The organism is Paenarthrobacter sp. JL.01a (assembly GCF_025452095.1).
Taxonomy (GTDB): domain Bacteria; phylum Actinomycetota; class Actinomycetes; order Actinomycetales; family Micrococcaceae; genus Arthrobacter.
Genome location: NZ_CP104877.1, coordinates 3033920 through 3264605, shown reverse-complemented (window position 1 = coordinate 3264605; position 230686 = coordinate 3033920). Strand labels below are relative to the sequence as shown.

General features: G+C 63.1%; 223 protein-coding genes, 4 tRNA genes and 1 pseudogene (2 of these 228 cut by a window edge). 154 read left to right on the top strand and 74 right to left on the bottom strand.

Going from position 1 to position 230686, the window contains the following annotated elements:
* Positions 1-228, top strand: partial view of an MFS transporter gene (locus tag N5P29_RS15355; RefSeq protein ID WP_262275682.1) — the final stretch only. Its footprint begins 1167 nt before the window's first position; the window shows 228 of its 1395 coding nt (coding positions 1168-1395); its start codon lies beyond the left edge, outside the window; its stop codon occupies positions 226-228.
* Positions 229-296: 68 nt separating this feature from the next.
* On the opposite strand, the gene N5P29_RS15350 is transcribed toward N5P29_RS15355, so the two are convergent.
* Genes N5P29_RS15350 through N5P29_RS15335 form a run of 4 tightly spaced genes read right to left on the bottom strand, consistent with a single transcriptional unit; the run spans position 297 to position 6572 of the window.
* Complete coding sequence (locus N5P29_RS15350) at positions 297-3383, bottom strand: glycoside hydrolase family 2 TIM barrel-domain containing protein (RefSeq protein ID WP_262275681.1); 3087 nt, start codon at positions 3381-3383, stop codon at positions 297-299.
* On the bottom strand, positions 3383-4297 hold the full coding sequence (locus tag N5P29_RS15345) for a carbohydrate ABC transporter permease (RefSeq protein ID WP_262275680.1): 915 nt from the start codon (positions 4295-4297) through the stop codon (positions 3383-3385). Before N5P29_RS15345 ends, N5P29_RS15350 begins: the two co-directional genes overlap by 1 nt.
* Complete coding sequence (locus N5P29_RS15340; RefSeq protein WP_262275679.1) at positions 4294-5241, bottom strand: carbohydrate ABC transporter permease; 948 nt, start codon at positions 5239-5241, stop codon at positions 4294-4296. The genes N5P29_RS15345 and N5P29_RS15340 overlap by 4 nt, the downstream gene beginning before the upstream one ends.
* Positions 5238-6572, bottom strand: a complete 1335-nt coding sequence (locus tag N5P29_RS15335) for an ABC transporter substrate-binding protein (protein WP_262275678.1) — start codon at positions 6570-6572, stop codon at positions 5238-5240. Before N5P29_RS15335 ends, N5P29_RS15340 begins: the two co-directional genes overlap by 4 nt.
* Before the next feature lie 143 nt (positions 6573-6715).
* Here N5P29_RS15335 and N5P29_RS15330 point away from each other — a divergent pair, with 143 nt between their 5' ends.
* Positions 6716-7330 carry a TetR/AcrR family transcriptional regulator gene (locus N5P29_RS15330; RefSeq protein ID WP_262275677.1) on the top strand — a complete coding sequence of 205 codons (615 nt, stop codon included), beginning with the start codon at positions 6716-6718 and terminating at the stop codon, positions 7328-7330.
* 61 nt (positions 7331-7391) lie between these two features.
* On the opposite strand, the gene N5P29_RS15325 is transcribed toward N5P29_RS15330, so the two are convergent.
* Entirely contained in the window at positions 7392-8567 is a 1176-nt protein-coding gene (locus tag N5P29_RS15325) for an acyl-CoA dehydrogenase family protein (protein ID WP_262275676.1), read from the bottom strand.
* Positions 8568-8701: 134 nt separating this feature from the next.
* On the opposite strand from N5P29_RS15325, the gene N5P29_RS15320 reads away from it, so the two are divergent.
* A complete protein-coding gene (locus N5P29_RS15320) occupies positions 8702-10069 on the top strand; it encodes a glycosyltransferase 87 family protein (RefSeq protein ID WP_262275675.1) in 1368 nt (455 codons plus the stop codon).
* Between the two features lie 15 nt (positions 10070-10084).
* On the opposite strand, the gene N5P29_RS15315 is transcribed toward N5P29_RS15320, so the two are convergent.
* From N5P29_RS15315 to N5P29_RS15305, 3 genes are read right to left on the bottom strand one after another with little or no spacing between them, the layout of a single operon-like run.
* Positions 10085-11611, bottom strand: coding sequence for an APC family permease (locus N5P29_RS15315; protein ID WP_262275674.1), 1527 nt, complete (start codon positions 11609-11611; stop codon positions 10085-10087).
* Complete coding sequence (locus N5P29_RS15310; protein ID WP_262275673.1) at positions 11608-12813, bottom strand: glutathionylspermidine synthase family protein; 1206 nt, start codon at positions 12811-12813, stop codon at positions 11608-11610. Before N5P29_RS15310 ends, N5P29_RS15315 begins: the two co-directional genes overlap by 4 nt.
* A 2-nt stretch (positions 12814-12815) precedes the next feature.
* A complete protein-coding gene (locus tag N5P29_RS15305) occupies positions 12816-13532 on the bottom strand; it encodes a Tat pathway signal protein (protein ID WP_262275672.1) in 717 nt (238 codons plus the stop codon).
* 151 nt (positions 13533-13683) lie between these two features.
* Between N5P29_RS15305 and N5P29_RS15300 the strand changes: the two genes are divergently transcribed.
* The 9 genes from N5P29_RS15300 (at position 13684) to N5P29_RS15260 (ending at position 22539) form a co-directional block, all read left to right on the top strand.
* A complete protein-coding gene (locus N5P29_RS15300; RefSeq protein ID WP_262275671.1) occupies positions 13684-15207 on the top strand; it encodes a sensor histidine kinase in 1524 nt (507 codons plus the stop codon).
* Positions 15204-15878, top strand: a complete 675-nt coding sequence (locus N5P29_RS15295; protein ID WP_262275670.1) for a response regulator — start codon at positions 15204-15206, stop codon at positions 15876-15878. Before N5P29_RS15300 ends, N5P29_RS15295 begins: the two co-directional genes overlap by 4 nt.
* A 32-nt stretch (positions 15879-15910) precedes the next feature.
* Positions 15911-16567, top strand: coding sequence for an MOSC domain-containing protein (locus tag N5P29_RS15290; protein ID WP_262275669.1), 657 nt, complete (start codon positions 15911-15913; stop codon positions 16565-16567).
* A gap of 381 nt (positions 16568-16948) precedes the next feature.
* Positions 16949-19096 (top strand): DEAD/DEAH box helicase, encoded by a 2148-nt coding sequence (locus tag N5P29_RS15285; protein ID WP_262275668.1) that lies wholly within the window; start codon positions 16949-16951, stop codon positions 19094-19096.
* Between the two features lie 151 nt (positions 19097-19247).
* Positions 19248-19805 (top strand): LysM peptidoglycan-binding domain-containing protein, encoded by a 558-nt coding sequence (locus N5P29_RS15280; RefSeq protein WP_262275667.1) that lies wholly within the window; start codon positions 19248-19250, stop codon positions 19803-19805.
* 118 nt (positions 19806-19923) lie between these two features.
* Positions 19924-19995: transfer RNA gene (locus N5P29_RS15275), tRNA-Thr, on the top strand.
* Between the two features lie 60 nt (positions 19996-20055).
* Positions 20056-20129, top strand: a tRNA-Met gene (locus tag N5P29_RS15270).
* Positions 20130-20191: 62 nt separating this feature from the next.
* Complete coding sequence (locus tag N5P29_RS15265; RefSeq protein ID WP_262275666.1) at positions 20192-20848, top strand: SDR family oxidoreductase; 657 nt, start codon at positions 20192-20194, stop codon at positions 20846-20848.
* Positions 20849-20967: 119 nt separating this feature from the next.
* Positions 20968-22539 carry a Na+/H+ antiporter gene (locus tag N5P29_RS15260; protein WP_262275665.1) on the top strand — a complete coding sequence of 524 codons (1572 nt, stop codon included), beginning with the start codon at positions 20968-20970 and terminating at the stop codon, positions 22537-22539.
* An 18-nt stretch (positions 22540-22557) separates the two neighbouring features.
* Here N5P29_RS15260 and N5P29_RS15255 read toward each other — a convergent pair whose 3' ends face one another.
* Positions 22558-23775: an ROK family protein gene (locus tag N5P29_RS15255; protein WP_262275664.1), complete on the bottom strand. Its 1218-nt coding sequence runs from the start codon at positions 23773-23775 to the stop codon at positions 22558-22560.
* A 230-nt stretch (positions 23776-24005) separates the two neighbouring features.
* On the opposite strand from N5P29_RS15255, the gene N5P29_RS15250 reads away from it, so the two are divergent.
* The 5 genes from N5P29_RS15250 to N5P29_RS15230 all read left to right on the top strand — a co-directional run bounded on the left by N5P29_RS15250 (position 24006) and on the right by N5P29_RS15230 (position 29954).
* Positions 24006-25277, top strand: coding sequence for an ABC transporter substrate-binding protein (locus N5P29_RS15250; RefSeq protein ID WP_262275663.1), 1272 nt, complete (start codon positions 24006-24008; stop codon positions 25275-25277).
* Positions 25278-25298: 21 nt separating this feature from the next.
* Complete coding sequence (locus tag N5P29_RS15245; RefSeq protein WP_262275662.1) at positions 25299-26243, top strand: carbohydrate ABC transporter permease; 945 nt, start codon at positions 25299-25301, stop codon at positions 26241-26243.
* Positions 26243-27142 carry a carbohydrate ABC transporter permease gene (locus N5P29_RS15240; protein WP_262275661.1) on the top strand — a complete coding sequence of 300 codons (900 nt, stop codon included), beginning with the start codon at positions 26243-26245 and terminating at the stop codon, positions 27140-27142. The genes N5P29_RS15245 and N5P29_RS15240 overlap by 1 nt, the downstream gene beginning before the upstream one ends.
* A gap of 83 nt (positions 27143-27225) precedes the next feature.
* Positions 27226-28980 carry a glycoside hydrolase family 13 protein gene (locus N5P29_RS15235; RefSeq protein WP_262275660.1) on the top strand — a complete coding sequence of 585 codons (1755 nt, stop codon included), beginning with the start codon at positions 27226-27228 and terminating at the stop codon, positions 28978-28980.
* 62 nt (positions 28981-29042) lie between these two features.
* On the top strand, positions 29043-29954 hold the full coding sequence (locus tag N5P29_RS15230; protein ID WP_262278602.1) for an aldo/keto reductase: 912 nt from the start codon (positions 29043-29045) through the stop codon (positions 29952-29954).
* 92 nt (positions 29955-30046) lie between these two features.
* Here N5P29_RS15230 and N5P29_RS15225 read toward each other — a convergent pair whose 3' ends face one another.
* From N5P29_RS15225 to N5P29_RS15210, 4 genes are read right to left on the bottom strand one after another with little or no spacing between them, the layout of a single operon-like run.
* Positions 30047-30985, bottom strand: a complete 939-nt coding sequence (locus tag N5P29_RS15225) for a TauD/TfdA dioxygenase family protein (protein WP_262275659.1) — start codon at positions 30983-30985, stop codon at positions 30047-30049.
* Positions 30986-31038: 53 nt separating this feature from the next.
* Positions 31039-31950 carry an ABC transporter permease gene (locus N5P29_RS15220; protein ID WP_262275658.1) on the bottom strand — a complete coding sequence of 304 codons (912 nt, stop codon included), beginning with the start codon at positions 31948-31950 and terminating at the stop codon, positions 31039-31041.
* Entirely contained in the window at positions 31950-32837 is an 888-nt protein-coding gene (locus N5P29_RS15215) for an ABC transporter ATP-binding protein (protein WP_262275657.1), read from the bottom strand. The genes N5P29_RS15220 and N5P29_RS15215 overlap by 1 nt, the downstream gene beginning before the upstream one ends.
* A gap of 2 nt (positions 32838-32839) precedes the next feature.
* Complete coding sequence (locus N5P29_RS15210; RefSeq protein WP_262275656.1) at positions 32840-33862, bottom strand: ABC transporter substrate-binding protein; 1023 nt, start codon at positions 33860-33862, stop codon at positions 32840-32842.
* A 379-nt stretch (positions 33863-34241) separates the two neighbouring features.
* On the opposite strand from N5P29_RS15210, the gene N5P29_RS15205 reads away from it, so the two are divergent.
* The 7 genes from N5P29_RS15205 to N5P29_RS15175 are packed head-to-tail and all read left to right on the top strand — an operon-like array spanning position 34242 to position 39636.
* Positions 34242-35105, top strand: a complete 864-nt coding sequence (locus tag N5P29_RS15205; RefSeq protein WP_262275655.1) for an HpcH/HpaI aldolase/citrate lyase family protein — start codon at positions 34242-34244, stop codon at positions 35103-35105.
* A gap of 8 nt (positions 35106-35113) precedes the next feature.
* Positions 35114-36034: a DUF2797 domain-containing protein gene (locus N5P29_RS15200; protein ID WP_262275654.1), complete on the top strand. Its 921-nt coding sequence runs from the start codon at positions 35114-35116 to the stop codon at positions 36032-36034.
* Positions 36035-36054: 20 nt separating this feature from the next.
* Complete coding sequence (locus N5P29_RS15195; RefSeq protein ID WP_144659371.1) at positions 36055-36279, top strand: DUF3188 domain-containing protein; 225 nt, start codon at positions 36055-36057, stop codon at positions 36277-36279.
* 53 nt (positions 36280-36332) lie between these two features.
* Positions 36333-36782: an FAS1-like dehydratase domain-containing protein gene (locus tag N5P29_RS15190; protein WP_144648633.1), complete on the top strand. Its 450-nt coding sequence runs from the start codon at positions 36333-36335 to the stop codon at positions 36780-36782.
* 2 nt (positions 36783-36784) lie between these two features.
* Positions 36785-37222, top strand: a complete 438-nt coding sequence (locus N5P29_RS15185) for a MaoC family dehydratase (protein ID WP_262275653.1) — start codon at positions 36785-36787, stop codon at positions 37220-37222.
* 41 nt (positions 37223-37263) lie between these two features.
* Positions 37264-38559: an MFS transporter gene (locus N5P29_RS15180; protein WP_262278601.1), complete on the top strand. Its 1296-nt coding sequence runs from the start codon at positions 37264-37266 to the stop codon at positions 38557-38559.
* Positions 38560-38568: 9 nt separating this feature from the next.
* Positions 38569-39636 (top strand): UDP-N-acetylmuramate dehydrogenase, encoded by a 1068-nt coding sequence (locus tag N5P29_RS15175; protein WP_262275652.1) that lies wholly within the window; start codon positions 38569-38571, stop codon positions 39634-39636.
* 16 nt (positions 39637-39652) lie between these two features.
* Here the strand turns inward: N5P29_RS15175 and N5P29_RS15170 are convergent, their stop codons facing one another.
* On the bottom strand, positions 39653-40132 hold the full coding sequence (locus N5P29_RS15170; protein ID WP_262275651.1) for a hypothetical protein: 480 nt from the start codon (positions 40130-40132) through the stop codon (positions 39653-39655).
* Between the two features lie 85 nt (positions 40133-40217).
* Between N5P29_RS15170 and N5P29_RS15165 the strand changes: the two genes are divergently transcribed.
* Positions 40218-41339, top strand: coding sequence for a winged helix DNA-binding domain-containing protein (locus N5P29_RS15165; protein WP_262275650.1), 1122 nt, complete (start codon positions 40218-40220; stop codon positions 41337-41339).
* Positions 41340-41537: 198 nt separating this feature from the next.
* Positions 41538-42536 (top strand): hypothetical protein, encoded by a 999-nt coding sequence (locus N5P29_RS15160; RefSeq protein ID WP_262275649.1) that lies wholly within the window; start codon positions 41538-41540, stop codon positions 42534-42536.
* A gap of 19 nt (positions 42537-42555) precedes the next feature.
* Here N5P29_RS15160 and asd read toward each other — a convergent pair whose 3' ends face one another.
* From asd to N5P29_RS15105, 11 genes are all read right to left on the bottom strand, one after another.
* Entirely contained in the window at positions 42556-43698 is a 1143-nt protein-coding gene (asd, locus tag N5P29_RS15155) for an aspartate-semialdehyde dehydrogenase (protein WP_144659378.1), read from the bottom strand.
* 95 nt (positions 43699-43793) lie between these two features.
* Positions 43794-44192 carry a hypothetical protein gene (locus N5P29_RS15150; protein WP_262275648.1) on the bottom strand — a complete coding sequence of 133 codons (399 nt, stop codon included), beginning with the start codon at positions 44190-44192 and terminating at the stop codon, positions 43794-43796.
* A gap of 24 nt (positions 44193-44216) precedes the next feature.
* Positions 44217-44456: an NF038396 family protein gene (locus tag N5P29_RS15145; protein ID WP_262275647.1), complete on the bottom strand. Its 240-nt coding sequence runs from the start codon at positions 44454-44456 to the stop codon at positions 44217-44219.
* Between the two features lie 10 nt (positions 44457-44466).
* The gene (locus N5P29_RS15140) at positions 44467-45063 is read right to left on the bottom strand and encodes a dihydrofolate reductase (RefSeq protein WP_262275646.1); all 597 of its coding nucleotides are present in this window, start codon (positions 45061-45063) and stop codon (positions 44467-44469) included.
* Positions 45060-45863, bottom strand: a complete 804-nt coding sequence (locus N5P29_RS15135; RefSeq protein ID WP_315973354.1) for a thymidylate synthase — start codon at positions 45861-45863, stop codon at positions 45060-45062. Before N5P29_RS15135 ends, N5P29_RS15140 begins: the two co-directional genes overlap by 4 nt.
* On the bottom strand, positions 45860-46252 hold the full coding sequence (locus N5P29_RS15130; protein WP_262275645.1) for a GntR family transcriptional regulator: 393 nt from the start codon (positions 46250-46252) through the stop codon (positions 45860-45862). Before N5P29_RS15130 ends, N5P29_RS15135 begins: the two co-directional genes overlap by 4 nt.
* Complete coding sequence (locus N5P29_RS15125) at positions 46249-46956, bottom strand: hypothetical protein (protein ID WP_262275644.1); 708 nt, start codon at positions 46954-46956, stop codon at positions 46249-46251. Before N5P29_RS15125 ends, N5P29_RS15130 begins: the two co-directional genes overlap by 4 nt.
* A 1018-nt stretch (positions 46957-47974) precedes the next feature.
* Positions 47975-48943, bottom strand: a complete 969-nt coding sequence (locus N5P29_RS15120; RefSeq protein ID WP_262275643.1) for an NUDIX hydrolase — start codon at positions 48941-48943, stop codon at positions 47975-47977.
* 8 nt (positions 48944-48951) lie between these two features.
* Positions 48952-51201: an RNA degradosome polyphosphate kinase gene (locus N5P29_RS15115; RefSeq protein ID WP_262275642.1), complete on the bottom strand. Its 2250-nt coding sequence runs from the start codon at positions 51199-51201 to the stop codon at positions 48952-48954.
* Positions 51202-51304: 103 nt separating this feature from the next.
* Entirely contained in the window at positions 51305-52276 is a 972-nt protein-coding gene (mshD, locus tag N5P29_RS15110; RefSeq protein WP_262275641.1) for a mycothiol synthase, read from the bottom strand.
* A gap of 212 nt (positions 52277-52488) precedes the next feature.
* Positions 52489-53187, bottom strand: a complete 699-nt coding sequence (locus N5P29_RS15105) for a winged helix-turn-helix transcriptional regulator (protein WP_018776718.1) — start codon at positions 53185-53187, stop codon at positions 52489-52491.
* A gap of 263 nt (positions 53188-53450) precedes the next feature.
* Here N5P29_RS15105 and N5P29_RS15100 point away from each other — a divergent pair, with 263 nt between their 5' ends.
* The 7 genes from N5P29_RS15100 (at position 53451) to N5P29_RS15070 (ending at position 59591) form a co-directional block, all read left to right on the top strand.
* Positions 53451-54185 (top strand): permease, encoded by a 735-nt coding sequence (locus N5P29_RS15100; protein ID WP_262275640.1) that lies wholly within the window; start codon positions 53451-53453, stop codon positions 54183-54185.
* A gap of 165 nt (positions 54186-54350) precedes the next feature.
* The gene (locus N5P29_RS15095; RefSeq protein WP_262275639.1) at positions 54351-54950 is read left to right on the top strand and encodes a nitrobindin family protein; all 600 of its coding nucleotides are present in this window, start codon (positions 54351-54353) and stop codon (positions 54948-54950) included.
* A 76-nt stretch (positions 54951-55026) separates the two neighbouring features.
* Positions 55027-55743, top strand: a complete 717-nt coding sequence (locus N5P29_RS15090; protein WP_262275638.1) for a flavodoxin family protein — start codon at positions 55027-55029, stop codon at positions 55741-55743.
* Positions 55744-55796: 53 nt separating this feature from the next.
* A complete protein-coding gene (locus N5P29_RS15085) occupies positions 55797-56882 on the top strand; it encodes a CAF17-like 4Fe-4S cluster assembly/insertion protein YgfZ (protein WP_262275637.1) in 1086 nt (361 codons plus the stop codon).
* Positions 56879-57298, top strand: a complete 420-nt coding sequence (locus N5P29_RS15080; protein WP_262275636.1) for an ankyrin repeat domain-containing protein — start codon at positions 56879-56881, stop codon at positions 57296-57298. The genes N5P29_RS15085 and N5P29_RS15080 overlap by 4 nt, the downstream gene beginning before the upstream one ends.
* A gap of 123 nt (positions 57299-57421) precedes the next feature.
* Complete coding sequence (locus N5P29_RS15075) at positions 57422-58051, top strand: PadR family transcriptional regulator (RefSeq protein WP_262275635.1); 630 nt, start codon at positions 57422-57424, stop codon at positions 58049-58051.
* A complete protein-coding gene (locus N5P29_RS15070; RefSeq protein WP_262275634.1) occupies positions 58035-59591 on the top strand; it encodes a DHA2 family efflux MFS transporter permease subunit in 1557 nt (518 codons plus the stop codon). Before N5P29_RS15075 ends, N5P29_RS15070 begins: the two co-directional genes overlap by 17 nt.
* A 91-nt stretch (positions 59592-59682) precedes the next feature.
* Here the strand turns inward: N5P29_RS15070 and N5P29_RS15065 are convergent, their stop codons facing one another.
* The 5 genes from N5P29_RS15065 to N5P29_RS15045 form a co-directional block, all read right to left on the bottom strand.
* The gene (locus N5P29_RS15065) at positions 59683-60432 is read right to left on the bottom strand and encodes a GNAT family N-acetyltransferase (RefSeq protein ID WP_262275633.1); all 750 of its coding nucleotides are present in this window, start codon (positions 60430-60432) and stop codon (positions 59683-59685) included.
* Between the two features lie 9 nt (positions 60433-60441).
* Entirely contained in the window at positions 60442-61467 is a 1026-nt protein-coding gene (locus N5P29_RS15060) for an ATP-dependent 6-phosphofructokinase (protein ID WP_262275632.1), read from the bottom strand.
* A gap of 188 nt (positions 61468-61655) precedes the next feature.
* Positions 61656-61904: a PspC domain-containing protein gene (locus N5P29_RS15055; protein ID WP_262275631.1), complete on the bottom strand. Its 249-nt coding sequence runs from the start codon at positions 61902-61904 to the stop codon at positions 61656-61658.
* A 49-nt stretch (positions 61905-61953) separates the two neighbouring features.
* Positions 61954-62328, bottom strand: a complete 375-nt coding sequence (locus tag N5P29_RS15050; protein WP_262275630.1) for a hypothetical protein — start codon at positions 62326-62328, stop codon at positions 61954-61956.
* Between the two features lies 1 nt (position 62329).
* Positions 62330-63853 (bottom strand): PspC domain-containing protein, encoded by a 1524-nt coding sequence (locus tag N5P29_RS15045; RefSeq protein WP_262275629.1) that lies wholly within the window; start codon positions 63851-63853, stop codon positions 62330-62332.
* Positions 63854-63977: 124 nt separating this feature from the next.
* Between N5P29_RS15045 and N5P29_RS15040 the strand changes: the two genes are divergently transcribed.
* Together N5P29_RS15040 and N5P29_RS15035 are read left to right on the top strand one after the other, a co-directional pair.
* Positions 63978-65474 (top strand): ATP-binding protein, encoded by a 1497-nt coding sequence (locus tag N5P29_RS15040; RefSeq protein WP_262275628.1) that lies wholly within the window; start codon positions 63978-63980, stop codon positions 65472-65474.
* Positions 65471-66145, top strand: a complete 675-nt coding sequence (locus N5P29_RS15035; protein ID WP_262275627.1) for a LuxR C-terminal-related transcriptional regulator — start codon at positions 65471-65473, stop codon at positions 66143-66145. The genes N5P29_RS15040 and N5P29_RS15035 overlap by 4 nt, the downstream gene beginning before the upstream one ends.
* A gap of 196 nt (positions 66146-66341) precedes the next feature.
* Here the strand turns inward: N5P29_RS15035 and N5P29_RS15030 are convergent, their stop codons facing one another.
* Entirely contained in the window at positions 66342-67571 is a 1230-nt protein-coding gene (locus N5P29_RS15030) for a pyridoxal phosphate-dependent aminotransferase (protein ID WP_262275626.1), read from the bottom strand.
* A gap of 255 nt (positions 67572-67826) precedes the next feature.
* Between N5P29_RS15030 and N5P29_RS15025 the strand changes: the two genes are divergently transcribed.
* The 9 genes from N5P29_RS15025 to rplL all read left to right on the top strand — a co-directional run bounded on the left by N5P29_RS15025 (position 67827) and on the right by rplL (position 74340).
* Positions 67827-67899, top strand: a tRNA-Trp gene (locus N5P29_RS15025).
* Positions 67900-67979: 80 nt separating this feature from the next.
* Positions 67980-68261: a preprotein translocase subunit SecE gene (gene secE / locus N5P29_RS15020; protein ID WP_144659401.1), complete on the top strand. Its 282-nt coding sequence runs from the start codon at positions 67980-67982 to the stop codon at positions 68259-68261.
* A 114-nt stretch (positions 68262-68375) separates the two neighbouring features.
* On the top strand, positions 68376-69209 hold the full coding sequence (nusG, locus tag N5P29_RS15015; RefSeq protein ID WP_262275625.1) for a transcription termination/antitermination protein NusG: 834 nt from the start codon (positions 68376-68378) through the stop codon (positions 69207-69209).
* Between the two features lie 129 nt (positions 69210-69338).
* A complete protein-coding gene (gene rplK / locus N5P29_RS15010; RefSeq protein ID WP_011775609.1) occupies positions 69339-69770 on the top strand; it encodes a 50S ribosomal protein L11 in 432 nt (143 codons plus the stop codon).
* Between the two features lie 147 nt (positions 69771-69917).
* The gene (gene rplA, locus N5P29_RS15005) at positions 69918-70625 is read left to right on the top strand and encodes a 50S ribosomal protein L1 (protein WP_262275624.1); all 708 of its coding nucleotides are present in this window, start codon (positions 69918-69920) and stop codon (positions 70623-70625) included.
* A gap of 104 nt (positions 70626-70729) precedes the next feature.
* Positions 70730-71839 (top strand): GNAT family N-acetyltransferase, encoded by a 1110-nt coding sequence (locus tag N5P29_RS15000; protein ID WP_262275623.1) that lies wholly within the window; start codon positions 70730-70732, stop codon positions 71837-71839.
* Entirely contained in the window at positions 71818-72987 is a 1170-nt protein-coding gene (locus N5P29_RS14995) for a GNAT family N-acetyltransferase (RefSeq protein WP_262275622.1), read from the top strand. The genes N5P29_RS15000 and N5P29_RS14995 overlap by 22 nt, the downstream gene beginning before the upstream one ends.
* 299 nt (positions 72988-73286) lie before the next feature.
* Positions 73287-73886, top strand: a complete 600-nt coding sequence (gene rplJ, locus N5P29_RS14990) for a 50S ribosomal protein L10 (protein WP_262275621.1) — start codon at positions 73287-73289, stop codon at positions 73884-73886.
* Positions 73887-73962: 76 nt separating this feature from the next.
* Entirely contained in the window at positions 73963-74340 is a 378-nt protein-coding gene (gene rplL / locus N5P29_RS14985; protein WP_144659408.1) for a 50S ribosomal protein L7/L12, read from the top strand.
* A gap of 52 nt (positions 74341-74392) precedes the next feature.
* Here the strand turns inward: rplL and N5P29_RS14980 are convergent, their stop codons facing one another.
* Positions 74393-74863, bottom strand: a complete 471-nt coding sequence (locus N5P29_RS14980; protein WP_410007879.1) for an aminoacyl-tRNA deacylase — start codon at positions 74861-74863, stop codon at positions 74393-74395.
* 11 nt (positions 74864-74874) lie between these two features.
* The gene (locus N5P29_RS14975) at positions 74875-76074 is read right to left on the bottom strand and encodes an acetyl-CoA C-acetyltransferase (RefSeq protein WP_262275619.1); all 1200 of its coding nucleotides are present in this window, start codon (positions 76072-76074) and stop codon (positions 74875-74877) included.
* A gap of 408 nt (positions 76075-76482) precedes the next feature.
* Between N5P29_RS14975 and rpoB the strand changes: the two genes are divergently transcribed.
* The 8 genes from rpoB to N5P29_RS14935 all read left to right on the top strand — a co-directional run bounded on the left by rpoB (position 76483) and on the right by N5P29_RS14935 (position 93307).
* Positions 76483-79989, top strand: a complete 3507-nt coding sequence (rpoB, locus tag N5P29_RS14970) for a DNA-directed RNA polymerase subunit beta (RefSeq protein ID WP_144659411.1) — start codon at positions 76483-76485, stop codon at positions 79987-79989.
* A gap of 104 nt (positions 79990-80093) precedes the next feature.
* Complete coding sequence (locus N5P29_RS14965) at positions 80094-83993, top strand: DNA-directed RNA polymerase subunit beta' (protein ID WP_262275618.1); 3900 nt, start codon at positions 80094-80096, stop codon at positions 83991-83993.
* A gap of 415 nt (positions 83994-84408) precedes the next feature.
* Positions 84409-84783 carry a 30S ribosomal protein S12 gene (gene rpsL, locus N5P29_RS14960; protein ID WP_009358312.1) on the top strand — a complete coding sequence of 125 codons (375 nt, stop codon included), beginning with the start codon at positions 84409-84411 and terminating at the stop codon, positions 84781-84783.
* 1 nt (position 84784) lies between these two features.
* Entirely contained in the window at positions 84785-85255 is a 471-nt protein-coding gene (gene rpsG / locus N5P29_RS14955; protein WP_003803829.1) for a 30S ribosomal protein S7, read from the top strand.
* A 69-nt stretch (positions 85256-85324) separates the two neighbouring features.
* Positions 85325-87439 carry an elongation factor G gene (gene fusA / locus N5P29_RS14950; protein WP_144659413.1) on the top strand — a complete coding sequence of 705 codons (2115 nt, stop codon included), beginning with the start codon at positions 85325-85327 and terminating at the stop codon, positions 87437-87439.
* 231 nt (positions 87440-87670) lie between these two features.
* Positions 87671-88861, top strand: coding sequence for an elongation factor Tu (tuf, locus tag N5P29_RS14945; protein WP_144659414.1), 1191 nt, complete (start codon positions 87671-87673; stop codon positions 88859-88861).
* A 521-nt stretch (positions 88862-89382) separates the two neighbouring features.
* On the top strand, positions 89383-93153 hold the full coding sequence (locus N5P29_RS14940) for a hypothetical protein (RefSeq protein WP_262275617.1): 3771 nt from the start codon (positions 89383-89385) through the stop codon (positions 93151-93153).
* 28 nt (positions 93154-93181) lie between these two features.
* Entirely contained in the window at positions 93182-93307 is a 126-nt protein-coding gene (locus tag N5P29_RS14935) for a hypothetical protein (RefSeq protein WP_262275616.1), read from the top strand.
* Positions 93308-93364: 57 nt separating this feature from the next.
* On the opposite strand, the gene N5P29_RS14930 is transcribed toward N5P29_RS14935, so the two are convergent.
* Positions 93365-94798: a GH1 family beta-glucosidase gene (locus N5P29_RS14930; protein ID WP_262275615.1), complete on the bottom strand. Its 1434-nt coding sequence runs from the start codon at positions 94796-94798 to the stop codon at positions 93365-93367.
* 383 nt (positions 94799-95181) lie between these two features.
* On the opposite strand from N5P29_RS14930, the gene rpsJ reads away from it, so the two are divergent.
* From rpsJ to map, 28 genes are all read left to right on the top strand, one after another.
* Positions 95182-95490 (top strand): 30S ribosomal protein S10, encoded by a 309-nt coding sequence (rpsJ, locus tag N5P29_RS14925; protein ID WP_003803825.1) that lies wholly within the window; start codon positions 95182-95184, stop codon positions 95488-95490.
* 17 nt (positions 95491-95507) lie between these two features.
* Entirely contained in the window at positions 95508-96158 is a 651-nt protein-coding gene (gene rplC, locus N5P29_RS14920; protein WP_144659417.1) for a 50S ribosomal protein L3, read from the top strand.
* Positions 96159-96162: 4 nt separating this feature from the next.
* On the top strand, positions 96163-96780 hold the full coding sequence (rplD, locus tag N5P29_RS14915; protein ID WP_018776684.1) for a 50S ribosomal protein L4: 618 nt from the start codon (positions 96163-96165) through the stop codon (positions 96778-96780).
* Entirely contained in the window at positions 96777-97082 is a 306-nt protein-coding gene (gene rplW / locus N5P29_RS14910; RefSeq protein WP_011775593.1) for a 50S ribosomal protein L23, read from the top strand. Before rplD ends, rplW begins: the two co-directional genes overlap by 4 nt.
* A 29-nt stretch (positions 97083-97111) precedes the next feature.
* Positions 97112-97951 (top strand): 50S ribosomal protein L2, encoded by an 840-nt coding sequence (gene rplB, locus N5P29_RS14905; RefSeq protein WP_021472409.1) that lies wholly within the window; start codon positions 97112-97114, stop codon positions 97949-97951.
* A gap of 12 nt (positions 97952-97963) precedes the next feature.
* Positions 97964-98245, top strand: coding sequence for a 30S ribosomal protein S19 (gene rpsS, locus N5P29_RS14900; RefSeq protein ID WP_011775591.1), 282 nt, complete (start codon positions 97964-97966; stop codon positions 98243-98245).
* A gap of 39 nt (positions 98246-98284) precedes the next feature.
* A complete protein-coding gene (gene rplV, locus N5P29_RS14895; protein WP_018776683.1) occupies positions 98285-98650 on the top strand; it encodes a 50S ribosomal protein L22 in 366 nt (121 codons plus the stop codon).
* The gene (rpsC, locus tag N5P29_RS14890; RefSeq protein WP_262275614.1) at positions 98651-99472 is read left to right on the top strand and encodes a 30S ribosomal protein S3; all 822 of its coding nucleotides are present in this window, start codon (positions 98651-98653) and stop codon (positions 99470-99472) included.
* The gene (gene rplP, locus N5P29_RS14885; RefSeq protein ID WP_003803795.1) at positions 99473-99889 is read left to right on the top strand and encodes a 50S ribosomal protein L16; all 417 of its coding nucleotides are present in this window, start codon (positions 99473-99475) and stop codon (positions 99887-99889) included. It abuts the gene before it with no gap.
* Between the two features lie 2 nt (positions 99890-99891).
* Positions 99892-100212, top strand: coding sequence for a 50S ribosomal protein L29 (gene rpmC / locus N5P29_RS21020; RefSeq protein ID WP_014922387.1), 321 nt, complete (start codon positions 99892-99894; stop codon positions 100210-100212).
* The gene (rpsQ, locus tag N5P29_RS14875) at positions 100209-100505 is read left to right on the top strand and encodes a 30S ribosomal protein S17 (protein ID WP_144659419.1); all 297 of its coding nucleotides are present in this window, start codon (positions 100209-100211) and stop codon (positions 100503-100505) included. The genes rpmC and rpsQ overlap by 4 nt, the downstream gene beginning before the upstream one ends.
* 353 nt (positions 100506-100858) lie before the next feature.
* Positions 100859-101227: a 50S ribosomal protein L14 gene (rplN, locus tag N5P29_RS14870; RefSeq protein ID WP_003803789.1), complete on the top strand. Its 369-nt coding sequence runs from the start codon at positions 100859-100861 to the stop codon at positions 101225-101227.
* A gap of 3 nt (positions 101228-101230) precedes the next feature.
* Entirely contained in the window at positions 101231-101590 is a 360-nt protein-coding gene (rplX, locus tag N5P29_RS14865) for a 50S ribosomal protein L24 (protein ID WP_144659420.1), read from the top strand.
* Positions 101590-102168 (top strand): 50S ribosomal protein L5, encoded by a 579-nt coding sequence (gene rplE / locus N5P29_RS14860; RefSeq protein WP_144659421.1) that lies wholly within the window; start codon positions 101590-101592, stop codon positions 102166-102168. Before rplX ends, rplE begins: the two co-directional genes overlap by 1 nt.
* Positions 102169-102246: 78 nt before the next feature.
* Complete coding sequence (rpsH, locus tag N5P29_RS14855; RefSeq protein ID WP_003803767.1) at positions 102247-102645, top strand: 30S ribosomal protein S8; 399 nt, start codon at positions 102247-102249, stop codon at positions 102643-102645.
* An 18-nt stretch (positions 102646-102663) separates the two neighbouring features.
* Positions 102664-103200, top strand: a complete 537-nt coding sequence (gene rplF / locus N5P29_RS14850; protein WP_144659422.1) for a 50S ribosomal protein L6 — start codon at positions 102664-102666, stop codon at positions 103198-103200.
* A gap of 3 nt (positions 103201-103203) precedes the next feature.
* A complete protein-coding gene (gene rplR / locus N5P29_RS14845) occupies positions 103204-103587 on the top strand; it encodes a 50S ribosomal protein L18 (RefSeq protein ID WP_262275613.1) in 384 nt (127 codons plus the stop codon).
* A gap of 29 nt (positions 103588-103616) precedes the next feature.
* The gene (gene rpsE, locus N5P29_RS14840) at positions 103617-104288 is read left to right on the top strand and encodes a 30S ribosomal protein S5 (protein WP_186313505.1); all 672 of its coding nucleotides are present in this window, start codon (positions 103617-103619) and stop codon (positions 104286-104288) included.
* A 2-nt stretch (positions 104289-104290) separates the two neighbouring features.
* Positions 104291-104497: a 50S ribosomal protein L30 gene (gene rpmD, locus N5P29_RS14835; protein WP_144659425.1), complete on the top strand. Its 207-nt coding sequence runs from the start codon at positions 104291-104293 to the stop codon at positions 104495-104497.
* Entirely contained in the window at positions 104497-104979 is a 483-nt protein-coding gene (gene rplO / locus N5P29_RS14830; RefSeq protein WP_262275612.1) for a 50S ribosomal protein L15, read from the top strand. The genes rpmD and rplO overlap by 1 nt, the downstream gene beginning before the upstream one ends.
* 187 nt (positions 104980-105166) lie before the next feature.
* Positions 105167-106477 (top strand): preprotein translocase subunit SecY, encoded by a 1311-nt coding sequence (gene secY, locus N5P29_RS14825; RefSeq protein WP_144659427.1) that lies wholly within the window; start codon positions 105167-105169, stop codon positions 106475-106477.
* Between the two features lie 5 nt (positions 106478-106482).
* A complete protein-coding gene (locus N5P29_RS14820; RefSeq protein ID WP_174754477.1) occupies positions 106483-107052 on the top strand; it encodes an adenylate kinase in 570 nt (189 codons plus the stop codon).
* Between the two features lie 110 nt (positions 107053-107162).
* Positions 107163-108206 carry a 3-oxoacyl-ACP synthase III family protein gene (locus tag N5P29_RS14815; RefSeq protein ID WP_262275611.1) on the top strand — a complete coding sequence of 348 codons (1044 nt, stop codon included), beginning with the start codon at positions 107163-107165 and terminating at the stop codon, positions 108204-108206.
* Positions 108203-109000 carry a glycosyltransferase family 2 protein gene (locus tag N5P29_RS14810; protein WP_262275610.1) on the top strand — a complete coding sequence of 266 codons (798 nt, stop codon included), beginning with the start codon at positions 108203-108205 and terminating at the stop codon, positions 108998-109000. Before N5P29_RS14815 ends, N5P29_RS14810 begins: the two co-directional genes overlap by 4 nt.
* A 110-nt stretch (positions 109001-109110) precedes the next feature.
* Positions 109111-110199, top strand: a complete 1089-nt coding sequence (locus N5P29_RS14805; RefSeq protein ID WP_262275609.1) for a cytochrome P450 — start codon at positions 109111-109113, stop codon at positions 110197-110199.
* Positions 110192-111907: a class I adenylate-forming enzyme family protein gene (locus N5P29_RS14800; RefSeq protein ID WP_262275608.1), complete on the top strand. Its 1716-nt coding sequence runs from the start codon at positions 110192-110194 to the stop codon at positions 111905-111907. Before N5P29_RS14805 ends, N5P29_RS14800 begins: the two co-directional genes overlap by 8 nt.
* Positions 111904-112815, top strand: a complete 912-nt coding sequence (locus N5P29_RS14795; RefSeq protein WP_262275607.1) for an NAD-dependent epimerase/dehydratase family protein — start codon at positions 111904-111906, stop codon at positions 112813-112815. Before N5P29_RS14800 ends, N5P29_RS14795 begins: the two co-directional genes overlap by 4 nt.
* A 33-nt stretch (positions 112816-112848) precedes the next feature.
* Positions 112849-113676, top strand: a complete 828-nt coding sequence (gene map / locus N5P29_RS14790; protein WP_262275606.1) for a type I methionyl aminopeptidase — start codon at positions 112849-112851, stop codon at positions 113674-113676.
* A gap of 60 nt (positions 113677-113736) precedes the next feature.
* Here the strand turns inward: map and N5P29_RS14785 are convergent, their stop codons facing one another.
* Genes N5P29_RS14785 through N5P29_RS14775 form a run of 3 tightly spaced genes read right to left on the bottom strand, consistent with a single transcriptional unit; the run spans position 113737 to position 116946 of the window.
* Positions 113737-115083, bottom strand: coding sequence for an ABC transporter substrate-binding protein (locus tag N5P29_RS14785; RefSeq protein WP_262275605.1), 1347 nt, complete (start codon positions 115081-115083; stop codon positions 113737-113739).
* Positions 115084-115132: 49 nt separating this feature from the next.
* Complete coding sequence (locus N5P29_RS14780) at positions 115133-116035, bottom strand: carbohydrate ABC transporter permease (RefSeq protein WP_262275604.1); 903 nt, start codon at positions 116033-116035, stop codon at positions 115133-115135.
* Entirely contained in the window at positions 116032-116946 is a 915-nt protein-coding gene (locus tag N5P29_RS14775) for a carbohydrate ABC transporter permease (protein ID WP_262275603.1), read from the bottom strand. The genes N5P29_RS14780 and N5P29_RS14775 overlap by 4 nt, the downstream gene beginning before the upstream one ends.
* Positions 116947-117201: 255 nt before the next feature.
* Between N5P29_RS14775 and N5P29_RS14770 the strand changes: the two genes are divergently transcribed.
* The 8 genes from N5P29_RS14770 to N5P29_RS14735 all read left to right on the top strand — a co-directional run bounded on the left by N5P29_RS14770 (position 117202) and on the right by N5P29_RS14735 (position 122504).
* On the top strand, positions 117202-118170 hold the full coding sequence (locus N5P29_RS14770) for a P1 family peptidase (protein ID WP_262275602.1): 969 nt from the start codon (positions 117202-117204) through the stop codon (positions 118168-118170).
* 195 nt (positions 118171-118365) lie between these two features.
* Entirely contained in the window at positions 118366-118587 is a 222-nt protein-coding gene (gene infA, locus N5P29_RS14765) for a translation initiation factor IF-1 (protein ID WP_009358723.1), read from the top strand.
* A gap of 71 nt (positions 118588-118658) precedes the next feature.
* Positions 118659-118772 (top strand): 50S ribosomal protein L36, encoded by a 114-nt coding sequence (rpmJ, locus tag N5P29_RS14760; protein WP_011775570.1) that lies wholly within the window; start codon positions 118659-118661, stop codon positions 118770-118772.
* 195 nt (positions 118773-118967) lie between these two features.
* Positions 118968-119345: a 30S ribosomal protein S13 gene (gene rpsM, locus N5P29_RS14755; RefSeq protein WP_011775569.1), complete on the top strand. Its 378-nt coding sequence runs from the start codon at positions 118968-118970 to the stop codon at positions 119343-119345.
* 51 nt (positions 119346-119396) lie between these two features.
* Complete coding sequence (gene rpsK / locus N5P29_RS14750) at positions 119397-119798, top strand: 30S ribosomal protein S11 (RefSeq protein ID WP_021472435.1); 402 nt, start codon at positions 119397-119399, stop codon at positions 119796-119798.
* Between the two features lie 148 nt (positions 119799-119946).
* Positions 119947-120957: a DNA-directed RNA polymerase subunit alpha gene (locus tag N5P29_RS14745; protein ID WP_011775567.1), complete on the top strand. Its 1011-nt coding sequence runs from the start codon at positions 119947-119949 to the stop codon at positions 120955-120957.
* Positions 120958-121023: 66 nt separating this feature from the next.
* Positions 121024-121581 carry a 50S ribosomal protein L17 gene (gene rplQ, locus N5P29_RS14740; RefSeq protein ID WP_144659436.1) on the top strand — a complete coding sequence of 186 codons (558 nt, stop codon included), beginning with the start codon at positions 121024-121026 and terminating at the stop codon, positions 121579-121581.
* 32 nt (positions 121582-121613) lie between these two features.
* A complete protein-coding gene (locus N5P29_RS14735; RefSeq protein WP_262275601.1) occupies positions 121614-122504 on the top strand; it encodes a tRNA pseudouridine synthase A in 891 nt (296 codons plus the stop codon).
* Positions 122505-122629: 125 nt separating this feature from the next.
* Here the strand turns inward: N5P29_RS14735 and N5P29_RS14730 are convergent, their stop codons facing one another.
* From N5P29_RS14730 to N5P29_RS14690, 9 genes are all read right to left on the bottom strand, one after another.
* A complete protein-coding gene (locus tag N5P29_RS14730) occupies positions 122630-123520 on the bottom strand; it encodes a type II secretion system F family protein (RefSeq protein ID WP_262275600.1) in 891 nt (296 codons plus the stop codon).
* A gap of 9 nt (positions 123521-123529) precedes the next feature.
* On the bottom strand, positions 123530-124477 hold the full coding sequence (locus N5P29_RS14725; protein WP_262275599.1) for a type II secretion system F family protein: 948 nt from the start codon (positions 124475-124477) through the stop codon (positions 123530-123532).
* Positions 124474-125916: a TadA family conjugal transfer-associated ATPase gene (locus N5P29_RS14720; RefSeq protein ID WP_262275598.1), complete on the bottom strand. Its 1443-nt coding sequence runs from the start codon at positions 125914-125916 to the stop codon at positions 124474-124476. Before N5P29_RS14720 ends, N5P29_RS14725 begins: the two co-directional genes overlap by 4 nt.
* Positions 125913-127109: a CpaE/TadZ family protein gene (locus tag N5P29_RS14715; protein WP_262275597.1), complete on the bottom strand. Its 1197-nt coding sequence runs from the start codon at positions 127107-127109 to the stop codon at positions 125913-125915. The genes N5P29_RS14720 and N5P29_RS14715 overlap by 4 nt, the downstream gene beginning before the upstream one ends.
* A complete protein-coding gene (gene cpaB / locus N5P29_RS14710) occupies positions 127106-127852 on the bottom strand; it encodes a Flp pilus assembly protein CpaB (RefSeq protein WP_262275596.1) in 747 nt (248 codons plus the stop codon). The genes N5P29_RS14715 and cpaB overlap by 4 nt, the downstream gene beginning before the upstream one ends.
* 46 nt (positions 127853-127898) lie before the next feature.
* Positions 127899-128912, bottom strand: a complete 1014-nt coding sequence (locus N5P29_RS14705) for a pilus assembly protein TadG-related protein (RefSeq protein ID WP_262275595.1) — start codon at positions 128910-128912, stop codon at positions 127899-127901.
* Between the two features lie 35 nt (positions 128913-128947).
* Positions 128948-129358 carry a TadE/TadG family type IV pilus assembly protein gene (locus tag N5P29_RS14700; protein ID WP_262275594.1) on the bottom strand — a complete coding sequence of 137 codons (411 nt, stop codon included), beginning with the start codon at positions 129356-129358 and terminating at the stop codon, positions 128948-128950.
* Between the two features lie 95 nt (positions 129359-129453).
* Complete coding sequence (locus N5P29_RS14695; protein ID WP_262275593.1) at positions 129454-129651, bottom strand: Flp family type IVb pilin; 198 nt, start codon at positions 129649-129651, stop codon at positions 129454-129456.
* Between the two features lie 319 nt (positions 129652-129970).
* The gene (locus N5P29_RS14690; RefSeq protein ID WP_410007925.1) at positions 129971-130597 is read right to left on the bottom strand and encodes a prepilin peptidase; all 627 of its coding nucleotides are present in this window, start codon (positions 130595-130597) and stop codon (positions 129971-129973) included.
* 305 nt (positions 130598-130902) lie between these two features.
* Between N5P29_RS14690 and rplM the strand changes: the two genes are divergently transcribed.
* The 3 genes from rplM (at position 130903) to glmM (ending at position 133416) form a co-directional block, all read left to right on the top strand.
* Positions 130903-131346, top strand: a complete 444-nt coding sequence (rplM, locus tag N5P29_RS14685) for a 50S ribosomal protein L13 (protein ID WP_144659444.1) — start codon at positions 130903-130905, stop codon at positions 131344-131346.
* A gap of 38 nt (positions 131347-131384) precedes the next feature.
* Positions 131385-131894: a 30S ribosomal protein S9 gene (gene rpsI / locus N5P29_RS14680; RefSeq protein ID WP_262275591.1), complete on the top strand. Its 510-nt coding sequence runs from the start codon at positions 131385-131387 to the stop codon at positions 131892-131894.
* A gap of 157 nt (positions 131895-132051) precedes the next feature.
* A complete protein-coding gene (glmM, locus tag N5P29_RS14675; protein ID WP_262275590.1) occupies positions 132052-133416 on the top strand; it encodes a phosphoglucosamine mutase in 1365 nt (454 codons plus the stop codon).
* 6 nt (positions 133417-133422) lie between these two features.
* Here glmM and N5P29_RS14670 read toward each other — a convergent pair whose 3' ends face one another.
* Complete coding sequence (locus N5P29_RS14670; protein ID WP_262275589.1) at positions 133423-134289, bottom strand: M15 family metallopeptidase; 867 nt, start codon at positions 134287-134289, stop codon at positions 133423-133425.
* Positions 134290-135261 (bottom strand): type I pantothenate kinase, encoded by a 972-nt coding sequence (coaA, locus tag N5P29_RS14665; protein WP_262275588.1) that lies wholly within the window; start codon positions 135259-135261, stop codon positions 134290-134292. It abuts the gene before it with no gap.
* A 139-nt stretch (positions 135262-135400) separates the two neighbouring features.
* Between coaA and glmS the strand changes: the two genes are divergently transcribed.
* The 8 genes from glmS to N5P29_RS14625 all read left to right on the top strand — a co-directional run bounded on the left by glmS (position 135401) and on the right by N5P29_RS14625 (position 148110).
* Positions 135401-137284, top strand: a complete 1884-nt coding sequence (gene glmS, locus N5P29_RS14660) for a glutamine--fructose-6-phosphate transaminase (isomerizing) (protein ID WP_262275587.1) — start codon at positions 135401-135403, stop codon at positions 137282-137284.
* Positions 137285-137288: 4 nt separating this feature from the next.
* A complete protein-coding gene (locus N5P29_RS14655; protein WP_066277757.1) occupies positions 137289-137636 on the top strand; it encodes a holo-ACP synthase in 348 nt (115 codons plus the stop codon).
* Positions 137637-137652: 16 nt separating this feature from the next.
* The gene (locus tag N5P29_RS14650) at positions 137653-139230 is read left to right on the top strand and encodes an NAD(P)H-hydrate dehydratase (protein ID WP_262275586.1); all 1578 of its coding nucleotides are present in this window, start codon (positions 137653-137655) and stop codon (positions 139228-139230) included.
* A gap of 68 nt (positions 139231-139298) precedes the next feature.
* Complete coding sequence (gene glgX / locus N5P29_RS14645; protein WP_262275585.1) at positions 139299-141599, top strand: glycogen debranching protein GlgX; 2301 nt, start codon at positions 139299-139301, stop codon at positions 141597-141599.
* Entirely contained in the window at positions 141596-143908 is a 2313-nt protein-coding gene (gene treY / locus N5P29_RS14640; protein ID WP_262275584.1) for a malto-oligosyltrehalose synthase, read from the top strand. Before glgX ends, treY begins: the two co-directional genes overlap by 4 nt.
* Positions 143909-143961: 53 nt before the next feature.
* Positions 143962-145734, top strand: coding sequence for a malto-oligosyltrehalose trehalohydrolase (gene treZ / locus N5P29_RS14635; protein WP_262275583.1), 1773 nt, complete (start codon positions 143962-143964; stop codon positions 145732-145734).
* An 82-nt stretch (positions 145735-145816) separates the two neighbouring features.
* Entirely contained in the window at positions 145817-146854 is a 1038-nt protein-coding gene (gene mgrA / locus N5P29_RS14630) for an L-glyceraldehyde 3-phosphate reductase (RefSeq protein WP_262275582.1), read from the top strand.
* 170 nt (positions 146855-147024) lie between these two features.
* On the top strand, positions 147025-148110 hold the full coding sequence (locus N5P29_RS14625; RefSeq protein WP_262275581.1) for an inositol-3-phosphate synthase: 1086 nt from the start codon (positions 147025-147027) through the stop codon (positions 148108-148110).
* Between the two features lie 286 nt (positions 148111-148396).
* On the opposite strand, the gene N5P29_RS14620 is transcribed toward N5P29_RS14625, so the two are convergent.
* Both N5P29_RS14620 and mshA read right to left on the bottom strand, forming a co-directional pair.
* Positions 148397-150085, bottom strand: a complete 1689-nt coding sequence (locus tag N5P29_RS14620; protein ID WP_262275580.1) for a formate--tetrahydrofolate ligase — start codon at positions 150083-150085, stop codon at positions 148397-148399.
* Between the two features lie 101 nt (positions 150086-150186).
* Complete coding sequence (mshA, locus tag N5P29_RS14615) at positions 150187-151431, bottom strand: D-inositol-3-phosphate glycosyltransferase (protein ID WP_262275579.1); 1245 nt, start codon at positions 151429-151431, stop codon at positions 150187-150189.
* 143 nt (positions 151432-151574) lie between these two features.
* On the opposite strand from mshA, the gene N5P29_RS14610 reads away from it, so the two are divergent.
* Positions 151575-152093 carry a GNAT family N-acetyltransferase gene (locus N5P29_RS14610; RefSeq protein ID WP_262275578.1) on the top strand — a complete coding sequence of 173 codons (519 nt, stop codon included), beginning with the start codon at positions 151575-151577 and terminating at the stop codon, positions 152091-152093.
* 10 nt (positions 152094-152103) lie between these two features.
* Here N5P29_RS14610 and N5P29_RS14605 read toward each other — a convergent pair whose 3' ends face one another.
* A complete protein-coding gene (locus N5P29_RS14605) occupies positions 152104-153477 on the bottom strand; it encodes a family 4 glycosyl hydrolase (RefSeq protein ID WP_262275577.1) in 1374 nt (457 codons plus the stop codon).
* Positions 153478-153524: 47 nt separating this feature from the next.
* Between N5P29_RS14605 and N5P29_RS14600 the strand changes: the two genes are divergently transcribed.
* The 6 genes from N5P29_RS14600 to tsaD are packed head-to-tail and all read left to right on the top strand — an operon-like array spanning position 153525 to position 158818.
* Entirely contained in the window at positions 153525-154619 is a 1095-nt protein-coding gene (locus N5P29_RS14600) for a carbohydrate kinase family protein (protein ID WP_262275576.1), read from the top strand.
* 58 nt (positions 154620-154677) lie between these two features.
* Entirely contained in the window at positions 154678-155931 is a 1254-nt protein-coding gene (alr, locus tag N5P29_RS14595; RefSeq protein WP_262275575.1) for an alanine racemase, read from the top strand.
* Positions 155928-156497, top strand: a complete 570-nt coding sequence (gene tsaE, locus N5P29_RS14590) for a tRNA (adenosine(37)-N6)-threonylcarbamoyltransferase complex ATPase subunit type 1 TsaE (RefSeq protein WP_262275574.1) — start codon at positions 155928-155930, stop codon at positions 156495-156497. Before alr ends, tsaE begins: the two co-directional genes overlap by 4 nt.
* Entirely contained in the window at positions 156497-157168 is a 672-nt protein-coding gene (gene tsaB / locus N5P29_RS14585; RefSeq protein WP_262275573.1) for a tRNA (adenosine(37)-N6)-threonylcarbamoyltransferase complex dimerization subunit type 1 TsaB, read from the top strand. Before tsaE ends, tsaB begins: the two co-directional genes overlap by 1 nt.
* Before the next feature lie 13 nt (positions 157169-157181).
* Entirely contained in the window at positions 157182-157685 is a 504-nt protein-coding gene (gene rimI, locus N5P29_RS14580) for a ribosomal protein S18-alanine N-acetyltransferase (protein ID WP_262275572.1), read from the top strand.
* Positions 157682-158818 carry a tRNA (adenosine(37)-N6)-threonylcarbamoyltransferase complex transferase subunit TsaD gene (gene tsaD / locus N5P29_RS14575; RefSeq protein WP_262275571.1) on the top strand — a complete coding sequence of 379 codons (1137 nt, stop codon included), beginning with the start codon at positions 157682-157684 and terminating at the stop codon, positions 158816-158818. The genes rimI and tsaD overlap by 4 nt, the downstream gene beginning before the upstream one ends.
* 18 nt (positions 158819-158836) lie before the next feature.
* Here the strand turns inward: tsaD and N5P29_RS14570 are convergent, their stop codons facing one another.
* Complete coding sequence (locus tag N5P29_RS14570) at positions 158837-159988, bottom strand: glutamate--cysteine ligase (protein WP_262275570.1); 1152 nt, start codon at positions 159986-159988, stop codon at positions 158837-158839.
* Positions 159989-160166: 178 nt separating this feature from the next.
* Between N5P29_RS14570 and N5P29_RS14565 the strand changes: the two genes are divergently transcribed.
* The 3 genes from N5P29_RS14565 to N5P29_RS14555 are packed head-to-tail and all read left to right on the top strand — an operon-like array spanning position 160167 to position 162302.
* Positions 160167-161294, top strand: coding sequence for a GTP-binding protein (locus tag N5P29_RS14565; RefSeq protein WP_262275569.1), 1128 nt, complete (start codon positions 160167-160169; stop codon positions 161292-161294).
* A 42-nt stretch (positions 161295-161336) separates the two neighbouring features.
* Positions 161337-161459 (top strand): type B 50S ribosomal protein L36, encoded by a 123-nt coding sequence (gene ykgO / locus N5P29_RS14560; RefSeq protein WP_011775528.1) that lies wholly within the window; start codon positions 161337-161339, stop codon positions 161457-161459.
* A 30-nt stretch (positions 161460-161489) separates the two neighbouring features.
* Positions 161490-162302: a shikimate 5-dehydrogenase gene (locus N5P29_RS14555; RefSeq protein WP_262275568.1), complete on the top strand. Its 813-nt coding sequence runs from the start codon at positions 161490-161492 to the stop codon at positions 162300-162302.
* A 4-nt stretch (positions 162303-162306) separates the two neighbouring features.
* Here N5P29_RS14555 and N5P29_RS14550 read toward each other — a convergent pair whose 3' ends face one another.
* Complete coding sequence (locus tag N5P29_RS14550; RefSeq protein ID WP_262275567.1) at positions 162307-163536, bottom strand: THUMP-like domain-containing protein; 1230 nt, start codon at positions 163534-163536, stop codon at positions 162307-162309.
* 67 nt (positions 163537-163603) lie between these two features.
* Here N5P29_RS14550 and N5P29_RS14545 point away from each other — a divergent pair, with 67 nt between their 5' ends.
* The 7 genes from N5P29_RS14545 to N5P29_RS14515 all read left to right on the top strand — a co-directional run bounded on the left by N5P29_RS14545 (position 163604) and on the right by N5P29_RS14515 (position 174322).
* Complete coding sequence (locus tag N5P29_RS14545) at positions 163604-163963, top strand: hypothetical protein (protein ID WP_262275566.1); 360 nt, start codon at positions 163604-163606, stop codon at positions 163961-163963.
* 192 nt (positions 163964-164155) lie between these two features.
* Positions 164156-164452 (top strand): co-chaperone GroES, encoded by a 297-nt coding sequence (gene groES / locus N5P29_RS14540; RefSeq protein ID WP_018776625.1) that lies wholly within the window; start codon positions 164156-164158, stop codon positions 164450-164452.
* Positions 164453-164536: 84 nt separating this feature from the next.
* A complete protein-coding gene (groL, locus tag N5P29_RS14535; RefSeq protein ID WP_144659493.1) occupies positions 164537-166150 on the top strand; it encodes a chaperonin GroEL in 1614 nt (537 codons plus the stop codon).
* A 285-nt stretch (positions 166151-166435) separates the two neighbouring features.
* On the top strand, positions 166436-168547 hold the full coding sequence (locus N5P29_RS14530; protein WP_410007878.1) for an acyltransferase family protein: 2112 nt from the start codon (positions 166436-166438) through the stop codon (positions 168545-168547).
* Positions 168547-170616: an acyltransferase family protein gene (locus N5P29_RS14525; RefSeq protein ID WP_262278599.1), complete on the top strand. Its 2070-nt coding sequence runs from the start codon at positions 168547-168549 to the stop codon at positions 170614-170616. The genes N5P29_RS14530 and N5P29_RS14525 overlap by 1 nt, the downstream gene beginning before the upstream one ends.
* A 206-nt stretch (positions 170617-170822) precedes the next feature.
* Positions 170823-172334 (top strand): IMP dehydrogenase, encoded by a 1512-nt coding sequence (guaB, locus tag N5P29_RS14520; protein WP_144659498.1) that lies wholly within the window; start codon positions 170823-170825, stop codon positions 172332-172334.
* A gap of 89 nt (positions 172335-172423) precedes the next feature.
* The gene (locus N5P29_RS14515; RefSeq protein ID WP_262275564.1) at positions 172424-174322 is read left to right on the top strand and encodes an ABC transporter ATP-binding protein; all 1899 of its coding nucleotides are present in this window, start codon (positions 172424-172426) and stop codon (positions 174320-174322) included.
* Here the strand turns inward: N5P29_RS14515 and N5P29_RS14510 are convergent.
* Genes N5P29_RS14510 through N5P29_RS14500 form a run of 3 tightly spaced genes read right to left on the bottom strand, consistent with a single transcriptional unit; the run spans position 174319 to position 176553 of the window.
* Complete coding sequence (locus N5P29_RS14510; protein ID WP_262275563.1) at positions 174319-174969, bottom strand: hypothetical protein; 651 nt, start codon at positions 174967-174969, stop codon at positions 174319-174321. The genes N5P29_RS14515 and N5P29_RS14510 overlap by 4 nt on opposite strands.
* A gap of 5 nt (positions 174970-174974) precedes the next feature.
* Positions 174975-175604: a hypothetical protein gene (locus N5P29_RS14505; RefSeq protein ID WP_262275562.1), complete on the bottom strand. Its 630-nt coding sequence runs from the start codon at positions 175602-175604 to the stop codon at positions 174975-174977.
* Between the two features lie 49 nt (positions 175605-175653).
* On the bottom strand, positions 175654-176553 hold the full coding sequence (locus tag N5P29_RS14500) for a WXG100 family type VII secretion target (RefSeq protein ID WP_262275561.1): 900 nt from the start codon (positions 176551-176553) through the stop codon (positions 175654-175656).
* A 147-nt stretch (positions 176554-176700) separates the two neighbouring features.
* Between N5P29_RS14500 and N5P29_RS14495 the strand changes: the two genes are divergently transcribed.
* From N5P29_RS14495 to N5P29_RS14465, 7 genes are all read left to right on the top strand, one after another.
* A complete protein-coding gene (locus tag N5P29_RS14495; RefSeq protein ID WP_144659509.1) occupies positions 176701-177834 on the top strand; it encodes a GuaB3 family IMP dehydrogenase-related protein in 1134 nt (377 codons plus the stop codon).
* A gap of 90 nt (positions 177835-177924) precedes the next feature.
* The gene (locus N5P29_RS14490; protein WP_262275560.1) at positions 177925-179676 is read left to right on the top strand and encodes a glycerol-3-phosphate dehydrogenase/oxidase; all 1752 of its coding nucleotides are present in this window, start codon (positions 177925-177927) and stop codon (positions 179674-179676) included.
* A gap of 47 nt (positions 179677-179723) precedes the next feature.
* Positions 179724-180212, top strand: coding sequence for a PTS sugar transporter subunit IIA (locus N5P29_RS14485; protein ID WP_262275559.1), 489 nt, complete (start codon positions 179724-179726; stop codon positions 180210-180212).
* 81 nt (positions 180213-180293) lie between these two features.
* Positions 180294-181169: an SURF1 family protein gene (locus N5P29_RS14480; protein ID WP_262275558.1), complete on the top strand. Its 876-nt coding sequence runs from the start codon at positions 180294-180296 to the stop codon at positions 181167-181169.
* Positions 181166-181666, top strand: coding sequence for a DUF3817 domain-containing protein (locus N5P29_RS14475; protein WP_144659516.1), 501 nt, complete (start codon positions 181166-181168; stop codon positions 181664-181666). Before N5P29_RS14480 ends, N5P29_RS14475 begins: the two co-directional genes overlap by 4 nt.
* A 109-nt stretch (positions 181667-181775) precedes the next feature.
* The gene (gene guaA / locus N5P29_RS14470) at positions 181776-183365 is read left to right on the top strand and encodes a glutamine-hydrolyzing GMP synthase (RefSeq protein WP_144659519.1); all 1590 of its coding nucleotides are present in this window, start codon (positions 181776-181778) and stop codon (positions 183363-183365) included.
* Between the two features lie 162 nt (positions 183366-183527).
* Positions 183528-187685 carry a DUF4011 domain-containing protein gene (locus N5P29_RS14465; RefSeq protein WP_262275557.1) on the top strand — a complete coding sequence of 1386 codons (4158 nt, stop codon included), beginning with the start codon at positions 183528-183530 and terminating at the stop codon, positions 187683-187685.
* Positions 187686-187699: 14 nt separating this feature from the next.
* On the opposite strand, the gene N5P29_RS14460 is transcribed toward N5P29_RS14465, so the two are convergent.
* From N5P29_RS14460 to N5P29_RS14450, 3 genes are all read right to left on the bottom strand, one after another.
* Positions 187700-188260 (bottom strand): RcpC/CpaB family pilus assembly protein, encoded by a 561-nt coding sequence (locus N5P29_RS14460; RefSeq protein WP_262275556.1) that lies wholly within the window; start codon positions 188258-188260, stop codon positions 187700-187702.
* 311 nt (positions 188261-188571) lie between these two features.
* A complete protein-coding gene (locus N5P29_RS14455; protein WP_144659525.1) occupies positions 188572-188844 on the bottom strand; it encodes an FmdB family zinc ribbon protein in 273 nt (90 codons plus the stop codon).
* Between the two features lie 143 nt (positions 188845-188987).
* A complete protein-coding gene (locus N5P29_RS14450) occupies positions 188988-189602 on the bottom strand; it encodes a 5-formyltetrahydrofolate cyclo-ligase (RefSeq protein WP_262275555.1) in 615 nt (204 codons plus the stop codon).
* Between the two features lie 97 nt (positions 189603-189699).
* Here N5P29_RS14450 and galU point away from each other — a divergent pair, with 97 nt between their 5' ends.
* The 6 genes from galU to N5P29_RS14420 all read left to right on the top strand — a co-directional run bounded on the left by galU (position 189700) and on the right by N5P29_RS14420 (position 193736).
* A complete protein-coding gene (gene galU, locus N5P29_RS14445; protein WP_186313510.1) occupies positions 189700-190635 on the top strand; it encodes a UTP--glucose-1-phosphate uridylyltransferase GalU in 936 nt (311 codons plus the stop codon).
* A gap of 5 nt (positions 190636-190640) precedes the next feature.
* Positions 190641-191267, top strand: a complete 627-nt coding sequence (locus N5P29_RS14440) for a GNAT family N-acetyltransferase (RefSeq protein WP_144659533.1) — start codon at positions 190641-190643, stop codon at positions 191265-191267.
* 130 nt (positions 191268-191397) lie between these two features.
* A complete protein-coding gene (locus tag N5P29_RS14435; protein WP_262278598.1) occupies positions 191398-192276 on the top strand; it encodes a hypothetical protein in 879 nt (292 codons plus the stop codon).
* A 68-nt stretch (positions 192277-192344) separates the two neighbouring features.
* Positions 192345-193082 (top strand): SDR family oxidoreductase, encoded by a 738-nt coding sequence (locus tag N5P29_RS14430; RefSeq protein ID WP_262275554.1) that lies wholly within the window; start codon positions 192345-192347, stop codon positions 193080-193082.
* A gap of 36 nt (positions 193083-193118) precedes the next feature.
* Positions 193119-193191, top strand: a tRNA-Ala gene (locus N5P29_RS14425).
* 80 nt (positions 193192-193271) lie between these two features.
* The gene (locus tag N5P29_RS14420; protein ID WP_262275553.1) at positions 193272-193736 is read left to right on the top strand and encodes a DUF3806 domain-containing protein; all 465 of its coding nucleotides are present in this window, start codon (positions 193272-193274) and stop codon (positions 193734-193736) included.
* A 10-nt stretch (positions 193737-193746) separates the two neighbouring features.
* On the opposite strand, the gene N5P29_RS14415 is transcribed toward N5P29_RS14420, so the two are convergent.
* Positions 193747-194637 (bottom strand): helix-turn-helix domain-containing protein, encoded by an 891-nt coding sequence (locus N5P29_RS14415; protein WP_262275552.1) that lies wholly within the window; start codon positions 194635-194637, stop codon positions 193747-193749.
* 211 nt (positions 194638-194848) lie between these two features.
* Between N5P29_RS14415 and N5P29_RS14410 the strand changes: the two genes are divergently transcribed.
* Positions 194849-196243, top strand: coding sequence for an MFS transporter (locus tag N5P29_RS14410; RefSeq protein WP_262278597.1), 1395 nt, complete (start codon positions 194849-194851; stop codon positions 196241-196243).
* On the opposite strand, the gene N5P29_RS14405 is transcribed toward N5P29_RS14410, so the two are convergent.
* On the bottom strand, positions 196226-196882 hold the full coding sequence (locus N5P29_RS14405; protein ID WP_262275551.1) for a DedA family protein: 657 nt from the start codon (positions 196880-196882) through the stop codon (positions 196226-196228). The two genes, N5P29_RS14410 and N5P29_RS14405, sit on opposite strands and share 18 nt — an antisense overlap.
* Positions 196883-197059: 177 nt before the next feature.
* Here N5P29_RS14405 and N5P29_RS14400 point away from each other — a divergent pair, with 177 nt between their 5' ends.
* The 7 genes from N5P29_RS14400 to N5P29_RS14370 all read left to right on the top strand — a co-directional run bounded on the left by N5P29_RS14400 (position 197060) and on the right by N5P29_RS14370 (position 201673).
* Entirely contained in the window at positions 197060-197401 is a 342-nt protein-coding gene (locus N5P29_RS14400; protein ID WP_262275550.1) for a YciI family protein, read from the top strand.
* 81 nt (positions 197402-197482) lie between these two features.
* Positions 197483-198016: a PadR family transcriptional regulator gene (locus tag N5P29_RS14395; RefSeq protein WP_260842340.1), complete on the top strand. Its 534-nt coding sequence runs from the start codon at positions 197483-197485 to the stop codon at positions 198014-198016.
* A 3-nt stretch (positions 198017-198019) separates the two neighbouring features.
* The gene (locus N5P29_RS14390) at positions 198020-199732 is read left to right on the top strand and encodes an ABC1 kinase family protein (protein WP_262275549.1); all 1713 of its coding nucleotides are present in this window, start codon (positions 198020-198022) and stop codon (positions 199730-199732) included.
* A 39-nt stretch (positions 199733-199771) separates the two neighbouring features.
* Positions 199772-200290, top strand: a complete 519-nt coding sequence (locus N5P29_RS14385; protein WP_262275548.1) for a universal stress protein — start codon at positions 199772-199774, stop codon at positions 200288-200290.
* Positions 200283-200720: a fluoride efflux transporter FluC gene (locus tag N5P29_RS14380; RefSeq protein WP_262275547.1), complete on the top strand. Its 438-nt coding sequence runs from the start codon at positions 200283-200285 to the stop codon at positions 200718-200720. Before N5P29_RS14385 ends, N5P29_RS14380 begins: the two co-directional genes overlap by 8 nt.
* Positions 200717-201088 (top strand): fluoride efflux transporter CrcB, encoded by a 372-nt coding sequence (crcB, locus tag N5P29_RS14375; protein ID WP_262275546.1) that lies wholly within the window; start codon positions 200717-200719, stop codon positions 201086-201088. The genes N5P29_RS14380 and crcB overlap by 4 nt, the downstream gene beginning before the upstream one ends.
* Positions 201089-201142: 54 nt before the next feature.
* Positions 201143-201673: a ferritin gene (locus N5P29_RS14370; protein ID WP_144659557.1), complete on the top strand. Its 531-nt coding sequence runs from the start codon at positions 201143-201145 to the stop codon at positions 201671-201673.
* Between the two features lie 42 nt (positions 201674-201715).
* Here the strand turns inward: N5P29_RS14370 and zapE are convergent, their stop codons facing one another.
* Genes zapE through N5P29_RS14350 form a run of 4 tightly spaced genes read right to left on the bottom strand, consistent with a single transcriptional unit; the run spans position 201716 to position 204827 of the window.
* Positions 201716-202867, bottom strand: coding sequence for a cell division protein ZapE (zapE, locus tag N5P29_RS14365; protein WP_262275545.1), 1152 nt, complete (start codon positions 202865-202867; stop codon positions 201716-201718).
* Positions 202864-203859, bottom strand: a complete 996-nt coding sequence (gene corA / locus N5P29_RS14360) for a magnesium/cobalt transporter CorA (RefSeq protein ID WP_262275544.1) — start codon at positions 203857-203859, stop codon at positions 202864-202866. The genes zapE and corA overlap by 4 nt, the downstream gene beginning before the upstream one ends.
* 10 nt (positions 203860-203869) lie before the next feature.
* Entirely contained in the window at positions 203870-204295 is a 426-nt protein-coding gene (locus tag N5P29_RS14355; RefSeq protein WP_262275543.1) for a DUF1761 domain-containing protein, read from the bottom strand.
* 19 nt (positions 204296-204314) lie between these two features.
* Complete coding sequence (locus tag N5P29_RS14350) at positions 204315-204827, bottom strand: Lrp/AsnC family transcriptional regulator (protein ID WP_262278596.1); 513 nt, start codon at positions 204825-204827, stop codon at positions 204315-204317.
* Between the two features lie 172 nt (positions 204828-204999).
* Here N5P29_RS14350 and N5P29_RS14345 point away from each other — a divergent pair, with 172 nt between their 5' ends.
* Positions 205000-206235: an MFS transporter gene (locus N5P29_RS14345; protein ID WP_262275542.1), complete on the top strand. Its 1236-nt coding sequence runs from the start codon at positions 205000-205002 to the stop codon at positions 206233-206235.
* A gap of 21 nt (positions 206236-206256) precedes the next feature.
* On the opposite strand, the gene N5P29_RS14340 is transcribed toward N5P29_RS14345, so the two are convergent.
* Genes N5P29_RS14340 through N5P29_RS14330 form a run of 3 tightly spaced genes read right to left on the bottom strand, consistent with a single transcriptional unit; the run spans position 206257 to position 208712 of the window.
* Entirely contained in the window at positions 206257-206763 is a 507-nt protein-coding gene (locus N5P29_RS14340; protein WP_144659569.1) for an Lrp/AsnC family transcriptional regulator, read from the bottom strand.
* Positions 206764-206817: 54 nt separating this feature from the next.
* Positions 206818-207459: a TMEM175 family protein gene (locus tag N5P29_RS14335; RefSeq protein WP_262275541.1), complete on the bottom strand. Its 642-nt coding sequence runs from the start codon at positions 207457-207459 to the stop codon at positions 206818-206820.
* A 32-nt stretch (positions 207460-207491) separates the two neighbouring features.
* Positions 207492-208712, bottom strand: a complete 1221-nt coding sequence (locus N5P29_RS14330) for an MFS transporter (protein ID WP_262278595.1) — start codon at positions 208710-208712, stop codon at positions 207492-207494.
* 107 nt (positions 208713-208819) lie between these two features.
* Here N5P29_RS14330 and N5P29_RS14325 point away from each other — a divergent pair, with 107 nt between their 5' ends.
* Entirely contained in the window at positions 208820-209794 is a 975-nt protein-coding gene (locus N5P29_RS14325; RefSeq protein ID WP_262275540.1) for a LysR family transcriptional regulator, read from the top strand.
* Here the strand turns inward: N5P29_RS14325 and N5P29_RS14320 are convergent.
* The gene (locus N5P29_RS14320) at positions 209769-210818 is read right to left on the bottom strand and encodes a nitronate monooxygenase (protein WP_262275539.1); all 1050 of its coding nucleotides are present in this window, start codon (positions 210816-210818) and stop codon (positions 209769-209771) included. The two genes, N5P29_RS14325 and N5P29_RS14320, sit on opposite strands and share 26 nt — an antisense overlap.
* A 41-nt stretch (positions 210819-210859) precedes the next feature.
* Here N5P29_RS14320 and N5P29_RS14315 point away from each other — a divergent pair, with 41 nt between their 5' ends.
* The gene (locus N5P29_RS14315) at positions 210860-211789 is read left to right on the top strand and encodes an N-acetylglucosamine kinase (protein WP_262275538.1); all 930 of its coding nucleotides are present in this window, start codon (positions 210860-210862) and stop codon (positions 211787-211789) included.
* 63 nt (positions 211790-211852) lie between these two features.
* Here the strand turns inward: N5P29_RS14315 and N5P29_RS14310 are convergent, their stop codons facing one another.
* Positions 211853-212881, bottom strand: coding sequence for a pirin family protein (locus N5P29_RS14310; RefSeq protein WP_262275537.1), 1029 nt, complete (start codon positions 212879-212881; stop codon positions 211853-211855).
* 49 nt (positions 212882-212930) lie between these two features.
* On the opposite strand from N5P29_RS14310, the gene N5P29_RS14305 reads away from it, so the two are divergent.
* The 9 genes from N5P29_RS14305 to N5P29_RS14265 all read left to right on the top strand — a co-directional run bounded on the left by N5P29_RS14305 (position 212931) and on the right by N5P29_RS14265 (position 222522).
* On the top strand, positions 212931-214727 hold the full coding sequence (locus N5P29_RS14305; protein WP_262275536.1) for a glycoside hydrolase family 35 protein: 1797 nt from the start codon (positions 212931-212933) through the stop codon (positions 214725-214727).
* 30 nt (positions 214728-214757) lie between these two features.
* Entirely contained in the window at positions 214758-215219 is a 462-nt protein-coding gene (locus N5P29_RS14300; RefSeq protein WP_262275535.1) for an NUDIX hydrolase, read from the top strand.
* Between the two features lie 245 nt (positions 215220-215464).
* Positions 215465-216589 (top strand): ribosome small subunit-dependent GTPase A, encoded by a 1125-nt coding sequence (gene rsgA / locus N5P29_RS14295; protein ID WP_262275534.1) that lies wholly within the window; start codon positions 215465-215467, stop codon positions 216587-216589.
* Between the two features lie 155 nt (positions 216590-216744).
* A complete protein-coding gene (locus N5P29_RS14290; RefSeq protein WP_315973353.1) occupies positions 216745-217839 on the top strand; it encodes an ABC transporter ATP-binding protein in 1095 nt (364 codons plus the stop codon).
* A complete protein-coding gene (locus tag N5P29_RS14285; protein WP_262275533.1) occupies positions 217839-218579 on the top strand; it encodes an ABC transporter permease in 741 nt (246 codons plus the stop codon). Before N5P29_RS14290 ends, N5P29_RS14285 begins: the two co-directional genes overlap by 1 nt.
* Positions 218576-219319 carry an ABC transporter permease gene (locus tag N5P29_RS14280; protein ID WP_262275532.1) on the top strand — a complete coding sequence of 248 codons (744 nt, stop codon included), beginning with the start codon at positions 218576-218578 and terminating at the stop codon, positions 219317-219319. The genes N5P29_RS14285 and N5P29_RS14280 overlap by 4 nt, the downstream gene beginning before the upstream one ends.
* Positions 219316-220272 carry an ABC transporter substrate-binding protein gene (locus N5P29_RS14275; RefSeq protein ID WP_262275531.1) on the top strand — a complete coding sequence of 319 codons (957 nt, stop codon included), beginning with the start codon at positions 219316-219318 and terminating at the stop codon, positions 220270-220272. Before N5P29_RS14280 ends, N5P29_RS14275 begins: the two co-directional genes overlap by 4 nt.
* A 120-nt stretch (positions 220273-220392) precedes the next feature.
* Positions 220393-221613 (top strand): pyridoxal phosphate-dependent aminotransferase, encoded by a 1221-nt coding sequence (locus tag N5P29_RS14270; RefSeq protein WP_262275530.1) that lies wholly within the window; start codon positions 220393-220395, stop codon positions 221611-221613.
* A 54-nt stretch (positions 221614-221667) separates the two neighbouring features.
* On the top strand, positions 221668-222522 hold the full coding sequence (locus N5P29_RS14265) for a polyphosphate kinase 2 family protein (protein ID WP_262275529.1): 855 nt from the start codon (positions 221668-221670) through the stop codon (positions 222520-222522).
* A 3-nt stretch (positions 222523-222525) separates the two neighbouring features.
* On the opposite strand, the gene N5P29_RS14260 is transcribed toward N5P29_RS14265, so the two are convergent.
* On the bottom strand, positions 222526-222786 hold the full coding sequence (locus N5P29_RS14260; RefSeq protein WP_262275528.1) for an exodeoxyribonuclease VII small subunit: 261 nt from the start codon (positions 222784-222786) through the stop codon (positions 222526-222528).
* Between the two features lie 28 nt (positions 222787-222814).
* Positions 222815-224092, bottom strand: coding sequence for an exodeoxyribonuclease VII large subunit (gene xseA, locus N5P29_RS14255; protein ID WP_262275527.1), 1278 nt, complete (start codon positions 224090-224092; stop codon positions 222815-222817).
* A gap of 181 nt (positions 224093-224273) precedes the next feature.
* Between xseA and N5P29_RS14250 the strand changes: the two genes are divergently transcribed.
* Both N5P29_RS14250 and N5P29_RS14245 read left to right on the top strand, forming a co-directional pair.
* Positions 224274-225137 (top strand): hypothetical protein, encoded by an 864-nt coding sequence (locus N5P29_RS14250; RefSeq protein ID WP_262275526.1) that lies wholly within the window; start codon positions 224274-224276, stop codon positions 225135-225137.
* A gap of 24 nt (positions 225138-225161) precedes the next feature.
* Positions 225162-226247 carry a 4-hydroxy-3-methylbut-2-enyl diphosphate reductase gene (locus N5P29_RS14245; RefSeq protein WP_262275525.1) on the top strand — a complete coding sequence of 362 codons (1086 nt, stop codon included), beginning with the start codon at positions 225162-225164 and terminating at the stop codon, positions 226245-226247.
* A gap of 98 nt (positions 226248-226345) precedes the next feature.
* Here N5P29_RS14245 and N5P29_RS14240 read toward each other — a convergent pair whose 3' ends face one another.
* Entirely contained in the window at positions 226346-227578 is a 1233-nt protein-coding gene (locus N5P29_RS14240) for a DNA recombination protein RmuC (RefSeq protein WP_262275524.1), read from the bottom strand.
* 111 nt (positions 227579-227689) lie between these two features.
* Here N5P29_RS14240 and ychF point away from each other — a divergent pair, with 111 nt between their 5' ends.
* A complete protein-coding gene (gene ychF, locus N5P29_RS14235; RefSeq protein ID WP_262275523.1) occupies positions 227690-228775 on the top strand; it encodes a redox-regulated ATPase YchF in 1086 nt (361 codons plus the stop codon).
* A gap of 115 nt (positions 228776-228890) precedes the next feature.
* On the opposite strand, the gene N5P29_RS14230 is transcribed toward ychF, so the two are convergent.
* Entirely contained in the window at positions 228891-229019 is a 129-nt protein-coding gene (locus N5P29_RS14230) for a hypothetical protein (protein ID WP_262275522.1), read from the bottom strand.
* 668 nt (positions 229020-229687) lie between these two features.
* Between N5P29_RS14230 and N5P29_RS14225 the strand changes: the two are divergent.
* Both N5P29_RS14225 and N5P29_RS14220 read left to right on the top strand, forming a co-directional pair.
* Positions 229688-229986, top strand: a pseudogene (locus N5P29_RS14225) (DUF4193 domain-containing protein).
* A 367-nt stretch (positions 229987-230353) separates the two neighbouring features.
* Positions 230354-230686 carry the 5' portion of a hypothetical protein gene (locus tag N5P29_RS14220; RefSeq protein ID WP_262275521.1) on the top strand. It continues 129 nt past the right edge of the window, so the window shows 333 of its 462 coding nt (coding positions 1-333); the start codon lies at positions 230354-230356; the stop codon falls past the right edge of the window.

Genomic DNA, 230686 nt, shown 5'->3' with positions numbered 1-230686 from the left:
TGCCGCTCGGTGTTCGGCGCCGATGGTTCGGTGGTGTTCGGCTGGGTGTTCGCCGCCCACCAGCTGGGAGCCGCCGCAGCCGCGCTCGCGGCCGGGTTCATCCGCGACGTCACGGGACACTACAACTATGCATGGCTGGGTGCAGCGGCCATGTGCACTGTGGCGGCAGTCATCAGCGCCACCGTCCGCAAGGACGCCAAGAAGGTGCCCGTAGCGGTGTCCGGGTGACGTTGTGAGGCCCGCTCTGCACGCTATTTCCGTCGGATAGCACGCAGAGCAGGCCCCACAACGGCGGGCTAGCCGGGCTCGGTGAACCGGAAGACCAGGGTGCGGGCTTCGGGACGCAGGGCGTAGTCGGGCCAAACGTCCGGTCCGCACGCCCTGGACCCGAGGCCATGCTGTGCCGCGTCCAGGTACAGATAACTGCCTTGGCTGGCTGGCAACTCGTGCGGATGGGCAGCTGCGGAAATCTCCTGTGCCGTGTGCCGGGCGAGCGTGAAGCCCGGCAAACGGTCCCGGGAGTCCGGGACCGCCTGGACGTGCAGCCACGGAGAACCGTTGTTCTGCAGGTCCAGGGAGCGAACCGCACTCCTGTGGCCGGATTCCTGCGGCTTGGCGTACTGCACGGACAGCTGATCAATCCCCGAGGCATAGCGTCCAACCAGTGCGGCGTGCATGCTGTCCGGGTACGACTCATGGGGCCCGGTTCCGAACCAGGAGGCGCCGTCCACGGATCCCGGCAGGTCGAACCGGATCCCGACACGCGGCCAGATGATGTCCCAGCCGGCGCTCGGAACAATCTCCGCGCGGAGCCACAGCTGGCCGTCTGAAAGTTGCCAGTTTTCCTCCAAGGAGACCCAGCGAGCGGTGTCGGCTGCGGAGTAGCGCGTCTGGATCACCATGCCCGAGTCGTCGGCGGCCACCCTTTCCACCCGACCCGTGAGCCGGTCCAGGCCTGCAGCGCGCCAGACGGCCTCCATTGAAGGGGCGGGAACGCCGTCGCCATTGTTGAGCCACGGGTCGGCGAGGTCATAACTACCGCGGCCCGCGCCGGCGTCGTTATCCGTAGGGGCGCGCCACAACTCCAAGCGGGGGCCGGAGACCGGCAGTCCAGCAAGGGAAGCCAACCGCCCGTGTTCAAAGACCGCGGGACCAAGATGCAGGACGGGCGGCACCGTGTCAGCGGCCTGCCCTGCCGGTAGCGTTGGCCTGGGCGGGGTTGCACTGGAGCCCTGCAGCGCCAACGGCAACTGAGCCGCGGAGATCACGTGGCCGGTGTCGGCCCACGTGCTGTCCTTGCGGAGCGCAGCCTCCACGGTCAACCAATGTTCGCCGGTCCCCACCACGTCCAGGCGGGGAAGCTCCACCCGGACTGTGTCACCGGCGGCCAGCGGCTGACCCGAGGAATCGGCGACGTCGAATTCTCCCGAAGCGCCCGGCTGTCCGTCACGCTCAAGCCGCCAGCGGAGCACCACATCCGACGCATCGGCGGTGTGCCTCAGGTTGGCGACAGAGACGAAGTGGCGGGTGCCGCCGTCGTGCGTTTCGGTGGAGAAGCCCAAGCGGATCGGTGCGACGATCTGCTTGTACTCGAAGAGGCCCGGGCTGGGCGTGGAGTCCGAGTGGACCATGCCGTCCATGACGAAGTTGCCGTCGTGAACCACCTCGCCGAAGTCCCCGCCGTAAGCGAAGAATTCAGTGCCGTCGGCAGCAGTGGTTCGGATGCCGTGATCCCGCCACTCCCAGACGAAGCCACCGTGTAGCCGCGGGTAGCGGTCCACCAGGGCCTCGTATTGGTCGATCGCGCCCGGGCCGTTCCCCATGGCATGGACGTACTCGCACAGGATGAACGGTTTGGTCCGCTGCCTGGCCGACTCCGCCGCGGAGCAGCCCAGCAGCAGCGCCCCTGAGTCATCGCGTCCGATCGACTCGGTTTCCGGCACCGACGAGTACATCCGCGAGTACACGTCCGTGTAGGCGCCTGTGTAGTCACCCTCGTAATGGACGGGGCGGCCGGCATCGCGGGCATGGGTCCAGGCGGACATCGCAGCGAGGTTGGCGCCCGTACCGGACTCGTTGCCCAGCGACCACATGACGATGGAGGGATGGTTCTTGTCCCGCTCCACCGCACGCTCCATGCGGTCCACGTACGCCTCGCGCCAGGCGGGGTCGTCACTGGGGTTGCCCACCCAGCCGTGCCGCTCGAAACCGTGGGTCTCGAGGTCGCACTCCAGGATCACCCAGAAGCCCAGTTCGTCAGCGATGTCCAGCAAACGGGGGTGCGGCGGATAGTGGCTGGTGCGGATCGCGTTGACGTTGAACTGCTTCATCATGGCCAGGTCCGCGCGGGCAAAGTCCTCGTCAAAGACCCGTCCCCGGTCCGGATGCGTCTCATGACGGTTCACGCCGTGGAACACCACGCGCTTTCCGTTCACCAGGAATTGGTCGCCCTTGATCTCCACAGTACGGAAACCCAGGCGAAGCGAAATGGTCTCGCCTTCGCTGGCCACGGTCGCGTTGTAGAGGCGGGGCACCTCTGCGGACCAAGGTTCGACGCCGGTGATCGCCACCGGGGCGATGTCGGCAGCGGAGTTCCAGACGACGTCGATATCCAGTTCGGGAACGGACAGCCGAACCGGGTAGGCGGCCTGGCCTGCGGTGATCTCCGGGTCAATGACGCCGGCGCCGGCGGTGAAGGACGTCCGCAACCAGATGTCGTCGATACCCGTCTTTGGGCGGGCCTGCAGCGTCACGTCGCGGAAGATGCCAGGCATCCACCACTGGTCCTGGTCTTCGACGTAGCTCGAGGCGGACCACTGGTGGACGCGTACGGCCAAGAGGTTGGTGCCCGGCCGGAGTGCTTCCGTGACATCAAACTCCTGCGCCAGCCTGCTGCCCGTGCCCACCCCGATCTCGGTTCCGTTGAGCCACACCTTGTAGCGGGACTCGACGCCGTCGAAACGCAGCGCTGTTCTGGCTGCCCTGTCCCAGTCCAATGGGAGTTCGAACGTCCGGCGATAATCGCCGGTAGGGTTTTCATCCGGGACGTGGGGCGCGTCCGTGGGGAACGGAAACTGGACGTTGGTGTAGATGGGCCGGCCGTAGGCGCCGTCTCCCTCCAACACCCAGTGGGCCGGGACAGGGATCCGGTCCCAGCCGGAATCGTCCAGGTCCTCTGCGGCAACACCCTCCACTGCTTCGCCCACAGGGAGGACGCCGCGTCCGCCCGGGGTACCCGGGGCGCCAGCCAAAAGACGGAAGCGCCACTGGCCATTCAACGAAAAGGTTGGTGCATCGCTGTGCAGCCACGACCGGGCGGGGAGGCGGTTCCCTGTGCCCGGTCCGGTGTCAGTGATGTAGCTGGTTACTGTTTGGGCGGTCATTACTTCACGGCTCCTTCTGTCAGCCCACCGCGCCAGAAGCGCTGCAGGACAATCATGGCGATGCTGAGCGGGATGATGGAGAGCAGCACTCCGCCCGTGGTCAGTTCGTAGAATTCGGGCAGGCGGTCCACCTGGCTGAGCCAGTTGTTCAGGCCCAGCGTGATGGGGTAGAGCTCGGAATCGGACAGCATGACCAGCGGCAGGAAGTAGTTGTTCCAGATGCCCACCAGTTGGAAAAGGAACACCGTGACCAAGGCCGGCGTCAGGACTTTGAGCCCAATGGTGTGGAAGATGCGGAGTTCGCCGGCGCCATCGATCCTGGCGGCCTCGATCAGCGAAGTGTCCACAGTGGCCTGGGCATAGATCCTGCACAGGAACAGCCCGAACGGCGAGACCAGCGAAGGTAACAACACACTCCAGTACGTGTTGGCCAGGCCCAGCTGGCTGAACAGGAGGAACAAGGGAAGCGCCGTCGCTGTACCGGGGACCAGGACGCCGCCGAGGATGGTGCCGAACACCAGGTTGCGTCCCTTGAACTCGTACTTGGCAAGTGCGTAGCCGCCTGCTGCCGCAAAGTATGTGGCCAGGAGCGCGCCGGCGCCGGCATAGATCGCCGAGTTCAGGAACCAACGGCCGAAGATTCCATCGTCGTAGCTGACCACCCGGCCGATGTTCTCCCACAGGGAGAACGTGGGAGCGAACCAGAAGCCATTGGTGGAGAAGAGGTCGGACGTGGACTTCGTGGAGGCGACGAAGACCCAGTACACGGGAATCAAAAAGTAGAGGGCAACCACCACCAAAAGGGCGGTGACAATGATGGTGGACGACCGGCGTCGTCCGGCTGATCGGTCCGGACCCGCGGACCGGGCCTTGGCAGCGGCGACTGCGGGTGACTTGGTAGCTGTAGTGGTCATGATGACTTCCTGTTGGTCAGCGCGAGGAAGGCGAACGAAAGGGTGAAGGCGGCGACGGCGATGATGACCGACTGGGCGGCCGCGACGTTGTAGTCGTTGTACGCGAAGGCCGTGGTGTAGGCGCTCAGATTGGGCGTGTACTGGCTGTCGATGGCAGGGGCCACGGTTTTGAGGACCTGCGCTTCAGCGAACAACTGCAGGGTGCCGATGATCGAAAACACCGTGGTGAGCATGAGGGCCGGACGGATCAGGGGAAGCTGGATGCTGCGGGCGACCCGCCAGGTAGACGCTCCGTCCACCTTTGCTGCCTCGTAGAGTTCCACGGGAATGGCCTTGAGCTGCGCCACGATGATCAGCATGTTGTAGCCCGTGTAGCTCCAGGTGACGATGTTGGCGATGGACCACAACACGCTATTGGCGCCCAGGAAATCCGGGGTGAGGCCGACGAGTTTGGCCGCGTCAAACAGGGGGCTGAGGCCGGGCACATACAGGAAGGACCACAGAATGGTGGCGATGACCCCGGGAACGCCGTAGGGCATGAAGTAGGCGGCGCGGAAGAAGCCGGGCCATTTGGCCGATGCCGATTCCAACATCAACGCCAGGACAGTGCAGAGGACGATCATGACCGGAACCTGGACGATGCCGAACAGCAGCATGCGGCCGATGGATGCCACGAAACTGCCGTCCGCCAGAGCCTGGGCGTAGTTGCCGAACCCGGCGAACTCACTGGTTACACCCGCCTCGCCGAAGAGTCCGCTCCTGGTCACCTTGGTGAAGCTGGAGAGGATCGCCACCACAATGGGCAGCAGAAACGTCAGTGCGAAAAGAGCCAGGAAAGGAGCCAGCAGAAGCCAGGGTGCCCGTGCCGCGGCGCCTGTCCTCTTGCCGCGGCCGGCCGCCCCGACGGGACGTTGCATGGTGGATGCAGTGCGCGTGGTCGTCATGCCGTTTCCTTCCTGATGGTGAGGCCCTTGTTCTTGAAAACGGTGATGATCTGCTGCTCGGAAGCGGCAATCGAGTCCACCAGGGAGGTCCCGAAGGCCTTCTTCCGGAAACCGTCACTGAGGATGTTGAAGGACTGCTGGGTTACGGGCCACCAAGACCAGTCAGGGTTTTGCTGCTGCGCTGCCGGGATGAAGATGTCCTGGTTGTAGTTTTGACCCCCGAAGAAGGCCGAAGGTTGTTGACGGTCCGTTCCAATGAAATCCGGATTCGGGGACCAGCCGATGCCGCTGTTGTTAATCTCGGCGTCGATGCCTTCTTTCGATGTTGTCAGCCAGACGGCGAACTCCACCGCTTCCTTGGGGTGCTTGCTGTTGGCCAGGACGGCGGCGGTTGAACCACCCAGGTAGCTGGAGCCGAATCCGGTGGCGCCCCACGTGGGCATGGGTGCAACCCGCCACTTTCCCTCGGACCCGCTGACGCCTTCGACCAGGGCATCGCCCCAGCTGCCGGTGACGGTGGAGGCGATTCCGCCCTTGCCGGCCGCGGCGAACCAGCCGGGGGAGAAGGCGCCGTACGTGGTGGTGACGAGGTCGTCGTCGATCGCTTTGTCGAAGAAGCGCGCGGTGTTGAGCGTGGCGTCGTCGGTCATGTTGATGACCCAGCCATCCTCCTCCGGACGCAGCCACGCGGCTCCTGCCTGCCCGGCGAAAGAAGCAAAGGATGAGGCGTCGCTGATCGGGAAGCAGTCCAGGTACGTGTCCACGGAACGAAGCTCGCGGGCCAGCCCCGCCCATTCGTCCCAGGTTTTCGGGGGAGCGCCGCCTACCTTGTCCAGAATGGCCGGCTGGTAGAACATGGCCATCGGACCTGAATCCTGGGGTATTCCGTAGACGCCGCCGGTGTAGCTGACCTGTTTCCACAACGTGGGGTCATAGAGGTGAGCGTGGTCCTTGGCACCGTAGCGGGAGATGTCCACCAGCCCGTTGACCAGCATGAACTCCGGGATCGACCGCAGCTCCACCTGTGCCAGGTCCGGGCCACCCCCGGCTGCCAGCGCCGAGTAGAGCTTCTGGTATCCGCCTGCGTTGCCGCCGGGGATCCAGACGACGTCCACCTGGATGTTTGGATTCGCTGCATTCCAGATGTCGGCAACCTTCTGGAAGTCCTTCAACCATGCCCAATACGTAAGCCGCACAGGACCGCTGGCGGCCGGGATGGTTGGTGCAGCGTTGACGGACTGGGTTCCCGGCGTCGCGCAGCCGGACAGCAGACCCATGGCTGCCGTACCCAGGCCTGCGCCCAAAAGTTGTCTTCGAGTAAAACGGGTCATGCGCCTTCACCTCTTTGTGTCAGGTTGACGCTGTCGGCACCCGAAGGCGGGCCCCGGCACGTCGATTGTGACCACGGTAACAGATAATTCGAGTGGTCACTCGAATTTCGAGAGGAGCCCGTATCCGCGTACACTGGCTAGCCATGACCACAAAGGACGTGTCCCGCGCAACGAAGCGTGGCCCTTACGCGAAATCGGAGGAACGGCGCCAGGCGATTCTGGACGCTGCGCATGCGGTGTTCGCTGCCCGCGGCTACCGCGGGGGATCGCTGCAGGATGTTGCGGACCGTGCAGGGATGAGCCAGACAAGCTTGCTGCACTATTTCCCGTCCAAGCGCGACCTCCTGATGTCGGTCCTGGAACGGCGTGACGAGATCACCGGCGGAGCCTTCCCTGATGACATGGAAGAGGGCTTGGCGGACTCGGTCATCCGGACGGCGCTGTACAACGAGAACATCCCCGGGGTGATCGAGCTCTACACGGTCCTGTGTGCGGAGTCCGTCACGGATGAGCACCCCGGCAGGGACTACTTCACCGCACGCTTCGAGCGATTGCGGGCAAGCTATGCCCGTCGTTTCGCCGAGCTTGCAGCCGACGGCAGGCTGCGGCCCGGCGTCGATCCCAAGGAAGCAGCCACCTCGCTGGTGGCTCTTTGGGACGGCCTCCAAACCCAGTGGCTCCTTGCCCCGGACAGGGTCGCCGTAACCAAGGGCCTTCAGGGGTTCCTCGACCTTGTGATCCTCCCGGACCCCAACTAGGGGACAGCAAACGTCCCATTGAGCCCCCGTAGCGACGTTTACTGTCCCCCAGGTGGGTGGGTTAGCCGCGGAAGGCCCCGATGCCCGTGATGTGCTGACCCAGGATCAGGGTGTGTACCTCGTCGGTTCCTTCATAGGTGCGCACGGACTCCAGATTGTTCGCGTGCCTTAGCGGAGCATAGTCAAGCGTGACGCCGTTGCCGCCCAGGATAGTACGGGCCTCGCGGGCGATCTTGATGGCCTCACGGACATTGTTCAGTTTGCCCATCGAAATCTGCTGCGGCTGCAAATGCCCGGCATCCTTCAGCCGGCCCAGGTGCAGGGCCAACAGCGTGCCCTTCTGGATTTCCAGGAGCATATTGACCAGCTTCTCCTGCGTCAACTGATAGCCGGCCAGGGGGCGACCAAACTGCAGGCGTTCACCGGCGTAGGAAAGGGCTGCTTCGTACGAATCGCGGGCCGCTCCCATGGCACCCCAGACAATCCCGTATCTGGCCTCGTTCAAGCAGGAGAACGGCCCCTTAAGGCCCATGGCACCTGGGAGGATTGCCTCCGGAGCCAGCCGAACGGCGTCGAACATCACATTGCACTGAACTGAGGCACGCATGGAAAGCTTTGGCTCAATCGGCGTTGCGGTGACGCCCGAAGCGCCCGCGGGAACCAGGAAACCACGTATCCCGTCATCGGTCCGGGCCCACACCACCATGACGTCGGCAATCGAGGCGAGTCCAATCCATCGCTTGGCTCCATCCAGCACCCATCCATCGCTGGTCTGCCGGGCTGTGGTGGTCATGGACGAAGGGTCCGAGCCGGCCGAGGGTTCTGTCAAAGCGAAGCAGCCGATCAGCTCTCCCGCGGCCATCCGCGGAAGCCACTGCTCCTTCTGTGCCTCCGATCCCCAACGATGGATCGCCGTCATGGCGAGCGAACCCTGCACCGAAACGAAGGTCCGGATGCCCGAATCGCCGGCTTCCAGCTCCATGGCGGCCAAGCCATATTCGACGGCGGTCCGTCCGGGGCAGCCGTAACCCTCCAGGTGCATGCCGAGAACGCCCAACTCGCCAAGCTCCGGGGCGATCTCCCGGGGGAAGACCGCGTCCTCGTACCAGCGGGAGATATTCGGCCGGATCCGCTGGGTGGTGTAATCACGAACCTTGTCGCGGACGGCAAGTTCGTCGTCGGAAAGCAGGGAATCCAGGGCCAGGACGTCGGAGGTGTTCGTCGTTGAATCGCTCATTCCAGCATCCTAGGCTCCTCGCAACCGCCCGGCGTGCCAGCCGGGCCCAAGGTTCTCGGAAGGCCGTTCAGTAGTATGGGACGCGGGGGCGGCACACTTCCCCCGCGAGACTTTGCTTACTTGGGGGATTTTGGATGGCACTGCCCGACGTCGAATTACGGACCGGAACGGGCGCCGCGCGGCCGCACCCAACAACCCAGGCCTCGCCTCTGCTCCTTCGTCTGCTGCCCGTGGCCGTTGTGGCTTTGCCGGTGTGGATGTTGCTCGCGAACTGGGCCAAACAAGGCCTGGACTTCAGCGTCTACTGGTTCGGTGGGAGCATCCTGAACCAGGCCGGTTCGTCCGCGTCTGAACTCTATGGCCCCACGGTGGCATCGGCCGGTGGGCCGCAATTGCCGTTTACCTATCCGCCGTTCGCTGCGTTGGTGTTCGGGTTGTTGGCCCGTTTGCCGCAACAGACGGCGCTCAACCTGTTCAATTGCGCCGGCGTGGTGGTGGCCGCTTGGGTGGCTGTCACGATCGTCCGTTACTGGTCGTCCAAGCCGGATCTGCGGAGCGCACTGTCATCGGCCAGAAGCTGTTGGGTTGCCGCAGCCCTTTTCCTGGCGATCCTGTTCCTGGGCCCGTGGCGCGAGACGTTCGCCTTCGGGCAGATCAACATCCTGCTCATGGGCCTGATGGTGGTGGACCTGCTCGGCGGCGTGTCCAAGCGCCGGAGGTTCCGGGGAAGCGGCTTCCTTGTTGGCGTCGCCGCCGGCATCAAGCTGACACCGCTGGTGTTCGGCCTGTACTTCCTGATGCGCAAGGACTGGCGGGGGCTGGTGAATATGTCCTTGGGCTTCGTCTCCACAGTACTTTTTGCTTGGTTGCTGCGCCCCGCGGAGTCCCTGTCGTTCTGGCTGGAAATCCTTCCCGACACCTCCCGCATCGGCGGGGCCGGCTACGTCGACAACCTCTCCATCAAGGGTGCACTGTTGCACTTCGGAGTGCCGCAGGACGTCGTGACGTTGCCATGGCTCGCTTTGAGCCTGGGAACGCTGGTTCTGGCCGCCGTCATGATCCGGGCGGCCAGCGCCCAGGGCGCCCGTGTTGTGGCGATTTCGACGACGGCGCTGGCCATGCTGCTCATCAGCCCCGTTTCGTGGTCGCACCATTGGGTCTGGATGGCCGTGGTCCTGCCGGCGTTCGCCTGGACCATTAAGGAAACCCCGGCGCGATTGAAGGGCCAGCGGATAGTGATGGCGGCGGTTCTTGCCCTCTCCACCCTGGTGTTCTTCTTCTCGCCGAAGACCATTGGTACCGCGCTCGGGGCTGCCAACCTGGATGTCCAGACGCCCGGTCTGTGGATCATGGCCTCCAGCTCAGGCGTTTTCTGCGCGGCGGGCATCCTGGTGTGCTGGCTGGCAGCTCTGCGCAGGAACTCGGTGCGAACCGATGAGATACCGGACGTTCCTACCCGCCTGCGCCAGTGGGCTGCCCGCTCCCAGGAACGAAGCGCCTAACGGCAAGGACCCGGGCTACTCGCCGCGTACCACGCCGGCGTCGGCCCGTTCACCCGTGAAGTAGCCGCGGGTGGAAGGGGCGAAGCGGCATACGACAGCCAGGACCACGCCCAGGGCCAGCAGCACCACGCCACTGACAAACGCGCCACCGATGCCGAAGATCTGCGTATCGCCGTAGGACGGATCCCACATCTGGACCGCGGAGACGAAGAACGCCGCCGTCAGGGACAAGGCGCCCAGGAACGGCAGGATGCCCCGGAACCACAGATTGCGGGCGGACTCCCGGAGCGTCGCACGGAAGTACCAGACGCAGGAGAACCCGGTCAGGGCGTAGTAGAACGCGATGAACAGGCTGATGGCGCTGATTGAGTCCGAGAGCAGGTTTTCGCTGAGGAAGCTCATGGCCACGTAGTAGACCACTGCCACCACACCCATCACCTGGGTGGAGAATCCCGGCGTCATGAATCGTTCATGGACCTTGCCGAAGCGTGGCGGAAGGGCGCCGTGGACACCCATGGACAGCGTGCCACGTGCCGTCGGGAGGATGGTGGTCTGGGTGGAGGAGAGGACCGACGCCAGGACAGCTACAACAATCAGCCATCCCCATGGACCCAGCACAACATCCTTCATGGCCAGGAAGACATCATCCTGGTTGGCCTCGTTGCCGAGGCCGATTCCGTCGGTGCCGATCGTGGCGTACATCATCACCAGCAAGGCCACCGACACGTAGATTGCCACCAGCACCGAGGCGGAGATGACAGCACCACGGCCCGGGGTCTTTGCGGGGTTTTCGGTTTCTTCATTCAGCGCCAGACAGGTGTCCCAACCCCAGTAGATGAACAATGCCAGCAGCGCGCCGTGCACCACAGCACCCGGATCGGCAAAAGCACCGGCGGGATTGAACCACTCAAAGTCGAAGGCCTGGCCCTCGGGAGCTCCGCCTGCAATCCGGAAGATGATTGCCACGGCAAAAATGCCAAGGGAGATGTACTGGATGTACGTCAGGGTTCGTTGAACGTGTTCACCCAGCCTGATGCCCCGGTGGTTCACGTAGGTCATGAACACGATGAACAGCACGCCCGTGGCGGTCACCAGCCATTTGTTCTCCGTCAGGGAGCCGTCGCCAACCAGCAGCCAAAGGTACTTTCCAGCGATCTGGGCAAGGTTGGCCAGGACCACGATCCCGGCCAGGGCCACGCCCCAGCCGCCCAGCCAGCCTGCCCACGGCCCGAACGCTTTCCGTGCCCAGAAGAACGTGGTGCCGCAGTCCGGCATGGCGCTGTTGAGCTCACGGAATGCATAAGCGATGAACAGGACAGGAATGAAGCCAAGCACGAGGATCAGCGGGGTGTAATTGCCGTTTACCGCGACGATCAGTCCCAGCGTCGCGGCCAGGGAATAGACCGGTGCGGTGGATGCCAACCCCAGCATGACGGAGTCGCCAAGGTCCAGGATTCCGGCGCGGAGGCCTTTGGAAGGTACGACGGCGGTACGGTCGCCGCCCGCTGGGCCGCCACCCGGGGTCGAGGTTTCAGTGCTCATAGTGCAGCTCCATAGGAAGTAGCAGGGGGCGCGACGGGCGCGGGGGCGTCGATGGTGTTGGGGACGAAGCGGCAGAAGTAGTCCGTGATGGGGCCATCCGATTCGCGGATGCCGCAGCCGACTGATTCGCCGTCCACCACCCAGAGCCCGAGGACGGGGTGGTTTCCGTCAAAGTCGGGAAGCGGGTGGTACTGCTGGTAGCACCAGCCTTCGCGGCCGTAGCCTCCGGGCTGCGAGATGTCGATGCCGGGGGCATGGATGCGGATATTGTCGCCTTCACGGCCGTGCAGGGGCTTGGCCACCCATTCCTTCATCGGTCCGGGGTCCCCAAGGTAGGCGGGCAGCAGGTTCTCGTGGTTGGGGTAGAGGTGCCACAGCGCAGCCAGGAGGGCCTTGTTGGACAGCAGCATCTTCCAGGCCGGCTCCACCCAGCGAGGAGTATGCGCACGCTGCAGAAGACGGTGTCCGAAAGGCTCCTTCATCATCAATTCCCAGGGGTACAGCTTGAACATGGTGCTGATCATGAAGTTGTCCAGGTCAACGAACCGGTTCAGGTTCGGATCCCAGCCAATATCCGACATGTTGATGCCGATGGTGGTCCAGCCGCCCTGGCTGGCCACGTCCCGCATGTAGGCGGCCGTCATCCAATCCTCGCCGGATTCCTCCGCTTCGGAGTGGGCAACGTGCAGGGTGCTCATTCCGGTCCGGTACTGCAGCTTTTGCCACTGCCGGATCAGCGCCTCATGGATGCCGTTCCACTGGTCCTTTTCAGGAAAGACATCCTGCAACCAGAACCATTGCGCCACCGAGGCCTCGATCAGACCTGTGGGCGTATCGGCGTTGTATTCGAGCATTTTGGCCGGACCGCCGGCGCCGTCATAGATGAAGTCGAAACGGCCGTAGATGTCCATGTCCCCGGCCTGCAACGACTCGGCGGCCAGTTCAAGTGCCTGGCGTCCGATGCCGATATCGCCCATGGCGCCGGTGGCGAGATACTTCGCCGCCTCCAGGCACATGAGGTGCATGTTTTCGGCGGTCTCTTCGAGTTTTTCCACCTCGTCCATGTCGAACTCGTAATAGGCCGATTCGTTCCAGTACTCGATTTTCCGGCCGTCGGGCATGGTGGTGGTAGAAAAAACCAGGCCCTGCTCTTCGATCTTCTGCTTCCAGTCCGGCCGCGGCACGGAGGAGAGTCGCCGCACGCCTAGCCTCCCGAGCTTCCGCCGCTTTTGGAACTGCTGCCGAAGCCACCGCGGCTGACCGTGCCGCCCTTGGTGCTGTATCCCGTGGAGGACTTGGCGCCTTGAGGTACCGTCTTGGTCGCGCTGGGGAAGGCGCTGCGGTTCTGGCCGACGGCGGGCACGCTGGCGCCGCGGGAGTAGAAGTACCAGGCGTAAACGCCGGAACTCCGGCCTGCCGAGCTGCTGTTGTTGCACCGGTCATCGTCCACGCGCTCGCCGGTTTCTTCGTTGAAACAGACCTGGGCGTAGTCGGCCTCCTGTTCGTTGGAGGCCACGATGGCGGTGATCGTTCCCGCCAGGAGGGCTGTCACGCCCAGCCCCACCACAATGGTGCGGCGCTGGGAACGCTTCTTTTTCTTCGCTGCGGCAGCGGCTTCACGTTCGCGTTCACGCTCAAACGGGTCAACGACGGGCAGGGGCTTACCCGGTTCAGCCTGGCCGTTGGCCGCTGAAGCTCCGGCGGGCGCGGATGCATCGGCCGGGACCTTCTTGTTCCGGCTCCGCTTCCTGCTTTCCGTTGGACCGTCCTCGACCGGGGTAAACAACTCGGGATGGAGCTCAGGCTTGGGCACTTGCCAAGGAGGTGGTTTGGGCGCGTTGTTAGCCGCGTTCAAGCCATCGTTGTTGTCCCCGCCGCTGCCGTTGTTGCCGGCCGCGTCAGGGCTGTCTTTCGGGTCCATGTATATCCCCCTGGATAGACCGTGGTGTGCCCGGCGCCCCGCCGGACCAGAATGCTCAGAGCAAGCCTAGTCCTTGCACCCTCTGCAGGCACTTATCCCCGCGGCATGTGGGGAGAAGTGCCCATCACGGGAACCGTGCAAGGATGTAGCCATGGCGGCAACAGAGGCTCAGGGCAACGGTGATGAAGGCGCCCTGTTGAAGTTTCCGACGGTGCGTGGCATTGGCCGTGGCCGGGTCACGGCAGGGCTGGTCCTGGCGCTTCTGCTCCCGCCGGCGGTGGAAGTGACCGTTACGGTCCTGAACTTCCGCAACTTTTCGATGATCATGCTTCTCCAGCTTGCCGTGGCGGTAGCGGTGGCCGCCATCGGAGGTCTATGGCCTGCGGTGGTTGCGGCCGTGCTGGGAAGTTTCCTGCTGAACTATTTCTCGGCAGACCCGGTGGGGTCGTTGTCCATCGCCGATCCCACCACCTTGTTTACCTTGGTGGTTTTCCTGGCGGTGGCCTGTGGGGTGGCTTTGGCGGTGGGCCTGGCCAGCCGGAGGGCGCAGGAAGCGGCGAGGTCCGGGGCAGAGGCAACTGCGCTCAGTGAGCTTGCCCTTCGCATCCTGAGTTCGGATGGCAGCTTGGAGACGTTCCTTGAAAAGGTCCGTGGCAACCTCGGCATGGACGCAGTGACCCTCCTGGGTTCCTCAGGCACACGGACCGCCACCCAAGGCGCGCCCGCTGAATGGCGCGTCCTGGCCACCGCCGGCCCGAATCCGCCGGTGACGCACGCGGCCGCCGATCACGCCGCCGTCGTCGATCCCCACTACACGCTCCTGCTGCGCGGCGGTCCGTTGTCGCCCCACCACCAGCGGATGCTGGTGGCCTTCGGCGCGTTCGTGGTGGCTGTCAGGGAGCGGCAGCAGCTGGTCAAGAGCAGGCGTGACAATCTGAGGTTGTCGGAGGGGAACAAGATGCGGACCTCGATTCTTCGGGCGGTGTCCCATGATTTGCGGACGCCACTGGCTGGAATCAAGCTCGCTGTCAGCAGCCTTCGGCAGGAAGACGTGTCATTTCCCCCGGACGTTGAGCGGGAGTTGTTGGAGACCATCGAGGACTATGCGGACCGTTTGGACCACTTGGTGGACAACCTCCTGGACATGTCCCGCATCACCGCCGACGCCGTAAACCCGCTGCTGAGCGGGATTGTGTGGGCGGACGTGCTGCCCGATGCCTTGCAGGGCGTGCCACACGAGCGGCTGCGCAACGAACTGCCGCCCAACCTGCCCCCCGTGCAGGCGGATGCGGGAATGCTCGAGAGAGTTGTAGCGAATATTGTCGAAAACGCCATGAAATACGCCCCGGATTCGGACGTCGTACTGACAGCCCGGGCGGGCGAAGGCATCACCGTGCGGGAGCAGCCGGCCAGCGAACTGAGGATTGCGGACCACGGCAAGGGTGTTGGCCATGAGGAAGTCCTCACCATGTTCCAGCCGTTCCAGCGCTTCGGAGATTCGTCCGCAGCCTCAACTGCCGGTGGTACGGGAACAGGCGGCGGAGTCGGTTTGGGGCTGGCCGTCGCGAAGGGATTCACCGAGGCCATGGGCGGCCGCCTCGCAGCGGAGCCGACGCCGGGTGGAGGCTTGACTATGGTGGTCACCTTGCCGCTGTGGACCGGTGACCCGCTGTGACGCTGGTGCTGATCGTTGAGGACGAGGCCCGCATTGCCCGGGCCATGCAGGTGACCCTGCAGGCCCATGGGTACCAGGCCATGACCGTGGGTAACGGTGCCGACGCATTGAACGCGGCCGCGAAGCATCCGGTCAACATCGTGGTGCTGGACCTGGGCCTGCCGGACATCGACGGCGTGGAGATCATCCGCCGCATCCGCGGCTGGAGCAGCATGCCCATCATTGTCCTGTCCGCCCGGCATGCTTCGGAGGACAAAGTGGAAGCGCTCGACGCCGGTGCGGACGACTACGTGACCAAGCCATTCGGTTTGGATGAGCTGCTTGCGCGGCTGAGGGTGGCCTCACGCCGCGTGGGGGCCGGAGGGGAAGAACCCACGCTGGCAACCGCCGACTTCATTGTTGATCTTGCCGGGAAAAAGATCGTCAAGGACGGAGCCGAGGTCCGGCTGACGCCCACCGAATGGAACATCCTGGAGCTGCTGGTCCGGAACAAGGGCAAGCTGGTCAGCCAACAGCAGCTTCTCACCCAGGTCTGGGGGCAGGCCTATGCCAAGGAAACCCAGTACCTGCGGGTTTACATTGCCCAGTTGAGGCGGAAGTTGGAGCGGGATCCGGCGGAGCCGCGCCATCTGCATACGGAAGCGGGGATGGGCTACCGTTTTGATCCCTAGCCGTTCGCGGGTCCATCCGTAGACTGGTGCCCATGAACACCGCTTCCGTCCTTGCCGTGTGCCGCGTCCACCAGTTGCTTCCCGACCCCGTGGGAAGCGTGGGCGTTACCGCCATTGACAAACGCCCTGTCGAGGGACCGGTCAAGGTCCACAAACTGGGCATCCATGGGGATGTGCAGGCCAGCCGGGTGCACCACGGCGGAGAAGACCAGGCCGTTTACGCCTATTCACAGGAAGACGCTGATTACTGGTCCAACGAGTTGCAGCGGGACCTTCCGGCGGGCATCTTCGGCGAGAACCTGCGGGTGGCCGGCATTGACCCCACAGGTGCCGTTATCGGCGAGCGGTGGAAGATTGGTCTTGACGTCGAACTTGAGGTGACCTCGCCCCGAACCCCTTGCGCCACGTTCCAGCGCGTACTGGGGGAGCCAACGTGGGTCAAGCGCTTTTCCGACGCCGGTCGGGTTGGTTCCTACCTGCGCGTGATCAAGCCGGGCAGTATCTCGGCCGGCGACCACATCCACCGCACCTTCGTGCCCAAGCACGGCGTCACCGTGGCCCAGTGGTTCAGTGAGCCCACCCCGGACCTGGTGCAAATCCTGCTTGATGCCGAAGCGGACGGAGAGATCCGCCTCCAGGAGGATTACCACCGCGAGTTCGACAAAGTGCTGCGAAGGAGCGGACTCTAGCAGCTCACCGGGCCGGTGTGAACAAGCTCACCCGGTGGTCGCGGGGTCTTAACTCGCGGTGAGGCTGCCGCGTGCCCTACACTTGAAACATCCCCCACTCCGGAATTCCCTTTATCCTGCCCAATTCTTGAGGCAGGACTGGTAAGTGTTGGGGCCCGCAAATGTGTGCGGGCATTTTCATAGGGAGAGCCGGCTAAAGAAAACGCTGTACAGACTGCTGGGATAGCAGCCAAGAGATGCAGCGGGAAGTCCTGCCATGGGATTGCGACAGCGCCGGACTTCTTGCGGAAGCAGGGCACCATTTCCTGTTTTTCGCGACGAGTACTGCGGCCAGCCCAACCGGGTCGCGCCGACTGCCCTATGGATGAGGAATTTCTCCCTATGACCGAAAATCTCAACGAAAACTTCGACGCGCAGAACGCTGAGTCTGCTGAAGCAGCCGCTCCCGCCGAAGCTGAAGCACCGGCTGCTGCCGCTGCCCCCGTCGAGACTGCCGCAGCTGAGTCTGCAGCCCCCGCCTTCACCGAAGCTCCTGCCCCCAAGGCAGAAGAAGAGGAAGAAGAAGGCATCAAGTTCGTCGATCTTGGCATCGACGGCCGTGTTCTGGCCGCCCTTCAGGATGTTGGCTACGAGAAGCCCTCGCCCATCCAGGCCGCCACCATCCCGCTCCTGCTTGAAGGCCGCGACGTCGTTGGCCTGGCCCAGACCGGTACCGGCAAGACCGCAGCTTTCGCTGTTCCGGCCCTGTCCCGCCTGGCTGAGCTTCACGACCTCAACGGCCCCTCCCGCAAGACCCAGGCCCTGGTCCTGGCTCCGACGCGTGAACTGGCCCTGCAGGTTGCAGAGGCGTTCACCTCCTACGCCAAGCACATTGACGACTTCACTGTCCTGCCGGTCTACGGTGGCTCGGCCTACGGCCCGCAGCTCGCCGGCCTGCGCCGCGGTGCTCAGGTTGTTGTCGGTACCCCCGGCCGCGTGATCGACCACATCGCCAAGGGCTCCCTGGACCTCTCCGAGCTCCAGTACCTGGTCCTGGACGAAGCTGACGAGATGCTGCGCATGGGCTTCGCCGATGACGTGGAGCAGATCTTCCAGCAGACTCCGGACACCCGCCAGGTTGCTCTGTTCTCTGCCACCATGCCCGGCCAGATCCGCCGCATGTCCAAGCAGTACCTGAATAACCCTGCCGAGATTTCCGTGAAGTCCAAGACCTCCACGGGCACCAACATCCGCCAGCGTTACCTCCAGGTCATGGGCCCCCACAAGCTGGATGCCCTGACCCGCATCCTCGAGGTTGAAGAGTTCGACGGCGTTATCGCCTTCGTGCGGACCAAGATGGCTACCGAGGACCTTGCCGACAAGCTGAAGTCCCGCGGCTTCCAGGCCGCAGCCATCAACGGTGACATCCCGCAGCAGCAGCGTGAACGCACTGTGGACGCACTCAAGGAAGGCCGGATCGACATCCTTGTGGCCACCGACGTCGCCGCCCGCGGTCTTGACGTTGAGCGCATCAGCCACGTGATCAACTACGACATTCCGCACGACACCGAGTCCTACGTCCACCGCATCGGCCGCACCGGCCGTGCAGGCCGTAACGGCGACGCCGTGCTGTTCATGACGCCGCGCGAGAAGTACTTGCTCCGTGCCATCGAGAAGGCCACGCGCCAGCCGGTGGAGCAGATGCACCTTCCTACGGCCGAGACCGTCAACTCGTTGCGCCTGGGCAAGTTTGCCGAGCGCATCACGGAGACCCTCGAGTCCGAGGACGTGGCCATGTTCCGCGACCTCATTGCTTCCTACGAGGAAGAGCACAAGGTCCCGGCTGCCGAGATCGCTGCGGCGCTTGCCGTCATGGCCCAGGGCGGACAGCCCTTGTTGGTCAAGGAACTGCCCGCAGCTCCGGAGTACCAGAAGCGTGAGCGCTCCAAGGACGGCTTCGGTTCCCGTGGCCCGACCCGTGCGCTGACCGAGGGCAACGCCACCTACCGGATCGCCGTCGGACGCCGCCAGCGCGTCATGCCCGGTTCCATCGTGGGTGCCATTGCCAACGAAGGCGGTATCTCCTCCGCACAGATCGGCGGAATCGACATCCGCTCGGACCACTCCCTGGTTGAGCTCCCGGCGGACCTGAGCCCCGAGCAGCTGCGTGCACTGTCCCGTACCCGCATCGGCGGCGAGCTGATCCACCTTGAGCTGGACAACGGCCGCAGGCCCAACAGCGAGCGTGGCGGCTACTCCGGCGGCGGACGCGGCGGCTACGGCGACCGCGACAACCGCGGTGGCGGCAACTTCAAGGGCAACGGCGGATTCAAGAAGGAGTTCCGCAAGTCCGACGGCGAGCGTTCCTCCGCTGACCGTGGTGGCCGCTCGTACAGCGACCGCGCCGAGCGCACCTCCGGTAGCTACGGCGACCGCGATCGTGGCCAGGCAAGCGGCTCGCGCTACGGCGGACACGGTGACGGTGCCCGCAAGCCCCGCACGGGCGGCGAAGGCAGCAACCGCGACTTCAACCGCAAGGGCAAGTGGTAAACACTGCCAGGTGGCAACACTGCCAAGTGGTAAACACTAAGTAGTTCCCGTCAAGGGGCCGGCTTTCGAGCCGGCCCCTTGCGGCGTTAACGGGGTTACATGTGCTGCTGACGCGCCGTACGATCAAGGTGCCGGACGAAGGTACCGGCACGTGAACGCCGCGCTGAACAGGGGAGTGTGCTCCATGGGTTTGCTGGATAACTTGAAGAAGAACCTTGGCTTTGGAGATAAGCGCGGCCACGAGCCGCAGCACGAGGCACAGCACGACGACGGCGGGACGCGCGGTAGCGGTGCGCCGGAGCCGCTGGAGGACCGCACGGCGGTGACGCAGGCCGAGGAGGATGCTGCCGCCGTCGCGGTTTCAGCAGCGGACACGTCCGCGGCCGAAGCTGCCGCGGCACAAGCGGCGCGGCAACAGGCCGCAGCAGACGTCGCAGCGGCCGAGGAAGCCTCGCGGGAGGGCTTGGAGCCTGAGGCCCCGGAAGTCCAGCCCCAGGCGCAGGAGGCAGCTGTAGAGGCGGCTGCAGCGACGGGGCAGCCCGGACCAGTGGCGCCGCGTGTCACGGAGGTCGTTGTGGAGCAGGGGGACACCATGAGCGGCATCGCCGCGCAGTTCGGAGTGGACCTCGGCGCCTTGATCGCCACCAACGCAGACACCGTCCCCAACCCCGATCAGATCTACCCCGGACAGGTGCTGCGCCTGCCCTGATTTTCTCCGTTCGTAGATCAGGTAAACAGCTGTTTTGCAAATTGTGTCGGGGCCATTTTTCCCTTTGGATTCGCCGATTTGTAGCTTCTGAAAACGTCCGGTAGAGTATTTACTCGTTGCCCCCCTAGCTCAGTGGTAGAGCGCGTTCTTGGTAAGAACGAGGTCACCGGATCGATTCCGGTGGGGGGCTCTGGATGAGGGCCTGCGTCAAGGCGGTTTTGACCGGCTGACGCAGGCTTTTCTCATCCGTGGCGGTGTAGCTCAGTTGGTTAGAGCGCACGACTCATAATCGTGAGGTCGGGAGATCGAGCCTCCCCACCGCTACAGAGCAAGACCCCGCAGATATTGTCTGCGGGGTTTTTTGTTTTCTGGGACAGAATGGGTCCATGAGCCGAATCGCGATTATTGGCGGCCACGGGAAAGTGGCCCTGCATCTGTCCCGGATTCTTAGTGGTGAAGGTCACGACGTCACGTCCTTCATCCGAAATCCCGACCATGTGGCGGATGTCACGGGTACGGGCGCCTCCGCGGAGGTCCTTGACGTTGAACATTCGACGACGACGGAACTCGCCCAGGCGTTGAAGGGCCACGATGCCGTGGTCTGGTCCGCGGGGGCCGGCGGGGGCAACCCCGCAAGGACCTATGCCGTGGACCGCGACGCTGCCATCCGCTCCATGGACGCTGCCGGGGAGGCTGGTGTGAAGAGATACGTCATGGTGTCCTACATCGGCGCTTCCACGGAACACGGCGTTCCCGAGGACCACCCCTTCTTTGCCTACGCGGAATCCAAGGCGGCAGCCGACGACTACCTGCGCGGCACCAACCTCGACTGGACTGTGCTGGGTCCAGGGAGCCTCACCGATGAGCCGGCCACGGGACTGATCGAGCTGCATCCCGCGAACCCCGATGATGGCACGCAGACCTCCCGCGCCAACGTTGCCCTGGTTGCCGCCGCCGTCCTGGAGCTGCCCGAAACCATTGGCAAGACCATCCCGTTCAAGGATGGCACCGAGGACGTGGTGGACGCCCTGACGAAGGAGTGACGGGACCCGTGGAGTGACGGGACCCGTGGGGATGTGTCGGTGCCTCGGGATATGTTTGTAGGGAACTTTTCCGGTCGCGCCCGGGGAAGTGGCCGTACAACATCTGGGGAAGCAGGAACATGGATCAGCTGGCGCTCATAATCGGGTTGCTGCTTGCAACAGTCTTCGCGGTTGGTTTGGGGGACCGGCTCCGTCTGCCGTATCCGGTCCTCATGCTGCTGCTGGCCGTTGCCCTGACCTTCATTCCCGGCTTTCCCGAGTTCGAGATTTCCCCGGAACTGATCCTGCCGATCTTCCTGCCGCCGTTGCTCTTCGCCACCGCCCAGAAGAGTTCCTGGGCGGTTTTCCGGGTTCGGTGGCGGACCTTGCTGTTGATGGCCGTGGCCTTGGTGGTGGTCACCACCGCCGCGGTGGCAGGGGCCGCCTGGCTGATGATTCCAAGCATTGGTATCCCTGCCGCGATCGCCCTGGGAGCCATGGTGGCCCCGCCGGATCCCGTCGCGGTGGAGTCCGTTGCAGGCCGGGTGCACATGCCGCGCCGGCTCATCACTGTCCTTCAAAGTGAAGGCCTCTTCAACGACGCCGCTGCCATCGTGATCTTCCAGGCCGCCGTCGCAGCCACCATGTCCGGCAAGGAAGTGGGCCCCGAGGTCATCCCCCAGTTCGTGCTGGGTGCGGCGCTGGCCGTGGTGATCGGCATCGCGATGGGTTGGCTGACCAAATTCATTACCAAGCTGGTCACGTCCATGGTGGCACGCAGCGCAGTCACCCTGGTGGTTCCTTTTGCTGCCTACATCCTCGCCGAAGAGCTGCACGCCTCAGGCGTGGTCGCCGTCGTCGTTACTGCCTTGGAACTGCAGCGCCACGCCCGTCCCCAGGACGCTGCCGAACGCGTTACGCGGACGGCGTTCTGGGACGTGGTGGAGTTGCTCGCCACCGGCCTGGCTTTCGGCCTGGTGGGGCTTGAGATCCGGCAGGTGATCAGGGACGAAGGCACTGCCATCTTCGGAATGGTCGGTATGGCCGTGGTGATCTGCGTCCTGGTATTCGTGGTGCGGTACCTGTGGCTTGGGCTGCTTGCGTTGACGGCCCGACGGCGGCGCAACCTTCTGCAGCCCACCTCGCCCAAAGAAGTACTCATCCTCACGTGGTGCGGAATGCGCGGCCTCGCCACGTTGGCTCTCGCGTTGGCGCTTCCTTTGACGTTGCCCGATGGCAGCGATTTCCCGGCAAGGCACGAAATCCTGGTTATTTCCTGTGCTGTATTGCTGGCCACCCTGGTTCTTCCGGGGTTGACCCTGCCCTGGTTGATGCGGGTGCTGGACGCTACCGAGGACGGCTCGCATGAGAAGGATGCTGCCCGGCTCCTGGCCAAGCGGGCCCAGACGGCGGCGGTTGCTGCCCTGAAGGACCACGACCTGATGAAGGAGCTTCCTCCGGAGAAGGTGGCGCTGGTCAAGGAGAAGATGCGCCGGCTGCACGCCGAGCTGCTCGATGGCACCCTGAAGAACGAGTCTGCCAAGGAAAAACGCGAGCGGGGCCGGGAATTGGCCATCACTGTCCAGACCATCGCCTTGGATGCGGCACGGATGGAAGTGGTCCAGGCCCGGAATGAGCCGGGGACCGATCCCGAAGTGGCGGACCGGGTCCTGCGCCAGCTGGACCTGCGGACCATGTCCATGCCGGAGTAGTTGGCGCTTGGCCCAGGCTCAGGAAGCCCGGTTGGTCCGCGACGAGGGGGAGAGGTCCAATGCGTGCTCTTCGACGTAGTCCAGGGCGTGCCGGATCGCTCCGAGGGAAACGATTCCGTCACCCACAATCGAGGTTGCCAGCCTCGGGGGAGTGAAAGTGAACTCCGGAAGGTGCTTGGCGATGCCGGGCAGCAGCATTTCGGCGGAGGCGGCAACTCCTCCGGCGATCACCACGAGCTCAGGATTGACCAAGGTGCTGATGGCGCCAATCACCCTGGCCATGCGGAGGGCGACGCTCTCCAGCGCTTTCCTGGAGGCAGCGTCACCTTCGGCAGCAGCGGTGAAGACCATTTCGGCGGTCAGGGCATCGGGATTGCCGCCGCAGAGCGCCCGCAGCTTCGTAGCACCCTGCTTCTTCAAAGCTTCCCGTCCCGCCGCGTTGGCTTCGTAGGCGATGCCGTAGGTGCTCCCCACACCTTCGACGTTGTTGAGGAACCCCAGTTCGCCGAATCCGCCCAGCTGGCCGTGCAGCAGGCGTCCGGATTCGAGGATGCCGGAGCCCAGGCGGTCGCCGGCCAGCATGACCACCAGGTTGTCTACACCCTTGGCCGTACCTCGCCAGCGTTCTGCAAGGGCCGCGAGGTTGGCATCGTTTTCCAGCAGGACGTGCCAGCCGTGCCGTTCCGAGACGATCCGGCGGACATCAAAGGACTTCCAGAACTCCTGGACGGTGAGGACTTCGCCCTCCCGGGTGACGGGCGCGGCTACGCCTACGGATACCGCCAGCACCGAGCCGGCGGGAACTCCGGCCTGTTCGAGCGCTTCAGCGGCAATCTTGTCCAGCACGTCGGCGCGCTCGGCCGCTGAGACGTTGTAGGTCCGGAAGGGCATGGTGACCTGGGACAGGGGAGTCCCTGCCATGTCGGCAACGATTGCGGTGATCTTATTGACGCCGATGTCGATCCCCAGCACGCTTGCAGCGCCGTCGTCGAAAACAAACCTGCGGGCGGGCCTGCCCTTGATGTAGTCGCCTGCGCCGCGCTGGTTCTCGAGCTCCTGCAGCCAGCCGAGGCGGACCAGTTCGTCGCAGATGGAGATGACCGTGGCCCGGGACAAGCCTGTCATGGTCATGAGCTCCGTGCCTGTGACGACGCCGGCTCCGCGCATGGCCTTGAGCATGGCTCCGGCATTGAGCCGGCGTACCAGCTGTGTGGACGGCGCGGTTCCACTCATCATGCAGTGCTCCCAACTTTCCGGACGAGGCGATTTAAGCACTCATCGACCGCTCTAAATTTAGTACATAAATTTATACTTTGCCTTGTTACGCCTGCTGGCTTGACCATGTGGCGACGCTCACAGAATACTTATGGCAGATAATAAATTTATCTCCTATCTAAACTCCTGGGTGATGTAGCGCGCCATCATCCGACGCATGCGGCAGAGGGGCCGCACGACGAAAGGACTACGTGTCTGTGAATTTGACACGCAAGAAACGCATGGCAGCAATGGGCCTCGGATTGGCATTGCTCGCAGGACTGCTCTCGGGATGTTCCGGGGATCAGGGAAAAGAGACCATCCGCTTCACTTTCAGCAAGCGGGAGGCGATCGGCTTCATGACCAAGCTGGTGGCCGACTACAACGCATCGCAGGACCATACGGAAGTCGTGCTTGATACCTCCGGTGTTGACGTTGTGTCTGCCAGCTTCGTTCGGGGAAACCCGCCGGACATCGCCCTGGCCAACTACAACATGGAGACCTCACGGTTTATCCAACGGGGAGTCCTGAGCGACTTGTCGGACACCGGGGCAGCCTCCCGCATCCGCGAAGACCTCCAGCCGCTGATGGACCAGTACGGTTCCTATCCGGGCCGGACCAGCGCCTTGCCGTACTCGATCATGGCGTCCTCAGTGATCTACAACAAGGAGATCTTCGCTGCCAACAACATCGAGGTTCCCCGCACCTGGAGCGAATTGATCGCTGCCTGCGACAAGCTCAAAGTGGCCGGAGTGACGCCTTTCTACGCAACCTGGAAAGACGACTGGACCATCGCCCAAGGATGGTTCGATTACTCGGTAGGCGGCCAAGTGGACACCCTCGGCTTCTTCGACAAGCTGGCCTCCGAAGGGACGGCCGTGGGACCGGAATCCCAGGCCTCGTTCCAAAAGGACTTCGGCCAGCCGGTGGAAAAGATGCTGACGCTGGCTAAGAACTACGTCAACAAAGACGCCGCGAGCCGCGCCTACGGAGACGGCAACCTCGCTTTCTCGCAGGGCAAGGCCGCCATGTACCTGCAGGGTCCGTGGGCCTTCAGCGAAGTTGCCAAGACTGCGCCGGACTTGAAGCTCGGTACTTTCCCACTGCCCATGACGGAAAATCCGGAAGACCTGCGCGTGCGGGTCAACGTGGACCTCGCCGCCTGGATTCCGGAGGCGTCCAAGCACAAGGACGCGGCCCATGAATTCCTCGAATACCTCTACAGGCCCGAAGTGATCGAGGCCTACAACGCATCGCAGCTGGGATTCACCCCCACCAAGGATGCAAGCGGAGCCCCCGACCCCAGGGTCGAGGGAATGGCCAAGTACTACAACAACGCCCAGGTATACCAGGGGCCGTCCGTGCTGGTTCCCAAGACGATCCCCATCATGAACTACACGCAGGCGCTCGTGTTTGGAGCCGACGCCACAACCACCCTCCGCACACTCGACGCAGACTGGGCACGCCTGGCCTTCCGCCAGTAGCGCAGACAGGGAGCCAGAAAAATGTCCATCATCGCAACATCAAAATCTTCAGAGAGCCCAGGGGACTCCCGGACCATCGGGCGGGGGCCAGTGCCGAAACAGCGTAAGGGGAAGCGGGTTGAGCCGATCTTCTACCTTTTCCTGCTGCCGAGCCTTGTCCTTTTCACTTTGGCCATCACCGTGCCGGGCGTCATCGGTATCTTTTTCAGCTTTACGGACTCCATTGGCATCGGCGACTGGGAGTTCGTCGGGCTGACCAACTACATCGCATTGTTCAGCGACCCGGCCATCCTGCAGAGCTACCTGTTCACGTTCGGTTTCTCGATTGTCACCGTCATCGCGGTAAACGTGATCGCCTTCCTCCTGGCCGTGGGGTTGACCTCCCGCATCCGGATGAAGTCGGCGCTGCGGACCGTCTTCGTCATCCCGATGGTTGTTTTCGGCATCATCATCGCCTACGTGTTCAACTTCCTCTTTTCGAATTCCCTGCCGGCGTTCGGCGCCTCCGCCGGAATTCCATGGTTGGAGGGCAGCCTCTTGGCCAACCCTGACCTGGCGTGGATTGCGATTGTGCTGGTCACTGCCTGGCAGGCAGTTCCCGGATCACTGCTCATCTACATCGCGGGCCTCGTCGCCGTACCGGGAGACGTCTATGAGGCAGCAGACCTCGACGGTGCGAGCAAGACACAGCAACTGCTCAAAATCACGCTGCCGCTGGTTGCCGGCTATGTGGTCATCAACGTCATCCTCGGGTTCAAGGGTTTCCTCAATGCCTACGACATCATCGTGGGTCTGACCAACGGTGGGCCGGGCACCTCCACGCGAAGCATCGCCATGACGGTAATCACCGGCTTCAACGGCGGCGACTATGCCTACCAGATGGCCAACGCCACCATTTTCTTCCTGGTAGCCATCGCCATCTCCCTCGTACAGCTATCCCTCACCCGCGGACGGAACGCACTCTGATGAGCACACAAGCCACCCTCGACTCTGAACACGCCACCAAAGCCACTTCTGTAAGTGCCCGGCGTTCAACCGAAAAGCCGGAGCGGATCAACTGGTCCGCCACCACCGTGCTTGTCCTGTGCGCAGTAACTGTCCTGCTGCCCCTGTATGTCACCGTGTCCATGGCCTTCAAGACTCAAGGGCAGGCCGTGGACGGCAATGCCTTTTCCTTGCCGGCTCCCTTCAGCCTCGACGGTTTCATCCAGGCATGGACACTGACCAACTTCCCCGTGGGTGCGGCGATGTCCTTGCTGGTTACAGCCGGGACCGTGGTTGCCACGATCGTCCTCGCGGCCTTCGCCTCCTACGCGATTGTCCGCAACTGGGACCGGCGCTTGTTCCGGTATTCGTTCTTCTACCTGCTCGCGGCAATGTTCATCCCCTTCCCGGTGGTGGCGTTGCCTCAGATCCAACTGACCGGGCGGCTGGGCCTGGACAACCCGTTCGGCGTGATCCTGCTGGCCACGATGTTCCAACTGAGCTTCAGCGTGCTTCTCTTCACCGCGTTCCTGCGCTCCATTCCCATGGAGTTGGAAGAAAGCGCCAGGATCGACGGAGCCACCACGTGGCAGACGTTCTGGAAGCTGATCTTTCCCTTGCTGGCTCCGATGAGTGCCACAGTGGGCATCTTCGCTTTCCTCTATGCCTGGAACGACTTCATGATGCCTTCTTTGATCATTTCCGATCCGGCACTTCAGACCCTTCCCGTGCGGCAGAGCCTGTTCCAGACGCAGTTCAGCAACAACTACCACGTCTCCTTCGCCTCCTACCTGATGGCCATGGCGCCAGCGATCGTCGCTTACCTCTTCACCCAGAGGTGGGTCATGGCGGGCGTCACGCAGGGCGCTGTCAAAGGCTGACGCACGAGGGCTGTTGACCTCACGCGCCAGCCGTCACATACTGGATCGGGAACTAAATTTAGAATCTAAATCAAAGGAGTTTCGTGAGCACCTCCGCCACCAAGGCAAACCTGTCCCACTCCGACCGCATGGCCGACCCCAACTGGTGGCGCCAGGCAGCGGTGTACCAGATCTACCCCCGCAGCTTCTACGACGCCAACGGTGATGGCCTGGGTGACATCAAGGGCATCACGGCCAAGGTTCCCTACCTTCAGGAACTCGGCGTTGATGCTGTGTGGCTGAGCCCGTTTTATCCTTCCGCGCTTGCCGACGGCGGCTACGACGTGGACGACTACCGGAACGTGGACCCCAAGCTCGGAACGCTTGAGGACTTTGACGAGATGGCCGCAGCCCTGCACGCAGCCGGCATCAAGCTGGTAGTGGACATCGTCCCCAACCACTCCTCAGACCGGCACGAGTGGTTCAAGGAAGCCCTCGCGTCGCCGAAGGGCTCGGCCGCACGTGAGCGCTACATCTTCCGTGACGGCAAGGGCGAAAACGGCGAAGTGCCGCCGTCGGACTGGGACTCCGTGTTCGGCGGACCCATCTGGGAGCGCATCACGGAACCGGACGGCACCCCCGGCCAGTGGTACATGCACATCTTCGCCAAGGAGCAGCCGGACTTTAACTGGGAGAACCCGGAGATCCGCGAAGACTTCCTGAAGACCCTTCGCTTCTGGTCCGACCGCGGTGTGGACGGCTTCCGCATCGACGTGGCCCACGGCATGGCAAAGGACCTGTCCGAGCCGATGCCCATGAAGGCGGACCTCCTGAAGAAGGCCCACGGAACTGACGGCTTCATCGACGGCTCCCACCCCTTCTGGGACCGGGACGAAGTCCACGAGGTCTACGCGGAGTGGCGCAAACTCTTCAACGAATACAACCCGCCCCGAACCGCCGTCGCCGAAGCCTGGGTCCACGAGTCACGCCGTGCGCGTTACGCCAGCCCCGAGGGCCTGGGCCAGGCCTTCAACTTCGACCTGCTGCAGTCGGACTTTGACGCCGCATCCTTCAAGAAGATCATCACCGACAACCTGGTGCACGCCAAGGAGTCCGGCGCCTCTTCCACGTGGGTCTTTTCCAACCACGACGTCGTCCGGCACGCCACCCGCTACGGGCTGCCGAAGGGTGGTTCCGTAGCACAGGGAACCAACGCAGCCCAGGACATCACCGGTGCCGAACCCAAGGGCCAGGACGGCAAGGGTTGGTTGCTCGCAGGTGCTCCGGCTGAAGAGCTGGACATCGAACTTGGCCTCAAGCGGGCACGGGCGGCTTCCTTGCTTCTGCTCGCACTTCCCGGTTCGGCCTACCTGTACCAGGGTGAAGAGCTCGGGCTGCGCGAAGTCACAGAGATTCCCGACTCTGAACGCCAGGACCCCTCCTTCTTCCGCAACAAGGGTGTGGAAATCGGCCGCGATGGCTGCCGGGTACCGCTGCCGTGGACTCCCGAGGGTTCGTCCTTCGGCTTCGGCGCAGGTACTGCACACCTGCCCCAGCCTGAATGGTTCAAGGACTACGCAGTGTCCACCCAGGAAGGCGTTGAAGGCTCCACCCTGGAGCTCTACCGCAAGGCCCTTCGCCTGCGCAGTGAACTGCAGACCGAGGAGGAACTCGAGTGGGTGGAAACGGGCAACCCCGAGGTGCTGCACTTCAGCCGCCCGGGCGGCTGGGAAACGGTGACCAACTTCGGCGCTGAAGCGTTCGAGCTTCCGGCCGGGACCGTCGTCGTCAGCAGTGGTCCTTTGGAGGACGGCAAGCTCCCGGCAGACACCACCGCCTGGATTGTCCGCGAAGCCTAAGCGCACGGGAAAGACAACAAGTGAACAATGCGAACGGGCGGGGACGCCTCATCTACGGCTGCATGGGACTAGGCGGTTCCTGGGACGGCACCTCCTACGGGGCCGCTGAAATCGACCAAGCCGCTGCAGTGATTGAATCGGCGCGGGGTATCGGCATCGGGCTTTTCGACCACGCCGACATCTACCGCAGCGGTAAATCAGAGGCCGTCTTTGGGGAGGTCCTCGTCCGTTCGCCAGGCCTGCGGGAGAAAATCCAGCTGCAGACCAAGTGCGGGATCAGGCTGGGGGAGCGGGGACTGCAAACCCATTACGACCTCAGCCGCGACGCCATCCTCGAACGGGTCAACGAGAGCCTGAAGCGGCTCCAAACGGAGTACGTCGACGTGCTGCTTCTGCACCGCCCCGATCCCTTGATGGACGCGCGAGAGGTGGCTGACGCCGTCGGGCAGTTGATGGCCGAAGGCAAGGTGCGGCAACTGGGTGTGTCCAACATGTCCGGCGCCCAGATCGCCTACCTCCAGGACCGCCTGGAAACGCCGGTCGTTGCGAACCAGCTGGAGATGAGCCTGCTGAAGCGTGATTGGCTTGAGAGCACTGTGCTGGTCAACCATCCGGAGGGCGCCGTAACCAGCTTTCCGCACGGGACCCTTGAGCACTGCATGGACAAGGGGATTGAGCTTCAGGCTTACGGTTCGCTTGCCCAAGGGCGCTACACCGGGGCCGGGGCGCTGTCTTCGGCCGACGAAGCGGTTGCCGCGATGCTCGAACGCCTGGCGGCGGAGAAGCACACGACGGCCGAAGCTGTCCTGCTGGGCTGGCTCATGAAGCATCCGGCCCGGATATCGCCGGTGGTCGGCACAACCAACCTTTCACGCATCGGCGCCTGCGCGGACGCTGCCGACGTGGCTGCGCGGATGTCCCGGGCAGAGTGGTACGGCCTGTGGATGGCAGCCCGGGGAAGCAACATCCCTTAGACCCAACTGAGTCGCAGTTCGTGTCGTTATGAACGCTCAAAACGACATCTACTGCGACTCAGCTGGGTTACAACAGCAACACATAGGACCCCCTACGACGCTGCGGGAGCAGTCACCGGAGCCACCACGGAGTACGTGCTGGAATCACCCTGGATGGCCTGGCTCGGCTTCCCCTCCACACCCACAGGGATGTCTCCGGCGATGGTCACGCGGTTCAGCTTGCGGGGCTGGCCGTCGTAGTTGTCCGGAGCGTAGTGCTGGGTAATCCGGTTATCGAACAGCACCACCTGGTTGGGCTCCCAGTTCACGCGGACCACGTTCTCCGGACGGGTCACGTAGGCCTGCAGCAGGCGGATGATGTCCTTCGACTCGGTGTTGGAAAGACCCACAATCCGTAGCCGCTGCGCAAAGCCGCCAATGAACAGCCCGCGCTCGCCGGTCAGCGGGTGCACGCGGACTACCGGGTGGGCGGTCTCAAACTTCAAGCGGGTGAACTCCTTGCGGCGTTCCTCGGCGTTGGCGTGCTCCAGGTTCTTTGGCACCGAGTAGTCGTAGTCGTTGGTGTGGATGGCCCACAGGGTGTCCGCGAAGTTGCGCAATTCCTCCGGAAGGTCCTGGTAGGCGCCGGCCGAAGAAGCGATCAGCGTCTCGCCGCCGTAAGCAGGCAGGTCGATGCTGCGCAGGGTGGAAGCCTGCGGCGGGTTCACCACGAAGGTGACATCCGTGTGCCAGTTGTTGGCCGAACCATTCTCACTGTCCACGGGCAGGACGTTTTCCTCGCCCTCCACGGATGCCACGGTGGGGTGCGCCTTGGTCAAGGGGCCGAAGTGCGAAGCGAACTTCACCTGGGCTTCGTCCGTGAGGATGTTGGCCTCACGGAATACCAGTGCCTTGTGTTCGTTGAGCGCTGCACGGATCTGGGCAACAGTGTCCTCGCTCAGGTCGCCGCTGATGTCCAGGCCGCGGATCTCAGCGCCGATGCGGGAGCCCAGCTTGGCGAATTCGAGCTTGGTTTCGGTAATGACAGTCATTGTTTTTCCTTTTCTTTCAGTGATGGGTGTGGCTGGATCGCCACGGGTAAAACTTAGGAAGCGGCAGAACCAACAGCGGTCCGCCAGCGGGAGAAGTGCCGTTCAAGGCCGACCAGCAGGAAGTTCACGCCAAGCCCGAGCAGGGAGACCGTGAGGATGCCTGCGTACATGTCCGGGATGAGGAAGCTGCTCTGCGCGTTCACGATCAGATAACCGAGTCCGGCTTTGGCGCCGACCATTTCCGCTGCGATGAGAACCAGGATCGAGGCCGTGCCCGCCATGCGGATACCGGTGAAAATGGTCGGAACCGCCGAGGGCAGGATGACCTTCTGGAAAAGCCGGAAGCTGTTCAGGCCCAGCGAACGCGCGGCCCGGATCAGCAACGGATCCACGGTCTTCACGCCTGCGATCGTGTTGAGCAGCACCGGGAAGAACGCAGCGTACGCCACGATGCTGATCTTGGATTCTTCACCGATACCCAGCAGCAGTGTGAACACCGGAAGCAGGGCAAGGGCGGCCGTGTTGCGGAAGAGTTCCAGCAACGGGTTCAGAACCGAGTTCAGCCGTCCGTACCAGGCAATCAGCAAGCCCAGCGATACACCAGCCACAAGGGCCGCGCCGAAACCGGCCACCGAGCGGGTCAGGCTGGCTGCGATGTGGCCCTGGATGGTCCCGGCTTCGAACAGCTTGCCCCACGCCAGAAGCACTTCATGCAGCGGCGGAAGGAAGACCCGGGTGGACGGGCTGGCCAAGTACGTCGGCCCGAGCTCCCACAGCGCCAGAAAGGCAAGGATGGCCGCGGACTTCCACACGCCCGAACCCACAGCGGAGATGGCCCGGCGCACCAGGCCAGGTGCCGGCGTCGTACGTTCCGCCGTGGGTACTTGTGAAACGGAAGGCTCGAAGGCGGTTGTCCGCTGGTGTGCGGACGCGGCGGTTTCTGCCTGTGCGAGGGTGGTGGTCATCAGGCTGCGCTCCTTTCGGGGATGGTTGCTGGTTCGTCCGGGGCACTGCCGTCCGGGAGGATTTTGCGGTGTCCGGCGTCCTGTGCCCGGCGGACTTCGTCGTGAAGCAGGGTCCACACCTGGTGCCGATGCTCTACGAACGCAGGATTGGAGCGGATGTCCTCCTCGCCGTCACGGTCCGGTATATCGATGTCCACGATTTCCTTGAGCCGGCCCGGACGTGCGCTCAAGACTGCAACGCGCTGGCCCAGATACACGGCTTCATCGATGCCGTGCGTGATGAAGACGATGGTCTTTCCGGTGGCTTTCCAGATCCGCAGCAGTTCGTCCTGCAGCTGCTCGCGGGTTTGGGCATCCAGTGCTGCGAACGGCTCATCCATCAGCAGCACATCGGGCTCGTACGCCAGGCTGCGGGCGATGGCCACGCGCTGCTTCATGCCGCCCGAGAGCTCGTGCGGGTAGCGATCCTCGAAGCCCGCGAGGCCTACCAGCGCCAGGTACTCCTTGGCTTTCGCGGCGCGCTCGCGGCGGTTCAGCTTTTTGCCGTCCGGGCCCACACCCTCAAGTCCGATGGAGACGTTGGCCGAAGCCGTCCGCCAGGGGAACAAGGCGTACTGCTGGAAAACCACGGCCCGGTCTTTGCCAGGTCCTGTTACCGGCTTGCCGTCCACCAATACCTCTCCGGAGGTGGGCGTGGAAAGCCCGGCAAGCAGGTCCAGGAGCGTCGTCTTCCCCGAACCACTGGGCCCCACCAAGGTGAGGAATTCGCCGTCGCGGACATCCAGGCTGAGGGAGTCGATTGCAGTCAGCGTCGTGGCGGGGGTGGACTTGGTAGCCCGGACCGTGAACTTTTTGGTGACATTCCTGAGGCTGATCTTCGCTGTCATGGTCATCCCTTCTTCGCGAGATCGTTGAAGTCGTTGGTGTAGTACTTGGACGCGGTCAGCTTGTCCTTGACGATTCCGGCCGAGTTCAGCCAGGCTTCCCACCGCGTGAAGTCCTTGTCCTGGATCACGCCCGCGTCCGGTACGCCGGGGCTCTTCCAGAACTTCAGGTTTGCCGTGCTCTCGTTGCGGCCGCGGCTTTCGATGATCTTGGTGAAGCGGGCAATCACCTCATCACGCGGTGTTTCAGCTGCCCACTTGATCGCTTTGGCGACGCCAGTGGTGAAGGTGCGGGTGGTGTTCGGGTTTTTCTCGATGAAGTCGTTGCGGAGCACGATCTGCCCGCCTGCGAAGTTGCCGAACAGCTGGACGTCGCTGAACAAGGAACGCAGTCCGCCTGCTTCAACGGCACGGTCCTGCAGGACCCCGCCGAGCGTTCCGGCATCCACCTGGCCGCGGCGGATCGCTTCCTCGGTGTCGTTGGGAGCCAAGGGAACCAACTGGACCTGCTTGATCTCGTCCTGGCTCAGGCCGTTCTTGGTCAGCCAGGTGTTGATGACAGCCTCATGGTGGGCGCCCAGGGTGTTGACCGCGATCTTCTTGCCGATCAAGTCCTTGGGTCCCTTGATGTCGCTGTCGGCCTTGACGTAGTAACCGCTGAAGTTCTTTTCGTCGGAGCCGTAGTAGTTGACCACGCCCTTGACGGGGGCGCCGGCTTCGATCAGCTTCACCACCGCGCCGGCGAAAGCACCACCGAAGTCCGTCTGGTTGGTAGCGGCCGACTGAATGTCCTGGGGCCCGCTGGTGGTGTTACCCACCCAGTTCAGATTCAGGTCGCCCAGGTAGCCGAGGTCGGCTGCCAGTTCGGGGAAGGTCACGTTGTTGGCCGAGCCTTGGTACCGAAGTTCCTTGACCTCGTTGCCTGGCTGGCCGCTTTGTCCGGCTTCGGCTGCACCGCCGCAGCCGCTCACCGTCAGCGCTAGTACGACGGCGGCCGCGACGCTCAGGAGGGGCAGATGCAGTTTCATGGGAGCTACTTTCGATGGATTGGAGTGGGTTGGGGTGATCCGCTGCGGCAAGTACTTGGCGAGCTGTGCAACGGCTTGGGAACGATGAAAGCCCATGACGACGGCGGCTGGGAAGTAGCGCGGTAACGCCCGGAAACGCTGCGAAACAGCCCGAAACGGGACGAAATCCTGAGCCACGCCCTGCAACCGGAAGACTCAAAGACGCCGTGTTGAGCCGCGTGAACAACAGCGTCAGGTGGGCCGTTCATGACTGGCGTGTACCGCCGTCGGGCCTTCATACTGCGGGACTCCACAGTCATATGGCGTTTAGTTCGTATTGATCCTCACAAGGAACGCGAATTCTTGGCCTTGCGGGCGGCAGGGCGGATACGGTAGATACATGACGTCTAGCATCGCCGCCGAATCCATTCGGCCCACCCGCAATATTCCTGCCGATATCGCCCGTTCCTGGCTCCTCGTGAACGCCATGAAGACGGAACTTTTTGACGAATCTGCGGCTTCGCGTGCGGACGCCATCATCCTTGACATCGAAGACGCCGTTGACCCGTCCCAGAAGGACGCTGCCCGCGAAAACGTCGTGAACTGGCTGACCGGTGGCGGCCAGGCCTGGGTCCGTATCAACGATGCCACCAGCGATTTCTGGGCCGATGACCTCGCGGGCCTGCGCGGCACGCCGGGGCTCCTCGGCGTCATGCTCGCAAAGACCGAGTCCGCGGACCAGGTCACCGAGTCCTACCACCGCATGGACGGCAAGACCCCCGTGGTTGCCCTGGTGGAATCAGCCCTCGGCATCGAGGAAGCCAACCACATCGCCCGAGCGCAGGGTGCCTTCCGCCTCGCGTTCGGTTCCGGTGACTTCCGCCGCGACACCGGCATGGCCGCTACTCCCGAAGCCATGGCGTACCCGCGCGCAAAGCTGGTTGTCGCGTCCCGCGTCGGCAACCTGCCCGGCCCCATCGATGGACCCACCGTCGGCACCAACCACCCGATCCTGCGCGAGCAGACGGGCATCACCGTGACCATGGGCATGACCGGCAAGCTGTGCCTGGCCATCGACCAGACCACGGTTATCAACGAGGTCATCAGCCCCACGCCTTCCGACGTCGCCTGGGCCACCGACTTCATGAACGACTTCGAAGCCAACGGCCGCGTCATCCGCGACGGCTCCGACCTGCCGCGCCTGGGCCGTGCTGAGAAGATCATGAAGCTCGCCGTGGCCTTCGGGGTCCAGCCTTCCCTGTAAGAGGCCCCGTGCTGGTCCACGGAGTCGCGTGGGACTCATCATCCCCGGCGTTGCGGCTCCACACCCCGGATGGGGAATTTACTGATGTTGCGTTGGCCCAGGGTTCATCCCTGGGCCTGCGTGTTATGCCCGGTTTGTGGTGCCTCGGCCACGTCAAGGTGGACGGCCCCGGCGACAGGACACATGTTCCCTGTCCCGGCAGTTCTCCTGCCGAACGTGGCAAACAGTGCGGTGCCTGCTTCGCGCGGGACGACTCCCGGCTCATGCACGACTTCCACCGCGGCGGCTCCGTACCGCCCGGGCTTCGTTCCTATCTGATGCAGCCGCACTGGCTCTACGTGGCCACCTTCGCCAACGGTGCAAGCAAGGTCGGCACCGCCTCGGCCCAGCGCAAATGGAATCGTCTGGCGGAACAGGGCGCTGTGCACGCTTCCTATGTTTCACGCGCTGAAGACGGCCGTGTCGTCCGCGTGCTCGAGGACCTCGTAACCCGGGACCTTGGCCTCGTCCAGCAGGTCCGTTCGGCAGCAAAGGCGGCATCGCTCGTGGAGCCGCGGACCGGCGTCGAACTCCAGGCCATAAACCGCAAGCATGCCGCAGAGGTGCGTGAACTGCTGGCCGGTCTGGCCATGACGGGTTTCACCGTTGTGGAGGAGGAGTGGGAGCGGCCTGAGTTGGCCCATCAGCTGTGCAGCGCCCGGCCGTCAGGCGCCATCCGCCATCCGTACCCGGCAGCGTTCGACGGCGGTGGGCACGGTCTGCGGGTTCACTCACTGTCGGGGGCCATCGCCTTGGCCGGATTGCCGGACGCCGAGGGCAATGAGGTTGAAGGTACGTTCGTGGCCGACCTTGGTGCGTTGAAAGGGCGGCGTATCGAATTCGGGCCCCACACCACGGAGATCCCGGCACTGCAGGATTCGTTGTTCTAGAGCCCCGGTAGACTTGGACGGTGCTTGAACAATTCTGGGCCACCGCCTCAACCGCCTACAAAGTGCTGGTCTTCAGTGCGATGGGGCTGATCGCCGTCGGACTCATCCTGTCCATCCTTGGGAACACCACCGGCAACCAGGCGCTGGCGGTGGCATCCTTGCCCGTGATCGGCGTCGGGCTGATCCTCCACGTCACAGGACTGGTGGTTCGGGGCCAGAAGATCCGCAAGAGCTACAAGAAATAAGCAGCCGGGAGTTCCGCTCTTCCTGCACGGCCGGTGCCCGATAGGGTTGGAGCATGAGTATCAATCCGGACCTGCAGGGCCGAAGCTACCCTGCCGCAGAGGTATACGACGTCGGTCGTGAAAAAATCCGCGAGTTCGCCAAGGCCGTGAAGGCCAGCAACCCTGCGCACTTTGATGTCGAGGCAGCCAAGGCCCTCGGCCACAGCGACCTCGTGGCACCGCCAACGTTCGCCATCATCGTTGCCCAGCGCGCTGATGCCCAGCTGGTGGAGGACCCCGAGTCGGGCATCGACTTTTCCCGTGTGGTCCACGCCGATCAGCGATTCACGCACCACCGCGCCATCGTTGCCGGGGACCGTCTGGTGGCCGAGCTCCACGTCGACGGCGTCCGGGCCATGGGCGGGGGAGCGATGATCACCACGCGCTCCGAGATTTCCACGGAGGCAGGCGAAAAAGTCGCCACCACGACCTCGTCCATCCTGGTCCGCGGAGAGGGACAGTAACCATGAGCCACTCATTCGAAGAACTGAGCGTGGGCCAGGAAATTGGCACGCGCAGCATTGACGTCACCCGTCAGGACCTTGTGAAGTACGCAGGAGCTTCCGGCGACTTCAACCCCATCCACTGGAACGAGGCCTTTGCAACGTCCGTGGAACTCCCGGGCGTCATCGCCCACGGCATGTTCACCATGGGCGCCGCAGTCCAGCTGGTGAGCGACTGGGCAGGCGACCCTGCCGCCGTCGTCGATTACCAGACGCGCTTCACCAAGCCCGTAGTAGTTACCGACACCACCGGCACCGATGAAGCAGGCGCAGTTATTGATGTCACCGGCGTGGTGGGAGCGCTCGACGCCGATGCCCGCACCGCCCGTATCGACCTCACCGTGGTGGCTGCCGGACAGAAAGTCCTCATGAAGTCGCAGGCGGTTGTGAAGGTCTCTTGAGCCAAGCAAACGACGCACAGCGGCGTGCCACTGCGACGGAAATGTTGCGGTGGCGCGTCGCTGTTCTTGCTTCCTATGCCGCCAGCGGGGTCGCCTTTGCCACCTGGGTGTCCCGGTTGCCGGCGATCCGTGATGGCCTGGACCTGACCCCGGGCGGCATCGGCCTGTTGCTGATGTGCATGACTGTTGCGTCCTTTATCTCGATTTCGGCTTCAGGACTCATCGTGCTGCGCCTCGGACCCAGACTGACCAGCAGGATCGGCAGTTGCATGGTCGGCGCGGGCCTGGTCATCGTGGGCATCGGCACGTCGATCGCTGCCAGCCCGCTCATTGTTGCCGCAGGGCTGGTTGTCCTTGGGCTGGGTACCGCGAGTTGGAACACGGCTTCCAACGTGGAAGGCGCGGCGCTCGAACGCGGGCTGGAACGGCACATCATGCCGCACCTGCACGGGGCCTTCAGCCTTGGAACCGTGGCCGCCGCAGGATTCGGGGCATGGGCAGCCGCAGTGGACATGCCCGTGTTCTGGCACTTCCTGGTAGTAGCGGCAGTGGTGGCGTCCTCGGTGGTGGCGGCCGCTTTCTGGTTCCGTGCTGAGAAGACTGCCCAAGCTGCCGCGCCTTACAGGCCACGGGAGACGGACACCTTCCAGGATCCGTCGACGGGACCGCTGCCCATTGTCAGCGTCCGGCCTTCCGGGGCCTCCGGGTCCGACGCAGAACCCGCCCCACCGCTGGACAACAAACGGCTTGTCGCCCTCGCCTGGCGAGACCGCCGGACCCTCTTGATCGGGGTCCTGGTCCTTGGCTTGGCCTTGGCCGAGGGTGCTGCGGGAGACTGGGTGGCCTTGGCGCTGGCCGATGGGCACGGGCAAAGCGACGCGGCCGGCGCTGTGGGTTATGGCGTGTTTGTCACGTTCATGACTGTTGGTCGGTTCACCGGAACCGTCGTGCTCGACCGGTTCGGGCGCGTCCGGGTGATGCGCTGGTGCTCCGCCACCGCCGTCGTTGGTCTTGCGCTTTTCGTATTTTCCCCGGTTCCTTGGCTTGCCTTCGTGGCGTTGGCGGTGTGGGGCCTGGGCGCTTCGCTGGGCTTCCCCGTAGGTATGTCCGCCGCGGCCGATGATCCAGTCCACGCCGCGGCCCGTGTGTCCGTGGTGTCCACTATTGGATATGGCGCGTTCCTCTGCGGGCCTCCGCTCCTTGGGCTGCTGGCAGAACATTTCGGCATCCTCCATTCCCTGCTGGCGCCCCTGGTCCTGCTGGTGGTCAGTTTCTTCCTGGCACCGCTGGCCGGCAAGCAGAAGGCTGCGTCCATGCAGTCCAGCGAATCCCGTTAGGCTTGATTGGTGACCCAGATGCTTCTTTCAGAATTGACCACAGCTGCCGTCGGCGGCCCCGCAGGACACTATGTTGAAGCCCGCACCGAAGCGGAAATCATCGACGCCGTCCGCTCGGCCGACGGTGCGGGGGAGAAACTCCTGATCATCGGCGGAGGGTCCAATTTGTTGATCTCCGATGACGGCTACCCGGGCACTGTCCTGAAGATCGCTTCCGAAGGCTTTACCGTGAACTCCGAGGACAGCTGCGGAGGTGTCTCTGTGGTGGTCCAGGCCGGCCACAACTGGGATGCGTTGGTGGAGCACTCCGTACTGCACGCGTGGTCCGGACTGGAAGCTCTCTCCGGCATTCCGGGCGCCACGGGAGCAACCCCGGTGCAAAACGTGGGAGCCTACGGGGCAGACGTTTCCCAAACCATTGCCGCCGTGCGGACCTGGGACCGGGAGCGCAACGCTGTCCAGACCTTCACCAACTCGGAGTTGAAGTTCGGCTACCGCGACTCGATCCTGAAGCAAACCACCGTTGAGGGGTCCCCGCGTTATGTGGTGCTGACAGTGGAATTCCAGCTGCCGCTGGGCCGAATGAGTGCACCGATCCGCTACGCCGAGTTGGCCAGGTCGCTGGGAGTCGAGGCCGGAAAGCGTGCATACTCCAACGATGTCCGCAAGGAAGTTCTCCGGCTCCGGGCATCCAAAGGCATGGTCCTGGATGCCACAGACCGCGACACCTTCTCCACGGGATCCTTCTTCACCAACCCCATCGTGCCCGCCGAGCGCGCAGCTGAACTTCCGGAGAATGCGCCCCAGTACCCGGCGGGATCGGATGGGTTGGTGAAACTCTCTGCCGCATGGTTGATCGATCAGGCCGGCTTCGGGAAGGGCTTCGGTCTGGAGGAGTCCAGCGTTTCAGGTGGCCGCGCTTCCCTGTCCACCAAGCACACCCTTGCCATTACCAACAGGGGCTCGGCATCGGCTGCGGATATGGTGGCCATCGCGCGTGAGGTGAGGGCCGGCGTCGTCGAACGTTTTGGTATTGAGCTGCACCCGGAGCCCCTGCTGATCGGCGTCAGCCTCTAGCCAGCAGTGCCTGCACTTAGCGGGTCCGGCGTTCGGCGATGGGGAGCACCTTGTTCAGCAGCAGGAACGTGAGTCCGCAGCTGACCGAGCCCAGCAGGAAGATCTGGCTGAAGGCGATGCTCTGCGGCGACGGACCACTTGGCATGAACAGCCCAGCCGTCGCAAAACCGACCAGCCCCAGGAGCAGGACGATCGCGCCCAACAGGAAGCTGCGGACCTGTGCTGCGGCGGCGGGGTAGTACCAAGGCTCGGGGGCGTCGTCATGGCGATCGGAGAGGGGCTGGCTGGCCGCAGCGGTGCCGATCAACAGCGCCGCGGTCGCAGTCGCGATCAAGCTGACGGTCTGGATGGTTTGCATCGAGGGGGACAGGCTGACGCCGGTTCCGACCGCTACTATCAGCCCGGAACCAAGCCCGACGAGCGTGCAGAACCAGCCGGCGGCAGCCAACCACCGGCTCAGCGGCCGCACAAACGGAGCAAGATCACCAAAAAGCATGAAACCATCCTAGGAGCCGCTGCTGGGTGAGGGCTGGGAGGCCCGGCAAGGTTCCCTGTGCTTGTTGCTCCTTTTAGGATGAAGCATGCCTGTACCCCTGACTCCGCGTGTAATGGGCCGTTTGCGGCTCGCCGGCCAAGGCCTGTTGGGTGGCGGTTTTCCCGCCGTTTCCGAAGCCGTCCGCTGGATGACCGCGATGCAGGCGCAGGATCTCGGCTCGGCATTATGGGCGGTAGGGCAGCGGGTGCCCGGGACCGCTGCGTCGGATGTGCGCGCGGCGCTCGATGCCGGGACGGTGGTCCGGTCATGGCCGATGCGGGGCACCCTGCATCTGGTGGCGCCTGAGGACCTTCGCTGGATTTTGGGCATCACCAGCGGACGGCTGATGAACTCGGTGGCGGGGCGCCACCGCGAGCTCTCCATCACCGCCGACGACATCGCCCACTGCCGGGACATCGCGTTCAAGACCACCGAAGTCCTCAAGGCGGAAGGCATGCCAGGAGCGACCCGGGAGCAGCTCTTCCAGGCGTTCGAGGAAGCCGGGCAGCCCACCAAGGCCCAGCGCGGCATCCATCTGCTGGGGAGCCTCTGCCAACACGCTTGGCTGGTCCAGGGCCCGATGGCGGGTACCAACGGCAAAGTCGGCGTGCAACAGCTCTTCGTGCCGTTCGAGGAATGGATCCCGGAACCGCGGCAGCTTGGCCGTGAGGAAGGCATCGCCGAGTTGCTCTTCCGCTACTTCAGGAGCCGGGGGCCGGCCACGGTCAAGGATTTCGCGTGGTGGAGCCAGATCCCGGTGACGGAGGTCCGCGCCGCGCTGAAGCAGGTGCAGGACCGCCTGGTCGAGCTGGATTTTGCCGGCACCAGCTATTGGCTCTCGCCAGAGTCAGCGGAAATGCTCGACGACGACGTCCCCGGCCCGCGCTCGTTGCTGGCCCTCCCTGGCTTCGATGAGTACCTGCTCGGCTACCAGGACAGGAGCCTGGTCCTGGACCCCGGGTTCGCCGAGCTTGTGGTGCCTGGAAAGAACGGGGTGTTCAAACGGATCATCGTCTCCGGGGGCGAAGTGATCGGTACGTGGAGCCGGACTGTGAGTGGCAAGACCATCGGAGTGGAGCCTGAGCCGTTCGCGGGGGAGCTTGGCCCCTCCGCGGAGCGGTCCTTCCAGGCCCAGGGCCGTGCGTATCTGAAGTTCATGGCCGGCTAACCCGCCCGCTGTGGGTCAAAGTCGTTGTCGGCCCGCTTTTACGTTGTGGCCCAACGACGTTGGTGCGGGTCCGCGACGTTATTAGGGGGCTGGGCGCCAAGGGCCGTCTCCATCTAGGGCATGGTTTGATGCAGCACTTGTCCACATACGACGGAAAAGGGATGTCCCGACATCCTCGGACCAACTCACGATGAATGCATGCAATCGCGAAAACTGGATGCACTGATAGCCGCCAATTGGCCTGACAGTACCATTGCTGTTACGTCGGAACTCGCAGGAAAAGGCTTGGGCGACCGCGTGCTGACAGCGGGTGTGCGCTCCGGCAAGCTTATTCGGGTAAGACGGGGCGCATACGCCCGAAGCTCAGACTGGCGTCGCCGACCTCCGTGGGAGCAGGACCTGCTGAGAATCCAAGCACACCAGCTTGGTTCGCGCTCGGCCAGTCTCTACAGCCATGCCAGTGCCGCGCGCCTGCATGGATGCACACCGTGGGGTGGTGGGCCGCTGGTGCACGTCACTACGCCCTTCTCGCCGGCCCAGGCAAGTTCCGGGGAGGATGTACGCGCACATGGTGCGGTGCTGGAAACTGCCGAGATTGTTGAGATCCTGACTCCTTGGGGGCAACGCGCCAGAGTGACGAGCTTGGAGCGGACTGTCGTCGATTGTGCCCGGACCCTGGAATTCGAACGGGCACTGGTGGTCGCAGACCAAGCCCTTCGCAGAGGGGCGGATCCGGTGTTGATTCAGGCTTACGTGGACGGGGGCCGGATCACGAGAGGCGCTCGACGCTTGCGGCGGGTGCTGGACGCAATGGATGGCCGTTCCGAATCCGTGGGCGAGACCCGGACGCGTGCTCTTTTGGAGAGGCTGGGAATCCCGGAAGCCGTGCTTCAGCTCGAAGTCGATACTCCCATCGGTCGCTACCGCGGAGACTTCGGATGGCCGGACAGCAAAGTTATTCTCGAGTTCGACGGCCGTACCAAGTACTTCGACTATGCGCCCACTGACGAGGTGGTCTTTCAGGAACGCAGACGAGAGAAAGCACTCAAAGCCTTGGGCTGGGACGTTATCCGAATCGAGTGGCAGGACCTCGGCAGGCCGTGGGAAGTGGAGCGGCGAGTGAAGACTGCCTTGTCGCGGCCAGAACGTCGAAAACCCGCTGTTCCGTTGCAGGGCAGCAACGGAACAGCGGGCTAGGGACGTGATACTGCCTGGGTTAGAGCTTGCCCGTCACGATGTTGAGCATGCGGCGCAGGGGTTCGGCCGCACCCCACAGGAGCTGGTCGCCCACGGTGAAGGCACTGATGTACTCCGGACCCATTTCGAGCTTCCGGATACGGCCAACCGGGATGTCCAGGGTGCCTGAAGCTGCAACCGGGGTCAGGTCCGCCATGGAGGCTTCCTTGGTGTTGGGCACAACTTTGGCCCACTCGTTGTCCTTGGCCAGGAGGTTCTCGATCTCCGTGACGGACAGGTCTTCGCGAAGCTTCAGCGTCAGAGCCTGCGAGTGCGAACGCATGGCACCGATGCGGACACAGAGCCCGTCCATGGCGATGTGTTCCTTGCCCGGGGTTCCTTTGGACGTGCCAAGGATCTTGTTGGTCTCGACCCCGGCCTTCCATTCTTCCTTGGACTGGCCGTTGCCGAGGTCGGCATCGATCCACGGAATCAGGGAACCGGCCAGCGGAACGCCGAACTGGGTGGCGTCAACCCCGGTGCGCTGGGTGGCAAGCACCTTGCGGTCGATCTCAAGGATGGCCGATGCCGGGTCCTCGAGTTCGCTGCTGACCTCGTTGTTGAGCGTGCCGAACTGGTTCAGGAGTTCGCGCATATGGCGCGCGCCACCGCCGGAAGCGGCCTGGTACGTCATGGACGTACCCCACTCCACGAGGTTGTTCTTGAACAGGCCGCCGAGGCCCATCAGCATGCAGGAAACCGTACAGTTTCCGCCGATGAAGTCCTTCACGCCGCCGGAAAGCCCGGCGTCGATGACGTCGCGGTTGATGGGGTCCAGCACGATGATCGAGTCGTCGTTCATGCGCAGGGTGGAGGCAGCGTCGATCCAGAGGCCGTCCCAGCCGCGGCTGCGGAGTTCGCTGTGGACCTGCTTGGTGTAATCGCCGCCCTGGGCGGTGACAATAATCGGCAGCTTGGCAAGCGTCTCAATATCGAACGCATCCTCGAGCTTGCCGGCCCCATCAGCGAAGGACGGGGCGGCACCTCCTGCGTTCGAGGTGGAGAAAAATACCGGGTTGATGTTGGCGAAGTCGTTCTCTTCCTGCATGCGCTGCATCAGGACGGAACCGACCATGCCACGCCAACCGACCAGTCCTACGGACGGATTAGCTGCTGTAGTCATTCCCCAAGTCTAAACTTTTGGAGCAGACTGCCGCTGTTGGTTACGTCACGCACCCAAAGCACGACGCCGGCTCCCTCCACAGCGATTGAGCGGACTCAGTCGCGGGGAGTGTTGCGGCGGGTCGGAAGTTCAATGGTTTTGCCGTTCTGTTTCCGAAGGCGCGAGGCTTTGCGTTCCTTGAAGTACAGGAACCAGGCCGTGGGGACGAGCCAGAGGCCCACCAGCACGGTAATCACTATCTGGCCCCAATCCAGGTCCTGCCCACCAATAATTGCCTGGATGAAGAACACTGCGGACGCACTCATGCAGATGGTGATCAGCATGCTAAGAAAAAGAAGTCCGCCCGCTGAGTTGATGGGTTTGACGGCACTGCCGACGTCCCCTTTGTAGACCCCATACTCTTCAACTGTCAGGCCTTGGCGTTCGGCCTCGGCCTCGATCTGCCGCGCGTAGTATCCCCGTCGGTGTCCGCGACGGCGCTCTGGTGGGGTCATGAAAGTGGGCTCTCGGTCGCGAGCCTATAGGCCGGCGTCGGGTCCTTGCAGCGCATCGGGCTCCTGCAGCAAAGCGGCCTTCCGCTTGCGCAGGGCAAAGAATGCACCAAAGGTGAAGACCTGCGTGACAACAACCAGCACGATGATGCCCACGATCTTGTTGCCCCCAAGAATCATGGTGAGCCCAACAATGGCCGAGAGCAGTGCGAAGAGCGGCAGCAGCATGTAGCCCAGCACGAAGAGGGTTTCGGGTTTTTTCAGCATGTGGGCTTTCCTAGCTTTCGTTCCGGCGCCACGTGGTGAACCGGTAGTTGGTGCCGTTCTTGGAGGTGAGCCAGCCTTCGGCGGGCGCAACGGTATCGAAGGTCCAGTCATCGCCGAGTTCGGGTGCGTAGGTGTCACCTTCGACGTCGGTGTCGATGATGGTGATGACGGCAATGTTGGCGATGCCCATGGACTGGCGGTAGATTTCCCCGCCGCCTACGATCCATACTTTCTGGCCGCCCGGGGCAAACTGGGACTCCAGCAAAGCCTCGTCCAGCGAAGAAACCACGACGGCGCCCTGGGCCTCGGGCGAGGACGCCCACTTTTCGTTGCGGGTCACTACGATGTTGGTCCGGCCCGGGAGGGGGCGGTACTTCGGGGGAAATGATTCCCAGGTCCTGCGGCCCATGATGACGGGGTGCCCGGTGGTGACCTGGCTGAAGTGCTTCATGTCCTCAGGCAGCTGCCACGGCATGGTGCCGTCCTTGCCGATGACTCCGGATGTTGTCTGGGCCCAGATCATGCCGATGCCGGTCATCTTCGCTGCAGTTTCCTGGGTGAAGATGGCGCCGGGGAGCTGGTCCGGGGCGGAGGAAGAGTCGCTCATACCGCGATCGGCGCCTTAATGGTGGGGTGGTGCTGGTAGCCCACTACCTCGAAGTCATCAAGGGTGTAGTCGAAGATGGAGTCGGGCTTGCGGAGGATCTTCAGCTGCGGGTATTCATACGGCTCGCGGCTGAGCTGCTCGGTCACCTGCTCCACGTGGTTGTCGTAGACGTGCACATCGCCGCCGGTCCACACGAATTCGCCGGGTTCCAGGCCAAGCTGCTGCGCCACCATGAGCGTCAGGAGTGCGTAGGAGGCAATGTTGAACGGGACGCCGAGGAAGGTGTCGGCGGAGCGCTGGTACAGCTGGCAGGACAGCTTGCCATCGGCCACGTAGAACTGGAAGAACGCGTGGCACGGAGGCAGGGCCATGTCCTTGAGTTCCGAGACGTTCCAGGCGGAAACAATATGGCGGCGGGAATCGGGGTTTGCGGCGAGGCTCTTCATGACCTCGGAGATCTGGTCGATGTGGCCGCCATCCGGGGTGGGCCAGCTGCGCCACTGGACACCGTAAACGGGACCAAGCTCGCCGTCCGCATCGGCCCATTCGTCCCAGATGGACACGCCTTGGTCCTGCATCCACTTCACATTCGAATCCCCACGCAGGAACCACAGCAGCTCCACAGCGACGGACTTGAAATGGACCCGCTTGGTGGTGATGAGCGGGAAGCTCGTGCCCAGATCGAAGCGCAACTGACGGCCGAACACGCTGCGCGTTCCCGTGCCGGTGCGGTCGGATTTGTGCGTGCCGTTGGCCATGACATCGCGCAGGAGGTCTTCATACGGGGTGGGGATGCTCACGGCTCAAGCTTACTTCCCAACCTCCCGCGAAGCAGGTCGATCAGCGTTTCATCGGTCACACCCGCGCGCCGCGCCGTCCCGATCAAGCCGTCGACGGCGGCAATCACCGCCGCGTCTGCGCCAACCGCGCCGTTCGGCACCGCAGGCGGCCCAACGACGACAGTCCCGTTCCGGCGTCGTGATTCAATCAGTCCGGACTGCTCAAGTTCTTTGTACGCCCGCGCTACCGTCCCGGCTGCGATCCCGAGGTCCGCGGCAAGGCTGCGCACAGTGGGCAGGCGGCTTCCGGGCGTGAGGACCCCGACGGCGATCAGCGAACTGAGTTGCCTCCGGATCTGCTCATAGGGCGGGACCGGGTCCGCGAGGTCGATGGTGATCCCTGCGGTCATTGGGCGCGATCCCCACTCGGTGCGTGCTCACGGCGGGGAATGTTCCGGAAAAGGCTCCGGACGGGCGTGACCGCGGCGGCGATGGCCGCAACGGCAAGGACGACTCCTGCCATGTAGACAGGACTCGGTCCCAGTTGATTGAAAGCCGGGAACAGGGTTCCCCACGCGTCGGCGTTGCCCAGCAGCATCACCGCGGACTGTGCAAGGAGGAAGGCCGCGAGGGTCCGGACGATCCTGAACATCGTGATGGCGCGCAGCGCGGCATCAAGTCCGCCGCTGTCCTCGGGTTCGGGAAGTCCACGACGACGGCGCGTGGCCAGGATCGCGGCGGCACCCACCAGCCCAACCCCAAACGTGAGGGCGAGGTAGGCCGGCCATGTGGGTGGCCCGACGAGGAGTGCTTGCGCTGTGGCGGTCATGACGATGGTCACGGCAAACAGGGCTGCCGACACGATGGTGAAGGTGAGCAGTCCCCTCGATACTGCCTGCCGCGGCCAAGCCAGGGGTGCGTCCTGATCCCCGTAGTTGCGGGCGATCAGCAGCTCGCCTGCGGCAATGGTGAGCAGAATCAAAGCGGCGGTCACGGAGACGACGATCGCCGGGGCAACGGGGCCCTGTTCGTGGGTCGAAAAGTAGCCAAACCACAAGCCCACGGTCAGGAGCATCACTGCGGCGATGGTCCCAAGGACTGCACCAAGGGACACACTGAGTTTCGCTGCGCCGTGCGTGCGCGGATCGGCGCGAAGAGCGGCGCCACTGACGGATCTCCTGGCTGCCTGGAGGGAGGGAGGGAAGAACGGGCACCTTCCACCACCACATGACCAGCAGCACGGCCATGTTTACTGCTCCGAGGGCGTTGAACCACGACGATTGCCACGTGGCGCCCGGCGCGGGAAGGGCAGCGTAGTTGCCGGCGATGGCCGCCAATCCCGCAGCAATGGTGGATACGGTTCGCAGGAGGCGGTTGGCCGCGATGGACCGGAGGGTGAGGTTGTCCTCGCTGCTGAGGGTTTCAAGTTGGCGGCGCCGTGCAATGAGCACCAGGACCAGCCACGTACCCACCGCGAGTACCAGCAGGGCCCCACCAAGCCACCCGGCCAGTTCCGAACCCGCGATCCTGCCGTCCTGTCCCTGCCCAACGTAGCCGGTGTTGTAGTCCGGGAGCGGCTGGGGCGTCGGCGCCGGAAGAACCGGTGTGTAGGCCGGAAGCGGGCTGATCGAGGCTATGGCGGTGCCCGCGTAGACGAAGATGCCAGCCGTCCAGAAAGCGAGTCTTCGCGGCAGGAAATCGCGGATTCTCCTGACCCTCAACTCCGCGTACCTGCGGGGTGCCTTGGGGGCTGGGTAGCTCCACTGGCCAAGGGCGTGAACGGTCAGAGCTGCCAGGACGGGCCAAGCAAGGGCCGTGAAAATCTGATCCGGAGCAGTGGGTGCGTTCGACGCCGATGGGTCCACTTTGAGGATGCCGGTACTCATCGCCCCCTGGAGGGAACTGGCCATCCAGCCGATGATGCCGACCCAGAGCCCGTGGGATTCGACGGACTTGGCATTGGGCTTGGACCAGACCTGGACCCTGAGGAAAAGGTAGACGAGCACGGCGCCAACCAAGGGTCCAAGGAGCAACAGCGGCGGCAGGTAGAAAGACAATGTAAAGACCCCCCAAGTCTTCGAATCAATGTGTCAAGTATTTGATACAAAGACCCGGGGGTCAACCATGCGGCCTTAGTCGTCGAAAGGCTTGACCTGCTCCACGGAGACGATCTTCCGCTCGGATCCCCGCGCCACCTGGCACACAATGACTTCACCGGGCGAGAGGTAAGGATCAGCCGCAGGCAGGGCAGCGCGCAGGTTTTGCGGCATGTGCTGCGCCAGCTGCTTCAAGGCGGTGGGCAGGGCTGGCCGATGCGTACACACCGCAACGGGAAGCTGCTTGTCGAACAACGCCTCGATGGCCGCTGCAGTCTTTTTGGGGGAGCGTTGGTGGTTGTGTTCGGTCAGGGCTTCCACCAACTTGACCTTGGCGCCCGAAGCCTTCGCATAGGGGGCGATGGTTGCCACGCAGCGTGCCCACGGGCTGGAGACCAGCCGCTGCGGCTTCCAGACGTCCAGCAGGCGCTGCACGGCCACTGCCTGTCGCTGTCCCGTGGCCGCCAGGGGGCGGTCACCCTCCGCCTTGGTCCATGAGGACCTCGGCTTGGCTTTCGCGTGACGGATCAGAATAAGGGGCCACGTGTCCAACTCACCCCGGACGTGGGCTTTCTCCAGATACTCCAGGGGCTTCACATCCGTGGGGTTGCTGAGGAAGGACGCTGCCCGGTCAGGGCTGCACCACATCACGCTGTCCACTTCCTTGCCGTCGGGACGCAGTGGTTCACCGTTGACCTTCGCAGCCCAGTACTGGACCACTTTCAGGCCGGCGGATACGTGGTAGTGAATGGCAGGCAGGGGAATGCCAAGCGGTGCACGGAGACCTATCTCTTCCCACACTTCACGCGCCGCGCACTCGGGAACTGTTTCCCCGGCGTCGAGCTTTCCTTTGGGCCACGACCAATCGTCGTAGCGGGGCCGGTGGATCAACAGAACCTCCAGGGCGCCTTTGTTGACGCGCCAGGGAATGGCGCCGGCGGCCACAACGGCCACCGGCTCACCGGGGTGGTCTGTCTGATCCTCCACGGGGGTATCGCTGTTCAACTCTGTCCTTACCTACGTGCCGACGCGCGCTGGCGTGAACGCGACTCCAGCAACCAGGACTGCATGTCCAGCAGCGGCTTGCCGTTCTCATCCAGGTGGTGCCTGGTCCAGTGTCCTTGGTTGTCCAGGTGCCAGCTGGCCGTTCCGTCGTCCACGTAGCGGCGCATCAGGTCCATGACGGTCGTGATGTCCTCCTTGCTGGCCAGCTGCACCAGTGCTTCCACGCGGCGATCCAGGTTGCGGTGCATCATGTCGGCCGAACCGATGTAGACCACCGGATCACCGCCGTTGCCGAAGGCAAACACGCGCGAGTGTTCAAGGAAGCGGCCCAGGATCGACCTGACGGTGATGTTCTCGCTCAGGCCGGGAACGCCCGGGCGGAGGGAGCAGATGCCACGCACCACAACGTCGACCTTCACGCCCGCCTGCGAAGCGCGGTAAAGGGCGTCGATGATGGCCTCGTCGACCATGGAGTTGACCTTGATCTGCACCAGGCCGGGGATGCCGGCACGGGCGTTGCGGATCTCGGTTTCAATCCGGTCCACCAAGCCTGCACGGACGGAGCGGGGCGCCACCAACAGTCTCTTGAAGGTGGACTTCGGTGCATAGCCGGACAACTGGTTAAAGAGCTTGGAGAGGTCCTCGCCCACCTGTTCGTTGGCCGTCAGCAATCCAAGGTCTTCGTAGTAACGGGCGGTGCGGGGGTGGTAGTTGCCCGTACCGATGTGGCAGTAGCGGCGCAGGCCATCCACTTCCTGGCGCACCACCAGGGACAGCTTGCAGTGGGTTTTGAGGCCAACAATGCCGTACACCACGTGGACCCCGGCCTGTTCCAGCTTGCGTGCCCACGAGATGTTGGCCTGCTCATCGAAGCGGGCCTTGATTTCCACGAGGGCCAGGACCTGTTTGCCGGCTTCAGCGGCGTCAATCAAGGCATCCACGATCGGGGAGTCGCCCGACGTCCGGTAAAGGGTCTGCTTGATGGCCTGGACCTTGGGATCCGCTGCCGCCTGCTCCAGGAACGCCTGGACGGAGGTCGAGAAGGAGTCATAGGGGTGGTGGAGCAGGATGTCCCTGCGCCGCATCGCTGCGAAGACGTTCGCGGCCTTGGAGGTCTCGGACTCGTTGAGGTAACGCGAGGTGTGCGGAACGTGCTTCGGATAGTGGAGATCGGCGCGATCAATGCTGCTGATCGCGGACAAGCCGCGAAGATCCAGCGGCGCGGGCACGGAGTAGACCTCGGACTCTTCGACACCGAGTTCCCGGATGAGCAGGGCCTTGATGTTCGGGTTGATGTCCGTGGTTACTTCCAAGCGCACGGGAGGACCGAAGCGGCGGCGCAGCAATTCCTTCTCCAGAGCCTGCAGGAGGTTCTCGGCGTCGTCCTCTTCAACTTCCAGGTCCTCGTTACGGGTGACGCGGAAGGTGTGGTGTTCCAGGACTTCCATGCCCGGGAAGAGCTTGTCCAAGTGGACAGCGATGACTTCTTCCAGCGCGATGAACCTGGCAACACGGCCCGGGATGGCGCCGGCGCGGGGTCCGTCCACGGAGATGAGGCGCGGCAACTGGTCCGGAACCTTGACGCGGGCGAAGAGTTCCTTGTCGCTGATGGGGTTGCTGACGATCACGGCCAGGTTCAGGGAGAGGCCCGAAATGTACGGGAAGGGGTGGGCAGGGTCCACGGCGAGGGGAGTCAGGATGGGGAAGACCTTCTCCTGGAACATGACGCTGATCCGCTGCCGGGCATCCTCGTCCAGCTCATGCCAATGCATGAGGTGGATGTGTTCGTAGGCCAGGGCCGGCCGGATCTGCTCGGCAAAAACGCGGGCGTGGCGTTCCTGCAGCTTGTGGGCCTCTTCACCGATCTGCTCCAGCACCTCGATGGGGCTGAGCCCCGCGGGGGAGGGGACAGCCAGTCCGGTGGCGATACGGCGCTTGAGGCCGGCCACGCGGACCATGAAGAACTCATCCAGGTTGGAAGCAAAGATCGAGAGGAAGTTGACGCGCTCCAGCAGGAACAGATCGGGATCCTCGGCAAGCTCCAGCACGCGGGAGTTGAAGGCAAGCCAGCTGAGCTCGCGGTCCAGGAAGCGGTCCGGGGAGATGTCGCCTTCGGGTTCCAGGCTCGGCGCGAATTCGGGAATATCGATGCGGTCCTGGGTGGCCCGCGAGGCCGGCACTTCAGAGGATCCGAAGCGCGGAGGCAGTGTCGCCCCCTTAGAGGTGGATCCGGCGATGCCGACGGGGTCCGGCTGCATGGGGCTCTCCTAAGCTCAGGACTGGGTTTCCTCCCACATTACAAGCAATCGCGGTGTCCGAATCCAATGAGCCGCCGCCTTTCCCTGCCGTGATCGCGCCAGGTTAATTTTTCGTTAACGGACCGTACATCACATCGGTGTCCCAGCGGATGAATCCCAGTTTCTGGTATAGGGCCACAGCAGCCTGGTTGTCGGCGTCCACGTACAGCATCACGGCGTGGAGGCCCTGATCCTGGAGGTGTTTGATTCCGGCAACAGTCAAGGCTTTGCCGAGCCCCGAACCCTGTACGGCCGGAGTAACGCCCACCACATACACCTCGCCGATTGCCGGGTGCGGCCCTTGCCGGGGGTGGACCTTGGTCCAGTGGAATCCCAGGAGTTCGTCTGCGTCGTCGACGGCCAGGAAAAAGCCTTCGGGATCGAACCAGTCTTCTGCTTTCCGGGCCTCCAGGTCCTCGAGTGTCATGGAACCCTGTTCGGGGTGGTGGGAAAAAGCGGCGCGGTTGGCGGCCAGCCACGCCTGCTCGTCCTGGCCCGGCACGAAGGCGCGCAGCGAAACGCCGTCCGGGAGGGCGGCGTCGGGCAGTGCGGATGTCGACGACATCAGCCGCATCTTCCACAGTTCGCGTACCGGCCCGTAACCGAAACGGGTGGCCAACTGCGCAGCGGCCTCGTGGCCGCCGTGCGACCAGGCGCTGAGGCCTTCAAGGCTCCGTTCCTTCTGCAGGGCGTCCAACAGCCGCCCGGCCACCCCCTGGTTCCGGTAATTGGGGTGGACGGCCAGTTCCAGTACGCCGTTTCCGTCCTGAGCTTCAACGACGACGGCGATTCCCGCCAGGTCTTCGGCCGTCGCCGGATCCGAGTCCTCGTCCGGGGCATACAGCGCGAAGGACAGCACCGAGTGGTCTCCCGCGTCGGCTCCCCGCAGCATGACCATGGTCTGCTCGGACAGGGGTGGGTTGCCGTCCGACTCCTCGGCCGCGGCGGTGAGGCTCTTGAAGTCGTGGAGGAGTTCGCCGTCCACAGCGCCTTTGATGATCAGTACGGGCCAGTTCTCCGGATGCGCTTGACTCATGATGCAAGGCTATACGCCCCTGGCAATCCCCGTGATTTGAAGTCCCGGCGCAACGGCTGTAGTGTCGTTATCTCATTCGGCTTTGGCCGGGTACAGGGGGGATCCACCAGTGGGGTGGCCTCGATACGTTCGACCCGTATGTCCTCCACCAATGCAGCAAAGAAAAGGCCGGGATCCGTAGGGATCCCGGCCTTTACTTTTGAGTCAGTGTCTCAGGCTTCGGAGAGTTCGTCGTCGGGCAACCGCACCAGCGTAAGCCTGTATCCGACGTTGCGGACTGTGCTGATGAGGTTTTCGTGGTCCACGCCCAGCTTGGCGCGAAGTCGACGGATATGGACATCCACCGTCCGCGTGCCGCCGTAGTAGTCGTAGCCCCAGACTTCGGTCAGCAACTGTTGGCGGGTAAAGACGCGGCCAGGGTGCTGCGCCAGGTACTTGAGGAGCTCGAACTCCTTGAATGTCAGGTTGAGCGGCTGGCCACTGACGCGGGCGGTGTAGCTGGCTTCGTCGATTACGACGCCGGCGGCCCGGATCTCCGTTTGGGTCTCCTCTTCGCCGGGTACAGCACGCGCCATGGCGAGCCTGATACGGGCTTCCACCTCGGCCGGTCCGGCGGAGTCGAGCACGATGTCGTCCACGGCCCAGGCTGAAGAAACGGCCGCCATGCCGCCTTCTGTGAGGATCAGCATCAAGGGAGCGCTCAGACCCGTGGCCTTGAGCAGTTGCGTCAACGAGCGGGCTCCCACCAGGTCCTTGCGGGCATCCAGGAAAACGATGTCCGTGGGGTCGGTTTCGAGCAAGGCGGTCGGTTCTGCCGGGAGGATGTGCACACGGTGGTTCAACAACTCCAAGGCAGGCAGAATGTCCACCGATGAGCCGGTGCTGTTCGTCAGGAGCAGGATGTGCGACATAGTTCCTCCAATGGGCTGTACGCGCATCATCGGGCGTCGAAGCCGGAGTTCCACCGGCCGGTCCCAGCGCCTTGCGGCCCTTGCTCGTTGTGACGGGATGGGGGCCAGGACAGTGCGCTGTTGAAGTCTGAGTATACCCATCAGTGCCCTGCGACACAGGGATTCGTGACGGGCTGGGAGGGGAATTACGACATATTGGGCCGGGATAGGGCAGGATTGTCGAGAGGCCGTAGAGGGCGCATCGGATTGAGGTCGGGCACACAGTGAAGTCTTGGAGTATCGGGGTATTTGGACTCGTGGCGCTCGCGGCCATCGTGGCCGGAACCTTCGTTTCCCGGGAAGTCATGGTGGGGGTGGGCATCGCGGCCTCGGCAGCGGTGGGCATTGGCTGGCCCCACTTCCTGGGTGTCCCGGCCAAGAAGACGCTTGCGGCTGTCATCGGACTTTCCGGCGCGTGCTCTGCCGTGGCGGCCGCATACCTTCCGGCGCCGGGTTTCCTTGAGGGGACGCCTGCTTTTGTTGCCCTTGGCGTGATGGCCGTGTTCGTCGTGCAGCTCGTCCGCGGCACGGGCCAGGCCCAGCGACTGGAGTCGACCCTCGGCTGCAGTGCCGGGGTGCTGTTGAATTGCCTCGGTGCAGGCTGGATAGCCAGTGCAAGGTTCAACGGCGTCAAGGAAATGGTCCTGGTGGCAGGCCTGAGCGCGGCAGTTGCGCTCCTGGTAGGCATCATCCGCTGGCCTGACCGTATTGTGGCGCCCCTTGGGGTTGTCATGGCGGGCCTCATGGGTCCTCTTGCGGGCCTGGTTTTCTCGGACATCGCCGTCCTGCCCGCTGCCTTGGTAGGCGTGGTCGTGGGTTCGGTGCTGGTGTGTTTCCGGCGCATGACCACACTTCGGCGGGGCAGGCTCAACATTCCGGCAGCAGTGGGCATGGGAGTGGCCCCGGTCTGGGCCGTGGGTGCCTTGGTGTACTTCATAGACAAACTACTCATCTACTAACGGTTAGGATGGCATCATGTCTGTACTCGCATTTGAAATCTTCTTCCTCGTTCTCCTTGGCCTTGCCAGCGTCGCCATGGCGTGGTTTGCAGGATTCGTCGTATACCGCCTTTTCAAGGGCCAGAAGTAACGTTCTGACCCTGCAGCCCAACCGAGGTAACTGTTGTGCCTATTGAGATCCCCACAGATCTGACGCCCGAACTCGTCCCCCTTTCCTGGCTCATTGGTGAGTGGGAGGGCCGTGGCCGGCTCGGCAGCGGCGACGAGGATTCCGAACACTTCGTCCAGCACGTTTCCTTTACCCACAACGGCCTGCCGTACCTGCAGTACCGGGCCGAAACCTGGATCAGCGACGACGCCGGCGCAAAGTTGCGCCCGTTGACGGTTGAGACCGGGTTCTGGGCGCTGGAGCGCAAGCTTGAAGAAGGCGACGGCGGCCCCGGGCTGATTCCGGCCGATATCGTCCCTGTACTCAAGACGGCAGACGAAGTAGAACAACGCCGCAACAAAGACGGCGGCTTCGACATCTCAGTATCGATCGCCCACCCCGGTGGCATCACCGAGCTCTACTACGGCCAGATCAAGGGTCCACAGATCCAACTGAGCACTGACATGGTGATGCGGGGGAGCCACTCCAAGGAATACACTGCAGCCACCCGGATCTTCGGTTTGGTGGACGGTAATCTCCTGTGGCGCTGGGATGTCGCAGCCAACGGCAAGACCCTCGAAGCCCACGCATCGGCGTTCCTGCACAAGGTCTCCTGACCCAGGTCTGAAAGCCCGGGCCCCTGACCTGGGGTTCACCGTACGTTCCATGAAGCAACGGCAGAAGGAGCAGAAAGTGACCGACAAACCCCAGGGCTATGAGGGCCTCAAGGCTCTCTTTTTCAACGGCACGCTGAAGCCATCCCCGCAGCTGAGCAACACCGACGGCCTGATCCGGATCAGCCGGGACATCATGGAGAAGCAGGGAGTCACCACCCGCCTCATCCGGACCGTGGATCACGACATCGCAAGTGGTGTCTACCCGGACATGCGTGAGCATGGATGGAAGACGGACGAATGGCCCGAGCTTTATCCTGCTGTCCAGGAGGCAGACATCGTGGTGGTTGCCGGCCCCATCTGGCTGGGTGACAACTCCTCGCAAACCAAGAAACTCATCGAGCGCCTTTACGCCCATTCCGGCCAGCTGAACAGCAAGGGCCAGTGGGCGTTCTATCCGAAGGTTGGCGGCTGCCTGATTACGGGCAATGAGGACGGCATCAAGCACTGTTCCATGAATGTCTTATACAGCCTCCAGCACATCGGGTTCACCATCCCGCCGCAGGCAGACGCCGGTTGGATCGGTCCCGTAGGCCCCGGACCCAGCTATTTGGATGAAGGATCGGGCGGACCGGAGAGTGATTTTACTAACAGGAACACCACCTTCATGACCTGGAACCTGCTGCACATGGCCAAGCTCCTGCGGGATGCGGGCGGCATTCCCGCCTACGGCAACCTGCCCGAGGAATGGAAAGCCGGCACCCGGTTCGATTTCGACAACCCGGAATACCGCTGAACCGGATTACCCCGGTCCGGAATACCTCAAAGCCGCTAGGACTTCTACTGGATATGACTTACAAGAGCCCTCTGTTGTCGCGCCCCGGCGCGGTCGAAGACACCGGCCTGGATGCCGGCGTCGCTGCCCACTACGGTGAACCGTTGCGCGAGCAGCGCGCCCTGGCGGCAGGCACCGCCGTCGTGGATCTTTCGCACCGTGGCGTGGTCACGGTGTCCGGTCCCGACCGTCTCAGCTGGCTCAACACCCTGTCCTCGCAGCAGCTGACCAACCTGCAGCCGAACGTCGCCAGCGAGCTGCTGCTGCTCAGCGTCCAGGGCCGCATCGAATTCGACGCCCGCGTTATTGACGACGGCGGCACGACCTGGCTGATCGTCGAAGCCGCTGAAGCGGAACCCTTGGCCGAATGGCTGAACAAGATGAAGTTCATGCTCCGCGTGGAGATCGCGGATGTCTCCGGGGAATGGGCCGTGGTTGGCTCCACCAAGCCGGTGGACCAATTTGCCGGCCGCCTCGTATGGGAAGACCCGTGGCCGCGGGTCTCTCCAGGCGGATACTCCTACAGCCTGGTCCCCGAAGAGTCGCACCCGGGTCTTGAGCGTCCTTGGTTCGAATACCTTGTACCGGCAGCGGAACTTGAGTCCGCCGTCGAAGGCCTGCCACTTGCAGGCGCGATGGCAGCCGACGCCCTCCGGATTGCGGCATGGCGTCCGAGGCTCGGAGCCGAAACCGACGACAAGACCATCCCGCACGAACTGGACCTGATCCGGACCTCCGTCCACCTCAACAAGGGCTGCTACAAGGGCCAGGAGACCATTGCGCGCGTGCATAACCTTGGGCACCCGCCGCGCCGCCTGGTGTTTCTGCAGCTCGATGGTTCACAGCACACCTTGCCTGCGGTGGGCAGTGTTGTCTTTGCCGGGGAACGCAAGGTGGGTACTCTGACATCGGTGGCGCAGCACTTCGAAATGGGACCTGTGGCCTTGGCCGTGATCAAACGCTCCGTTTCGGCAGAGGAGACGTTGACGGTGATGGACGGCGAGGAGCCTTATGTCGCAGCCCAGGAAGTGATCGTCGCCCCCGACGCCGGCCAGGTGGTCGGGCGCCAGACCGGATTCCTGAAGGGACCCCACCGATGAGCCACACTGATGGTGCCGATGCCACCAACCCCGGGACCGGCCCGGACGAGGAAACTTTGGCCCTGGCCCACGCGCTGTTCGATGCCGCCCGCGAAGGCGACGCCGAGCTGCTGCGGGGCTATTTGAACGCGGGTGCCCCCGCCACCTTGACCAACGCCGCGGGGGATTCGCTGCTGATGCTCGCGGCCTACCATGGGCACGAGGACGCTGTGCAGCTGATCATCCACCACGGTGCCGACGTCAACGCCCCCAACGACCGGGGCCAGACACCGCTTGCCGGTGCCGTGTTCAAGGGTTATGTGGGTGTCGCCAGGGCGTTGCTGGACGCTGGAGCGGATCCCGACGCCGGTACGCCGAGCGCCCGCGACGCCGCCACGATGTTTGCCCGCACCGAAATCCTGGCACTTCTCGACTGATTTGTCCGGTTTGAGCCGTCCCGTCAAGTAACCCCGGCTGTTGATACAGCCGGGGTTACTTGCGCCCTGATATTCCACGTGGAATAGTTGTTGTGGAATAACACTACGTGGAAGGGGACAGCTGTGGCCAGAAGTGCTGAATTGACGCCGCTGGGCGTAGCTTCGTTGGCACTCCTCGCCGAACAGCCGATGCATCCCTATGAGATGTACCAAGTGCTGATGGCCCGCCATGAGGACCGGCTGGTCAAAGTCCGGCCCGGCACGCTGTACCATGCAGTGGGCCGGCTCGAGGAGAGCGGGCTGGTGGAAGCAACCGGGACCGGCCGGGAAGGTAAGCGTCCCGAGCGGACCACCTACCAAATCACCCCGGCTGGACACGCAGCCTTGGATGCGCGGCTGCAAGCCATGCTGGCCACGCCCATCAACGAGTACCCCGTCTTTCCCCATGCCATAGCCGAAGCCCACCACCTCCCCGCGGACGTGGTGACCGGCCTCCTGGAAGAACGGGTGGTTGCCCTGGGCGCCGATCTCGACTTCCTGCTCCACGCACAGGAGGCTGTCACAGCCAAGGGGCTCGAGCGCAAGTACTGGATCGACATCACTTACCAACAAGCCATGCTTCGAACCGAGATCGCGTGGATCCGCGAACTCCTGGAGGAGTTGGGCACCGGGCAGCTGCCTTGGGACGAACCCCGCCCTGCCGTTACCGAACTTTCAAACAAGCCAAAGGAACCCCTTGGAAAACATAGCTAAGCCGTGGCCCGCGCTGTGGTCACTCGTGGTTGGCTTCTTCATGATCCTTATCGACACCACCATTGTGTCGGTCGCGAACCCGCGGATCATGGAGGGCCTGAACACTGACATCAACGCCGTCATCTGGGTAACCAGCGCCTACTTGCTGGCCTACGCAGTGCCTCTTCTCATCACCGGCAGGCTGGGTGACCGTTTCGGTCCCAAGAACCTGTACCTGATCGGCCTTGTCGTCTTTACGTTGGCATCCCTGTGGTGCGGCCTTTCGGGAGACGTGACCATGTTGATCGCCGCCAGGGCTGTGCAGGGCTTCGGTGCGGCCATGATGACTCCGCAGACCATGGCCGTCATCACCCGGATCTTCCCACCGGACCGCCGGGGCGCCGCCATGGGCCTCTGGGGCGCTACGGCAGGCATGGCGGTGCTGGTCGGCCCTATCCTGGGCGGCGTCCTGGTGGACAGCCTCGGCTGGGAGTGGATCTTCTTCGTCAACGTTCCCATCGGCGTCGTGGCTTTCATCCTGGTGACCCGGTTCGTTCCCAAGCTGACCACGCACAGCCACACCTTCGACATCGTCGGCGTGCTCCTCTCGGCGGTGGGTATGTTCCTGCTGGTCTTCGGAATCCAGGAAGGCCAAACCTACAAGTGGGGCACCGTGAACGGGTTCATCTCGGTCTGGGGCCTGATCATCACCGGCCTGGCAGTACTGGTGGCCTTTGTCCTGTGGCAGTGGTTCCTGGAGCGTCGTGGCGGAGAACCGCTGCTTCCCCTTGGCCTGTTCAAGGACCGGAACTTCTCCCTGGGCAACACCACCATCATGGCCGTTGGTTTCACTGTGACGGCGTTCCCTTTGCCCACCATCTTCTACTATCAGACGGTCCGCGGCCTGACGCCCACCCAATCCGCGCTGCTCATGATTCCGATGGCAGTCATCTCCGGTGCGCTGGCACCGTTCGTGGGCAAGCTGATCGACCGCGCCAACCCCCGCTGGTTCGCTGCGTTCGGCCTGGTCTGCCTCTCCGGAGCCCTGTTCTGGACGGCTTCACTGCTGGGGCCGGACACTCCGATCTGGATGTTCCTGTTGCCCAGCGCACTGCAGGGTGTTGCCAACGCCTTCATCTGGGGGCCGGTGTCCAATGCGACCACCCGCAACCTGGACCCGCGCCAGGCCGGGGCTGGATCCGGAGTCTTCAACACGACCCGCCAGATCGGTGCAGTCCTCGGTTCGGCCGCAATTGCAGCCTTGATCCAGTCGCGTCTGGCAGCTGAGCTCCCGGCCGCACCTGCCGGAGCACCTGTCGGCGAGGTATCGATGGGCGGCACCCTGCCGGAGTTCCTGCATGCGGGATTCTCGACGGCGATGAGCCAGTCCATCCTGTTGCCCGCCTGCGCGATCCTGCTGGCCGCCGTCGTCGCCCTGTTCTTCGGTAAGCCGAAGGCGGTATCCGGCTGGGGCGCCAAACCGGCCGCCCAAACCGACGCAGCCGGCACCCGATCCGAAGAAAGCACCCCCGAAGGAAGCAGCACCCAAGTCCAGCACTAGCCGATGGAGTTTTTGTACAGCTAATGCCCTCAAAAGCCCTTCTAAAGGTCGTTAGCTGTACAAAAACTCGTGGAGGGGGAGGCTGGGGGAGTCAGCCCAGGAGCACGCTCGCGTGGAGCCCGCCCGTGGCGAAGCCAAGGCTGCGGGCCATCGCGAGTGCTCCGGTGTTGCTGACATCGGCCTTCCATTGAAGGGTCAGCCCGGCAGCGAGTGCTTCGTGGGCGGCGATTGAGGCAGCCAACGTTCCTATTCCGCGCTTGCGCCACGGGGGAGCGACCAGCACTCCCATGTTGGCCAGGATGCCCTCCCACTCTCCGTAGGCTCCGCAGGCCACCGGAGTGGGCTGTTGCTCTTCCGGATGCATGATGGTGAAACGGTGTTCAAGGCCCTGTAGCCCCACTTCATTCACGTCGTCCGGCGGGCACAGCCCTTCCAGAATGATGGCCTCGGGGTTGCCGTGCGAGACCGTCAGGTCCTCGGAGGGCTGCTGCAAGGGCAGGTCATCGGCGAAAAACAATGCCGAGGATCCAAGTCCGTGCCCGCCGTGGGAACGGGTGAGGGTCAACAACGTCACATGCTGGGCAAGCTCGGTATCGGGGATGTCTTCGGCTGCGTCCAACGCCCACTGGGGGCCGACCAAGGCTGAAACGCCAAACAACCGCAGGAACACCACTGCCCGCGCTGAGTCATCAACGCGGGTCATCCTGCTGGTGGGGGCGCCCGGAGCAGCCCCGCCAGAGGAGAGGGCGGCAGCAGCGCCGGCGAAAGCGTCGTCGTCGAAACCCAAACGGCGGGCCCACGCCAGCTGGATGATGGCAGCGGACGTGGGCTCCAGAGTCATGGATTCAGCCTAGCCGAACAATACCGACGCTTCGTCGTAACGGTGCTGCGGCACCGTCTTGAGCTTGCCCAGGGCTTCCTCAAAGCCGACGTGCGAGATGTCCGTGCCCTTCAGTGCCACCATGGTTCCCCAGCGGCCATCCACCACGGAGTCGATGGCGGCCATGCCAAGGCGGGTCGCGAGGACGCGGTCGTAGGCCGTGGGTACGCCGCCGCGTTGGATGTGTCCGAGGATCGTGGCGCGGGTTTCAATCCCCGTGCGGGCCTCGATCTCGGGTGCCAACTGGTCCGCGATTCCACCCAGGCGGGGCCGGCCGAAGGTATCCAGGCCGCGCTCTGAGTGCGGGGATTCCAGGTGGTCCGGGACGAAACCTTCAGCAACAACCACCAGCGGTGCACGGCCACGGTCGTGGGCCTCCTGGACCCACTCGGCGATCTGTTCGATGCTGGCTTTCTGCTCCGGGATCAGGATGGCGTGGGCACCGGCTGCCATGCCCGCGTGCAGGGCGATCCAGCCCACGTGGCGACCCATGACCTCGGCGATCATGCAACGGTGGTGCGATTCACCGGTGGTCCGCAGGCGGTCAATGGCCTCGGTGGCGATCTGGACCGCGGTGTCGAAGCCGAAGGTGTAGTCGGTGGCGTCGAGGTCGTTGTCCACGGTCTTGGGCACGCCGACGATCTTCAATCCGGCATCCGTGAGGCGCTTGGCCGCAGCCAGGGTTCCTTCACCACCGATGGCGATGATGGCATCAATCCCCAGGCGCTCCATGTGGGCCTTGATGACATCCGGGCCGCCACCGTTTTCGAAAGGGTTGGTGCGGGAAGTTCCCAGGATGGTTCCACCCTGCTTGGCGATACCGCGGACCATGGTGCGGGGGATGTCGATGATGTCGCCCTCCACCACGCCGCGCCAACCGTCACGGAAACCCACGAATTCCTGGCCGTGGATGGCGATGCCTTTGAGGACCGCTCCCCGGATCACTGCGTTGAGTCCGGGGCAGTCGCCACCGCTGGTAAGAATGCCAATTTTCATGTTTGCTCACTCATGGCTTGGAGGAATACGTGCAAGAGCGCCACGCTGAGCTCCCAACGATTGTAGACAGGCATGTGGGGTGGGACACAAATGGTTACTTTTTAGCCCGGGTGTGCGGTAGTGGAAACAAGGCCGAAACCAACAGAAAGCGCCCCGCCGTCCGGCAGGGGCGCTTTCTGGTCCGTAAGTTACCGGGACCGTTGGCTGAGGAAGGATTCGAGGGCGATCTTGTTGTTCTGGTCGGGCAGTATGAGCCAACCGAGGATGTAGATCACCACTGCCGGCCCGGGAAGCAAGCAGAAAAGCAGGAAAGCTACCCGGACATACGCCACATCCACCCTGAGTTTGGCGGCGATGCCACCGCAAATGCCACCCAGCCAGCGTTGTGGTCCGCGCTTCAGGCCGAGGCCCCTGACGATGCTGAAGAACTTGTCCATATCTACACACTTCCCTGTTGAGGTTGCTTTGTCACGTGGTTCGGCCGCCTCACGCAGCGTGGTTCTTGGATTTAGTGGAACCCTTCCGCGTTGAAAGGAGTCCGCCAACCACCAAGGCGGCCCCGGCTCCGATCATCAGGCCGATGAGCACATAAGTGCCGTTCAGCGTCACCCAGCCCAGGGTGGAGATGATGATCAGCGCCGCCAACGCCACCACAATCAACCCCCACACCACGGTGCCAATGCGGGCCTGCCGGGGTTTTTCGTCTTCTGTGTTTTCCACACGGAAGCTTGGCTCCAGCTGTGGCGTCAGGGGTATCTCCCGAAGGGCGGGCTTTGGCAGGGCTTCGGTGGGGCGGGTTCCCTTGGGCAACGGCTCGGTGGGGGAGGACCCGGATTCCTTGGTTGGCTCGTTCGTGCTCATGTCAGTTTCCTTCCTTGATGGTCACGTTGCTGAAAGTGCCGTCGATCTGGACCACCAGGTTGGCCCCGGGTTTGCCGGAGTTATAGACGGTACGGTCGTCCTTCAGCCGACCGCCACGGTCGCTTCCTCGTTCGTTCAGGTTGCCGAAGGTCATATCCGCCCTGACCTCAACGGGGACGTTGTCCGGGATGATGACCGTGACGTTGCTCGCGGTGGCGTCGACGGGCACCAGGACCTCTGTGATCAAGGGCGGTGTCGTGGTGATGTCGCTGAGGTCGACAGTGCCTTGGGCGCCGGTGACGTCTATGCCTTCTCGCGCCTGTTCAACGCTGGTGGGTGCCCAGTTGACGTCGTGGAAGGTCAATCGGTCACCGTTGCGGGGAACCACGTTGAAGATGCCGCCAATGATCAGGGCAACAACGGCCAGGAACCCGAGGAATCCTGAAGTCCGCCCGCGGAGTCCGGCGACCAGGATGCCCAGGCCCAGGACGGCAGCGCCCGTTGCGAAAACCACGGCGTTGGCCGAGCTGCCCAGATCAATGACGTGTCCGGCGTCGAGCGCCTTCACGGTGCCTCCGGCCAGCAGGGCCGTACCTGCAGTCACGGCGACCGTGGCTGCGCCCGGTCCCTTGCGCTTGGGGGCAACCGGCTTCGGGGCCCACCCTTGCGGGGGAGTGGAACCGTAGGGAGGACGCGGTCCCGACGGCGGGACCGGACCGGATGTCGGGACTGGCCCCGCACCGTGGCCGGCCGCACCGTAGCCCGGCGCACCGTAGCCGCTTGAACCGTAAACCCCGCTCCGCTGGCCCGTCGGCGCAGAAGCGCCGTAGACGGGAACGCCGGTGTTGGTTCCCGCCGTGGGAGTGGCCGGGTAGGAGGCGGTGTAGTTCTGCGGGCCGGCGGACGCGGATGCTTTCGCGCCCTTGTTCCGCTGAATCAGGACATAGACGAGGTAACTGATGCCGGCTATCCAGAACAGCGTCCAGAACAGGCCGGGAAGTCCGTTCCATCCCCACCCCCAGAATCCGCGGCCCAGGCTTGGGAAGCCGATGATGGTGGTGATCAAGGCACCTGTCATGCCGCCCGACCAGCGACCGGCGGCGGCCTCCTGGACGTGGATGCGCCCATCAGGTTCGGGCAGGAGCGCCCATGCGATGCCGTACAGCAGAACCCCGACCCCGGCGAAAAGTGCCAGCACAATGAAGATGCCCCGGACGATCAACGGATCGATGCCGTACCGGTGGGCGACGCCACTGGCCACCCCGCCGATCCAGCGGTCAGGACCACGCCGGACCCCCAGGTTGCGGATCCAGTCGAAGTAGTTCTGCTGGGAACCTTGCGGGGCTTCGCCGGTCGGCGCGTAGCTTCCGGCGGTCGGACCAGTTCCGGCGGACCCTCCGGCAGAAGTCTGGTCCGAAGAAGTACCGGGAGCTCCCGTGGAGGCGCCATTGGTGGCGCTGGAGCCGGATGTGCCGGCGGTGCCAGGCGTTCCGGGTTCCTCTGGATTCATGCTGTTCGCGTTCATACTTCGATCCTGCCGCCCCACGCCGTTGGCCTCTACTGGGGGATACCCTGAATGATCCCTGAGAGGCCCCCTGACCCTGCGGGAATCCGGTTCGGGGAACCCTGATCCGTGCTTGGATTGGTACATGAGAACCGCCATCGAACGCCCCCCGCTGGTCCGCAGCAGCGACCGCATGATCGCGGGCGTCTGCAGCGGCCTGGCCGATCACTTGGGGTGGCCGGTCAAATATGTGCGGCTCGGGATGGTTCTGGCCAGTTTCGCCGGCGGAGCGGGCCTGGCTTTCTACGCGTGGCTGTGGACCATGGTTCCCACCGCGGACGAGGCCGCCAAACGCAATGCCCGACGGCCGGCGTCGCCTATTGCTCCTGCCGTGAGCCTGCCGCCGGTGCCGAATGCCGGCGTCGGGACGCAGCGCCAGCAACAAACGTACGACGCCGGAACGGCACCGGCGGCTGTGGCCGAACCGACGGTGAGCGGCCAGGCGGCCGGCAGTTGGGCCGGCAGCGACGGCACCGCAGCCGGGGTGACTGCTTCCTCGGGCCCGTCCGACCAATGGTGGGACAGCAGCGCCGTGGCGTCGTGGTTCTCTTTCCGCAAAATCCAGTACGGCAAGGAAATCCTGCTCGGCGCGGCACTGCTCCTGGTGGCTGCGATCCTGATAGCCCGCCAGTTCGGCGTCGACGTCCCCCTGGGCACCCTGATTCCGGCAGCTGCGATCCTGGGCGGTGCCGCGATCGCCTGGATGCAGCTCGATGAAACGCGCAGGGCCGGGCTCGTGGACAAGACGAAGGCAGACCAGGCCGGTGGTTGGGTGCGCCTGGCTGCGGGCCTGGCGCTGGTGGTGGCCGGCGTCCTGGTCATGGTGTCCGGCTCCGGATCGTGGGAGCAGACCTGGCTGGCGCTGTTGGCCTCCATTGCAGTCCTTGGCGGTGTTGCCTTGGTGCTGCTGCCATGGGGCCTCAAGTTCTGGAAGGACCTGGAAACCGAACGTGCCGGCCGCGTCCGCGAAACCGAGCGCGCCGAGATCGCCGCACACTTGCACGACTCCGTTCTCCAGACATTGGCGCTCATCCAGCGACGGGCCGGCTCCGAACAGGATGTCCTTCGATTGGCAAGGGCCCAGGAACGGGAACTGCGGGCATGGCTCTTCAGCGATCCCGCCAAGGAATCCGGCCTGCTGGCAGAACGCATCAAAGCCGTTGCCGGGGAAGTGGAGGACGCCCACGGCCAAGCCGTGGAAGTAGTCACAGTGGGCGACTCCGACATGACGGACAGGCACGAAGCCTTGGTCCAGGCAGCCCGGGAGGCCATGCTGAACGCTGCGCGGCACGGCGGTGGCGCTGTTTCGGTCTACTTGGAGAGCACCGAGGCCGGATCGGAGATCTTCATCAAGGACCGGGGGCCCGGCTTCGCGGTCGAGGCCATTCCCGATGACAGGTTGGGTGTGAAGGAATCGATCATCGGACGCATGAAGAGGCACGGCGGAACAGCAGTGATCAACAGCAGCGGCGAGGGAACCGAGGTCCGGTTGGCCCTGCCATCGGCAAATCCAGAGATGGGCGAAGGCCGGAACGGCGAGGCCCGGGGTACTGAAGTCCGGAACGGAGACACGAAACAATGACCATCAATCCTGACGGCGGTACAGCGCGCAGCGTGCGGGTGGTGATCGTGGATGACCACACTATTTTCCGATCCGGCCTGAAAGCCGACCTGGACGGGCGCATGCACGTGGTGGGTGAAGCAGGAACGGTGGAGCAGGCCATCGCCGTCATCGCGGAGACCCGACCCGAGGTAGTGCTCCTGGACGTTCACCTTCCCGGCGGTCTTGGCGGCGGCGGCCGTGAGGTCATCGCCGGGTCCGCGGCCCTGCTGGGGAGCACCAGATTCCTGGCCCTGAGTGTTTCGGATGCCGCTGAGGACGTGGTTTCCGTGATCCGTGCCGGTGCCCGTGGCTACGTCACCAAGACCATATCCGGCAAGGAAATTTCCGACGCCGTCATCCGCGTTGCCGATGGCGACGCCGTGTTTTCACCCCGGCTCGCAGGGTTCGTCCTGGATGCATTCGGAACCGCTCCTGCGGACATCGCGGACGACGAACTGGACAAGCTGTCCGCCAGGGAACTCGAGGTCATGCGGCTTATCGCCCGGGGCTACAGCTACAAGGAAGTCGCCAAGGAGCTGTTCATCTCCATCAAGACCGTGGAGACACATGTGTCAGCTGTGTTGCGGAAACTCCAGCTCTCCAGCCGCCACGAACTCACCAAGTGGGCGGCCGAGCGCCGCCTCCTCTAACCCTCGCTCACATCCCGCGTGGTTGAGCCGGACGCTCGCTCACATCCCGCGTGGTTGAGCCGGACGCCCGACGGCGGCACATGGCTGACGGCGTCGCTTCCGGGTGAGGTGTTGCTCACGGGTTTGAAGAACAAATCAGCCCCCAGCCAACCTGTTCCGGTTGCCTGGGAGCTGACTGCCACCAAAAGTGAAGCTGTTACTTGGCCTTGCCCAGGAATTCCTGGATCCGGCGGACACCTTCGGCGAGGTCGTCGTCGCCGAGCGCGTAGGAGAGCCGCACGTAGCCGGAGGGTCCGAACGCCTCGCCCGGAACAACGGCGACTTCAACTTCGTCGAGGATCAGGGCCGCGAGCTCAGCCGAAGTGCTCGGGCGGACGGGACCGTTGGAGGTCTCGAATTCCTTGCCCAGCAGTCCGCGGACGTCCGCGTACACGTAGAAGGCGCCGGTCGGCGTCGGGCATTCAACCCCGTCAATGGCGTTGAGTCCGGCGACAATCGCCTTGCGGCGGCGGTCGAAGGCAACCTTCATTTCGTCGACGGCGGTGAGCGGGCCCGTGAGGGCGGCGGCGGCAGCGACCTGCATGATGTTGGAGACGTTCGACGTCGCGTGCGACTGCAGGTTGGTGGCGGCCTTGATGACGTCGGCCGGGCCGATCATCCAACCCACGCGCCATCCGGTCATGGCATAGGTCTTGGCTACACCGTTGAGGATCACAACGCGGTCGCCAAGCTCCGGGGCTGCCGTAGCGATCGAGGTGAACTCGACGCCGTCGTAGGTCAGGTGCTCGTAGATCTCGTCGGTAACGACCCAAAGGCCCTTGGCGGCTGCCCACTTGCCGATCTCCGCGACCTGCTCCGGGCTGTACACGGCGCCGGTGGGGTTGGAAGGGGAGACGAACAGCAGGATCTTGGTCTTGTCCGTTACGGCTGCTTCAAGCTGCTCCACGGTAACCAGGTAGCCCTGCTCCGGGCCGGCGAAAACCTCAACGGGAACGCCGCCGGCGAGGCGGATGGCCTCCGGGTAGGTGGTCCAGAACGGAGTGGGAATGATGACCTCATCGCCCGGATCAACCAGCGTGGCGAACGTGTTGTAGACAGCCTGCTTGCCACCGTTGGTCACCAGGACCTGGGAAGGGTCAACCTTGTAGCCCGAATCCCGGAGGGTCTTGTCCGCGATGGCCTTCTTCAGCTCGGGGAGACCGCCCGCGGGGGAATAGCGGTGGTACTTCGGCTGGCCGGCTGCTTCAATGGCGGCCTGGACGATGTAGTCGGGGGTGGGGAAGTCGGGTTCGCCGGCACCGAAACCAATCACGGGACGGCCCGCGGCCTTCAGTGCCTTGGCCTTGGCGTCAACGGCAAGGGTGGCGGACTCGGCAATGGCTGAGATTCGCTGTGAAATGCGGGCGGCAGTTGTTCCGGCAGACATCTATGTACCGTTCTTCGCAGGCAGCTCGTGGGCTGGATGATGGGATTCGACGTAAACTACCTTATGCTGTTCTGCGGAGCTCCCGCGTGACCGCCCTGCTTTGTGACTGATGGTGCTGGTCACAGGCGTAAAAGCGGGCTGGGAGCCCCGGAATCGAGCCGGTTCGACTATCGCGAAATTCTTGCGTAGACTGGTTCACCGGTGTTGAAAAGCATCACAGGCTGAAGTGCGGCCTGAAACATGGATTCGATCCATAGGGTAGTGGCGCAATTGGTAGCGCAGCGGTCTCCAAAACCGCAGGTTGCAGGTTCGAGTCCTGTCTGCCCTGCGCAAGCTGTTCCGGCGGAAACGCCGGAACACGCGCAGCAACCATGGCTCTGATCAGAGTCGGGTCAACGACTTTGCAAGGTGAGTGAGGACCAGGTGACCGAAACAGCTGCCAGCAGCTCGAAGGGCCGTCCCGCCAAGAAAGCCGAACGCGGCTTCTTCGCCCGTATTGCACTCTTCGTACGCCAGATCATTGGCGAACTGAAGAAGGTCGTTGCACCCACCCGCAAGGAACTGATCAATTACACGCTCGTGGTGCTGGTGTTCGTGGTCATCATGATGGTCATTGTCACCCTGTTGGACCTCGCCTTCGGCACGGGAGTCAGCTGGGTCTTCGGTGGGTCAGGCGCCACGGACCGCTAAGCGGATCTGTCCGCAAACTGTGTGAAATTCCTTGGTACACCGGGAATTTTGCGGGGTTTGCGGAATTGAGCCATTTAAATAGGCATGTTAGGCAATGAGGAAGCAGGAGACCAAGTGTCTGAGCAGGAGCTCGAGGTAAACGAGACTGAGCTGGGCGGAACCGCCGAGGACTCAGCCGACGCCACGGCAATTGTCGCGGAAGAGTCCGAGGTTGATTCCGCTGCGCCCGAATCTGCCGACGTCGACGCCGAGGAATCCGAAGAGGACTTCGAGGCCGACGTGGACGAAGAGTCTGATGAAGAGTCCGACGGCGATCAGCTCGCCGCCGCTGCTGCTGCAGCGCCGGCTGATCCTGCCGAGGAATTCAAGGCCAAGCTGCGCCGCCAGGAAGGTGACTGGTACGTCATCCACTCCTACGCCGGTTACGAAAACCGCGTCAAGGCCAACCTTGAGACCCGCATCCAGACCCTGGACATGGAAGATTACATCTTCGAAATCCAGGTGCCGATGGAAGAGGTCGTCGAGATCAAGAACGCGCAGCGCAAGGTCATCAACCGCGTTCGCATTCCCGGTTACGTGCTGGTCCGCATGGACCTGACCGACGCCTCCTGGGGCGCCGTCCGTCACACCCCCGGTGTTACCGGCTTCGTGGGCAACGCCCACAACCCGGTTCCGCTGCGCCTTGACGAGGTCTTCTCCATGCTCGCCCCGGTCTTCGAAGAAGAGCAGGCTGAGCAGGGCAAGCCGGTCAACAAGCAGAACCAGGCTCCCGTGGCCGTCGACTTCGAGGTCGGCGAGTCGGTCATCGTCAAGGAAGGTCCGTTCGAGACCCTGCCGGCAACGATCTCCGAGATCAAGCCCGAGTCCCAGACCCTGGTGGTCCTGGTCTCGATCTTCGAGCGCGAAACCCCTGTGACGCTCGCCTTCAACCAGGTCACCAAGATCTAGTTGATTCCAAGATTTCGCTCCCTGCCGCCTGCTTAGCGGTACGGAAGCGGCCGGCCGCCTCGCCATGGCGGCCACCAACCTGGGACGCGCTCCTGTGCCCCAGGAAGCTATTGAGAGAAGGACCCTACATTGGCTCCCAAGAAGAAGGTCACCGGCCTCATCAAGCTGCAGATCCAGGCAGGTGCCGCTAACCCGGCTCCGCCGATCGGTCCTGCGCTTGGCCAGCACGGTGTCAACATCATGGAATTCTGCAAGGCGTACAACGCTGCAACGGAATCCCAGCGCGGAAACGTTATCCCGGTCGAAATCACGGTCTACGAGGACCGTTCCTTCACCTTCATCACCAAGACCCCGCCGGCTGCAGAGCTCATCAAGAAGGCTGCAGGCGTTGCCAAGGGTTCGGCTACCCCGCACACCGTCAAGGTTGCCAAGCTGACCCAGGCACAGGTTGAGGAAATTGCTTCCACCAAGATGGAAGACCTGAACGCCAACGACATCAAGGCTGCTGCCCTGATCATCGCCGGCACCGCCCGCTCCATGGGCATCACGGTCGAAGGCTAGAACCGTCGAGGGCCGATTGCGGCCTTCACCCGCCGGGCAACCGGCATCTGAAACATTGATATGTCGCAGGATCCTTGCCGGATCCACGACTGTGGCAGGGCCCAGCGCGGTCCGCAGACCACAACTGCACAAGGAGAAACAAGCAGCATGGCAAAGCGCAGCAAAGCATATGAGGCAGCCGTAGCCAAGATCGAGGCAGACAAGGTCTACGCCCCGTTCGAGGCCATCAACCTCGCGAAGGACACCAACCCGTCCAAGTTTGACGCAACGGTTGAGGTCGCTTTCCGCCTCGGCGTTGACCCCCGCAAGGCTGACCAGATGGTCCGCGGCACGGTCAACCTCCCCCACGGCACCGGCAAGACCGCCCGTGTTCTGGTTTTCGCAACCGGTGACAAGGCTGAGGCAGCAATCGCAGCCGGCGCCGACTTCGTTGGTTCCGATGACCTGATCGAAAAGATCGCAGGCGGCTGGACCGACTTCGACGCAGCCGTTGCCACCCCTGACCTCATGGGCAAGGTTGGCCGCCTCGGTAAGGTCCTCGGCCCGCGTAACCTCATGCCGAACCCGAAGACCGGCACGGTTACCCCGGATGTCACCAAGGCCGTCAACGACATCAAGGGTGGCAAGATCGACTTCCGCGTCGACAAGCACTCCAACCTTCACTTCATCATCGGCAAGGTGTCCTTCGACGCCGCCAAGCTGGCTGAGAACTACGCAGCAGCACTGGAAGAGGTGCTTCGTTTGAAGCCGTCCGCTTCCAAGGGCCGCTACATCCAGAAGGCTACTGTCGCCACCACGTTCGGCCCGGGCATCACCGTTGACCCGAACGTCACCAAGGTTCTCACCGACGCGTAAGCTTCGGGAGCTCTTGCTCTGAAAAGGACCGTCCGGCTTTGCCGGGCGGTCCTTTTGCGTTGCCGGGCTGTTCGGAGGCCGGGACGGGCCGTAGGCTGTGGTGCGTGACGTCGTCGAACACTTCCGTGGCAGCCGGGTTGAGCGTCGAGCGGATCCGCGTCCCCGCAATTCCTGACGCGGCCGATGCCGCCGACTTTCAGGCCTTCCATCAGCTGCAGGAAGCCCATGCATTTGAACTGTGGGGCAACCTCGACCGCTGCGCAACGCCCGCTGAGGCCGTCCAGTTCTGGCAAGGCAACGAGTACGAAGAGCGCCAGGTGTTCCTTGCCCGGCTGGACGGTGCCGTAATTGGCGGCGGCACGCTGACGCTGCCCCTGAGCGAAAATACGACGACGGCGGGTGTGGACGTGCTGGTCGACGCCGGGTTCCGGCGGCGCGGCTTCGGTTCGCGGATCCTGGCCGTTGTGGAGGAGATGGCGGTTGAGCGGGGGAGGGTTTCCTTCGACGCCTATTGTGGCGAGCCGATTGCTCCCCTCGAGGCCGGTGTTGAGTTGTTGCAGGCAAAGTCCGGTTCGGGAGGCGTGCCGTTGGCGGCTGCGTCGACCAACTTCGCGCTTCACCATGGCTATTCGCTGGAGCAGGTGGAAACGAACAGCACGTTGGCGTTCCCGGTTCCCGATGCACTGCTCCGGGAGCTCGGGGAGGACGCACTGGAGAGCTCGGAGGGCTACAGCGTCCTCGGCTGGCGGAATGACTGTCCGGACCATCTGGTGGAGGCCTTCGCCCGCCTCAAAAGCCTCATGAGCACCGAGGTTCCCATTGCGGGTTTGGGGTGGGAAGGCGAGGAATGGGACGCCGCACGCGTCCGCAAGGAGGAAGCCACGTGGCGTGCAAGCGGCGTGGACACAGCGGTGTGCGTTGCCCGCGGGGATGACACTGGCGAGCTTGCTGCCTATACGGTCCTGACCCACCGGGCAGAGGCGCCGGCAGTGATCTACCAGGAAGACACCCTGGTGGCGCCGGGCCACCGTGGACACCGCTTGGGGATGCTCGTGAAAGTGGACAATTTGCGCCGGGCGAAAGAACTCTGGCCGGACGCCACGTCGGTGATGACATGGAACGCCGTCGAAAACCAGCATATGCTGGCCATAAATATCGCCCTTGGATTCAAGCCGTCCGGCTTTGAAGGCGAATGGCAGAAACGGCTGGGATGACTGTAGAAGAGGCGGGTACCGTTCAGGTCGCTCAGCTGTGGGTTCCTGACTCCCTGGAAAGTCCGGAGGCTGCCGATTTCCTGGACGCCGTGGAAGTCGGGCGCCGGGTGCGCATGGAAACCTGGGGGAGCGATGACCTCGCCTACACCCCCTTGGAAAAGCTGCTGGAATTCTCGGATCCCTATGAACGCCAAATCATCCTGGTAGCCAAAGTCGATGGCGTCATCGTGGGAGTTGTGGACATTGCCCTGCCCCTGGCCGACAACATGGACCTGGCCGAGTTCACACTGGACATTTTGCCTGAGTTCCAAGGACAGGGAGTCGGAAGGCAACTGCTGGAGGCTGCCGAGCAGCTGGCCCGAGCGGAGGGCCGCACCATGGTCCTGGTGGATACAAACCATCCTGCGACGTCACTGACGGAGGTACCCGAGGATCAAATGATCCCTGGCAACGGGGCAGGTTTTGTTCCCGTCAGCAGCCGTGAGACAGATTTCGCCAAGAAGGCCGGCTACACCCTCCAGCACATTGAACAGTTCAGTTCCTGCATCCTGCCGCTGGATTCCCAGCTGGTGGCAGACCTCCAGCTCGAGGCGGAGGAAGCCAACGGCGGACGGTACGTCCTTCACCACTGGACCGATCGCTGCCCGGAACCTTGGCTGGAAGCCGTTGCCGCGTTGGAAAACGCAGCCGGCGAAGTTGTCCCCGACGACGCCGAGGAAGACGCTCCCGATGTTGAAGCAAGCGGCATGGTTTTCGACACCGCGGTTCTCAGGGAAACCGAAGACGCCGCCCTGGCGCAGGGACGACGCACGGTAGTCACCGCCGTCGAGCATGTTGAGAGCGGCAAGCTGGTGGGCCTGACCACCATCAGTGTCCTCGCCCACCGCCAGGATGTCGTGTTCCAGGACGACACCCTGGTGCTCCAGGAGCATCGTGGAAACAAGCTGGGCTTGCTCATCAAGGTGGCCAACATGGAAAGGCTCAGCGAGCAGTTCCCCGACGCCCGGGTGATCTACACCTGGAATGCGCCGGAAAACCGCTACCTGCTGACAGTGAACAAGCAGTTGGGATTTACGACGGCGGGCGTCACCGGACTGTGGCAAAAGGAGCTTCCGGGGCGGGACAAAGGGCCAACGGTCTCTGAGTAGGCAGCCTCGATTTGGTTTGCTGAACGCTCTCCCGTAACCTTGAAGTACCAAAGACCGTCGGTTGATGGGAATCCACTCTTTCGAGCACAGCTCAATTCTGCAGCTACGCCCCTGAGAACCAAGTGAATTCCTTGACGAAGGACCCTGAACATAGGGCGGCCGGCGCAGGTGAACGAAGCAAGTCTCCACGGATCAGTCTGTGTTGAGCCAAGCCCCGTGCATCTGCGCGGGGCGTTTTTAGTTTTAGCTCTCGTGAGCGGGGACCCGGAAGACCGGCTTTATTCCCCGGAAGGAGGGTTATGACAACGCCTAGCAAGGTTTCCGCCGTTGCGGAGATCACCAACGATTTCAAGGAATCGAACGCGGCTGTCCTGACCGAATACCGCGGGCTCACTGTTGCACAGCTCAAGGAACTGCGTGTTGCGCTCGGCCAGGACACCAAGTTCTCGGTCGTCAAGAACACCCTGAGCGCCATTGCAGCCAAGGAAGCTGGAGTTGAAGCATTCAACGATCAGCTCGCCGGCCCTACTGCAATCGCCTTCATCAAGGGTGACGCTGTTGCTGCTGCCAAGAGCCTGACGGACTTTGCCAAGGCCAACAAGCAGCTGGTTATCAAGACCGGCGTCTTCGAAGGCAAGGCATTGGACGCAGCAGGAGTTGCCGCACTGGCAGCCCTCGAGTCCCGCGAACTGCAGCTCGCACGCGTTGCTGGTGTCCTCAAGGCTCCCGCATCTGCAGCTGCACGCATCATCGACGCTCTGCGCCTCAAGCTTGAAGAAGAGGGCGGCGCACCTGCACCGGCCGCTGATGAAGCCCCGGCTGAAGAGGCTGCAACCGAGGAAGCTCCGGCTGCTGACGAAGCACCGGCCGCTGCCGAAGCTGCAACCGAAGAGAACTAAGTTCTCCCCCCAAACAAACTCTGGTGCACGGAGCGGTACGATCCGGACCTGCGCCAACTAATGGAAGGACGCCACCATGGCGAAGCTCAGCAACGAAGAGCTCATTGAAGCTTTCAAGGAACTGACCATCATCGAGCTCTCCGAGTTCGTCAAGCTCTTCGAAGAGACCTTCGAAGTTACGGCTGCTGCTGTTGCAGTTGCTGGTCCCGCTGCCGGCGGTGCCGCTGAAGCTGCTGAAGAGAAGACCGACTTCGACGTCATCCTCGAATCTGCTGGCGACAAGAAGATCGCAGTGATCAAGGAAGTTCGCGCCATCACCTCCCTCGGCCTCAAGGAAGCCAAGGACCTGGTTGACAGCGCACCGAAGGCTGTTCTCGAAGGCGCCAACAAGGAAGCTGCCGAGAAGGCCAAGGCTCAGCTCGAAGAAGCTGGCGCAACGGTTACCCTCAAGTAACTCGTTTTGCTTGTGGAAGCCCCGTCCGGTTCGCCGGGCGGGGCTTCCTGCGTTAAGACGGGTCGCTGATGTCCGCCACCACGGCTCCCAGGGCTGCGGTTAGCGCGTCGGCGTCGACGAAGGCGCTGCGCCCGTGTGCCCCTGCGCCCATGGAGATGCGACGGCCGGTGATGGTGGCATCGGCGTATACAGGCCAGGCCGTGGTGCTGCCCAGGGGAGTGATGGTCCCACGCTCGTAGCCGGTGGCATCCAGGGCCACCTCTGCGGGCGGGAGGGACAGCTTGTTGACCCCCACCAGGGCACGCAGTTTGGGCCAGGAGATCTGGCGGTCCCCCGGAATCAGGGCGAACAGGAACGTCCCGTCACGGTGCTTGACCACCAAGGACTTCACAATGTCCGCAGGCGAAATACCCAGGATGCCTGCCGCCTCCTCGAGGCTGCGCGCAGCCGGACGCTCGACGACGTCGACGTACAGTCCGCGCGCGGCCGCGTCAGCAAGGAAACGCTCGGCCCCGTCAGCCACATTGCCCGCCATCAGTCGCGGTACAGCAGTAGGGCTTCACCTTGGCCGCCACCGCCACACAGGGAAACCGCGGCCTTGCCCGTTCCCCGGCGGTTCAGCTCGTGGGCGGCGTGCAGCGCGAGCCGGGCGCCGGATGCCCCAATGGGATGGCCCAGGGCGATGGCACCGCCGTGGATATTGCACTTCTCCAGCGGATAGTTCAGGTCCTTGAGCGACTGCACCGCAACGGAGCCGAAGGCTTCGTTGATCTCGATGAAGTCCAGGTCCTCGGCAGTCCATCCGGCACGCTTCAACGCCTGGGCGATCGCGTTGGATGGTTGGGAGTGCAATGAGTTGTCCGGTCCGGCAACCTGGCCCGGCTTTCCCACCACGGCCAGGTACGTCAACCCATTGTCGCGGGCGAAACGGCGACTCGTCAGCACCAGTGCGGAGGCGCCGTCGGACAGGGGAGAGGAATTGCCCGCAGTGATGGTGCCGTCCGTGGCAAACGCTGCTTTCAGCGGTGCGAGGGTCTCCACCGTGGTGTTGGGGCGGACCCCTTCGTCCGTGGTGAGGACCAGCGGATCACCCTTGCGCTGCTTGACCTGCACGGGGGCGATTTCGACGTCGAAGATTCTGTCGGCGATCGCGGCAGCGGCGCGCTGGTGCGATGCCGCCGCTACTTCATCCTGGGCCCTGCGGTCTATGCCGAGGGTGACGTTCCTGGTTTCGGTGGACAGCCCCATGGACTGACCGTCGAAGGCATCCGTGAGGCCGTCGTGGGCGGCTACGTCCAAGGCCTGGATGGAACCGTAGGTCCAGCCCTGCCGTGAGCCGGGGAGAAGGTGGGGAGCCCGGGTCATGGATTCCTGGCCACCGGCAACCACCACGGTGGCGTCCCCGCTGCGGATCAGGCGGGCAGCATCAATAACCGCCGTCAGGCCCGACAAGCACACCTTGTTGATGGTCACGGCCGGGATGTTCCAACCCACGCCGGCGGCAATCGCACTCTGGCGGGCGGGGTTCTGTCCGGCGCCCGCCTGGAGAACCTGGCCCATGATGACGGCATCAACCTGTTCGGCCTTGACGCCGCTTGCGGCAAGTGCGGCGCCAATGGCGTGCGCACCGAGTTCGACGGCGGTCAGTCCCGCCAGTTGCCCGTTCAGCCGACCCTGTGGGGTGCGGGAGGCGGCGAGGATGACAACGTCATTGTCGTCGGCGGAGTTGCTCATGGTCTCTCTTCCGGTCCGGGAGTGGTGTAGCAAGGCTATCGCGGTGTGTGAGCCAGCCTAACCATTAAACGGCGGGGGAGCTCCGGTGATTCCGTCCGGAGCAGGGTTCCTTGCTTTGGGTGCCTGTGGCAACGGTGCTTGCAATCAGGGACAATCTGGGGTAGACAGGAAGGCTGCTTTGCCGTATTGTAGATATTTGCGTCTTCCCTGTTAACCTTCAGCCTTCATATAGCGGTGGGCTTTACCTCTCAGCTGCGTCATTGACGTGCCGTTCCACAACGTGCACAGCCATGGGCAGACTGGGTCCGGGTCATATAGCGGAACCGGATTAAGTATCCTGCAGAGCACTCTGCGGAATGCAAACGGGGGAGATCTGAAAACGCCTGAAGGTCTGTGGAAGGATCCCTCTTGGTCGCCTCGAGCACCTCTAATAACGAAACCGCTAACACGGCAAGCACCGATGGTGCCACCCGTCGCCTCTCATTCGCAAAGATTCACGAACCCCTTGATGTTCCGAATCTTCTCGCCCTGCAGACGGACAGCTTTGACTGGCTCGTCGGAAACGAACGCTGGCAGGCGCGGGTAGCGAAGGCTGTCGAGGAGGGCGACCTCAGCGTCGCCACCACCTCCGGACTTGCCGACATCTTCGAAGAGATCTCCCCTATCGAGGACTTCCAGGGCACCATGTCCCTGAGCTTCTCCGAGCCGGAGTTCGCTGATCCGAAGTACACCATGGCCGAATGCAAAGACCGTGACGCCACCTACTCGGCCCCGCTGTACGTCAAGGCCGAGTTCATGAACAACAACACGGGCGAAATCAAGCAGCAGACCGTGTTCATGGGCGACTTCCCCCTCATGACTGAGAAGGGTACGTTCGTCGTCAACGGCACCGAGCGTGTCGTCGTCTCCCAGCTGGTCCGTTCGCCGGGCGCCTACTTCGAGCGTGCCGCTGACAAGACCAGTGACAAGGACATCTTCACCGCGAAGATCATCCCGTCCCGTGGTGCTTGGTTCGAACTCGAAATCGACAAGCGCGACCAGGTCGGTGTCCGCCTTGACCGCAAGCGCAAGCAGTCGGTCACGGTTCTCCTGAAGGCCCTCGGTTGGACCGAAGGCCAGATCCTGGAAGAGTTCGGCCAGTACGACTCCATGCGCGCAACGCTGGAGAAGGACGCCACCGAGACCCGCGAAGACGCGCTTCTGGACATCTACCGCAAGCTGCGTCCGGGCGAGCCGCCCACAGTCGAGGCTGCCCAGTCCCTGCTGGACAACCTGTACTTCAACCCCAAGCGCTACGATCTGGCCAAGGTTGGCCGTTACAAGATCAACCGCAAGCTTGGCATCGACCGCTCCCTTGGTGACAAGGAAGCATCGGTCCTGCACGTTGAAGACATCGTTGCCATGATCAAGTTCCTCGTTGCGCTGCACGCCGGCGAGAAGACCATCATGGGCAAGCGCGACGGCGAAGACCACGAGCTCCGCGTCGACATCGATGACATCGACCACTTCGGCAACCGTCGCATCCGCGCCGTCGGCGAACTCATCGAGAACCAGGTCCGCACCGGTCTGTCCCGCATGGAACGCGTCGTCCGCGAACGCATGACCACGCAGGACGTCGAGGCCATCACGCCGCAGACGCTGATCAACATCCGTCCAGTTGTGGCAGCCATCAAGGAGTTCTTCGGAACGTCCCAGCTGTCGCAGTTCATGGACCAGAACAACCCGCTCTCGGGTCTGACCCACAAGCGCCGTCTGTCGGCCCTTGGCCCGGGTGGTCTGTCCCGTGACCGCGCAGGCATGGAAGTCCGAGACGTTCACCCGTCCCACTACGGACGTATGTGCCCCATCGAAACCCCTGAAGGCCCGAACATTGGTCTGATCGGTTCGCTGGCATCCTACGGCCGCATCAACCCGTTCGGCTTCATCGAGACCCCGTACCGCAAGGTGTCCAATGGTGTTGTCTCCGACGACGTCGAATACCTCACGGCAGATGACGAAGCCGAGGTCCTGATTGCCCAGGCCAACGCTCCGCTGGATGCTGACAAGAAGTTCTCCGAAGAGACCGTCCTTGTCCGTGCCCGTGGTGGTGGAGGCGAGCCCGTTCTGGTTCCCGCCGCAGATGTCCAGTTCATGGACGTGTCCCCGCGCCAGATGGTGTCCGTTGCAACCGCGCTGATCCCGTTCCTCGAGCATGACGATGCCAACCGTGCACTCATGGGTGCCAACATGCAGCGCCAGGCCGTGCCGCTGGTCCGTTCCGAGGCTCCTTTCGTGGGCACCGGCATGGAGCGCGCAGCAGCCGTCGACGCCGGTGACGTTGTCATCGCGAAGAAGGCAGGTGTGGTCACCGAGGTTTCCGCCGAGCTCGTTGTCATGATCAACGACGACGGTACCGAGACCAACTACCGCATCAACAAGTTCGCCCGTTCCAACCAGGGCAACTGCTACAACCACCGTGTCCTGGTCAACGAAGGCCAGCGCCTGGAGGTTGGCGGCATCATCGCTGACGGTCCGGCAACGGACCAGGGTGAGCTCGCCCTCGGTAAGAACCTGCTCGTGGCATTCATGTCATGGGAAGGCCACAACTTCGAGGACGCCATCATCCTTTCGCAGCGCATTGTTGCCGAGGACGTCCTTTCCTCCATCCACATCGAGGAGCACGAAATCGATGCCCGCGACACCAAGCTTGGTGCCGAGGAAATCACCCGTGACATCCCCAACGTGTCCGAGGAAGTTCTGGCAGGTCTGGACGAGCGCGGCATCATCCACATCGGTGCCGAGGTTGAAGCAGGCGACATCCTGGTAGGCAAGGTCACCCCCAAGGGTGAAACCGAGCTGACCCCGGAAGAGCGCCTTCTGCGCGCAATCTTCGGTGAGAAGTCCCGCGAAGTCCGCGACACCTCCCTGAAGGTGCCCCACGGCGAGTCCGGTACGGTCATCGGCGTGCGCGTCTTCGACCGCGACAACGACGACGAACTGCCCCCGGGCGTGAACCAGCTGGTCCGCGTCTACGTTGCAGCCAAGCGCAAGATCACCGACGGCGACAAGCTCGCCGGCCGTCACGGCAACAAGGGTGTTATCTCCAAGATCCTTCCGGTCGAGGACATGCCCTTCCTTGCAGACGGTACCCCGGTGGACATCGTCCTGAACCCGCTTGGTGTTCCAGGTCGAATGAACGTTGGCCAGGTTCTGGAAACCCACCTCGGTTGGGTTGCCAAGACCGGTTGGAAGATCGAAGGCGAGCCGGAGTGGGTCAAGAACCTCCCGAACCTGCCCCGTGAAACCGGCCAGACCACCGTTGCCACCCCGGTGTTCGATGGCGCCCGTGAAGAAGAAATCACCGGCCTGCTTGACTCCACCAACGTGACCCGCGATGGCGACCGCCTGATCGACTCCTCCGGCAAGACCCGTCTGTTCGACGGCCGCTCCGGCGAGCCGTTCCCGGACCCGATCTCCGTCGGTTACATGTACATCCTGAAGCTCCACCACCTGGTGGACGACAAGATCCACGCGCGCTCCACCGGCCCGTACTCCATGATCACGCAGCAGCCGCTGGGTGGTAAGGCACAGTTCGGTGGCCAGCGCTTCGGTGAAATGGAAGTGTGGGCGCTCGAAGCTTACGGTGCCGCCTACACGCTTCAGGAACTCCTCACGATCAAGTCCGATGACATCCATGGTCGTGTGAAGGTCTACGAAGCCATCGTCAAGGGCGAAAACATCCCTGAGCCTGGCGTTCCCGAGTCCTTCAAGGTCTTGATCAAGGAAATGCAGTCGTTGTGCCTGAACGTGGAAGTTCTTTCCACGGACGGAACCACCATCGAGATGCGTGACTCTGATGACGCAGTCTTCACGGCTGCGGAAGAACTGGGTATCGATCTGTCCCGCGCAGAGCCCAGTTCCGTAGAAGAGGTCTAGCAGCGGTTCCGGCGGGCGGTGTTCAACCACTGTCCGCCGGATCAGCTCCCTCTTCCCGTAACCAAGACTTCAGAATTTAGAGAACAAGAGAGAACAGGGACCATATGTCCAGCGAATCCTCCTTCGGCCTCATGCAGATCGGCCTCGCCACCGCGGAAGACATCCGTGGCTGGTCTTACGGTGAGGTCAAGAAGCCGGAAACCATCAACTACCGCACGCTCAAGCCCGAGAAGGACGGCCTCTTCTGCGAGAAGATCTTCGGCCCGTCCCGCGACTGGGAATGCTACTGCGGCAAGTACAAGCGCGTCCGCTTCAAGGGCATCATTTGCGAGCGTTGTGGCGTTGAAGTCACCCGCGCCAAGGTGCGCCGTGAGCGCATGGGCCACATCGAACTGGCTGCGCCTGTAACGCACATCTGGTACTTCAAGGGCGTTCCCTCGCGCTTGGGTTACCTTTTGGACCTGGCACCGAAGGACCTTGAGAAGGTCATCTACTTCGCTGCCTACATGATCACCAGCGTTGACACCGAGAGCCGTCACGCCGAACTGCCGAACCTCCAGGTTGAGCACGACCTCGAGAAGAAGCAGATGATCGACAACCGCGACAGCGACATCGCCACGATCGCCCGCGACCTTGAAGACGAGCTTGCCCGTCTTGAAGGCGAAGGCGCCAAGGCTGCCGACAAGAAGAAGGCCCGCGACTCCGCGGACCGCCAGATGGCGAACGTCCGCAAGCGTGCCGACGCCGACATCGAGCGCCTTGAGCAGGTCTGGGACCGCTTCAAGAACCTCAAGGTTGCTGACCTTGAAGGCGACGAAGGCCTCTACCGCGAACTGCGCGACCGCTACGGTCTGTACTTCGAGGGCTCCATGGGTGCCGAGGCCATCAAGAAGCGCCTGGAAACCTTCGACATGCAGGCTGAGGCTGAGTCACTGCGCGACACCATCCAGAACGGCAAGGGCCAGCGCAAGACGCGTGCCCTGAAGCGCCTGAAGGTTGTCAACGCATTCCTGACCACCAACAACAGCCCGCTGGGCATGGTCCTCGACGCCGTCCCGGTGATCCCGCCGGAACTGCGCCCGATGGTCCAGCTCGATGGTGGCCGCTTCGCGACCTCCGACCTCAACGACCTCTACCGTCGTGTGATCAACCGCAACAACCGCCTCAAGCGCCTGCTTGACCTCGGTGCTCCGGAGATCATCGTCAACAACGAGAAGCGCATGCTTCAGGAAGCTGTTGACAGCCTCTTCGACAACGGTCGTCGTGGCCGCCCCGTCACGGGTCCGGGCAACCGTCCGCTGAAGTCCCTGAGCGACATGCTCAAGGGCAAGCAGGGTCGTTTCCGCCAGAACCTGCTCGGCAAGCGCGTCGACTACTCCGGCCGTTCGGTCATCGTTGTCGGCCCGCAGCTGAAGCTGCACCAGTGTGGTCTGCCCAAGCAGATGGCCCTGGAGCTCTTCAAGCCGTTCGTGATGAAGCGCCTGGTTGACCTCAACCACGCCCAGAACATCAAGTCGGCAAAGCGCATGGTCGAGCGTTACCGTCCGCAGGTCTGGGACGTGCTCGAAGAGATCATCACCGAACACCCGGTGCTGCTCAACCGTGCACCTACCCTGCACCGCCTCGGCATCCAGGCCTTCGAACCGCAGCTTGTGGAAGGCAAGGCAATCCAGCTTCACCCGCTGGTTTGTGGCGCCTTCAACGCTGACTTCGACGGCGACCAGATGGCAGTACACCTGCCGCTGAGCCCGGAAGCCCAGGCCGAAGCACGCATCCTGATGCTGTCCTCGAACAACATCCTGAAGCCCTCCGATGGCCGTCCGGTGACCCTGCCTTCGCAGGATATGATCATCGGTCTGTACCACCTGACCACCAAGCGCGTCGGTTCCGCCGGCGAAGGCCGCATCTTCTCCTCGGTTTCGGAAGCAATCATGGCGTACGACGCCCGTGAGCTGCACCTGAACTCCCAGGTCAAGATCCGCCTGGACGACTTCGTGCCGTTCGCTGGCTGGGAAGCTCCGGAAGGTTGGGAGCCCGGTCAGCCGGCTCTCGTTGAAACCTCCCTCGGCCAGGTCATCTTCAACCAGACCCTGCCTGAGGACTACCCCTGGGTTGAGGCTGTTGCGGACAAGGGCGAACTGTCCCGGATCGTCAACGACCTCGCAGAGCGCTACCCGAAGGTTGTTACGGCGGCAACGCTGGACAACCTGAAGGATGCAGGTTTCTACTGGGCCACCCGTTCGGGTGTCACGGTTGCTATCTCGGACATCGAGGTTCCGGCATCCAAGCCGGGTATCCTCGCCGGTTACGAGGGCATGGCCGCCAAGATCCAGGGCCAGTACGACAAGGGCCTGATCGACGACGACGAGCGTCGCCAGGAACTGATCGAGATCTGGAACAAGGCAACCAACGAGATCGCCCAGGCGATGCGCGACAGCCTGTCCCCGATGAACACCATCAACCGCATGGTGTCCTCCGGTGCACGTGGTAACTGGATGCAGGTCCGCCAGATCGCGGGTATCCGTGGTCTTGTGGCCAACCCGAAGGGTGAGATCATCCCGCGTCCGATCAAGTCCTCCTACCGCGAGGGCCTGTCGGTGTTGGAATACTTCATCGCCACGCACGGTGCCCGTAAGGGTCTGGCCGATACCGCTCTGCGTACCGCAAACTCGGGTTACCTGACCCGTCGTCTGGTGGACGTTTCGCAGGACGTTATCGTCCGTGAAGAGGACTGTGGCACCGAGCGCGGTCTGGTCACCCCGATCGCCGTGCCGGATTCCAACGGTGAGCTCGTCCTGGACGAGAACGTCGAGAACAGCGCCTACGCACGTACGCTGGCTGTCGACGTCGTCGATGCCCAGGGCAACGTCCTGGCTCCGGCCGGTACCGACTGCGGCGACGTCGTCATCGACCAGCTGCTGGCTGCAGGCATCACCGAGGTCAAGGTCCGCTCCGTACTCACCTGTGAGTCCAAGGTCGGCACCTGTGCACTGTGCTACGGCCGTTCCCTGGCCACCGGCAAGACCGTGGACATCGGCGAGGCCGTGGGCATCATCGCCGCACAGTCCATCGGTGAGCCCGGTACCCAGCTGACCATGCGTACGTTCCACACCGGTGGTGCTGTTTCTGCCGGTGGTGGCGACGACATCACCCAGGGTCTGCCCCGTATCCAGGAGCTCTTCGAAGCCCGTACTCCGAAGGGTGTCGCACCGATTGCTGAAGCAGCCGGCCGCATCACCATCGAAGAGTCCGAGCGCCAGATGCGCCTGGTGATCACTCCGGACGATGGTTCCGAAGAGATCGCCTACCCGGTACTGCGCCGTTCCCGCCTCCTCATCGAAGACGGCGAGCACGTAAGCGTCGGCCAGAAGCTGATCAACGGTCCGGTGGACCCGAAGCAGGTTCTGCGCATCATGGGTCCGCGTGCGGCACAGAAGTTCCTCGTGGACGAAGTGCAGGGCGTGTACCGCAGCCAGGGTATTGGTATCCACGACAAGCACGTCGAGGTTATCGTCCGCCAGATGCTGCGCCGCGTGACCGTTATCGAGTCCGGCGACTCCGACCTGCTCCCCGGTGAGCTGGCAGAGCGCGCCCGCTTCGAGGACGAGAACCGCCGCGTCGTGTCCGAGGGCAAGGCACCGGCTTCCGGCCGTCCGGAACTCATGGGTATCACCAAGGCTTCCTTGGCTACCGAGTCCTGGCTGTCGGCCGCTTCCTTCCAGGAGACCACCCGCGTCCTGACGCAGGCGGCCATGGAAGGCAAGAGCGATCCTCTGCTCGGCCTGAAGGAAAACGTCATCATCGGTAAGCTCATCCCGGCCGGTACGGGTCTGCCCCGCTACACAGAGGTCACTGTGGAGCCGACGGAAGAAGCAAAGGCAAGCCTGTTCACGGGCCCCAGCGCTTTCACCGACTTCTCCTATGACGCCCTGGGTGGCGACGGCGCTCCCGAGTTCCACGCCATCCCGCTGGATGACTACGATCTCGGCAACGACTTCCGCTGATCCGTTGCTTTGATGCTGTAAAGGACAGGCCCCGCACTTTCGAGTGCGGGGTCTGTCCCGTTTACGGCAATATGGCGCCTGGCTGACCGGGGGAGAGGAGGACGACGGCGGCAGCTGCGTTCCGCCGTCGTCCTCCATACACCCGATTAAGGCTCCAGATCAAGCCGTGCTAGACTTTTGGTAATTGTTCTGTGTGGCAGTGGATGAAGGCCGCCGCAGCATCATTTTGGTTTTGTTCTCATGGTGCTGGGTGGAGCCTGTTTCCGGGTTGCGGGCAACATGCGCAACGAATGCCGCACTTTTGCACGCCTACCGGAGTTTTCGGCCGGCTGCACGAACAACGCCAAAGTTCCCACGTTCACACAGGCTGGCGCCCGTGTGTGGGGGCAGAGATCAAACAACGGAGAACACGAAAGTGCCTACGATTAACCAGCTGGTCCGCAAGGGCCGCACGCCGAAGGTCTCCAAGACCAAGGCTCCCGCGCTGAAGGGCAGCCCGATGCGTCGCGGTGTTTGCACCCGCGTTTACACCACCACCCCCAAGAAGCCGAACTCGGCTCTTCGTAAGGTGGCACGTGTGCGCCTCAACGGTGGCGTGGAAGTTACCGCTTACATCCCCGGTGTTGGCCACAACCTCCAGGAGCACTCCATCGTGCTCGTTCGTGGTGGTCGTGTGAAGGACCTCCCGGGTGTCCGCTACAAGATTGTCCGTGGCGCACTCGACACCCAGGGTGTCAAGAACCGCAAGCAGGCCCGCAGCCGTTACGGCGCAAAGATGGAGAAGAAGTAATATGCCTCGCAAGGGTCCGGCCCCGAAGCGGCCGCTAGTTTCCGATCCCGTTTACGGCTCCCCGTTGGTCACGCAGCTGATCAACAAGGTTCTGGTTGACGGCAAGAAGTCCACCGCAGAGCGCATCGTTTACGGTGCCCTCGAAGGTGCACGTGCCAAGTCCGGCGGCGACCCCGTTGCCGCTCTCAAGAAGGCCATGGACAACGTCAAGCCTTCCCTCGAGGTGCGTTCACGCCGCGTTGGTGGCGCCACCTACCAGGTTCCGGTTGAGGTCAAGCCGGGCCGCTCCACCGCCCTCGCTCTGCGTTGGCTCGTGGGCTACTCCAAGGCCCGCCGGGAGAAGACCATGACCGAGCGCCTCCAGAACGAAATCCTGGATGCCTCGAACGGTCTCGGTGCCGCTGTCAAGCGTCGCGAAGACACCCACAAGATGGCCGAGTCGAACAAGGCCTTCGCACACTACCGCTGGTAAAACTTCCCGAACGCCGCCGGCTCCACCGAGCCGGCGGCGGACGTGTAGTCCATCCGAAAGGGAGACCCCGTGGCACAGGACGTGCTTACCGACCTTAACAAGGTCCGCAATATCGGCATCATGGCCCACATCGATGCCGGCAAGACCACCACTACCGAGCGCATCCTGTTCTACACGGGTGTGAACCACAAGATCGGCGAGACGCACGACGGCGCCTCGACGACTGACTGGATGGAACAGGAAAAGGAACGCGGCATCACCATCACGTCTGCCGCCGTGACTTGCTTCTGGAACCAGAACCAGATCAACATCATCGACACCCCGGGCCACGTGGACTTCACGGTCGAGGTTGAGCGCTCCCTGCGCGTCCTCGACGGCGCAGTCGCAGTGTTCGACGGCAAGGAAGGCGTGGAGCCGCAGTCCGAGACTGTTTGGCGCCAGGCTGACAAGTACAACGTTCCGCGTATCTGCTTCGTCAACAAGATGGACAAGCTGGGTGCCGACTTCTACTTCACCGTAGACACCATCATTTCCCGCCTCGGTGCCAAGCCGCTGGTCATGCAGCTGCCGATCGGTGCCGAGAACGACTTCATCGGTGTGGTTGACCTCCTCGAAATGCGCGCGCTGGTTTGGCCTGGCGACGCAAAGGGCGACGTCACCATGGGCGCTTCCTACGAAGTGCAGGAAATCCCGGCGGACCTCCAGGCCAAGGCCGAGGAGTACCGTGCACAGCTCGTTGAGACTGTGGCCGAGGCTTCCGAAGAACTCATGGAGAAGTACCTCGAAGGTGAAGAACTCACCCTTGAGGAACTCAAGGCCGGCATCCGCAAGATGACCATCAACTCCGAGCTGTACCCCGTGTTCTGTGGCTCTGCCTTCAAGAACCGCGGTGTCCAGCCGATGCTTGACGCTGTTGTCGACTTCCTGCCGAACCCGCTCGACGTCCCGCCCATGATCGGTCACGATCCCCGCGACGAAGAAAAGGAACTCACCCGTAAGCCTTCTGCCGACGAGCCGTTCTCGGCCCTCGCCTTCAAGATTGCTGCGCACCCGTTCTTCGGTCAGCTGACCTTCGTCCGCGTGTACTCCGGTCACGTTGAGGCCGGCGCCCAGGTGGTCAACTCCACCAAGGGCAAGAAGGAACGTATCGGCAAGCTGTTCCAGATGCACGCCAACAAGGAAATGCCTGTTGAGGGCGCTACCGCCGGCCACATCTACGCAGCCATCGGTCTGAAGGACACCACCACGGGTGACACCCTGTGCGATGCCAACAACCAGATCGTCCTGGAGTCCATGAGCTTCCCGGAGCCCGTGATCTCGGTTGCCATCGAGCCCAACACCAAGGGTGACCAGGAGAAGCTCTCCACGGCCATCCAGAAGCTCTCCGCTGAGGACCCGACCTTCCAGGTCTCCCTCAACGAAGACACGGGCCAGACCATCATCGCCGGCATGGGCGAGCTCCACCTGGACATCCTGGTGGACCGCATGCGCCGCGAATTCAAGGTCGAGGCAAACGTCGGCAAGCCGCAGGTTGCTTACCGCGAAACCATCAAGCGCGCAGTCGAGCGTCATGACTACACGCACAAGAAGCAGACCGGTGGTTCTGGTCAGTTCGCAAAGATCCAGATTGCGATCGAACCGATGGACACCGCTTCGGGCGAACTGTACGAGTTCGAGAACAAGGTCACTGGTGGCCGCGTTCCGCGCGAATACATCCCGTCTGTGGACGCCGGTATCCAGGATGCACTGAACGACGGCGTCCTGGCCGGTTACCCGGTTGTCGGCATCAAGGCCACGCTGATCGACGGCGCGTCCCACGATGTTGACTCCTCGGAAATGGCGTTCAAGATCGCCGGACGTATGGCTTTCAAGGAAGCTGCACGCAAGGCGAACCCTGTTCTGCTTGAACCGCTGATGGATGTTGAGGTCCGCACACCTGAGGAATACATGGGTGATGTTATTGGTGACCTGAACGCCCGCCGTGGCCAGATGCAGTCCATGGAAGACGCAGCAGGTGTGAAGGTTATCCGTGCACACGTTCCGCTGTCCGGCATGTTCGGTTACATCGGTGACCTTCGGTCCAAGACCCAGGGTCGCGCTGTGTACTCCATGACGTTCAACAGCTACGCGGAGGTCCCGAAGGCAGTAGCCGACGAGATCATCCAGAAAACCCGCGGCGAGTAATCTCCCGGTAACGGATGCAATTCCGGTATCGGGAAGGCATCTAAGCGCATGAGGCGGGGCTGTGGCGAGAGCCGCAGCCCGGCCCCTGCGCAAACAGACTCGAGGAACTATTATTGGTTCCTGAATCTGCAATTTCATCAAAACCAAGCCCCCAAGTAGACTTGCTAAAGTTTCTGCCGCGAAAAGCGCGGCCGAGGAGCACTTCACTTGAAATCGTTCTAGGAGGAACCTGTGGCAAAGGCAAAGTTCGAGCGGACTAAGCCGCACGTCAACATCGGCACCATTGGTCACGTTGACCACGGTAAGACGACGCTGACTGCCGCCATTTCCAAGGTGCTGTACGACCAGTACCCGGATCTCAACGAGCAGCGCGACTTCGCGTCGATCGACTCCGCTCCGGAAGAGCGCCAGCGTGGTATTACCATCAACATCTCCCACGTGGAGTACCAGACCGAAAAGCGCCACTACGCACACGTAGACGCCCCGGGTCACGCTGACTACATCAAGAACATGATCACCGGTGCTGCCCAGATGGACGGCGCAATCCTCGTGGTTGCCGCAACCGATGGTCCGATGGCTCAGACCCGTGAGCACGTTCTGCTCGCCCGCCAGGTTGGTGTTCCCTACCTGCTGGTCGCACTGAACAAGTCCGACATGGTTGATGACGAAGAACTCCTCGACCTCGTCGAAATGGAAGTTCGTGAGCTCCTGAGCTCGCAGGGCTTCGATGGCGATGAGGCTCCGGTTGTTCGCGTTTCCGGCCTCAAGGCTCTGGAAGGCGACCCGGTTTGGGTCAAGTCCGTCCAGGACCTGATGGCAGCTGTCGACGAGTCCGTTCCGGACCCCGTACGTGACCGCGACAAGCCGTTCCTGATGCCGATCGAAGACGTCTTCACGATCACCGGTCGTGGCACCGTTGTTACGGGCCGCGCCGAGCGTGGAACCCTCGCCATCAACTCCGAGGTCGAGATCGTCGGCATCCGCCCGGTCCAGAAGACCACGGTTACCGGTATCGAGATGTTCCACAAGCAGCTCGACGAAGCATGGGCCGGCGAGAACTGTGGCCTCCTGCTCCGTGGTCTGAAGCGCGACGATGTCGAGCGTGGCCAGGTTGTCGTCAAGCCGGGTTCCATCACCCCGCACACCGACTTCGAGGCCAACGTCTACATCCTGTCCAAGGACGAAGGCGGACGTCACAACCCGTTCTACTCCAACTACCGCCCGCAGTTCTACTTCCGTACCACGGACGTAACCGGCGTTATCACCCTGCCGGAAGGCACGGAAATGGTTATGCCTGGCGACAACACTGAGATGACCGTTGCGCTCATCCAGCCGATCGCTATGGAAGAGGGCCTCGGCTTCGCTATCCGCGAAGGCGGCCGCACCGTTGGTTCGGGACGTGTCACCAAGATCATCAAGTAGTCATTGCTTGTAGATCGGTGATTTCCCGGCATAGCCGGTAGATTGCTCGGAAGAACCCCATCGCTTCTGCGGTGGGGTTCTTCTTTGCTATCATTTATCTATCGAATGGATAAAAGCTGACTCTTAGCCAGTGACACCGAGGAGCTGCCGTGAACGCCCTGCTGATTGTGATGCTGCTTGCGATAACTGCAGTGGTCAGTAACGCAGTGGGCCGGAGGCAGGGGCACAAGACGGCGCTCCGGGCCGGCGCCCCATCCGGTATCACGGATCCTCAGTCCTACCACGCGGGTTTCCTGGCAGGGCATATCGCTGGATGGCGGGACGCTGAGGCCAAACGGCAGGGGAGTGGTCCAATGACGGCACCACCTCAACCCGAGCCGACACGGCCAGGGCCTGTCCGGCCAGCTCCTGTCTGGCCAGCCCCACTTCCGGCAGCCCCGCTCACGCCAGCGCCGCCTCGGCCCACCGCAGTCGGTGTTCCCGTCCAGGGTCCACCCGTCACGCGGGAGTCACCAGCGGAGGTGGCCGCGCGGAAGGCCAAGCGGGACCAGCAGAACATCAACATCACACTGTACGTCGCGAGCCTCCTGTTGGTTGCCGCGGGTGCACTGTTCGTGGGAACCAGCCTTCCGCAGTTCTTGCGCTTTGCAGGAATCTGGTTCATCACGGCGCTGTTCTATGTGTCCGGACTGGTCATCCATGCCAAGGTCCCGCGCTTGCGACCCGCGGCTACGGCCTTCGTTGGAACCGGACTTGCACTCATTCCGGTCACCGGCCTGGCCATGTACAACTTTGTGCTCCACAGTGGCCCCAGCGCGTGGTTGGTCACATCGTTGCTGGGAACCGCCCTCTATGCCTATACGGCGGTGAGGTTGGACAACAAGGTCTTGGCCTATTTGTCGCTCAGCTTCGTGGTTTCGACCGCGTGGTCCGGCGTCTCCATTCTCGGCGGAGCACTCGTTTGGTACTTCACGGCCATGATCGGTGTTGCCGTACTCCTCACGCTGGCAGCACTGCTGCGACCTCGCTGGATACCGCCTTTGTACGTTCGACCGTTGATGACGCTCCACCCGTACGTTGTGCCGTTGGTTGCGTTGGCGGTGACGGTGACTCCGCACCTCCTGGCCAAGGGCCAGTACGCACTGGTCATGCTGATGTGTGGCCTCTACTTCGCCGTGATGGGCGCCATCCCAAGGGCGCGGTTCAGGATCCAGCACGCCTACGCTGCTCGGCTTGCCTTGACCCTGGCGCTGGCGGGGTTGGTCTGGGATCTCACGGCCGATGTCAGTACGGTACTTTTTGCCGCCGTCCTTTCCCTGGGTGTCCAAGCCCTTGGGGTGGCCTTCGCAGGTTCAAGGTTTGCTCCGCGTCTCTGGTGGAACGATTCTTTGTCCTGCCTGGCCCTGCAGTTGGTTGTCTCCAGCATCCTGACGGTAGTGCTGGGGTTTGGCGCCTTCGATTTGCCTGTCCACGTTCCGTTGGCGGTGACCATGCTGACGGCTATGTGTCTGGGCTGGAAGCTGCGTCATGGTGTTGAGTTTTCCCCCGCGGGTGTCCTTGTAGCGGCCTTGGCGTTCAGTCCGTGGCTGGGTGCCTGGCCTATCACGATTCTCCTGATCTCCGCCGCGATATTCTGGTTCCTGTTGACGATTGCAACGACCGACTACCGCCGGCAGCTCGTCTTTGCGGGGCGGATTGCCCTGACGGCCGCTGCGCCGGCCGCGGTGGCCGCCGTGTTCGAAAGCAGTCCGGACAGACTTACTTTCTCGCTGGCGGCGTTCGTGGCCGCGTCGGCGTTGCAGCAGTTGGTGAATGGGGTCCTTGCAGCCAGCGGAACCAAAGTTCTGGCACCGCAGTCTTCCATTGTGGGGTTCGGTACAGCTGCAATGGTGGGGCTGCTGGCGCTGTCGGCGTTCGACCACAGTCCAGGTCGCGTCTTCGTCGCCGTGGCGCTGCTGTGGGTCCTGGGTGCCGGGGTGGTGTCCGGGTTCTTGTTGTTCCATGGTTCCCGAAATGCCCGGACCGGGTCCGCTTCATGGGTACCCACGGTGGAGGAAGTACTCGCCCCGGCAACGGCTTTGCTGACAGGAATTCTTGCCGTTGCCACCGTTTCGTTGACCGTGGGAAACGCGGTTCTCCTGGTTGCCGTGGCCTACTTATGCACAACTGCCCTGCGGATCAGCCGCCCATTCCACCGGCACGTGTATTGGTGGTTGGTGCGGGCCGGCGGCACGCTCCTGGCGGCATCTGCCTATGCCGATGCCACGGACCACGGCTGGCATGTCGTTCTTGCAGGCGAGATCCCATCAGTCCCTTTGGTGGTCGCGGTTGCGGCCGCCCTGCAACTGGCCCTTCCCTTGAGCGGAGCCAGCCGGCGCCGGTCCCCGACGGCGCCGATGATCGACGCTGCCGTGGTGCTTGGAGTGATGGCTGTGGCCACGATTGTCCTCACTGTGGACGGGCGAGTGGTGCACCGTTTCCTGCACGAGGGCTGGCAGCCCGGTGTCGCGGCGTTGGCCACTGCCCTTGCCGCCATACTGTGCGGCGTGACCCTGCGCCGCCACCTTGGCGCGTGGCTCTTCGCCCCAGCAACGTGTGCGCTTCTTCTGCTCGTCCGGGCCGGTGACGTCCGCGACGTCGAGATCCTGTTGGGACTCTTTGCCGCCTACAGCACTTTCATGGCGGGCACCGCCCTGGACCGGGCGCTTCGTGGTGGATACCTGATCGGTGCCCGCGTACTGTTCACGGCTTTCGTGGCACTCGTGGTTTCCGATGCCACGGAATCTGCAGTGGCCGTAACCATTGCACTGGCTTTGGTCCTTTTGGTTCAGCACGGTGTCACGTTGCTCTTGCGCTCTTCCAGGGCGGACGTCGCGTTCCAGGGTGGCACAGTCGTGGCAACGTTGGGTGCCCAGCTCCTCCTTCCGTTGGGCTACTTGGCTGCCGGGGATTACGACGGCGGTGGCCGTTGGGTGGTCATGTTCGGGTTGCTGCTGGTCCCGGCGTCCGCTGCCTTGGCGTGGCGTTTGGTGGGTACGCGGGTAGGCCGATCAGTGCCCGGCCTCCAGGGGCTTGTAGCGGCATACCTGAGCGTGGTCGCTGTCATTGCCGTAGTGATCGCAGCGGGTCCGGCACTTCGCTTCCAGAATGCCACGTGGCTCTATCAACCACTGCTGGACAGGTCACAGGTGCCCGTAGTTTTGCTGGGACTGGCACTGGTGCCCGTTGTTACCCGGGCCCTGACTGCCCGGCGACCTGGCCGCGCTGCGGGGGTTGGTACCGCCTGGCGTTGGTTCTGGCTGGTGTCCTCCCTGGCCATGGTGTTCACAGGCGGATTGTTGGCACTCACTGTTTCTGCTGGACTCAGCGGTTTGTCTGTCCTTGTGCTGGCGGTTGTCCTGTTTGCAGCCTCGCATCTGGAACGGCTGCCGTCTCTCTACGCAGCGGCTGCACCTTCCGTGCTGGTTGGTGCGGTACCCGCCGTCGGGGGTTTGCTGGAGGGCCTGCCGGCCGGAGTCTGGACTGACTTTGCCGCCTGGCTGGTGGGTGCCGTGGGTTCCGCCGTGCTCCTGTACGCCGTCAAGGTGTTGGGAGGTCCGGCCATCAGAAGCGAGCTCTGGCGCCAGCGGGCCTTGGCTGCCACGGCCGCCGTGGCTCTCGCGTCGTCGGCCGTGGTGGGAATGCGGCACGACGAAACGTCCCTGGTGGCCTTCGGGCTGGTGCTCGCGCTGGGCGCGCTTGTGGTGGCCGAGGTCCCGCAGGGCAAATGGCTTGCCGGCGAAGTGGCGGCATTGGCATCCGTAGCCGCACTGCAACGGGCGGTCCTGTTTGTCGACGGGGCCAGGCCGGACTGGTTCTGGACAGTGCAGTGGTATGTGGCAGCAGCTGCTTTTATGGCAGGCCTGCGCTATATCAAAGGCCAGCGCCGGGATGGCTTGTGGCGACTGTGCGCGGGGGCAGGGATTCTGTCCTTGACGTCGGTGGCAACCATCTTCGGTGGCACCCCCGCCCAGCAGCTGTACGTTCTGGTGGCCCACGTGGTGCTGCTGGCTGCGGGACTTGTGGTGGCCGACCGAATCCCGGTCGTTTGGGGCGCTATTGGCGTGGTGCTGAGCATCCTGTGGGCGCTTCGCACGTATGCCTTCGCCATGCTGGCGCTCGTGGCAGTGGGGCTTATCGTCCTCGCTGTATGGCGATTGAACCGCAAGCCACCCGCAGGTTCCGAAGGGCAGCCCGAAAGCGGGGTCGCCGACAACCCAGCCTCCTCCCAAGGCTATGGCGGCATCCGCTAGGCTTGCAGTTCAAGGAGAGGAGCGCGATATGGAATTCCTGATTTTCCTGGCAGTCGTAGCTGCCATTGGTGGTGCCGTGCTGTGGGGACGCAAGAATTTCCGGCAGGAGATCGACAGGGCCAAGCGCATCCGCCGGGCCAACAAGAACCAGTAGCTTCCCGGTTCGGCAATCCGCCGCGCGCAACTGTAGCCGCGATTTAACTGCCTTGGGCTAGATCATCTGCCGGCGGGCGTGTGCCAAAGCCCGGAACCAGTGGAACGATTCCTTCGGGGTCCGTTCCAAGGTCTCGAAGTCCACATGGACCAGGCCGAACCGCTGCGAGTAGCCCGCTGCCCACTCGAAGTTGTCCAGCAGTGTCCACACGTAGTACCCGCGCAGATCCACACCTTCGGCCTCGCCGCCCGGGCCGGTCGCCGTCACGGCGTGTCCAAGGTGCTCGGCCAGATATGTGATGCGGTTGGTGTCCTGGATGGCCCCGTCCACGTGGGCCGGCTCCGGAAAGCTGGCGCCGCCCTCCGTGATGTACACAGGGGGCAAGGCAGAGCCATACCGCTGTTTCATTTCCTGGAGTACCGTAGCCAACTGCTCAGGGGCCTCGGGCCAGCCAAAACCGGTGGTTTCGTACTCCTGGTAGGCGGCCAGGTGGAACGGAACATTGCCCATCTCTTCCGCCTGCCCTGTGGGAATCTCGGCAGGCCCGCGTCCGGAAGCTACCTTGATGGGGTAGTAGTAGTTCAGCCCATAGAAATCCAAGGGCTGGCTGATCGTCTCAAGGTCGCCGTCGAGCACCGGGCCTAACGAGCGGAACCAGGGCCAGAGGGGAAGCGACGGCTTGGGGTATTGGCCCAGCAGGACAGCATCGGCGTATATGCGGTTCAGGATCAAGTCCAGTGCCTCGGCCATCAGGCGGTCCGAAAGGCGGTTGCTCGCCGGCCGGACCGGGGAGTGCATGTTGGACAGCCCTATCTGTCCCTTGACCCCTTCTGCCCGGAGTGCTTTGACAGCCAACCCATGGCCCAAGAGCTGGTGATGTGCTGCGGGAAGGCAGTCGAAAAGGAGCTGGCGGCCAGGGGCGTGTGCCCCCAGGGCGTAACCTTGCAGGGTCACTGAGACGGGTTCGTTCACTGTGACCCAATGGTAGACGCGGTCCCCAAAGTGGCGGGCCGCGATGGCGGCATATTCGGCGAGCCGCTGGGACGTGTCCCGGTTCATCCATCCGCCCGCATGCTCCAGGGGGAGCGGGGTATCCCAGTGGTAAAGGGTGACCATGGGGGAGATGCCTGCCGCCAGGAGCTTGTCCAGCAGGCGGTCGTAGAAGTCCAGTCCGCGCTGGTTGACGGCACCCTGGCCGTCCGGCTGGATCCTTGGCCAGGAAAGCGACAGACGGTACGAGTCGACGCCGAGCTCCTGCATGAGGGCGATGTCCTCATCCGAACGGTTGTAGTGGTCGCACGCGACGGCGGGGGAGCCGCCGTCGACTATTGCTCCCGGCTTTTCCGCGAACGCATCCCAACCCGAGGGGCCGCGTCCGTCGGCCGTGAGGGAACCTTCGATCTGGAAGGCGGCAGCTGCGACTCCCAGCGTGAAACCAGGCCGCAGGCGCGCAGCGAGATCTTCCACTGAGCCTGAATCCTGGACGGACATGCCACCATCATCCCCAGTTGGCGGGGGTCGGGCAATGGCCATTCAGGGCCCGATTGGCCTTTGCTCCGGATTTCCGCCATACTGGTTGAGTTGTTCAAGCGCTTCTTCGTGTCCCGATCCGGATAATGCCGGGTGTCAGGGTCCAGGTTGAAGCCCAAACATAACCCTGAACCCCATGGAATGCGGTCGAGTCTGCGTGGAAATCGCGACACGCCCGACCGCGGGGGTCGGTGCGCCGGCAGGTTGAGGAACCCGGAATATCCGGATTCAGCTTGTGCGGCGTGTGGTGGTAATACCTCAAACGCCTCGGCGGCCACATCAACAGGTAAGTAAACAGAGCAGCCCTAACTAGAGCAGCACTAGCTGAAAGAGAGTCAGGCGACATGGCGGGACAAAAAATCCGCATCCGGCTGAAGTCATATGACCACGAGGTCATTGATGTTTCAGCGCGGAAGATCGTTGAGACGGTCACGCGCGCAGGCGCAACGGTAGTCGGCCCGGTGCCGCTGCCCACGGAGAAGAACGTTTACTGCGTTATTCGCTCTCCTCACAAGTACAAGGACAGCCGTGAGCACTTCGAAATGCGTACTCACAAGCGTCTGATCGACATCATCGACCCCACGCCGAAGGCCGTTGACTCGCTTATGCGTCTCGACCTGCCTGCAGACGTGAACATCGAAATCAAGCTCTAGGGAGGTGCTGAGAGACTATGACCGCAACCCGTAACGTAAAGGGCCTGCTGGGCACGAAGCTCGGCATGACCCAGGTCTGGGACGAGAACAACAAGCTCATCCCGGTAACTGTCGTCCAGGCTGACTCCAACGTCATCACGCAGCTGCGCAACGCAGACGTCGATGGCTACGTCGCCGTCCAGATCGGCTACGGCCAGATCGACCCCCGCAAGGTCACCAAGCCGCTGGCTGGTCACTTTGAAAAGGCTGGCGTCACCCCTCGCCGCCACGTCGTCGAACTGCGTACCGCAGACGCCGCATCCTACGAGCTGGGCCAGGAGCTCTCTGTTGAGATCTTCGAAGCCGGCCAGAAGATCGACGTCGTCGGCACCTCCAAGGGTAAGGGCTTCGCCGGTGTTATGAAGCGTCACGGCTTCTCCGGTGTTGGCGCTTCCCACGGTGCCCACAAGAACCACCGTAAGCCTGGCTCCATCGGTGGCGCATCCACCCCGAGCCGCGTCTTCAAGGGCCTGAAAATGGCCGGCCGCATGGGCGCCGAGCGTCACACCACGCTGAACCTCACGGTTCACGCTGTTGACGTTGAGAAGTCGCTGCTCCTTATCAAGGGTGCCGTCCCCGGCGCCCGCGGCCAGGTCGTACTCGTACGTTCCGCCGTGAAGGGAGCCTAGTTCAATGACTAGCACTGTCAAGGTTGACCTGCCTGCAGAGATCTTCGACGTCCAGACCAACGTGCCGCTGCTGCACCAGGTCGTCGTCGCACAGCTCGCTGCTGCACGCCAGGGTACCCACAAGACGAAGACCCGCGCTGAGGTTTCCGGTGCAGGTCGCAAGCCGTTCAAGCAGAAGGGCACCGGCCGCGCCCGTCAGGGTTCCATCCGTGCTCCTCACATGACCGGCGGTGGCGTTGTCCACGGTCCGACACCTCGTGACTACAGCCAGCGCACCCCCAAGAAGATGAAGGCTGCTGCTCTGCGCGGTGCCCTGTCTGACCGCGCCCGCAACGGCCGCATCCACGTCATCGCTGAACTGGTCGCCGGCACCAAGCCGTCCGCCAAGGACGCACTGGCTTCGCTGCGCTCCGTCACCGAGCGCAAGAACCTGCTCGTCGTTATCGAGCGCGCCAACGATGTTGCTGCACTGTCCGTGCGCAACCTCCAGGATGTTCACGTTCTGTACGCAGACCAGCTGAACACCTACGACGTGCTCATCTCCGACGACGTGGTCTTCACCAAGGCTGCTTTCGAGGCGTTCGTCGCTGACAAGGCAAAGAACGAGGAGGCCTCCAAGTGAGCGTAACCACCATCAAGGATCCGCGCGACGTCGTGCTTGCACCCGTCGTATCGGAAAAGAGCTACGGTCTGATCGACGAAGGCAAGTACACCTTCCTGGTGGACCCTCGCTCGAACAAGACCGAGATCAAGCTGGCCGTTGAGAAGATCTTCTCGGTCAAAGTTGACTCGATCAACACCATCAACCGTGCCGGTAAGCGCAAGCGCACCAAATTCGGCTGGGGACAGCGCAAGAGCACCAAGCGTGCGATTGTCACCCTCAAAGAAGGCACAATCGACATCTTCGGCGGTCCGCTCGCGTAGCGGAGACCACTTTAACGAGGAAATAAATTATGGGAATCCGTAAATACAAGCCGACTACCCCGGGCCGCCGCGGCTCGAGCGTAGCCGACTTTGCTGAAATCACGCGATCGACTCCGGAAAAGTCGTTGCTGCGTCCGCTGCACAAGACCGGCGGCCGTAACAACACCGGTAAGATCACCACCCGTCACAAGGGTGGTGGGCACAAGCGCCAGTACCGTCTGATCGACTTCCGTCGTCACGACAAAGACGGCATCAACGCCCGCGTAGCCGAAATTGAGTACGATCCGAACCGTACGGCACGTATCGCTCTCCTGCACTACGTTGATGGCACCAAGCGTTACATCATCGCCCCCAACAAGCTGTCCCAGGGTGACTTCGTCGAGGCTGGTCCCGACGCTGACATCAAGCCGGGCAACAACCTGCCGCTGCGCAACATCCCGGTTGGTACCGTAATCCACGCAGTTGAACTGCGTCCGGGTGGCGGCGCCAAGATGGCCCGTTCCGCAGGTGCTTCGGTACAGCTCGTCGCAAAGGAAGGCCGTTTCGCCCAGCTGCGTCTGCCCTCCGGTGAAATCCGCAACGTTGACGTGCGCTGCCGCGCAACCGTCGGCGAGGTCGGCAACGCCGAGCAGTCGAACATCAACTGGGGCAAGGCCGGCCGTATGCGCTGGAAGGGCGTTCGCCCGACCGTCCGTGGTGTAGCTATGAACCCGGTTGACCACCCGCACGGTGGTGGTGAAGGTAAGACTTCCGGTGGACGTCACCCGGTTAACCCGAACGGCAAGCCCGAGGGCCGTACCCGCCGTCCGAACAAAGAGAGCGACAAGCTTATTGTTCGTCGCCGCCGTACTGGCAAGAACAAGCGATAGGAGCCTGGACACATGCCACGCAGCCTGAAAAAAGGTCCTTTCGTTGACCAGCACCTCTTTGTGAAGGTCGCACGGGAAAACGATAAGGGCACCAAGAACGTCATCAAGACCTGGTCCCGTCGTTCGATGATCATCCCCGACATGCTCGGGCACACGATCGCCGTACACGACGGACGCAAGCACATCCCGGTGTTTGTCACTGAGTCGATGGTCGGGCACAAGCTCGGCGAATTCGCTCCCACGCGGACATTCCGCGGCCATGTTAAGGACGACCGTAAGGGCAAGCGCCGCTAAGGCGCCTGACTTTACGTCTTAGACGAGAGAAGGAAAGCAATGGAAGCCAAGGCTATTGCGCGTCACATCCGCGTAACGCCTATGAAGGCCCGGCGCGTCGTCAACCTTGTTCGTGGTAAGCAAGCGAATGAGGCTCTGGCAATTCTGAAGTTTGCCCCGCAGGCAGCTTCGGAGCCGGTATTCAAGGTACTTCAGTCGGCAATGGCCAACGCACGCGTCCTCGCGGACCGTGACGGCGTTGCATTCGACGACAGCGACCTGTTCATCAGCGAAGCATTCGTTGACGAAGGCCCGACCATGAAGCGGTTCCAGCCGCGTGCCCAGGGCCGCGCCTACCGCATCAGGAAGCGGACCAGCCACATCACTTTGGTCGTGGCAACCCCGGAGAAAGAGGAGGCTCGCTAAGTGGGACAGAAAGTAAACCCGCACGGGTTCCGACTCGGCATCACCACCGACCACGTTTCGCACTGGTTCGCTGACAGCACCAAGCCCGGACAGCGCTACAAGGACTTCGTCCGCGAGGACATCAAGATCCGTCAGCTCATGTCCACCGGCATGGAGCGCGCCGGTATCGCCAAGGTCGAGATCGAGCGCACCCGTGACCGTGTCCGCGTGGATATCCACACGGCACGCCCGGGTATCGTTATCGGCCGCCGCGGCGCCGAAGCAGACCGCATCCGCGGCGAGCTCGAAAAGCTCACCGGCAAGCAGGTCCAGCTGAACATCCTCGAGGTCAAGAACCCCGAGATGGAAGCACAGCTTGTTGCCCAGGGCATCGCTGAGCAGCTGACTTCCCGCGTGGCTTTCCGCCGTGCGATGAAGAAGGCAATGCAGTCGGCACAGCGCGTTGGTGCCAAGGGCATCCGTGTTGCTTGCTCGGGCCGTCTGGGTGGCGCAGAAATGTCCCGCTCGGAGTTCTACCGCGAAGGCCGTGTGCCCCTGCACACCCTCCGTGCGAACATCGACTACGGCTTCTACGAAGCCAAGACCACCTTCGGCCGCATCGGTGTGAAGGTTTGGATCTACAAGGGTGACGTAACCGCCAAGGAACTGGCCCAGCAGGCAGCTGCTGCTCCGTCCCGTGGCCGTGCAGGAGACCGTCCGGGCCGCCCGGGTGGCGACCGCCGTCGTCGTAACGACCGTCCGGCAGCTGAGGCAGCACCTGCTGCCGTTGAAGCACCGGCCGCTGAAGCTGCTGCTCCTGCAGCAGAAGGAGGACAGGCTTAAATGCTTATCCCACGTCGAGTCAAGCACCGTAAGCAGCACCACCCGGGTCGTTCCGGCGCTGCTACGGGCGGCACCAAGGTCAGCTTCGGTGAGTACGGTATCCAGGCCCTGAGCCCGGCATACGTTACCAACCGTCAGATCGAGTCCGCTCGTATCGCGATGACCCGCCACATCAAGCGTGGCGGTAAGGTCTGGATCAACATCTACCCGGACCGTCCGCTGACGAAGAAGCCTGCTGAAACCCGTATGGGTTCCGGTAAGGGTTCTCCGGAATGGTGGGTCGCAAACGTCAAGCCGGGCCGGGTTCTCTTCGAACTCTCCGGTGTCAATGAAGAGGTAGCTCGCGAGGCCCTGCGCCTGGCAATCCACAAGCTGCCGTTGAAGGCACGCATTGTGCGTCGCGAAGGTGGTGAATAGAAATGGCAGTAGGGTCGAAGGATCTCGCACCCGCACAGCTGGACGGTTTCGACAACGAGCGTCTCGTTGAAGAACTCCGCAAGTCCAAGGAAGAGCTGTTCAACCTGCGTTTCCAGTCCGCCACCGGACAGCTGGAGAACCACGGTCGCCTGCGCGCGGTAAAGAAGGACATCGCACGCATCTACACCGTTCTCCGTGAGCGCGAGCTGGGCATTCGTGCCGAGGTTGCCGCACCGGTTGTGGAAGCCAAGGAAGAAAAGAAGTCCAAGAAGGCTGCCAAGGCTGAAAAGGCCGAGGTTGAAGCTGGAGAGGACGCCAAGTGAGCGAGAAGGAAAACGTGACGGAAGCAGCAGCCAGCGCTGAACAGCGCGGTTACCGTAAGACGCGTCGCGGCTACGTTGTCTCCGACAAGATGGAAAAGACCATCGTTGTCGAGGTTGAAGACCGCGTGAAGCACGCTCTGTACGGCAAGGTTATTCGCCGCACCTCGAAGATCAAGGCTCACGACGAGCAGAACACCGCCGGCATCGGCGACCTCGTTCTGATCGCCGAGACCCGCCCGCTGTCCGCTACCAAGCGGTTCCGCCTGGTGGAGATCCTCGAAAAGGCCAAGTAAATCCGCCGCCGGGCCCGCCCGGCATGGATTCACTGGAAAGGTCCGCATTCCCTACGGAATGCGGACCTTTCCGCTTTCCTGCCCGTTTCGGTCGAAGGCTGGAAACGTGCTAGGATATTGAGTTTGTATGGCGCCATTAGTGCGTCGTCAACCACCTCGTAAACAATCGTGCCGCTGCATACTGCCCCGCGCAGAGTTTTCTGCAAGGGAAGCTGATGCTCGTGGCACGGGCGTTTAGGCCTGTTCTGGCAAAATCCAGGCAGGTCAAGAGACACCCCGATCAACCGTTCCGCAAGGCTCATTCCGTATGCATGATTTCGGTCTGAGAACCGGCGCGACGCAAGGAGTAGAAATTGATTCAGCAGGAGTCGCGACTGAAGGTCGCCGACAACACGGGTGCTAAGGAAATCCTTACCATTCGCGTTCTCGGTGGATCCGGCCGTCGCTACGCAGGCATCGGTGACGTCATCGTCGCCACCGTCAAGGACGCTATCCCTGGCGGAAACGTAAAGAAGGGTGACGTCGTCAAGGCCGTCATCGTTCGTACCAAGAAGGAACGCCGCCGTGCGGATGGTTCCTACATCAAGTTTGACGAGAACGCAGCTGTGATCCTGAAGAACGACGGGGACCCCCGCGGTACCCGTATCTTCGGCCCGGTTGGTCGTGAACTTCGCGACAAGAAGTTCATGAAGATCGTTTCGCTGGCCCCGGAGGTGCTCTAGTCCATGGCTAAGATCAAGAAGGGTGACCTCGTTCAGGTCATCACCGGCGCCAAGCAGGAACGCGGCGGCGACCGCGGCAAGCAGGGCAAGGTCCTGCGCGTATTCCCTGACACCAACCGCGTGCTGGTAGAGGGAATCAACCGCGTCACCAAGCACACCAAGGTTGGACAGTCGCAGCGCGGCACCAAGACCGGCGGCATCGAGGTTGTTGAAGCCCCGATCCACGTCTCCAACGTTGCTCTGGTAGACCCGTCGACCAAGAAGCCGACCCGCGTTGGTTTCCGTCTCGACACCGTTGAGAAGGACGGCCGTACCAAGACCGTTCGCATCCGCGTGTCCAAGGCCACCGGGAAGGACATCTAATGACTGAGACTCTCGAGACTCCAGTGAAGATCGTTCCGCGTCTGAAGACGAAGTACGCAGAGACCATCAAGAAGTCGCTGCAGGACGAATTCAACTACGCGAACGTGAACCAGGTTCCCCGCCTGGTGAAGGTTGTTGTGAACATGGGTGTTGGAGATGCCGCTAAGGACTCCAAGCTGATCGACGGCGCTGTCCGCGACCTCACCCTGATCACCGGCCAGAAGCCGCAGGTAACCAAGGCCCGCAAGTCGATCGCACAGTTCAAGCTGCGTGAAGGCATGCCGATCGGTGCACACGCAACTCTGCGTGGCGACCGCATGTGGGAATTCGTGGATCGTCTGGTTTCGCTGGCTCTGCCGCGTATCCGTGACTTCCGCGGCCTCAACGGCAAGCAGTTCGACGGTAACGGAAACTACACCTTCGGTCTGACCGAGCAGGTTATGTTCCACGAAATCGACCAGGACTCCATCGACCGCGTTCGCGGTATGGACATCACGGTTGTAACTACCGCCAAGACCGACGACGAAGGCCGCGCGCTGCTCAAGGCGCTTGGTTTCCCGTTCAAGACCGAAAACTAACTACGTGACAGGTCCGTCCGCGCAGGTTCGTAAGAACACGCGCAGCGGAAACCGGTACGAGGAAGGGCTATAGCCCAAATGACTATGACAGATCCTGTCGCAGACATGCTCACGCGTCTGCGCAATGCAAACTCGGCATACCACGACTCCGTGTCCATGCCGTACAGCAAACTGAAGGCACGCGTTGCCGACATCCTCAAGGCTGAAGGCTTCATTGCCGGCTGGAAGGAAGAGGACGCAGAGGTTGGCAAGAAGCTGACCATCGACCTGAAGTTCGGTCCGAACCGCGAGCGTTCCATCGCTGGCGTCCGCCGCATCTCCAAGCCGGGTCTCCGCGTTTACGCGAAGTCCACCAACCTGCCTCACGTGCTGGGTGGCCTGGGTATCGCAATCCTGTCCACCTCTTCCGGCCTCCTGACTGACAAGCAGGCCGGTAAGAAGGGCGTGGGCGGCGAAGTCCTCGCGTACGTCTGGTAACGGGAAAGGAAGAGAATAATGTCACGTATTGGACGTCTCCCCATCACCGTTCCTGCCGGAGTTGAGGTCAAGCTCGATGGCTCCGTCATCAGCGTCAAGGGTTCCAAGGGCGAGCTGAGCCACACTGTTGCCAGCCCGATCGAGGTCTCCCTGGAAGAGAACACTCTCACGGTCACCCGCCCGAACGACGAGCGCAACTCGCGTTCGCTGCACGGCCTGACCCGCACCCTGATCGCCAACATGATCCAGGGCGTTACCGAGGGCTACGAGAAGAAGCTTGAAATCGTTGGTACCGGTTACCGCGTTCAGGCCAAGGGTTCTGACCTGGAGTTCGCTCTGGGCTTCAGCCACCCGGTCAACGTCTCTGCACCCGAAGGCATCACCTTCGTAGTAGAGGGTCCGACCAAGCTCTCTGTTGCGGGTATTAACAAGCAGCAGGTCGGCGAGGTTGCTGCCAACATTCGCAAGCTGCGCAAGCCCGACCCCTACAAGGGCAAGGGTGTCCGTTACGCCGGCGAAGTCATCCGCCGCAAGGTCGGAAAGGCTGGTAAGTAAACCATGGCCATCGCAATTAACAAGAAGCGTACGAACAAGAGCAAGTCGGCTGCACGCAACCGTCGCCAGCTTCGTATCCGCAAGCGCATCAGCGGCACGGCTGTACGTCCTCGTCTGGTCGTCAACCGTTCGGCACGCCACATCTTCGTCCAGGTTGTCGATGACAGCAAGGGTGTAACCGTGGCTTACGCTTCCACTTTGGAAGCTGACCTTCGCGCGCTTGACGGAGACAAGACTGCCAAGGCCAAGCGCGTTGGCGAGCTCGTTGCAGAGCGCGCAAAGGCTGCAGGCATTGAGGCTGTTGTCTTCGACCGTGGCGGTAACAAGTACCACGGCCGCATCGCCGCCGTCGCTGACGGTGCTCGCGAAGGTGGGCTGGCACTGTGACCGTTGAAAATAACGAAAAGGACATTCAGGTGACTGAAGCTGTAGCTGCTGAAGCAACTGAGACCGCACCCGCTACCGATGACCGCCGCGGCGGACGTCGTGGCGAGCGTGGCGACCGTGGCCAGGGCCGCGGCGACCGTGGTGGCCGTGGTGGCCGCGACGGCGGTCGTGAAGCCGAGAAGAGCCAGTTCGTAGAGCGCGTTGTCACCATCAACCGCGTTGCCAAGGTGGTCAAGGGTGGTCGTCGCTTCAGCTTCACCGCTCTGGTCGTCGTCGGTGACGGCAACGGTCTGGTCGGCGTTGGCTACGGCAAGGCCAAGGAAGTTCCCGCTGCTATCGCAAAGGGCGTAGAAGAGGCCAAGAAGTCCTTCTTCCGCGTTCCCCGCGTTGGCAACACCATCCCGCACCGTGTGCAGGGTGAGGCTGCTGCAGGCGTTGTCCTGCTGCGTCCGGCTTCCGCCGGTACCGGTGTTATCGCCGGTGGTCCGGTCCGCGCGGTATTGGAGTGCGTGGGTATCCACGACATCCTCTCCAAGTCGCTCGGTTCTTCCAACGCGATCAACATCGTTCACGCGACCGTTGACGCTCTGAAGCAGCTCGAAGAGCCCGCTTCCGTGGCTGCCCGCCGTGGCCTGCCGCTGGACGAGGTTGCTCCTGCTGCTCTGGTGCGCGCGCTCCAGAACCAGAAGGCAGGTGTTTAGTCATGGCTAAGAACCTGACTCCCTCCGACGCCAAGTTGGAGATCACCCAGATCAAGGGCGTCATCGGCGCCAAGCAGAACCAGATCGCTACCCTTCGGTCCCTCGGCCTCAAGCGCATCGGACACACCGTTGTCCGTACCGCTGACGCTGTAACCGTCGGTTACCTGAACACGGTTCCGCACCTCGTGAATGTAGAGGAGGCGAAGTAATGGCAGAGAACCAGACCGCCGCAGAGGCTGCTGAGAAGCAGAACGCTCTGAAGGTCCACCACCTGCGTCCCGCCCCGGGTGCCAAGACCGCCAAGACCCGTGTTGGTCGTGGTGAAGGCTCCAAGGGTAAGACCGCTGGTCGCGGTACCAAGGGTACGAAGGCCCGCTACCAGGTAAAGGCTGGCTTTGCCGGCGGCCAGCTGCCGCTGCACATGCGCCTGCCGAAGCTGCGCGGCTTCAAGAACCCGTTCCGGGTTGAGTTCCAGGTTGTTAACCTGGAGAAGCTCAACGAGCTCTTCCCGGAAGGTGGCACCGTCACCGTTGAATCCCTGGTTGAAAAGGGCGCCGTTCGCAAGAACCAGCCCGTGAAGGTGCTCGGCACCGGCGACATCACCGTAAAGGTCGACGTCACCGCCCACGCCTTCTCTTCCAGCGCTTCGGAAAAGATCGCTGCAGCAGGCGGATCCACCACCACCCTCTAAGGGTTTGTGGGGCATCAGCCCACTGTCATAAAGAATCCCGGTATGCGGGGCTTCGGCCCCGGATACCGGGATTTTTTTCGTGGTTGTGGACTCCCGATTATTACGACGGCGTCACAAGCAGTTAGACTCGGTTGTTGGGTTTCATTGAGCCCGACCACATCCTTGTACTTTCTACTCAGGAGGACGCTTGCTAAGCGCATTCGGCCGGGCGTTTCGGACGCCTGATTTGCGACGCAAGTTGTTGTTCACGCTGGGAATCATCACAATCTTCCGCTTGGGAGCTTTCATCCCCTCGCCTGGTGTGAACTACCAGAATGTCCAGCAATGCTTGAACAACGGTGACACCTCGCAGGGCATCTACCAGTTGGTGAACTTGTTCAGCGGCGGCGCGTTGCTGCAGGTCTCGATCTTCGCCCTGGGCATCATGCCCTACATCACGGCGAGCATCATCGTGCAGTTGCTCCGGGTGGTTATTCCCCGGTTCCAGCAGCTTTACGAAGAGGGTTCCTCGGGACAGTCCAAGCTGACGCAGTACACCCGGTACCTCACCATCGCCCTGGGTCTGCTGAACGCCACTACCTTGGTGTCCCTGGCCCGGTCCGGGCAGCTGCTTCCCGGCTGTAACCTGCCGATCATCCCCGATGAGAGCATCATCACCACCCTCCTGATCATCATCACGCTGACAGCAGGCACCGGCCTGATCATGTGGATGGGTGAGCTTGTCACCGAGCGCGGTGTCGGCAACGGCATGTCCCTGCTGATCTTCACCTCCATCGCAGCCGGCTTCCCCCGCTCACTGGGCTCCATCTGGGAGACCAAGGGCCCGGGCACCTTCTTCATCGTTCTGGCCATCGGTCTTCTTACGGTTGCCCTTGTGGTCTTCGTTGAGCAGTCGCAGCGCCGTGTTCCGGTGCAGTACGCCAAGCGCATGATCGGCCGCCGCACTGTTGGCGGTACCAGTACCTACATCCCCATCAAGGTGAACATGGCCGGCGTCGTGCCTGTCATCTTCGCTTCCTCCATGCTTTACCTGCCCGGCTTGATTTCGCAGTTCAACCAGCCGAAGCCAGGGGAGCAGATGGCTCCATGGGTTGAGTGGATCAACAACAACCTCACCCGTGGCGACCATCCCATTTACATGGCGCTTTACTTCGCCATGATTGTGTTCTTCACCTACTTCTACGTGGCCATCACCTTCAACCCTGAAGAAGTGTCGGACAACATGAAGAAGTACGGCGGGTTCATTCCGGGCATCCGGGCGGGTAAACCGACCGCGGACTACCTGCAGTACGTGCTCTCCAGGATTACTTTGCCGGGAGCCCTCTACCTGGGCTTCGTGGCGTTGATTCCGCTGGTCGCACTTGTCCTGATCAACGCCAACCAGAACTTCCCGTTCGGTGGCACGTCAATCCTGATCATGGTGGGTGTTGGCCTGGAGACCGTCAAGCAGATTGATGCGCAGCTACAACAACGTCACTACGAAGGGCTTTTGCGATGACGAGAATGCTGATCATTGGACCTCCCGGTTCGGGCAAGGGTACACAGGCTGAGCGGATTTCCGAGCGCCTCGGCGTAGTCGCCATCTCCACGGGCGACATCTTCCGTGCCAACGTAAAGGGCGAAACCCCTTTGGGCATTGAAGCAAAGAAGTACATGGATGCCGGCGACTTCGTTCCGGACAGCGTCACGAACAACATGGTTCGCGACCGCCTGAGCCAGAGCGACGTCGAGAACGGCTTTCTCCTGGACGGTTACCCGCGCACCACCGCGCAGGTTGACTACCTCGACCAGATCCTCGCTGAGGGTGAGCAGGAGCTCGACGTCGTGCTCCAGCTGACCGCTGACGACGAAGAACTGGTCGCACGGCTCCTTGGCCGCGCCAAGGAAACGGGCCGCTCGGACGACAACGAGACCGTGATCCGTCACCGTCTCGACCTCTACCACGAGCAGACCGAAGCCGTTGTGGCCAAGTATGCCGAACGTGGCATCCTCACCCAGGTGGATGGGATCGGCGGTATCGATGAAGTTACCGACCGCGTGCTCACGGCCATCGAGTCTGCCAAGGCTGTCTAGGCTTTTCCACATAGCCGGGCGACCGGAGCTTCAGTAAAGGGTGTGTCCCGTACCATAAGGTGCGGGACACACCCTTTTCTTTTGACGCGGCACATTCTTGGGGGAAGCGCATGCAGAGAGCTCTGTCAGGACACAGCCGCATTTCGGGGCTTGAGGTCTACCTGCCACCGACGCGCCTGGACACTGCCGCCGTCGAACGCCGCATTGCCGAGTCCAGTCCCGGGTTCCGGGTCCCTAAAGGCCTCATCAGCAGGGTCACCGGCATCCAGTCCAGGAATGTCATGGCCGATACAGAGCAGGCCTCGGACCTGGCCGCCAACGCTGCTGCCAAGGTCCTGGCGGAATGCGGGCTCCAGGCTCCGGATGTTGACCTGCTCATTTTCGCCTCCGCCAGCCAGGACATGGTTGAGCCTGCGACGGGGCATATGGTGGCCGCAAAGTTGGGACTGTCCTGCCCTGTCATGGACGTCAAGAATGCCTGCAACAGCTTCCTGAACGGCATGGAGGTTGCAGATGCCCTGATTGGCAGCGGACGTTATGCCCGGATCCTGGTCGCCACGGGCGAGTCGCCGTCGCGGGCCGTGCGGTGGTCGGTTCCGGATTTCCCGACGTTCGCCTCCAGCTTTCCCGGCTACACCATGAGCGACGGCGGCGCTGCAGTGTTGCTGGAGCCGGCGGTAGAGCCTGGGGAAGCTGCCGGCGATGCAGCAGGGATCATCGCTACGGCTTTCACTGCCAGAAGCAGCCACTGGTCCGTGGGGACCCTGGCAGCGGGTGGGTCGGCGTTTCCCCGTGATCCGGAGGCCAGCTATTTCGCCATGGACGGTGAAAAGCTCAAGGACGCGTTCCTCGACCTTGGCTCGGAGCTGCTTGATGAGACTCTTGAGGCCTTGGGGCTTGCATGGACTGACTTTGCCGTGGTCTGCGTCCACCAGGTCAGTGCACCGTACCGGCAGATCTTCGCAGACGGTGCCGGCGTACCGCCCGGGTTGCTGGTGCATTCTGTGGAGGAATTCGGCAACCTGGCATCGGTCAGCCTTCCCCTGCAGTTGAAGCTTGCCCTCGACAGTGGCCGCGCGGGTCCGGGCGACCTCGTGGCGTTGGTAGGCCTGGGCGGCGGCGTGAGCCTGGGAATGGCGGTGGTGCGGCTGTGAGCACGTTGGAGCCGGACACGGGGCTGACAAGCACAGGTCCTGCACGCGAACTGTGCATCGCCATGCCGATGCTTAATGAAGAGAAGCTTGTGCGGCAATCGCTGGAATCCCTGGCTGCACAGTCGTTCCGGGACTTCACTGTGGTGGTAGTGGACAACGGATCTACGGACAGCAGTTGTGGCATCGTGGCTGCCTTTGCCGCGGAGCATCCGGACATGGACATCAGGTTGCTGCACGATGCCGAAAAGGGCACGGGCGCGGCAGCTGATACCGGCATGCGTTTTGGCGTCGAGCACGGGGCACGGTGGTTGGCGCGTACAGATACCGATTGCCTGGCTGCTCCCAACTGGACGGCGCGGATCATGGCCGCGTTCGATGACGGGCTGGAGCTGGTGGCCGGCCAACTGATTCCCCGCGAAGACGAGGGAATCACGCGCCGCGAACGTCTCATGATGTTGCTCGCTGTTGAGGTGGCTTCCTTCTTCGGCAAGGTCCGACCCGGCAACAAAGGGGAGGGGTACCTTGGCCCTTACCAGATGCTTCCGGGGTGCAATATGGCCATCACAGCGGAGATGTACCACCGCTCGGGTGGTTTTCCAAGGACCAGGATCGAGGACCTCCACGAGGACCGGGCGTTGTCCAACCGGGTGCGGAAGCTGACGCGGAGGTACGCGTTGCGACGCGACGTAGTGGTGTTCGGATCCTCCCGCCGGGTCAAGGCGTGGGGACTGAAGAACACGCTGGCCTGGTATGCGGACCATAGGTACCGTCCCGAACACGTGGACATCCGGTGATGGGCGGAGCCGGACCTCAGCGCGCGCGCAACACAGCGGAACGGTGGGAGCGCCGCGTTCACCTCGGAGCGCACCCGGTGTTGTATCCGGTGATCCGTGGGTTGGGCGGAATGCGTCCCGTGCTGAGGCTTCCAGGGTTGGGAGTGCTGGTCAGCGAGGCCGGGCTGGTCCGCGAAGTGTTGATGAACCAGGAACTCTTCGTGAAGAACGGCCCCTCGGGTTCGGGAGCGCTGTGGACTCCCGTGGTGGGCCCGAAAGCGCTGCTCAACATGGACGGCGAGGAGCACAGGCTCCTGCGCCGTCGTCTGGCAGAGATCTTCACTCCCCGTTCCGTTGCGGGCATTGTGGAACCGGCGGCCCTTGCGTTGGAGGCACGCGTCCGCGGCGGATTGGACACACCGGGCCGGGTGGATCTGGTGGACTGCGTGAAGGAACTGGCCGGTGGTGTCATCTCCCGTTTGCTGGGGATCCCTGCGGATGCCCCGGGCAGGCTGGCCGACAGGGAGCTCTTCGACCTCGGTTCCTCCATCTCCTCCCTTGTCCGCCTGGGCCGGCCGTCGCTTACGGCGGGCCAGGTGGCCAAGGGAAAGGCCGCCGTCGAGGTTTTGGCCGGTCCTGTGCGGGTGGCCTACAGGGAAGGCGACCCGGGAACCTTCCCCGGCAGGCTGCATGGACTTGGTATGTCGGAGGATGAGGCGATGGGCATCATCAGCGCGTTCGTGATGGTTGGCACCGAGACGTTGGTGTCGTTCGTGCCGAGATTGGTGGCGCTGATAGCCGATTGTGGACAGCTCGGCGAACTGTCCCGGGACCGCTCCGCCGTTCCCGCAGCGGTCAACGAGTCGCTGCGCTTCACGGTTCCCTCGCCCATGATGCTCCGGGACACTATTGGCGACGGGATGATTGGCGACACAAAGGTGGCCGCAGGAGACCGGATCCTGCTCTCCACGATCCATGCCGCCAAAAGCATTGGGGACTTCGATCCCTCCCGGCCGACTCCCCAGGAGGCACGCCAGCTGTGGTTTGGTGCCGGTCCGCATTTCTGCATCGGAATGCCGCTCGCCATGGCCGAGATCAATTCGACCCTGGAGCTGCTGCTTGATCTGTACGGTCAGCGGCCGTGGAGGATTGCTGCGCGCCAGGTGAGCAGGGGAGTGCTGATACCTGGTTACCGGAGGTTGGAGTTGGCCCATGCCTGAGGAAGTGCCTGCCCGCTCAATCCCCACTGCGGACTTGATCAGCGCCGTGTATGCCGCCGCTGAACGCGTCCCCGAGCGTCCCGCCATCACGGCACCAGGAAAGAGGCCGCCGCGCTGGACCCGGCAAAGGAACGACGGCGTACGGCCAGGTCGTACCATCACGTACCGCGGGTTGGTGGCTGGCATCGAGGCAACCGCCCGGCGGCTGCAGGATGACGGATTCGGCTCAGGGGAGCGAATGCTCTTTTCCGTCCGCCCCAGCCCGGAAGCCTTCATTCTGGCCCTGGGCGTGGTGCGGGCCGGTGGTTCCGTCGTCTTTATCGACCCCGGAATCGGGCCTGCTCTCTTTCGGGACCGTGCGGAGCTTGCCGCGCCGCGCTGGGCTGCCTCCGAGTCCCTCCTGTATGCCCTCAGTGCCAAGGGCCCGCTCCGCCCGATCGCACGCAGACGGGGGCTCCTCCTCCCCGACTACGGAGCGATGGACGTCCGGCACTACTACTCCGGGCCATGGTTGCCGGGCGTGCCCCGCGGTGCTTCGCCTGTCAAGGCACTAGCGGCCCCTGCGCACCGGGACGTGAGGACCGGTGACGCTGAGGTGACCGAACAGGAAGCGGTCATCATCTTCACCTCGGGCACCACCGGCTCACCCAAAGGCGTGGTCCACACCCGGGGTTCGCTCGCGGCGGGTTTCGAACAGTTGTCCACCCGGTGCACCTTCGGGGAGGGTGACCGCATCCACTCCGAGCAGCTCATGATGGGCCTGCCGGCCTTGATCGCCGGTGCTCACTGGACCATGCCCGGTTACGGCTTCTCTGCGCACATCGATCCGCTGAGGCTGGCAGCAGAGTTGGGTCCTGCGTCCGGTCACGGCACAGCTTACGACGCCGCCACGCACCTCTTCCTGGTTCCCTCACAGCTGGCGCCCATCCTGGACGCCGTCGAAGAGGGCTCCGTGCAGCTTCCCGGAACGCTGCAGACAATAATGCTCGGGGCCGCGCCAATTCTTGCGCCATTCCTGGAAAGGGCGGTCAAGCTCCTGCCGGATGTGGAGTTCAAACTGATCTACGGAATGACAGAGGTATTGCCCATCGCCATCGCAGACGGGCGGGAGAAGCTGGCCTTCGCCTCCGGGACCGAGGCGGAGTTCAGGGCTCCCGACGGCAGTGGAGAAGGCGACTTCCTCGGCGAGCCGCTGCCCGCCGTCGGAATCCGGGTAGCCGCAGACCACGAGCTGTTCGCCAGCGGTCCGAACATGTGCCACGGCTACCTCGGCCAGGACCGCATGGTGGAACACGCCACCGGCGACCTCGTGCGGCTGGACCATGGCGGAACGGGGGCGCCCCGCTTGGTCATGATCGGACGCAAGAAGGACATGATCATCAGGGGCAAGACCAACATTTATCCGGCGTTGTACGAGCCATTGGTCGCGGCGCTACGCGGTGTGCGGCAGGCCGTGATGGTGGGTGTTCCGGACAGCATCGGCGACGAGGCCGTTTGGCTGGCCGTCGTCGGCGGTCCTGATGAGCCCGCCCATGCCCTCAAGGCCCGCTTGGGCAGGGAACTTCCCAAGATCATCGACGAGTCAGCGCTGCCGGACCACATCGAAGTCCTTGATGCTCTTCCTGCCTCGGGAAGGCACCGCAAACCTGACCGGGTGGCGTTGCGGGAGATGTTCGCTGCCCGCCACGTCCCAAGGGCGGAAACGTGAGAATCGCAGTCACCGGTGCAACGGGGTTCATCGGTGGAGCGGTGGCCAGTGGTGCCGAAGCCCGTGGATGGGAGGTGGTGCGCTATGCCCGCCGACCGGGGGAGGGATTGCGCTATTGGGATTTGGCCGGGCTGCCGCCCGCCCGGCATCCGGTCGTGGATGCGGTGGTCCACGCCGGCGCCCACGTAGCTGATTGGGGAGACGCGGCACTCTTTCACCGGACAAACGTGTTGGGAACCAGGGCAGTTGCGGAGGCCTTCGCCGACACACGACTGGTACACATCTCAAGTTCCAGCGTCTATCCCTGGTGGCAACCATGCATGGACCGCGCCGAGGACGAGGTGGCTTCACGGCACCTGAATGCCTACGGCCGCAGCAAGGCGCTCGCCGATGTGGAAGCGAGGAGGCACTCCAACGCGGTCGCCCTGCGCCCGCATGCTGTATACGGTCCGGGGGATCGAACGCTCCTTCCCCGCCTGGTTGGCAACATCACCGCCGGACGGCTGATCAGCGTGGGAAACCCTCGGGTGAAACACCAGCTGACGCATGTGGACAACCTCGTCCGTGCTGTTCTCGCCGCTTGCCAGTCCACTGTCCAGGGCGCCGTTAATGTCGGAGATGCCGAACCCGTGGAACTGGGGAACGTCCTGCGGCAGGTCCTGGACGTCTCAGGCCATTCCGGTGTCCCCATCGCCTACCTTCCCGAGCTTGCGGCGATGGCGCTCGCAGCGGTTTCGGAGTCAGTTTCCCGGGTCAGCGGCCGCGCTCCGAAGGTCACCCGCTACGCAGTCAGCCAAGTGGGGAAACAGCGAACCTATCGCTTGGACCGGCTGCGCCACGAGCTGGGAATCGAGCCAATTTCGACCACGGTCTCCGATGCGGGAAAATGGTTGGAGCACGGGGCCTGATCGGTCCCAACCGCAAACCTTCCAGAGGAGAACATGGCGTTCGGTCAGCCCCGCATTGAATACAAGAGCAACGAGCAGATGCGCACCATGCACCAGGCCGGGCTTGTCCTGAGCAGGGCACTGGATGCTGCCGTTGCCGCTGCCAAGCCCGGAGTCACCACCAAGGACCTGGACGACGTCTTTGCCGCCGTGCTCAACGACGCCGGTGCCAAGTCCAACTTCCTCGGGTACCACGGCTTCCCGGCCACGATCTGCACCTCCGTGAACGAGGAAGTGGTCCACGGCATCCCCGGCGGGCGCGTTCTCCAGGACGGCGACATCATCTCCATCGACGGTGGCTGCATCGTTGATGGCTGGCACTCCGACTCGGCACGGACGGTCATCGTGGGCACCGCGGACCCTGAAGACCAGCGCCTCTCGGACGTCACCGAAGCAGCCATGTGGCGTGGTATCGCGGCGCTGGCCAAGGGTAAGTTCGTAGGCGACATCGGGAACGCAATCGATGACTACGTCTCGTCTGTCCCCGGCAAGCCCCTTGGCATCCTGGAGGACTACGTCGGCCATGGCATCGGTTCCGAGATGCACATGGCACCGGATGTCCTGAACTACAGGACCAGCCACCGTGGTCCCAAGATCCGTCCCGGGCTTTGCCTTGCCATCGAGCCCATGCTGGTTCGCGGTGACATCGAAACCGCCACGCTGGACGACGACTGGACCGTCGTCACCACAGACGGCAAGCGTTCCTGCCAGTGGGAGCATTCGGTAGCTGTCCACGAAAAGGGCATCTGGGTACTGTCCGCCCCCGATGGAGGCGCCGCACAATTGGCGCCCCTCGGCGTCGTTCCTGTCCCGATCCCGTAGCACCTGAATAAGAAGAGCGCGGCTACTGCAGTAGCCGCGCTCTTGCTTTGTCCCACAGGGTCAGGACTTCAGCTTCGGCTTGACGTCCTTGGTGTAGATGCCTTCAAGCGTCTTCTTCAGCTCATTCATGGTGGCCTGTACGTCGCCCTGCTGGGTGAGGATTTTGGCTGCCGACTTGGCCATTTCCTGGTCCGCGCCCGGTAGGAACACGCGTGCGTTGTCCTGGACCTTGGTGGCTGCGAGCTGGTCCATGGCTGTCTTGATCTGCGGCGTCGCCGCGAGGACAGCGGACATGTCAGCCGAGACCCGGGTGGGCATATAGCCGGTAGCGGCGGAGAATGCAGCAGTGTTCTCCGGCTCGGTCATGAACTTGAGGAATGTCGCAGCGGCCAGCTGCTCTTCCTTGGTGATGCCGCTGGGGATGCCCAGACCGGCACCGCCGGTGGGGCAGACGCCGCTGGGGGCCTCGGGACCGCCGGGCAGGAATCCGACGCCGACATTGAACTTCGCTGCCTTCAGGACGCCCAGGAGTGAGCCGGTCGAGGAAATGGTGGAGGACGTGATGCCGGCGGCGAAGTCGTCAGCTGCTTCCTTGGAGGAAACACCTGCCCAGCCATCCTTGTAGATGGAGTCCTGGGCCCATTGAAGCGCTGCCACCGATTCCTTGGAGTCGCAGGTAATGTCCCAGCCCTTGGACCAGCCGCCGCCCCAGCCCCACAGGTTGTTTTGCAGCGTCCACCCGGCGTAGCCGGCGAGGGCAGGGTAGATGTAGGCGTACTGGGCCCCTGAGGTGGCCTTGAGCTTCGGGGCCCACTCCGCGAACTCCTGCCACGTGGCCGGTGCGCGGTCGGGGAGGCCCGCTGCCTTGAAGTGATCCTTGTTGTAGTAGAACAACGGGGTGGAACGGCCGTACGGCAGTGCCCACTGCTTGTCGTCGTACTTGTAGTCGTCCACCAGTGATTTCTGGAAGTCGTCGATCTTGATGTCGAGCTGCTTGACCAGGCTATCGAGGGGGATGATGCTGCCGTTGGAGAAGTAGCGGAACCACCAGACGTCGGAAAGGACCACCAGGGCCGGCAAGCCGGTCTTGGCCGCCTGGGAAGTCTGGAACTTCTGGGCGATTTCCTCGTAGTTGGCCCCGGCGGTGACCAGGTTGACCTTGATGTCCGGGAACTTGGCGTGGAACTTATCGATAATGGCCTTCTCCACGTCCTGCGACTTGCCGGGGTGGTTGGTCCAGAAGTCGATGGAGGCTGCCGGCTTTACGCCGCTGAAGTCGATGGTTCCGGTGTCGACGGCGTCTGCCGTACCCGCCGTCGACGGTCCGCCGCAAGCGGCGAGGGCCGCAGCTCCGGCTCCGAGGCCCGCCAGACCCAGGAAATGGCGGCGGTCAAGGGTGGTGCTCATGGTGCTTCCTCTCAATAACTGACGTTGATGCGAATAATGCGGTGGAGAATCAACCGGTGACACTGCCTTGGGTCAGCCCGGCAACGATGTAGCGCTGGAGTGCGGCGAATACCAGCAGGATGGGGACGATCACCAGTACCGCTCCGGCCATGAGGATTCCCCAGCCCGCGCCGTTGCCTTCGGAGTTCTGGAGCAAGGTCAGGCCAACGGGCAGCGTCATTGTTTCGGGCCGGTCGGTGATGATCAGGGGCCAGATGTAGTCGTTCCATTCACTGACCACGGTCACCAGTGCCACCGTGGCGATGGACGGTACGGACACAGGGACGATGATCTGCCACAGCCTGCGCCAATGGCCTGCCCCATCAATCTCCGCGGCCTCAAGGATCGACGGCGGCAAGGTCAGGAAGTGCTGGCGCAGGAGGAAGGTTCCGAACGCGGTGCCAAGCCCCGGCAGGATGATGCCCCACAGGGTGTTCTTGCCGCCCATACCGGCGATCAGGATGTAATTGGGCAGGATCGAGACCTGCGCCGGGACCATGAGGGCCACCAGGATCAACATGAAGATGACGTTCTTGAACGGAAAACGCACGAATACCAGGGCGTAGGCGGTGAGGATTGCCAGGACCACCTTGATGGACGATCCCACCACGGTGACGATCAGGCTGTTGGCGAAGAACTGTGCGAACGGGACCGTGGTCATGGCTGTCACGTAGTTCTGCAGGTTCAGCGTCTCCGGGAGGATCTTCAGATCCATGGTGACGATCTCGCCGGGCTGCTTGAAGGAGCTCAGGAGCATCCACAACAAGGGCAGGAACACCACCAGGGTGGCGATGATCAGCGGGACATACCCCGTTGCCACTGTCTGGAGGAGATTGGACCTGGACAGGGGACGTTCGGGAGGAGCGGCTTGTTCGGTTTCTTCACGAACCAGGACCGGTGCCGGGGCGCTCATGAGTAGTGGACCTTTCGCTCTACGAACCGCAGTTGGAGGACGGTGATGATCAGCAGGATGGCGAAGAGGATCACCGAAATCGCGGCCGAGTAGCCGGCCCTGTTGTACGCACCGAAGGCTTGAAGGTAGGCCTCGTAGATCAGGGTGCTGGTGCCGTTGCCCAGCGGTGTCATGATGCGGATGAGGTCGAAGGCCTGCAAGGAGCTGAGCATGGTGGTGATCAGAAGGAAGAACGTGGTGGGGGACAGCAGCGGCAGTGAGATGTAGAAGAAACGCCGGACACTGTTGGCCCCGTCCAATGCGGCAGCCTCCATCACATCGCGGGGAAGGGACTGCAGCCCCGCCAGGAAGACCACGGCGCAGTAGCCCAGGTTCTTCCACACGTAGACGATGATCACCATCACCAGTGAGAGTTGGGGGTCGTTGATCCACTGCGGGCTCTGTTGGCCCAGGCCCCGGAGAATCCAGGCGAGGACTCCGTACCCGGGATCGAAGATGAACAACCACACCAAGCCGACGCCGACGCCTGACAACACATAGGGCGCGAACACCGCAGAGCGGGCGAAAGTGGTGCCCCGGACTTTTGAGTTCAAGGCCAAGGCGACCAGCAAGCCCAGGATCATGGAGCCGCCTACCGTCAGCACAGTAAAGGTTGCCGTGGTTCCCAGGACCTTGGGAGCATCCTCGCTGGTGAAGAACGTGACGTAGTTCTGCATCCCCACCACCGTGGCCTTGGCTGACCCAAGGGTCCAGTCCAGCGTGGAGTAGTAGATGTTGTTGATCAGGGGCCAATAGGTGAAGGTTCCGATCAACAGCAGGTTTGGCAAGGCCATGGCCAGGAACACCACGAAATCCTTGCGGCTCCGGCCGGACCAGCGCGGCCGTGCCTGAACGGGCGCGGCGCTGCTCATGTTTATCAAAGGGGCAGTCATGTAGTACTCACGGTTTCGGCGAATGCGGGGGCGCCTGCTCCCTCACAGGGGCGGCGAAGACAGGCCTAGCTCACCACATTGGCCATGGCCTCCAGCGCCAAAAGTGTCCTCCGTAGCGAGAGTTGTCTTACACTTCCGGGATCGTTCACCGGGCGTTACCCGCGCATTCGTATTTGAGGTTCGGCTCCCGTTTTGTTACGGACAGCCGATGGTGCCGGGGTGGAGAATGGAGCCATGAAGTCGATCACCGATGTTGAGGGCATCCGGATTGGGCATGTGCAGAAGAACGACGACGGGTGGCTCAGTGGCGTGACCGTCGTCCTTCCGCCTGTGGGAACCGTTGGATCGGTTGACGTGCGCGGCGGAGGCCCGGGAACGCATGAGACGGACGCCCTCGACCCCACCACCCTGGTCTCGACGGTGGACGCGGTGGTGCTGACCGGCGGGAGTGCCTTCGGTCTGGTGTCGGCCCATGGCGCCCAACGATGGTGCGAAGAACAAGGGCGGGGATTCGCCGTCCCCGGCACCGTGGTTCCGATTGTTCCGGCCGCTGCCATCTTCGACCTCGGCCGCGGTGGCGACGCGCACGCCCGACCCGACCAGGAGATGGGTTACCAGGCAGCTGCCGCGGCCTTCGCCTCAGGTGACCATGCCGCCGTCGAACGCGGAAACGTTGGTGCCGGTACCGGTGCCGTCGTTGCCCGCGGACAGTACAAGGGTGGTGTCGGAACGTCGTCAATCGAACTCGAGGGTGGCGTCGTCGTTGGAGCCATCGCCGTGGTCAACGCGTTGGGTTCGCCGGTGGGACTGGCGCCCCGCAGCGCGCGTCTAAGCGAGGAACGACCGAGCGTGCAGAGGGCGGCAGGTCCAGCGGCACTGAACACGACGCTCGTGGTGATCGCTACGAATGCGGTTTTGGATGTGGCTGAGTGCAAGAGGACTGCTTCGTCCGGGCATGCGGGCTTGGCGCGGGCGCTTGATCCGTCCCACACTTTGGCGGACGGCGACACCGTTTTCGCCCTGGCGACTGGCGCCGTCGCCCTTGACCGAAGCAGCGAACAGGCGCGGCAGGTATCGCTGATTACCCTGCAAAGCGCGGCGGCCGAAGCGGTCCGCTTGGCCATCCTGGACGGTGTGGAGGCGGCCGAAAGCATAACGACGGCGGTGGGCAGCTTCCCTGCCTTTCGACCTGCGGGGGAGTGACGACCGGGGATACGTGCGCTACCATGGTCGGATTTAACTTTCCAGCCTGAGTGGCGTAGAGTTATTTGTTGGTTGTCTGTGCAGCCGCGCCCTTTTTGGTGTCGCGGTTCCAAGGCGGTCAAGCAAACAAAAAACGTCCGTTGGATCTTCGGTGCCTCATCGAAGGACGGCGGCAAACAACAGTTAGCGGAGGATATGGCCAAGAAGGACGGGGTCATTGAGATCGAGGGCGTTGTGACTGAGGCTCTGCCCAATGCGATGTTTCGTGTTGAGCTCACCAACAAGCACATCGTTCTCGCACACATCTCTGGGAAGATGCGTCAGCACTACATCAGGATTCTCCCAGAGGACCGGGTAGTGGTGGAGCTGAGCCCATACGACCTCACACGTGGTCGTATCGTCTACCGCTACAAGTAAATTGCTGGGCGGCAGGCAATAGTGCCCAAGCCGCTCCAGCAGATCAACTGCAAAACACGCAAAGGAACGCCATGAAGGTCAAGCCGAGCGTCAAGCAGATCTGCGACAAGTGCAAAGTGATCCGCCGTAACGGCCGGGTCATGGTGATCTGCGAGAACCCGCGCCACAAGCAGCGCCAGGGCTAATTCCCTTCCGGGAATCAGCGCCCGCAAGGGCAAACCTGGGTTGCTAGCCCACGCAAGTAAATAAAGGCAGCACAAGCTGTGCCAGGACTGCTTCACAGAGCCTGGTCAGCGAACCCCCGGTCGGAGGCTGGGGCCGCATGGATAGTGCGGGTGTACTGCCTACGACCTCCGGTTTATTCAAGGAGTACCGCCACTATGGCTCGTCTCGCTGGCGTAGACATTCCCCGCGAAAAGCGGTTGGAAATTGCGCTTACTTACATCTACGGCGTGGGCAAGACCCGTGCACACGAAACCCTGGCTGCCACCGGCATCAGCGCTGACGTTCGCGTCAAGGACCTGACTGACGCCGAACTGGTTCAGCTGCGTGACTACATTGAAGGCAACTACAAGGTTGAGGGTGACCTTCGCCGCGAGGTAGCCGCTGACATCCGCCGCAAGGTTGAGATCGGCAGCTACGAAGGCCTGCGCCACCGCAAGGGCCTGCCCGTACGCGGACAGCGTACGAAGACCAACGCTCGTACCCGCAAGGGCCCGAAGCGCACCGTCGCCGGCAAGAAGAAGGCCGGACGTTAATCCCTCGGGATTGACCTGGTTTTCCCCCGATAACTTTCTGTAGGAGAAACAATGCCCCCGAAGACTCGTGGAGCGGTTCGTAAGCCGCGTCGCAAGGATAAGAAGAATATTGCGCTTGGACAGGCGCACATCAAGAGCACCTTTAACAACACCATCGTGTCCATCACGGACCCGACTGGCGCTGTGATCTCCTGGGCTTCCGCCGGTGAGGTTGGCTTCAAGGGCTCCCGTAAGTCCACCCCGTTCGCTGCCCAGATGGCTGCCGAAGCTGCTGCAAAGCGCGCTCAGGAGCACGGTCTGCGCAAGGTTGACGTTTTCGTCAAGGGACCAGGTTCGGGACGCGAAACCGCAATCCGTTCGCTTCAGGCTGCTGGCCTCGAGGTTGGCTCCATCCAGGACGTCACCCCCAGCGCCCACAACGGTTGCCGCCCGCCGAAGCGCCGCCGCGTCTAATTAGGTTCACCCTGCCTGACTGGCCGGGCCTGCTGTGGATGGTTTGACCGTCCACAAGCATGGCCCGGCTGGTCAGGCTGGAAACCGAAGCCGATTTCCACCACCTGTGTTGCGTCATATAGCGGATGCTCGCCGAAAGGAAACCTAAGTGCTCATTGCACAGCGCCCCACCCTGTCTGAAGAAGTTGTATCCGAGAACCGCTCCCGTTTCATCATTGAACCGCTGGAGCCGGGCTTCGGTTACACCCTCGGAAACTCCCTCCGCCGTACCCTGCTCTCCTCCATCCCCGGTGCTGCTGTAACCAGCATCCGGATCGATGGCGTGCTGCACGAGTTCACCACGGTTCCGGGTGTCAAGGAAGATGTCACCGAGATCATCCTGAACATCAAGAACCTTTCGGTTTCCTCCGAGCACGACGAGCCGGTTGTTGCTTACCTGCGCAAGCAGGGCCCCGGAGTCGTCACCGCCGCGGACATCGCTCCGCCGGCCGGCGTCGAATTCCACAACCCGGATCTGCACATTGCCACTCTGAACTCGAAGGGCAAGTTCGAACTCGAACTGACCATCGAGCGCGGCCGTGGCTACGTTTCGGCAGCTCAGAACAAGTCCGGCGACTCCGAGATCGGCCGTATCCCGGTCGACTCGATCTACTCGCCGGTCATGAAGGTAACTTTCCGCGTGGAAGCTACCCGTGTTGAGCAGCGCACCGACTTCGACAAGCTCATTGTCGACGTCGAGACCAAGCAGGCAATCGCTCCGCGCGATGCTGTTGCTTCCGCAGGCACCACCCTGGTGGAACTGTTCGGTCTGGCCCGTGAGCTGAACACCGCAGCTGAAGGTATCGAGATTGGCCCGTCGCCGACGGACGCTGCCCTGGCAGCGGACATGGCTCTGCCGATCGAGGATCTGGACCTCACGGTCCGTTCCTACAACTGCCTCAAGCGTGAGGGCATCCACACCGTGGGTGAACTCGTTGCCCGCTCCGAGGCTGACCTGATGGACATCCGTAACTTCGGTGCGAAGTCCATCGACGAGGTCAAGGCAAAGCTCGTCGAACTGGGTCTGTCCCTCAAGGACTCCCCTCCCGGTTTCGATCTCGCAGCCCGCGCCGCAGCCATCGAAGAGGACGACGCCGCGTTCAGCGACGACGAGCTCTAAACAGCAGATCTTGGCCGCCAGGTCCAGCAATGGACCTGACCGGCTCTCATAACAGGAGAAATAACTATGCCTACCCCCACTAAGGGTCCGCGCCTCGGAGGCGGCCCGGCTCACGAGCGCCTGATGCTCGCGAACCTGGCAGCTGCTCTTTTTGAGCACAAGCGCATCACCACCACGGTCACCAAGGCCAAGCGCCTCAAGCCGTACGCAGAGCGTCTGGTCACCTTCGCCAAGCGTGGCGACCTCGCTTCCCGCCGCCGTGTTCTCGGCCTGATCAGCGACAAGGGCGTTGTCCACGAGCTGTTCACCGACATCGCCGGCGCCGTTGCCAACCGCGATGGTGGCTACACCCGTATCACCAAGATCGGCAACCGCAAGGGCGACAACGCTCCCATGGCTGTCATCGAGCTCGTTCTCGAGCCGGTTTCCCCGAAGCAGGCCGTTGTTGCTGAAGCAACCGCTGCCGCTGCCAAGGCTGCTCCGGCTGCCGAAGCTCCTGCCGAGGAAGAGGTTGTAGAGACCGAAGCTGCTGAAACCGAAGAGGCTCCGGCCGCTGAGGCCGAAGCTGCTGACGCTGAAGTTGCTGAAACCGAAGAGGCTCCGGCCGCTGAGGACAAGAAGTAATTCACTGAATTCTTCACAGTAGACTTGAGTCTATGAACGAACGAAAACCCGCTGCCCCCGTATTGGGGGGCGGCGGGTTTTTGCGTGTCCGGCTTGATCTTTCCTACGACGGCGGCCCTTTCAGCGGGTGGGCAATGCAGCCGGGCCTGCGGACCGTGCAGGGCTCCCTTGAAGAAGCTCTGGCCTTGCTCCTGCAGCGCAGTGTACGTGTAACCGTCGCCGGCCGGACCGACGCCGGTGTCCACGCCCGCGGCCAAGTAGTCCACTTCGACGTCACCGAAGCCGAGTGGCTGTCACTGCCGCGAGGACAGGAACTTGATCCCGCCGTCGCAATTTTGCGGCGGCTCCGCGGCGCTTTGAGCCGCGTCCTGGGCGACTTCACCGGTGCAGTGGAAGTGCACGACGCCGGTCTGGCGCCGGAAGGTTTCGACGCGCGCTTTTCGGCGTTGTGGCGCAGGTACAGTTACCGGATTGCCGACGGTCCGGGGCGGTGGGATCCGGTGCTTCGTGGCATCACGCTCTGGCACAAGGTGCCCCTGGATGTTTCCTTGATGAACGAAGGTGCTCAGTCCTTGCTGGGGCTCCAGGATTTCCGCTCGTACTGCAAGCCCCGGGAGGGTGCCACCACCATCCGTGAGCTGCAGAAGTTCTCGTTTGCGCGGGGGAGTGACGGCGTCATTGTGGCCACCGTGCAGGCTGATGCGTTCTGCCACAACATGGTGCGTTCGTTGGTCGGATCAACCCTGCGAGTGGGGGAGGGGCTGGAGCCTCCCATATGGCTTCACGAGCGGCTGCTTGAGCGGAAGCGGGATGCAAAATCCGCGCTGGCTGCGCCACATCCGCTGGTTTTGGAGGAAGTCGCCTACCCGTCCGACAGTGAGCTGCTGGCCCGGGCCGAGTTGACGCGGGCGCGGCGCGAGTAGCCTTTTGTCGTACGGCCCCCGGACGTTGGAGGACCCCCTCCCGGCTCTGGGTACCGGAAGGGGGCCGTTGTGGCACTCCGTGGTCTGGGATCCGCGAAGTGCCGGTCAGTGGTCTGGCTGGAACCCTAGAAGGAACCTGCCAGGTTATTCATGACGTTGAGGACTGCCGGACCCATGATCACGATGAACAGCACGGGCAGGATGCAGAACATCAGTGGGAACAGGACTTTGACAGGCAGTTTCATGGCCTGCTCCTCAGCCCTCTGACGCCTCTTTACCCGCATCTGCTTGGCTTGGGTTCGGAGGACATTGGCGATGGCAATACCGTAAGCGTCGGCCTGGACGATTGCGCCGACGAAGGCCCGGAGATCATGGACATCGACGCGGTCAGCGAGGGCGACGTACGCTTCTTTGCGGCTGCGTCCAGCCTGCATGTCCTGGAGGGTGCGCAACATTTCCATGGACAGAGGTCCGGATCCATTCTGTCCTGCCCGTGCCATGGCCCCTTCAAAGCCGAGTCCGGCTTCGACGGAGATGAGCATCTGGTCAAGGGTGTTTGGCAGCTCAGCCTGGATGGCCTTCTGGCGCTCGGCTGCGCGGCCGTGGATGAGAAGATCCGGGATGAAGTAGACCACCAGGATGACGCCAAGGTACAACAGGAAACCTGGACCGGAGGGTGCCCGCAGGAAGAACATGAGCCCGATGGCACCGGCGGCCAGAGCCAGGACAGGCTTGAGGACGAGCAGACGTCCCAGCGGCAGACCGGCTGGACGTCCCAGCCTTGCGAGTAGCTTGTCGAGCCATACCGCATACCCCTGGGGAGTAATCCGGGCAGCGAGGCGCTTCAGGGTTTCCCTGGAGGACTGCGGTCCGAGTTCGGCGGTGGCTCCGGCGCTGCGGCCCAAGTTGGTACGGACAGTTGCGAGGCCGGCCCGGTCCACTGAAATGAAGGCCCATGCCATGAATGCGATGGGAAGAACGATCAGTGCAACGGCAGCCCAAGCGATGAGATTCATGGTCGCTCCCTAGAATTTGATCTTGACGACGCGGCTGAGCCAGAACGTGCCCACGCCCAGAAGGATGACGGCCACCACCAACATGACCCACCCGATGGGGTTGGTGAACAGGGGCCGGATGTAGGTGCCGTTGAAGAGGCAGAGGTAGAAGAACATGCCCGTGGGCAGCGCTATCAGGATGTATGCCGACAAGCGACCCTCTGCGCTGAGCGCCCGGACTTGGCCCTTGATCTGAGAGCGTTCGCGAATTGTTTCGCCTACATGGTCCAGCACCTCAGCCAAGTCACCGCCTACCTCGCGATGGATCTCAATGGCCTGTGCGGCCCACAGGAAATCCTCGCTGTGAAGACGGGCCGCAGCGTCCATCAATGCATCCCGCAGGTCCCGCCCCAGGCGTGTTTCGCCGACAATTCTGGCAAATTCGTCCCGTGTGGGTGACTGTGCTTCCTGGGCGACGGCGTCGACTGCCCGCAGCAGACTGTGGCCTGCCCGCATGCTTCCGGACAGCATCTGCAGGGTGTCGCCCAGCTGAGCCTCGAACTGGGCCCGGCGACGCGATGTCCTGACCTTCAGAAAGAGGCGGGCGCCTAGCGGTACTCCGACGGCGAAGAGGACGATCCCGATGAGGCCTCCGAGGACAAAGCCGATCAGTGCGCCGGTGAACGTGCCGCAGATGACCAGCAGAACATAGTCGGCAGGTCGCATTCGCAAACCAGCCTGTTCCAAGAGAATCCTGGTCCCCGAGGCGCGGCTGGCCGATACGCTGTTGTCCACCAGCGCGACCGCCGAATTCGTGACGCGGGTCAGCACCGAACCTTCATTGCCGCCGTTGGGACGTCTCCGCGACAAGGCGATTTCCGAGTTCCTTGACCGGGGAATGAGGAACAGGCTGATGGCCAGTGCCGCAAGACCGAGAATTAATCCTGCGACGAGTATCAGTGGGTTGGTGGCAGTCATCGTTTTCCACCTCCAATAGGCACTGAGCCAAAGACAGCCGGTGAGAGACGGATGCCAAGGTTCGCGAAATGGTCAACGAACCGTGGCCGGACGCCGGTCGGTACCGCGCTCCCCAGGAACCGTCCGTTGGCATCCATACCTGCGGAGTAATCGAAGGTGAACGCGTCCTGCAGTGTCACCACATCACCCTCCATGCCCTGGACTTCAGTTACGTGCGTGATACGCCGTGTTCCATCCCGCAAGCGCGAAATCTGGACGACCAAGTTCACAGCCGAAGAAATCTGCTCCCTGATGGCCCGGAGTGGAAGATCCATCCCGGCCATCAGGACCAAGGTTTCGAGGCGGGCGATGGCATCGCGTGGCGAATTCGCGTGGACTGTGGAAATGGAGCCGTCATGTCCGGTGTTCATCGCTTGAAGCATGTCCAGTGCCTCGCCGCCACGGACCTCCCCGACCACGATTCTGTCCGGGCGCATGCGCAGCGAGTTACGGACGAGATCCCGGATGGCGACTTCGCCCTTTCCTTCGATATTGCTGGGGCGGCTTTCCAATCGCACGACGTGGGACTGCTGCAGTTGCAGTTCCACGGCGTCCTCGATGGTAACGATGCGTTCGTCCGCGGGAAGGAATGAGGACAGGACGTTAAGGAGCGTAGTCTTGCCGGTTCCCGTACCGCCCGAAACGATGATGTTCATCCGGGCCTGGACACAGGCGTGCAGGAGTTCCGTGATCTCCGGACTCATGGTTCCCAATTGAACAAGGTTCTGTGCGGTCAGCGGTACGCGGCCGAACTTGCGGATGGTGAGGGACGAACCACTGACTGCGAGGGGAGGAATGATTGCGTTGACGCGGGAACCATCGGCAAGCCTTGCATCGACGAGTGGAGAAGATTCATCGATGCGACGGCCCACTTTGGAAACGATCCGCTCGATGATCCTGCGCAAGTGTTCTTCGGAAGTGAAGCGGACATTGGTCAGATGGAGCTTTCCAGCAATCTCGACGTAGACCTTATCCGCGCCGTTCACCATGATCTCTGTGACGTCCTTGTCGTCAAGGAATCGCTGAAGGGGACCAAGGCCCAGGACATCGTCCGCGATCTCCTGCACAAGACGTTGCCGCTCTGATGGCGTCAGCGGTATATCGTCCTCGTCGATGACCGCCCGGAGTTCCTCTTTTACGTACCGATGGAGTTCGCCTTCATCAAGGCTCGTGTCCGAAATGCGGGAACCCATCCGATCAAAGAGTGCGTTGCTGGTGCGCTCCTTGACGGCTCCCAGCGCCAGGCTGGAGTCCTCACTGATTCCTCCGGACGCCGATGAACCGGCGAGGTAGTCGGGGATGTTTGTGGAGGGAATTGCCCAGGGATCGCCCGAGGGCAAGGCCGAAGATGATTCTTGTCCTGATCCCCGAGCGGACTCGAGGCGCTTGGCGAGGCTCACCGGACTACCGCCCTTCTGTGCAGTTGCTTGTGCGGCCGTTCTTCCCAGCCAGGCTTGAAGCGCTCTACGAGTTGGCGCAGACCCCGGAGGGTCACGTCCTTTGCACCGTCCTGGAGCAAAGGCACACCCCTGTTTGTTGAGTAGGGGAGCGAACGAGACCGCGGCAAGGTAATGTCCACGGGGCAACCCACGGTGGCCTCCACGTCAGCCAGCGTCAGGCCGCTCCGCTTGTCAGCGAAATTCAACACGACGTGGCGGTGCTCCGGGACCAATCCAATCTCATCCAGGACCTCAAGCCCGTTGCGGAGCCCCCTGATGCTGGGAATGTCCATACCGCAGACCCAGACAACATCCGAAGCCCGTTCCAGTGTTGCGAGAACGTGTTCGCCCAGACCTGGCGCGGTGTCCACAATGACGTAGTCGAATTCTTCAGCCAGTTGCTCCAGAAGGTGCCCCACCTGTTCCGCCGAGATCTGGTCAACCTGGGAGGGATTACGGGGGGCGCACAGAGCGTAGATACCTGCAGGGTGAACCGTCAGATACGACTTAAGGACCATGCTGTCCTGAACGGCTGCACCGGTGACGGCATCAGCGATGGTCTTTTCGGGTTCCAGGAGCAACCCGGAAGCCACGTCACCAAACTGCAGGTCGAGATCAGCGATGACGACCTTCATCGCGGAGGTTCGTCCGAGACCGACAGCCAAATTGGTCGATATCGTCGTCTTGCCGACTCCGCCTTTCGGTGACATGACGGCAATGATCCTGCCACCTTGCCGGCTTCCGTCCACTTGGGCGCCGAGTCCCCGCCTGCGCCCGGCTGAAGCGAGGCTTGCCCGCTCAAGCAGGACCCGGATGGAAGACTCGTCTGCGGCGGGCTCAAGCAAGTCACGGATACCCGCCCGCATGGCCGGCAGGGCCACTTCAGCAGCGTTGCCTGCAGCCAGGACGACGCTGATTTCGGGGTACTGGAGGTCAAACAGACTCGCCAACCGAATGGCATCATCGACATTGAGGCCGGGCCCAAGCACGAGTACTTCGAGCAGTTCTCCGGAGAGGACCCGTAGAACGTCGTCCGGCCCCTGCGGTAGATAGTCGGCCATGATGGACTGAACGTCACCATGCAGGCCAGAGGCCGCCTGCCGTACGCGCCTCTCGAACTCAACGTCCGCCGTAATAACCAGGAAGCGGCTCATTGGAGCACCTCTGCTTTCTTGATGGTGACGCGGACACTTTCTTTGGCATCTGCGGGTTCCTTGGTAAGCCAGATATCCCCGTACTTGGCTCCGTAGACGATCTTGGTGGCGTCGAGGTCGCTGCGGGCCAGCGTAACGATGAAGGAACCCTCGGGGAGTTGCGTATTCGCCTGCTCAGAGCTGGCCTGGGCGGTGTTCGTGTTCTTCGCCGTGGCCCGCTGGACGCTGGTCACCAGCACCTTGTGGAAGACGAGTTCGGCGGACGCGTCGGCTTCTGCTTGCCCTGCGTTTCCCAACAACACGACAACGCCGACGGTGTCCCCGGCGGACAGTCGGCCGCCCACAACCCGCTGTGCGTCCAGTTGCACGGAAACCTCCTGGAGGCCTTCGGGGACCGGCACGGATCCAGGGGCGGCCAGACTACTCGGATCCACCAGCCTGACGCCGAGCAAGGCCTCACCGGGGATAAGTTCGACGCCGGCAACTTTGCCTTCCAGCCCGGAAAGCGACTTCAGTGCCCCATTGGGTACGGAAGCCGCCGGCAGGGACGTGAGTTTCACAGCAGACTTGATCTGCTGGAGATCGGCCCCCTCGGGAATTTGTTTTTGGATGACCAGGACATCAACAGGTTGGAGGTCCTTTTGCGCGCGTGCGTCAGCTGCTTGTACATATGTGACCAGCAGCAGTGTGCCGACTATCGCCAGCACGACGGCTACTATGCCTCCCAGTAGGCGTGTTTTCATTGTGGTTCTCCCTTATTGCACGTGGAGTTTTCTCCCAGATTGATTGCTATTTAGTGAGTTGGACACCCAAGGCGCCGTACGTGGTAGGACCGCCCAGAGTCGCGGCCTCCGTCAGACTTACTTTCTTGATGAATGTTCCGAACAAGCCGGTGTCACTGTTGCCCAACTTCAACGATTTCTGCAGAGCCGCCGCGTCGGAGGACATGTATGTTGGCCCGCCACCGTTGAGGTGCCAGCCACTCAGTGAGATTTGGGCAAACGCTTCGATCTTGAAGGCTTTGCCGGATGGTGCGGAATTGCAGGGGTTGGTCCCCGAGCCCTTCTTGACGGGGCAGTAAGTGTTGAAGACGGGAATAAGAACTTCAACAGGTTTGCCGGCTTTGAGCTTTGCCTCCCATGAAGCGAAAGTGGAACTGCAGGTCGAGTCAAAGTCATTGCCCGGATTGGAATTGACCCAAGGATTGCTCACGTCGAGATGTATGGTGCATTGCCCCGTGTGATCGAGCCAGCCAAAGCCTCCGGGAACTTCGAAGCCCGAAGATGACTGGTGTGGGCAGGCGTACGCGGGATCATCGGACAGTTTGGTCCCATGGACCGGAAAGAACTGGAGGCCCTTGGTGAAGCTCGGGTCCGACTCACATTTGGAGAACGTAAGCGGCAAAGCGTCGGTTGCCTTGAAACCACCAAATTTCGCTTGTGCTTTTGCTTTGATGTCGGCCGTTTCCAGGCCAAGAGCGCGGGCGAACACCAGGGAGAAATGGTTATCCCCGGAGGTGTTGCGTGATTGGGTAGTGATATCGACGGTCCCGGTACTGAGGTTGACTGAGGCCACCGGGGCATTGCTGACGCCGTCCAGGGCATTCATGCCGGCCAGGGAGGTCGCAGCCGACGACGGAGCAGCGCAGTCGCTGGAGCTGGCGCTCTTGGCACACGCTTGAGCAATGCCGATGGCGGCTGAGTCAGCGCCATTCTGCAGTTGCGCGTGCTCGGAATACATCATCGCCACATCAACCGCAAAAGCGGTCATGCCCAACAGGGCCACCATAAGCATTGCCGTCATGGGGGCCACTGCTCCCCGCTCGGGGTCGTCATGCCTCAGCCGCCACATCGCATGACTCCTTTGCCTGAGGTCTTCAACTGCGACGGAATTCCCGGCACCAGTCCTGGAAAGCCGGTCATCCACGTTGTGCTGTAGGAGACCGTGACAGTGACGTTGCAAGGGGTGGACCCTGACGAAACAACCGTTATATCTCCGGGCTTCAGGCTGACCGATGGAGCGGCAGCCACACCCGCGGCCTGGGCAGCACTGACGCTGTAGCCCGCTTCGGCCTGATGAATTGCGGCGTAGCGCGCTGCTTCCCGGGCGGCCTCCGACAATGAGATCTGGATATTGAATGCCCGGCCGAACTCAAAAATGCCGAGCACCAATACGAGAAATATCGGCAGCACCAAAGCGAACTCAACAGCTACAGCGCCTGCTTGGTCCTTGGTCTTTTTGGATCTCATTTCTTCTCCCAGATGAATGAGCCTGGGCCGGCTGCAGCCGATTGTTCATCGGAGCAGCCGGCCCGGGTATCGAAATGAAGCCGGCCAGGTCCGGGCTACGGCAGGGTGTCAGCGACGGTCTTGAAGCCCTTCAGGACGTCTTGACCGAGAGTGAGGACCGTACCCACGATGACTGCGGCGATCAGAGCTACGAGCAGGCCATATTCAACGGCGGTCGCGCCTTTCTCTTCCCGGGCGAAGCGGTCCTTGACGCCGGCGATGAAAGCGATGGTGTGGATCATGAAAGTAGACATTGGAAAATCCCTCCCAGAAATGATTTTGTTTGAGTGTAATGAATGGTTATTGCGAGAGTGCAGATATGTCCGAGCTCGAAGGGCTGTTATCGCTTTTGCCGTTCGGAATTCGATGACTCAAGAATTGCCTAGCCACACCAAAAGCCACAATGCGTAGCCGTACTCGATTTATTTGGGCACGCATTACTTGCCCGACAACACCGGAGGCGCGAAGTACTCAGTCCCGGCCTCTGAACAGGCGGGAACTACTTGGTTCCGACAGGAGACTTACTAATGGGGAAGCTGCGTCAAGCAGGGATAAGCACGTACTCAGCCAGGCTCAGTGCAGGGCGAGGATGACACCGAAGGCTGCGAGGACCATTGCGGGTCCATGAGCCGTTTCTGCTGGTTTTTCCGCGGATCGCAGCCGCAACATCAGCACCGTGAGCACCCCGCCCACCACGAATCCCAGCAAGCCGCCGAAGAGTACTTGCTGCCAACCCAAGTAGCCCAAGTACATTCCAAGTGGTGCCGCGAGCTTCACATCGCCCATTCCGAGGGCGCCCGGCGAAATCAGTCCCAAAATCAGGTAGCCGGCGAAGAGTATGAAGCCTCCGGCGAGTGCGCGGAGCAGGTCTGTCCACCCAGGCTCAAGCATCGAAGACACAGCCAGAAGCCCCATTGCGCCGACAAGCAGGGCCAAAACAAGGGGGTTGGGAAGCAAATGAAGCGTGAAATCAATGCGGGATAATTGGACGCCTAAAAGCGCCAATAAAAGAAAGGCCGGCAATTCCGACGCCATCCCAAACCGCCCCCCAAGCAAAGCGAAGAGCAATGCCGTAAGCGCCGCCGTCGTGATCCGGACCTTAAGGGGAGGGAGGCCGCCGAGCCGCGGCAGCGAGCGGGCGATGAGCAGCTCGCACAACGGGCTGAGCAGGAGGCCTGCAAGCGCCAGCAGGAGTGGCATGGCAAGTCCGTCAGTCACGTGCTCTCCCTCATTAACACAGGTACCCCCGGGCGGTCTAACCCCATTTTGACCCGGGCGCCCCGTTACCGGTATTGTTTAGAGTCGTTGTGCGTGTCCTATCTCGATGACACATGCCTTCAGGGGGATCCAGTTGCAGGATCGCTAACTCCGGAGGCATTTCGAGATCTTGGGATGACTGGTACATAGAGCCCTCACCTCTGCTCCGGTAGCGCATACATAGTAGGTACACGACTCACTGCGTGTCGCCTAAAACATGAACGCCAGAACAAGAACGAGGCAAAACCGTGCGTACGTACACCCCGAAGCCCGGCGATATCAACCGCCAGTGGCACGTCATTGACGCCACCGACGTTGTCCTTGGTCGTCTTGCCAGCCAGACCGCAACACTGCTGCGCGGAAAGCACAAGCCGACCTATGCGTCCCACATGGACATGGGCGACTTCGTCATCATCATCAACGCTGAAAAGGTTGCCCTCACCGGCGCCAAGCTGGAGCAGAAGCGCGCATACCGCCACTCCGGTTACCCGGGCGGCCTGACCTCCGTCAACTACGCCGAGCTGCTGGAATCCAACCCGGTTCGCGCTGTTGAGAAGGCCATCAAGGGCATGCTCCCCAAGAACTCCCTGGCAGCTCAGCAGCTGGGCAAGCTCAAGGTCTACGCAGGCTCCGAGCACCCCCACGCTGCACAGCAGCCGAAGACTTTCGAAATCACCCAGGTCGCCCAGTAGTCCTGGCCACCAACCAACTTTTCATTACAAGGAGAACCGTGGCTCAGAACGAAGAACTGACCGCCGAAGCCGTCGAGGCTGAGGAAAACCTCACCAGCTACACCTCTGAAAGCAGCGCCGCTGCTGAAGATGCTCCCAAGAAGGAGCGCCCGGCACTGACCGTCGCCGGTGCAGCTGTTGGCCGCCGCAAGGAAGCCGTTGCACGCGTTCGCGTTGTTCCGGGTTCCGGCAAGTGGATCATCAACGGCCGCGAGCTGGCCAACTACTTCCCGAACAAGCTGCACCAGCAGGATGTCAACGAACCGTTCCGCGTTCTTGACCTCGAAGGTGCTTACGACGTCATCGCCCGGATCCACGGTGGTGGCCCCTCCGGCCAGGCTGGTGCACTGCGCCTCGGCATCGCCCGTTCGCTGAACGAGATCGACGTCGAGAACAACCGCGCCACCCTCAAGAAGGCTGGCTTCCTGACTCGCGACGCCCGCGTCATCGAGCGTAAGAAGGCCGGTCTCAAGAAGGCACGCAAGGCCCAGCAGTACTCCAAGCGTTAATTCGCTTCGCCCCACGTCAGGGGTATCGGAGGCCCGTTCCATCCTTTCGGTGGGGCGGGCTTCCGCCGTTTAAGCACGCCGCAAAGGTGGGTCGGGAGGGGACGCTCCCAAGCCCCGATGAACAGCTGCTGCCGTGGCGTCGTCTAAACTTGACCCGATGTCTAGATTATTTGGAACAGATGGCGTGCGCGGTCTCGCGAACGGATTACTCACCGCCGAACTGGCTATGCAGCTCGCGCAGGCGGCCGCCGTCGTACTCGGCCATGACCGCGCGACGGACGGAAAACGGCCCCGGGCGGTAGTCGCCAGGGACCCCAGGGCCAGCGGTGAATTCCTCGCCGCCGCCGTGGAGGCCGGGCTTTCCAGCTCCGGTATCGACGTCTACGACGCCGGTGTTCTCCCCACCCCGGCCGCGGCTTACCTGGTGGCAGACCTCGACGCCGACTTCGGCGTCATGCTGTCCGCCTCCCACAATCCTGCGCCGGACAACGGAATCAAGTTCTTCGCACGGGGCGGCCAGAAGCTGCCTGACGACGTCGAGGACGCCATTGAGGCACAGCTGGGCAAAGAGCCGCAGCGGCCCGTGGGCGCCGACGTCGGACGCATCCAGCGCTTCTCCGACGCCGAGGACCGCTACATCGTCCACCTGCTCGGCACGCTCCCGAAGCGCCTGGACGGTTTGAAAGTCGTGGTCGACTGCGCCCACGGCGCCGCGAGTGGTTGCTCGCCCCAGGTGTTCAAGGACGCCGGCGCGGACGTCGTGGTGATCGGTGCCGAGCCCGATGGCCTGAACATCAACGAAGGCGTGGGTTCAACGCACCTGGGTCCGCTGAAGGAAGCCGTCGTCAAGCATGGCGCCGACCTCGGCGTAGCGCACGACGGCGATGCTGACCGCTGCCTTGCGGTCGACCACGAAGGCAACGAAGTGGACGGCGACCAGATCATGGCGATCCTGGCCCTGGCCCTCAAGAAGGCCGGAAAGCTCAAGGACGACATCCTGGTTGCCACGGTCATGAGCAACCTTGGCCTCAAGATCGCCCTCCGCGATGCCGGCATCACCATCCGCGAAACCGGTGTGGGTGACCGCTACGTACTGGAGGAAATGCGCGACGGCGGTTACAACCTGGGCGGCGAACAGTCCGGCCACGTGATCTTCTCCGACTATGCAACCACAGGCGACGGCGTCCTGACCGGTCTGCAGCTTGCCGCGCAGGTGGCCCTCACAGGACGCTCCCTCCAGGAGCTTGCCGGCGTGATGACCAAGCTCCCGCAGCTCATGATCAACGTCAAGGGCGTCGACAAGGCCCGCGCCGCCACCGACGAAGGCGTGGCCGCGGCTGTGGCCGCAGCCGAGCTGGAACTCGGCGAAACCGGCCGCGTGCTGCTCCGTCCCTCGGGTACGGAGGCGCTGGTCCGCGTGATGGTGGAAGCGGCAGACATGGAAACCGCCGAACGCATTTGCACTGAGCTGGCAGCCGTGGTCAAGGAGCGCCTCGGCGCCACCAGCGAGATGGCCGTCTAGGTAGAGCTAGAGGTAGTCAGGCGCTGCCTCAAGCCCGAAGTATTCTTCGAGAGTCGCGATGCCGCGTGTGGCCATGTCCACCGCGGCATCGACTCCGATGTACCGCAGGTGCCAGGACTCGTAGAAGTAGCCCGTGGTTTCGTGGAACATCCACGGGTACCGCACGACGAATCCGTACTTGTGCGCATTGGCCTTGGCCCAAACCGCTGCCGGTTGCTCGGCGAAGCACGGCTGGAAGCTGCAGGCTCCACCGCCGTCGCCGATATCGAAAGCCCAACCCGTTTGGTGCTCCGAATGGCCCGGGCGTGCCGAAGCATGGTCGGCCCCGGCCTGACCGGAGCTGGCGACATATCCGTTGTACGTGGACACCTGGGTGGTATAGGAACGGTAGCCCGAAGCCAGCGTCATGATGACGCCCTCCGAAGCCGCCGCGCCGAACATCTTTTCCGCGGCAGCCGCCGTCGTGCTGTTCAGCAACGCGGCTTCCCCGCTGACGGCGAGCCGTATGGCCGGCTGCACCAAATCTGCGGGCACAAAGTTCTGCGGGTTCAGGGGCCTGTGCTTGTTGACGACGACCCAGGGGCTGGTGGGATCGGTCAATGAGTACTGGGTCTTGAGGGTGCTCGAAGGAGCCGGACTTGGGGTAGCCACCGTGGGCTCCGCAGTGGCTGTCGGCTCGGTGGTGGGTGCGGCAGCGGTGCTGGAGGCGGCCGCTGACGGCGTGGCGTCGGCCTGGACCGGCACCGTAGCCCCGGCGGGGGAGGGCGTGCCATTCTGTGGAGTGCAGGCGGTCAGGGCAGCAAGCCCGGCTCCGGCCGTGAGCAGCCCGGCAAAAGCCCGACGGCTGGGCAGCGGAGTGTTTTCGGTGCGCAACTAGACCTTCCTTAACAGCATGCGCCGGATGGAGTGGTCCGCATCCTTGGTGAGCACCAGCTGTGCCCGCCCACGCGTCGGCAGGACGTTTTCCTTCAGGTTGGGCTCGTTGATGCGCTTCCAGATGCCCCGGGCCGTGGATTCGGCGTCTTCGTCGGACAACGTGGCGTACCGGTGGAAGTAGGACTCGGGCTGGGCAAAGGCGGTGCTGCGCAGCTTGCGGAAGCGGTCCACGTACCATTCCTCGATGTACGAGGTCTTGGCATCGACGTAGATGGAGAAATCGAAGAAGTCACTGATCGCGAGGCCTTGCTTTCCGTCCATGCGGGGCCGGGCCGGCGCAAGCACGTTCAAACCCTCGACGATCAGGACATCGGGGCGTCGCACGACGACTTCCTTGCCCGGCACGATGTCGTAGGTCACGTGTGAGTACCACGGCGCCCGGACTTCCTCGGCCCCGCCCTTGACCTCCGAGACAAAGCGGAGAAGCCCGCGCCGGTCGTAGGACTCGGGGAAGCCCTTGCGTTCAAGGAGGTGGCGGCGCTTGAGCTCGGCCAGCGGGTACAGGAAGCCGTCCGTGGTGATGAGCTCGACATTGGGCGTGCCTGGCCAGCGGCGCAGCATCTCGCGGAGCACGCGGGCGATGGTGGACTTGCCGACCGCCACGGAACCGGCGACGCCGATCACGAACGGCGTGCGCTGGGTCTGCTCTCCGAGGAAGGTGGTGGTTGCCGCGTGCAGCTGGTGGGATGCCTGGACGTACAGGTGGAGAAGCCTTGAGAGGGGGAGGTAGACCTCCCGGACTTCCTTCATGTCCAAGGGATCGCCGAGGCCCCGGAGGCGGAAAATGTCCTCTTCGTTGAGGGGCTGCTCCATCTGCGCCGCGAGCCTGGACCAGGTCTGGCGGTCCAGCTCAACAAACGGGGAAGCGCCGTCGCCGTTAGCTTCGGTGCGTTGCAAAGTCACGCTCATGATTCTGCCCTCCGCGCGGCTGATCAGGAAATGCGCGATGACCGGACGGTGAATTGTGCGTTCTTAACAGCGCACCGCAAGCCTCCGGAAATAGGATGTCCCACGTCAGTTGTTTGGAGAAGCCGCTAGGCTTGTACCCATGTGTGGAATCGTAGGCTATGTTGGCAATTCGTCTCGCGAGGCAGCTGGTTACAGCGCCCTTGACGTCGTAGTGGAAGGGCTGCGCCGTCTGGAGTACCGCGGCTATGACTCCGCCGGCGTCGCAGTAGTCGCCGATGGGGCAATCTCATCGCGCAAAAAGTCCGGCAAGCTGAGCAATCTGATCGAGGAACTGGAAGCCCATCCCGTTCCCGAGTCCCTGACTGGCATTGGCCACACCCGGTGGGCCACGCACGGCGGCCCCACCGACCGTAACGCGCACCCGCACCTCTCCGATGGCGGCCGCCTGGCTGTCATCCACAACGGCATCATCGAGAACTTCGCTGAGCTCCGCCAGGAACTGCTCGCCAAGGGTGTCACGTTCGAATCGGAAACCGACACCGAAGTGGCTGCCGCACTTCTGGGCGACATCTTCCGCAACCAGCTCAAGGGCGACGGCGGCAACCTCACCGAAGCGATGCGCCTGGCCTGCCAGCGCCTCGAGGGTGCGTTTACCCTCTTGGCCGTACACGCGGACCAGCCCGACGTCGTCGTTGCTGCCCGCCGCAACTCGCCCCTGGTGGTGGGCCTGGGCGACGGCGAGAACTTCCTCGGTTCCGACGTCTCCGGATTCATTGACTACACGCGCCGCGCTGTGGAACTGGGCCAGGACCAGATCGTCACCATCACCGCGGACTCCGTGGAGATCACCGACTTCTTCGGCGCTCCCGCCGAAGGCAAGGAATACCACGTCGACTGGGACCCGGCATCGGCTGAAAAGGGTGGCTTCAACTCCTTCATGGAGAAGGAAATCCACGACCAGCCTGACGCCGTGGCACAGACCCTTCTGGGCCGCTCGGACCTCAACGGCCAGCTGACCCTGGACGAGCTCCGGATCGACCCCGAGCTCCTCAAACAGGTGGACAAGATCATCGTCCTCGCCTGTGGTACTGCCGCTTACGCCGGCCTGGTGGCCAAGTACGCCATCGAGAACTGGTGCCGTATCCCCACGGAGGTGGAGCTCGCCCATGAGTTCCGCTACCGCGATCCGATTGTGGATGCCAAGACGCTGGTGGTTTCGATCAGCCAGTCCGGTGAAACCATGGACACGCTGATGGCCGTCCGCTACGCCCGCGAACAGGGCGCCAAGACGATCTCCATCTGCAACACCAACGGCTCCACCATTCCGCGTGAATCCGACGCTGTGCTCTACACGCACGCCGGTCCGGAAATCGCCGTTGCGTCCACCAAGGCCTTCCTGGCACAGATCACCGCCGCCTACCTCCTGGGCCTTTACCTGGCCCAGTTGCGCGGCAACATCTTCTCCGGCCAGATCAAGGATGTCCTTGCGGACCTGAACAAGATCCCCGCCAAGATCCAGACCATCCTCGATACCGCAGGGCCGCTGCGCGAGCTCGCCCGCAGCATGAAGGACGAGAAGTCCGTGCTGTTCCTGGGCCGCCACGTGGGCTACCCCGTGGCTCTCGAGGGCGCATTGAAGCTCAAGGAAATCGCGTACATCCACGCTGAAGGCTTCGCTGCCGGCGAGCTCAAGCACGGCCCGATCGCCCTGATCGATGACGGCCAGCCGGTCTTCGTTGTCGTGCCTTCCCCGCGCGGCCGCGACTCCCTGCACTCCAAGGTAGTCAGCAACATCCAGGAAGTCCGCGCACGTGGTGCACGCACCTTGGTCATCGCTGAAGAGGGCGACGAGTCGGTCAAGGACTACGCGGAGCAGGTGTTCTACGTTCCGGAAACGCCTACGCTGCTCATGCCGCTGCTCACCACGGTTCCGCTGCAGATCTTTGCCGCCGAACTGGCCGGGGCGAAGGGTTACGACGTCGACCAGCCGCGTAACCTCGCCAAGAGCGTGACCGTAGAATAACCGCATGATTGTTGGCATTGGCGTAGACGTCGTAGACATTGAGCGGTTTGGTCGGCAGCTTGAACGGACTCCCGGTCTGAGGGATCGCCTGTTTGTCCCTGCCGAGCGTGAACTCAACACCCGGTCCTTGGCTGCCCGCTTCGCGGCCAAGGAGGCGGTTGCCAAGGTCCTGGGTGCGCCGGCTGGCATGAATTGGCAGGACTGCTGGATCGGCCTTGACCAGAACGGTCCAACTGTCCAGGTCAAGGGGACCGTGCTTGCCGTGGCTGAGGCCAAGGGCGTTAAACGCTGGCACCTGTCCATGAGCCACGACGGCGGCATCGCCACGGCGACTGTCCTCGCCGAGGGCTAGACGGACACATCGACACATGATCAGCGCCTTCACTGGACAACAGATCAGGGATGCGGAACAACCGCTCCTGGACTCCGGTGAGGGCGCTGTTCTTATGCAACGGGCAGCCTACGGCCTGGCGCAGGCAGTGATCCGGGAGTTGAAGAAAAAATGGCGGCTGGCCGGCGCGGGCGTCACGGTCCTTGCCGGCAAGGGCAACAACGGCGGCGATGGTCTCTATGCGGCTGCCCACCTCGCCCGCCGGGGAATGCGGACGACGGCGATACTCGCCTCGGAAACTGTCCACACGGAGGCTTTGCTTGCCTTCAAGGCTGCCGGTGGCCGGGTTTTGCGGCTGGAGGCTTCGAACGCGGAAGAGCTCGCGGTCCTGTGCGCCGGCCAGGACGTGGTCATCGATGCCCTCCTGGGTACGGGAGTCCGGGGCGGCTTGCGTGATGCCGCTGCCGAGCTGGTAGCAGGGCTTCAGGAACTCCGGCCCGGCCTGGTGGTGGCATGCGATGTCCCGAGCGGCCTGGACGCCGGCGCGGGAGAGGTCCATTGGCCTGTCCTGGAAGCCGACCTCACCGTCACCTTCGGGGGCATCAAAGCCGGCCTGCTTAGTGACCCGGGTGAAGGCTGCGCCGGCCGCGTCGAACTGGTGGAGATCGGTATCGAGTCCACGCTGCTGAAGGAACCGCCGGAACTGCGCCGGCTCACTGCCCGGGACCTGGGCTCCTTGCTGCCCAGCCCTTCACGGCGGGCGCACAAATACTCCCGGGGCGTCTTGGGAATCGTTGCAGGCTCCAGCCGCTTTGCCGGCGCAGCAGTCTTGAGCGTGCACGCCTCGGCCCTCGCCGGGGTGGGCATGGTGCGCTACCTCGGTCCTGAACCAGCGGCCCGAATGGTTCTCAGCCGGACCCCTGAGGCCCTCTGGGAGGGAGAGGACCCGGGAAGGGTGCAGGCCTGGGTGGTTGGCCCGGGCGTCGACGGGCACGAGCAGCTTGAGCGGGCAGGGGCTGCTGCGGAGTCCGCACTCCGCGATGACCTGCCGGTGGTGGTCGACGCCGGTGCGCTGAGCCTCTTGCCGGAGCGTTGCCCGCCCCACTGGATCCTCACTCCGCATGCCGGCGAGCTCGCCTCGTTGCTGGACTCGCTTCCTTCCACGGGCGAAGTGGCCGTGAGCCGTGCCGACGTCGAATCCCGCCCGCTGCACTTCGTACGGCAGGCCGCGCAACAAACCGGAGCCACAGTGCTCCTGAAGGGCGCCACCACCTTGGTGGCATCGCCGTCGGGGACTGTTTTCAGCCAATCGGACGGCACCGCCTGGATGGCGACCGCCGGGAGCGGCGATGTCCTGGCCGGCGTCCTGGGAGCTTTGGTGGCGCAGGCTGCCGAAGAGCTGGCGAACGACGACGGCGCGTACGCCGCCTTGGGTTTGGACCCTGAGGACCGCTGGGCTGCTGTGGCGGCCGTGGCCGCGAGCATCCACGGACGGGCCGGAGCGCTGGCTTCGGCAGATTTTGATGGTGGCCCCATTACAGCCTCGGCGATCGCTGAGGCTGTTCCGCGCGTTGTTGGTTCGCTCAGCGCGGAATACGACCGAACAATACCGTAAGGTTACTGTCGTTGTCAGGGTCATGAGTAGGCTTGCAACAGTTGTTCGCATCAGCAAGAGGAGAACGCATGGAAGTCTGGCCTGGATCGGCTTATCCGCTCGGAGCCACGTTTGACGGTACCGGCACCAACTTTGCACTGTTCAGCGAAAGGGCAGAACGTGTTGAACTGTGCCTCTTCGACGACGACGGCGGCGAAGTCCGCGTCGACGTCACGGAAGTGGACGGCTATGTTTGGCACTGCTACCTCCCGACGGTGCAGCCCGGACAGAAATACGGCTACCGCGTCCACGGTCCCTACGACCCCGACGCCGGCCAACGCTTCAACCCCAACAAGCTCCTGCTCGACCCCTATGCCAAGGCAGTGCACCGGCAAATCGACTGGGACCCTTCCCTGTTTTCGTACAACCTGGGAGACCCCGACTCCCGGAATGACGAGGATTCAGCAGCACACATGATGCTGGGCGTCGTCATCAACCCCTTCTTCGACTGGGACGGCGACAAGCTCCCCAGGATCCCGTACCACAAGTCGGTCATCTACGAGGCCCACGTCAAGGGACTCACGCAGCTCCACCCCGAGGTCCCGGAAGAGCAGCGCGGAACGTACGCCGGCGTTGCACACCCGGCAGTGATTTCGCACCTGCAGAAGTTGGGCATCACAGCCATCGAGCTGATGCCGGTGCACCAGTTCGTCAACGACGGAATCCTCCAGGACAAGGGCCTGAGCAACTACTGGGGCTACAACACCATCGGCTTCTTCGCCCCGCACAACAGCTACAGCTCCAAGGGCGATACCGGCCAGCAGGTCCAGGACTTCAAGGCCATGGTCCGCTCGCTGCACAACGCCGGCATCGAGGTCATTCTCGACGTCGTCTACAACCACACCGCTGAAGGCAACCACCTGGGCCCCACGCTGTCCTTCAAGGGCATCGACAACTCGGCCTACTACCGCCTGGTGGAAGACGACCAGAAGTACTACATGGACTACACGGGAACGGGTAACTCCCTGAACGTGCGCAGCCCGCATTCCCTGCAGCTGCTCATGGACTCCCTGCGGTATTGGGTCACCGAAATGCACGTGGACGGTTTCCGCTTCGACCTCGCCTCCACCCTGGCCCGCGAGTTCTACGACGTCGACAAGCTCTCCACGTTCTTCGAACTGATCCAGCAGGACCCCGTAGTGTCCCAGGTGAAGCTCATTGCCGAGCCGTGGGACGTCGGGCCCGGCGGTTACCAGGTGGGCAACTTCCCGCCCCAGTGGACGGAATGGAACGGCAAGTACCGCGACACCGTCCGCGACTTCTGGCGGGGCGAGCCCTCAACTCTCGGTGAATTCGCTTCCCGGCTCACCGGTTCGGCGGACTTGTACGAGCACTCGGGCCGCCGTCCGTTCGCATCCATCAACTTCGTCACGGCCCACGATGGCTTCACCTTGATGGACCTGGTGTCCTACAACGAGAAGCACAATGAGGCCAACGGCGAGGACAACAACGACGGCGAATCCCACAACCGTTCCTGGAACTGTGGCATCGAAGGACCCACGGACGACCCCACCGTCCTGGCCCTGAGGGCACGCCAGCAGCGCAACTTCATCGCCTCCTTGTTCCTGTCCCAGGGCGTTCCGATGCTCCTGCACGGTGACGAACTGGGCCGGACCCAGCAGGGCAACAACAACGGGTACTGCCAGGACTCCGAACTCACTTGGATCAACTGGGAACACGTGGACCAGCCGCTGATCGAGTTCACTGCGGCAGTCAGTGCACTGCGTGCCAAGCACCCCAGTTTGCGGCGCAGCCGGTTCTTCGACGGGCGCCCCGTGTTGCGTGGGGAAGGAGAGCGGCTTCCGGACATCGTCTGGTTGGACGCTGACGGAACCACCATGAGCCCTTCGGACTGGGACGAAGCCCTGGGCCGTTCGGTGGGTGTGTTCCTCAACGGTGACGGCATACACGGCCGCGACAACCAGGGCCGACGCATCACGGACGTGAACTTCCTCCTGTACTTCAACGCGGACCAGGAAGAGGTGGACTTCCGGATTCCCTCCGACGAGTACGCGCCGGCCTGGGACGTCATGATCGATACCGCAGGCGAGGGCGCGGAAGCCGGCGTCATCAAGCCGGACCAGATCCTCTCAGTCGGCGGAAAGTCGCTGTTGGTACTGCGTGCCCACAGCACCCCCGAGATCGAACCGGACCACTCCGTTGCGGCCTCGCTGGCAGCCCTGACGCAGACCAGCACACCGGAAACGGCCTCCATCACGGCTCCTGCAGTGACCTCCCTGCCGTATGACTACAAGGAGGCCCCGGCAGAAGAGGAGGCCCCGGCAGAAGAGGCTGCTGACGCAGGCGAGGCAAAGGAGACCGAATCATGAGGACGCCAGTCTCCACATACCGCCTCCAGATCCGTCCGGGTTTCACCTTGCAGGACGCCGCCGAGCTCACGGGCTACCTGAAATCACTGGGAATCGATTGGGTCTACGTTTCACCAATCCTGACCGCCGAGGAGGGATCGGACCACGGCTATGACGTGACCGACCCCTCCACCGTGGATCCCGCCAGGGGAGGCCGTGAGGGCTTGGCTGCCCTGTCAAAGGCAGCCAAAGATCAGGGCCTGGGGATTCTTGCGGACATCGTGCCCAACCACATGGGTGTTGCCTCTCCCAAGCAGAATGCCTGGTGGTGGAGCCTGTTGAAGGAAGGGCAGGAGTCCAAGTACGCCGAGGCTTTCGACGTCGACTGGGACTTCGGTGGCGGAAAGATCCGGATCCCGGTGCTCGGCAGCGACGACGACCTCGATGAACTCAAGATCGTGGACGGTGAACTGCACTATTACGATCACCGTTTCCCGCTGGCTGATGGAACGTACGGGCCCGGTGACAGCGCCAAGGACGTCCACTCACGCCAGAACTACGAGTTGATCGGCTGGCGACGGGCAGACGCGGACCTGAACTACCGCCGATTCTTCGCCGTGAACACCTTGGCGGGCATCCGGGTCGAGGTCCCGTGGGTCTTCGACGAGTCCCACGCCGAGATTGTCCGCTGGTTCCGTGAGGGCCTGGTGGACGGCCTCCGCATTGACCATCCGGATGGGCTTGCCGACCCTGAGGGCTACCTTGCAAGGCTCCGGGAAGTCACCGGCGGCGCCTACTTGCTGGTGGAGAAGATCCTCGAACCGGGGGAGCAGCTCCCGGAAACCTTCAGTTGTGAAGGCACCACCGGGTACGACGCCCTCGCGGACGTTGATCGCCTGTTTGTCGATCCCACGGCCGAGGAATACCTCAACTCACTCGATGCCCGGCTGCGGAACTCGGAAAAGCCGGCAGATTACGCCGAGATGATCCATGGGACCAAGCGCCGCATCGCCGACGGTATCCTCCGTTCGGAGATCCTCCGGCTCGCGCGCCTGGTACCGGCCACGCTGGAACTGCCGTTCGCCAAGGTAGCCGATTCGCTGGCCGAGATCATCTGCTGGTTCCCCATCTACCGGACCTACCTGCCTCATGGCGGTAAGACTCTGGTCGAGGCAATCGAGAAGGCAGGACGTCACCGTCCCGAACTTGAACCCGTCCTGGGCAAACTGCAACCACTCCTGTTGGATCCAGGCAATGCCCTGGCGCAGCGGTTCCAGCAGACCTCGGGCATGGTGATGGCGAAGGGTGTGGAGGACACCGCGTTCTTCCGGTACACCCGGCTCGGCTCGCTCACCGAGGTTGGCGCGGATCCGACGGAGTTCTCCCTGCCCAACGGAGTCTTCCACGAGCGGATGGCCCGTCGCCAGCAGCTCCTGCCGCACTCCATGACCACCCTGAGCACCCACGACACCAAGCGAAGCGAGGACGCGAGGGCGCGGATATCGGTCATTTCCGAGGCCGTGCCGGAGTGGGAATTGTTCCTTGGCACGGTGCAGCAGCTCGCACCGATCCCGGATGGTCCGCTGGCCGCCCTTGTCTGGCAGTCGATCGTGGGTGCCTGGCCGGCAGACCGCGGACGCCTCCAGTCCTACGCGCTGAAGGCTGCACGCGAGGCCGGCAATTCGACCAACTGGACCGACCCGAACCCGGAGTTCGAACGGCAGCTGGCAGCCGCCGTCGACGCCGCTTTCGACGTTCCCGAGGTCGCGGCCGCGCTGGCCAACTTCGTGGCCGAGCTGGAACCCTATGGAACCTCCAACTCGCTGTCCGCCAAGCTGATCCAACTGACCATGCCCGGCGTCCCGGACGTCTACCAGGGCACGGAGTTCCGGGACGGCTCGCTGACTGACCCGGATAACCGGCGGCCAGTGGACTTCCAGGCACGCCAGGCGGTTCTGAAACAGTTGGACCAGGGGGCCACGCCGTCGTTCACGGAAGAACCCGCCAAGCTGTTGGTGGTTTCGCGTGCGCTGAGGTTGCGGAAGGACCGACCGGAACTGTTCGAAGGGTATTTGCCCGTGGCAGCACAGGGTTTGGCTGCGGCGCACGTAGTAGCCTTCGACCGGGGTGCCGGCCGGCGTGGAGCCATGACTGTGGCCACGCGTCTGCCCCGGCGCCTCGCCCGGGAAGGCGGCTGGCGGGACACCAGCATCGAACTCACCGTGAACTGCAAGGACGAACTCACCGGAGCAAGCTACGGCCCCGGTCCCGTCCAGGTGGGAAAGCTGCTGGAACGCTACCCGGTGGCGCTGCTGGTACCCACCGACTGAAGCCAACCTGAATTCACGGCAACGCACGCTTAAGGAACGTACAGGGGAACATCATGCTCAAGCACGCTGCTGGAAAAAATAGATTCGATGTGTGGGCGCCGAATGCCAAGAGCGTTCGGCTGGTGGCCGGGGGCCACGAGTACGGCATGGAGCAGTTTGACGACGCCGCCGCGCACGGTTGGTGGCACGCGCCGGCTGACGTCGTGGCACAGGAAGCCGACGACGTGTCGTACGGCTACCTGGTTGATGGAGAAGGGCCGTTCCCCGATCCGCGCTCACGGCGGCAGCCGGACGGAGTCCATGGCCTGTCCTCGACTTTCGACCCCTCCATCCACGAGTGGAAGGACGGCGGATGGAAGGGGAAGAACCTCAAGGGCTCGGTCATCTACGAGCTGCACCTTGGGACCTTCACCCCTGAGGGCACACTGTTTGCTGCCGCTGCGAAACTGGACTACCTGGTGGACCTTGGCATCGATTTCATCGAGCTCCTGCCGGTCAACGGGTTCAACGGTGTCCACAACTGGGGCTACGACGGCGTCCTTTGGTACGCCGTCCACGAGCCCTACGGTGGCCCGGCCGCCTACCAGCGCTTTGTTGATGCGGCGCATGCGGCAGGGCTCGGAGTCATCCAGGACGTGGTCTACAACCACCTCGGTCCCAGCGGGAACTACCTGCCGAAGTTCGGGCCCTACCTGAAATCGGGGGAGGGCAACACCTGGGGCGACTCAGTGAACCTTGACGGCCCGGGCTCGGACGACGTTCGACGCTACATCCTGGAGAACGCCGAGATGTGGCTCCGGGACTACCACGTTGACGGACTCCGCCTCGATGCCGTGCACGCCCTCCGTGATGAGCGTGCCGTACATATCCTTGAGGAATTTGGGGCGCTCGGGGACCTGATCGAATCAGAAACGGGGATCCCGCGGACCCTGATTGCGGAATCGGATCTGAACAACCCGCGCCTGATCTACCCCCGCAAGGACAACGGCTACGGTTTGGAAGGCCAGTGGAGTGACGACTTCCACCACGCAGTCCACGTCAACCTCAGCGGGGAGACCACCGGCTACTACTCGGACTTCGACTCGTTGTCCGTGCTGGCCAAGGTCCTTGAGCACGGCTTCTTCCACGATGGAAGCTACTCGAGCTTCCGGGAACGCCACCACGGACGGCCCATCCGGCACGACCTCGCCCACCCTTCGGCCCTGGTGGTGTGCCTCCAAAACCACGACCAGATCGGAAACCGGGCAACCGGCGACCGGCTCACGGCATCGTTGTCCTACGGCAAGTTGGCCGTTGGTGCAGTCCTGACCATGACTTCTCCCTTCACCCCGATGTTGTTCATGGGAGAGGAGTTCGGCGCATCCACACCGTGGCAGTTCTTCACTTCCCACCCGGAACCGGACCTGGGCAAGGCCACCGCCGAGGGACGCATCAAGGAGTTCGAACGGATGGGGTGGGATCCGGCCGTTGTTCCCGATCCGCAGGATCCGGAAACCTTCCAGCGCTCCAAGCTCAAGTGGGAGGAAGCCGGTGAAGGGGATCATGCACGGCTGTTGCAGCTGTATAAGGATTTGGCGCAGCTGCGCCGGAACACGCCCGAACTCGTCGATGGCGGCTTTGGCGATACTTCCGTGGAGTTCGACGACGACGAGCACTGGCTGCAGTTCTCCTGTGGCGGTGTCCGTGTGGTCTGCAACCTGGGGGAGGATGCGTTCGCCACACCGCTCAGTGGCTCCTTGTTGCTGGCCACCGACCCTAAAGCAGCCCTTGACGAGGACACGTTGACGCTTCCCGGCGGAAGCGCCGCCGTCGTACGCGTCAGCTGAAGCAACCACCAGGCCGGGGTGGCGGCGCCCACATGGCGGACAACGCCGTCGCCCCGGTTTCTGCAGTGGCAGGATGGTGCGTATGACTTATTCGGCCGCGGAAAACCGCTACGAAACAATGCCCTACCGCCGTGTCGGACGCAGCGGACTCAAGCTGCCCGCCATCTCGTTGGGCCTTTGGCACAACTTCGGCGACGACAAGCGATTCGATGAGCAACGCGCCATCCTGCGACGCGCTTTCGACCTCGGAGTCAACCACTTCGACCTCGCCAACAACTACGGTCCGCCGGACGGATCTGCTGAGACGAACTTCGGGCGCCACTTGAAGGACGACTTCAAGCCCTACCGCGATGAGCTTGTCATCTCCACCAAAGCCGGCTATTACATGTGGCCGGGACCGTACGGTGAGTGGGGTTCGCGCAAGTACCTGATTTCCAGCCTTGACCAGTCCCTGGAGCGCATGGGCTTGGACTACGTGGACATCTTCTACAGCCACCGGCCCGACCCCGAGACGCCGCTGGAAGAATCCATGGGCGCGCTCGATTACGCGGTCCGCTCAGGCAAGGCGCTGTATGCCGGCATCTCCTCCTACACCCCTGAGCAGACCCTCGAAGCGGCCCGGATCCTCAAGGAACTTGGCACCCCGCTCCTGATCCACCAGCCGAGCTATTCGATGCTGAACCGGTGGACCGAGAACGGCTCACCCAACCTCTACGAAACCCTGGACCAGGTAGGGGCAGGTTCCATCGCCTTCTCCCCGCTGGCCCAAGGTATGCTGACCGACCGCTACCTCAACGGCGTGCCTGCAGATTCACGCGCGGCCAAGGAACGGTTCCTGTCCGAATCTCAGCTGACCGAAGACAAGCTGGACCGCGTGCGTGGGCTGAACGCCATCGCCAAGGACCGTGGGCAGACTCTCGCCCAAATGGCCGTTGCCTGGATCCTCAGGGACCAGCCAAAGGGTTCTCCGGTGACGTCGGCGTTGATCGGTGCCTCGAGCGTGACGCAGCTCGAAGACACGCTCAGCGCCATCAACAACCTCGAATTCAGCAATGAGGAACTGACGGCGATCGACGAGTTCGCCGTCGAATCCGACATCAACCTATGGGTGCAAAAGTAGCCGTTCAGGAAACGACATAAACAGAAGGGGCCGGCGGGGAACAAAGCCGGTCCCTTCTGTGTTGGCTACAATGCAAGTGTGCGCCGAAATGGCGCCGTGCCAATCAGCCGTGCCCTGGACTCAGTCAGGGTTGCGCCTGGCACCTGAGCTTTAGTTCTCAAAGGAGTTCCGTGTCTTCACATCCGATTCGTGTTGCCATTGTCGGCGTAGGCAACTGCGCCGCATCGCTGGTCCAAGGTGTTCAGTACTACCGCGACGCTGACCCGAAGGCCACGATCCCGGGTCTGATGCACGTCGAGTTCGGCCAGTACCACGTCAACGACGTCCAGTTCGTTGCTGCTTTCGATGTTGATAGCAAGAAGGTCGGGCTGGACCTGGCAGACGCCATCGGCGCCAGCGAAAACAACACCATCAAGATTGCCGACGTCCCCGCGACGGGCGTCACCGTCCAGCGTGGCCACACTCTGGACGGTTTGGGCAAGTACTACCGCGAGACCATCGTTGAGGCTCCCGAGGAAGCAGTCGACGTCGTTGCCGCCCTCCGCGAAGCCAAGGTCGACGTCATGGTCTGCTACCTGCCGGTCGGTTCGGAGCAGGCTGCAAAGTTCTACGCCCAGTGCGCCATCGACGCCGGTGTTGCCTTTGTGAACGCCCTCCCGGTGTTCATCGCCGGCACCAAGGAATGGGCCGACAAGTTCACCGAAGCCGGTATCCCGATTGTGGGCGACGACATCAAGAGCCAGATCGGTGCCACCATCACCCACCGCGTGATGGCCAAGCTGTTCGAAGACCGCGGCGTCACTCTGGACCGCACGTACCAGCTGAACGTTGGCGGCAACATGGACTTCAAGAACATGCTTGAGCGCGACCGCTTGGAATCCAAGAAGATCTCCAAGACCCAGGCCGTCACCTCCAACGTTGAGGCCGAGCTGCACGCCGACGACGTTCACATCGGCCCGTCCGACTACGTTGCCTGGCTCGATGACCGCAAGTGGGCCTTCGTCCGCCTCGAGGGCCGCAACTTCGGCGATGCCCCGGTTTCCCTCGAGTACAAGCTTGAGGTCTGGGATTCCCCGAACTCCGCAGGCGTGATCATCGACGCCATCCGTGCCGCCAAGATCGGCCTGGACCGCGGTGTCGGCGGACCCCTGCTCTCGGCTTCCAGCTACTTCATGAAGTCCCCGCCGGAGCAGTTCAACGATGACATCGCCCGTGAGAAGGTCGAAGCCTTCATCCGCGGCGACATCGAGCGCTAAACACCGCGTTACCTCTGACGCCCCCGTACTTCTGTGCGGGGGCGTCAGTCGTTTCCGGACCCTCTCTCACATGCCCGGGGTTTGGGCGGGTCGCTCTCTCATGTTCCCGGGGTTTGGGCGGGTCGCTCTCTCACGTTCCCCACCCCAATGGAGGAGGGTTTGGAGGAAACCCGGGGGATGTGAGTGAGGGATGGGGTGAAGCGGTCGGGATGTGAGTGAGGGATGGGGTGAAGCGGTCGAGATGTGAGTGAGGGTTTGGAGGAAACACGGGGGATGTGAGAGAGGGTCAGAAGAGACCGGTGGGGTTGCCCTCCGCGTCCACGTCCATGCGCATCGCGGCCGGTTCCTTCGGCAGCCCTGGCATCGTCATGACGGCCCCCGTCAAGGCAACGATGAAGCCGGCACCAGTCTTGGGAATGAGGTCGCGTACGTGCACCCTGAACCCCTTGGGCGCTCCGAGCCTGGAGGCATCGTCGGTGAAGGAATACTGCGTTTTTGCCATGCAGACCGGCATGCCGGACCAGCCGTTCTTTTCGATCTCCGCCAGCCGTCGCAACGCCGGTACGGAAAATTCGACGCCGTCGGCCCCGTAGATCTCCTGCACAATCGTCCGGATCTTGTCCTCAACAGGCAGCTCCAGCGGATAGAGGTGGTGGAAGTCCGAAGCCGCGCCCAACGCGGCCGCCACCTTGGCTGCGAGCTCGTCGCCGCCGTCGCCACCACCGCCGCGACCCCAGACATCGGCGACGGCGGCCTCCACGCCTTCGGTGGCACACCAGGACAGGAGCCATTCAAGTTCCCCGGCAGTGTCGGTGGCGAACTTGTTGATGGAGACAACAGGCGTGATGCCGAACTTGGCCACGTTCCGCAGATGCCTCCTAAGGTTCTCCACCCCGGCCGCCATCGCGTCCAGGTCCGGTTCGCTCAGGCGCTCCTTGGGTACGCCGCCTTGCATCTTCAGCGCACGGATGGTGGCAACAACCACGACGGCGCATGGCGCCACGTCTGCGATGCGCGCCTTGATGTCCATGTACTTTTCCGCGCCAAGGTCCGCGCCGAAGCCCGCCTCAGTGACCACGACGTCAGCAAGTTGCATGGCCGTCCTGGTGGCGATCAATGAGTTGCATCCATGGGCAATGTTCGCGAACGGACCACCGTGAACCAATGCCGGAGTCCCGGCGATGGTTTGGACAAGGTTTGGCTTGATGGCGTCCTTCAGCAGCATGGTGAGCGCGCCTTCAACGCCGAGGTCAGCTACGGTAACCGGTGCGCGGTCGTAGGTGTATCCAAAGGTGATCCGGCCCAGTCGGGTCCGCAGATCGTCCAGGTCAGTGGCCAGGCAGAACACGGCCATGATTTCCGATGCCACGGTGATGTCGAAGCCGTCCTGGCGCGGTACGCCCTGGGCAGGGCCGCCGAGGCCTATGACCACTTCCCGCAAAGCACGGTCATTCATGTCCAGCACGCGTTTGAACGTCATTCGGCGTGGGTCGATGCCAAGCTGGTTTCCTTGGAAAATGTGGTTGTCCACCAAGGCCATGAGTGCATTGTTGGCAGAGGTGATCGCGTGGAAATCCCCGGTGAAGTGCAGATTGATGTCGTCCATTGGCAGGACCTGGGAGTATCCGCCGCCCGTGGCCCCGCCCTTCATTCCAAGAATGGGGCCCAGTGAAGGCTCCCGGAGAGCAATCATCACCCTATGCCCGGCGCGTGCCAGGGAATCGGCAAGGCCCACCGTTGTGGTCGACTTGCCCTCGCCCGCCGGGGTGGGGGACATGGCAGAGACCAGGACCACTTTTCCCGGTGCCTTGTTCCCGGAAACAACCAGCTTGCCTGTGTTGATCTTTGCTTTGTACGGCCCGTACAGCTCCAGGGCGTCACGCGGGATGCCGGCTCTCTGGGCGATCTCCTCGATGGGGAGGATGGCGGCTTGATGGGCAATCTCAAGATCACTCAAGACCTTGTCTTCAGACATCGTTGTCCTTCGGCTGGATGTTCCCGTTTCAGGGCTGACGCTTGTGGCGCAGACGCTGTGCGCGCCAATCTACCAGCAGTGGGGCAGGAAGCTGAGGAACCTCAACCCCTGGGGAGCAGCAGTCCTCCGACGGCTTCGCGATAGCTCTCCAAGGTGATTGCGGCTGTGCGTTGCCACCCGAAGGACTCAGCATGGGTGGCAGCGAGCCGGCCCATATCTTCACGGGTCTGCACGTCGTCGTAGAGGTCCTCCAGGGCATCAGCCCAGTCGGAGGGGTCGTGCCCGTTCACGAGGATGCCGGTGCGGCCATCCGAGATGGCCCGGGAGAGCCCTCCGACGTTGGTGGCAACCACCGGTGTGCCGCACGCCTGTGCTTCCAAAGCGACCAGACCGAAGGATTCGCTGAATGAAGGCATCACCACGACGTCGGCCGAGCGGAACCAGCCAGCCAACTCCGTCGCCACCACCGGCGGGCGGTGAGTCACGACGTCGTCCATTCCGGCGTCGCTGATAATCTGCTGGAGATTGAAGTCCTTGGCCCCGCTGAGCGCACCCAGGATTGTCATTTCCAGGTCAATGTCCGGTCGTCGCTTCCGTAGGATGCTGGCTGCCTTGACGAAGACCTGCGGCCCCTTAAGCCGCTGGATCCGGCCGGCGAACAGAATGTGGAAGCTGTTCGGCCTCACGTCCAGACCGGCGCGTGATTTCTTGCGGAAAGCGGGTGTGAAGACGTTCAAGTCCACCCCGGGCGGAGCGACATCGATCCGGTCACGGTCGGCCCCGTAGTGGGACACAAGCTCATCAGCCTCGGCGGGGGTGTTGGCAACCAGGCGGTCGGCGCCGTCGACAATCCGTTGCTCGCCGTTCTCCCGGCGTCGCGGCTCCGGGCGTTCGCCCGGTTGCAGCACCAGGTTCTTCACTTTGGCCATGGTGTGCATGGTGTGCACCAGCGGGACGCCCCACAAAGCGGACAGTTCCAGGCCCGCAACACCGGAAACCCAATAGTGGGAATGGATGGCGTCGTAACGGCCATGCAGCTGCTGGTTCCGGATGTTGTCTATCTCCACCACCATCTGGTGCAGCAGTTCGGGCAGTTCTTCCTTCGGAACCTTGCGGCGGGGTCCGGCGGGAATGTTGTGGACGCACACGCCCGGGCCGGGATGCTCGACGGCGGGCTGGCTGGTTTTTGTGGCCCGCGTAAAGATCTCCACCTCCACGCCGGATTCTGCCAGGGCCATGGCCAAAGCCCGAACGTAGACATTCATTCCGCCGGCATCGCCGGCGCCGGGCTGCTCCATGGGGGACGTATGCAGCGACAGGAATGCCACACGACGGACCATCGGCATGGCATCCCTCCTGACTTTCACCACTTCACTGCAGAAAACACTACTCCTGCCGGTGCATGCCCCGGGAAAGTGGCCCCGGTATGTGGACAGTCGCTGGGCAGTCGCGGCTATGTGGAAAACCCCTGCCCTACGAGGCTGCTAGCGTGTGGCCTGTGAGCCAAGAACAAGCCTTCGACATCCGTCCGGCAAGCGCAGAGGACTGGGCCGGGATCTGGTCCATCCTGGAGCCCGTGATCCGTGAAGGGGAGACCTTCACCTGGGACCGCGACACTACCGAGGAAGCAGCCAGGGCCAAATGGACCAAGGACGCCCCCGGCCAGACCTTTGTTGCCGTGGACCGGGAGTCCGGCAAGATCCTGGGCACCGGGGAGTTCCACGCCAACCAGGGTGGCGGTGGTAGCCATGTGGCCAACGCAGGTTACATGGTGTCGGCCAACCACTCGGGCCAGGGTATTGCCCGCGCTCTCTGTGCATACTCCCTTGCGGAGGCCAAAGCCGCGGGGTTCTACGCGATGCAATACAACGCCGTTGTGGAGAGCAACGTCAGGGCCGTGTGGCTGTGGCAATCGATGGGATTCCGTATCCTCGCCACCGTCCCCGAGGCCTTCAACCACCCTGAGATCGGCTATGTCGGCCTGCACGTGATGTACCGCAAGCTGTAAAGCCGAAGCGTCACTCCCAGAGCCCGGCCAGCGTGGGAAAGGCTTCCTCATACCCCGCGAGCAGTTGCCGGCCCAACAGCTCCGATCCAACCAGAGGATGCGAGGCAAAGGCCTGGACTGCGGCTTCGCGGTCGTGCTCGCGGATGGCGCGGATCGTGAGCCGCTCCACTTCCTTGACGTGCTGCATCAAAGTGAGGAACTGCCCTGGCGGGCGATCCTGCGCAACCGCCACCGCGCCGTCGGGCGTCACCCGTGACGGGACTTCGACGACGGCGTCCGCCGGCAACCCGGGCACGGCAACCTCAGCGGCGGCGGGAGCAGCCAGCACCGGCGCGTTGGGCACGTTGAGGATGAGCTGGGCGGCGCCGCCCCCGGAGAGGGCCCGCATGACGGACAAAGCCACCCGCTCATAACCGCCGCCGGCGAGATCTGCCTCATCGCGTTGTTCCCCATGAAGGCGGGCCTCAGCGAGGTAACCCTCTTCACGGGACCGCCGCGCCGCGTCCCACAGCGCGTAGGCATCATCGGAACGGAGCAACTCCGGATACAGGGAATGCTGCTGTTCGTGGATGGACGCCCCACGGGTTTGGCTTTGTCCACGGATCGCTCTGGTGGCCTGCGCGGTCTGGTAGTAGTAGTAAAGGTATTCGTTGGGGATGGCCCCCAGTCTGTCCAGGACGTGTTGCCCGAACAGTCGCCCTTCCTCCAGCGACTCCAGGGCGGTGCGATCCTTCAGCAACCCGGGCAGCAGATCCGTACCCCCCGGTGCCAGCCGGTAGAGCCAGCCGAGGTGGTTCAGCCCGTAGTAGCCCACGCCGTCGAGATTTCCTTCTGCCAGGCGATAGCCGGCCGCCCGGGCCGCCCGATGAACCAGTCCTCCGGCGGAATCGCAGATCCCGATGACCCGCTTCCCAAGGACCGGTACCAAGGCCTCCGTAACCATGCCGGCAGGATTGGTGAAGTTGATCAGCCAGGCGTCGGGGCAATGCCGCCGCATGGCATCGGCGAGTTCGAACATCCGGGGGATGGAACGCAGAGCGTAGGAAATTCCGCCGGCGCCGGTGGTCTCCTGGCCCAGCAAGCCGAGCGACAGCGCAACGCCCTCATCGGCGATCCTGCCGGCCGTTCCGCCGGGCCGAATGGCCGCGAACACGACGTTGGTCCCCGTAAGTGCCTCGCCGAGATCCGTACACGCCACGACGACGGGAACGGAGCCGGATTTGACGGGCATGGCGTCCAGTACTGCCCGGATGGCACTGAGCCGTTGTTCGTCGACGTCGAAAAGCACCAGTTCGCTGACCAAACCGGCGAACGGGCCCTCACACAACGCCCGGTACACGAGGGGAACCCGGAACCCGCCACCACCGGCGATCATGAGCCGCATGCTCCGAGTCTATGCAGCCCCGCAAGCTCCGGCGTAGTGTGCCGTTCATGGACGCTATGCCCCAGCGACGATTCGACCCCCTTGCTGCCGTGAGGCCCGACGCCGACGCCGGTTGCGATCTTCTCCTGACCGGCACGGTCTTCCAGGACATCATCTTCACCGGCCTTCCCCAAGCGCCCGAACCCGGGACCGAAGTGTGGAGTGAGGGGATGGGAAGCTGCCCCGGAGGAGTCGCGAACCAGGCCATCGCAGCGGCCCGGCTTGGACTGCGGACCAACCTTGCCGCTACCTTCGGCGACGACGGCTACGGCGACTACAACTGGCAGATCCTCGAAACACAGGAACACGTGGACCTGTCCTTGTCCCGGCGCGTTCCCGGATGGCATTCTCCTGTGACCGTCTCCATGTGCGTGAACCAGGACCGCTCCATGGTCACCCACGGCCATCCTGCCCCGATCACTTCATCCCAGTTGATTGGCCAGCCTCCCCGGGCGCTCGCAGCAGTGGCCGACTTGGAAGAGGAGATGGAGCCGTGGATGGTTGCAGCAAAGGCCGCCGGCACCAGGCTCTTCGGCGTCGTGGGATGGGACCCGACTGGACAATGGTCGGAGCGCAGGCTGGACCAGCTCGAAAATTACTATGCCTTCCTGCCCAACGCGCCGGAGGCCATGGCCTTCACCGGCAAGTCCGACCCCTGGGCGGCGTTGTATGCCCTGGCGGACCGCGTTCCGGTGGCGGTGGTGACCCTTGGCCCCCAGGGTGCGGTGGCAGTGGACTCGGAAAGCGGCGAGGAAGAGTGGGTTCCTTCCTTGCCCGTTTCGGCCGCCGATCCCACGGGGGCCGGGGACTGCTTTGGAGCGGCCTTCATCGTCGGATGCCTCGCGGGATGGCGGCTTGGTGACCGCCTCCGCTTTGCCAACCTCTGCGCCTCGTTGGCTGTCCAGCAGGTTGGCGGATCGTTGGCCGCGCCGGGGTGGGGCGACATCGCGGACTGGTGGCAACGGGCCAACGCGCGGAAGGAACGGCAGTCAAGCCAGTGGCTGCGGCGCTTCGCGTTCCTGGAACCGATCGTGAAGGACATTCCGGCCGAAGCCCAACGTCGCGCGAGGGCCACCATCGCCCACCTCTCCGATGCCCAGTAGCGGCGGCAACCGGCCCCGCAGTTAACCCGAATTCACTGGCACCACTAGAATCTCTAGGGTGACTTATGAAGCAGCTGCAGAAATCGGGATCGGCTCCAAGGCCGCAATAGCCAAAGCGGCGGTGCTTGAACGGTCCGCTGTGATCGACCTCGAAGCAGTGCGCCACAATGTCCGGCAGTTCGTCGGCATTGCCTCTCCCGCCGCCGTGATGGCGGTGGTGAAAGCCGACGCCTACGGCCACGGCGCCGTCCAGGTTGCCCGGGCCGCCCTCGACGCCGGTGCCGCCTGGTTGGGCGTCGCGCATATTTCCGAGGCCCTCGCTCTGAGGGCCGCCAGCATCGATGCCCCCATCCTTGCGTGGCTGCACACCCGGGAGAGCAACTTCCAAGCGGCAGTCGCCGCCGGCATCGACGTCGGAATCTCGGGATGGGAACTTGACGCTGTCGTTGCGGCAGCGCGCGAGCAGGAACGGCCCGCGCGGGTACACCTGAAAGTGGACACCGGCCTCGGCCGCAACGGCTGCACCATCGCCGATTGGGACCAGCTCCTGGGCCAGGCCATGGACTACCAGGACCAGGGCTTGCTGCGGGTGGTCGGCATCTTCTCGCACCTCGCCGTGGCTGATGAACCACACCGGCCTGAAACCGATGAGCAACTCGCCGTGTTCCGCGAAGCCATCGCCATGGCCGAGGACGCCGGAGTGGACACGGAAGTCCGGCACATTGCCAACACCCCTGCGACCTTGTCCCGGCCGGACTCGCATTTCGACCTCGTCCGCGTAGGACTGGGCGTCTACGGTTTGTCCCCCTTTGAGGGCGCCACCTCCGCCGAACTCGGCCTGCACCCTGCAATGACGGTCCGCACGCTCCTTTCCAACTGCAAGAAGGTCCCTGAAGGCCAGGGTGTCTCCTACGGCCTGAACTACCGGACCAGCGAGGAGAGCACCCTTGGCCTGGTGCCCTTGGGTTACGCCGATGGTGTCCCGCGGATCGGTACCGGGGGTCCTGTCCGCGTCAACGGCGTCAACTACCCTGTGGTGGGCAGGATTGCCATGGACCAGATGGTCATCGACCTCGGACCGATGAGCCCGGAGACGGCGGCCGCCTACAAGGGCGCGGAAGCTGTCATGTTCGGCGACGGCGCAGACAACGGCCCCACCGCCGACGACTGGGCCGCGGCGGCAGGAACCAACAACTACGAAATCGTCACCCGCATCAGCTCCAGGGTGCCGCGCAGCTACGTCAACGAGGTACCGGCGGCTCCGGAAGAATCCTCGGCCGTTTCCGCCCACGCCGAAAAGGCGGCGCTGTGAGCGAAGCCTATTGGGAGCGACGGTTGACCGTTACGACGGCGGACCAGACCCACGCGCTCGCCGCGGCCCTCGGTGGGGTACTGGAGGCCGGTGACCTCTTGGTCCTGACCGGCGAGCTGGGAGCCGGCAAGACCACGTTCACTCAAGGACTGGGGGAGGGGCTGGGCGTGCGCGCCGGGATCATCTCGCCCACCTTCGTATTGGTCAGGATCCACCCGAACCTGCCCGACGGACCCCGGCCGGGCGGCCCGGACCTTGTCCACGTGGATGCCTACAGGCTGGAATCCGCTGCTGAGATCGACGACATCGATCTCGAGAACACCATGGATACCGCCGTCACGGTGGTGGAGTGGGGCCGGGACCGGGTAGAGCACCTGTCTGAGAGCCGGCTGGAAGTTCAGCTGCACAGGTCCGTCGGCGGTCAAAGGTCCACGGAGGCACAGGATGCCTTGGACTTCGATACCGATGACGACGACGAGCCCCGCACCATTGTTTTTCGCGGCTTTGGTCCCCGTTGGGCCGAGGCTCCTTCGCTTCTTGAAAACGCAGAACAGGGAGGCAACTGATGCTGATCCTGGCTATTGATACGTCGGCTGTGGCCAGTGCCGCCCTCATTTCCAATGACGCCATGGAAGGCGTGGTGGATTCCTTCGCTACGGAGGACACCCGTAGCCACGCCGAAGTACTGGCACCGGGCATTGAGAAGCTGCTGGCGGGAGCCGGCGTAACGGGTGCTGACATAGATGCCATCGTCACCGGTGTTGGGCCGGGTCCCTTCACCGGACTCCGGTCCGGCATCGCGACTGCCCGCACCCTGGCCTTCGTGTGGGACAAGCCGTTGTACGGGCTGATGAGCCTGGATGCGATCGCCCTTGAAGTGGCTGAGTCCACCGTTGCTGCCCCGGAATTCCTGGTGGCCACCGATGCCAGGCGCAAAGAGGTCTACTGGGCCCGTTACACCTACGTCCAGGGGCAGCTTCCTGAACTCGTCGATGGCCCGCACGTCGGCTTCGCCTCTGAATTGCCGGACCTGCCTGTTTTCGGAGCGGGTGCGGGTCTGTACGCCGATGTCCTGCGCGCCGACAAGGACTTCGCCACGACACAGCCGGATGCCGCATCCCTGGGCCAGTTCGCCTTGGCCCGCCTGAACGCCGGGCAGCCACTGTTGGATTCCACGCCTTTGTACTTGCGGGAATCGGACGCCCAGGTGCCCGGTCCCCGCAAACGCGCGCTCTGATCGGACGGAAACTGTGAAATTGTCACCGAAGCTGGAGCTCGCCGGGATTTCCCTGCGGGACATGGGGCACGCGGATATCCGGGAAGTGGAGGCGCTGGAGCGCCGGCTCTTCCCCGTCGACGCTTGGCCGCTGCAGATGTTCATCGATGAATTGGCCCAGCCTGGGACCCGCCGTTATGTAGTGGCAGAGGTGGGCAACGAAATCGTTGGTTACGCCGGCCTGATGTGCATCGAGCCCATCGCGGATGTGCAGACGATCGCCGTCGTCCCTGAGTACGAGGGCAAGGGGATCGGCTCGGCCATGTTGACCGAATTGATCGACGAGGCCCGCCGCCGCCGCGCAGCAGATGTCCTGCTTGAGGTTCGGGCAGACAACCCCCGGGCACAGCAGCTGTACCTGCGCTTCGGTTTCGAGCAGATCCACGTCCGGCCCCGCTATTACCGTGATGGCACCGATGCGCTGATCATGCGGTTGCAGCTCGGTGACGCCCCCTCCCAGGAAGGACCCACAGCATGAGCACGTCTGCTCCGCACCAGCCCTTGGTGCTCGGTATCGAATCGTCCTGCGATGAGACAGGTGTCGGCATCGTCCGTGGGACTACCTTGCTCACCAATACGGTTTCTTCTTCCATGGATGAGCACGTACGGTTCGGCGGGGTGATCCCGGAGATTGCCTCCCGCGCCCACCTGGACGCCTTTGTCCCGACACTGCAGGAATCACTGCATGAAGCCGGTGTGACCCTTGAGGACATCGACGCCATCGCCGTGACGTCCGGCCCGGGGCTCGCCGGGGCACTGATGGTTGGAGTTTGCGCCGCGAAGGCGTTGGCTCTCGCCACCGGAAAACCCCTGTACGCGATCAACCACTTGGTGGCCCACGTTGGTGTGGGGCTGCTGGACAAGCGGCCCGGGACGAACGGAAAGCCCGACGCCGGTGCTGCCGCCGGCATGGGTGCCGGGACGTTGCCGGAGAACCTGGGAGCGCTCCTGGTATCGGGTGGGCACACGGAAATCCTGCGTATCCGCAGCATCACCGACGATGTTGAGCTGTTGGGATCGACCATTGACGACGCCGCCGGAGAAGCGTACGACAAAGTAGCGCGGATCCTGGGCCTCGGCTATCCGGGCGGTCCTGCCATCGACAAACTGGCCCGCCAAGGCAACCCCAAATCGATCCGTTTCCCGCGCGGCCTGACCCAGCCCAAATACATGGGCACCGCGGAGGAAAAGGGGCCGCACCGATATGACTGGTCATTCAGCGGTTTGAAAACCGCAGTGGCACGGTGTGTGGAGCAGTTCGAGGCACGGGGCGAAGAAGTACCCGTGGCGGACGTTGCGGCAGCCTTCCAGGAGGCCGTGGTGGATGTCATCACGTCGAAGGCAATCCTGGCGTGCAAGGAGAACGGCATTACCGACCTCCTGCTCGGAGGGGGCGTCGCCGCCAACTCGCGGCTCCGGGAACTGACCGGGCAGCGCTGCACCTCGGCCGGAATCAGGCTTCACGTACCCCCGTTGGATTTGTGCACTGACAACGGAGCCATGGTGGCGGCCCTTGGAGCCCAGTTGATCATGGCAGGCGTCCGCCCCAGCGGGGTGGAGTTTGCGCCGGATTCGTCAATGCCTGTCACCACGGTGTCAGTACCCGCCTAGCCAACAAGCGTTGTCCTCCTAGGCGTCCGGGCCTTTGCGCATCTGCTGGACGAGATCCATCACCACGGCCTGGAGGTCGCCGTTGTGTTCGGCTGCGACGCGGCGCTGGCGCTGGTAGCTCGCACCCCGTTCAATGATCTTCGCAACGTCCTTCAGTTCCTCGGAGCAACCGAGTTCAGTTGCGATGGGTTCCAGTCGTTCCAAGGTCTCGGACAGGTGCTCGGTCACCAGCTTTTCGTTGCCTTCAGCATCGAGGATGATGATGGCTTCCATGCCGTAGCGGGCAGCGCGCCACTTGTTTTCCTGCACGTGCCACGGAGGCATGGTGGGAATGGTTCCGCCGGCGTCGAGGATGCCGGAGAATTCGTGGACCAGGCATTGCGTCAACGCCGCGATTGCGCCAACTTCCTCCAACGTGGCGAGTCCGTCGCAAATCCGCATCTCGATGGTGCCCAAGGCTGCGACAGGCCGGATGTCCCAGCGGATCTCCGAGATCGCGTCAATCACGCCGGTGGTGAACATGTCCTGGACGTAGGCTTCGTAGCCTTCCCAGGTGTCGAACTGGAAGGGCAGTCCCGCCGTCGGGAGTTGCTGGAACATGAGCGCGCGCTGGGAAGCGTAGCCCGTTTCTTCGCCGGCCCAGTAGGGGCTGGAAGCCGACAACGCCTGGAAGTGCGGGAAGTAGTTGACCAAACCGTCCAGGATCGGAAGGACTTTTTCCTTCCGGTCGATGCCCACGTGGACGTGCACGCCGTAGATGACCATCTGGCGTCCCCACCATTGGGTCCGTTCGATCAGCTTGGCGTAGCGCTCTTTGTCGGTGACGGGCTGCAGCAGGGGAGGGCTGAAGGGATGGCTGCCGGCGCAGAACACTTCGACGCCCATGGGATCGGTGACTTCCCGTACTGCTTCGAGGGAGCGGCTGAGGTCCTCTTTGGCGTCCTTGACTGTTTCGCAGATGCCGGTGACGAGTTCCACCGTGTTTAGGAGGAGTTCGCGCTTGATATGGGGGTGTTCGTCGTCCTCGTTGAGGTCCGGGTGGTTTGCTGCCACGCCTTTGAGGACATCGTTTGCCACGGAAACAAGTTCTCCGGTGCGTGCATTGACGAGCGCCAACTCCCATTCCACACCCAGTGTCGATTGCCTGGATGGCGCAAAATCAATCTGCACGTAGTCCCCTCAGTATGTACTTCCCGGCTGAGGGTTGCCCCAGCCGGCCGTGGTTCCCCGCTGCGGGGCCGCCAGCGGTCGGATCAAGTCTAATGCAGCCTTATGGTCAAGCCTCACGGAACGTAACCGTTCCCCTGGCTGATTTGCTATTGAGAACCATTCGCATTATTGTCATTCCATGCATTTCACCGTTGTCAGCTCCCTCGACAGTCAGTGCCGCGAAGCCGCCGCAGAACGGCTGGGCCGCACCCACGACAATTCCGTGGTGGTCCTCCACGACCTCCTGGACGGATCGTTGGTCCTTCGTCGCGTATTCCGCGATGGACGGCTCTTCGAGCGGGAAACGACACTGTTGGAACACGGCTGCCTAAGCTGCACAGTCCGGTTGGATGTAGTCCCGACGGCGGAACGGCTCGCCGCATGCGGCTTCGACCACGTGGTCCTTGGCCTGCCTCCGGGTGTCGCCACGGGCATGGCCGTTGACGAACTCCGGCGCGGACTCGACGGCCCCGTGGTCATTGACAATGCGGTTCTGGCCCTTGATCCGGCGGACGTGGACAATCAGATCTGGGACCGGCACACGCTGTTCGAATCCGGCTTCACCTCGATGCCCAGCGACGAGCGCACCAGCGGCGAGTTCCTCGTCGGAGAATTCGGGCAGGTGGATACCGTGCTCATGTCCCCGGGCCTGGGCTCCGTGTTGTCCGGAAATCCGGGCGAAGGATCGGAACCATGGTTGACGGGAGTTGAACTGCTGGGCGAGCTGGCGCCCCATGCCCACCTCGTGGCTCCGGCTGACACGTTCCGGCCGGGGTGCTTCGACCCCGCCGAAGCGGCGGCCCGGAACAAGCCCGGCGTCGTACGTCTTCCTGTCAGCGAATCCCAAGGTTCCTTCACCACCGTGCTGCATAAAGCCGGTCGTCCTTTGCATCCGGGGCGTTTCCGCGACGCCCTGCCACACCTGGCCAGCGGAACCCATTGGATGCGCGGGCGTCTCTGGATTGCCTCGGCTCCCACAACCCGGATTGCCGTGCAAGGCATTGGTCCCCGGGTCTGGCTCGAAAGCACCGGAACCTGGCTGGCCGACCGGCCTGAACAAGTGCCCGGAACGGACGTCGATGCCGCCCTCGACTGGCACCCGAGCCATGGAGACCGTGGCACGGTCCTGGCCTTCACCGGGTACTCGCAGGACATCGACGCCGGGGAAGTCCGCGATCTCCTGGATAGCTGCCAGCTCACGGAGGCCGAGATGGAAGCGGATTTTGCCGTGTGGGAGGATCCGCTGGATCTGAGCAATGCCCTGTAGAAGCCTCCAAAGCCAAACCACCCAAGTAGAAGGAGAAACACCATGAAGGTCAGGAACTCGCTGCGTGCACTCAAGAAGATCCCGGGCGCCCAGATCGTCCGCAGGCGTGGCCGCACATTCGTCATCAACAAGAACAACCCGCGAATGAAGGCGCGCCAAGGCTAAACGGTCAACGGCCCGTTGTTTAATGGGTGGATGCCCATCCTGAATAAAGACATGTCCCTGTGCATTTCGCTCGCGGCCCGCCCCAGCAATATCGGGACCCGGTTCCACAACTATCTTTACGATCTGCTCGGATTGAACTTTATCTACAAGGCATTCGCACCCGCTGACATCACCCTTGCCGTTGCGGGCATCCGCGGCCTCCCGATCCGGGGCGCCGCGGTGTCCATGCCGTACAAGGAGGCCGTCATTCCGCTGGTGGATGTGCTGGATCCCTCGGCCAGGGCCATCGATTCGGTGAACACGATCGTGAACGACGACGGCGTCCTGACCGCCTACAACACCGATTACATCGCCATTGCCCGGCTGCTGAAGGACCACGAGGTTCCCACAAGCCACACGGTCCTGCTGCGCGGGGCCGGGGGTATGGCGAAGGCAGTTGCCGCAGCCCTCCGGGATGCCGGCTTTACCGCCGTCACCATTGTCGCCCGCAATGAAACCACCGGCCGCGCTCTTGCGGAGCTGTACGGTTTTGGCTGGCAGGACAACGTCAACGGAGCAACCGCGGACCTCATCATCAACGTCACACCGCTTGGCATGGCCGGAGCGGATGAAACTGCGCAGTCCTTCGATGACGCCACCATTGCCGCCGCGCAAGTGGTCTTCGACGTCGTTGCGCTGCCCTCCGAAACGCCGCTCATCACCGCTGCGCGGGCTGCCGGAAAGCCGGTCATCACCGGAGCCGAAGTCATCGCCATTCAGGCGGAGGAACAGTTCGTCCTCTACACAGGGGTGCGCCCGACTCCCGGCCAGGTGCGCGAAGCTTCTGAGTTCTCGCGACGCTGACGCCTCAGGCGGTCACCGGCTCCACCACAACAGCCACCCGCTCCTCGCCGATCCTGGTGAGGACCAGGGTGGCTGTTTTCGCATCCTTGCCCTTGGCAGGCTTGCCCGGCAGCAGTTGCTTGCGGAGCTCTTCGGGGGTCACTGCGGTGCCACGCTTCTTGATGTCCAGGACAGTGATGCCGTTGCCCTTGACCCAGGCTTTGAGGGCCTTGACGTTGAACGGCATCACCTCGAGCACCTTGTACGCGCGGGCGAAAGGGGTGTCGTGGAGTTCGGGAGCGCAAATGTAGGCGATGTGCTCGTCCACCAGATGCCCGCCCAGTCGTTCAGCGACGTCGGCCACCAGCCCCGCGCGGATCACCGCACCATCTGGTTCGTAAAGGAAGCCTTCAACGGGCCCGACGGCGGCGACCGGGCCGCCGTCGAAGTCCTCACCGCTGGTGATCTCCGCGGCGCCCTGGCTGCCAAGGACCAATGCCGCGCGGCGAACGCCGGGCCGTGCAACGGCGTTGAACCACAGCGTGGCTTCGGTGACGTCGCCGCCCACGGACACCCACTGGACCTCGCAGTCCGAAGGCACGGAGTCGTGGGGGATGCCCGGGCCCATCTTGACCCCTACCGCACGCCCCGTAGCCGCAACCCTTTCTACAAACGACAACGGAGGAGAGAAGGCCTCCGGATCCCAGATCCTTTTGGTGCCGGACGTGGAGGTGGTGCGTCGGGCGGGGTCCAGCCAGACGCCGTCGATCCCCTCAAGGTCCACCGACTCCGCGTCCGTGTGCACAACCCTCGCATGCGGAAATGGCATGAGGTTGATCATGGCGCAGGCCGCGGTGGTTTCATCCATCTCCACGGCAGTGACGGCGATATCCATGGAGGCCATCGCCATGGAGTCTGCGCCGAGGCCGCAGCCGAGGTCCGCAACGTGGCTGATGCCTGCCTGGGCGAAGCGTTCAGCGTGGCGGGCGGCGACATTGAGCCGGGTGGCCTGTTCCAAGCCGGCTTGAGTAAAGAGCATCTGGCGGGCGAATTCGCCGAACTTTGCCTCCGCGCGGGTCCGCAAGCGCGATTGCGTCAGAACGGCGGCAACAAGTTCGGGGGAGTGGCCGGCCTTCCGGAGTTCGGCGTTGGTGCCGAATGCATCAGCTTCCCGGTAGGGCCCCAGCGAGGCAAGAAGTTCCCATCCTTCAGTAGTCAGCAAGGGCGCGATCTGTTCCTGCGGTGCGTGAGGCATGGGAACAAGCCTAACGTCGCGCGTCATGGCGGTGTGACTGTGGAATCAGCCGGATAGGGTTGTTTTCATGGAAGACAACGCAGCCCCGCCGCCCTCCCGTCTCGTCACGTACGCCCGTCCTGCCCTGATTGCGGGCGCTGTCATCGCGGTAGTCTGCATCGGCCTGCTGATTGTTATTTTCGCGCTGGACTCCTTCAACGCCGCAGCCTATTCCGTGACGGGCAAGAGCGTCAGCGATGCCACCGATGAGGCTCGCGACATCCGCGATCTCTACAGCGGTGCACGCCTGGGCGGGGTGATCGCGTTGGTGATTTCCGGCGTCGTCGCTGTGGCCTCCGCGGTGGCACTGTACCGCAATCGCGGCGGCTCCCTGGACGGCGACGACGACGGCGAAGACTACGATCTGGACGACCTCCGGGACGAGTGACCACGGTTCACCGATGACGAAATGCTGGCACTCACCTTGACCGAGTGCTAACGCCTTACATAGAGTCTAGTTAGCACTCTCCCCGTGAGGGTGCTAATCCCGCCAGGCGTCCACCGGCACCGCGACGACGGTTGAACGCCACGGCACCCTAGTTCTTAGTCCATGAATCAGCTCATGAAAAGGAGAGTCCGAGTGTCGGTCTCGATTAAGCCTCTTGAGGATCGTATTGTTGTTCGCCCGCTCGAAGCAGAGCAGACCACGGCTTCCGGCCTGGTTATTCCGGACTCCGCACAGGAGAAGCCGCAGGAAGGCGAAGTTGTTGCAATCGGCCCCGGCCGCTTCGATGACAACGGCAACCGCGTACCGGTGGACGTAGCTGTCGGCGACGTCGTCATCTACTCCAAGTACGGTGGAACCGAAGTCAAGACCGGCGGCAGCGAGTACCTCGTTCTGTCCGCCCGCGACGTCCTCGCGATCGTCGTAAAGTAACTTCCTGGAGCCCCGCACCGCCGTCGCGTTGGAATCATTCCGACCGTCAGCGGTGCGGGTTTTCTGTCTCGAAAGGACACAACCATGGCAAAGCAGCTTGCTTTTAACGATGCTGCCCGCCGGTCTCTTGAGGCCGGTATCGACAAGCTCGCCAACACTGTCAAGGTGACGCTCGGCCCGCGCGGCCGCAACGTCGTCCTGGACAAGAAGTGGGGCGCCCCCACGATCACCAACGATGGCGTCACCATCGCCCGTGAAGTTGAGCTTGACGACCCCTACGAGAACCTTGGCGCACAGCTGGCCAAGGAAGTCGCCACCAAGACCAACGACGTCGCCGGTGACGGCACCACCACTGCCACCGTGCTTGCACAGGCCCTGGTAAAGGAAGGCCTGCGCAACGTTGCTGCCGGCGCCGCTCCCGGAGAAATCAAGCGCGGCATCGAAGTTGCCGTTGAGGCTGTCGCTGCACGCCTGCTCGAGAACGCCCGCGAAGTCGAAGGCACCCAGGTAGCCAACGTCGCAGCCATCTCCGCGCAGAGCGATGAAGTTGGCGAGCTGCTGGCCGAGGCCTTCGGCAAGGTGGGCAAGGATGGCGTCATCACCATCGAAGAGTCCTCCACCACGCAGACCGAGCTGGTCCTCACCGAAGGCATGCAGTTCGACAAGGGCTACCTGTCCCCGTACTTCGTCACCGACGCAGAGCGCCAGGAAGCTGTCCTCGAGGACGCCCTCATCCTGATCAACCAGGGCAAGATCTCCTCGCTGCAGGACTTCCTGCCGCTGCTTGAGAAGGCCCTGCAGGCCAACAAGCCCCTCTTCATCATCGCTGAGGACATCGAAGGCGAAGCCCTGTCCACGCTGATCGTCAACCGCATCCGCGGCACGCTCAACGTTGTTGCCGTCAAGGCTCCGGGCTTCGGCGACCGCCGCAAGGCGATGCTCCAGGACATCGCCACCCTGACCGGCGCCCAGGTTGTTTCCCCGGACCTCGGCCTCAGCCTGGACACCGTTGGCCTCGAGGTACTGGGTACGGCCCGCCGCATCACGGTCACCAAGGACAACACCACCATCGTGGACGGTGCCGGAACCGAGCAGGACGTTGCAGACCGCGTTGCGCAGCTGCGCGCAGAGCTCACCCGCACCGACTCCGACTGGGACCGCGAGAAGCTGCAGGAGCGCTTGGCCAAGCTTGCCGGCGGCATCGGCGTCATCAAGGTTGGCGCAGCCACCGAAGTTGAGCTGAAGGAAAAGAAGCACCGCATCGAGGACGCTGTGTCCTCAACGCGTGCAGCCCTCGAAGAAGGCATCGTTTCCGGTGGCGGTTCCGCACTCATCCACGCCCTCAAGGCACTGGATGAGTCCCCGGCCGTCAAGGGCCTCGAAGGTGACGCTGCCGCAGCTGTTGGCATCGTTCGCCGCGCCCTGGTCCAGCCGCTGCGCTGGATCGCCCAGAACGCCGGTTTCGACGGCTTCGTCGTCGCTGCCAAGGTCTCCGAACTCGAAGCCAACCACGGCTTCAATGCCAAGTCCGGCGAGTACGAGGACCTGATCGGCGCTGGTGTGATCGACCCCGTCAAGGTCACCCGTTCGGCACTGCGCAACGCCGCTTCCATCGCCGCCCTGGTTCTCACCACCGAGACCCTGGTTGCCGAGAAGCCGGCTGAGGAAGAAGACGCACACGCGGGCCACCAGCACTAGGTCGTACGTCCCGGAAAGCCCCGGCCACCTTCGAAGTGGCCGGGGCTTTTTGCCGCCTTCCCACCCGCTTTTTCCCGTGGGATGCATCACATTCCAGCCGGTCACATTGAGTAAGAACCCTTAGGATTGTTTTGCCATGTCACGGCCGCATTGACTCTGCCAGCCACAGGCCTTGCACAGGTCCAGCAAGGTAAATCCATAGCGGAAGGTGGACTAATTGACCTTCGGAAGCCCCCTCAATGAACCAAATTGACATGAGAGTTGGGCCAAAACCGCGTATTATGGATGCTTTGTGCCACCCGCTGTGCCACTTGCTTTAAGGAACTGCCTCACGTGACTACCCCAACGTCGACCCCCGCCGCCCACCGTAGTAGGCGGGCTTCAGGTCCCGTTGCAAAGTCCAAGTTCCGCCCTGAAATCCAAGGACTCAGGTCCCTCGCCGTCCTCATGGTGGTGAGCTACCACATCTGGATCGGCAGGGTGTCCGGCGGCGTGGATGTCTTCCTCCTGATCTCCGCGTTCCTCATGACGCTGCAGTTCACAGGGCGTTACAAACAGGGCCGTCGCATGGACCTTTTGCGGCACTGGCTGCACCTGTTCAGGCGGCTGCTGCCCGCCGTCGTGATTGTCCTACTGGGAACCTTGGCGGCCACTTTTGTCCTCCTGCCCGCCACCCGGTGGGCGGACATTGTGCAGCAGGCCTGGGCGTCGTTGTTCTACTACGAGAACTGGCTGCTGCAGAAGCTCGCGGTGGACTACTACGCCACGGACCACAGCCTGGCCAGCCCTGTCCAGCACTTCTGGTCGCTATCCATCCAGGGCCAGGTCTTCATCCTCTGGCCGATCATCTTTGCGGTCGTCGCGCTGCTCTGCCGGCGCTTCGCCCTCAGATACCGCGCCACTTTGGTGTACGTCTTCGGAATCATCTTCCTGGTCTCGTTCATCTACTCCATCATCTTCACGGCCACCAACCAGGCCGTGGCCTACTTTGATACGTTTGCCCGCCTGTGGGAATTCGCCCTCGGCACCCTCCTCGCACTGATCCTGCCGGGGTTGAACTTCTCCAAGCCCGTCCGGGTGCTGATGGGCTGGATCGGCGTCATCGCCATGCTCACCTGCGGCATCGTCCTGCAGGTCCAAACAGCTTTCCCGGGCTTCGTGGCGTTGTGGCCCACCCTTGCGGCCGTCGCGGTGATCGCGGCAGGCCAGACGGGCAGCCGCTTTGGCGTTGACCGGATTCTGAGTTCAAAGTTCCTGGTCCGCCTGGGCGACAACTCCTACGCCCTCTACCTGTGGCACTGGCCCATCCTGGTCATCGCCCTCGCCTGGAGCGGCAAGGACCATGCCGGCTGGCTTTCCGGTACAGCGATCATCGGCCTGTCCCTTGTGTTGGCCTTCCTCACCACGAAGTTCATCGAGAAGCCCTTCCGCCAATGGAAGTGGCCTGAAATGAAGCGTCGTCGTGCGGTTGTCGCCATTGCTGCATGCCTGGCAGTAGCCTCGGCGCCCCTCCTCGGGTTCCAGTACAAACTGGACCTCGACGAACAAGCCGCACAGGCGCGGATGGTCTTTGACAACCCCGGCGCCAAGTCCCTCCTGCCAACCTACGTGAACCAGATAGCCCCCAACGCCCTCACGCAGCCTTCTGCGGAACGGATCGGGCGCGACTGGGCCAAGCTTCCAGACGGCTGCTCGGGCGACACCAAGCCGGAGTCCCAGCTGCTCCAGGACAACTGCCAGCAGAACGACGTCGGGTCCGACGCCACCAAGACCGTGCTGGTGGTGGGGAACTCGCATTCCCAGCAGTGGCTTGCGGCACTGGGGCAGATGGCCGAAGAGCACCACTGGAAGTTGTATGCCTTGCTCTACGGTGCTTGTCCGTTCGCTACCGACGATCCGGACGTCGAGCCCGTGTGCAACGAGTTCAACCACGAAGTCCGGCAACATATAGCCGAGCACGCCCCCGATGCCGTCTTCACGGTGGGCACCAAGGCTAAACCGTCGGAGCCTGACGAGAAACTGACCCGCGGGTTCGAGGAACTTGTCTCCGAGATCACCGCGCGCGGAACCCAGGTCATCGCCATCCGCGACAACCCCCGCTTCACCTACAGCCTGACCGACTGCACCCTCAACAAAGGCGTGGACAGCCCGGACTGCCGCCCCCTGAAGGCCGACGTCCTGGCCGAAACCAGCCCCTTTGAAGAAGTGACGGGCAAGTTCCAGGACCTTTTCCTGATCGACATGACCGACGTGATCTGCATAGGGATCTACTGTCCTCCGATCATCGGCAATACCTTCGTCTACCTGGACGACAACCACCTGACCAAGACCTACGTGAAGAGCATGACGGACATGCTTGATGAGAGGTGGTTTGCCGCTACGGGGTGGCAACAATGATGAGCAGCAGCACGGTCGCGCGCAGCGCGGATCAAGGCACGACGCCGGAACGCGGCTTCCGTCCGGAAGTCCAGGGCCTGCGTGCCCTGGCGGTGCTCATGGTGGCGGCCTACCATATCTGGCTTGGCCGGGTGTCCGGTGGCGTGGATGTCTTCCTGCTTATCTCGGCTTTCCTGCTGACGTTGTCCTTCACCAGGAAGCTCGAAGCCGGTTCGCCGTTGAAGCTGTTGCGGCACTGGCTGCACGTATTCAAGCGGCTGCTGCCCGCCGTCGTCGTGGTTCTGTTGGGTGTACTGGCCGCTACCTGGGCCTTCATACCGCAGAGCCGCTGGCCCGATGTCCTCGCCGAAGCCTGGGCGTCCCTGCTCTACCGGCAGAATTGGCAGCTCGCGGACAACGCCGTTGACTACTACGCGCAAAACCATTCCGGGGCCAGCCCGCTCCAGCATTTCTGGTCGCTGTCAGTCCAAGGCCAGGTGTTCATCCTGTGGCCCCTGATCTTCGCCGCCGTGGCCCTGCTGCAGCCGATGTTGGCCAGGGTCTTGCCGGGGAAGGCGCCGACTCACCGGAACCTGCTGTTTGTCGTATTTGGCGTTGTATTTCTGGCGTCCTTGGTGTTTTCCATCGACCAGACCGCCAACAACCAGGAGTATGCCTACTTTGATACCCCCGCCCGGCTGTGGGAGTTCGCGCTGGGCTCCCTGCTGGCACTTGCGCTGCCGTACCTGAATCCCGGGCGCCGGCTGCGGGTGTTCCTTGGCTGGGCCGGTATCACGGCGATGCTCGCCTGCGGCTTGGTGCTGACGGTGGACCGCTCCTTCCCGGGTTTCATTGCGCTCTGGCCCACCCTTGCTGCGGCGGCGGTCATCGTCGCGGGGCAAAGCAACAGCCGGTTCGGTGCGGACCGTTTCCTCGCCTCCCGGCCCTTGGTCCTTGTGGGAAACAACTCCTACGCCCTCTACCTGTGGCACTGGCCGGTGCTGGTGTTCTTCCTGCTGGTCACCGGAACCACAGCTCCGGGCCTGCTCCAGGGACTGGGCATCATGGCTGTGTCCATGCTGCTCGCGGTCGCCACCACCAGGTTCGTGGAGGAACCCATGCGCCGCTGGGAGTGGCCGGCCGTACGGTCCTGGAGGGCCGCCGTCGTTATTGCCGCCTGCGGGGCCCTGCTGGCGATGCCGGTAACCGTCTGGCAGGGTGTCATAGCGGCCGAAGACGCCGCGATCGCGGGCCAGCCCAAGGAACTGACGCCCGGTGCCGCAGCGTTGTCTCCCGAATTCGCGGGACAACCGGCGCAGGAAGCCATGATTATTCCGGCTCCGGGGGCCATGAAGGACGAGTGGGCCGACATCGATGGACTGTGCACGGGGGACAACGTGCCCAGCGATCCCTTGCTGCAGGGTTGCCTGCAGAACGACGAACCCGAGACCGTCACCAAGGAAATCGTGGTGCTGGGGGATTCGCATGCCCAGCAGTACATGGCTGCCCTTGGCCCCATCGCCAAGCAGCATGGCTGGGAAGTGGTGACGCTGCTGAAAGGCAGCTGCCGGTTTGGGGCCGAATCCCCGGAACGCACGGATGAGTGCAATGAATTCAACAAGGCCAGCGCCAACTACGTGATGGAACACAAGCCTGACGCGGTGTTCACGGTTGCTTCGCTGACGCACGCGGATGCCCCCTTCGAGACCGAGGTGCCCGGCTACCTTGACGGCATCAAGCCGTTCACGGATGCGGGGATCGACGTCGTGGGAATCCGCGACAATCCGCGCTTCAGCATCAACATGCCCGAATGCGTGCAGAAAAAGGGCCCGGACTCACCCGATTGCAATGCCCCGTTGGAGGAGTCCTTGGCTGAATCCTCGCCTTTGGATGATTACGTTGGCAAGGTGGATCGCCTGTACTTGATGGACATGAGCGACTTCATCTGTGAGCAAGGGACATGTCCGGCTGTGGTGGGCAACGTCTACGTCTACAAGGACGACAACCACCTCACCAAGACGTACGTGCAAAGCATGATCCCGATGTTCGAGCAACGCCTTCTGGCGGCCACCGGCTGGAAGGACAGCTAGGTCCCCGCTGCCGCGGAAGCGGACGACCGCGGCCTGCCGCCAGTGCTGTTGCTCACACTCCGGCGTTACGGAATATGGCGATCGCCGCTGAGGTTCTACTATTTATTCAACACTTCTGCACAGGCCAGTCCCGTAATGACGGGCTGGTCATCAGTTGCAACCCCTACCAGTTAAGCCCCCGGAACCAAGGTAAGAGGCGCACACTCATGACCCAGCCCGAACACAATCCTTTCGGCCTCATTGGCCTGACCTACGACGACGTTCTGTTGCTCCCGGGACACACGGATGTCATTCCGTCCGAAGCAGACACCTCCTCCCGGATTTCCAAGCGCATCAGCGTGCAGACGCCGCTGCTTTCCGCTGCCATGGACACCGTCACGGAGTCCCGCATGGCCATCGCCATGGCACGCCAGGGTGGCCTGGGCGTGGTTCACCGCAACCTCGCCATCGACGACCAGGCTGAGCACGTGGACCGCGTCAAGCGCAGCGAGTCCGGAATGATCACCAACCCGTTGACCATCAACCCGGAAGCCACGCTCCAGGAGCTCGACGAGCTGTGCTCGCGTTACCGCGTCTCCGGCCTTCCGGTGGTGGATCCCGAGGGACGGCTCCTGGGCATCGTCACCAACCGCGACACCCGTTTCATCCCCGAGTCCGAGTTCCCGACCCGCCGCGTCAGCGACACCATGACCAAGATGCCGCTGATCACCGGGCACGTGGGAATCAGCCGGGAAGAGGCCTCGCACAAGCTGGCCACCAACAAGATCGAGAAGCTCCCGTTGGTGGACGAGCAAGGCCGTTTGAAGGGCCTCATCACCACCAAGGACTTCACCAAGGCAGAGCAGTACCCGCTTGCCACCAAGGACGACGAAGGCCGCCTCCGGGTGGGCGCTGCCATCGGCTTCTTCGGTGACGGCTGGGAACGCGCCATGAAGCTGATCGACGCCGGCGTGGATGCGCTGTTCGTGGACACCGCCAACGGCCACTCCCAGGGCGTCCTGGACATGATCCGCCGCCTGAAATCCGACCCCGTCGCTGCCCACGTGGACGTTATCGGCGGCCAGGCAGCCACCCGCGAAGGCGCACAGGCATTGATCGACGCCGGTGCTGACGGCATCAAGGTTGGCGTTGGTCCCGGATCCATCTGCACCACCCGCGTTGTTGCCGGCGTCGGCGTCCCGCAGATCACCGCCATCTACGAATCCGCCAAGGCTGCCATCCCCGCAGGCGTTCCGCTGATCGCCGACGGCGGCCTGCAGTACTCGGGCGACATCGGCAAGGCACTGGTTGCCGGAGCCGACACCGTCATGCTCGGCTCCCTCCTCGCAGGCTGTGAAGAGTCCCCCGGAGAGCTCATCTTCGTCAACGGCAAGCAGTTCAAGAGCTACCGCGGCATGGGATCCCTGGGCGCCATGCAGTCCCGTGGCAAGAACACGTCCTACTCCAAGGACCGCTACTTCCAGGCTGACGTCTCCGGCGATGACAAGCTCATCCCCGAGGGCATCGAGGGCCGTGTCGCCTTCCGTGGCCCGCTGGCATCGGTTGCGTACCAGCTGGTTGGCGGCCTCCGCCAAACCATGTTCTACACGGGCGCGCCCACCATCGCCGAACTCAAGGCGCGCGGCAAGTTCGTCCGCATCACTCCTGCAGGTTTGAAGGAATCGCACCCGCACGATATCCAGATGACCGTCGAAGCGCCGAACTACAACTCGCGCTGAGCACTTACTGATCCCCGCGGATTCTCCGCGGGGATCAGTTGTTTAACCACCCGACCCTCGATGTCCGCCCACAGGAATAGGCTGGGCACATGTCAGAGCAGCCCGCACAACCGCGGCACCCGGAGTCGGTCCCGCTTCACCCGCTCCCACCCGGCAAAACACCGCCCCGCAAGCTGGCCTTGCGGCCGTACGCCCGCGCCGTCGGGCAGGTCCTGAAGGTGAGTTTCAACGCCTCACCGGCTGCGGTGATAATGAAGGTCCTGGGCTCGGTCATCTCCGCCACCCTGCCCTTGGTCACCACGTACTTCGCGTCGTTGACCACCACGGCCTTGGCGGCCGGCTACGCAGGAGACCCCGACGCCGGTCCGCGGGCAGTTCTCTACGTCATCATCACCGCGGCTTTGGGCCTGTTCTGGGGCGCCTTCAGCAGCGTGGACCGCTACATCCAGCAGTTGATGAGCTTCAGGGTCGGGGCCATTGTGGGCGACCTGATGTACCAGCGGTTCCTCGCCTTGGACTTCTGGCGTTACGACGACAAAGAGACGGTGGATCTCTACGACCGTGCCAAGCGCTTCTCCGATTCCTATGCGCGGGTCCTGGACCGGATCGCGGCGATCTTTACCCAGCTCGTCTCAGTGATCCTTGCCGTCGGCGCGCTGCTGTTGGTGAGTTGGTGGATTGCGGTGATAGTCCTGGTGGCGATCGTGCCCAGCGTGTACCTCCAGTTCAAGTTGTCCCGGGAGCAGATTGCACACTGGAACACGCAGGTGGACTCCCGGCGCCAACGCAGGATGATCGAGCAGAACCTGCTCCGGCCACAACACATCGCCGAGATGAGGCTCTACGGCATCGTGGGCTATCTCATGGAATTGCGCTCCCGCTTGCGGGATGCCGACGAACGCAGACGACTGGATTTTCAAAAGCGGTACATCCCCAAGCAGTTGGCCGCCGACTCCCTGCAGTATGGTGCCGAAGTTGTGTCACTGGTCTGGGTGGTGGGGCAGATCATTGCCAGAGCGCAGCCTGTGGGCCAGTTCCTGTACGTGCAGCAGATTGTGAGCCGGGCGCTGTCCACGGCCAACAACCTGGTATCTTCGCTCAGTTCCATTGACGAGGACCTGGCCAACCTCAAGGACTACGAACTGTTCATGGCGTTGCCCGTGCCCAGCGGCAAGGAAGAACCCTTGGTGGCCTCGCCGGGCACCGTCGAGCTGCGGGACATCCGCTTCAGCTACACCGGCAGCGACATCGAGGTCATCAAAGGTATCTCCATGACCATCCGGGCAGGGCAGCACATCGCGATTGTGGGGGAGAACGGTGCGGGCAAGTCCACGCTGATCCGTATCCTGGCCGGGCTGTACCGGCCCGATTCAGGGCAGGTCCTCTTGGACGGCAAGGATCTCGCCGGCATCGACGTGACCAGCTGGCACCGGCACCTGGCGGTCCTCAGCCAGGAGTTCCTGAAGTACGAGTTCGCCACCGCAGCCGAGAACATCTACCTCGGTGATGTCGACCTGCCCCGGGACGATCTCCGCATCCGAAAGGCGGCAGCCGATGCCGAGGCCATGGAATTCATCAACAAGCTCCCCAACGGACTGGAGAACCACGTCAGCAACTGGATGGAGGACCCACGCGGGCGCAAGGGGAGCGGCCTGTCCGGCGGGCAGTGGCAGCGGCTGGCAATGGCCCGCAACTTCTACCGGGACGCTTCGTTCATGGTGATGGACGAGCCCACCTCGGCAATCGACGCCTTGGCTGAACACCGGATCTTCACCAGGCTTTTCGCGGACCGCAGCAGCACCATCATCGCCATCAGCCACCGCCTCGCCACCATTGAGAAGGCGGACATCGTCTACATGCTCGAAGATGGGCGCATCGCGGAGCAAGGAACCCACAAGGAACTGGTCGCGCTCCGGGGCCGGTACTTCCGGATGTTCGAATCCCAGCTTTCTGTGGACGAGGCAAGCCGGGCGGCTCCCGAGGCTTAGAGCGGGCCGTATCCGGCTTCTCCGTAGGGATCACGCCAGGTGGCGAGGTCTTGTTCCAGCAGCGCCCTGAAGCGTGGGTCAACTGCAGCCCTGCGCCGAAGCGATTCCCTCGAACGGCCCATGATGGTGGCCGGGATGATGATCCCAACCACAAGGAGGGAGACCATAAAGGCGAGAACCAAGGCCAGTGTCAGCAGTGCGTCAGGATCCTGCCACGTTGAGGGTTTGGCCGTGAAGGCGAACAGCCCCATGAAGACGAGCAGGACGAACGCCACGAAGGAGAGCGCCCCCCGCAGGCTCCCAGGCCCACGATTGACCAGGGCCCGGCTTGTGCGCGGCAACCGGTTCCGAACCCGCACGAAGAAGATTCCGCACAGTGCGCCGAGGGCGGCGCCGGGAAGGCCGAGGGCAGGAAGCATTGCGAGCGTGCCGAGCCGGACTGACAGGACTACGCCCAGAAGGACAAGGACGGCGCCGACGCCGGTTCCGGCAGCCCACGCGCCCATGTAGGCACCCCGGGCGCCGGCGAGCTCACGCAGGCGTGAGCGTGCATTTGCCGGTGTGATGGCAGCAAGCTCGGGGGAAAGCCAATAGTCCAGGGAGCGGTCTGAGTGGTACAGCGGTGCAGGGCCTGACTGGTAACTCACCCGGGTTATCGCTCCAGGCCTGCACGGACGCGGGCGTCGAGTTGATCACGTGTAAGGGCCGTCGAGTCGAGGTTTTCGCCTTCGCCTGCGGCGATCGACAGGGAACCATCGGCCTCAGCTTTGACGTGCACTGCGCGGGAGGTTCCGTCGTCAAAGTGCCGGCGGGTGGTTGCGGCTGCGGGGAAGCCGTCCGGCGCCTGGTTCAGGTAGTAGTCGGCCATCTGCACTGCAGTGGTGACCATGCCTTCAGCGCCCGTAATGGGGTGCAGCTCGTGAACGCCGTACTTGCTCAGATTGAGCAACAGGGCGCCCTGCTCTGCGCCGAACATGAAGGAAACGTGCTCCGAGGCCGGGGTAACGAGGGCTGTTTCCAACCATGCTGTGGCATCGGCAAGGACTGCTGTCACTGTGGCGGCCGGCCCAACCGGAAGGAGTGCGTCGTTTTCTATCTTCATCAACCCACGTTCCAACAGCGTCGCAACACCGGCCTGTTCCAGCGGCGACCCGGCTGCGCGGTCCAGGCGGAACAGGGTCTGGCACCTCAGGGCGCCATCGGTGCCAGCCAGCGCGATGAGTGCAATGAGCTCATGTTCGGTGATGAGCAGTGCCTGGTTTTCTTCGGTCTGGGTGGTCATTTCTGCCTTCTTTTGTGCGGTTCTCTGTCCAGTCTATGAAGCGGCGCGGTCAGGTGAGCCATCCCCAGACCTTCTTGGCGCCGTCGGCTATTGCTCCAGCGGCGTCCTGGGCACCCTCCCAGACATGCTTGGCGCCGTCAGCGATCATCGAAGACGCGGAGTCGTAGCCCATGTTGGTAGCCAACAGGCCCAGGCCACCCCAAGCGATGCCGGCAACGGCGCAGGCGGGGCCAACCACCGGAAAAAAGCTGCCCACTGCCAAGGCAGCAGAGATCCCGCCGTCCACCGCCATTCCGGGATGTCCCGTCTGGAATCCTTGGTAGACCTGAATTCCGCCAGTGACGAACCCCAAGGCCCCCGAGAGCCGCCCGAGCATGGAAGTGCCGTTCAGAAGCTGGGTGCCCTTGACATATCCGGCGCCGGCGGCCTGGCCGTACTGTGCGCTGAGCCAGGGCCACTTGGTCAGCTCCGTAACCAACCCGCCCTTGGCCATTTGGGCCAGGATCGAGTCCGTAGCCAAACCGTTCGCAGTGACGATGGCGTTCCCTGCCCACCATCCCTGGCTGCCGGTGACGCCTAACAGTCCCTCCCAACCAGTGGTCGGAGTGTCGTCGCTGACGGTGCCACCGGGAGTCTGCGGGCTGTTGGCCCCTGCAGACCCTCCGCTGGAGGCCCCACCTTGGGTGCTGGCCTGCTGCTGTTCGTCAGCCTGGGTCCGCAGTGTCTTGGAAACGTCCTCCAGGGAACGGGAGGCGTTGTGCAACAGGGGCCGCAGGGTGCTGCTCCATTCGCGGCGGAAACGCTCTCCGTCGGTTCCCTTCCATGCAACGGAGGAAATCAGGCCGTTGATCTGGAGTTCCTGGTTCTGGAGCCGGCTCCCGGCCTGTCCCATTTGTTTGGATAACGACCGAAGCTGTTCAACGTCGGCTCCGTAGAGTCCAGGCGCCATGGGTCCCCCTTGCATGGTGTACGTGTGTTTTCCGCAGGCTATCTGATCCGCAAAGGATGCTGCCATGGGCAAAGCTGCCCATGTGGAAAGCTGCCCGGCCTGCGGGGCGGTGCCAGGTTGCGCGAGGGGTCCAGTAAAGTTAGAGCCGTGACTTATGAGATTGAGATTGGCCGTGGCAAGCGTGGGCGTCGTGCCTACTCCCTGGATGACATCGCGATCGTTCCGAACCGACGGACGCGTGACCCGAAGGACGTCTCGGTTTCGTGGCAGATCGACGCCTACAAGTTCGACATGCCCGTCATCGCTGCACCGATGGACTCGGTGATGTCGCCGGAGTCCGCCATCGCCTTGGGGCGTTTGGGCGGCCTCGGCGTCCTGGACCTTGAAGGACTGTGGACCCGGTACGAGGACCCTCAGAAGGTGCTGGACGAGATTGCAGGCCTGGCCGACGAGACCAGCAGCCCGGCCGTGACGCGGCGCATGCAGGATCTCTACCAGGCTCCAGTGCAGCCCGAACTCATCAGTTCCCGCCTGGCCGAGATCCGCGCCGCAGGCGTGACCGTGGCAGGTTCCCTTACCCCGCAGCGCACCCAGGAACACTACAAGACCGTGGTGGCTGCCGGCGTCGACATCTTTGTCATCCGTGGCACAACCGTCTCCGCCGAGCACGTCTCCAAGAACCACGAGCCACTCAACCTCAAGCAGTTCATCTACGAACTCGATGTTCCCGTCATCGTCGGTGGCGCGGCCGGATACACCCCTGCCCTGCACCTGATGCGGACCGGCGCGGCCGGCGTCCTGGTCGGCTTCGGCGGCGGCGCCACGACCACCACCCGCCGCGCGTTGGGCATCCACTCGCCGATGGCCTCGGCCATTTCCGACGTCGCCGCAGCACGCCGTGACTACATGGATGAGTCCGGCGGACGTTACGTCCATGTCATTGCCGACGGCGGCATGGGCCGCTCAGGCGACATCGTCAAGGCCATCGCCATGGGCGCTGACGCCGTCATGCTCGGCAGTGCCCTTGCCCGTGCCGAAGAAGCCCCGGGCCGCGGCTGGCACTGGGGTCCGGAAGCGCACCACCTGGAGTCCCCGCGCGGCGACCGTGTCAACGTTGGCACTGTTGGGCCGCTCGAGGAAGTCCTGTTCGGGCCCGGTCACCACACGGACGGAACATCCAACCTGATCGGCGCCCTGCGCCGTTCCATGGCGACCACCGGCTACTCGGACTTGAAGGAATTCCAGCGCGTCGACGTCGTCGTCTCGCCGTACCTGGGCTAAACCTTCGGGACGGAACAGCAGCCCTGCCCAACTCGACGGGCAGCAAGTAGGGTAGGGGATTACCAGCTGTTGCGTTTGAGGAGGGGTCCGATGAGCAATGTCGCAGGCGGTCCGCAGGCATCTCCGGGAGCACTGAGCCCGGAGTCCCGTGCCGCATCCATCGATGTCCTGAAATCCACTGCCGAGCCCGGCAAGGAACTGGACATCCTGATCGTCGGTGGTGGCGTGGTGGGCGCCGGGGCTGCATTGGATGCAGTCACGCGGGGACTCACCGTTGGGATCGTCGAAGCCAGGGACTGGGCCTCCGGTACGTCATCGAGGTCCTCCAAGCTCATTCATGGTGGCCTCCGCTATCTGGAGATGCTGGATTTCGGCCTGGTCCAGGAAGCCCTTCAGGAACGCGGACTGTTGATCCAGCAGATCGCTCCGCACCTGGTCCGGCCGGTGCCGTTCCTCTACCCGCTGACCCACCGCTTCTGGGAGCGCCCCTACGTGGGCGCGGGCATCATGCTGTACGACACCCTGGGATTGACGTCCGGCCACAGCCGCGGCGTACCGATGCACAAGCACCTCTTCCGCCGTGGCACACTGCGTGCGGCTCCCAGCCTCAAGGACGACGCCTTCGTAGGATCCATCCGCTACTACGACGCCCAGGTTGACGATGCCCGGCTGGTGGTCAACCTGGTCCGGACCGCCGTGCACTACGGAGCCCACGCCGCCAACCGCGTACGCGTAGTGGATTTCCTCCGCGAAGGTGAACGCGTGGTGGGTGCCAAGGTGGAAAACCAGGAAGACGGCAGCGTCTTTGAGGTGCGGGCCAAGCAGGTGGTCAATGCCACTGGCGTGTGGACTGACGAAACACAGGCCATGGTCACCGACCGTGGCCAGCTGAAGGTTCGTGCGTCCAAGGGCATCCACCTGGTGGTGCCACGTGACCGCTTCCAGTCCACGGTGGGCTTGATTCTTCGGACCGAAAAGTCCGTGCTCTTTGTGATCCCCTGGGGCAGGCACTGGATCATCGGGACCACTGACACCGACTGGAAGCTGGATAAGGCCCATCCTGCTGCCTCCAGCAAGGACATCGACTACGTGCTGGAACACGTCAACAAAGTGCTCAAGAGGCCGCTGACCCGCGAGGACGTCGAAGGCGTCTATGCGGGTCTCCGGCCCCTCCTGGCCGGCGACAACGACTCCACGGCCAAGTTGTCGCGCGAGCACGTCGTGGCCCATCCCGTCCCCGGACTGGTTGTGGTGGCGGGAGGCAAATACACCACCTACCGTGTCATGGCCAAGGATGCTGTGGACGAAGCAACCCGGGCCATGGATGAGCGCGTCCCGTCCAGTTGCACGGACACCATTCCCTTGCTGGGTGCCGAAGGATTCAAGGCTGCCTGGAACCGGCGTGGCAGGTCCGCCGAGCAGGCCGGGGTGCATGTGGCGCGTGTGGAGCACCTGCTGAACCGCTTCGGATCCATGGCATCGGAAGTGCTCTCAGCGATTTCCGAACGGCCGGAGCTAGGGGAGCCGTTGCCGGGCGCCGATGACTATCTCGCCGCCGAAGTTGTCTACGCGACAACCCACGAGGGTGCCCGGCACGTCGACGATGTCCTCACCCGCCGCACGCGTATCTCCATTGAAGCCTGGGACCGGGGTGTGTCTGCGGCGCCCGTAGTGGCTAAGCTGATGGGAGAAATCCTTGGCTGGAGCGATGCCCAGCGTGAAAGCGAGATCAAACACTACCTGGCACGGGTGGAGGCTGAGCGACTGAGCCAACAGCAACCCGATGACGAATCGGCCGATGCCGCGCGTATGGGAGTGGATGACATCGTTCCTCTCCGCTGAACGGCCCAGGGAATTGAGGCCGGCAGGCCACATGGAGGGAACACGACTTGGCTGAACCACTGGACCGATACGACGCGGAACTGACCACCCCTGACACGGTCATTCTTGAGCTTGTTGCCGCGGACAAGATCGACGCCGCGGCACAGTTGGCCCACAAACTCCATCAGGCCGGAAGGATTTCGAACCTCGAGGGCTTCCTGGAGCAGGTGCATTCACGCGAACACCAGCTGGCTACGGGCCTTCCCGGGGGAATCGGCCTTCCGCACGCCCGCAGTGAGTTCGTCGACCGGATCTCCATCGCGGTTGGGGTCACCAAGTTTGGCCATGCGTTGGACTTCGGGGCCGCCGACGGCCCGGCGACGCTCATCCTGCTCATCGCCACGCCGGCCAGTTCCTTCTCCGACCACCTTGAGGTCCTGGCTACCCTGGCGCGCTCCCTTTCGAAGGAGTCCTTCAGGGAATCCCTGCGCCGCGCGCACGACCCCGAGGTCATTTCCGAACTCATCAATTCCAGCCTGGTCTTCTTCGACCACTAAGGGTCGGTGCGGTCCCTCCGGCAGGCCACATCGCAGTGGCCCGTTTCGTTGTTCTACAGCCGGACGAAGTACGGTTAAGGGGTGTTGAAAACTGCCCTGAAACCCCGTTGGATCGCAGGCTTGGTCTTTGCGCTTCTGCTGTCCGCGGTGTTTGTGCTGCTCAGCCAATGGCAGCTCAGCAGGTCAACCCAGCACGAGGCCCCTGCGCCGTCCAGCGTCGAAGAAGTTAAGCCCCTGGTCGACGTGCTCAAGCCTGGACAGTTTTTCCCCGGCTCGGTTTCCGACCAGATGGTCACCGCCACAGGGAGCTATGACCCCGGCAAGCAAGTACTGGTGGAGGGACGCCTGTACAACAACCAAAAGGGCTTCTGGATCGTCTCCGCCTTCGCGGTCAACGACGCTCCCGTGCTCAAGGGGGTCGCCGCCTCGCCGCAAACCTGGATTCCAGTAGCCCGCGGCTGGGTGGCTGACGCTGCCCAAGCCGGCCCGCCGCCGTCGGGCACTGTGACGCTGACCGGTCGCCTCCTCCCTTCCGAAGCGCCCGTACCAAATGTCGACGCCGGCCCGGGCCGGGCATCAGCGGTCTCCACCGCGGAACTGATCAATACCTGGCAAATTTCCAGTTACCCCGGCTTCATTGCCGCGACGTCCGAAATCAGCGGTGGCGCCACCATCGCGCTGGACGGAGACGTCAAGGCACTCAATATCCCGGCACAGCCACCGGCGGAGCAGGTCAACTGGTTGAACCTCTTCTACGCTGTGGAATGGGTGGTCTTTGCCGGTTTCTCCGTCTTCATCTGGTGGCGCCTGGTGCGCGACGATTACCGTCGGGACCTTGAGGACGACGAGGACGACGAAGACTACGAGTACTCCGACGGGTTTCCGGACGAACCCTACGCCGTCCCGGCGGCAACCGAACCTGCAAGTCAAGACCCAGAACCTAAGGTGCAGCAATGATTGAGCCCAAACCGGCCATCCAGCCTGAGCAGTCAGGACCGAAGCCCAAGAAGCGGCGGTTCGGCGGGACGGAAGCCCAGATCCGTTCGGCCCTGAAGTTTTACAAGGTCATGGCCTACCTCACCGGTGCCATGTTGCTTCTGCTGTGTGCCGAACTGATCGCACGTTACGGCTTCGGCGTTTCCCTCTTCGCCGGCGGCACCAATGCGGTCACCGGCCAGCCGTTCGGCTTCGGTTTCGCAGAATCCGAGCCCAAGGGTGTCATTGGTGGGTTCAACATTTCCACCACCGTGCTGATCGTGCACGGATGGATGTACGTGGTGTACCTCGTTTCCAACTTCCGTCTGTGGTCCCTGATGCGGTGGCCTTTCTCCAAGATGGTCCTGCTGGCCTTGGGCGGTGTTGTTCCCCTGCTTTCCTTCATCGTGGAGAAGAAGTTCCACGCTGAGGTGGAGGCTGAACTGGCCGCCAACCCCCAAGCGTCAAAGCGCTACTAGGAGCCTGCGGGCATCCGCGATGTGAGTTACCTAACGGGAGGGCCTGTTTTGGCCGCTGACCGCCCTTGTCAACGTGCACGGGGGCGGTCCGGCAAAGTAGTCTTGACTGGTGACTACTCCCACCGCACCCCAGACTTCACAGAAGCCGGTGCTGGTTGTTGACTACGGTGCCCAGTACGCGCAGCTGATTGCCCGCCGCGTCCGTGAAGCAAACGTGTATTCGGAAATCGTTCCGCACACCTTCACCACCGAGCAGCTTCTGGCCAAAGACCCGGCAGCCATCATCCTCTCCGGCGGACCCTCCAGCGTCTACGCCGAAGGAGCCCCGTTCGTGGAGGCTGACCTCTTCGAGGCCGGCGTTCCCGTGTTCGGCATCTGCTACGGATTCCAGGCCATGGCCAACGCCCTTGGTGGCAAAGTGGCCCAGACGGGCCTGCGGGAGTACGGCGCGACCGAAGCCCTCCTTGTGGGCGACGCACGTTCCATCCTCGACGGCGTCCCGGCCTCCCAGAACACCTGGATGAGCCACGGCGACTCCGTCCATGAGGCACCTGAAGGCTTTGAAGTGCTGGCGACGACGGCCGGAGCGCCGGTCGCTGCCTTCGCCAACGACGAGAAGCGCCTTTACGGTGTGCAGTGGCACCCGGAAGTGAAGCACTCCGTCCTTGGCCAGCACGTCCTGGAAAACTTCCTGTTCAAGGGCGCCGGTTTGAGCCCGAACTGGACCACCGGCAACATACTTGAAGAGCAGGTGGAGCGCATCCGCGAGCAAATCGGGGACTCCAAGGTCATTTGTGGCCTCTCCGGTGGCGTCGACTCGGCTGTTGCGGCCGCACTCGTCCAGCGTGCCGTTGGTGACCAGCTCACTTGTGTCTTCGTCGATCACGGTTTGCTCCGTGAGGGGGAGGCCGAGCAGGTCGAACGTGACTTCGTCGCCGCTACGGGTGTCAACCTGTATGTCGCCAACGAGCAGGAACGCTTCCTCTCTGCCCTGGCCGGGGTCAGCGATCCCGAAACCAAGCGCAAGATCATCGGCCGCGAATTCATCCGTGCTTTCGAAGAAGCCGAGCGGGCCATCATCGCCCAGGCAGCTGCCGAAGGCGAAAAGATCAAGTTCCTGGTCCAGGGCACGCTCTACCCGGACGTCGTCGAATCCGGCGGCGGCGAGGGTGCTGCGAACATCAAGAGCCACCACAACGTTGGCGGGCTTCCGGAGGATCTGCAGTTTGAGCTCGTTGAGCCGCTGCGCGCCCTCTTCAAGGACGAAGTCCGCGCCGTTGGTGCACAGCTTGGACTGCCCCAGGAAATCGTGGGCCGCCAGCCGTTCCCCGGCCCGGGTTTGGGTATCCGCATCGTCGGTGAAGTGACCAAGGAGCGTCTCGACCTGCTCCGTAAGGCCGATGCCATTGCCCGCGCAGAACTCACGGCCGCAGGCCTGGACAACGACGTCTGGCAGATGCCGGTGGTTCTCCTTGCCGATGTCCGCAGCGTCGGCGTCCAGGGTGATGGACGTACCTACGGGCACCCCATCGTCCTGCGTCCGGTATCTTCCGAGGACGCCATGACGGCGGACTGGTCGCGTTTGCCCTACGACCTTCTGGCCCGTATCTCCAACCGCATCACCAATGAGGTGGATGGCGTGAATCGTGTGGTGTTGGACGTCACCAGCAAGCCACCGGGAACCATCGAGTGGGAATAGCATTCTGAGTGGCCGGCTTCCTTCGGGAGGCCGGCCACTTTGTATTTGGCGTAGTTCCCGCGTGGTATGAGAAAGGGCAGCAAGCGGTGAAAACCGGTGAATTTCGCGTTGGAACAGCGTTGCGGAGCGGGCTGGCCATGGATTCCCGCTACCCTCGAAAGTATGCCGGTATGGTCCAAGGCGTCTAAAGCTAGTACAGAAAAGAAGGCAGAAGTCGTGTCAGTAGGTCAAGGCCAGGAAGAGGGCTCTGAAGAGCTCCGCAAATGGCTGTCTGGTCTCAAACCCGTCACCGGGGCAGACACTATGCTGCGTTTCGTCAAGACGCCCGAAGGCGCTATTGACCTCAGCAACGCGCATCCCTCAGGCTTGGCGCAGCTGTTGGCGGGCCGCAGGACACGCTTGTCCACCCTGATCAGGGACCGCCAGCAGTATCTCGTGGCTGCCCGGGCAGCCCGGAACATCAGGTCGAAGATTTTTGAGCTCAGCAATGACCGCGGTATCGAAGCCGGCTACTTGTCCGCCGGTACCGTGGTGTGGACATCAGCCGTCGGTGGCAAACCGCAGCGTGTCTCCGCTCCCGTCATGCTCACGTCCATTGTCCTTACGGTCCGGCCGGGAGAGGACGACTTCGAACTCCAGCTCACCGAGCAAGCGCGCATGAACCCGGCCCTGGTGCGTCACCTGAAGACGGTGCACGGCATCGTCTTTGACGTCAACGCCGTGGCCCGCATGGCGTACAACACCGCGCGATTGGATCCGCAACCTGTCCTGGATCGTCTGTCCACGCTGGTTCAGCCGATCCATGGCGCAGAGGTAGAGTTCAACCTTCTGGTGACAACGCTGGCCGACCTCTCCGGCAACCTCGACGATCCCTGGATCAACCTGAACAACCCCACCGTGGCCGCGCTGGCCACTGCTGCCAACGGCGGCGAGATCGAGCCGGAACCCATCAAGGCAGGCAGGTTCCCCAGCCTGGATGTCCGTGATCCAGCCGATGAACTCCTTTTGCTTGATGCCGACACGGACCAGCAGTACGTAGTTGACGCCGTTCGCGCCGGAGACTCCCTGGTAGTCAGTACGCCGCCGGGGAGCGGGCAAACCCAGACCGCCATCAACGCCATCGGTGCGCTGGTCTGCGAAGGAAAGTCGGTCCTGGTAGTGGGGGACCGGCAGTCCAGCCTCGCCGGATTGTCCGCGCACCTTGAATCACTCGGACTCGATTCGCTGCTCTTCCGCCCCGGTAACGGAACCACCCCGCAGCAGCTCAAAGCCCAGCTGGTTCGGGCAATCATGCGCAACGAGAAGGCGCTTGAGCCGCAGCTTGGCAATTTGCACCAGACATTGACCGGGCATCGGCACGCGCTGATGGACCACGTTGCGTCCCTGCACAACGTCCGTGAGCGTTGGGGCTGCTCGCCCTATCAGGCCATGCAGTCTCTCGCGGAACTGACATCCATCCATCCGGCTCCCTCCACGACCGTGCGTCTGAAGCGCAGCGTCCTGGACAACATCAAGGACCGCGAGGAACTCGCTGCACGGCTCCGGCGTGCTGCAGAACTTGGAAGCTTCAGCCGGGCTTCGACCAGCAGTCCTTGGTACGGCGCCCGTTTGGTCACCCGCAAGGAAACCGAGGAAGCGCAGCAGCTTGCCCGCCTGGCCGCGGAGAAACTCCCCGTCCTGCGCGACCGCATGAAGCAGGTGTCCGATCACGCCGAGATCCGCCTGGGCGAGACCTTTACGGAATGGGGTGCCCAGCTCGAACTGCTGATTGCTGTGCGCGAGAGCCTGGACAAGTTCACGCCGGACATCTTTGACCGCCCGGTGCACGACCTCATTTCGGCCACTGCCAGTTCGGCGTGGCGGCGTGAGCGGAACATCGAGATGCCTTCCATGCAGCGCTCCAGGCTGCGGCGCGTGGCCAAGGAATATGTGCGGCCTGGTGTTCACATTGCTGATCTCCACAGTTCGTTGGTCCTTGTCCAGGAGCAACGCGCGCTGTGGGCGGGTTACGCCACAACGCAACGCCATCCGGCAGTTCCCTCGGGGCTGGCCGATCTCGGCGCGCTCTACCGCGAGCTCGATACCGAACTTCGCAGGCTCGGTGACGCCCTCAAGCACACCTCCGCCGGCGGCTCGCTTCACGGTACGCCCTACCCGGAGCTCATGGAGCGCCTTGAGAGTCTCGTGGCAGACACTGACACGCTGGAGTCGTTGCCGGAGCGCACCCTCCTGATCGAGGAAATGCGTGAGCACGGCCTTGGAGAGCTGCTGGCGGATCTGGCGGAACGCGAAGTTCCCGCGTCCTCGGTGGCCGCCGAGCTGGACCTGGCCTGGTGGCAGTCCGCCCTGGAAGCGATGATCAGTGGCGACGACTACCTCGCCATGTCCGATGGCGACTCCCTGCGCCGCCTTGAAGCCGAGTTCAGGTTGGCCGACCAGGCGCACATCGCCAGTGGTGCTGCCCGGCTCCGGTGGCAGCTCGCACAAAGGTGGCGCCAAGGGCTGGTTGACCACCCCCGCCAGGCCGAGCTGCTGCGTGCCTTGCTGAAGGATGGGCGGGTAACTTTGCCTGCCCTGAGCGCCCAAGCTCCGGACCTCGTGCCGATGCTGGTCCCGGTGTGGTCTGTCAGCCCTTATCTGCTCACCGGAGTCCTCCCCGCCGAGCAGAAGTTTGACGCCGTGGTGGTCATCGACGCCGAGTCGACATCCCTGCAGGCAGTCCTTCCCGCGATCGCACGTGCCCGCCAGGTGGTGGCGTTCGGCGACGCGAAGATCGCCAACGCCCGGACCTTCAGCGTGGCCGTTGAGCCGCCGGTAGCCGGGGTGGCCGGCCACGAAACCGTGGAGAGTGCGTTCAAGGCCCTCTCCCGGGTCTTGCCCTCGTGGCAATTGAACTGGGTTTACCGGGCAGTTGACGAAGACTTGATCCTGCAGTTGAGCAAGAACTATTACGACGGCGGCCTGAAGCGACTGCCCGACGGCAACTCGGTCACTGGCTTGGATCGTTCGATCCTTGTCGAGTACATTCCCGACGGCACAGGACTCCCCGGAGCCGATCACGAGGGCGTGGAGTCGGTCACCGCCGAAGTGAACCGTGTGGTTGACCTCGTCTTCGAGCACGCCACGTTGCGTCCACGCACCAGTTTGGCCGTGGTGACAGCAAGCCTGCGCCACGCTGCCAGGATCGGCGAGGCCATCAGGCTTCAACTGCCGAACCATCCTTTGTTGGCGTCCTTCTTCGCGGCCGGCCCTGAGTCCTTCCGTGTGGTGGATCTTGAACGCGCGCAAGGTCTGGTCCGCGACCACGTGATCTTCTCCCTCGGTTACGGGCGCACACCCCACGGCCGGGCACTCCACTCTTTTGGCCCCTTGTCGGCTGAAGGTGGCCGTAACCGCTTCGCCTTGGCGATGACCAGGGCCCGGCGCTCCATGCACGTACTGAGCTGCTTCCGGCCCGAGGATCTTGACCTGGATCGCTTGTCGCACGGTGCTGTGGACTTCTATGAGTTGTTGGACCGGGAACTCTCCGGCAACAGCAATCTCGGAACCCCGGCGTCCCGCGCGGTCGCCAGTGAGCAGGCCCTCGGCGAAGACCCTTTGGTCGCCGACCTTGGAGAACGCCTGCGTGCCAGGGGTGCCCGCGTGTGGCACCTCTACGACGGCGTCCTGGACATTGCCGCCGCTGCCGATCCGGTGCACACGATTGGCCGCGAGGGAGCCGAGATTCCAACGCCGGTGGCCATCGAATCCGATGGCACGGAACGCTACCGGCGCATGAGTGTCCGTGAACGCAGCAGGTTGCGGCCGCAGCTCCTGGAGCGCATGGGCTGGCGGTACATGTCGCTCTGGACCATCGAGGTCTTCACCGACCCGTCCTCCTGCGCTGACCGAATCGGTTCCTACCTCGGCCTGGAGAACCACATTCTCACCTCCACGGAATCTCCGCAGCATGGTTTCCTGGACATGGATGTTGAACAATTGAATCTGGACAAGGCAAAGCCAGCGTTCACTCGCCCTTCGACCGCTGCCTCGGGTAAGCAGCCCGGGGAAAATGGCAGCGAGCGGGACCAGGCAGCGGACAGGAAAGCAGCAATGACGGAACAAGACAGCGGCACGGGCAACGGCGGTGCCGAAGGCGACGCCGGCGGCCAGGACGGGGCCACTGCTGAAAAAGCTAGGGAAACGACCCCCGCCAAGCACAGCTCCGGCGGCATCCTTCCCACGAAAGCCGCGGAGGACGACCCCCGAGCCTGGGGCGACGAGGCCGGCTACGACCACGAGCAGTGGTTGAAGGAGCAGAAGCCCCCGCACTGGGGATAATCGCTTGAAAGGCCTCATGGGCTGACCAGGACAAAGAAAAGCTTGCCTTGCGTTGATGCGCCGGCAAGCTTTTCTGCTTGCTGGGGATTGGCTGCAACCACCACCAGCCCGTCGGTGTCACTTGTCCCAAGCCATTCGCCCGCCTTACCTCCCTGGGCCGAGGTCCAAAGTACGGGCACGGGGCCGGCAAGGACCTGGCTTTGGCGCGATTCGTCATAGGAGCCGGAAGCGGTAAGGACCACCGTCACCAGCTGCCCTGGCGAAAGGAGCTGAATAGAGGAGGGATCGGCCATGCGGAGTGGAACGGCAGCTGTGCCTGCGGGAGAGCCGGTTAGCAGGCCCGGTCCCAGGAGAACTGAATCAGTTGGGATTTGCCCCTTGCCCAGGGGAGATGCCAATTGGCGTCCGGCGAGCCTTGCAGGATTTTCCACCTGCGCGGTCAAAGCGAGTTCAGGCGCGATGTCCACTGTGGTGAAGTCGGTTTCCTTCAGTGTGGTGCCGGCCGCGAGATCGCGCACTGCCACAAGGACGGTGGCATGCGCCGCCGACGCCGGAGTCAGCTGCTGGACGGCCATCCCTGCGGCAAGGCATAGAAGCAGGGCGACACAGAGCCGGCGGTTGCGCGAAATCCATGCCCTGGGCGAGCGTCGTGCCCGTTGACGAGGGGTTGGAGGCCCGTCGCGTCTGAAAATGGGGCGGGCGCGACCAGGGGAAGGCGGCCGGTATTGTCCCGGCGGCCGAAGCAGTTCCCTGTCAGCAGTTCCTGCTGAGCGCTTGGCACGGGCAAGTAAGGCGCTTCGGGAGGTAGGTGACATGCCGCCACGGTAGCCAGCATGTCCGGCCCCCTGACAGGGGCCGGCCTCCCTATGTGGAAAAGTCCCCGGACTTAGCTCGCTGCTGCCGCGGCAGCGGGAGCGGGTGTGGCGGCCGCAGGTGCGCTTGGAGTGGAGGGCGCTGCCGAAACGGTGCTGCTGCCCTTCGTGTCACGCGAGTCTGTGCGGTAGAAACCGGAGCCCTTGAAGACGACGCCAACGCTGTTGAACTTCTTGCGCAGCGTGCCTTTGCATTCCGGGCACTCTGTCAGGGAGCTGTCTGAGAAGGACTGGACGATGTCGAAGGCATGGTCACAGTCTTTGCAGGCGTATGCGTATGTGGGCACTGAGTTCCTCCTTTAGGACAAAGTTCAGGTCCTGTGGCGCCGCAGCGAAGAGTTTCCGCATTAGCAGTCCCAGGGCCTGAGTGCCAATTCTATCACCCGTCCCTGCGGCGTTCGCCAGCACCTGTGCCGGAACTCACCACCCTTCAGGCGTCTTCTCCGGCGTCATCCAGCGTGACGACGCCGGACGGCGTCAGTACTTCCCGCACAGGGCGATCAAAAGCTTCGGCGGGTATGGAGCCGAAAGGCAACAGATCGTCGTCGTACACCACGGCGATGGTGGGCGGCCGCTGACCGGAGGCATCGAGGCCCTGCAGCAGCCGGTCGTAGTATCCGCCGCCTTGGCCGATCCTGTTTCCGTCACGATCGACGGCGGTAGCCGGCATGAAGATCCCCGCGGCAGTTGCGACCACTGAACTGTCCAATCGCTCGCCCAGGGGTTCGTCGATGGGCGCGTAGGTGGAGCGCTCAAAGACCGTCGACGGAGTCCAATGCACCCAGCTCAGTTGGCGTTCCGGTTCGCAGACCGGAAGCAGCACCTCGTGGCCCGCGTTATGAAGGGCCTCAAGCAGTGGCATGGTGGGTGGTTCGAAAGCGACTCCCACATACACCGCGAACCGGGCTGGTTCGCCGGAGGTGATGCCCTTGGCCCAGGCGGTTCCATGCTGGGCCAGGGCCTCGCCCGCTGTTGCGATCTGCTCCGGGGACAGGGCCCTTCTGTAGAGACGCCGGCTGCGGCGGATGTCTTCTTTCGATGCCATCTGTGTCCAATCCTCAGGTTCGTGGGGTCCGATTGAATTGTTGCGTGGTGTTGAGCAGCCAGGAAAATGTGCAAGCCGCGCGGCGGGGGTTTAGCCGATGATCTGTTCCTTCCGTTACATTAGTCCGGTGACTCTCGATAACAACGCTGTCCGTAAGGCTGTCATCCCTGCAGCGGGTCTTGGTACCCGGTTCCTTCCCGCCACCAAGGCGATGCCGAAGGAAATGCTGCCCGTGGTCGACAAGCCCGCCATCCAGTACGTCGTCGAAGAAGCGGTCAAGGTGGGCCTGCACGACGTCCTCATGATCACAGGACGCAGCAAGCGCGCTCTGGAAGACCACTTTGACCGGGTGCCGGCGCTTGAAGCGACCTTGGCTGAAAAGGGCGACACCGCCAAGCTCGAAGCCATCCAGTCCGCCACCAACCTCGGCGACATCCACTACGTCCGTCAGGGCGATCCGAACGGCCTGGGCCACGCTGTCCTGCGTGCAAAGCAGCACGTCGGTTACGAGCCCTTCGCCGTCCTGCTCGGTGACGACCTCATCGACGCGCGCGACGATCTCCTGAGCGAAATGATCGCTGTCCAGCAGAAGACCGGCGGTTCCGTTGTGGCCCTGATCGAGGTGGAGCCGTCCAAGATCAGCGCTTACGGCTGCGCCGACGTTGAGGACATCGACGAGGACGGTTACGTCCGCATCAAGCAACTGGTGGAAAAGCCGTCTCCCGAAGAGGCCCCTTCGAACCTTGCCGTGATTGGCCGCTACGTGCTGCACCCGGCTGTCTTCGAGGTCCTGGAGAAGACCGGCCCGGGCCGTGGTGGAGAAATCCAGCTGACCGACGCCCTTGAGGTCCTGGCAGCCGGCGAGGGAGAGGGCTACGGCGTGTACGGCGTGGTCTTCCGCGGCCGACGCTACGACACCGGCGACAAGCTCAGCTACCTCAAAGCCTGCATCGAGCTGGCAGCCGAGCGTGAGGACCTCGGTCCTGAGCTTCGCGAGTGGCTGCCGAACTTCACCGCCACGCTTCCCCAGTAACAAGGATGTACGGTTCTGCGATCTGGCCGGTGACGCTGGAGTGCGGAGACCTGGCACTTCGGCCCATCCGGTACCGCGATAAGCGGGAATGGTCCGAGGTCCGTTCGCGGAACAGTGATTGGCTTGCGCCGTGGGAGGCGTCCAACCCGGCTCCGGGTGGCCGCCTCCCCAGCTATCGCCAGATGGTTGCATCCTTGAACGAGCAGGCGCGCCATTCCACGGCTTTGCCGTTCGTCATCGTTGAACGCACAGCCGGCCTCCGTGAACCCGCCATCGTGGGTCAACTGACGGTTTCCTCGATTATCTGGGGATCAGCCATGATGGCCACCCTTGGCTATTGGGTGGACAAGGAGCGGGCCGGCCGCGGCATCGCCCCCACGGCGGTAGCGATGGCGACGGATCACTGCTTCAACGTGCTCGGGCTGCATCGGATGGAAATCAACATCCGGCCTGAAAACGGGCCCAGCCTTCGGGTCGTGGAGAAGCTTGGATTCCGCGATGAGGGATACCGGGAAAGGTATCTGCACATCAATGGACAGTGGGCTGACCACCGCTCCTTCGCCCTGACGTCGGAGGAAGTTCCGGAGGGTCTGCTTCGCAGGTGGCTCAAAGGACAAACGGGCAGGTCATAGGCCATTTCGGCCTTATCTCCAGTCATTTGCGGACTCGACCACGACACACCGGCCGCAATGCCGCCACCCCCGGTAATTTGCTTCTACGGTTTTGAATGTGGACTTCCCTCTCAGCAGCTCAGTGATACTTGTGGTCACTGTCGCGTTGTGGATGGTCTGGGTGGCGCCGTACGTTCTGCGGAACAGACGCCAGCAAGTCCAAGCGGCCGCTGTTCCAGCAGAGGCTTTCGACGACGAACCAGACGAACCGCAGGCAGGGGTGGTACTGACTTTGGCACCTCAGCAGGAGAAACCGATGGAGACCATGCACAGCAAAGCACAGGCGTCGCCCCAGGAATCCCGTGTGTCCGAGTCCTCGGCGGGCAAACCGGCCCCCACGCCCTTCACTATCCGCTATGCGCGGCTCACTCTGGCCTTGTCAGGGCTTGTCCTGCTGCTGACGGCTATCGTTTCGGGCATTGTGCGTCTATTCGGTACAGGCACTGTCTGGTTGCCGTTGGTCTCGTTCACCGGTGCGGTGGTCGCCGTCGTGGTTTTGCGCAAACTGGCCCTGCGCGACCTTCGCGAACGGCGCGCCCGCCGCGAAGCGCAGGCATCGCCCATTCCCACGCCTGCGCGTTATCTGCCGAAAGAACCGGCGGTCGAGGCCAAGGAAACTGCAGTTTTCGATGCCGAGGCCAACAGCCGCGAGAACGCCCGCTTGTCCGCGGTGGAGCTGCGCCAGGCAGCGTTGGCCGTTGCTGTCGCCGCTGGAGATGAGTCGGCGCAGGCCGCCGCGGACTCCAAGGGTGCCAGCTGGCAGCCCGTCGAGGTTCCGAAGCCCACCTACGTTGACGCAGCGAAGGCCCAGCGCCCAGCGCCTGAACCGCTGGATCTGCCGGAAGCGCCGAAGCCCGTGGGCAAGCCGGTCCTGAAGCAGTCGACTGGACAAGCTGAAGCGGCAGTTTCCCCCAAGGGCCAAAGCGCCCTGAGCAACCTGGACGACGTCCTGCAGCGACGCCGCGCCTGAGACCGCATGAGCTCCATCTGCGTTGCCGGTGGTACTGGCCAGGTGGGCCGCGAGGTGTCCGGCTTGCTGTGGACGCCGGGCACCAGGTTTCGGTCCTTAGCCGCCATGTCCCGGACGCCGGTTCTGCCGGCCATCACGACGGCGTCACCTACTTCGCCGGTGATGTCACCACGGGCGTTGGCTTGGCGGCCGCGGTGGCAGGTGCCGACGTCGTTATTGACTGCCTTGAAGGCCAGTTCGGGAAGGCGCAAAAGCAATTCGCCGACGGCGGTGGGCGGCTTCTCGCTGCCGCCGTTGCGCAAGGTGTCCGGAGGGCCGTGCTGCTGTCCATCATCAACTGCGATCTGAGTACATTCCCGTATTACGTTTCCAAGGCTGCCAAGGAACGCAGGTATAAGGAGGCGGCGCTGGAGACGGCGGTGGTGCGCGCAACCCAGTTCCACGGCCTCGTCGCCGGCATCTTTGCCGCCGGGGCTCGGGTGGGATTGATCCCTGTGTTCAAGGGTGTGGCGTTCCAGTCGATCTCGCCGGCCGACGTTGCAGGGGAGTTGCTGGCGGTGGCGTTGGCGGATTCGCCTGCGACTGGGGAGCGGGTGCGGACGGTGGGTGGGCCGGAAGTGCTGCCAATGCGTTCAATGGCCGAGCAGTGGAAGGCCACTACTGGGTCGCGGGGAAGGATTATCAGCGTGCCTTTGCCGGGTTCCATGGGTGCTTTCCTTCGGGCCGGCCACAATCTTGTCCCGGAGCACGCGGTTGGCACGGAGACGTTCGTGTCGTGGTTGGAAAAGCGCCGGGAAAGTTTGTAGCCTAGGGACACTGGTCGGGCGGAAATGCCTGGTCCGGGGGCTATAGCTCAGTTGGTAGAGCGCTTCGTTCGCATCGAAGAGGTCAGGAGTTCGAATCTCCTTAGCTCCACATTTTGTCCCGTTGCCTCACCCTGGTGCCGCTGGTGTGGCGTCCGGCTCTCGTTATGGAAACCTGATTAGCTGTTTCCCATGGGATTCTTCAGAAAGCGGACAACGGCTACCCCCGTCGAGGACTTCGAGCAGCCGGTTTACAGCGAGCTAAGCGTCGATCACAGGGCCTTCCTCGCCGGCCACATCAAACTTGCGGACCAGGCGGAAGTGAACCTCGAGGATCCCGCCAGCGTAGCCGGGTTTTATGAGCTGGTGTACGCGACGTGGCAGAGTTCCCCGGAGGGCACCCACGCGGAGCTTCAAGAGCCGTACCGCAACGCTGCCGGCGTCGCCTATGGTGAGCTGTTGGCGCGGACCACGCCGTTGCGTTGGGTGATTGCGGAGGACTCCCTCGGGCGGGAGCTGGCACTTCACGCCGAGCAGAACAACACCCTGGTCTACCCCCTGAACGCCGTGGAAAAGCGTTGGCTTCGGGGCGAGGACGGCGATTTCATTCCTGTACTGGCCTCCGCGGTGTACAAGCAGTTGGGCCGGCTAAGCTGAGCCCCGCGGACTAAAGGGGCCTGGATCCCAGGGGGCGGTCCGCCTCAAGATCTACGACTGGTTGTACGGATGCCAGCAGTTGAAGCGCCTCCGCAGCAGGGGATCCCGGGTCAGCTGAGTACATAAGAATCCGGTGACCTGATTCATCCGGCGGCCCAAGGACTTCGAAATAGAGCTCGAGGTCACCAACGTCGGGATGATGCATGTGTTTGATGCCCGACATGCAGTTTTCCACCGGGTGCCGGGCCCACAGTTTGGCGAATTCTTCGCTGTTCATGGTCAGCTCACCAACAAGGGACGCCAGTGCAGGGTCCTCGCTTGAGCGGCCAGCGAGCAACCGCAGTGAGGACACGGCCCGCGCGGCTTCATCACGCCACCGGGTGTACAGCTCTCGGGCGTGGGGATCGAGGAAGAGCATTCGGGTCATGTTCGGCCTCGTCGCGGGCCGCGCGGGTGCCTCGAAAGCCAAGTGTCCGGCAACCAAGCGGTGTCCGAGCCGGTTCCACGCCAACACCTCACTGCGACGCCCCATAACGACAGCCGGAGTGTTGGGCATGGACTGGATGAGCCGCAAGGTTCCGGACCTTGCTTTGTCCGGCCGGATCGATGGACGCCGCTTGGTGCTCGACGGCCGGGCGAGGTTGAACAGATGCTTGCGCTCGTCGCTGTTCAGGTTCAGGGCCCTGGCGATGGCTTCAATAACGGCCTCGGAGGCGTTTGTGCTCTGGCCCTGCTCCAATCGGGTGTAGTAGGTGTTGCTTACTCCGGCAAGCATCGCCAATTCTTCCCGGCGGAGCCCTGGAACGCGGCGGATGCCGTAGTTGATGAGGCCGACGTCTTCCGGCTGCAAAGCGGCCCTTCGGACGCGAAGGAACTCCCCAAGTTCGCTGTAGTTGCTCATGAACCCCATTCTGCCGGTCTTCCTGGGTGCTGTCCTGTCCCTGTCAGGGGTAGGCACGAGGGGGTGTGGTTGAGTCACCGGGGTTCAGTGACAGTGGAGTTTCCAGGTGCTGCCAGATTGCAGCCCACCTACCGGAAGGACTCCCATGACTTCGCACGTTGCGGCAGAAGCCGAAGGTCGACCCTCAGGTGCAGCCGCTCCGCCCGGGCGGATGACGGGCCGGCAAAGGCTTGCGCTCGTCGTCTTGCTAGCGGCCAGTTTCACCCTGGCCGTTGACTTCTCCATCCTCAACGTCGCACTCCCGGCCATAGGTGCCGACGTCGGCTTCGGCTTGGAGAACCTCCAATGGATCGCGACGGCGTTCGCCTTGTGCGCCGCCGGTCTGACTCTGCTGTTCGGGCGTGTCGCCGATATAGCAGGCCGCCGCCGGATGTTCCTCCTCGGCATGGCCTTGCTTGGCGTGGCCTCGCTTGCCGGTGGCCTGGCCACGGTACCGGCGGTGCTGCTCATCGCCCGCGTGGGCCAGGGCATCGCCACTGCCATGGTGGTCCCCGCAGCCCTGGCACTCCTCCTTGCCTCGTTCCCGGAAGGGCCGTTGAGGGATAAGGCGCTGGGCCTTAACGGTTCCCTCATGGCCGCCGGATTCACTACCGGTGCCATCCTTGGCGGGCTGCTGACCGATCTGCTTAGTTGGCGCTGGGCATTCCTCATCAACCTCCCCTTAGCCCTCGCTGTGCTCATTATTGGCCCGATGGTTCTGTCCGAAAGCAAGCCGGCTACCAGGCCGCGCTTGGACGTACCGGGCGCCATCACGGTCACGATGGGTCTCCTGGCATTGGTTTTCGGCCTCACGAACGCGGCCGAGCACTCATGGAGCGATCCGCTGACGCTGGGTTCCCTTGGGGCCGCCGTCGTGCTTTTTATTGCGTTCGTTGCCGTCGAGCGTCGGGCCGCACCGCCGCTGGTACCCTTGGGCATCCTGAAGCGGTCCACTGTGGCGTGGGGGAACACGGCGGGCATCCTGGCCTTCGTCACCGAGACGTCCCTGGTTTTCCTCCTGACCCTGTACTTGCAGCAGGTCCTCGGCTACACCCCGCTCGGCGCCGGTCTGGCCTTTGCTGTGCTGGGTCTTGGTACGGTCCTTGGCGGAGTCCTTGGCCCCAAGGTCATAGGCAAGCTCGGGAACAAGAAGGCGATCGTGTACGGCTTCATCCTCCAAGCCATTGCCACTGGCGTGCTGGTGCTGCTTAGCGTCGACCCTGCCTCCATTGGCTTGCTGCTGGTGGCGACCTTCATCGGCGGAGTGGCGAACCTGGTGGTCATTGTCGGCTTTATGGTCACTGCGACGTCGGGAGTACCGGATACCGAGCAGGGGATGGCCACAGGACTGGCAACCATGAGCCAGCAGATCGGCATCACTATGGGCATACCGGTGATGAGCGCCATTTTTACCGCGCGGATTGTGGCCATCGGCAACCATGCTGCCCCGGCCGTTCTCGGAGGGGTGACCACTGCCATCTGGGTCAACGCAGGCCTGTGCTTGGTAACGGCCCTGTTGGTTGCCGTGTTTCTGCGGAAACCGTCCGGGCTATCGGCGTTCCGCTGACTTCCGGCGCCTGACACTCCGCAGAACAAGCCAGCCCACGAACACGGCCAGCGCTGCGTACACGGCGTAGTTGAAGAACCGGGAATACTGTTCGATCAGGTGGTACTGCGTGCCAAGCAAGGAGCCCAGGCCGATCAGCAAGGCATTCCACAGGCCGGCACCGGCGATAGTGAAAATGGAGAACGTCAGGAGGTTCATCCGTTCGGCACCTGCGGGCAGGGAGATGAGGCTACGTACTCCAGGCAGCAGCCTGCCGAAGAAGATGGCGGATTTGCCGTGGCGTTCAAACCATTTCGATGCTTTTTCGAAGTCCTCCCTGTCCACCAGGGGCAGTTTCGAGAGCAAAGTAATCGCCCGTTCCAAGCCGACCTTGTAGCCGAGCCAGTACAGGAACAAGGCACCCGCGTAAGCTCCAAGTGTGCTGGTGACGAAGACCAAAACGATGCTCATGCTGCCCTGCTGGGCCAGGAAGCCAGCGAGGGGGAGTATCACCTCGCTGGGGATCGGCGGAAAGACGGTCTCAAGGAACGTCATCAGGCCGACGCCCCACTCACCCAAGGCGTCAATCACTTGAGCTGCGATGCCCACTATTCCGGTCAAGTTTTCGATCGAACCTGGGGCTCGCAGTACGCTGATCAACCCGTCGCCCTTTCATCGTCTCCGCCATGGTCAACGCTATTGCCATCTGCGCCGTCGGGCAAAGCGGAGCCACACACGGAGCCTGGCCGCGAATTCCCTCGGGGCCCGCTCTTTACGGGAGCGCGTCGGATCGGCAACGATGAAAGACCACCGCCCGAGCCAGAAGGAGCCCCCGCGATGACCAAGTACCTGATCTCGTTTCCCAGCGCCGCTATGGACGTCACGGCTGAAGAACTTCCGGCAGTTGCTGCCGCTGCCCGCGCAGTAGTGCAGGAGGCCAAGGACGCAGGGGTGTGGGTGTTCGGCGGGGGCATCGATGAAAGCGTCCCGCCGGTTATGGTCGACGGCGCTGGTGCGGTTCGGGAGGAAACGTACCCCCAGACGTCGCGGCTTGAAGGCGGCTATTCCATCCTGGAACTGCCATCTCACGACGCGGCGCTCAAATGGGCTGCGAAGATGGCAGCGGCCTGCCGCTGCGCCCAGGAAGTCCGGGCGTTCCAGTACGATCCCGCCAGTTGATGTCCATTGTCTTGGCACTGCACCAGCTATATCGTTAGGTATATCGTTCAGTATCGTTCGCGATGTCATGAGGTGGGCTCAATGCACAATTCAAGCGGCTTTATGGGAAATAATTTCGACGGAATGTGGCAGGCCGTGGAGGAGTTCCGGTCGAGATTCGAAAAGCGCTCCGGAGGGCGGGCCGGCCGGGGGGAGCTAAGGACCGCAATTCTGGCCCTGCTGGCCGAACGGCCGATGCATGGTTATCAGATCATCCGGGAAATCGAAGAGCGCAGCGGTGGCAACTGGAAACCAAGTGCAGGTTCGGTCTACCCCACCCTTCAGCTCCTCTCGGACGAGGGTTTTGTCACTTCGGAGGAATCCAGCGGACGCAAGATCTATTCCTTGACTGAAGCAGGCCGGGAGGATGTTGCCGGTTCCGGGACATCCGCCCCCTGGAGCTCAGAGGGTGCCTCCTCGGGCCCGGGTTTTGCCGCACTGCCCAAAGCCGGGATGGAACTTGCCCAGGCTGCAGCACAAGTGGGCCGGACAGGCACACCGCAACAGGTTCGGGAGGCGGTGACGGTGCTTGAAGAAGCACGCCGCCGGCTGTACTCGATCCTCGCGCAGGACTGAGGGGTGGCGTCGGGTCGACGTGATCAAGCAGGAGATGTGGCTGGCGGAGTGAGCGCCAGTGCCCGCTACCGCCGTATCCTGCGTTTCGCCGCCTGGCACCTTGCGGTGACGTGGTGGTTCGAGCTTTTTCTGCCGAGGTTGGGCCTGCGCCGGCTGACTGAACGCAATCGTGCCCGGAGAATGACGCGCTTCGCCCAACGCTTCCACCAACTTGCGGTTGAGCTTGGCGGCCTCATGATCAAAGTAGGCCAGTTCATGTCCTCGAGGCTTGACGTCCTGCCGCCTGAAATCACCGCCGAGTTGGAGGGCCTCCAGGACGAGGTGCCACCGGTGCCGTTCCGGGCCATCCGCCATCTTGCCGAAGCCGAACTGGGGGCGCCATTGGAGGCCGTCTTTGCCTCCATTGAGGAGACGCCCATCGCGGCCGCTTCGCTTGGGCAGGCACACAGGGCCAAGCTCCTTCCGGGCAATGCCGAAGACACCGGGCTGAGCAGCGTGGTCTTCAAAGTCCAGCGGCCAGGTATACAGACCATCGTTGACATTGACCTCGCCGCCCTGCGCAAAGTGGGAGGTTGGCTGAGCCGGGTCCGCATCGTGTCCGATCGCGCCGACGTCCCCGCGCTGATCAAGGAGTTTGCCCAGACCAGCCAGGAGGAGATCGACTACCTCAATGAAGCGGCAAACTCGGAACGCTTTGCCGCGGACTTCGCCCACGACCCCCGCGTGAGGGTGCCGGCTGTGGTGTGGGAGCGGACCACTCGACGCGTCCTTACCCTTGAGGACGTTACCGCCATCAAGATCACCGACGCCGAGGCGCTCCGCTTGGCCGGCATCGATCCCTCAGACGTCGCACCTGTTTTCGCATCGGTGATGTTTGACCAGCTCTTCACCAATGGCTTCTTCCATGCCGATCCCCACCCGGGCAACATCTTCGTAACCCCCACCAACGGCACCGCCGACCATCCGTGGAAGCTGACCTTCATTGACTTCGGCATGATGGGCGAGGTTCCTGCGAAGACGCGTGCCGGGCTTCGCAAGCTCCTGATCGCTGCCGCCTCCCGGGACGGCAAGGGGCTGGTTGCTGCGATCAGTGATGTCGGGGTGTTGATGCCCTCGGCCGACGCCGGCGAGCTTGAACGGGCCATGACCCAGTTGTTCGCCCGTTTTGGTGGCATGGGCTTTGCCGAGCTTCGCGACGTGGACCCCCGGGAGTTTCGCGATTTCGGGGTCGAGTTTGGAAGCGTCATCCGCTCACTTCCGTTCCAACTGCCGGAGAACTTCCTGCTCATCATCCGTGCGATGTCCCTGACCTCGGGGGTTTGCAGTTCGCTGGACGCGCGCTTCAACCTGTGGAATTCGGTGGAGCCCTACGCCGCTCAACTGTTGCGCGATGAACGCGGCAACCTGGTCAACGACATCGCCTCCCAGGCCGTGGACGCCGCAACGTTGGCGCTACGCCTGCCCAAACGGCTGGACGGGCTGATCACCCGCGTCGAGGACGGCTCCCTGCAGGTTTCCAACCGTAAGCTCGAACGTCAGCTGGCGCGCATGATCCGGCTGGTCCGCACGGCGGTAGCCGCGGTGGCATTTGGGGCGCTGCTGATTTCGGGATCCATAGTCCGCAACGGTGACGTGCTGCTGGGAAACGTCCTGATGGTCATGTCCCTGATCCCGTTGCTCGTGTCCATGCTGACAGGCCGCCGACACAGCCGCTGACCACGCGGTCGCCCAGCTGCCGCGCCGTAGACTTGCCCTGTGACTGAGACTCCTGCCCGCCGTCGTGAGCTGCCCGGCGGTATGAACGGACCCGTCCTGGTGGGCGTCATGCCCGGTCAGCATCCGGTGGTGGTGGAGCAGGCGGCCCGGGTGGCTGCCAGTGCAGGACTTCCTCTGGTGTTCGGCTACGCCGATGTCACCGTGTATCCGGTGGATGGCACCACGGGAGGTCCTGCGGCTCCGATTGATCCCGACGGTGTGGAGGGCGATGCTCCCGACGCCGTTGAGGCGCTGAAGGAGGTCATTGCCGGACACCTTCAGGAAAAGGACGTTCAATGGACGCTGGTGCCGCTGGCGGGAGAACCGGCGAAGGCCCTCGCCCGTGAGGCGGAGGACCTCGGCGCGTCCATGATCGTGGTGGGCACGCGCGAGCACAGCCTGACCGCGACACTGAAGGACGTGACCGCTGGGTCGGTGGCCCGCCATTTGTTTCACCGGCAGGACCGCCCCGTGCTGGTCATCCCTGTGAATCCGCGGATCCCGGATGACGATGACTAAGTCCAAACGTCCCGTACACCTGCACTGGGGCTTCATGGGCATCGTCGCCGCAGGAGGTGTGTTGGGGGCGCTCACACGCTACGGCTTGGGACTGGTGATCCCCGCGCCAGGCGCTTGGCCCCTGCCCACCTTGGTCATCAACTTGTCCGGAGCTTTGGCCCTTGGCGCCCTTCTTGAGGGGCTCGCCCGCAGGGGGCCCGACGTCGGAAGGCGCCGGGTCGTTCGGCTCGCCTTGGGTACGGGGTTCCTGGGCGCCTACACCACCTACAGCACCCTCGCGGTGGACGCGGTCCACTTGCTGGGCGCCGGCGCCGTCCCTGCCGCTGCTGGTTACTTGGCCGCCAGTCTCCTGGGTGGGGCCGCAGCCACGACCACCGGAATCTGGCTCGGCGCCTGGCATCACCGGCTGGGAACAGGAACCGAAGCGTGACGGTCCTGCTTCTTGGCCTGGCCGGGGGAGTCGGTGCCGCTGCAAGGTTCCTGGTGGACGGCCTCATTCGTACAAAGGTGAAGACTGCCCTCCCGTGGGGCACGATCCTCATCAACGTTTCGGGCTCGCTGGTGCTCGGTTTCATGGCAGGGCTGATGATGCGCGGAGAAGCGCCCGAGTCCCTGTACCTGGTGCTGGGGACTGGATTCCTCGGTGGTTACACGACCTTCAGCACGGCAAGCCTGGAAACGATCCGCCTGGTCCAAAGTGGCAGGACCGGGCTGGCCCTCCTCAACGGTTTGGGGTCCATGGTCGCCAGTGTCGCGGCCGCGGCGGCAGGTGTGGGCGTCAGCTTCCTTTTGCCGTAAACCGGCCAGACTTTCACCCAGTGTGGCGAAGTTGCGCGGTTGTAGGATCGAGCCATGGCTAACAAGACCTTCAATGAACTGTTGTCCGCCCAGGTTGCCAACGAGTTTGCAGCCTCCCAGCAGTACATCGCCGTGGCTGTGTACTTTGACGGTGAAGACTTGCCGCAGCTTGCCCGGCACTTCTACCGCCAATCCCTGGAGGAACGCAACCACGCCATGATGATGGTCCAGTACATGCTGGACCGTAATGTCCACGTTGAAATTCCGGGTATTGCCCCTGTGCGCAACAACTTCAGCAACGCCAAGGAACCCATCGCCCTGGCCCTGGAGCAGGAAAAAGAAGTTACCCGGAACATCGAGGAGATGTTCCGTGCTGCCCGTGCCGAGGGCGATGCCCTGGGCGAGCAGTTCATGCTGTGGTTCCTGAAGGAGCAGGTGGAAGAAGTGGCATCGATGACCACGTTGCTGAACATCACCGAGCGTGCCGAGAACCTCTTCGACATTGAAAACTACGTGGCCCGCGAGGCCGTGGGCGACGGCGGGCACGACGCCGGTGCACCCTCTGCTGCCGGCGGAGCTTTGTAAAGCAACCAACGCACCACACACGGGTTGGAGGTCGCCGGAGGCTCAGCTTCCGGCGACCTCTTTACGTGCCCCGTCATCCTCGGGCTGGGAACGGCCGAGCAGGGACAGACGGCTTGCGATGCGGGCCAAGTCCACGGGCAGGCCGCTTGCCGTGGCTTCAATGTCCCAGTCCAGGGGTCCGTGGCCGACCAGGAACAGCGTGATGTCCTGGTCGTGCAGCACATCCACCACGTTGCTGAAGCGTTGCCATGCCGGAGCTGATGCTGCATCTGCCTCTGCCGGGGACGGGACGTCGTCGATCACCCAGGTGGTGAACGTTTCAGCCAGGACCAGATAGTCGGACGTGGAGGTCAACCCGCCGCACAACTCCTGGAATCCGACCCAAAGGACCTCTGGATCGGAGTTCTTGACCACGATCGGTTGGGTGGTGGGCATCAACACCCGGCTTTGCGAGGCGGACGGGGTGAACAGGCCAAGCCTGCCCAGCTGCCGAGGCGTGCCTGGCGTCACGATCCGTCCTGCCCGGAAGGACTCGAATCCCAGGGTCCCGAGTGAGTCGGTTGAGGGAAAGCGGCGGAAGTCCGACGAACCATCAATCTTCACAACGTCCATCATCTCCTTGATGGCCGCAATGGTGGGCAGGAAATGGTCGTGCCAGAGCGGGTTGGGCAGGAGATCATCCGGTGCGTAATTCGAGGTGACTGCCAAAGGGATGCGGCGCTCCGCCGCGGTGCGGAGGAGACGGGCAATGAACATGCCGTCACCAACATCGTGGACATGGAACTCGTCAAAGCAGAGCACATCAATGCCATCGAGCAACGCGTCCACCGAATGCTGGATTGCCGTTGCGTGGCCTGTGGCGGAGCCATGGGTGCCTGCGTGTAGCTTGCGGAAGAAGTCGTGGAAATGGACGCGCCGTTTCCGGGCGTCCAACCGGGCAAAGAAACTGTCCATCAACCACGTTTTGCCGCGTCCCACCGGGCCGTGGAGGTAAAGGCTTCGTGGCACTTTCCGGGAAAGAGTACGACGACGGACGGTCACCTCCGCGCCCAAGGCCGCCAGCCGTTCGGCTGCTTGCCGCTGGCTTTCTTCGAGCGCAAAGCCCGAGCGTCCGGCGTCGAGGGCTATCCCTTCCAGCAGCCTCTTGGCGGTGTCCCTCGCAGCGCGCGGAGCCGGCCTCACAAGGGGCGTCACAGCCACCCTTTGCGTTTGAAGATGAGGTACATGAGCATTGCCGCACCCACCATGAGGCCAATGGCCATGGGGTAGCCGAAGGTCCAGTGAAGCTCGGGCATGAAATCGAAGTTCATCCCGTAGACGCCGGCCACGAACGACGGAGCGAAGAGGATAGCCGCCCAGGACGAGATCTTCTTGACCTGCTCGTTTTGGGCGGCGCTGGCCTCGTTTTGCCGGTTGGCGGTCAACGTGCCGTCCAGGGTGAGGGCGTTCTGGAGCAGGTCGCGGAAGGAGTTCACCCGTGAAATGACCCGTTGCACGTGGTCCTCGACGTCGCGGAGGGAGCGCTGCAGTTCGATGTCCACGCCGTACTTCTCAAAGCCCTTCTCCAGCAAGGACATGATGTCCGGCAGGGGCTGGATGGCGCGCTGGAACTGGATGACTTCGCGGGCGAGTTCGTAGATCCTTCGGGACACGGCGCTGTCGCCGCTGAAGAGCTGGTCTTCGATTTCGTCGATGTCGTTTTCAAGGCCCGCAACCACCGGTGCGTAGTCATCCACTACCTGGTCCAGGAGCGCATAGAGGACCGCTTCGGGGCCGTGGCACAACAGGTCCGGCCGGGCTTCCAACCTGTGGCGGACACGGGCAACCCCGCCGGTTTCGGCATGGCGGATCGTCACCACGAAGTTGGAGCCGGTGAAGATGTGCAGCTCTCCGAACTCCACGGATTCGGTCTCGTCCAGATACCTGGCCGGACGCAGAACCGTGAACAGACTGCTGTCATAGCGTTCAATCTTGGGCCGCTGATGGGCTGAAACGGCATCCTCCACAGCGAGCCTGTGCAGACCGAACTCCTTGGCTACCGCAGCCATTTCTTCCTGGGTAGGGCGATAGAGGCCGATCCAGGCCATGCCACCATGTTGGGCCAAGGTCTCGAAGGTTTGCTCGAGGCTGCGCGGGGTGGCTGTGCGGACGCCGTCCACGTAAACGGCGTTGTCGATAATGGTCACAAGGTGAACGCTACTGCATGGCTCCGATGATGACGCCCGCAACAGTCATTGCCACGATGTCGTGGCCCGAATCGATCACTGTCACGGACGAGGGGCGCCCTGCAAAGCCGTTGTGGATCACGTGGCCCCCGGCGCGGAAGACCACCGCGAGAATGAGGGCAAACAGACCACCGGCCCAGAAGGTGTTCAGTTCCAGGGCGCTGATGAGGATGGCAAGGAGGATGCTGGTCACGGCGGCTGCGAGCATCATGGGCACCCAGATTCCTGCGCCACCTTCGATGTTCTTGAGATCGTCCTCGGTTTTGCCGATCGCCTCCATCCACCGGCGTCCAAGAACGGCCGGCATGTACCAGACGAAGCCGATCACCATGCTTGAAACGAAGGCCAGGAGAACGGCGAGCCAGTTGATCTGGGAAATGTGTGAAAGCCAATCCATGCCTAAGACTCTAGTTTCTTCAGGCCTCTGCTCCCGGGCTCTGCTCGTTTTTGCTGCGTGTTGGGGCTGCCGCCATCCGTCCGATGAGCGGTTCCGTGCGGTACGGGATGTGCGTGTGAAGGGCCAAGACTGTTTCAGTCCGGATCACTCCCTTGGTACGCAGGACCGAGCGCAGTGCGGACTGCAGGTTGTGGGTATCGGTAGCCACCACCCGGCACCACAGATCTCCGCGGCCGGAGATTTCATGCACCTCCAGGACCTGGGGGATCAGGCGCAAGGCGCCAATGACGCCGTCGAGTTCGCGGTGGGTGACTTCGATCGTGACGAAAGCGACGACGTCGTACCCCACCTTCTCAAGGTCCACCTCACGGCCGGCGGCCTGCAGGACACCGGTTCGGAGCAGGCGCTTGAGCCTGCTTTGGGCGGTGTTGCGGGCAATGCCCAGCCCCTCGCTGAGCTCGGCTATCTGGATGCGGGGGTCCTTGATGAGTTCCAGGAGGATCTTCACGTCCAGGGGGTCGAGGGTGTTCAAATGGTCACTCCGGATCACTCGGTGGTTGCCTCTTTGAGTATTTTGATCAATCTTTGCACCTGCGACGCTTGGAAGGGTCAGTGCTCCTGCATTCTATTGCCATCAATACTTAGCCGCAGCAGTAGCTCCCACAAGGAACCAACTGCCGGCCACCGAGTCCGAAGGCATGGAAATGACTGTCTTGAGCGAACTCCGCATGCGCCCGGCCACCGCCGGACGCTGGGGATGGGATGCCTCCACCACGGCCAGATTGGTCCTGGCAGGAGTCGTGATCTTTACGCTGTTGGTTGGCGCAAACCTGGCCACACCCCTCTACCCCCTGCTCCAAGCCAGGATTGGTTTGTCATCTCTTGATGTGACCGTGGCCTTTTCCAGCTACGTCCTGGCCTTGGTCGCGGTGCTCATGCTGGCAGGCCACTGGTCCGATCACATCGGGCGCAGGGCAGCATTGGTACTCGCGGTCCTGGTGGGCCTGGTGGGTGGGGTCATTTTCGCCAATGCCGATTCGCTGCTTTCCTTGTCCGCGGGCCGGGCCCTGCAGGGCGTCGCCGTAGGGCTCGCTACCGGAGCCAGCTCGGCGGCTTTGCGCGAGCTGTTGCCCCAGCGCCCGGACTGGGCTTCCCGCTTCACCCTGCTTTCCTCTGCGGGCGGCGTGGCAGCAGGTCCGGCCATCGGAGGGCTGTTGTCCCTCCTGCCCGAGCCCACCCGTACGCCCTACTACCTGCATTCGGCAGTGCTGTTGGCGGCCCTTGTTCCACTGTGGCTGCTTAAGGCCAGGCCCGCGATCGCCCCTGCGGACGGTCCCCGGGCCCACAGGGTCCTGGCTCCGCGGAAACCGTCCATCTCCCGTAACGCCAGGGGTGCTTTCTGGATGGCGGCTGCCACCGGATTCCTGAGCTTCGCGGTCTTCGGGTTCTGTTTGTCACTGGCACCGGGCTACTTCGCCACGGTGGTCCACGCGGACTCCCGGCCGCTGATCGGCCTGCTGGCCGGAGTCACCCTGGGCGCTTCAGCGTTCAGCCAATTGCTGGGGGTCCGCGGGCGTTTTACGGTGCCTGTGGCTCTGGCAGTGCTGGGCGTCTCCGTGGTCATGGTGGAAGCTGCAGCTGCGTGGTCCAGTCCTTGGCTGCTGGTCGCGGCGAGCATCACGGCAGGAATGGGCCAAGGCATAGCTTTCAGGCAGGTCTTCAATGAGGTCGCCGGAAAAGTGGAGGCTGCCCGTCATGCGCAGGTGATCAGCACGGTGTACGTCATCACGTACCTGGGCAGCGCCGTTCCGGTGATTGGGCTGGGAGTGGCTGTCACGGCGTGGGGCCTGCAGGCCGCCGTCGTGGGTTTCACCGTCCTCTGCGGTGCGGCGGCGCTGGCACTGGCCGCTGTGTCGCTGAAGAATGCCCTGCGGGACTGACGCGCAGGGTCCCTCTGCAGTTTACTCGGGCAGCGGTCCCCGGTTGCCGGGAATGTGTTGGAACACCATGGTGGTTTCGGTGTGGCCGACCACGGGGTCGGTGGCGAGGTTGTCCAGGAGCCAGTTGCGGAGGTCGTCCGTATTGGCGACGGCGATGTGCAGCAGGTAGTCGACGGAGCCAGTGGTGTGGAACGTCGAGATGACGGCCGGAAGCTTGGGCACCCGGGCGGTGAAGCGGTCGATCTGGTCGCGGTCGTGGGCGCGAAGACGTACGGCGATCAACGCCTGAACTGAGCGTCCAATGGCCGGCAGGCTCAGGACCGCTTCGAAGCCTTCAATGATACCGCGCTCGGACAGGGCGCGTGTGCGCATCAGGGCCGTGGAGGGGGCGATGCCCACCAGTTCGGCCAACTGCTTGTTGGAAATGCGGGCGTCCTCCACCAAGGCTGCGAGGATCCGCTCATCGATGGCGTCCAACGGCTCTGCGCTGCCCGTGCTTGACCGAACATTCTTCGTGGGGGTGCTCACGGATCCTCCTGAAATTGCCTTTCACCTATCCTAATCGGTGAATTCTTCAGGTGCCTATCGTTTTGCGGGCTTGCTGGGTTCCCTGCGCCGGTCCAGTCGCTGGAGCGGCTCGCTGAGCAACATCAGCAGCAGTGGGAAGTTGCCCGCTGATGGAAGAACAAGGGCCAAAAGCAACGCGGCGAGGAAAAGGGCGGCCACAATGGTCCCGGCCCGGATTCCGGAGCGCATCTCCTCCGGGTCCATTGTGTGGAGCGCGGGATGTGCCCTGAGATGGATGCGTGCCAGGAGGAGCATCAGGCTGGTGGCAAACAACGTTCCGATGTACACCAGCGGCTGCGCCCAGTCGGCGTCCATTTGGGTGGAGAGCGAGGTCGCCACTGGCATCACCACGATGAAGAACATCCAAGCCACGGTCAGCCACAGCAAACCCCCATCGACCTGCCGCACCTGGCGGAACAGTCGGTGATGGTGCGTCCAGAACACGGCAATCAGGATGAAGCTGAGGGCAAAACCCAGGAGGGCATACTGCTCCTCGACCAGCCACTCCGCAGTGGTTCCATGATGATCCGCCAATTCCCCAACGCTTTCCATGAGGGGCAGGATCAGCAGGGTCAAAGCAATCGCCACCACGGCATCGGTAAACGCCTGCAAACGTTCCGGCGACGACAGGTCCCGTGAGCTCGCGAGCTGTGTCATGCCTCCGATTGTAGGACCAGGCCGGCCGGGAATCAGGGGGACCGGCGCGCGGTGCGGTGAACTACCAAGGTGACTGCCGCCGTCGTGCATGAGAGGGCGATGACGCCGAGCACTAAAGCAGTCCAACCGAATCCTTGGAAGGCGAGGCCGCCGGCCCAGCCAATAACACTGGAGCCAAGGTAATAGGACAGGTTGTACAGCGATGCCGCCTGTGCCCGGCCGGTGGTGGCGATGGCACCCGTCCAGCCGGAACCTACGCTGTGGGCGGCGAAGAAGCCACCCGTGAAGATGACCAGCCCGACCAATATCGCGGCGAGGTTCTCCATCAGGGTCAAGGCCAGACCCGCCGACAAAATGACGATGCCAGCCACCAGAACGTTCCGCCGTCCAAACCTGGTGGTGAGACCTGCCGCCCATCGGGAGCTCACGGTGCCTGAAAGGTAGGCCAGGAAAATGAGGCTGACTACCGTGGCGGGAAGGGCAAAGGGCTCGGCGTGCAACCGGAAGCCCAGATAGTTGTAGACCGCCACGAAGCCACCCATGAGCAGGAACGCCTGCAGGTAGAGCGAAACGAGTTTAGGATTGCCGGCATGTCCGCCCAAGGTGCGGATAGCGCCTCGGAATCCCGTGGCCGGAGAGGGCGTAAAGCGCCGTTGTTTGGGAACAAGCACCAGGAACAGGACCGCGGATATGGTGGCGAGCAGGGAGACGGCGAGGGCCGCTGTCCGCCAGCCCCAGACTTCTCCCACAGGGCCGGCTACCAAGCGGCCGGCTAGACCCCCCAGTGTTGTACCGGCGACGTAGCTTCCTGCCGCCAGCGCGGTGTGGATTTTGGCGACTTCTTCATTGAGGTAGGCAATGGCGATGGCGGGAATGCCGCCCAGGGCCATGCCCTCAAGCGTGCGGAGCCCCAAGAGGACGGGAACCGTTGGAGCCAGCGGAACCAGCAACCCCAGCAGCGTTGCGGCGGCAATGCCGATCGCCATGGCCCGGACCCTGCCGATCCTGTCGGCAACAAAGGACCATGGCAGTACCGTAACGGCGAGTCCTACCGTGGCGAGCGAAATGCTGAGCGCGGCCTCCGCTGCGGTGATGTGCAGATCGGCAGCCATGAGCGGCAGCACTGCCTGCGTCGAGTAGAGCTGGGCGAAGGTCGCGACGCCGGCAAGCGCCAAGGCCGCCAGCGCGCGGCTATAGCCCCGCGTCCCTTTGGCATGGCCCTGCCAACTATCGGTTTGCGGCTCGACGGTCATGTTGTTCACCGGCCAACAGTAAGACGCCGGCAACTACCCTTTCCAATGCATGGATTGCATAGAATTGATGCAGCATTGCATAGGTAGGCCCCATCGAGAGGGATGTTGTGGAACCGGATCACCAGCAACTTGTCCAGCTCCTTCCCCTCCTGCCGGTTCTGGCGGAGCTCGGCCGCACGGAGCACATGACCGAAACCGCGGAGATACTCGGGGTCCCGCAATCCACGGTCAGCAGGGCAGTGGCCCGGGCCAGCGCCATCGTGGGCATGGACCTTTTGGTCCGTGACGGGCGAGGCATCCGGCTCACCGCCGCTGCCAAGGCGTTGCTTCCTTACATCGACGCAGCCCTGGAGGACTTCCAAGCCGGGCTGGACCGCGTGCGTCACGAATCCGATGTCGTGCGGGGACGGATCGGTGTGTCGTTCCAGCACACCTTTGGCGAAGCGACCCTTCCTCTGCTGATCAGCGCCTTCCGCGGCCGGTATCCCCAAACGGCGTTCGAACTGTGGCAGGGACCCCGGGACGATTGCCTGCAGCACTTGGCCAGCGGAGAGATGGACTTCGCACTGACGGCACCGATAGCGCCGGAGGGCCGGGGGATCCGCTCCCACCCTCTGTACCGGGAGCCGCTCCGGGCGGTTCTTCACTACCGACACCCCTTGGCGGCCAGGCCGAGTGTGCACCTTTCAGAGCTGCGGCATGATCCCTATGTGACTCTTCCGGCCGGCGTCGGCCTGCGCGCGCTGGGAGAGGCGCTGCTCCGGGAAGCCGGCTTCCGGCCGCGCATTGCCTTCGAGGTCCAGGAGTCCACCTCGGCCCGGGGATTGGTTTCGGCCGGCTTGGGGTTCAGCATCCTGCCGCCCGCCGGGCCGGGCTCGGGCACGGGCCAGTTCCTCCCCGAGGCCGAACTTGGACTTGTTGAGGTGCCGATCGAATCGGACCTGGCATTCCGCCAGATTGGTATTGCCTGGCGGGAGAGGAATTTCGAGCCAGAGGCCGTCCGTTTGTTCCGCGAACTGGTGGTGACCGAAGGTGGGGAACTGCTGGCCGAACTGGTCAGAGCCCGGTCAGGAACTCCCTGACTACATCCCGCGCCGATCCCGTCCGTGCCTGCCGCCACCCCGTGCCCGCCCACAGGTTGAGTCGGTGCGGGTCGCCCGCCGCCGAGGCTGCGGCACGGATGGGGCCAGTGAGGTGGTGGATGGCAGGGTAGCCCTCCGGGGCGTCCTGATGGTCGCGCACGAACTCATTGACCAAGGAACGTGCCGCACGCCCGGTGAACGCACGGGTGATGGCGGTGCTGGTGAATCCAGGGTCTCCCAGGGCGTCCTTGTGGGTCTGCCGCGCACCACTTTCTTCCGTGCGGACCAACGCCGTACCGATCTGGGCGGCTACTGCACCGGCAGCCAGTACGCCGCGAAGCGTGGTGCCGACCATGACCGCGCCGGCCGCTATCAACGGAAGTCCGACGGCGGCACGCACCTGCGTGACCAGCTCCGCCGTCGTTCTGGCTGTGGTCTTACCGCCTGCCGGCGTTCCCGGTCCGTCGGGCAGGAAGGCCGTACTGTGTGCCCCCGCCGAAGTGTGCTGGACAACCAGGGCATCCGGTCCTTCCTCTGCGGCGGCCAGGGCCTCCTGAACGCTGGTGACACTGGTGATGACCAGGGTTCCGGCTTTCTGCAGGGACTTAACCACCGCAGGTCCGGGCAGGCCGAAAGCGAAACTGACCATTTCCACGGGATCGTTGACGAGGGCGTCGATCTTTTGGTGCCAGGCGTCGTCGTCATCGAGTCGAAGGGGAGGCAGAGCGACGCCGTAGCGGGCAGCTTCCGGCTCCAGTTCGGCCCGGTATGCCTCCAACCGGGACCGGGCTTCGGGCCCTGGTGCTAGGGCATCGCGGTCCGGAACAAAGACGTTCATGCCGAACCTGATCCCCAGTGCCCTGGCTACGGAGATCTCCGCCGCCATGGCCTCCGGTGTTTTGTAACCGGCAGCAAGGAAGCCCAGGCCGCCGGCCTCATGCACTGCCTGGACCAATGACGGCGTAGATGTCCCGCCCGCCATGGGGGCCGCAATAAATGGAGTGCCAAACAGGGATTCAGGCATGGTCGGTTCCTCCTCCGGACGCTCCAAGCTAGTCTTTCACGGTGAACAATCATGACTCTGCCCAGCATTCCCCTGCCTCCGCCGCGAGCGGCACCGTCATAGGGCTCGACATTGGCGGTACCAAGACGCGCGGCGTGAGGTTCCACGACGGCGAGCCCGTTCTTGATGAAACGGCTGGCAGCTCCAATGTCCAGAATGTCACCAAGGAGCAGGCAGCGGCCAACCTGGCTGAGCTGTTCGGGAAAATCGGCGGCGGAACCATCGACCAGGTGTACGCCGGTGCCGGCGGGATCGATACGGACGAGGACGCCCAAGCGCTCGCAGACCTGATTTCACCCCATGTGCCGGGCGCACGCATCACTGTGGTGCACGATTCCCGGCTGCTGTTGGCGGCCGGGGGAGCCAGCACCGGCGTGGCCGTCATTGCGGGTACGGGGTCGGCGGCGTGGGGAAAGAACGACGCCGGCGAGGAAGCCCGGGCGGGTGGCTGGGGCTACCTCCTGGGGGATGAAGGAAGCGGCTACTGGCTGGGGAGGGAAGCCGTGCGCCATAGCTTGCGACGGATGAACCAGGGCCTGGAACCGGACCGGCTGAGCCGCGCACTGCTGGCCTCATGCGGCGTGGACGAGCCGGGCAAGCTGATTGCGCTTTTCCATTCACCCGACACCGGCCGCAGGTACTGGGCCCAGCAGGCGCGGCTGGTGGTTGAGACAGCAGATGCCGGCGACCAGGTAAGCCAGGCCTTGGTGGTGCAGGCCGGCCGCGACCTGGCCGAACTTGCCGGCCAGGCCGTCCGCCAGCTGGGTTTGAACGGTCCGGTGATCCTGGGGAGCGGATTGGGCATGAACGTTCCCCGACTGCAGGACGCTTTCAAGGCTGCCCTGGCCGAGGACGGCATCGTGGATGTCCGAATCCTCCAGCAGGATCCTGTGTTCGGCGTCCCCCGACTGGTGGCTGAGCAAACCCCCTGATCGAGTTTTTGTACACCTAATGACCTTAAGAAGCCCTTTTAGGCGCATTAGCTGTACAAAAACTCAGCCACGGGTGCGGGGGCGGAGCTTGACCCCCGGCAGCGGGGGAGCCGGGATGCGGCCTGCCTCCGGGCCAGCGTCGGGTCCGTGTCCGTGGACGAAGCCGAAGCGAGAGCTGGCGGCAGCCTCGTCGTCGAGCAGTCCCTCCGCTTCCCATTCTTCGCGGGCCTGTTCCACTTCCTCATGGGTCCGCCCCACGAAGTTCCACCACATGAGGAGGTCTTCGCCGAAAGGCTCACCGCCCAGCAGCATGAAGCGGGTGTCGGGCTGTGCTTCCACGGTGAGGTTGCTCCGTCCGGCACCAAGGTAGGCCAACGGCCCGGCTTCAATGTCCTGGCCGTCGATAACCAGCTGGCCGTCCAGGACCAGTACCGCGTGCTCAAAGTCGGGCCGCAAAGGCAGTTCCAGCTGGCCGGAACCCACGATGTCCGCACCGACAATGGGGCTGAACATGGTGGCAGGGGAGCGTTGGCCGGCAAACTCTCCCACCATGACCGTGGCGGTGAAGCCTTCGCCGATAGCCACGGGCAAGTCCCTGATCTGCTCGAAGGAGGGCGCACGGTGCCGGTGCTCATCCGGAAGGGCAACCCAGAGCTGGAGTCCGCGCGACACCGGCAGTTCGCCCACAAGAGGGCTTGATCCGTCTGCGGCGGTGGGAAGGACTGAGAATTCCGAGTGGGAAATGCCGTTGCCGGCTGTCATGATGTTCAGCTCGCCGGGACGCACCACAACATCGCTGCCCACGCTGTCACGGTGCAGCACCGCGCCTTCCATTGGCCACGTGACTGTCTGCAGCCCGCAGTGCGGATGGGGGAGGACGCTCATCGCCACGCGGTCCGGCCCGAAGCTGTCCAGGAAACACCATGCTCCAACGGTCGGGAGTCCTCGCTGCGGGAGTGTCCTCATGACGTTCATGGCACGCACGCCGCCCAACGGAACTTCGCGCTCAGGCCACAGCTGGACACAAGGACCTTGGCCTTCCGGGGCCGCGGGGCAGACTTCCTGTGCGGGGGAAGTATCAAGATTGGTCATGTGTCATCACCTGTGCATAAATGTTGGAAATTGAGCTAATCTGTTCCGTGTGAACAACGCCCTTTTGAGCTACCACGACGCCGTCCTTTACCGTTCGGGTGAACCGTATCGCATCCTCGCTGGAGCCATCCACTACTTCCGGGTCCACCCCGATCTGTGGCGGGACAGGTTGCGTCGGCTCAAGGCCATGGGGGCCAATACCGTTGACACCTACGTTGCCTGGGACTTCCACCAGCCCAAGCGCGATGAAGCGCCGGACTTCGCCGGCTGGCGGGACGTGGGACATTTCATCGACCTCGCGGCAGCGGAAGGGCTGGACGTCATCGTTCGCCCCGGGCCGTACATTTGCGCCGAATGGGACAACGGCGGTTTCCCTTCGTGGCTGACGGGTATTCCGGGGATTGGCCTGCGCTGCATGGACCCTGTTTTCACCTCCGCCATCGAGGAGTGGTTCGACCATCTGCTCCCGATCATCGCTTCGCGTCAAGCCTCCGCGGGTGGCCCCGTGGTGGCAGTACAAATCGAGAACGAGTACGGCAGCTACGGCGATGACCACGAATACATCCGCTGGAACCGGCGGGCGCTGGAAGAGCGCGGCATCACCGAACTGCTGTTCACGGCCGACGGCGGCACGGACTATTTCCTCGACGGCGGCTCAGTGGAAGGCACTTGGGCGACGGCGACGCTGGGAAGCCGCGGCGACGAAGCGGTGGAGACATGGAAACGACGCCGGCCGGATGAGCCGTTCTTCAACGTCGAGTTCTGGGGCGGCTGGTTCGACCATTGGGGCGAGCACCACCACCGTCGCGATGCCGCGGATGCGGCACTGGAAGCCCGCAAGATGCTGGACCTTGGCGGCTCGGTCTGCGTGTACATGGCGCACGGCGGAACCAACTTCGGCCTCGGCTCCGGCAGCAACCACGACGGCAAGCAACTCCAGCCAACAGTTACCAGTTACGACTCCGATGCCCCCATCGCGGAGAACGGGGCTCTGACGCCGAAGTTCCATGCGTTCCGGGAGGAGTTTCTCCGGGCACAGGGCATCGAAGACGCCCCCGAACTCCCGGTGGAATTGCTCGCGGACCCTCCCGTTGTTCCGGCACAGTCGCTGCCGCTGAGCGCTGGCCCGGAGCTGCTGGAGCTTGTCCGCAAAGCCGGCAAGCCCGTCAGCAGTGTCAAGCCCCTCAGTTTCGAACAATTGGGCCTCGGCGCCGGTATGGTCCTCTACTCGGCCGACGCCATCCTGCCCGGCCGCGCTGATGCTCCCGCTGAAAGCCGGGTGAAGGTTGCCGGTCTGAATGACCGTGCATACCTCTGGGTGGATGGCGAATTTGCCGGGGTGCTCGATGACGTCACGGGAGCCGATGGGCTGCCGGTCACGGGCACGGGGGTCCCGGCCAAGCTCGACATTTTGGTGGAGAACCTCGGCCGCATCAACTACGGACCCCTGACAGGTCACGGCAAGGGAATCCTGGGCGGCGTCCTGATCAACCAGCGCTACACCTTCCACTGGACACAGACTCCGGTGGCCCTGACCGAATGGGGGAGCGAAGATCTGGAAGGCCTTGCCGGGGCGGAGTTCGAACTGGCGACACCCGCAGATACCTACATTGCCCTGCCCGACTCCGGGAAGGGCTTCGTGTGGCTCAATGGCTTCCTGCTGGGACGGTACTGGGAAAAGGGGCCACAGGTAACCCTGTATGCACCGGCGCCGTTGTTGCACGCCGGCCTTAACCGCATCAAGGTGCTGGAGCTGCTCAAGCCCGGTACCGTCGTCGAGCTCCGTGAAGAACCGGACTTGGGCCCCGAAGAGGCCGGGCCCATCGCAGCTGCCGAACTGCCGTAGGGATCACTGCAAGGGAATTATGCTGGCACGATGAGTCCCCAGTTCGATACCCGTCCCGCTGCCTACGCCGTCATCGTCAAGGAAGGGCGGATCCTGCTGGCCTACTGGAAGCAGGACGACAAGGAAGGCTGGACACTTCCCGGCGGCGGCCTGGACTTCGGCGAGCACCCCGTGGACGGGTGCAAACGGGAGGTCATGGAAGAAACCGGCTATGAGGCCAGGGTCGATGGGATGTTGGGCATCGACGTCGGACACTGGCGGGGAGAGAAACGGCCGGATGGGTCCGTGCGTGACTTCCAGGCCCTTCGTATCGTGTATGAGGGCACCGTGGTGGGCGGTGAACTGACATACGAAGTGGACGGAACCACCACGCATGCTGCGTGGATTCCCTTGCAGGACGTCGACAAGCTCAACCGGGTGTCCTTGGTTGACACGGCATTGCGCCTTCTCCGGGAGCGGCCGGCGGATGGAAAGCCCAGCGCCCAGGGGTAGCCAAGCTGCCCCACGGTTGGCTAGGCTGGGCATCGTTGCCGGCTGATCTTGCCGGTCTTGATGCCTGAGGGGGTGGATTTTGATGATTGCCATAACTTTGCGCGCCCCGCACACGGCGGCGCACCGTCATCACACCACCCACCCTGTCCCGGCATCTGCCTGCCAGTAGCAGGCAACCGGGCCTCAGCAGAGGCATTCCATTGAATACTTACGCTTCATCAAGCGACCCTTCATCCAGTACCACCATGCAACTTCGCGGACCTGTGGAGTATGGCTTCACAGACGCAACAGCAGAACTCTTTAGCGACAACAGGCCTCCCGGCAACCAGGACAACGCCATCCCAGGCAGGGTGGTCCGTCTGGACCGCAACCGGGTGCTGGTGGCTTCCGCCGATGGCCTGCTGCATCTGCCCTACCCTGCCCAAGGACTGGTTCCGGCGACGGGTGACTGGGCATGGATCGGCCACAACAGCGCCGGCGAACCCGCCGTCGTCGACGTCCTGCCCCGCTATTCGGCCCTGAGCCGCAAGCGCGCCTTCGAAGCCTCGTCCGAGGAGCAGATCCTTGGCAGCAACATCGATATCGTCGCCGTGGTAGTTCCCGTGGACCGCCCCCTGACCCACAACCGTCTGGAACGCACCCTCGTGGCTGCGTGGGATTCGGGGGCTACTCCTTTGGTGGTCATCACCAAAGCCGACCTGGCCTTCGTGGCCGATGACGTTGTGGGGGAAGTGATCAAGCAAGCCGCCGGCGTGGAGGTGGTCACCACCTCGGCCGAACACGGCGATGGGCTCGACGAACTCATGCGACACGTTCCTGACGGCGCCACGCTGGTACTCCTTGGCCCTTCCGGAGCCGGCAAATCGACACTCATCAACGCGCTCGCAGGCCACGACGTCCAGCAAACCGGCGCCGTCCGTGCAGGAGACGGCAAAGGCAAGCACACCACCACGTCAAGGGAGTTGGTGCCCCTTCCCGGTGGCGCCGTGCTGATGGACACGCCCGGGGTCCGCGGATTCGGGCTCTTCGATGCGGAGGACGGGATGGAGGAGATGTTCGGCGACCTCGAGGAACTCTTCGCCCAATGCCGTTTCGCCGACTGTGCCCACCAGGCAGAGCCGGGCTGCGCGGTGCAGGAGGCGCTGGCGGAAGAGACACTCGATCCGCGGCGCTGGGCCAGCTACCTCAAGCTGCAACGCGAACTCGCCGCGCTCAACCGGAAACACGACGCTGCGGCCCGGCGGGCGTACCAGCGGGAGTGGCACCAGAAGGTGATGTCGGCAGACAGGGGACAACGCGCCGTCGAGCGGTACAAACATGACCAGGCCGCAGAGCGGTCCGGCAGGGGAAGCAAGCGTCGGAAACGATGAAACATTGCCGATTGATTACGGAATTCGTGCCGCCGCTGACATCGTCGGTGGTGCTGGCTACGCTGGGGGAAGATTGCTTTGCAGCCAAGTAATAAGAGTGCATATGATCATCAGGCTCTACCGATGTTCTCGACCACAGATAGGTAAGCCCGGGTATGGCCGAAGCCATGATTGAGTTCCAGAGCGTGACCAAGCAATACCAGGGCGGGCAACCTGCGGTGGACGCTCTCACCATGTCCATCGACAAGGGCGCCATCACCGTGTTCGTGGGGCCCTCCGGCTGCGGCAAAACGACCTCCCTGCGCATGATCAACCGCATGGTCGAACCCACCAGCGGAACCATTACCGTGGCCGGCGACGACGTGTCCCAGGTTCCGGCGGCCAAGCTGCGCCGATCCATGGGCTACGTCATGCAGTCATCGGGCCTGTTGCCGCACCGCTCCGTGCTGGACAACATCGCCACCGTCCCGCGCCTTAACGGCGTGCCCAAGGCGGCGGCGCGCAAACGTGCGGCCGAACTGCTCGACGTCGTCGGGCTGGCTTCTGTTCTCGGCAAGCGGTACCCGAGCCAACTCTCGGGTGGTCAGCAGCAGCGCGTCGGGGTTGCCCGCGCGCTCGCTGCCGACCCACCTGTCCTGCTGATGGACGAGCCGTTCAGTGCCGTGGATCCCGTGGTGCGCGATGAACTGCAGCAGGAGTTGCTGCGCCTGCAACGCGAACTTGCCAAGACCATCGTCTTCGTCACTCACGACATCGATGAAGCCACTGTCCTGGGCGACAAAGTGGCCGTGTTTGCCGTGGGCGGCAAACTGGCCCAGTATGCCGCCCCGGAGGAAATCCTCAGGGCGCCGGCCAACGACTTCGTCGCCTCCTTCGTGGGGCGCGATCGCGGCTTCCGTCACCTCGCTTTCAACGCAGCAGATGCCGTGACCCTGCACCCGGTGACCATGGTCAACGCCACCGACGGCCACAGCGCCGGACGACGGTCGGGGGAGTGGGCCTTGGTAGTGGACGATGAGTCGCGCCCCCTTGGATGGTCCTCACCCCGCGACGGCGCCGGGCTGATCCCGGGTGGTTCGCTCTTCCGCAAGGGGGATACGCTGCGCCGTGCGTTGGATGCGGCTTTGTCCTCGCCGTCGGGTCTCGGGGTGGCAGTGGACGACGACGGCCGGGTCGCCGGAGTCTTGAAGGCGCCGGAAGTCCTTGCCTTGATCGAGGAAGTCCGGCACCACAGGGAGGACGCCACCTGATGGAGTGGTTCCTTGCCAACATTGGAATGATCCTGGGACTGGCCGGCCAGCACCTGGTGCTCGCGGTCATTCCCATGGTTCTGGGACTGGTGATCTCTGTTCCCTTGGCGCAGCTTGCCCGGCGCAACAGTGCGCTCCGCTCGGTGGTGGCTACGGCTTCGTCGCTGCTCTACACCATTCCCTCGCTGGCGCTGTTCATCATCCTTCCCACCATTCTTGGCACCCGGATCCTGGACCCACTGAATGTGGTGGTGGCGTTGACCATCTACGCCGTTGCCTTGCTGGTCCGGGCGGCGATGGACGCGTTCGACTCCGTGGACGATGACCTCCGTAACGCTGCCGTGGCCATGGGCTTCAAACCGGCAGCCCGGTTCTTCCAAGTGGACCTGCCATTGTCCTTGCCAGTGATGTTCGCCGGGCTCCGGGTGGTGTCGGTCAGCAATATCTCCCTGGTCAGCGTTGCGGCTTTGCTGGGGGTGGGCAACCTGGGCGTTCTCTTTACCGACGGGCTGCAGCGGACTTTCATCACCGAAGTGGTGGTGGGGATCCTCGCCATTCTGGTTTTGGCGTTGCTGATGGATGCTGTCCTCGTGGTGCTGGAGCGGCTCCTGACGCCATGGACCCGTGCGGCGGGCGGTAAACCTTCCGGACCCGATGCCACCACCCTGGCCACTGAGCCCAAGACCGGACCCGCCGTGCCACAGGCAGGCCTGCGCCCCAATCCGGGGGCTTCGGGATGAATATTTTTGCCGAAACCCTCGCCTGGCTCGCCGATCCCAAACACTGGACCGGAAGCGGCGGCATTCCCACGCGCCTGCTCGAACACCTGCAGTACAGCGGACTGGTGCTGCTCATCGCCGCGGTGATTGCCGTGCCCGTTGGTCTCTTCATTGGCCACACCGGGCGGGGGCGCGTGGTGGCAGTCGCCGTGGCCGGCGCCCTCCGTGCCCTGCCCACGCTTGGCTTGCTGGTCCTTTTTGCCTTGCTGGCCGGCAGCGGTCTCATGCCGCCGGTGTGGGCCTTGGTGATCCTCACGGTGCCGCCGCTTTTGGCCGGTACCTACGCCGGCATCTCCAGCGTTGATGCCAACGTCGTTGACGCTGCCAGGGCTGTGGGCATGACCGAACTGCAGATCCTCTTCCGTGTGGAACTGCCCAACGGCCTGCAAGTGATGTTCGGTGGCATCCGCACCGCGGTGCTGCAGGTCATCGCTACCGTTTCGGTGGTGGCGTACCTGCCGCTCGGAGGGTTGGGCCGGTACCTGTTCGACGGCCTCGTCCTGCAGGATTTCCCCCGGATGCTCGGTGGTTCCTTGCTCATCGCCGGCCTCGCCATTGCCGTGGACCTGGTCCTCGCCGCGGTACAACGGCTGGTCCTCTCACCAGGTCTCACCCTCGACTCAAAAGGCCGCCACAAGGCAGCTGAAGATCTCACAGCCGCGGCTCCAGCCGGGGCTGCCGTTCAAGGAGGTACACCATGAAGAACCCCGTCCCCATGACCCTTACACGCCGTGGTCTCGGCGGCCTCGCAGCAGGTGTGGGTGTGGCCCTCGCCTTGAGCGCGTGCGGTGGCAGCCCCCTGGCCAATCCCTCCTCCGCGGCGCCCAGTGGCTCCTCCGGCGGCGGTTCCTTGGTAGTTGGCTCGGCCGACTTCCCGGAGAGCCAGGTGATCGCCGAGATTTACGTTGGTGCCCTCAACGCAGCAGGACTGACGGCAACGTCCAAGCCGAACATCGGTTCACGCGAGATCTACTTCAAGGCCGTGCAGGACGGCTCCGTCGACCTCGTTCCGGACTACTCCGGCAACCTCCTGTCGTTCGTGGACACTGAGGCCACCGAAGTATCGGCCGATGACGTGTACAAGGCCCTGCCCGGCAAGCTGCCTGAAGGACTGGGTGTCCTGGACGCCTCCAAGGCCGAAGACAAGGACGCCATGGTGGTCACCAAGGCCACGGCCGAGAAATACCAGTTGAAGTCCATTGAGGACCTGGCCAAGGTCTGCAAGGACTTCACCATGGCAGCCCCGGCCACTTTCGAGACCCGCTCGTACGGCTTCCCGGGCCTGAAGAAGAACTACAACTGCGAGCTCAAGGGCCTGCAGCCGTTCAGCGACGGCGGCGGCAACCTGACGCTGCAGGCGTTGCTGGAGGACAAGGTCCAGGTGGCTGACATCTACACCACGACCCCGTCGATCGTGGACAACGACCTCGTTGTCCTTGAAGACCCCAAGAACAACTTCAAGGCCCAGCAGGTCCTGCCGCTCTACAACAAGTCCAAGATGACGGACAAAGCCAAGGAAGCGCTCAACAACGTGTCCAAGATCCTCACCACCGATGACCTCATCAACTTGAACAGGGCCGTCAGCGGAGACCAGAAGCAGTCGCCCAAGGACGCCGCAGCCGCCTGGCTGAAAGACAAGGGCATCGTCAAGTAGCCGCACAGCAAAACCGCGTACGACGGCGGTGACGGACCCGCGCGGGACCGTCACCGCCGTCGTCGTATATGTGAGTCAAGTCTCAACTGAACTACATCACCCGTGTGGCATATTTGAGGAATGGCGAATTTCAAGCAGTCCACCAAGCTTCATAATGTCCTCTACGACATCCGTGGACCGATTCTTCAGGCCGCCCAGCAGATGGAGGCGGAGGGTCACAGGATCCTCAAACTGAACATCGGAAACCCGGCCCCCTTCGGCTTTGAAGCGCCTGACGCCATTTTGGTGGACATGATCCGCCACCTGCCCAATGCCCAGGGATACAGCGATTCGCGCGGTATTTTTTCGGCCAGGACGGCTGTTTCCCAGTACTACCAAACCCGCGGCATCCAGAACATCCACGTCGATGACATCTACCTTGGCAATGGGGTCAGCGAACTCATCACCATGTCCCTCATGGCCCTGCTGGAGGACGGGGACGAGGTCCTGATCCCCACCCCGGACTACCCGTTGTGGACTGCGTCTGTTGCCCTGGCCGGCGGCCGTCCTGTGCACTACCTCTGCGATGAAGATTCAGGCTGGCAGCCTGACCTTGATGACATGGAATCGAAGATCACTCCCCGGACCAAGGGCATCGTGGTGATCAACCCCAACAACCCCACGGGTGCCGTCTACCCGGAGGAGACCCTGAAGCGGATTGTGGCGCTGGCCGAAAAGCACGGCCTGGTGCTGTTTGCCGACGAGATCTACGAGAAAATCCTCTACGAAGACGCCGTCCACACCAACCTCGCCGGACTGACCGGAGACGACGTCCTCTGCCTGACGTTCAGCGGCCTGTCAAAGGCGTACCGCGTGTGCGGTTACCGTGCCGGTTGGATGGCCATTTCCGGGCCCAAGAAGGACGCCGCGGATTACCTGGAGGGCATCAACCTCCTGGCCAACATGCGCCTGTGCGCCAACGTCCCTGCCCAGCATGCCATCCAGACGGCGCTTGGTGGCTACCAGAGCATCAACGATCTCATCCTTCCCGGTGGCAGGCTCCTGGAGCAGCGCAACAAGGCGTACGACCTCCTCAACGCCATCCCCGGCGTCAGCACCCAGCAGGCGAGGGGCGCCCTGTACCTGTTCCCAAAGCTCGACCCTGAGGTTTACCACATCAGGGACGACGAGAAGTTCGTCCTCGACCTGCTGAAGGAGCAGAAGATCCTGGTCTCCCACGGGCGGGCCTTCAACTGGGTTCGTCCGGACCACTTCCGTATGGTGACGCTGCCCAACGTCAAGGACATCGAGGAAGCAATTGGTCGCATGGCGGACTTCCTGTCGAGGTACCCGGGCAACTAGCCTGAGGTTCATGGTCGCACCACGGGGGTGCGGCCGGGGAGAAGGGGGCGCCACATGGCTGCTGCAGTTGAGTTCGCCAAGAGTCCAACCGAGGTTCTGAGGGTTGGACCCGGTTTTTCGCTGGCGGGTGTCGATCCCCGGTCCACCCCCGGTTATACGGGGGACAAGGCGGACGGCAAGGCGTTGCTCGCCGCCCAGGATGACCGGCTTGCAGAACTGCAGGAGCAGCTCTTCGCCGAGGGCAAGTTCGGCAGCACCAAGAGGCTCTTGCTGATCCTCCAGGCCATGGACACTGCCGGCAAGGGTGGAATCGTGAGCCACGTTGTGGGCGCCATGGACCCGCAGGGTGTGCACCTGGCAGCCTTCAAGGCTCCCACGGACGAGGAAAAGTCGCATGACTTCCTGTGGCGGATCGAGAAGGAAGTCCCGGCAGTCGGCATGGTCGGGGTGTTCGATCGGTCCCACTATGAGGACGTCCTGATCCACCGCGTCCATGGCTGGGCCGACGCCAAGGAACTCGAACGCCGCTATGCGGCCATCAACGACTTCGAGGCGCGCCTGGCCGAACAGGGCACCACCATCGTCAAGGTTATGCTGAACATCAGCAAGGACGAACAAAAAGAGCGCCTGATTGCCCGATTGGACGATCCCGCCAAGCACTGGAAGTACAGCCGGGGCGACCTCGCCGAACGCGCCTATTGGGACGATTACATGGCCGCCTACAGCATCGCCTTTGAGAAGACCTCAACGGATGTCGCGCCTTGGCACGTCGTACCGGCCAACAAGAAGTGGTACGCCCGCATCGCCGTTCAACAGCTGCTGCTGGAGGCCCTGGAAGGCCTGGATTTGGACTGGCCCAAGGCCGATTTCGACGTCGCGGCGGAGCGGGCGCTCGTCGAGAAGTCCTAGGGACTACTGCTGCTGGTCGCCGCCCGCTGACGTACCGCCGTCGTTCCCTGCGTCCCGCGCTGTCGCCAGACGCTTGCGGGCACCTTCCAGCCAGTCCTCGCAGCGCTTGGCGAGGGCTTCGCCCCGCTCCCAGAGGGCCAGGGATTCCTCGAGGCTTGCGCCGCCTGCCTCGAGGCGGCTGACGACGGCCACAAGTTGTTCGCGCGCTTCTTCGTAGCTCAAGCCGTCCAAGGATCCGGAGGCGGCTGCGTTGTTCTCAGTCATGATGTCCTTAAGTGGGTGTTCAGTGGCTTCAGGGGTCCAGGTGTTCAGCATGGCCCTTGGAGACGGCCGTGAATCTCCCGTGGGCCACTCGAACGGCCAGTGCTGTCCCGTCCGGCGCCTCCTCGGGACTGCTGACTACGTGGTGTCCCGCTTGGTCTTCCCCGATAAGTTGGACGACGGCGTAACCGCGGTCCAGGGTTTTTTGCGGCGAAAGTGCGCGGACCTGGGCCCGCAAGTGGTGCACCTGGTCCAAGGCCCGCACAACGGCTGTGCTCACCGCCGAATGTGTCCTGCGCTGGAGGCGGTGGATGTCCTCGGCCCTGGCGTCCACCATGGAGGCCGGGGATGCCAGGACCGGCCTGGACTTCAAGGACTGGAGCCTGTCCGTCTCGCGGTCAACGAGGCGACTGATTCCGCGACGAAGGTGATCCCTTGCTTGGCGGACCATCGCCAATTCTTCTGCGACATCAGGCACAATCCGCTTCGCTGCATCCGTCGGCGTGGAGGCGCGCAGATCCGCTACATCGTCCAGGATGGGTCGGTCCGCTTCATGTCCGATGGCACTGACCACCGGCGTGGTTGCTGCTGAGACGGCACGGATGAGGTCCTCGTTGCTGAAGGGGAGAAGGTCCTCCAGGGCGCCACCGCCGCGGGCGAGTACGATGACGTCAACGTGTGGGTCGGCGTCCAGTTTCTTCAATGCGGCAATGATCTGGGAGACGGCGGTGTTGCCCTGGACGGCCACTTCCCGAACGTCGAACTCAACGGCGGGCCAGCGCAGGGCGGCATTGCGCATGACGTCCTTCTTAGCGTCCGAGTCCCTGCCGGTGATCAGGCCGATGCGGTGGGGGAGCAGCGGCAGCTTCCTCTTCCGGGAATCGGCAAACAGGCCTTCTGCGGCCAATGCCTGGCGTAGCCTTTCGATCCTCACGAGCAGGTCACCGAGCCCCACTGGGCGGATGTCCTTGACCGACATGTTCAGGCGGCCGGTTTTCACCCAGAAGTCCGCCTTGACCAACGCCACCACCCGCGAGCCGCGCTCCAGCGGTATCTTCTGCCGGTCCAGCACCGTGGACCACACAGAAGCGGGCAGGGAAATCTCGGCATCCACATCCCTAAGGGTGAGGAACGCGTTGCCGCCCCTGCGGTTCATTTCAATGACCTGGCCCTCGATCCACGCCGCCGGCGCGCGCTCGATGTGGGCCTTGAGCTTGCGGGAGAGCAGCTGCAGCGGCCAGGGGTTGTCCGGGCTGGTTTCCGCAGCAGTTCCCGGAAGGGTTGATTCAGGCATGGCGTCAGCGGACATGGCTGGTCCGTGCCTGTCCCGGTCGCTGCGTTCGTGGCTGCATGTTCATGGTCCTCGTTCAGGGGTGCGCCCTTGGATCGCGGCCGCCTTCCAACTCTATCCATAGCTTGATCCCCGGCCCCGACATTTTTCCAATCATGTGGACAGACCTAGGATGGTGGCACTGCCCCCGACTCCGAGGATGATTTTGCGAACTTTTGTCTCAGTAGTTGGAGTGGTCCTCGCCGTGCTCCTCACGGCCGTCGCCGTTCCTACGGCGTGGGTAGACCAGAACATCGTCAAGGAAGACGGCTTTGTCCGCCTGGCTGGCTCCCTGGGCAACGATCCCGAATTCCAGAGCCGGCTGGCCGCGGCGGCTGTAGGAACCTTTGAGTCCTCAGTTGATCTGCCCGAGCCCATCCAGTCCGTTGCATCCGATGCCCTCCGGAAAGCTACCTCGGGAATGCAATCGTGGAGCGACTATCCGCAGGCGTGGCAGGACACGGTCAGGAACAGCCACAAACTCAATTTCGGCACAGTGGACCAGCCGGAGGAAAACCGCGCAAGTACCGCATTGGTTCTCGATATCGCTCCAATGGTCAGGCTGATCCGGGACCACTTCGCCGAGGCCACGACTATCCGCATTGACGTTCCGGCCGAAAGCCTCGTGTCGCTGGGGCAGCCTTCCCACCGCCAACTCGTGGGGCGCGTCGCTGCCTTCGCGCCATTGTGGTGGGTGGCGGCTCTCGGCGCCGCTGGTTCAGCTCTCTTGGCGATCGTTGCGGCCCGACGACGGTCCCTGGTGTTGGTGTTCCTTGGACTCGGTGGGCTGGCACTTGCAGCCCTCTGGACTGCAGGAGCTGATCTCGCCGGATCCGTGGTGGGGAACCTCGACAGTGCCAACAGTGTCGCGGAGTTGTTCAAGGATGAATTCCTCACGGCTGCGCGGGCAGGATTCGGGGAATGGGTGGGGATCTCCGCGATGGTATCCGGCGCACTTCTTGTGGTCGGTGTCATAGCTGCTGTGGTGTCAGGGCGACAACGGTCACGTTCTGCCCGCAGCTAAAGGCCGGGCCGGTAGCATGGAGGCATGACCAGCACAGCAGTTTCCATCCCTATGCCAACGGTGCCCCGCAGACGGCGTTCTCCGGAAGAGGTACAGGCAGCGGCCCCCGTTACGGGTCCCAAGAAGGTCCTGCTGGCAGCTCCACGCGGCTACTGTGCCGGTGTCGACCGGGCTGTCATCGCTGTTGAAAAGGCGCTGGAGCACTATGGGCCGCCCGTTTACGTGCGGAAGCAGATCGTCCACAACGTCCACGTGGTCAGCTCCCTGGAGGAACAGGGTGCCATCTTCGTCGAGGAAACCGACGAAGTTCCCGAGGGCGCACTGGTGATTTTTTCGGCTCACGGCGTTTCCCCCGCCGTCGTCCAGTCGGCGGAAGACCGTGGGCTGCGCACCATCGATGCAACGTGCCCCTTGGTCACCAAGGTCCACCGTGAAGCTGTCCGGTTTGCCAAGGACGACTACGACATCCTGCTGATCGGCCACGAAGGCCACGAAGAGGTCGAGGGGACCGCAGGTGAGGCCCCTGAACACATCCAGATCATCAACGGCCCCCACGAGGTCGACAAGGTCACCGTTCGTGATCCTGAGAAGACCATCTGGCTTTCGCAGACGACACTGAGTGTCGACGAGACCATGGAGACGGTCCGCCTGCTCAAGGAGCGTTTTCCCACGCTTCAGGATCCGCCCAGCGACGACATCTGCTACGCCACCACCAACCGCCAAGTGGCCATCAAGAAGATTGCTCCACAGGCTGACCTGGTGATCGTGGTTGGCTCGGCAAACTCCTCCAACTCGGTCCGCTTGGTCGAAGTGGCCCTTGAATACGGGGCCAAGAGCTCGTACCGGGTGGACTTCGCCAACGAAGTGGACGAAGCCTGGTTCGAGGGCGTGGCCACCGTGGGCGTGACGTCCGGGGCGTCCGTTCCCGAGGTGCTGGTGCAGGACGTTCTGCGACTGCTCGCCGACTATGGATACGGCGAAGTCCAGGAAGTTGTGACCGCTGAGGAAGACCTCCTCTTCTCGCTGCCCAAGGAGCTGCGTGCCACCTTGAAGAAGGCCGGCGATGTGTCCCGTGCCCTCGGCGGACGTGGAAACCGGCCCACCTCCTAGCGGTGGAATCCGGGCCAACTGGAAGCTGAAAAGAGACCCGCAGCGGGCCTGCCATCATGGCGGCGCGCTGCGGGTCTCTTTCGTTCAGACGGTTTTGTTCAGGCGGCAGACTCGTGGTCTTCGCGGTCCTCAAGGAGTTCCGGCGCTGCCAGGGCCCGGGGGACTGCTTCGACAGACGGCGGGGCTGTGAGTCCGGCGTCGTCCATGGTATTGAGTTTGCGGGCCGTCGGCAGGACGCGCGCCTCCAAGGTCCCCACCATGGCGTTGTAGCGGTCCACCGACGTCTTGAGGGAGCTTCCCAGCTTGCTGACGTTCTCACCGAGCGTGCCCATGCGTTCGTAAAGCTGCTTAGCGAGTTCAAACAGCTCGTGTGCACTGTCGGTGAGCACATCCTGCCGCCAGGTGAAGGCCACAGATTTCAAGACAGCCAACAGCGTTCCGGGCGAGGCCAGGACCACGTTCCGGGAGAGGGCGTGCTCCAGCAAAGCGGGGTCAGCCTCAAGGGCGGAGGCCAGGATGGACTCAGCCGGCAGGAAGCAGATCACGAGTTCGGGGGAGTTGCCGGGGATATCCCAGTACTTCTTGGTTGCAAGAGCATCAATATGGGCCTTAAGGGCTTTGGCGTGCTGAGCCAGGAGCGTTTTGGAGTCCTGATTGCTGGCAGAGGTTACCGATTCACCGAAGGCCCCGTCCCCGTGCAACTGCTCCTGGGCGGCGAGGTAGGAGGCCAACGGGACCTTGGCGTCCACCACCAGCTGCTTGCCGCCGGGAAGCTGAACCACGAGGTCAGGCCGCAAGGTGGTCTCGGTTTTGCCGGAATGAACCTGTTCGTGGAAGTCAACGTGGCGCAGCATCCCCGATGCCTCCACCACCCTGCGGAGTTGGACCTCGCCCCACTGGCCGCGTGCGCTGTTGGAACGCAGGGCCGAAGCCAAGGCATGGGTCGACCTGAGGAGTTGTTCATCGGAAAGTCGGGCATCCTGGAGCTGTTGGGCAAGCTGGCCGTATTGCTCCACGCGGTCGCGTTCCAGCAGTGAGACCTGCTGCTGCACCGCCGTCAGTTTCTCGGCAACGGGAGCCAGAGCCCGCAGGACGCTGCCGTCCGAGTTCCTGGCCGCGCTCAACTCACGGTTCTGCGTAAACAAAAGCCGCCGCTCGGCGTCGGCCGCTGCCAACTGGGCAGTCACCTCCGAAAGCCGCGACGAAACGGCGTCGAAGTCCTCTTCCAAACCTGCGCCCCGGCGTCGGAAAACAACGTAACCGGCAGCGAGACCGACCGCAGCGCCGATCAGCAGCATCAGCAGGGCCAAAACCAATCCAAATCCATCCATGGGCCAACCCTGTCACAGGGGTACGACGGTTTTAGCGAGGCGCCCGCTGGGAGGGTCGTCGGCAGGCATCGACAAGCGGAGACGTGGCTCCAACGGGTAGAATCAATGCTCGTGGCTCTTACTATTGGCATCGTCGGACTGCCCAACGTCGGCAAATCAACCCTTTTCAACGCACTGACCCGCAACCAGGTGCTCGCTGCGAACTATCCCTTCGCAACGATCGAACCGAACGTCGGAGTCGTGAACCTGCCGGACCCGCGCCTGGCGAAGCTGGCCGAGATCTTCGGTTCGCAGAAGCTGCTGCCGGCGCCTGTGTCCTTCGTGGACATTGCGGGCATCGTCAAGGGCGCCTCCGAGGGCGAAGGCCTGGGCAACAAGTTCCTTGCCAACATCCGCGAGGCTGAGGCCATCGCACAGGTGGTCCGTGTGTTTGACGACCCCGATGTCATCCACGTCGACGGCAAGGTGGACCCGCGCTCCGACATGGAGACCATCAACACCGAGCTGATCCTCGCTGACCTTCAGACCATCGAAAACGCGATCCCGCGCATCGAAAAAGAAGTCAAGATCAAGAAGCGCGATGCCGCAGAACTGGCCGCCATCAAGGCCGCCCAGGTTGTGCTGGAACGTGGCGACACCATCTTCTCCTCCATCAAGACCGACAAGCTTGAGATGGCCCACCTCAAGGAGCTCGGGCTCCTGACGGCCAAGCCCTTCATCTACGTCTTCAACGCCGACGAGGGCATCCTCGGAGATCCCGCCAAGCAGGAGGAACTGCGTGCCCTGGTGGCCCCCGCAGATGCCGTCTTCCTTGACGCCAAACTCGAGTCCGACCTCGTTGAGCTCGACGAAGAAGAAGCCCGCGAGATGCTGGAAATGAACGGCCAGTCCGAGTCCGGCCTGGACCAGCTGGCACGCGTCGGATTCCACACCCTCGGCCTGCAGACCTACCTCACGGCCGGCCCCAAGGAAACCCGTGCCTGGACCATCCGGCAGGGCGACACGGCGCCCCAGGCGGCCGGCGTGATCCACTCCGACTTCCAGCGCGGCTTCATCAAGGCCGAAGTTGTCTCCTTCGATGACCTCATCGAGGCCGGCTCCATGGCCGAGGCGAAGTCCCGCGGCAAGGTCCGCATCGAAGGCAAAGAGTATGTAATGGCCGACGGCGACGTGGTGGAGTTCCGCTTCAACGTCTAGTCAGGACCGGGGCCATTTGGGCACCGACGTCTCAACAGGGCCGCAGGTCATGGAGTCCCACCACTTCATGGCCTGCGGCCTTTGCTGTTGATCGGGAGGCCGACGGCCGTGTCTCCTAGGAGTCCTTGGGCTTGTCCTTGGAGGTTGTTTTCGCGTCAGGTTCGGGGGCGTCGTGGACCTTTTTCGGGATCTTTCCCTCGACGTCGGCAGGAACCGGGGGATCTTTTTCTTCGTCTGTGGACATGGGCCAAGCCTAATGTCTTGCCTGCACAGTAGCCTGCTCCGGCGAGAAATCTAACCGCAGGATCTCAGTCGGATTCACGCCGCCAAACTGAATCGCCGGTGCGTCGCCCCTTCGGCGTGGCGGCGAGCATACGATTTCGCTTAGAGATGGTGTTTTCCAGTCCGTCATCAGTGAATCCGCGGCCAGCGGATTCCGCCGGCGAAGGGTGTCATATTGGTTGTATGCCGCGGAGGGGTGTTTAGACGTGCGTCCGGGAGTTTATCTCCAGTCGGTGAAGGGCTCGTGGGGCGTTGGGGCTGCCGTCTGCGTACGGCCAGCGAAGCAAACGGGACAATGATGAGAACTACGATTACGCCGAAAAGCGTCAGCAGGACGGCGCCTAGAATGACGGCTCCCATGACGACCAGATGCAGGTTCAGAAAGTCCGATTCGGCCGTGGATACGGATAGTGGATTGTGTTCGGGGAGAATTGCCATCTGTACTCCTGGGGATTCGGCAAGTTGAGTCACCGATAAGTGGGATGGATCTCTCGATCGTGACGCAGAACACATAAATTCCCCTGGCTTCAGAGGACTTTGCGCGAGCCGGGTTCCGCTTCGGGTATTTGCCGACGAGTGTCTGCCTTTCAGAACGGGAATCTGTTGTGCGCATGAAGCAGAGGCAGAATCGTGGCAACTGATTACGACGAGGTGCGTTCCGACGTCAGGGAATGCCTGGAAAGCTCTCTGAAGGCGTTGAAAACAGCAAGCGCCCCAGGTGCGCTCAGTGTTGTTCTGGAGCTGGACCAGGCCGATGGTCTGGATCAGGAGGGTCCCGGTGGAGCATTCATTGCCGAGGAATTGGTCGTTCAGGTGGTGCCGCAGGCGAGGACGAGTTCACGTGCTTTTCGTGTTTCCTTATCCGGCACCGTTCCCAGATTGCCCGGGAGAAGGATGGCCACGCGTACTGCGTGGAATGCGAAGGGTGATCCGTGAATACCGATGAACAGACCCCGGGCCTCTCCGCGGTGTAGGCCAGGATCCGTTCCTCAGTCATGTCATGGAGGCCCTGCAAGGCTTCGGGGTTGCCCGGGCGGAAGGTTGTGCCTGGTGACGAGGATGTCGTCCAGGCTGGTTCCTGGAGAGTGCTCGGCCCCCAAGGTTGTCAGCACGTGCCCAAGGGTCAGAGCGCTGGCAGTAGGGGAGGGCGCGACAATACCGCCTGTAATTGGCGCAGCGCCGGGGGCAGCAAGCGATTCGAAATCAGGAACGGGATGACTGTGTGGCATGGCGCCCGGGCAGCAGCGCAACAGGATACCCTTCAACTCGAGTGTCTTAGCTGCCAAGGGGGAAACCATGAGCGTCCACGTACCAACTCCAGAGCATGTACCTGTATCTACTCCAGATAACGACGCTGCCAAGACCATCAAGGCTCGAACCTCGGTCGGCATCGGACTCATGGTCTTCACTGTGCTCACGACCGTAGGGTCGTTCCTGCTCTACCTGCCATACCTTTCAGTGCTGGATTCGCTCACTGGTGCAGAGAGGGCCGAGCAGGCTGGGTTCATTGCACTGAACGTCTGCTACCTCCTGGCCCTGTTGGGTACAGGAATCTGGAACGTAGCAGCCAGAAGGTCGCCTTCAAAGGTCCCACTGCTGGCTGCTCTCGTGATGACACTACTGGCGCTA

Bases quoted from the DNA above. Each gene is read 5' to 3' on its own strand.
- N5P29_RS15350 (WP_262275681.1), bottom strand. From the start codon at position 3,383: ATGACCGCCCAAACAGTAACCAGCTACATCACTGACACCGGACCGGGC.
- N5P29_RS15345 (WP_262275680.1), bottom strand. From the start codon at position 4,297: ATGACCACTACAGCTACCAAGTCACCCGCAGTCGCCGCTGCCAAGGCC.
- N5P29_RS15340 (WP_262275679.1), bottom strand. From the start codon at position 5,241: ATGACGACCACGCGCACTGCATCCACCATGCAACGTCCCGTCGGGGCG.
- N5P29_RS15335 (WP_262275678.1), bottom strand. From the start codon at position 6,572: ATGACCCGTTTTACTCGAAGACAACTTTTGGGCGCAGGCCTGGGTACG.
- N5P29_RS15330 (WP_262275677.1), top strand. From the start codon at position 6,716: ATGACCACAAAGGACGTGTCCCGCGCAACGAAGCGTGGCCCTTACGCG.
- N5P29_RS15325 (WP_262275676.1), bottom strand. From the start codon at position 8,567: ATGAGCGATTCAACGACGAACACCTCCGACGTCCTGGCCCTGGATTCC.
- N5P29_RS15320 (WP_262275675.1), top strand. From the start codon at position 8,702: ATGGCACTGCCCGACGTCGAATTACGGACCGGAACGGGCGCCGCGCGG.
- N5P29_RS15315 (WP_262275674.1), bottom strand. From the start codon at position 11,611: ATGAGCACTGAAACCTCGACCCCGGGTGGCGGCCCAGCGGGCGGCGAC.
- N5P29_RS15305 (WP_262275672.1), bottom strand. From the start codon at position 13,532: ATGGACCCGAAAGACAGCCCTGACGCGGCCGGCAACAACGGCAGCGGC.
- N5P29_RS15300 (WP_262275671.1), top strand. From the start codon at position 13,684: ATGGCGGCAACAGAGGCTCAGGGCAACGGTGATGAAGGCGCCCTGTTG.
- N5P29_RS15290 (WP_262275669.1), top strand. From the start codon at position 15,911: ATGAACACCGCTTCCGTCCTTGCCGTGTGCCGCGTCCACCAGTTGCTT.
- N5P29_RS15285 (WP_262275668.1), top strand. From the start codon at position 16,949: ATGACCGAAAATCTCAACGAAAACTTCGACGCGCAGAACGCTGAGTCT.
- N5P29_RS15265 (WP_262275666.1), top strand. From the start codon at position 20,192: ATGAGCCGAATCGCGATTATTGGCGGCCACGGGAAAGTGGCCCTGCAT.
- N5P29_RS15260 (WP_262275665.1), top strand. From the start codon at position 20,968: ATGGATCAGCTGGCGCTCATAATCGGGTTGCTGCTTGCAACAGTCTTC.
- N5P29_RS15255 (WP_262275664.1), bottom strand. From the start codon at position 23,775: ATGATGAGTGGAACCGCGCCGTCCACACAGCTGGTACGCCGGCTCAAT.
- N5P29_RS15245 (WP_262275662.1), top strand. From the start codon at position 25,299: ATGTCCATCATCGCAACATCAAAATCTTCAGAGAGCCCAGGGGACTCC.
- N5P29_RS15240 (WP_262275661.1), top strand. From the start codon at position 26,243: ATGAGCACACAAGCCACCCTCGACTCTGAACACGCCACCAAAGCCACT.
- N5P29_RS15230 (WP_262278602.1), top strand. From the start codon at position 29,043: ATGGGACTAGGCGGTTCCTGGGACGGCACCTCCTACGGGGCCGCTGAA.
- N5P29_RS15225 (WP_262275659.1), bottom strand. From the start codon at position 30,985: ATGACTGTCATTACCGAAACCAAGCTCGAATTCGCCAAGCTGGGCTCC.
- N5P29_RS15220 (WP_262275658.1), bottom strand. From the start codon at position 31,950: ATGACCACCACCCTCGCACAGGCAGAAACCGCCGCGTCCGCACACCAG.
- N5P29_RS15215 (WP_262275657.1), bottom strand. From the start codon at position 32,837: ATGACAGCGAAGATCAGCCTCAGGAATGTCACCAAAAAGTTCACGGTC.
- N5P29_RS15210 (WP_262275656.1), bottom strand. From the start codon at position 33,862: ATGAAACTGCATCTGCCCCTCCTGAGCGTCGCGGCCGCCGTCGTACTA.
- N5P29_RS15205 (WP_262275655.1), top strand. From the start codon at position 34,242: ATGACGTCTAGCATCGCCGCCGAATCCATTCGGCCCACCCGCAATATT.
- N5P29_RS15190 (WP_144648633.1), top strand. From the start codon at position 36,333: ATGAGTATCAATCCGGACCTGCAGGGCCGAAGCTACCCTGCCGCAGAG.
- N5P29_RS15185 (WP_262275653.1), top strand. From the start codon at position 36,785: ATGAGCCACTCATTCGAAGAACTGAGCGTGGGCCAGGAAATTGGCACG.
- N5P29_RS15180 (WP_262278601.1), top strand. From the start codon at position 37,264: ATGTTGCGGTGGCGCGTCGCTGTTCTTGCTTCCTATGCCGCCAGCGGG.
- N5P29_RS15170 (WP_262275651.1), bottom strand. From the start codon at position 40,132: ATGCTTTTTGGTGATCTTGCTCCGTTTGTGCGGCCGCTGAGCCGGTGG.
- N5P29_RS15165 (WP_262275650.1), top strand. From the start codon at position 40,218: ATGCCTGTACCCCTGACTCCGCGTGTAATGGGCCGTTTGCGGCTCGCC.
- N5P29_RS15160 (WP_262275649.1), top strand. From the start codon at position 41,538: ATGCAATCGCGAAAACTGGATGCACTGATAGCCGCCAATTGGCCTGAC.
- asd (WP_144659378.1), bottom strand. From the start codon at position 43,698: ATGACTACAGCAGCTAATCCGTCCGTAGGACTGGTCGGTTGGCGTGGC.
- N5P29_RS15150 (WP_262275648.1), bottom strand. From the start codon at position 44,192: ATGACCCCACCAGAGCGCCGTCGCGGACACCGACGGGGATACTACGCG.
- N5P29_RS15145 (WP_262275647.1), bottom strand. From the start codon at position 44,456: ATGCTGAAAAAACCCGAAACCCTCTTCGTGCTGGGCTACATGCTGCTG.
- N5P29_RS15140 (WP_262275646.1), bottom strand. From the start codon at position 45,063: ATGAGCGACTCTTCCTCCGCCCCGGACCAGCTCCCCGGCGCCATCTTC.
- N5P29_RS15130 (WP_262275645.1), bottom strand. From the start codon at position 46,252: ATGACCGCAGGGATCACCATCGACCTCGCGGACCCGGTCCCGCCCTAT.
- N5P29_RS15115 (WP_262275642.1), bottom strand. From the start codon at position 51,201: ATGCAGCCGGACCCCGTCGGCATCGCCGGATCCACCTCTAAGGGGGCG.
- mshD (WP_262275641.1), bottom strand. From the start codon at position 52,276: ATGAGTCAAGCGCATCCGGAGAACTGGCCCGTACTGATCATCAAAGGC.
- N5P29_RS15105 (WP_018776718.1), bottom strand. From the start codon at position 53,187: ATGTCGCACATCCTGCTCCTGACGAACAGCACCGGCTCATCGGTGGAC.
- N5P29_RS15085 (WP_262275637.1), top strand. From the start codon at position 55,797: ATGACTTACAAGAGCCCTCTGTTGTCGCGCCCCGGCGCGGTCGAAGAC.
- N5P29_RS15080 (WP_262275636.1), top strand. From the start codon at position 56,879: ATGAGCCACACTGATGGTGCCGATGCCACCAACCCCGGGACCGGCCCG.
- N5P29_RS15065 (WP_262275633.1), bottom strand. From the start codon at position 60,432: ATGACTCTGGAGCCCACGTCCGCTGCCATCATCCAGCTGGCGTGGGCC.
- N5P29_RS15060 (WP_262275632.1), bottom strand. From the start codon at position 61,467: ATGAAAATTGGCATTCTTACCAGCGGTGGCGACTGCCCCGGACTCAAC.
- N5P29_RS15055 (WP_262275631.1), bottom strand. From the start codon at position 61,904: ATGGACAAGTTCTTCAGCATCGTCAGGGGCCTCGGCCTGAAGCGCGGA.
- N5P29_RS15050 (WP_262275630.1), bottom strand. From the start codon at position 62,328: ATGAGCACGAACGAGCCAACCAAGGAATCCGGGTCCTCCCCCACCGAG.
- N5P29_RS15045 (WP_262275629.1), bottom strand. From the start codon at position 63,853: ATGAACGCGAACAGCATGAATCCAGAGGAACCCGGAACGCCTGGCACC.
- N5P29_RS15040 (WP_262275628.1), top strand. From the start codon at position 63,978: ATGAGAACCGCCATCGAACGCCCCCCGCTGGTCCGCAGCAGCGACCGC.
- N5P29_RS15035 (WP_262275627.1), top strand. From the start codon at position 65,471: ATGACCATCAATCCTGACGGCGGTACAGCGCGCAGCGTGCGGGTGGTG.
- N5P29_RS15030 (WP_262275626.1), bottom strand. From the start codon at position 67,571: ATGTCTGCCGGAACAACTGCCGCCCGCATTTCACAGCGAATCTCAGCC.
- rplA (WP_262275624.1), top strand. From the start codon at position 69,918: ATGGCAAAGCGCAGCAAAGCATATGAGGCAGCCGTAGCCAAGATCGAG.
- N5P29_RS14995 (WP_262275622.1), top strand. From the start codon at position 71,818: ATGGCAGAAACGGCTGGGATGACTGTAGAAGAGGCGGGTACCGTTCAG.
- rplJ (WP_262275621.1), top strand. From the start codon at position 73,287: ATGACAACGCCTAGCAAGGTTTCCGCCGTTGCGGAGATCACCAACGAT.
- rplL (WP_144659408.1), top strand. From the start codon at position 73,963: ATGGCGAAGCTCAGCAACGAAGAGCTCATTGAAGCTTTCAAGGAACTG.
- N5P29_RS14975 (WP_262275619.1), bottom strand. From the start codon at position 76,074: ATGAGCAACTCCGCCGACGACAATGACGTTGTCATCCTCGCCGCCTCC.
- N5P29_RS14965 (WP_262275618.1), top strand. From the start codon at position 80,094: ATGTCCAGCGAATCCTCCTTCGGCCTCATGCAGATCGGCCTCGCCACC.
- rpsG (WP_003803829.1), top strand. From the start codon at position 84,785: ATGCCTCGCAAGGGTCCGGCCCCGAAGCGGCCGCTAGTTTCCGATCCC.
- N5P29_RS14935 (WP_262275616.1), top strand. From the start codon at position 93,182: ATGGAATTCCTGATTTTCCTGGCAGTCGTAGCTGCCATTGGTGGTGCC.
- N5P29_RS14930 (WP_262275615.1), bottom strand. From the start codon at position 94,798: ATGTCCGTCCAGGATTCAGGCTCAGTGGAAGATCTCGCTGCGCGCCTG.
- rpsJ (WP_003803825.1), top strand. From the start codon at position 95,182: ATGGCGGGACAAAAAATCCGCATCCGGCTGAAGTCATATGACCACGAG.
- rplC (WP_144659417.1), top strand. From the start codon at position 95,508: ATGACCGCAACCCGTAACGTAAAGGGCCTGCTGGGCACGAAGCTCGGC.
- rplD (WP_018776684.1), top strand. From the start codon at position 96,163: ATGACTAGCACTGTCAAGGTTGACCTGCCTGCAGAGATCTTCGACGTC.
- rplB (WP_021472409.1), top strand. From the start codon at position 97,112: ATGGGAATCCGTAAATACAAGCCGACTACCCCGGGCCGCCGCGGCTCG.
- rpsS (WP_011775591.1), top strand. From the start codon at position 97,964: ATGCCACGCAGCCTGAAAAAAGGTCCTTTCGTTGACCAGCACCTCTTT.
- rplV (WP_018776683.1), top strand. From the start codon at position 98,285: ATGGAAGCCAAGGCTATTGCGCGTCACATCCGCGTAACGCCTATGAAG.
- rplP (WP_003803795.1), top strand. From the start codon at position 99,473: ATGCTTATCCCACGTCGAGTCAAGCACCGTAAGCAGCACCACCCGGGT.
- rpmC (WP_014922387.1), top strand. From the start codon at position 99,892: ATGGCAGTAGGGTCGAAGGATCTCGCACCCGCACAGCTGGACGGTTTC.
- rplX (WP_144659420.1), top strand. From the start codon at position 101,231: ATGGCTAAGATCAAGAAGGGTGACCTCGTTCAGGTCATCACCGGCGCC.
- rplE (WP_144659421.1), top strand. From the start codon at position 101,590: ATGACTGAGACTCTCGAGACTCCAGTGAAGATCGTTCCGCGTCTGAAG.
- rpsH (WP_003803767.1), top strand. From the start codon at position 102,247: ATGACTATGACAGATCCTGTCGCAGACATGCTCACGCGTCTGCGCAAT.
- rplF (WP_144659422.1), top strand. From the start codon at position 102,664: ATGTCACGTATTGGACGTCTCCCCATCACCGTTCCTGCCGGAGTTGAG.
- rplR (WP_262275613.1), top strand. From the start codon at position 103,204: ATGGCCATCGCAATTAACAAGAAGCGTACGAACAAGAGCAAGTCGGCT.
- rpmD (WP_144659425.1), top strand. From the start codon at position 104,291: ATGGCTAAGAACCTGACTCCCTCCGACGCCAAGTTGGAGATCACCCAG.
- rplO (WP_262275612.1), top strand. From the start codon at position 104,497: ATGGCAGAGAACCAGACCGCCGCAGAGGCTGCTGAGAAGCAGAACGCT.
- N5P29_RS14820 (WP_174754477.1), top strand. From the start codon at position 106,483: ATGCTGATCATTGGACCTCCCGGTTCGGGCAAGGGTACACAGGCTGAG.
- N5P29_RS14815 (WP_262275611.1), top strand. From the start codon at position 107,163: ATGCAGAGAGCTCTGTCAGGACACAGCCGCATTTCGGGGCTTGAGGTC.
- N5P29_RS14805 (WP_262275609.1), top strand. From the start codon at position 109,111: ATGCGTCCCGTGCTGAGGCTTCCAGGGTTGGGAGTGCTGGTCAGCGAG.
- N5P29_RS14800 (WP_262275608.1), top strand. From the start codon at position 110,192: ATGCCTGAGGAAGTGCCTGCCCGCTCAATCCCCACTGCGGACTTGATC.
- map (WP_262275606.1), top strand. From the start codon at position 112,849: ATGGCGTTCGGTCAGCCCCGCATTGAATACAAGAGCAACGAGCAGATG.
- N5P29_RS14785 (WP_262275605.1), bottom strand. From the start codon at position 115,083: ATGAGCACCACCCTTGACCGCCGCCATTTCCTGGGTCTGGCGGGCCTC.
- N5P29_RS14780 (WP_262275604.1), bottom strand. From the start codon at position 116,035: ATGAGCGCCCCGGCACCGGTCCTGGTTCGTGAAGAAACCGAACAAGCC.
- N5P29_RS14775 (WP_262275603.1), bottom strand. From the start codon at position 116,946: ATGAGCAGCGCCGCGCCCGTTCAGGCACGGCCGCGCTGGTCCGGCCGG.
- N5P29_RS14770 (WP_262275602.1), top strand. From the start codon at position 117,202: ATGAAGTCGATCACCGATGTTGAGGGCATCCGGATTGGGCATGTGCAG.
- infA (WP_009358723.1), top strand. From the start codon at position 118,366: ATGGCCAAGAAGGACGGGGTCATTGAGATCGAGGGCGTTGTGACTGAG.
- rpmJ (WP_011775570.1), top strand. From the start codon at position 118,659: ATGAAGGTCAAGCCGAGCGTCAAGCAGATCTGCGACAAGTGCAAAGTG.
- rpsM (WP_011775569.1), top strand. From the start codon at position 118,968: ATGGCTCGTCTCGCTGGCGTAGACATTCCCCGCGAAAAGCGGTTGGAA.
- rpsK (WP_021472435.1), top strand. From the start codon at position 119,397: ATGCCCCCGAAGACTCGTGGAGCGGTTCGTAAGCCGCGTCGCAAGGAT.
- rplQ (WP_144659436.1), top strand. From the start codon at position 121,024: ATGCCTACCCCCACTAAGGGTCCGCGCCTCGGAGGCGGCCCGGCTCAC.
- N5P29_RS14735 (WP_262275601.1), top strand. From the start codon at position 121,614: ATGAACGAACGAAAACCCGCTGCCCCCGTATTGGGGGGCGGCGGGTTT.
- N5P29_RS14730 (WP_262275600.1), bottom strand. From the start codon at position 123,520: ATGAATCTCATCGCTTGGGCTGCCGTTGCACTGATCGTTCTTCCCATC.
- N5P29_RS14725 (WP_262275599.1), bottom strand. From the start codon at position 124,477: ATGACTGCCACCAACCCACTGATACTCGTCGCAGGATTAATTCTCGGT.
- N5P29_RS14715 (WP_262275597.1), bottom strand. From the start codon at position 127,109: ATGAGCCGCTTCCTGGTTATTACGGCGGACGTTGAGTTCGAGAGGCGC.
- cpaB (WP_262275596.1), bottom strand. From the start codon at position 127,852: ATGAAAACACGCCTACTGGGAGGCATAGTAGCCGTCGTGCTGGCGATA.
- N5P29_RS14705 (WP_262275595.1), bottom strand. From the start codon at position 128,912: ATGACGGCAATGCTTATGGTGGCCCTGTTGGGCATGACCGCTTTTGCG.
- N5P29_RS14700 (WP_262275594.1), bottom strand. From the start codon at position 129,358: ATGAGATCCAAAAAGACCAAGGACCAAGCAGGCGCTGTAGCTGTTGAG.
- N5P29_RS14695 (WP_262275593.1), bottom strand. From the start codon at position 129,651: ATGTCTACTTTCATGATCCACACCATCGCTTTCATCGCCGGCGTCAAG.
- N5P29_RS14690 (WP_410007925.1), bottom strand. From the start codon at position 130,597: ATGCCACTCCTGCTGGCGCTTGCAGGCCTCCTGCTCAGCCCGTTGTGC.
- glmM (WP_262275590.1), top strand. From the start codon at position 132,052: ATGTCTAGATTATTTGGAACAGATGGCGTGCGCGGTCTCGCGAACGGA.
- coaA (WP_262275588.1), bottom strand. From the start codon at position 135,261: ATGAGCGTGACTTTGCAACGCACCGAAGCTAACGGCGACGGCGCTTCC.
- glmS (WP_262275587.1), top strand. From the start codon at position 135,401: ATGTGTGGAATCGTAGGCTATGTTGGCAATTCGTCTCGCGAGGCAGCT.
- N5P29_RS14655 (WP_066277757.1), top strand. From the start codon at position 137,289: ATGATTGTTGGCATTGGCGTAGACGTCGTAGACATTGAGCGGTTTGGT.
- N5P29_RS14650 (WP_262275586.1), top strand. From the start codon at position 137,653: ATGATCAGCGCCTTCACTGGACAACAGATCAGGGATGCGGAACAACCG.
- glgX (WP_262275585.1), top strand. From the start codon at position 139,299: ATGGAAGTCTGGCCTGGATCGGCTTATCCGCTCGGAGCCACGTTTGAC.
- treY (WP_262275584.1), top strand. From the start codon at position 141,596: ATGAGGACGCCAGTCTCCACATACCGCCTCCAGATCCGTCCGGGTTTC.
- treZ (WP_262275583.1), top strand. From the start codon at position 143,962: ATGCTCAAGCACGCTGCTGGAAAAAATAGATTCGATGTGTGGGCGCCG.
- mgrA (WP_262275582.1), top strand. From the start codon at position 145,817: ATGACTTATTCGGCCGCGGAAAACCGCTACGAAACAATGCCCTACCGC.
- N5P29_RS14620 (WP_262275580.1), bottom strand. From the start codon at position 150,085: ATGTCTGAAGACAAGGTCTTGAGTGATCTTGAGATTGCCCATCAAGCC.
- mshA (WP_262275579.1), bottom strand. From the start codon at position 151,431: ATGCCGATGGTCCGTCGTGTGGCATTCCTGTCGCTGCATACGTCCCCC.
- N5P29_RS14605 (WP_262275577.1), bottom strand. From the start codon at position 153,477: ATGCGGCTCATGATCGCCGGTGGTGGCGGGTTCCGGGTTCCCCTCGTG.
- N5P29_RS14600 (WP_262275576.1), top strand. From the start codon at position 153,525: ATGGACGCTATGCCCCAGCGACGATTCGACCCCCTTGCTGCCGTGAGG.
- tsaB (WP_262275573.1), top strand. From the start codon at position 156,497: ATGCTGATCCTGGCTATTGATACGTCGGCTGTGGCCAGTGCCGCCCTC.
- tsaD (WP_262275571.1), top strand. From the start codon at position 157,682: ATGAGCACGTCTGCTCCGCACCAGCCCTTGGTGCTCGGTATCGAATCG.
- N5P29_RS14565 (WP_262275569.1), top strand. From the start codon at position 160,167: ATGCATTTCACCGTTGTCAGCTCCCTCGACAGTCAGTGCCGCGAAGCC.
- ykgO (WP_011775528.1), top strand. From the start codon at position 161,337: ATGAAGGTCAGGAACTCGCTGCGTGCACTCAAGAAGATCCCGGGCGCC.
- N5P29_RS14555 (WP_262275568.1), top strand. From the start codon at position 161,490: ATGCCCATCCTGAATAAAGACATGTCCCTGTGCATTTCGCTCGCGGCC.
- N5P29_RS14550 (WP_262275567.1), bottom strand. From the start codon at position 163,536: ATGCCTCACGCACCGCAGGAACAGATCGCGCCCTTGCTGACTACTGAA.
- N5P29_RS14545 (WP_262275566.1), top strand. From the start codon at position 163,604: ATGGAAGACAACGCAGCCCCGCCGCCCTCCCGTCTCGTCACGTACGCC.
- groL (WP_144659493.1), top strand. From the start codon at position 164,537: ATGGCAAAGCAGCTTGCTTTTAACGATGCTGCCCGCCGGTCTCTTGAG.
- N5P29_RS14530 (WP_410007878.1), top strand. From the start codon at position 166,436: ATGCTTTGTGCCACCCGCTGTGCCACTTGCTTTAAGGAACTGCCTCAC.
- N5P29_RS14525 (WP_262278599.1), top strand. From the start codon at position 168,547: ATGAGCAGCAGCACGGTCGCGCGCAGCGCGGATCAAGGCACGACGCCG.
- guaB (WP_144659498.1), top strand. From the start codon at position 170,823: ATGACCCAGCCCGAACACAATCCTTTCGGCCTCATTGGCCTGACCTAC.
- N5P29_RS14515 (WP_262275564.1), top strand. From the start codon at position 172,424: ATGTCAGAGCAGCCCGCACAACCGCGGCACCCGGAGTCGGTCCCGCTT.
- N5P29_RS14505 (WP_262275562.1), bottom strand. From the start codon at position 175,604: ATGACCACCCAGACCGAAGAAAACCAGGCACTGCTCATCACCGAACAT.
- N5P29_RS14500 (WP_262275561.1), bottom strand. From the start codon at position 176,553: ATGGCGCCTGGACTCTACGGAGCCGACGTTGAACAGCTTCGGTCGTTA.
- N5P29_RS14490 (WP_262275560.1), top strand. From the start codon at position 177,925: ATGAGCAATGTCGCAGGCGGTCCGCAGGCATCTCCGGGAGCACTGAGC.
- N5P29_RS14475 (WP_144659516.1), top strand. From the start codon at position 181,166: ATGATTGAGCCCAAACCGGCCATCCAGCCTGAGCAGTCAGGACCGAAG.
- N5P29_RS14465 (WP_262275557.1), top strand. From the start codon at position 183,528: ATGCCGGTATGGTCCAAGGCGTCTAAAGCTAGTACAGAAAAGAAGGCA.
- N5P29_RS14460 (WP_262275556.1), bottom strand. From the start codon at position 188,260: ATGGCCGTCCAGCAGCTGACTCCGGCGTCGGCGGCGCATGCCACCGTC.
- N5P29_RS14450 (WP_262275555.1), bottom strand. From the start codon at position 189,602: ATGGCATCGAAAGAAGACATCCGCCGCAGCCGGCGTCTCTACAGAAGG.
- galU (WP_186313510.1), top strand. From the start codon at position 189,700: ATGATCTGTTCCTTCCGTTACATTAGTCCGGTGACTCTCGATAACAAC.
- N5P29_RS14440 (WP_144659533.1), top strand. From the start codon at position 190,641: ATGTACGGTTCTGCGATCTGGCCGGTGACGCTGGAGTGCGGAGACCTG.
- N5P29_RS14420 (WP_262275553.1), top strand. From the start codon at position 193,272: ATGGGATTCTTCAGAAAGCGGACAACGGCTACCCCCGTCGAGGACTTC.
- N5P29_RS14415 (WP_262275552.1), bottom strand. From the start codon at position 194,637: ATGAGCAACTACAGCGAACTTGGGGAGTTCCTTCGCGTCCGAAGGGCC.
- N5P29_RS14410 (WP_262278597.1), top strand. From the start codon at position 194,849: ATGACGGGCCGGCAAAGGCTTGCGCTCGTCGTCTTGCTAGCGGCCAGT.
- N5P29_RS14400 (WP_262275550.1), top strand. From the start codon at position 197,060: ATGACCAAGTACCTGATCTCGTTTCCCAGCGCCGCTATGGACGTCACG.
- N5P29_RS14395 (WP_260842340.1), top strand. From the start codon at position 197,483: ATGCACAATTCAAGCGGCTTTATGGGAAATAATTTCGACGGAATGTGG.
- N5P29_RS14380 (WP_262275547.1), top strand. From the start codon at position 200,283: ATGACTAAGTCCAAACGTCCCGTACACCTGCACTGGGGCTTCATGGGC.
- N5P29_RS14370 (WP_144659557.1), top strand. From the start codon at position 201,143: ATGGCTAACAAGACCTTCAATGAACTGTTGTCCGCCCAGGTTGCCAAC.
- N5P29_RS14355 (WP_262275543.1), bottom strand. From the start codon at position 204,295: ATGGATTGGCTTTCACACATTTCCCAGATCAACTGGCTCGCCGTTCTC.
- N5P29_RS14345 (WP_262275542.1), top strand. From the start codon at position 205,000: ATGACTGTCTTGAGCGAACTCCGCATGCGCCCGGCCACCGCCGGACGC.
- N5P29_RS14335 (WP_262275541.1), bottom strand. From the start codon at position 207,459: ATGACACAGCTCGCGAGCTCACGGGACCTGTCGTCGCCGGAACGTTTG.
- N5P29_RS14330 (WP_262278595.1), bottom strand. From the start codon at position 208,712: ATGACCGTCGAGCCGCAAACCGATAGTTGGCAGGGCCATGCCAAAGGG.
- N5P29_RS14320 (WP_262275539.1), bottom strand. From the start codon at position 210,818: ATGCCTGAATCCCTGTTTGGCACTCCATTTATTGCGGCCCCCATGGCG.
- N5P29_RS14310 (WP_262275537.1), bottom strand. From the start codon at position 212,881: ATGACCAATCTTGATACTTCCCCCGCACAGGAAGTCTGCCCCGCGGCC.
- N5P29_RS14300 (WP_262275535.1), top strand. From the start codon at position 214,758: ATGAGTCCCCAGTTCGATACCCGTCCCGCTGCCTACGCCGTCATCGTC.
- rsgA (WP_262275534.1), top strand. From the start codon at position 215,465: ATGCAACTTCGCGGACCTGTGGAGTATGGCTTCACAGACGCAACAGCA.
- N5P29_RS14290 (WP_315973353.1), top strand. From the start codon at position 216,745: ATGGCCGAAGCCATGATTGAGTTCCAGAGCGTGACCAAGCAATACCAG.
- N5P29_RS14285 (WP_262275533.1), top strand. From the start codon at position 217,839: ATGGAGTGGTTCCTTGCCAACATTGGAATGATCCTGGGACTGGCCGGC.
- N5P29_RS14280 (WP_262275532.1), top strand. From the start codon at position 218,576: ATGAATATTTTTGCCGAAACCCTCGCCTGGCTCGCCGATCCCAAACAC.
- N5P29_RS14275 (WP_262275531.1), top strand. From the start codon at position 219,316: ATGAAGAACCCCGTCCCCATGACCCTTACACGCCGTGGTCTCGGCGGC.
- N5P29_RS14270 (WP_262275530.1), top strand. From the start codon at position 220,393: ATGGCGAATTTCAAGCAGTCCACCAAGCTTCATAATGTCCTCTACGAC.
- N5P29_RS14265 (WP_262275529.1), top strand. From the start codon at position 221,668: ATGGCTGCTGCAGTTGAGTTCGCCAAGAGTCCAACCGAGGTTCTGAGG.
- N5P29_RS14260 (WP_262275528.1), bottom strand. From the start codon at position 222,786: ATGACTGAGAACAACGCAGCCGCCTCCGGATCCTTGGACGGCTTGAGC.
- xseA (WP_262275527.1), bottom strand. From the start codon at position 224,092: ATGTCCGCTGACGCCATGCCTGAATCAACCCTTCCGGGAACTGCTGCG.
- N5P29_RS14250 (WP_262275526.1), top strand. From the start codon at position 224,274: ATGATTTTGCGAACTTTTGTCTCAGTAGTTGGAGTGGTCCTCGCCGTG.
- N5P29_RS14245 (WP_262275525.1), top strand. From the start codon at position 225,162: ATGACCAGCACAGCAGTTTCCATCCCTATGCCAACGGTGCCCCGCAGA.
- N5P29_RS14240 (WP_262275524.1), bottom strand. From the start codon at position 227,578: ATGGATGGATTTGGATTGGTTTTGGCCCTGCTGATGCTGCTGATCGGC.
- N5P29_RS14230 (WP_262275522.1), bottom strand. From the start codon at position 229,019: ATGTCCACAGACGAAGAAAAAGATCCCCCGGTTCCTGCCGACGTCGAG.